Below are 226,537 nucleotides of genomic sequence, written 5' to 3' on the forward strand. Positions count from 1 at the left end.
GGCAAGCGCCTTGAAGGTCGCGTCGAGTCGTTCAACCATAGGGTTGAAGATAGACGCGACCCTCTTTTCGATCAACCATTCGGTTGAATGATCAGTCTGCGAACAGCAGCACCGGCGTTTCGAGCAGCGTCTTGACGGCCTGGACGAAGCTCGCCGCATCCCACCCGTCGACGACGCGATGGTCGCAGCTGATCGACAGGTTCATCAGCTTGGCCGCGACGATCTCGCCGTCCCGGATCACCGGCCGCTCGACGATGCGGTTGGGGCCGATGATCGCGACCTCCGGGCGGTTGATCACCGGGGTCGTCGCGATGCCGCCGAGCGGGCCGAGCGAAGTGACGGTCAGCGTCGAGCCCGACAATTCTTCCGACCTGGCCTTGCCGCTGCGCGCGGCGTCGGCCAGGCGGAGGATGTCGCTGGCGAGCTGCCAGACATTCTTCGCCTGCGCGTCGCGGATCACCGGCACCATCAGCCCGGCATCGGTCTGCGTCGCCATGCCGAGATGCACCGCGCCGTGGCGGGTGACGACACCCGCCTCGTCGTCAAAACGCGCGTTGATCATCGGGAAGCGCGGCACTGCCCTGCAGATCGCGACGATCAGCAGCGGCAGCAAGGTCAGCTTCGGCCGGCTGCCGCGATTGTCGTTGAGGTCCGCGCGCATGTCTTCCAGCGCGGTGACGTCGATCTCCTCGACATAGGTAAAGTGGGGTATGGCGCGCTTCGATGCCGCCATATTCTCGGCGATGCGGCGGCGCAGGCCGATGACCTTGACGGTCTCGTCCGCTCGCGCGGCGCCGGCGGGATGCAGGCCCTGCGCGGCGCCGTTGTAGGTGAGATAGGCGTCGAGATCGGCATGGCGCACGCGATCGCCCTGCGCGGGCTTCACGTCGGCGAGGTCGATGCCGAGCCTATGCGCGCGATCGCGCACCGCGGGGGAGGCGAGGATCTTCTTCCGCTCCTGCTGCTCCCTCTCCCCTTCGGGAAGAGGGCCGGGGAGAGAGGCAGTGTCCGTGTGACGGATTTCGGGGGCGGCACCGCTCGCTTCGCCTCGCTCGGCTCCCCTCTCCCCGCCCTCTCCCCAAAGGGGAGAGGGTGCCGCCGCTTCCTCGACCTTCTCGACCGTCTCCGCGTCAGGCGTTTCGGCGGCGATCCGCTCGGCGACCTCGCCGGCTTCACCCTCCACCTCGATCACCACCAGCGCGGAGCCGATCGCGATCACATCGCCGACCTCGCCGCCGACCTGAACGACCTTGCCGGCCACCGGCGATTCCATCTCGACCGTCGCCTTGTCGGTCATCATGTCGCAGATCTGCTGGTCTTCGGTGACCAGGTCGCCCACCGCGACGTGCCACGCGACGATCTCCGCCTCGGAAATGCCTTCGCCGATATCCGGCAGCTTGAACGTGAACAGCGCCATTACCCGTTGCTCCGTTCGTCCCGAGCGCAGTCGAGGGACATTGTGGCCGCGGAAATCGTGTCTCGACTACGCTCGACACGAACGGTGGAGAGGAGAAAGCGGTTCATCGCGATCAGTCCTTCAGGATCTTCTTGAGCGCCTCGCCGATGCGGACCGGGCCGGGGAAATAGGCCCATTCGAGGCTGTGGGGATAAGGGGTGTCGAACCCGGTGACGCGCTCGATCGGCGCTTCGAGGTGGTAGAAGCAGCGCTCCTGCACCAGCGCCGAAAGCTCCGCGCCGAAGCCGGCGGTTCGCGTCGCCTCGTGGACGACCATGCACCGGCCGGTCTTCTTCACCGACTCCTCGATCGTCTCGATGTCGAGCGGCAGCAAGGTGCGCAGGTCGATGATCTCGGCGTCGACGCCCAGATCCTCGATCGTGCTCGCGACGACGTGGACCATCGTGCCGTAGCACAGGATCGTCACCGCCTCGCCGGGGCGGACGATCGCCGCCTTGCCGAGATCGATGCGGTAATAGCCCTCCGGCACCTCGCCCGCGGGGTGCGCCGACCAGTTCCGGGCCGGGCGGTCGTAATGGCCGTCGAACGGGCCGTTGTAGATGCGCTTGGGCTCGAAGAAGATCACCGGATCATTGTCCTCGATCGCGGCGATCAGCAGCCCCTTGGCGTCATAGGGGGTGGAGGGAATGACGGTCTTCACGCCGGAGACATGGGTGAAGATGCCCTCGGGGCTCTGGCTGTGCGTCTGGCCGCCGAAGATGCCGCCGCCGAACGGCGAGCGCACCGTCATCGGCGCGATGAACTCGCCGGCGGAACGGTAGCGCAGCCGCGCCGCTTCCGAGACGAGCTGATCGAGCGCGGGATAGATATAGTCGGCGAACTGGATCTCCGGCACCGGGCGCAGGCCATAGGCGCCCATGCCCACGGCCACGCCGATGATGCCGCATTCGGTGATCGGGGTATCGAACACGCGGGTCTTGCCATATTTGGCCTGCAGCCCCGCGGTGGCGCGGAACACGCCGCCGAAATAACCGACATCCTCGCCCATCACGACCACCGCGGGGTCGCGATCCATCATCACGTCCATCGCGCTGTTGATCGCCTGGATCATGTTCATCCGGCTCATTTGCGCGCCCCCGGCCGGCCGGCGACGTCATATTCGGACAGCATTTGCGCGCGCTGTTCCTCGAGGTGCCAGGGGATCTCCTCGAACACCCCCTCGAACAAGGTTTCCATCGGCTGGTGCATGCCGTGGCCGAGCACGCCGTTCTTCTCGGCGGTGCGCGCCGCCGCCTTCACATATTCGGCGAGTTCGAGGTCCATCGCTGCGTGGCGCTCGTCGTCCCATTCGCCGAGCGCGATCAGATGCTGCTTGAGCCGCGCGATCGGATCGCCGAGCGGCCATTCGCTGCGTTCGTCGGCGGAACGGTAGGCGCTGGGATCGTCGGAGGTGCTGTGGCCCTCGGCACGATAGGTGAAATGCTCGATCAATGTCGGGCCCTGGTTCGTGCGTGCGCGTTCCGCCGCCCATTCGGTCGCGGCATAGACCGCGAGCGCGTCATTGCCGTCCACGCGCAGGCCCGCGATGCCATAGCCGATCGCGCGCGCCGCGAAGGTGGTCGATTCGGCGCCGGCAAAGCCGGAAAAGCTGCTGATCGCCCACTGGTTGTTGACCACGTTCATGATCACCGGCGCGCGATAGACGCTGGCGAAGGTGCAGGCGGAATGGAAATCGCCCTCGGCGGTGGATCCCTCGCCGCACCAGGTGGCCGCGATGCGGGTGTCGCCCTTCGCGGCCGACGCCATCGCCCAGCCCACCGCCTGCGGATATTGGGTGGTGAGATTGCCCGAGATCGAGAAGAAGCTCGCCTCGCGCACCGAATACATGATGGGCAGCTGCTTGCCCTGCAGCCGGTCGCCCCTGTTCGAATAGATCTGGTTCATCATGTCGACGATGTCCCAGTCGCGCGCGATCAGCAGGCCTTGCTGGCGATAGCTGGGGAAGCACATGTCGTCGGGCTGCAGCGCGAAGGCGGCGGCGACGGCCACCGCCTCCTCGCCGGTGCACTTCATGTAGAAGCTGGTCTTGCCCTGCCGCTGCGCGCGGAACATCCGCTCGTCGAACGCGCGGGTCAGCGCCATCGCGCGCAGCATCGCGCGCAGGCGATCGGGCGTCAGCCGAGGATCCCAGGGGCCCACGGCCTGACCATTGTCGTCGAGTACCCGCACCATGGTATATGCGAGGTCGTGAAAACTGTCCGGTGCCGCATCGGCGGCGGGGCGGGGGGCGGTACCGGCGGCGGGGATGGCGAGGTCGCCGAAATCCACCGAATCGCCCGGGCGAAACCGGGGTTCGGGTACATGCAGCCGAAGCGGCGGCAGGTTGCGGCGGTCGGGCACGCCTTCCAAGGCTCTCTCCAATTTGCTGTTCTCGGGCCTTGTTATAAAATTTCAAAGGCGCTGGCGAGCCGCATTCGGGCGCGCGAATCCAGCCGGCCGGCAGGAGTCTCGTCATCGCATTGCAATAAATGATGCTGCAGTGCATCATGAACGCAACCGAATCATTCCATCGTCGTTGCTGTGCTGCGGAGAACAGGTGGATGAAGATGTCATTGCGGGAGCGAAATAGGACGGCGAAGATCGCCAACGATAGCGGCAGCGACAAGGCCGCGGCCGTTCGCCGCATCGCCCTGATCGGCAATTATTTGCCGCGTCGGTGCGGGATCGCGACGTTCACGACGGACATTCATATTGCCTTTGCCGAACGTTTCCCGGGCGTCGCCGTTGACGTCTATGCGATGAACGACGGGCAGGGCTATGATTATCCGGATGCCGTCGTCCATGCGATCGAGCAACAGGATCCCGAGGCTTATCTCGAGGCCGCGCGGCTGATCGAGGCCAGCGGCGCCGACCTTGTCTGGCTGCAGCACGAATATGGCATTTTCGGCGGTGATGCGGGACAGTTGATCCTCAGCCTGCTCGATCGCGTGTCGATGCCGGTCGCGGTCACGCTCCACACCGTGCTCGACGCGCCGGATGCGGCACAGCGTCACGTCATGGACCGGATCGTGCGCCTTGCCGACCGGCTGATCGTGATGGCGGACAAGGGCCGCGATACGCTCGTGCGCGTCTATGGCGCCAATCCCGCGCAGATCAGCGTCATCCCCCATGGCATTCCCGACCGGCCGTTCGTGCCGACCGGGCCGATGAAGGAGAAGCTGGGTCTCGCCGGGCACGATGTTGTTCTGACGTTCGGCCTGCTGTCGCCCGGCAAGGGCATCGAGACGATGATCGAGGCGATGCCGGCGGTCGTCGAGCGTTTCCCGAATGCGCTTTACGCGGTGCTCGGCGCAACCCATCCCCACCTCGTCGCCCACGAGGGAGAGGCCTATCGCGACCGGCTGAAGGCGCTGGCCGAAGCGCGCGGCGTGTCGGGCAACATATTGTGGGTCGACGCCTTTCTTGAGACCGAGGAACTTCTCGACTGGCTGGCGGCGGCGGACATCTACGTCACCCCCTATCTCAATCCGGCACAGGTGACCTCCGGTACGCTTTCCTACGCGATCGGGCTCGGCAAGCCGGTGATCTCCACGCCCTATGTCCACGCCGCTGAACTACTCGGCACCGGCGACGGCCGACTCGTGCCGTTCGGGGATTCGGCTGGCTTTGCCGCCGAGATCGTCGGACTGCTCGCCGATCCGGACGCGCTGGCGCGGTTGCGCGAGCGCAGCTATGCGCGCGGCCGGACGATGGTCTGGTCGTCCTCCGCCGATGCGCATATGGCCATTTTCCGTCCGCTCGCCCGCGCGCGACGGAGTCGCAAGCGCGCGAGCCAGGTCTTCCGCCAGGCCCGGCCCGACATCCCCGATCACGTGTCGTTCGACGCGATCGAACGGCTGAGCGATTCGACCGGGATGCTCCAGCACAGCCTGTTCTCGATTCCCGATCGAACGCACGGCTACTGCGTTGACGACAACGCCCGCGCGCTGTTGCTGACCAGCCGCGACGATCAGCTTGCCGATGCGCGCTATGATCGCTGGACGCCGATTTATGCGGCCTTCGTCCAGCATGCCTGGAACCCCGCGACCGGATCCTTCCGCAATTTCATGGCCTTCGATCGCCGCTGGCTTGAAGAGAGCGGGTCCGAGGACAGTTTCGGCCGCACGCTGTGGTCGATCGGGGTGACCGCACGAGACGCCCGCCGCCCGCAGTTCAGGCGGTGGGCGACCAGCCTGTTCGATCAGGTCGCCGGCCACGCGCTCAAGCTGGGCGCGCCGCGGGCGCGCGCCTTCGCGATCCTGGGCGCGGCGGCGATGGCGGAGGCGCATCCGGGGCACGCCGGCGCGCTGCGCATCCTGCGCGAGTTCGGCGCCGACCTGATGGCGCTGCTCGATGCCAATGTGCGGCCCGACTGGGCCTGGTTCGAGATCGTCCTGGCCTATGACAATTGCCGGCTGCCGGAGGCGCTGCTCCGCGCCGGGCGGGCACTGGCCGATCCGGTGATGGTCAAGCGCGGGGTCGAGACGATGGACTGGATCGTCGCGCATCAGACCAACGCCGAAGGGCGTTTCCGCGCGGTCGGCACCGAAAGCTTCGGCCGCGCGTTGCAGCCGCCGCTGCCGTTCGACCAGCAGCCGCTTGAGGCCTGGGCGACGATCGATGCCTGCGATGCCGCGTTCGACGCGACCGGCGATGCGCGCTGGCGCGACGTGGCGATGACCGCGTATCGCTGGTTCGGCGGCGAGAATGATCTGGGGCTGGCGCTGGCCGATCCGGTCAACGGCGAATGCTTCGACGGGCTGATGCCCGGCGGGGTCAATTACAATCAGGGGGCCGAATCGGTGCTTGCCTTTCATCTGGCGACATGCAGCATTCGTAAGCTATGTGGCGCGCAGGCGACGGGTCGGGCGACGGGTGTCGTTGCCGCCTGAGCTGATCGCCGCTGGCGCGCGGGGGGACGATGCTCGATCTGTACCATCACGAGTTGAAGTTGTTCGCCGATCCGTCGCGGGTGGTGGTGCGTCCCTTCCATCTGCCGTGGCAGCGCACCAGCGATGCGCCCAGCCGCACCGAGAAGCTCGTCGCCGAGGTGCTGGCGATGGACATGCGCACGGTGCGCGCCGAACTCGGCCTCGTCTTTCGCGATTTCGAAGCGCGGCACTGGCAGACCCGCAAGGTGTTCGTGCAGCGCTTCGGCCAGATCGCCGACCATCTCGGGCTCGATGCCAGCACGATCCGGCCGGAGAAGCAGGAACTGATCGGCGCCTATTTCTGCCACGAATATAGCTATGCCGCCGCCGCGCTGATGAACCCCAGCGTGGTGCGCCATCCCGACCAGAGCGGGCTTTCCAACGGCGCGATCCGCATCTTGATGTCGCTGCGCTCGGTGGGCGAGGGCCATATCTCGTCGATCGCGTTCCGCGAGGGGATCATCTCGCCGGGCCGCGGCTTCGAACTGTCGCCCGAGCCGCCCTTCGCCACGGCGTGCCATGCGATCGACCTTGCGGTGGCGCGGCAGGATGGCCCCGTCACCGTCTATCGCCATCAAGACAGCTCGCTGTCGGGTACGGTGCTGTTCCCGATCACCGATGCGCAGCGCAACGGGCTGGAGGATCTCCGCCTGGTCGAATTCACCCACACCGACGGTTCGGTCGAGTGGATCGGCACCTACACTGCCTATTCGGGCCGCGAGATCGAGTCGCAGCTGCTGCGCACGCGCGATTTCGCGAGCTTCGATCTGGTACCGATGAAGGGCTCCGCGGCGCGCAACAAGGGTATGGCGCTGTTTCCGCGCACCTTCGACGGCGCCTACCGGATGATCGGCCGGCAGGACGGGCAGAACCTGTTCCTGCTCGAATCGGACGATATCGGCACCTGGGGCGAAGGGGTGCGGCTGCTCGAGCCGCGCTATCCGTGGGAACTCGTCCAGATCGGCAATTGCGGGCCACCCATCGAGACCGAAGAGGGCTGGCTGCTGCTGACGCATGGCGTGGGCGCGATGCGCAAATATTCGATCGGCGCGGTGCTGCTCGATCTCAAGAATCCGTCCCGCGTGCTCGGCCGCACCTCGCAGCCGATCCTTTCGGCCGCCGACGAGGATCGCGAAGGCTATGTGCCCAACGTGGTCTACACCTGCGGCGCGATGCGCGTCGGAGACGATCTGTTCATGCCCTATGGCGTCGCTGACAGCTCGGTGGCCTTCGCCACCATTCCGCTGCGCGAATTGCTGGCATTGATGTGATGGAGAGGGTGTTCTCGTTCGGTTGAGCGGGGGCATGACGGCACGGGCGGCATGAATCGACCGGCCAGGGTTGGATGAGGGCGGTCCCGATGCCGTGCTCGATATACGGGGTCGCCCGTCCTCATCCGCCTCGGCCGGTTCGCCCGCCAATCGCGCCACATTTGTCACTCTCGGCGGTTGACGCCCGCATGGCAGGGCGATGCCGTGAACCGAGAGGAGGCGTGAGCGCCATGACATCATCGACCGAAACAGCGACGTTGCAGGACCTGCCCGACATGCAGGCGCCGCCGATCGTCTCGCATGACGCGTGGGCGGCCGCACATGCCGGGATGCTGGTGAAGGAAAAGGCGCTCACCCGCGCGCGCGACGCGCTGGCCGCCGAGCGGCGGCGCATGCCCTGGCTGGCGGTGGAGAAGGATTATCGCTTCGAGGGGCCGGACGGGAGCCTGAGCCTGCTCGACCTGTTCGAGGGCCGCCGCCAACTCATCGTCTATCGCGCCTTCTTCGAGCCGGGCGTGCATGGATGGCCCGATCATGGCTGCATCGGCTGCTCGATGGTCGCCGATCAGGTCAGCCATCCGGCGCACCTCAACGCGCGCGACACGACCCTGGTCTTCGCGTCGCGCGCATCGCAGCCGGACCTCGCCCGGCTGAAGGCGCGGATGGGCTGGACGATACCGTGGGTGACGATCACCGACGATTTCGACGCCGATTTCGGCGTCGACCAATGGCATGGCCACAACATGTTCATCCGCGACGGTGACCGCATCTTCCGCACCTATTTCATCAACAATCGCGGTGATGAGGCAATCGGCACGGTGTGGAGCTATCTCGACCTCACCGCGCTCGGCCGGCAGGAGGAGTGGGAGGATTCCCCCGCGGGCTACCCACAATCCCGTCCTTACAAATGGTGGAACTGGCACGACGACTATGTGCCAGGTGCCGCGCCCGACCGGAAATGGGTGGAGGTGTCGGATGCCGGGGAGGCGGCGTTCCGGGAGGACAGGGAGTAGCTTTGCCGCCTTGCCTCAGATCGGCAGCGCGGTCGTGCTCTTCACCTGTTCCAGCACCGCATAGGTCCGCGTCTCGCGCACGCCCGGCAACATGCCGATCTCATGGCCGAGGAAGGTGCGATAGGCGTCCATGTCTGCCACGCGCACCTTCAGCAGATAGTCGAACCCGCCGGCCACCATGTGGCATTCGAGCACGTCGGGCACACGGCGGACATGCTCGGCGAAGGCGGTGAAGACATCGTCGGTGGTGCGATCGAGCAGGATCTCGACATAGATCAGCAGCGCGCGGCCGAGCTTTGCCGGGTCCAGCGCCGCGGCGAAGCCGGTGATCACGCCGGTCTCGCGCAGCCGCTTGACCCGCTCGAAGGCCGCTGCAGGGGAGAGGCCGCAGCGCGCCGCCAGATCCTGGTTGGTGATCCGCCCATCCTCCTGCAGCACGCGCAGCAGGCGGCGATCGGTTTCATCGATCGAAGACTCTTTGGTGCGCGGCGCCATTGCTTCAAATCCTTCGGCGTGGAAGGGCTACTTACGAAGCACATTCGGCATTGGAAAGTATATGCTGGCGATCTGACGGGCGATTGGCCCGCGCCGGAGTCCTGCCCGACATGCTCAACGACATTTCCGCCTGGGATGCGATCGACGACGCCAAATATGCGCCCGAGAACGACGTCATCCGCGAGCTGCTGCACGCCAACCCGCTGAGCCCGGCGGACCGCGGCGCGATCGGAGCCGAAGCCGCGGCGCTTGTCGCCGCGGCGCGGCAGTCCGTGAAGAAGCAGGGTGTGGTGGAAAGCTTCCTGCAGGAATTCTCGCTCGGCACGCGCGAGGGGCTGGCGCTCATGTGCCTTTCCGAAGCGCTCCTCCGCACCCCCGATGCCGACACGCGCGACCGGCTGATCGCCGAGAAGATCGGCGCTGCCGACTGGGCGAGCCATATCGGCAAGTCCGACAGCCTGTTCGTCAACGCCTCGACCTGGGGGCTGATGCTGACCGGCCGGCTGGTCGATGTCGACGAGGAGGTGCGGCGCGACTTCGGCGGCTTCTTCAAGCGGCTGACCGCGCGCGTGGGGGAGCCGGTGATCCGCCAGGCGGTGGGCGCCGCGGTCAAGATGATGGGCGAGCAGTTCGTGCTCGGCCGCACCATCGCCGACGCGCTGGCGCGCGCGCGCAAGGAAAAGACGCTTTGCTCGTTCGACATGCTGGGCGAAGGCGCGCGCACCGCCGCCGACGCCGAGCGCTACGAGACGATCTATGCCGATGCGATCATCGCGGTCGGCAAGGCGGCGGACGGCGCCGGGCCCGAGCTGGGCCATGGCGTGTCGGTGAAGCTGTCGGCGCTCAGCCCGCGCTACGAAGCGGTGCAGGAAGCGCGGGTGATGGAGGAACTCTATCCGCGCGTGAAGCGGCTGGCGCTGATCGCCGCGCGTTACGACCTCAACTTCGCGATCGATGCCGAGGAAGCGGATCGCCTCGTCCTCTCGCTCAAGCTGGTCGAGCGGCTTGTCCGCGAGCCCGAACTGGGGGCATGGCGCGGCCTCGGCGTCGTGGTGCAGGCCTATCAGAAGCGCGGTCGCCATGTCATCGCCGGGCTCGCCCGTCTGGCGCGCGAGAGCGGCCGGCGGATCATGGTCCGCCTCGTCAAGGGCGCCTATTGGGACAGCGAGATCAAGCGCAGCCAGATCGCGGGGCGCCCGGACTATCCGGTCTACACCACCAAGCCGGCGACCGACCTTTCCTACCTCGTCTGCGCGAAGGCGCTGATCGACGCCGCGCCCGATCTCTATCCGCAATTCGCCAGCCACAACGCCCACACCCTGGCGGCGGTGCGCCATATGGCGGCCGCGAACGGCGTGACGATCGAGCATCAACGCCTGCACGGCATGGGCGAGGCGCTCTATGCCGCGGCGGATGCGCGCTATGGCGGCATCATATTGCGCGCCTATGCGCCGGTCGGCGGGCATGAGGAATTGCTGCCCTATCTCGTCCGCCGCCTGCTGGAGAATGGCGCGAACAGCAGTTTCGTCCACGCGCTGCTCGACGAGCGGGTTCCGGTGGAGGATGTGGTGCGCGACCCGATCGCGCTGGTCGAGGCGCAGCCCGGCCGGCATCCGCGCATCCCGGTGCCTGCCGACATCTATGGCCTCGCCCGGATCACCCCGCTCGGCCGCGACTATTCGCTGTTCGACGCGCGCCAGGCGGCGCGGCTTGCCGCCGATGCGGCGCGCGACGAGCGCTTCGTATCCGGCGCGATCGTCGGCGGTGCGCTGGTCGTGACACCGGGCCAGCCGGTCGCGAGCCCCGCGGACGGCGCGCGCGTCGTCGGCACCGTCAGCGATGCGACGCCGGCCGATATCGACCGTGCGGTCGCGCTTGCGCGCAAGGTGCAGCCCGCATGGGATCGCGCCGGCGGTGCCGGCCGCGCCGCGGTGCTGCGCGCGATGGGCGACGCGCTCGAGCGCGAGATGGACGCGCTGATCGCGCTGCTGTCCGCCGAAGCGGGCAAGACGCTCAACGACGGCGTCGCCGAGGTGCGGGAGGCGATCGATTTCTGCCGCTACTATGCGCATCTCGCCGAGCGCCAGTTCGTCGGGCTGGAGCCGCTGAACGGCCCCGTCGGCGAGACCAACCAGCTCGAACTGCGCGGGCGCGGCCTGTTCGTGTGCATCTCGCCCTGGAATTTTCCGCTGGCGATCTTCACCGGCCAGATCGCCGCGGCGCTGGCGGCGGGCAATGCGGTGCTCGCAAAGCCCGCCGAACAGACCCCGCTGATCGCCGCCGCTGCGGTGCGGCTCTTCCACAAGGCCGGGCTCGATCCGGCGCTGCTGGCGCTGCTGCCGGGCGACGGCGCCACCGTCGGCGCGGCGCTGACCAGGCATCCCGGGATCGACGGCGTCGCCTTCACCGGCGGCACCGAAACCGCTTGGGCGATCAACCGAACGCTGGCCGAGCGGCGTGGCCCGATCGTGCCGTTCATCGCCGAGACCGGCGGCCTCAACGGCATGTTCGTCGACACGACGGCGCTGCGCGAACAGGTGGTGGACGATGTCATCCTCTCTGCCTTCGGCTCGGCCGGCCAGCGTTGCTCGGCACTTCGCCTGCTCTATCTGCCCGAGGAAAGCGCCGACGAGACGATCGCCACCCTGAAGGGCGCGCTCGACGCGCTGGTGACCGGCGACCCCGCCGACCCGTCGACCGACATCGGTCCGGTGATCGATGCCGAGGCGCGCGAGGCGCTGGAGGCGCATGTCGCGCGGCTGGAGCGCGAGGCGAAGATCGTCGCGCGGCGCGACGTCGGCGGACTTGGCGCGAAGGGCAGCTTCTTCGGTCCGGTGATCGCCGAGATCCCGACCGCGGACTTCCTCGAACGCGAGGTGTTCGGCCCGATCCTCCACGTCTATCGCTATCGTGCGGGCGAACTGCCGCAGGTCGCGGCCAGGCTGGCGGCGCGGGGCTATGGCCTGACCCTGGGCGTCCACAGCCGCATCGATCGTTTCGCGCAGGAGGTGCGGGCGCTGGTTCCGGCGGGCAACATGTACGTCAACCGCTCGATCATCGGCGCGGTGGTGGGCGTGCAGCCCTTCGGCGGGGAGGGGCTGTCGGGCACCGGCCCCAAGGCGGGCGGCCCGCACGCGCTGTTGCGCTTCGCCGTCGAGCGCGCGCTGTCCGTCAACATCACCGCGCAGGGGGGCGATCCCGCGCTGATGAGTCTGTGAGTCCTTGGCTACGTATCCTTAACCCCGGGATGTAATACGGCGTTGCAGCGCGCAGGATGGGCCGCGCGCTGCAGTCTTTGGGGGGGCAGCCTTCGCGGATGTCCGCGAGGGCGGGCGATGATGACGGGTGCAGCGTTCGCTCTGTCAGGCAATATTGCCTTCGCGCTGCTGTTCGCGATCGCGTTTCTGCTGATCGGCCTCAGTGATCGCGGCCACCGCAACGTGCTGCTGTTCGCGCTGACCTATGCCGTCGGCATCCTGACGCCCGCCAGCGAATTGCTGATCCCGCTGGTGCCGGCGCCGGCGCCATTCGTGTGGCTGAGCCATGCCGCGTTCGTCACCGCCTTCTTCCTGATGGCGATCGGGCTGTCGCGCTTCTTCGGCCTGCGTCCGCCATGGCGGCTGCTGTGCGGGCTGCTCGCCGCATCCTTTGCGCTACGGCTGGCGATCTGGGGCGGCGCGCGGGGGAGCTTCGCCTATGAGTTCCTCTATCAACTGCCTTTCGCGGCGATGCTGGCGGTGTGCGCTGGCATCGTCCTCGCCTCGCGTCGGCGCGATGGCTGGACGATCGCGTTGTTCGCGATCTTCGCGCTGCTGTCCGGCCATTTCCTGCTCAAGCCGTCGATCGCGACCTGGTTCCATCCCGGCCAGACCGCGCGCGATTATGCCGGCAGCACCTATGCGCTGATCTCCCAGGTGACATCGGGCGTGCTGCTGATCGCCACCGGCCTGCAATTGATCCTCGTCGTGATGCGCGAGATGCTGATCACCACGCGATTGCAGGCGGATACCGATATGATGACGGGGCTGCTCAATCGACGCGGCTTCGACGATCGTGCCAGGCAGCTTCTCGCGCGCCGCGATGGCGGCGATGTCGCGGTGGTGATGATCGACATCGACCATTTCAAGTCGATCAACGACCGGTTCGGCCATGCCGCGGGCGATGTGGTGATCTGCGCGCTCGCCGATCTTCTGGGCAGCTTCGCGTCGCCGGCCATGTTGATCGGGCGGCTGGGGGGCGAGGAGTTCGCCATGCTGCGGCGGGGAAGCGACGCGGCCGAGATGGGGCTCGTCGCGGAAGCGGTGCGCGCGCGCTTCGCCCGGCTGGCATTCGACGGCCTGCCGGCGGCATTCCGGGCGACGCTGAGCGCCGGCATCGCCGAACGCGCGCATGCCGAACCCCTATCCCAGTTGATGCACCGCGCGGACGGCCTGCTCTATGAGGCGAAGCATGCCGGCCGGGACACGGTGATCGTTCAACGCTGAACGGCCGGATGCGATTCAGCGCGCCTCTTTCTCCGATGCGCGCACCACCCGTTCCAGCCCCTCGGTGACCCGCGCCAGTCGTCCATAATCCAGCTTGTCCGGCGTGTCCGCCTGGGCGTGGTAATAGGGATAGCGGAACGGCGCCGTGTCGGTGACCATCAGCGCCGGGATCCCGACCGCAGCGAAGGATCGGTGATCGGACCAGTCGATGCCGCGCACGAAGGCCGGCGCGGTGCCGCCGACCGAAGGGAAGGGCGTGGTCGCGCGGAAGGTGCCGACGGCATGGCGCACGAAATCGCGCGAATCGGTGGTGCCGACGAAGGCGATGAAATTGCCCGTGCCGGGGTAGAGCAGGCTCAGCGGCGGCGGATAATGCTGACTGCCCGGCCGGTCGGAATAATAGCCCATCGTTTCCAGTGACATCATGCCGATGACCGGCTCTCCCGATCGTTTCAGCCGCCGTGCATAGGCGACGCTGCCCATCCCCTCGGTCTCGAAGAAGGGCGGCTCCTCATTGGCGAACAGCACCAGCCGGATGCGCAGCGCCGAGCGCCCGTCGAGCGCGCGCAGCCGCCGCGCCAGTTCGATGACCGCGGCGGTGCCCGAACCATTGTCGTTCGCGCCGGGCGCATCCCCCGCGCTGTCGTAATGCGCGCCGATCACCAATGTCGGCGCGGACGTCGTGCGCGGCGCGACCACGACCTCGATGTTGCGGACGATCGGCAGGTCGGGCTGGAAGCGCTGGCGATGCACGGCGTAGCCGAGGCCGGCGAGGTGCCGCTCAATATAGCCCGCCGCGCGATCGAGCGCCTCGGGGTGGCCGACATTGTGCGGCGTGGTGCCGATCGCCGTTACATGCGCCGTCAGGCGTTCGGCGAGCAGCCGCTGTTCGGCGCTGATCGCGGGCAACGGACCCTTGTGCGACCTGCCCGGCACCGCCGTCGCCCACAGCAGGGCGGCGACCGGCGTGCCGAACAGAAGCAGGATGAGCGCCATCGCGACGATGCGCGATGGCCGTACACCGATCGATCGCAGGACCATGGTATCGGCTCTCCCCTCTTTGGGCGGCAGGCTAGCGCTGGGTCGGGAAAGCGGCGCTACGCTTTTCGCTCCGTTTCCGAAGAGAAAAGCGTTTGATCACAGCCAGTCGGGCAGCGTGTCCTGCTCGATCAGCGCCTCGACCGGCGGCCGTTCGCGCACCACGGCCCAGCGATCGCCCGATACCAGCACCTCCGGGGTCAGCGGCCGGCTGTTGTAGGTGCTCGCCATCGTCGCGCCATAGGCGCCGGCGGTGGCGAACAGGATCAGGTCGTCCGCCTCGACCGCGCCCATCGCGCGCCTGGTCGCGAAGGTGTCGCCGCTCTCGCAGACCGGGCCGACCACGGTCGCGGTCATCTCGCCGTCGCGCGGGGTGACCGAACGGATGTCGTGCCAGGCGTCGTAGAGGCTGGGGCGCAGCAGGTCGTTCATTGCCGCGTCGACGATCACGAACGGGCTGGTGACGCCCGGCTTCACCCGGATGACCCTCGTCAGCAGCACCCCGGCATTGGCGACGATCAATCGCCCCGGCTCGAACATCAGCCGCACGTTCCAGCCCTCGGTCGCGCGGCGAACCATCGCGCCATAGGCCTCGGGGCTCGGCGGCGCGGGCTTGGCGGGATCATAGGGCACGCCGAGGCCGCCGCCGAGATCGGCGGTGACGATGTCATGCCCCGCTGCGCGCAGCGCCGTGATCAGCTTGCCGACCCGGCCGAACGCGGCCTCCAGAGGCGCGAGATCGGTCAATTGGCTGCCGATATGGACGGCGACGCCGCGCACCTGCAGCCCCGGCATCGCCCGCGCGCGATCACAGGCGGCAAGCGCGGTGTCGTAGGGGATGCCGAACTTGTTCTCGGACTTGCCGGTGGAGATTTTGGCGTGGGTGCCCGCATCGACGTCCGGATTGATGCGGTAGGCGACCTGCGCGGTCGCGCCCCTGGCGGCGGCGACTGCCGACAGCATCTCGGCTTCCTGCTCGGATTCGAGGTTGAACTGGCCGATGCCCGCATCGAGCGCGCGCGCCATCTCCGCCGCGGTCTTGCCCACCCCCGAAAAGACGATCTTCTCCGGCGCCACGCCGGCATGGAGCGCACGCAGCAACTCGCCCTCGGAGACGACGTCCGCGCCCAGCCCGGCCTTCGCCAATGTCGCGAGCACCGCGCCGTTGGGATTGGCCTTCACCGCGAAGGCCACCAGCGGCGTGCCGTTGCCGCACCCGGCCACCGCCTCGCAGAACACGCGGGCATGCCGCTCGATCGTCGCGGTCGAATAGACATAGACCGGCGTCTGCACCGCCTCGGCGATGGCGGGGAGCGGAACCTGTTCGGCGTGCATCACGCCATCGATGAGGGTGAAATGATCCATGACGGGCGCGCTTTAGCGGATTGTTGCGGAATCGGGAGGAAAAACCGACCGATCGATTGGCGCGAGGACGCCACGGCCAGTGGCGCTTGCTGCAGATTCAACCTATATGACTATCAAGATGGTCAGGAGGTCGTCATGAACAGGGTAAGTCTCGCAGACGCGAAGGCGCATCTGAGCGAACTGGTCGATCGCGTTGAGGCCGGAGACACGATCGATATAACGCGTCGTGGTAAGCCGGTCGCGCGTCTTACAGCGGTCGATCGACCTCGCCAGCGCGTCAACGCAGCCGAACTTCGTGCCCTGACGGACGCAATGCCCTTGCAAGAGGTGGGTGCCGCAGATTTTGTGCGGATGATGCGGGATGAAGACCGCTACTGATGCTCTATCTCGACACGTCGCTGATCGTTGCAGCGGTCGTCCATGAACCGATGACGTCGCGAGTCCAGCTATGGATGGAGGCGCAGGACCCGGAGCAGTTGTTGATCAGCGACTGGACAATAAGCGAGTTATCCTCTGCGCTTTCCATCAAGCTGCGGACCGGTCAGGTCGATCTCGCACAACGCGCGGCAGCGCTGGCCAAGTTCAATCAGCTCGTGGCAAGCAGCTTTTCGGTGCTGCCTGTGGTCAGCCGTCATTTCCGGTTGGCTGCGACATTTGCCGACCAGCATCAAGTCGGTCTCCGCGCCGGCGATGCGCTGCACCTTGCCGTAGCATCGTCGCACGGTGCGATACTTCACACGCTCGATCGCCGACTTGCGGCGGCTGGCCCAGCGCTGGGCGCGCCTACGCAGCTCATCAACTGACCCTTCTTACGCCTCAACCGGGCGGGGGCAGGTCGAAGCGGTCGTCCTTGCGCTGCTCGGAGCGGCGAAGGAGTTCGTCGCTGCGGGCGGGGCGGGACTGGGTGTCGGGGGTGACCAGTTCCTCCGCGGTCGGCGGTGTCGGGTCGCCGGCGGCGGCCGGCGGCATCGACGTGCCGGGGGGCGGGGTCAGCGCTTCGCGGCTGCCGCAGGCGGCCAGCGCCAGCAGCACCGCCGTTCCAAGGATCGCACGCTTCACCCGCTTACTCCCTCAATCCAGCGCCGCTTTCGCCTCGGCGATGCGCGCGCGCACCTGGTCGGGCGCGGTGCCGCCGAAACTCGCCCGGCTGGCGACCGACGCGTCCACCGTCAGTAGCGCATAGAGCCGCTCGTCGATACGCTCGTCGATTGCCTTCAGTTCGTCGAGCGAGAGGTCGGCGAGGCCAATCCCTTTTTCCTCGGCGCGCTTGACGATCCGGCCGGTCACATGATGCGCCTCGCGGAAGGGCAGGCCGGCATCGCGCACCAGCCAGTCGGCAAGGTCGGTCGCGGTCGAGAAGCCGGCCATCGCCGCAATGCGCATGCGATCCGTGTCGAAGCGCAACGTCTCGACCATGCCGGTCATCGCCGCGATCGAGAGGCCGAGCAGGTCGTGCGCCTCGAACACCGGCGGCTTGTCGTCCTGCATGTCCTTCGAATAGGCGAGGGGCAGGCCCTTCATCGTCACCGACAGCGCGGTCATGCAGCCCATGATCCGCCCGGCATGGCCGCGGACCAGCTCGGCCGCGTCGGGGTTGCGCTTCTGCGGCATGATCGAGGAGCCGGTCGACCAGGCGTCGGACAGCTTGACGAAGCCGAAGGGCTGGCTCGCCCAGATGATGACCTCCTCGGCGAGGCGCGAGAGGTGGAGCGCGCACTGCGTCGCCGCCATCAGATAGTCGAGCGCGAAGTCGCGATCGCTGACCGAATCGAGCGAGTTGCGCGTCGGACCGTCGAAGCCGAGCGCCGCCGCGGTCGCGTGGCGGTCGATCGGATAGCCGGTGCCGGCGAGCGCCGCGCTGCCGAGCGGGCACAGGTTCATCCGCGCGCGGGCATCGGCGAAGCGGCTGCGGTCGCGCGCGATCATCTCGAAATAGGCCATCAGATGATGGCCGAGCGTCACCGGTTGCGCGACCTGGAGGTGGGTGAAGCCCGGTATCACGCTCGCGGCATGTTCTTCCGCGCGCGCCAGCAACGCGGCCTGGAGGCCCTTCAGCCCGCTCCCGACCATGTCGACGGCGTCGCGCACCCACAGGCGGAAGTCGGTCGCGACCTGGTCGTTGCGGCTGCGCGCGGTGTGCAGGCGGCCGGCGGTCGGGCCGATCAGGTCGGCGAGGCGCGCCTCGGTCGCCATGTGGATGTCCTCGAGCGCGAGGTCCACCGGCACGCCGTTGGCGGCATAATCATCGGCGATGCGATCGAGCCCGGCGCCGATCGCCTGCGCGTCGTCGGCGGCGACGATGCCCTGCGCGCCCAGCATCGCGACATGCGCCTTGGATCCGGCGATGTCCTGCTGCCACATCCGCTTGTCGAAGGGGATCGAGGCGTTTATCTCGCGCATGACCGATGCCGGGCCTTCGGCAAAGCGCCCGCCCCACATGCTGTTGGAGCTTTCCTTGCGGCCGCTGATCACCTTTCTCCCTCTGATGCTGCTGCCCTTGATCGCCGCGTGCGATAGGCAATCGGGCGATGCGCCGCAAGCAGCCGCGAACAGCGCGAACGCCAACGCCAGCGCCGAAGCGCCGGCTGGCGGCGGTCGCGAGTTCACCGGCACGCTGGACATCTCGAAGCGCGGCGCCCCCGCGCCCGCCGACGCCTTCATCGCGCCCAACGGCAAGACGGTGACGCTCGCCGACTTCAAGGGGAAGCCGGTGCTGGTCAATCTGTGGGCGACATGGTGCGGGCCATGCGTCGCCGAGATGCCGACGCTCGATACGCTGGCGGAGCGCGCGGGAGACCGCATGACGGTGCTGACCGTCAGCCAGGACAGCAAGGGGCCGGAACTGGTCGCGGACTTCTTCGCGCAGCGGAAGTTCAGGCACCTCCAGCCCTATCTCGATCAGGAAAGCGGCCTGGGCTTCGCCTTCGCCACCGGCATGCTGCCGACCACGGTGCTGTTCGATGCCGAGGGCAAGGAAGTGTGGCGCGTCGTCGGCGGCATGAACTGGGATGGTCCGCGCGCGAACACGCTGCTCGTGGACGTGCTCGACAAGAAGGCCGGGTAGGCGGCTCGCCCACGGTGGGCGGGCGCGCGGATCGCCGTTAAATTTCGCTGACGGTCCGAGGCTGTCACAAAAACGTCAATCGCGCTGCCTAGGTCGCCATCCGACGGCGGCTGACGGCAGACGGTCGCGACGAATTTCAGCAGCTGGTCGCAATCGCCGGTGCGGGGCCGCATCTGCTCCCTGCGCGAGAACGGGGACGGTCAAGACGATGTGCCTTCCGATCGGCCACGGCCGGCGGCCCGGCGGTTCTGCTGGCGCTCGAAGACAATCAGGCGGGGTTGGACGCGCACCTCATTCGGCGCGCGGCTTCCCGCTATCCCCGACAAGGAGACAATATATGAAGATGTTCGGGAACAGGCAGAAGCGATCGATCCTCGCCCACCTGATGGTCGGCGCGCTTCTGGTCGGCGGCGGCGCGTCCGCCGGGGCGCAGCAGGCCCGGCCGGCGAAGGAAGCAAAGGGCGCGAAGCCCGCGCAACCGGCCACGCCGGCGAAGAAGGCGCGCAACGTCATCCTCTTTCTCGGCGACGCCGGCGGCGTGCCGACGATCAGTGCCGCCGGCATCCTCGCCAACAACCGCCCGCAGTCGCTGTTCCTCCACACCATGCCCTATCTCGGCCTGTCCGACACCTCGTCGCTCAACCGGTGGGTCACCGATTCGGGCGCGGGGATGACCGCGATCATGACCGGGCGAAAGACCAACAATTCGATGGTCTCGGCGGTGCCGACCGGCACCGGAGACACGGTGACCCCGGTCAAGACCCTGCTCGAATATGCCGAGCAGCGGGGGCTCTCGACGGGGGTCGTCACCAACATGCCGATCTGGGATGCGACGCCGGCCGCCTGCTACGCCCATGTCGGCACGCGCAAGAACAAGGATGAGATCTTCCGGCAGATGCTCGCGCCGCGCTTCGGCAATGGCGTCGACATCCTGATCGGCAAGGGCCGCGCGGATGCAACCGCCTCCTTCGCCGCGCGGCAGACGACCGCCGAACAGGCGTTCGCGGCGGCCGGCTATCGCTATGGCGAGGACCCGGCGCTGGTTCGCGAGGCGGGTCGCGCTGCGGTGCTGCGCGACAGCGATTTCGAACCGATTCCCGCGGTCGAGGCGACGATCGGCCAGCTCGCGCGCAACCCCAAGGGCTATTTCCTGATGGTCGAGTGGGACATGCACACCGACAATCCGCAAGCGGGGCTGCGTCACGTCACCGAGATGGACGACATGATCCGCCGCGTCCGCGAGGTTGCCGGCGAAGACACGCTGATCCTGTTCACCGCCGATCACAGCTTCGGGCTGCGCATGGGCGGCGGCACCCGCGGCACCCCGCTGGCGGATCAATATGCGGCCGAGGCCGCCAAGCCCGGCGCGACCGCCGCCGCCAACGGCGTGATCAGCGTTGAGGACGGCCATACCGGCGAGGAAGTGATCGTCACCGCCTCGGGCCCGGGCGCGGAGCAGGTGCATGGCTTCTTCGCCAATACGCATCTGTTCGACATCATGCTCTCCGCCTTCGGCTGGACGCGCGAGGACTGAACGGGGTGAATGGGGCGGCCGGCACATCGCTGGCCGCCCATTCGATCGATCCTGCCAGTACGGTTTGACGGAATCGTACTGAACTGTCTCTGTTACCAGCACGGGAATGGCGCCATCCAGCGGCTCGGTTAATGGAGGCGATGATGATCGACAGGCGCTACGGGCTGGTGGACGTGTTCCACGACGGTCCCTTCTCGGGCAATCCGCTGGCGGTGGTCCATGCCGCCGAAGCGCTCGACCCCGAGACGATGCAGCGCATGGCGCGCTGGTTCAACCTGTCCGAAACCACCTTCCTGCTGCCCCCGACCGCGCCGGGCGCGGATTATCGCGTGCGCATCTTCACGCTGGAGCGTGAACTGCCCTTCGCCGGTCACCCGACGCTCGGCACCTGCCATGCCTGGCTGGAAGCCGGCGGCGTGCCGCGCGACGCGGGCCGGATCGTCCAGCAGTGCGGCGCCGGGCTGATCCCGATCCGACGGGATGGTGAACGCCTCGCCTTCGCGCCGCCGCCACTGCTGCGCGCCGGCGCGGTCGATGCCGTCGCGCTCGACCAGGTGGTCGAGGTGCTGCGCATCGATCCGGCCGATATCGTCGAATGCCGCTGGGCGGACAATGGCCCCGGCTGGATCGGGGTGATGCTGAAGTCGGCGGAGGCGGTGCTCGCCGTCGAGCCGCTGCGCTTCCACGAGGCCCGCATCGAGATCGGCCTGGTCGGCGCGCATCCCGCGGGCGCACCGGTCGACTGGGAAATCCGCACCATCTTCAGCGATGCCACCGGCACCTTGATCGAGGACCCGGTGACGGGCAGCTTCAACGCCGCCGTCGCGATGTGGCTGCGCGAGACCGGCCGCGCGGATGACGCCTATATCGCCGCGCAGGGCACGCGCCTCGGCCGCCGCGGCCGTGTGTTCGTCGACTATGAAGGGGATGTCGCGTGGATCGGCGGCCGGGTGCGGACGATGGTGGCCGGCACGCTCGACGCCGGCTGACCTCTGGCAATCCGCCTGCGCGACCCCATCTCGGCCATATGCTGAGGAGACGATCATGGTGAAGGCAGTGTGGAATGGCGCGACGATCGCCGAATCGGACGAGACCATCGTCGTCGAGGGCAATCATTATTTCCCGCGCGACGCGGTGAATGCCGAACTGCTGGTGCCGAGCGGGACGACCACCGTCTGCCCTTGGAAGGGAACGGCGAGCTATTACAGCCTCGTCGTCGATGGCGCCGAGAACCGCGATGCGGCCTGGTACTATCCGGAGACCAAGCCGGCGGCGGACGAAATCCGGGACCGGATCGCGTTCTGGAAGGGTGTGGACGTGGGGTGAGCTTCATAATCCCTCCCCTTCAGGACCTTTCAGGGGAGGGAACGGGAGGGGCGGCGCTGCTTTCCGGCGTTGCCGGAAGCTCGCTCCGCTCGCCTCCACCCCAACCCCTCCTCTGAAGAGGAAGGGCTGAAATCGATCAATCCCGCAGCAGTTCGTTGATCCCCGTCTTCGCACGCGTCTGCGCGTCGACGCGCTTGACGATCACCGCGCAGGACAGCGCCGGGCCGGGCGTGCCATCGGGCAGCGGCTTGCCCGGCAGGGTGCCGGGCACGACCACCGAATAGGCCGGCACGCGGCCGACGAAGATCTCGCCGGTGGTGCGGTCGACGATCTTGCTGGTCGACGAAATGAACACGCCCATCGAGAGCACCGCGCCGCGTTCGACGATCACGCCCTCGACCACTTCGGAGCGTGCGCCGATGAAGCAATCATCCTCGATCACCACCGGATTGGCCTGCAGTGGCTCGAGCACGCCGCCGATGCCGACGCCGCCCGAAAGGTGGACGTTGCGGCCGATCTGCGCGCAACTGCCGACCGTCGCCCAGGTGTCGACCATCGAGCCCTCGCCGACATAGGCGCCGATGTTGACGAAGCTCGGCATCAGCACGACGCCCCTGGCGATGTGCGCGCCGCGGCGGACGACGCTGCCCGGCACCGCGCGGAAGCCGGCGTCGCGGAAACGCGCCTCGTCCCAGCCGTCGAACTTCAGCGGCACCTTGTCCCACCAGGCCGCCGCACCCGGCCCGGGCATCACCGCATTGTCGTTGAGGCGGAAGCTCAGCAGCACCGCCTTCTTGAGCCACTGATTGACCTCCCAGCCGTCGGCGCCCGGCTCGGCGACCCGCTTCTCACCCGAATCGAGCAGCGCCAGCGCGTCTTCGACCGCCTCGCGTACCGCGCCGGTGGTGGTGAAGCCCAGCGTATCGCGGGCTTCCCACGCCGTTTCGATCGTCGATTGCAGGTCGGTCGTCATCGTCATTCGTCCCCCAGGATCTCATCCAGCCAGGCGCCGATATCGGCGGTTTCGAAATCGATAAAATCATGCGCATGGTCGATATCGCCCATCTCGGAGCCGTTGTTGACCCACACCGTGGTCATCCCCAGCGCCTTGGCGGGCCGCAGGTTGCGCGCCATGTCTTCCGCGAACAGCGCGGTCGCCGGATCGACGTTCAGCGCCGCCATCATCGTCCGGTAGCTCTCAGGGTTGGGCTTGGGCTGATAGGCGCAGGCGTGGATGTCGTGGATCGCCTCGAACGATTCGCCGAGACCCAGCCGCTGCAGCACGCGCTGTGCATAAGGCACGTCGCCATTGGTGAAGACGAGCTTGCGGCCGGGCAGCCGCGCCACCGCGCGGACCAGCCGGCGGTCCTCGGCCAGCGCGTCCATCTCGATATCGTGGACATAGTCGAGGAATTCGTAGGGATCGACATGGTGCGCCGACATCAGCCCCGAAAGGGTGGTGCCGTGGTTGCGAAAATAGTCCTTCTGCACCCGCCGCGCCTCGACCGGATCGAGATCGAGCAGCCGCGCGACGAAGGCAGTCATCCGCTGGTCGATCAGCCCGAACAGGTCCGCCGACGCCGGATAGAGCGTGTTGTCGAGATCGAAGATCCAGGTGCGGATGTGGGCGAGTTCAGGCGGCATGGTGGGGGTGCGCTTAGCGCCGGAGCGCCGCTACGTCCATTGTGGCGCAAAGCGCTTTCGCCGCCGATGCGGCGGGTCTACGCTCCGGCGGGGCCGAATGGTGGAGTGTTTGGCCGTGTCCGGGGGGTATCGAAATGTCCGGTCCAGCCTTGCGTCGCCTTGCCCTTCTCTCGCTTGCGGCCGTGCTGGTCGATGGTTGCGGCGGGGGAGGCGGGGGTGTGGGAAGCACGCCGGCCCCCGTACCGACGCCGACTCCGACTCCAACACCCGTGCCGACGCCCGTTCCCACCCCGACGCCCACCCCCGCCAACCCCTTCAGCACCGCCGAATATCGCGCCTCGCGCGGGCTGGTGCTCGCCAACGCGATTCCTGCCTATCAGGCGGGCGCGACCGGCCGGGGCGTGCTGGCCGGCGTGATCGACAGCGGCATCGACATCGACAGCCCCGAATTCGCCGGCCGGATCAGCCCCTTGTCGCGCGACACCGCGGGCAACGCCTCGATCCAGGATGCCGGCGGGCACGGCACGGCGGTGTCGACGGTGCTGGCAGCCGCGAAGAATGACAGCCAGGTCCATGGCGTGGCGTTCGACGCGACCCTGCTCGTGCTGCGCACCGACGAGCCGGGAAGCTGCGCCGCCGACGATCCCGGCAATCCCGACGATGGCTGCACGCACCCCGATCCCGCCATCGCCCGCGCGCTCGACGTCGCGGCTGGCGCGGGCGCGCGCGTCGTCAACATTTCGCTGGGCGGCGGCGCGGCGGCGCCGGTGCTGCAGCAGGCGATCGCGCGCGCGACCGCGGCAGGGGTCGTCATCGTCTTTTCGGCCGGCAACGACAGCGCCGACCAGATCGATCCGTTTGCGCGCGTCGCGCTCGATCCGGCGCTTGCGCGCGGCCTGATCATCGTCGCCGGTTCGACCAACGCGGCCGGCACCATCTCCGATTTCAGCAACCGCGCGGGCAGCGCGCAGAACGTCTACGTCACCGCGCTGGGCGAGCGCGTTCAGGCGAATGACGAAAGCGGCCAGACCTTCCTGTGGAACGGCACCTCCTTCGCGGCGCCGCACGTCGCCGGGGCGATCGCGCTGCTCGCGCAGGCCTTTCCGACGATGACCGGCCAGCAGCTCGTCGAGCTGCTGCTCAGCACCGCGCGCGATGCCGGCGCGGCCGGCGTCGATCCCGTCTATGGCAGGGGGCTGCTCGACATCGGCCGCGCCTTCCAGCCGCAGGGGCAGACCGCGCTCGCCGGCAGCGGCGTGCCGGTGTCGCTCGATCCCAGCGCGACATTGTCCAGCGCGATGGGCGATGCCGGACAGGGGGGCGAGAGCCTGCAGGCGGTGGTGCTCGACAAATATGCGCGCGCGTTCGGCATGCAATTTTCCCCCGCGATCCGCGGCGCGACCCCGCGCACCGCGCTCGTCTCCGCGCTGCAGGCGACCGGGCGCAGCGCCGCGATCGGCGCCGGCGGCACGACCCTGGCGCTCACCATCGCGCCGGGCCGCGACGGTGTAGCGGTCGAGCGGCTGCTGCTGAGCGGGGACGAAGCGCGCCAGGCGCGCGCGATGGCGGGCAGCGTCGCGACACGGCTCGGCGCCTCGACCGAGATTCGCTTCGCGATCGCGCAAGGCGCCGACGCGCTGGTTGCGGCGATGGGCGGCCGCGGCAGCCCCGCTTTCCTCGTCGCGCGCGATGCCGCGGGCGATGCCGGGTTCGAGCAGCGCAGCGACAGCGCCTTCGCGCTCAGCCACCGCATCGGCCGCTTGGGGCTGACCGTCGCCGCCGAGCGCGGCAATGCGCTGGTCTACAGCCGGGAGGGCATCGATGCGCTGCGCAACCGGTTTCGCCGCTATGGCTATAGCGCGACCTCGGTCACGCTCGACCGGCGGTTGGGCGGGCTCGCGCTCAGCCTTGGCGCGACGCGGATGATCGAGCAGGAGACGGTGATCGGCGCGCGCTTCGACGCGCTGTTCGGCGCGCGGGCGGGGCGGAGCTGGTTCGTCGATGGCGGCGCGCGCTGGCAGGGCGGCCATGGCTGGAGCCTCGGCGCCTCCTACCGGCAGGGCTGGACCCAGGTGCCGCGCGCCGGCGCGCTGGTCGATGGCGCCACGCTCCGCACCACCGCTTTCTCCGTCGATGCGGGGAAGCGCGGGCTGTTCGGCGGCGGCGATGCGATCGCCGTCCGCTTCGCGCAGCCACTGCGCGTTGCCGATGGCGGGCTGATGCTGAGCCTGCCGGCGGGCTATGATTATGCGACGGGCGTGACCGGCTATGCGGTGCAGCGCGTCAACCTTGCGCCGACCGGCCGCGAGCTCGATTATGAGGTGCGCTACGATCGGCCGCTGGGCCGGGGGCGGATCGGCGCCAACCTGTTCCTGCGCAGCGATCCCGGCAATTATGCGGCGCTGGACGACGATGTCGGCGCTGCGCTGCGCTTCACCTTAGGCTTCTGACAGCACCGGCGCGATCGTGTTGAGCGCCAGCACCACCGGGGCGGGCGCAGCGAACGCGGGCTGCGGATCGGCTGCGGGTGCGGGCTCGGGCAGCGGCAGCTGCGGCGGGCCGCCATAGCTGGCGATCAGCAGCAGCGCTTCCGGATCGACGCTGCCCTGTTCGGCGGGCGCCGGGTCGGCCGGCGCTTCGGTCGGCGGCGCGGCCGCCATCAGCACGGCGGGGACGATCGCGGGGCGCGCCGCCGGCTCCGCCATCGCGAGTTGCACCGCCGGTTCGGGCGCGGCGACGATGGCGGGTACCTTCGGCGGGTCGAGCGCGACGAACTCGGTCGCGCCGCGCCGTGCGGGATCGACCACGCCTTCTTCCCACATCAGCGCGGTGGCGCGCGCACCCGTCCACAACGCCATCACGGCGACGAGGAAGCGGACGGGCGGGGCGGCGAAGGCGCTCATAGCGGTACGCTGATATCGGGAAAGGCGTGCGCCGTCTTGTCCCATTGCGGCGCGGTGCCGCGCTTGATCGCCAGATAGCGGCCGAGCGCGCGCCACGCCGAGAGGATCGCGATCAGGTTGGCGACCGCGGCGCGCGGGATCGAGATCAGTCCTTCGCGCCAGCCATGTGCGTTGCCCACGAACAGCCCGCGCATCAGCATCCGCCAGATCAGCAGCGCGGCGTTGATGTTGATCAGCAGCGCCAGCCCGGGGCCGATCTCGCCGGTGGGTTTTCCGGCGGCTGTCCCGGCCAGCACTGTGCCGGTCGCGAGGAAGGCCGCGACATAGCCGACCGCGATGGTGATGGCGGCGAGCAGCGCGCGCCGGTCGCGCATGCGCATCCAGCTTTCGGCGAGGCTGTCCGTCCAGCCCAGCCGCTCCCAGCCGAGCAGCGCGATCCCCGTCACCCAGCGGGCCTTCTGGCGGACCGCGGCATCGAGCGTGGCGGGGAAGTAGGCGCGGGTGGCGATCAGGCTGCCATCCGCGGCGCGAAGCCGCGCGAAGGTGCCGCGCCCGCCCAGCGCGCTGATCCTGAGGCCGAGCTCATAATCCTCGGTCAGGCTGTCGGCATCGAACGGGCCATCGTGGCGGCCGTCGGCGATCCGCTCCAGCATGTCGCGTTCGAACGCGCAGCCGACCCCTGCGGCGGGCACCGCCGCGCCGAGCTGTTCGCGGACGACGAGCTGCTTGCCATGCGCCTCGGCGAACTCGTCGAGATAATGGCCCGAAACCCAGCGCGATCCGGGCACCGCCAGCGGCAGCACCGGGATCTGGACCATCGCATGGGCCTCGATCAGCCGGTCGAACAGGCGCAATTCCTGGGGATGGACGACGTCCTCGGCGTCATGAAGGATGATTGCCTTGGCCCGCTCGCCCCGCGCCGCTTCGTCGGCGAGCAGCGCCGCCCACACGCCGTTGAGGCAATCCGCCTTGGTCGTCGGTCCCTCGCGGCGGTGGATGACGGGGCGGACGCGCGAGTCCCGCGCCGCGACGGCTTGGACCACCTCCAGCGTTTCGGGATCGTTGGGATAGCAGCCGACATAGATGCGATAGTCGGGATGGTCGAAGCGGGCGAGGGCCGCGCGCAGCATCTGGCCGATCACCGCCGCCTCGTCCCACGCGGGCACGAACACCGCGAGCCAGCCCGGCCGCACCGGCGCGGGGAGCGCCGGTGCGGCCGGCGCGCCGGTCAGGCGCCGCCAGCCGGTGCGGCCCAGCCACAGCAGGTCAACGGCAAGGTCGTCGACGCCGCCGATCAGGAAGGCGATCGCCGCGAACAGCGCGAGTTCGTGCGCGATCCCGCCCGCCAGTTCCAGCGCCGCATCCAATCGACCATTCCCCCCGTACCTTCCCGCAGTTTTCATCCATAATGGATCGACTGCAAGCGACATTAGCCTGGGTTAATTCGCACTGGACTTAAGTGGCGGTGACGGTTCAGTTACCCCCCTAGAGGCGGCGAGGGGAGTTGCATGCGCAAGGGGTTGATTGCGCTGGCTGCGGCGGCGTTTTGCGGCGCAGTCCTGGGACCGGTGGTGGCGGTTGGCGACAGCGCGCCGCAGGTGGTGCTCGCCACCCCCGGCATGGGCGGCGGCGCGGTCGAGCGCTACACCGTGCGCTTCTCCGAGCCGATGGTGCCGCTGGGCGATCCCCGCGCGCAGACCCCCTGGAAGATCGACTGCCCTGTCGGCGGCACCGGCCGCTGGGTGGATACCACCACCTATGTCCACGAATTCGAAAAGCCGCTGCCCGGCGGATTGACCTGCAAGTTCGAGCTGCGCCAGGGCCTGATGAGCGCGAAGGGCATTGAGGTTGCGGGCGGACGCAGCTTCTCGGTCGACACCGGTGGCCCGACCGCGCGCGCGATCCTGCCCGGCCGCTATGATGGCCGGATCGAGGAGGATGGCCAGATCTTCCTCATCGCCGCCAACGTGCCCGCGGATCGCGGCTCGGTGGCGGGCAACGCCTATTGCTCGGTCGACGGCATCGGCGAGAAGATCGCGGTCGACGTGCTCGACCCGTCCGTGACGGACAAGATCCTGACCGGCCTGGGCAAGGACACGTACACGCTCGACAATTTCCTGAGCACGGCCGGCCTGCCCCAGCCGGTGCCGGCGGATGCGAAGGCCCGTGCCGACGCGTTGAAGACGGTCACCGCGCTCAAATGCCGCCGGCCGCTGCCGCCGGGGCGGGACATGGCGCTGGTGTGGGGCGCCGGCATCCGCAGCGCCGACGGCCGCACCGCTGGCGCCGACCAGCGCTTCGACTTCACCGTCCGCAAGGCATTCGAGGCGAGCTTCAGCTGCTCGCGGGTCAACCCGCAGGCGGGCTGCAACCCGGTGCTCAAGGCCAGTGTGCAATTTACTGCACCGATCCCGATCGAGCAGGCAAAGGCGATCCGCATCGAGGCGGGCGGCAAGACGCTGGCCGCCAAGATCGACGATGACGACAAGAATCGCGCGCATATCAGCAGCGTCAGCTTCGCGGCGCCGCTGCCCGCCGGCACCATCGGCAAGCTGATCCTGCCCGATGGCGTGAAGGATGAAAGCGGCCGCCCGCTCGCCAACGCGCAGCGCTTCCCGCTCGACGTCCGCTTCGACGTCGCGCCGCCGCTGGTGAAGTTCGCGGCACCCTTCGGCATCATCGAGGCGAAGGAAGGCGGCACGCTGCCCGTCACCGTCCGCAACGTCGAACCGGCGCTGCAGGGCCGCAGCCAGCCGATCGCCGGCAAGATGCTGGAGGCCGATTCCACGTCGGACGCGGCGATCGCCAGATGGCTGCGCGAGATCGAGACCGCCGGCGCCAATGATTTCCGCGAGGAAAAGCGCGGCGGCGAGGATGTGACGGTCAACCATACCGGCACCCGCTCGATCCTGACGGGTGCCGCCGCGGGCAAGGCGATGTCGGTGCCGCTGCCCGGCAAGGGCAAGGATTTCGAGGTCGTCGGCATCCCGCTGAAGGATCCCGGCTTCTACGTCGTCGAGCTCGCCAGCCCGACGCTCGGCGAAGCGTTGCTCGGCCGCAAGACGACGCGCTATGTGGCGGCGGGCGCGCTCGTCACCAACATGAGCGTCCATTTCAAATGGGGCCGCGGCGCCTCGCTCGCCTGGGTGACCGCGCTCGACACCGGCAAGCCCGTCGCCGGCGCCGATGTGCGCGTGTCCGACAGCTGCACCGGCCGGCTGATCGCGCGCGGCGCCAGCGATGCGCTTGGCCGCGTGCTCATCAAGGGCGGCCTGCCCGAGCCCGAAACCTATGGCGACTGCAAGTCGCAATCCGCCGACGCGCCGCACCCGCTGATGGTTTCCGCGCGCAAGGCGGGCGATTTCAGCTTCACCCTGACCGAATGGGGCGAGGGCATCCGGCCCTATGATTTCGACCTGCCCTATGGCTGGTCCAAGCCCGACGACATCGTCCACACCCTCTTCGACCGCACCTTGCTGCGCGCCGGCGAGACGGTGAACATGAAGCATATCCTGCGCCGGCCGATCGCAACCGGCTTCGGCTATGCCGAACCGATCGACGGCACGTTGCGGCTGGTCCATCGCGGTTCCGACACGCAGTTCGAAATGCCGCTGAAGATCGCCGCGGACGGCATCGGCGAATCGCGCTGGTCCGCCCCCGAAGGCGCGCCGATGGGCGATTACGACCTGCAGATCGTGGTCGGTGAGCGCACGATCTATACCGACCAGTCGATCAAGCTGGACGAGTTCCGCCTGCCGACGATGCGCGCGACCGTGACTGGCCCCAAGGAGGCGCAGGTGCGCCCCAAGCGCGTGCCGCTGGACCTCTTCGTCGGCTATCTCTCGGGCGGCGGCGCGGCATCGCTGCCGGTACGCATCCGCACCGCCTTCACCGCCGACGATCTCGCGCCTGCCGGCTATGAGGGATGGAGCTTCGGCGGCCGGCTGCTCGAGGAGGGCACCAAGCCCCTCGACGGCGAGGGCGAGGAGATCGCCCCGCCGCTGCCGCCCGCGCAGACATTGCCGGTCACGCTCGACGCGCAGGGCACCGCGCGCACCGCGATCGACATCCCCGCGACGATCACCGGCGGCGCCCGGATGGTGGTCGAGATGGATTATGAGGATGCCAATGGCGAGGTGCTGACCGCATCGCGCCGCGTGCCGATCCATGCCAGCGGCGTTCAGCTCGGCATGAAGGGCGATGGCTGGCTGATGAAGCAGGACGATATGCGCCTGCGCTTCGTGGCGCTCGGGCTCGATGGCAAGCCGATCCGCGGCCAGCGCATCCGCGTCGACCTCTACAGCCGCGAGATACTGACCGCGCGGCGCCGGCTGATCGGTGGCTTCTACGCCTATGACAACCAGGCCAAGGTCACCAAGCTGAGCGCCGAATGCACTGCGATCACCGACAGCCAGGGGCTGGCGACCTGCGCGGTCGATCCCGGCGTGTCGGGCGAGGTCTATGCGGTCGCGACGACCGAAGACGGGAATGGCAATGTCGCCCACGCCACGCGTTCGCTGTGGCTGGCGGGCGATGACGACTGGTGGTTCGGCGGCGACAATGGCGACCGCATGGATCTTGTCGCCGAGCAGCCCGAGTACAAGGCGGGCGAGACCGCCAGGTTCCAGGTGCGCATGCCCTTCCGCGAGGCGACCGCGCTGGTGACGGTGGAGCGCGAGGGCGTGCTTTCCAGCTATGTCACCCGCCTGTCCGGCAAGGATCCGGTGGTCGAGGTGGCGATGCCCGGTGCCTATGCGCCCGAGGTCTATGTCTCGGTGATGGCGGTACGCGGCCGTGTCGGCGGGTTCCGCCTGTGGCTGTCGGACCTTGCGCGGCGCTGGGGGCTGCCCTTCTTCGCGCGTGACGTCGCCAAGCCGACCGCGCTCGTCGACCTCGCCAAGCCGAGCTACCGGCTGGGCATGGCCAAGGTGAAGGTGGGCTGGGAAGGCCATCGCCTCGCCGTGGCGGTGAAGGCGGACAAGAAGAGCTATGCGGTGCGCGAGACCGCGCATGTCGCGGTCGAGGTGAAGGGGCCCGACGGCAAGGCGCCCAAATCCGCCGAGATCGCCTTCGCCGCGGTCGACGAAGCGCTGCTCCAGCTTCAGCCCAACGAAAGCTGGAAGCTGATCGAGGCGATGATGGTCCAGCGGCCGGTGGCGGTGCTCACCTCCACCGCGCAGACGCAGGTCGTCGGCAAGCGCCATTATGGCAAGAAGGCGGTGGAGGCCGGCGGCGGTGGCGGCGGCGACCTCTCCGCGCTCAACCGCGAGGATTTCCGCCCGGTGCTGCTGTGGCGCGGGCGGGTGCCGCTCGATGCGGCGGGCCGCGCGCAGGTCGATGTGCCGCTGTCCGACGCGCTGAGTTCGTTCAAGCTGGTGGCGATCGCCACCAGCGGCGCCGGGCTGTTCGGCACCGGCGAACTGGCGGTCCGGACGACGCAGGATCTGCAGATCCTCTCGGGCATCCCGCCGCTGGTGCGCACCGGCGACCAGTTCGGCGCGACCTTCACGCTGCGCAACACCACCGACAAGCCGATGACCGTCACCGCGACGGTGGGCGTGAACCCGGCGGTGGCGCAAGGCCGTCCGCTCACCGTTACCATCCCGGCCGGCAAGGCCGAGCCGGTGACGTGGCACCTGACCGCGCCCGCCAATGTCGATCGCCTCAACTGGACGGTCGAGGCGAAGTCCGATGGCGGTGCGGCGGACCGGATCAGCGTGGCGCAGGATGTGATCCCGGCAGTGCCGGTGGAAACCTGGGCGGGCACCCTGGTGCGGGTCGGTGCCGCCAACTTCCCTGTCGCGCCGCCCGCGGGCGCGCTGCCGGGCACCGGGGTGGTCGACATCAAGCTCAGCGCGACGTTGGCGCCGCCGCTGGAGGGCGTGCGCGCCTATATGGCCGCCTATCCCTATGGCTGCTTCGAACAGCAATTGTCGCGCGCGGTGGCGCTCGACGATCCGGGGGCATGGACGCGGCTGTCGGGCGAGATCCCCGCCTATCTCGATGAGGAAGGCCTGCTGCGTTACTGGCCGTCGCCGAGCATCCAGGGATCGGAGGCGCTGACCGCCTATGTGCTGTCGATCACCGCCGAATCGGGCTGGGCGATCCCCGATGGTGCCCGCGCGAAGATGATCGAGGCCCTGAAGGCGGTGGTGGAGGGCCGGTTGCGGCGCGACACCGCCTATGCCGGCGACCAGCGCCTGCTGCGTGTCGCCGCGCTCGCCGCGCTCGCCCGCAACGGGGCCGCCGATCCGGCGATGTTCGGCCAGCTCGGCCTCGCGCCGGGCGACATGCCGACGGCGTTGCTCGCCGACTGGATGGTCGCGATCGACAGGACGCCGGGGCTCGCCAACGCGCAGGCGCTGCGGCTGCAGGCGGAAAAGGTGCTGCGCACGCGGCTGGTCTACGAAGGATCGCGGGTCGATCTGGTCGATGCCGGCAACGCGCCGTGGTGGATGATGGTCACCGGCGACGAATCGGTGCTGCGCGCGCTGCTCGCGGTGCTCGGCCGGCCGGGCTGGGAGGATGACGTGCCCAGGCTGATGGTCGGCGCGGCGCTGCGCCAGAGCCGGGGCCATTGGGATACCACCCCGGCCAATGCCTGGGGCTCGGTCACCGCGCGCCGCTTCGGCAGCCTCTATCCGGCGAGCGCGATCACCGGGGTGACGATGGCGCGGCTCGGCAGCGAGACCCGCCAGCGCGAATGGCCGCAGGCGGCGGACGCGGCGCCGCTGCGCTTTCCGCTGCCGGCGGCGAAGACGCCGCTGGTGCTGACCCAGCAGGGCGGGGCGGGGCCGTGGGCGATGGTGCAGGTGAAGGCGGCGGTGCCGCTGCTGCAGCCGCTCTATGCCGGCTATCGCATGACCAAGCAGGTCAGCGTGCTCGAACAGAAGGTGCCGGGCCGCCTGACCCGCGGCGACGTGCTCAAGGTGCGCATCACCGTCGATTCGACCGCCGACCGGCAATGGGTTGTGGTGAACGATCCGATCCCGGGCGGCGCGACGATCGTCGGCACGCTCGGCGGCCAGTCGCAGCTGCTGGCCGATGCGGCATCGGGCGGGGAGGGTGTGCAGCCCAGCTATGTCGAGCGCGGACGCGATTCGTGGCGCGGCTATTTCGAATGGGTGCCGCGTGGCACGTTCACGGTCGAATATACCGTGCGGCTGAACGGCGTCGGCCGTTTCAACCTGCCGCCGACGCGGGTCGAGGCGATGTATTCGCCGGACATCCGCGCGCAGGTGCCCAACGGCCAGATCGCGGTGGCGCTGCGGTGAGTAAGGACGAAAGCCCCTCCCCTTCAGGGGAGGGGTTGGGGTGGGGAATGTCAGGTGATGGTGGTGGAAGGAAAGAGCTCGCTTCGCTCGCCCCCACCCCAACCCCTCCCCTGAAGGGGAGGGGCTTAAAAGGGGAGTTTCGCACCCACCTCCTCTGGGCGCTGACCATCACCGTCGCGCTCTCGGCGGCGATCCTCCACTGGTTCACGATGCCGCCGCCGCTGCCGTCCTACCGCGACGTCAGGGCGGCCTGGCGCCCCAGCGAATCCTGGCTCTACGATCGCAACGGCCGGCTGATCGACGCCGAGCGCGTCGATTTCGCCGCGCGCCGCCTCGCCTGGACGCCGCTCGACGAGATCGCCCCGGTCGTACCCGAAACGCTGATCGCGTCGGAGGATCGCCGCTTCCGCAGCCATCGCGGCGTCGACTGGCTGGCCTTCGCGGGTTCGATCCGCGATCGGCTGCGCGGCCAGCGCGCCCGCGGCGCATCCACCTTGTCGATGCAGCTCGCCGCCTGGCTCTCGCCCGATATCGGCGCGCCGGGCGCGCGCGACTGGCGGGACAAGCTGCGCCAGATGCGCACGGCGCAAGCGCTGGAGGATCGGTGGAGCAAGGAAGAGATCCTCGAAGCCTATCTCAACCTCGCCGGCTTCCGTGGCGAGGCGCAGGGCGTCGGCGCCGCGGCGCTGACCCTGTTCGGCAAGACCCCCGATGCGCTCAGCCGCTCCGACGCCGCTTTGCTGACCGCCTTGCTGCCCGATCCGCGCGCCGATCAGGCCACCGTCACCCGCCGCGCCTGCGCGATCGCGCCCGAACTGGGTTGCGAAGGGCTGCGCATCGCCGCCGGATCGATGCTGTCGCCCGCGCGGCGGCTGGTGCTCGACCCCGGGCTGGCGCCGCATCTCGCGGTGCGCCTGCTCGACACGCCCGGCCTCAAGGTCACGACCACGCTCGATGCGGCCGTCCAGCGCGTCGCCGCCACCGCGCTGCGCCGGCAGTTGCAGGGGCTCGGCAGCGCGCGGGTGCGCGACGGCGCGGTGGTGGCGGTCGACAATGCGAGCGGCGACGTGCTCGCCTATGTCGGCGGGGTGGGGGGCGAATCGACCGCGGCAGCGGTGGATGGCGCCAACGCCTATCGCCAGGCGGGCTCGACCCTGAAGCCCTTCCTCTACGCGATGGCGATCGAGAAGGGCTATCTCACCCCTGCCTCGATCCTCGACGATTCGCCGGTGCAGCTCGACACCGCCTCGGGCCTCTATGTGCCGCAAAATTATGACCGTGCGTTCAAGGGCCCGGTCTCGGTGCGCAGCGCGCTTGCCGGCTCGCTCAACGTGCCGGCGGTGCGGACCCTGGTGCTGACCGGCGTCGAGTCGTTCCGCGACCGGCTGTGGGATTCGGGCTATCGCGGGCTCACCGAGGACGGCCAATATTACGGCTTCTCGCTGGCGCTGGGTTCGGCCGAGGTGACCCTGCTCGAACAGGCGGCGGCCTATCGCATGCTGGCGCGGGGCGGCCGCTACGCGCCGCTGCGCATCCGCGCCGGGGATCCCGAGGGCAAGGCGCGGCCGGTGACGACGCCGCAGGCGGCATGGATCGTCGCCGACATGCTCGCCGATCCCAACGCCCGCGCGCAGACCTTCGGGCTGGACAGCGCGTTGCGCCTGCCGTTCTGGGCGGCGGTGAAGACCGGCACCTCGAAGGCGATGCGCGACAATTGGTGCGTCGGCTTCTCGGATCGCTACACCGTCGCGGTCTGGATCGGCAATCTGGAGGGCGATCCGATGCGCGCGGTCTCGGGCACCAGCGGCGCCGCGCCGGTATGGCGCGATGTGATGCGCGCGCTCCACGCCGCCCGCCCCTCGCGCGCGCCGAAGATGCCCGGCGGCGTCGAGGCGCGCGCGGTCCGCTTCGCCGACGGCATCGAGCCGCCGCGCCGCGACTATTTCCTCGCCGGCACCGGCCAGAGCGTCCAGGCGGTGGCGCCGCCCGAGGCGCGGCGGCCGCGCATCGTCAATCCCGCGGCCGGCGCGGTCTATGCGCTCGATCCCGACATCCCGGTCGATCGCCAGCGCATCGCGATCCGCGTCACCGGCCTCGCCACAGGGCACCGACTGATGCTCGACAGGCAGGATGTCGGCCCGGCGAGCGGCGTGCCGCAGATCCTGGCGGGGCCCGGCCTGCATCGGGTGCGGCTGGTGGATCTGGATGGCAAGGTGGTGGACCAGGTGCTGTTCACGATGCGGTGACGGGGCGCTCTATGGTCCCTCGCCCCTTTTGGGGAGAGGGACGGGTCCGTGCAGCGGACCAGGGAGAGGGGCAGTCGCGCCAAGCGCAAAGGTTTTGACGGGCTCGCTCCGGACGGCGACCGACAAGGCAGCGGCGCTGCACCCCCCGAGCCTTTACGCCTCGCGCGACTTCCCCTCTCCCCGTCCTTCTCCCCAAAGGGGCGAGGGGGCGCGGCGGCAGCCCCGCTCAATCCGTTCACGATGCGTGATTCGATAGCGCATCAAGGGAGGGGCGACCCAGCCATCGCGCCCACCACCGCCGCGGCGGCGGCTCCGCCGAAGCCTCGGCCGCCGCTTCCGCGGCCTGCGCCTCGGCCGCATCGCGCTCGTTCGCCTTGCGCGCATTTTCTTCCGAGCTGCGCTCCAGCGCGACCTTGATCATCGCGACGATCGGGTCGGCGAGCGCCAGCCCGAGGATGCCGAACAGCGCGCCGAACAGCAGCTGCGCGCCCAGCACCAGCGCTGGGGCAAGATCGACGGTGCGCTTCGCGACCATCGGCACGATCAGATAGGCGTCGATCGACTGGACGAAGACATAGACGAACAGCGCCCACAGCCCGGTCTCCCAGCCCGCGGAAAAGCCGACCAGCACCATCAGCACGCCCGACATGATCGCGCCGATGTTGGGCAGGAACACCAGAAGCCCCGTCAGGATGCCGAGCAGCGCCGCCATCGGCACGCCCCACCAGGCGAGCAGCGCCCAGGTGGCGGTGCCTTCCACGAACATGCCGATCAGCCGGCCGAACATCAGCCGCCGCATCGTGTGGCCCATCCGCGCCGAGGTGACGTAGAACTGCCTGCGCTGCGAGATCGGCAGCATCCAGGCGACGCCCCGCTCGTACAGCCGCGGCTCGGTCGCCACGAAGATGCCGATGACGATGATCATCGCGATCGAGGAGATCGCGCCCAGCGCGCTGCCCACCGCCGAGGTCAGCCGGCCGAGCGAGCCGAGCAATTGCCGGCCGATCTCGTCGATGCCGCCCTGGCCGCGGCCGATGAGGCCGTTCGCCGCCGCCCAACCGGTGATCCGGTCGAACTGGTGCGCGACCACAACGCGCAGCGTCTCCGCCTGCGCGGCGAGCTGGGTGCCCGCGAAATAGAAGGTCCAGAGGATGAAGGCGAGGCCGGAGAGCGTGACCAGCGCCAGCCGCCAGGGGCGGGCGATCGGCAGCACGCGCCCCAGCAGGCGGGTGCCGCCGTCGAGCAAGGCGGCGAAGACGAGCCCGCCGATGATCAGCAGCAGCGGCTGGGCGAGGAAGGCGATCAGGACGATCGCGAGGGCGAGCCCCAGCCATACCGAAGCGCGCTTGAGTTCCCGGCGGACGACCGGATCGTGCAGTTCCGCGGGTCCCGGCGCCTCGTGATGCTCGGCGTCGGGACCATCGGTCATTTTTTCTCGGCCTCGTCCGGATGCAGCCCGGTTCCGGCGCGACCGGAACGGAAGGCGGTGAACCAGCTCAACGGGTTCCACCACTCGGACGTTCCATCCAGCGAGAAGGTGATGAATTCGGCGCGGCCGCCGATATTCTCGATCGGCAGCGGGCCGCCGAGCCCGCGCTGCTCGATCGGCACCCGGCTGTCGGCGGACATGTCGCGATTGTCGCCCATCAGGAAGACGTGGCCGGCGGGCACGGTCAGCGGCGCCATCTCGTCGGTCGGCCGCCAGCCCAGGTCGATGGTGTCGTAGCTGCGGCCGTTGGGCAGCGTCTCGCGCACGATCGGCAGCTCGCAATAGGCCTTGCCGTCGGCACCCGTCACCTGCAGCCCGGGCCAGTAATCGGGCTCGCACGGGACGTTGGGGTCGACCGCGAGCATCAGCGGCTTCTTCTGTTCGCGCTTCACCGGCACGCCGTTCAGGATCACGGTGCCGCCGCGCATCTCGATGCGGTCGCCGGGCAGGCCGATGACGCGCTTGATATAATCCTCGTTCTGGTCGGTCGGCTTGACGATCACGATGTCGCCGCGCTCGGGCACGCTGCCGAACAGCCGGCCCTTGATGAAGGGCAGCACGTGGAAGGTCGGCGAGACATAGGACCAGCCGTAAGGATATTTGCTCACCACCAGCCGGTCGCCCTGGATCAGGATCGGCATCATCGACGGCGAGGGGATGTAGAACGGCTTGGCGACCAGGCTGTGGAAGGCGAGGACGGCCAGGATCAGCAGCACGATGCCGCGCAGCTCGGCGCCCCAGTCGGTCTTCTGCTTGGCTTTCTTCGCCGACGCGTCGGCGGCGGCGGGAGTGGCGGACGCGTCCGCGGCATGATTGGCGTCGGCGTCGCTCACGCCTGGAACTCCTGCGATGAGACGGGGATCGCCTCGATGATGACGAAGGCCTGCGCCCAGGGATGGTCGTCGGTCATCGTCAGATGCACATGGGCGGCGTGGCCCGGCGGGGTCAGCGCGTCAAGCCTCGCCTGCGCGCCGCCCGTCAGCTTCAGCGTCGGCGCGCCGGACGGCAGGTTGACCACGCCGATGTCGCGGAGGAACACGCCCTGCGAGAAACCGGTGCCGACTGCCTTCGAAAACGCCTCCTTGGCGGCGAAGCGCTTGGCATAGGTGCCGGCGCGGGTCAGCGGCCGGCGCGCGGCCTTGGCGCGCTCCAGATCCGTGAACACGCGCTGTTCGAATCGCTCGCCGAACCGGTCGAGCGAATTCTGGATCCGCTCGATATTGCACAGGTCGGACCCGAGGCCGATGATCATCCCCGTTCCTTCAATAGCGTCTCGCGCAGATCGGTGAGAACCTCACCCAGCCAGTTCGTGCCGCGCCACCGTGCCCGATTGCCGGCATCGGGATGGTCTTCGGCCAGGCCAATGCCCCAAATGCGATCGAACGGGCTTGCCTCGACCAACGTGGTGCCGCGCGTGGCAAGCAGCAATTCGAGCAGATCGTCGTGCGTGGTGAATTTCGCGCGATTCCCGGCGAGGACGATTGCCTTGGCGTGCGCATTCCAGCGATCCGCATCGAAATCGCTCACCTTGCGGCCAAGCGCCTTCTGCTCGCGCGGGCTCTCGGTCGCCATGATCGCGTCCAGCGTCTCGTCGTCGCCGAACAGGCGCGCCTTGCCCGCCATCATGTATTGTTCGGCGGTGACATAGCGAAGGCCATCGAGTTCGAACGGGCTGGGATGCCATTGCGAGAACGGGCCGTTCCAAAAGAAGGTAAACTGCTCGATGATCATCGCGCCGCGTCCATCGCGTCGCGCATCCGTGCGATGCTGGCGTGGAGCCCGTCGAAGATCGCCTCGCCGATCAGGAAATGGCCGATATTGAGTTCGGCGAGCTGCGGGATCGCGGCGATCGGGCCGACATTGTCGTAGGTGAGGCCGTGGCCGGCGTGCGGTTCGATGCCGTTCTTGGCGGCGAGTGCGGCGCCGTCGGCGATGCGGCGCAGTTCGGCGACCGCGGCCTCGCCCGTCGCATGGGCATAGGCGCCGGTGTGGAACTCGACGACGGGGGCGCCGAGGCGCAGCGCCGCGTCGAGCTGGCGGTTGCTCGCCTCGATGAACAGGCTGACGCGGATGCCGGCGGCGGTCAGCGTATCGACGATCGGGCGCAGATGATCGAACTGGCCGGCGGCGTCGAGCCCCCCCTCGGTCGTGCGCTCCTCGCGCCGTTCGGGGACGATGCAGGCCGCGTGCGGGCGATGCCGCAGCGCGATCTCCAGCATTTCGGGCGTCGCCGCCATTTCGAGGTTTAGCGGCAGGCTGATGCCGTCCATCAGGCGGTGGATATCGCCGTCGGTGATGTGGCGGCGATCCTCGCGCAGATGCGCGGTGATGCCGTCGGCGCCCGCGTCGGCGGCGAGCAGCGCCGCCTTCACCGGATCGGGATGGCCGCCGCCGCGCGCGTTGCGGATGGTCGCGACATGGTCGATGTTGACGCCAAGCCGCAGCTTTCCGGTCATGCGGCGCGGCTCCCCGGCTTCATCGCGGGGATGGCGGCGAGTTCGGGCGGCAGGTCGGCTGGGTCGTAGGTCGGGATCGACAGGGTCAGCAGCGGGAAGAAGGGCACGCCGAGATCGGCCTTGCCCGCCGAGCGGTCGACCAGCGCGCCCGCCGCGATGGTCTCGCCGCCCGCCGCTTCGATCGCCTTGATCGCCTCGCGGGAGCTCAGGCCGGTGGTCACGACGTCTTCCATCATGAACACCTTCTGGCCCGGCTTCAGCCGGAAGCCGCGGCGCAGCTCGAACACGCCCTCGGGCCGTTCGAGGAACATCGCCTCCACGCCCAGCGCGCGGCCCATCTCATGCCCGCAAATGACCCCGCCCATCGCCGGGGAGACGACGACATCGATCGCCGTCCTGATATCGCGCGGAATCCGTGCGACCAGCGCTGAGGCGAGGCGGCTGGCGCGCATCGGCTCCATCAGCACGCGCGCGCACTGCAGGTAGCGCGCGCTGCGCAGGCCCGACGAGAGGATGAAATGGCCCTCGAGCAGCGCATCCGCGGCCCTGAATTCGGCCATGATCTCTTCGTCGGTCATTCCCTTGCCCTTCGCTTTTGCCCGCGTCGCCAGATAGGGCGCGCGGGCGCGTGCGGCAACTGCGAGAAAATCTGCGGCGAACCGCTTGAGACGCTGGGGGATGCTGCCTATAAGCGCCAGCAAAATAAGATGCCGGACCGGGACGCCGTTGGGGCGATGACCGGTGCGGGGTGGGACACACAACAGGTCGGGATGCCTATGAAACTGGTGAAGTCGCTCTTCCTCGCGTTCAGCCTGGTGGGTGCAGCGGTAGCGGCCCAAGCGGCACCCGCGGCGCCGACTGCAGCGCCCAGCGTCGCCACCGCGCCGGCGCCGGTGATCGAGCCCGGTGCCGTTCCGGCGCCTGCGCCGAGCCCGGCTCCGCCGGCCTTCGTCTCGACGGCCAGGCCCGATCCGCACATCGGCCAGCCCTCGCCGGGCGGCTATACGCTGCCGGTGCAGGTGACGCCCAACGGCAGGCGTGCGCTGTGGATGCACAATTATGTGCTGATGCCGGTCATCGTCTTCACCTCGCTGCTGGTGCTTGGGCTGCTCGCCTGGGTGGCGATCCGCTACCGCGCCAGTGTCAATCCGACCCCTGGCAAGACGACGCACAACACGCTGATCGAGGTGATCTGGACGCTGGTGCCGGTGCTGATCCTGGTCGCGATCGCGATCCCGTCGATCGGGCTGCTGGCGGCGCAGTTCAAGACGCCGCCCAAGGATGCGGTGACGCTCAAGGTGATCGGCAACCAGTGGTACTGGAACTACCAGTATCCCGACCATGGCGATTTCGAGCTGACCTCGAACATGCTGCCCGATGCCGAGGCGAAGAAGCGCGGTGAACCCCGCCTGCTCGCGGTCGACGAGCGGGTGGTGCTGCCGGTCGGCGTGCCGATCCGGGTGCTGGTCACCTCCAACGACGTGATCCACAGCTGGGCGCTTCCCGCCTTCTGGGCGAAGATGGACGCGGTGCCGGGCCGCATCAACGAACTGAGCTTCACGATCGAGCGGCCGGGAATCTATTACGGCCAGTGTTCCGAACTGTGCGGCGCCCGCCACGGCTTCATGCCGATCGCGGTCGAGGCGGTGAGCCCCGCGCAGTTCGCGCGCTGGGTCGCCTCCAAGGGCGGCACGATGCCGAGCGCGGCGCCGGCCCCCGCCGCGGCGGCCGAGGTCGCCCCCGCCGTCGAGGGCGCTGTGCCGGAAACCGCCAATGCCACCGAAGCGGCCGAAGAGCCCGCAGCCAACGCCACCGACGCGCCCGCCGCGGCCAACACGACCGAGGGCTGACAAGAATGACCGAAGCCACACTGCCCGCCAGCCATTTCGAAGCGCATGACGATCATGCGCACCACGATGCCGATCACAAGCCGGCCTTCTTCTCCCGCTGGTTCATGTCGACGAACCACAAGGACATCGGCACGCTCTATCTGATCTTCGCGATCTTCGCCGGCATCGTCGGCGGCGCGATATCGGGCCTGATGCGCGCCGAACTGGCCTCGCCGGGCATCCAGTACCTGCCGACCTGGGCGTCGATGATGATGGGTACCGAGGCGACGATGGATCAGGCGCTCCACATGTGGAACGTGCTGATCACGGCGCACGGCCTGATCATGGTGTTCTTCATGGTCATGCCCGCGATCATCGGCGGCTTCGGCAACTGGTTCGTGCCGATCATGATCGGCGCGCCGGACATGGCGTTCCCGCGGATGAACAATATCAGCTTCTGGCTGCTCATCCCGGCCTTCCTGCTGCTGCTGGGCTCCTCCTTCGTCTCCGGCGGCACCGGCCTCGGCGCCGGCACCGGCTGGACGGTCTATGCGCCGCTTTCCACCAGCGGCTCGGTCGGCCCCGCGGTCGACATGGCGATCCTGTCGCTTCACATTGCCGGCGCAAGCTCGATCCTGGGCGCGATCAACTTCATCACCACCATCTTCAACATGCGCGCGCCGGGCATGACCCTGCATAAGATGCCGCTGTTCGTATGGTCGGTGCTGGTCACCGCCTTCCTGCTGCTGCTCGCGCTGCCGGTGCTCGCCGCGGCGATCACCATGCTGCTGACAGACCGCAATTTCGGCACCACCTTCTACGATCCGGCGGGCGGCGGCGATCCCGTGCTGTACCAGCACCTGTTCTGGTTCTTCGGCCACCCCGAAGTCTACATCATGATCCTGCCGGGCTTCGGCATCGTCAGCCAGATCATCGCGACGTTCAGCCGCAAGCCCGTGTTCGGCTATCTCGGCATGGCCTATGCCATGGTCGCGATCGGCGTGGTCGGCTTCATCGTGTGGGCGCACCACATGTTCACGACCGGCATGAGCGTGAACACCAAGATGTATTTCACCGCCGCCACGATGGTGATCGCGGTGCCCACCGGCATCAAGATCTTCTCGTGGATCGCGACGATGTGGGGCGGCTCGCTGAGCTTCAAGACCCCGATGGTCTGGTCGATCGGCTTCATCTTCATGTTCACCGTCGGTGGCGTGACCGGCGTCGTGCTTGCCAATGGCGGCATCGACGACATCATGCACGATACCTATTATGTCGTTGCCCACTTCCACTATGTGCTGTCGCTGGGCGCGGTGTTCTCGCTGTTCGCAGGCTTCTACTACTGGTTCCCGAAGATGTCGGGCCGGATGTACAGCGAACTGCTCGGCCAGCTCCATTTCTGGGTGTTCTTCATCGGCGTGAACATCCTGTTCTTCCCGATGCATTTCCTGGGCGTGGAAAATATGCCGCGGCGCTATCCGGATTACACCGATGCGCAGGCCTATTGGAACGGCATCGCCAGCCATTATGGCTACACCATCATGGCGGCCGGTGTGCTGATCTTCCTCGTCAACGTGTTCTGGTCGCTGTTCGCCGGACGCAAGGCCGAGGGCAATCCGTGGGGCGAGGGTGCCACGACGCTCGAATGGACGCTGCCGAGCCCGCCGCCGTTCCACCAGTTCGAGACGCTGCCGCGGATCGATTGAGTTCGGGCTCCCGGACGCCTAAAGGGCGGCGGGAGCCCGTTAACGAGAATGTGCATGGCGACCAGCCCTCTTCCAGTCCTTCCCGTCACCGCCGACTGGCGGGACTTCCTTGCGCTGACCAAGCCCCGGGTGATGACGCTCGTCGTCTTTACGGCCTTGTGCGCGTTGCTCGCGGCGCCGGGGCACATCCACCCGGTGCTTGGCTTCACCGCGATCCTGTGCGTGGCGCTGGGCAGCGGCGCTTCCGGCGCGCTCAACCAGTGGTATGAGTCGGATATCGACGCGCGGATGAAGCGCACCGCCGCCCGCCCGCTCCCCGCCGGGCGGATGGACCGCGACAGCGCGCTGCATTTCGGTGTCGGGCTGGGGGCGTTCTCGGTGCTGACGATGGGACTGGCGGTCAACTGGGTCGCCGCCGCGATCCTGCTCGCCGCGATCCTGTTCTACGTGCTCGTCTATACGGTGTGGCTGAAGCGGGCGACGCCGCAGAACATCGTGATCGGCGGTGCCGCGGGCGCGTTCCCGCCGCTGATCGGCTGGGCGGCGGTGACGGGCGAGGTCTCGACCTTGCCGGTTCTGCTGTTCGTGCTCGTCTTCCTGTGGACGCCGCCCCATTTCTGGTCGCTCGCGCTCTTCGTCCGCCCCGATTATGCCTCGGCGGGCGTGCCGATGCTGCCGGTGGTCGCGGGGGAGCGGACCACGCGGACGCAGATCCTGCTCTATACCGTGCCGATGGTGGCGGCGGCGATCGCGCCCTGGCCGCTCGGCCTGGCGGGTGCGGTCTATGGCGTTGCCGCGGTGGCGCTCAACGCCGTGTTCCTGTTCTACGCCGTCCGCGTGGCGATGAGCCGCGAGACCGATCCCGCGCTGATGAAGCCCGAACGCCGCCTGTTCGGCTTCTCGATCCTCTATCTGTTCGCGCTGTTCGGCGCGCTCGTCGCCGACCGGTTGTTGCTCGCATGACGCCGGAGGAACTCGCGGCGATCCGTGCGCGCCAGAAGTCGCGGGCGCTGGTGACGGGGGTGCTGCTCGGCGCGCTCGTGGTGCTGTTCTTCCTCATCACGATCGCCAAGCTGAGCGGCTGACGCGCATATCATGACGCCCAACGAGCGCCGCAACCTTCGGACCCTGATCGCCGGCGTCGCCCTGGTTTGCGGCATGGCCGGGCTCGGATTCGCGTCGGTGCCGCTCTATCGCATGTTCTGCCAGGCGACCGGGTGGGGCGGCACCACCCAGCGCGCCGTCGCGGCGCCGGGTGCGGTCGCCGGACACGATGTGGTGGTGCGCTTCGACGCCAATGTCGCGCCGTCGCTCGGCTGGTCGTTCAAGCCGGAGCAGACGCGCGAAACGGTGAAGATCGGCGAACGCTCGATCGCCTTCTTCACCGCGACCAACCTCACCAACCATCCGATCACCGGCACCGCGACCTTCAACGTCGCGCCGACCAAGACCGGCGCCTATTTCGCCAAGATCCAGTGCTTCTGCTTCACCCAGCAGACGCTGAAGCCCGGCGAGACCGTGCGCATGCCGGTGATCTATTATGTCGACCCCGCGATGCTCAAGGACGAGGACGCGCGCGATGTCGAGGAAATCACCCTGAGCTACACCTTCTTCCCGGCGGAGAAGGCCGATCCGAGCTGAGTTCCGGGTGGACCGGAAACCGCACAGAAGCTAAGCAAACGCAATAGATAACGGGGACGATGCATGGCTGGCCACAAGAACCACGACTATCACATCCTGCCACCCTCGATCACGCCGCTGATGGGCTCGATGTCCGCGCTGGTCATGGCGGTCGGCGCGATCATGTGGATGCATGGCGGCCATGTCTCTCCGGAAAAGGCCAATGGCGGCGGCTGGATCTTCTTCGCCGGCCTCGCGGGCGTGCTGTTCACGATGTACACGTGGTGGTCGGACGTGGTGCGCGAGGCGCATGCCGGCGACCATACCCCGGTCGTCCAGCTCCACCTGCGTTACGGCATGATCCTGTTTATCGCCTCCGAGGTGATGTTCTTCGTCGGCTGGTTCTGGGCCTGGTTCGATTTCTCGCTGTTCCCCGCCGCGCTGGAATTCGCGGACGGTTCGGCGACGAACCTCGTCGGCCAGGCCGGCGCAGCGGCGGCGGAAACCTGGCCCCCCAAGGGCATCGAGGTGATCGATCCGTTCGGCTTCCCGCTGCTCAACACGCTGATCCTGCTGTGCTCCGGCACCACCGTCACCTGGGCCCACCATGCGCTGCTGCACGGCGACCGGGACGGGTTCAAGAAGGGCCTGTGGCTCACGATCATCCTCGGCGTGATCTTCAGCTGCATTCAGGCCTATGAATATGCGCATGCGCCCTTCCCCTTTTCGGGGATCAACTATGGCGCAGCCTTCTTCATGGCGACCGGCTTCCACGGCTTCCACGTGCTGGTGGGCACGATCTTCCTGACCGTCTGCCTGATCCGCGCCTATAAGGGCCACTTCACCCCGCGGCAGCATTTCGGCTTCGAGGCGGCCGCCTGGTACTGGCACTTCGTCGATGTCGTCTGGCTGTTCCTGTTCGTCTCGGTCTATGTCTGGGGCGGGTGGGGCGCGCCGGTCCACGCGGGCTGACAGCGGGGCAGCGCTACGAAACGGATGAACGCGTTGGGCGCGGCGGCATCGATCCGTCTTGCAAGCGGCTGCGATTGGGCAGACACCATCGGCATGACGGTGACATCATGCCGGTGACAGGGTCGCCCACCATTGCCCAGGCGGCGCTTCATGGGCTGTGCCCGCGGTGCGGGGCGAAAACCCTGTTCGACGGCATCGTCCGCTTTGCGGTGAAGTGCCGTGCCTGCGGGCAGGATTTCCGCCGCTTCAACGTGGGTGACGGCCCCGCCGCCTTCCTGACCTTCGGTATCGGGGCGCTGATCGTGGCGCTGGCGATCGCGCTGGAACTCACGGTGCATCCGCCGGTGTGGGTCCATATCGCGCTGTGGCTGCCGCTGACTGCGCTGGCGACGCTCTATTCGCTCAGGATCGCCAAGGCGGCGATGCTTGCGCTGGAATATCGCAACAAGGCGCGCGAAGGGCGCATCGGAGACGGCCGAGGCGACGACGACAGCGAATGAAGCGCCCTGTGCCGATCCTGGCGACCCTGGTCGTGGTCGCAGCCGTCGCGACGATGATCTGGCTCGGCGTGTGGCAGCTTCAGCGCCGCGCCGAAAAGGATGCGCTGCTCGCGCTCTACCGCGCCAATCTCGGCAAGCCGGCGGTCAGCTTTCCGGTGCTGCCGCCGGTCGCGGACGAGATGCTGTTTCGCCGTTCCTCGCTGATCTGCCTCGCGGTCGGGAGCTGGCAGGTGGAAGGCGGCCGCGCCGCCGACGGCAGCACCGGCTATCGCCATATCGCCCGCTGCCGCACCGGTGCCGAAGGTCCCGGCGCGCTGGTCGACATGGGGCTGGCGGCCGACCCCAAGGTGAAGCCGGTATGGAACGGCGGCCCGGTCAGTGGCACGATCACCACTGCGCCGTCGCACGAATCGGCACTCGGGCGATTGGTCGGCGGGGGAGGGGAGCCGCGCGTGGCGATGCTGGTGGCCTCCGAGCCGGCGCCGGGACTCAGGGCCTCCGCGCCGCCCAGCACGGACAATGTGCCCAACAACCATCTGGCCTACGCCTTCCAGTGGTTCTTCTTCGCTGCCGTCGCGCTGGTGATCTACGTGCTGGCGCTGCGACGGCGAAACCGGCGCAGCGATGCCGCCTGACGTCGTGAGTGCGGCGCTGGCCGCGACCGGCCGCATTTTGCTCGTCCTCGATCTTGACGAAACGCTGATTCATGCAAGCGAGAGTGAACTCCATCGCGAGGCAGATTTCTCGGTTTACGGCTATCACGTCTATCGGCGCCCGCATCTCGACGCGTTCATCTCCGAATGCACACGCCATTTCGACGTGGCGGTGTGGTCTTCGGCCTCCGACCCTTATGTCGCAGCGGTGGTCGAGCGTATTTTTCCTGACCCGTCGATGCTGCAGTTCGTCTGGGGTCGCAGCCGGGCCACGCTCAGGCGCTTTTCGACTCCCGACGATGCCTATTTCCATTGGCCACATGATCACCGGCATTTCCTTAAGCCGCTTGCCAAGATTTCTCGGCGCGGCCGCTGGCGACTGGAACGCATCCTGATCGTCGACGACACCCCGGAGAAATGCGTACGCAACTATGGCAACGCGATCTATGTCCGGCCGTTCGAGGGTCAGGATGAGGATCGCGAATTGCCGGCGCTCGCGCGCTACCTTCATTCCCTGCGCGATCACGACAATGTGCGGACGATCGAAAAGCGGCGATGGCGCGCCACGCCCGGTGTCACGGACTGACCGGAGCTATGCCGAGACCACCATTTAATGACCCTGTTCAGCGGTCGTTCGAGCCGGTGTTCGGGCATCCCGCATGGGGGGTGAGCCGAGGCCACGGCAGCTTCCTGACCATGGAGTTCGGAGATCCGGAACTTGTGGTTCATGAATGGCCAAGCGGGCTTCGTCGCAGTGTCAATGTCCACGGTGCCTGGCACCTCTGGATCTATTGCTGCCGCTGGACGCTGTCCGATAAGGGCGGCCGGCTCGCGGAACGTGATGATGCAGACGGCGAGATCGATCGTGCCGTCCATCTGCTCAATGGCCAGAAGCTGATCGGGGTTGAGATCGATCGTACCAGCGCCGAGACTCGCTTCCTCTTCGACCTCGGTGGCCTGCTCGCAACGTCACCCAATCCAAACAATAGCGATGACCCCGATGTCCAGTGGAAGCTGATGACGGCGGAGACCTGCTTCAAGGTCAGGGCCGATGGGTGTTTCAGCCTGGGTTCGATGAAGGCGCGCCCCGGCGAGGAAAGCTGGGAGCGCCTTTGACCGACAGCGCGCGTGCGGGCTTCGTCACCGCCCGGCGGGCCACAGACAAATGCCGCTGTAATGCCCCGCAGGTTCGCTATGCTTGCCGTGATTGCCGGGCGTCGCTAAGCCCGCCCGCAACATGCGCTATATCAGCACCAGGGGGAGCGCGCCGGCGCTCGATTTCGAGGCGGTGACGCTGGCGGGGCTCGCGTCGGACGGCGGGCTGTACATTCCGGAGGCGTGGCCGCGCTTCAGCGCGGATGAGATCGCGGCGCTCGCCGGGCTGTCCTATGTCGAGACGGCGGTGCGCGTGATGGCGCCGTTCGTCGGCGATGCGCTCGGCGAGGATGAGCTGCGTGCGCTGTGCACGCAGGCCTATGGCCGCTTCTCGCACGATGCGGTGACGCCGCTCGTCCAGCTCGATCATCGCCACTGGCTGCTCGAACTGTTCCATGGCCCCACCCTGGCGTTCAAGGATGTCGCGCTGCAACTGCTCGGGCTGCTGTTCGAGCGCTTCCTCAGCCAGCGCGACACGCATCTGACGATCGTCGGCGCGACCAGCGGCGACACCGGCTCGGCCGCGATCGACGCGGTGGCGGGCCGCGCGAAGATCGACATCTTCATGCTGCATCCGGCGGGCCGCGTCTCCGACGTTCAGCGCCGCCAGATGACGACGATGCTCGCGCCAAACGTCCACAACATCGCGATCGAGGGCAGTTTCGACGATGCCCAGGCGATGGTGAAGGCGCTGTTCGCCGACAGGGAATTCACCGGCCGCTTCGCGCTGAGCGCAGTCAATTCGATCAACTGGGCCCGGCTGATGGCGCAGGTGGTCTATTATTTCTACGCCGGCGTCCGTCTCGGCGCGCCTGGCAAGGCGATCGCCTTCGCGGTGCCGACGGGCAATTTCGGCGACGTGTTCGCCGGCTATGTCGCGGCGCAGATGGGGCTGCCGGTGGAGCGGCTGATCGTCGCCACCAACGTCAACGACATCCTGCACCGCGCGCTTTCCACCGGAGACTATTCGACGGGTCAGGTCGTGCCGACCGCGACCCCCTCGATGGATATCCAGGTCAGCTCCAACTTCGAACGGCTGCTGTTCGACCTCGGCGCGCGCGAAGGCAGCGCGATGGCGGCGCAGATGCAGGGGTTCGAAGCCAGCCGCGCGATGAAGCTCACCAACGCGCAGCGCGAGGGCGCGGCAAAGCTTTTCGCCAGCGCGCGGATCGATGCCGATGCGATGTCGCTGGCGATGCGCTGGGCGAACGAGCGGGCCGGGCAGATCCTCGATCCGCACACCGCCGTCGGCCTCGCCGCGGCGATGCACCATGCCGACGAGATCGATCCGGCGGTGCCGATCGTCACCCTGGCGACGGCACATGCCGGCAAGTTCCGCGACGCGGTCGAGCGTGCCACCGGCATTCGGCCGGGCCTGCCCGCGCGCGTCGGCAGCCTTTTCAGCCGCGAGGAGCGTTTCGTGACGCTCCCCGCGGATCTCAATGTGGTCAAGGCGTGGATCGCGGAGCGGGCCACGCCCTCGGCATGAGCCTCGTCACGCTCGTCGGCGAGCCCTGGGCCGACTATGGGCTGGTCGATTGCGGCCATGGCCGCAAGCTCGAACGCTATGGCCCCTACCGGTTCATCCGTCCGGAGCCGCAGGCGATGTGGGCGCCCGCCGATCCGGACTGGCAGGCGCATGGCGAATTCGTGCCGGGCGCGGATGAGGATGGCGGCGGCCGCTGGCGCTTCGACAAGCCGGTGCCGCGCGACGGCTGGAAGCTGGGGTGGGAGGATGTCGCCTTCACCGCCCAATGCACCCCGTTCCGCCATCTCGGCTTCTTTCCGGACATGGCGCCGGTGTGGGCATGGATGCGTACGCAGTTCACCGGCAAGCCCGATCCGGCGATGATGAACCTGTTCGGCTATACCGGTGTCGGCAGCCTCGCGATGGCCGCGACGGGGGCGCAGGTCACTCATGTCGACGCGTCGAAGAAGTCGGTCGAGGCGGCGAAGGGCAATGCCAAGCTTGCGGGGCTGGCCGACAAGCCGGTGCGCTGGATCGTCGACGACGCGGCCAAGTTCGTCGCGCGCGAGGGGCGCCGCGGCCGGCGCTATGACGGCATATTGCTGGATCCGCCCAAATATGGCCGTGGCCCCGAGGGCGAGGTGTGGAAGCTGGAGGAAGGCCTGCCCGGCCTGATCGCCGACTGCCGCAAGCTGCTGGATGCGGATTCGCGCTACCTGTTTCTCACCGTTTACGCCGTGCGGATGTCGGCGCTGGCGATCGGCGAACTGGTGTCGCAGGCGTTCGCGGATCTGCCGGGGACGGTGGAATGCGGCGAACTCGCGACCCGCGAGGAGGCGCGGGGCCTGCTGCTGCCGACCGCGATCTTCGCGCGGTGGCGGCGGACCTGAGGACCGCCGCCTTCGTGAGGCCCGATCCGGGCGCCGCCGTCAGCGGGGTGCCATGCGGATCGCGCCGTCCAACCGGATCACCTCGCCATTCAGCATCGGGTTGGCGAGGATCGACTCGACCAACTGCGCATATTCGGTCGGGCGGCCGAGCCGGCTCGGGTGCGGCACCTGCGTGCCCAGCGAATCCTGCGCCGCCTGCGGCAGGCCCATCAGCATCGGCGTGAGGAAGATGCCCGGCGCGATCGTCATCACCCGGATGCGGTGCTGCGCGAGGTCGCGCGCGGCGGGCAAGGTGAGGCCGACGACGCCGCCCTTGGACGAGGCGTAGGCAGCCTGGCCGATCTGGCCGTCATAGGCAGCGACCGAGGCGGTGTTGATGATCACGCCGGCTTCCTCGCCCTCGACCCCCGCCGCGATGATCCGCGCCGCCACCTTGGAGAGCAGGTTGAAGGTGCCGATCAGATTGACCTCGATCGCCTTGCGATAGGCGGCGAGGGGATGCGGCGTGCCATCCTTGGCGACGATGCGGATCGCCGGCGCGATCCCGGCACAGTTGACCAGCACGCGCGCCGGCCCATGCACCGCCTCGGCGGCGGCGAGTCCCTTGTCGGCACTCTCTTCGTCGGTGACGTCGACCCGGAAGAACGCGCCGCCGATCGTCTCGGCGGTCTTGCGGCCGACCTCCTCGTTGAGATCGAACAGCGCGACTTTCGCGCCCTTGGCCGCAAGCATCCGCGCAGTGGCCTCGCCGAGCCCCGACGCGCCGCCGGTGACGACCACGCCCACACCGCTGACATCCATCTCCGATCCCCTTCTCACGCGCGCGGGCCGCGCGATCGCGCACTTCCCTACCCGCTGGAATTATGGTTACTCATGAGTAGCTGTCGCAGGCCGGCAGCGCTGTCAAGGTTGCGATGTCCGCCGAACTGCCCGCATTCCCCTTTCGCCCGGTTCGGATGACCGATGAGGAGCGCCGCGGGAAACGCGCCGCGCTGCTGCTGGCGGCGGTGCGTATGTTCAACGAGCGCGGTTTCCACGCGACCTCGCTCGACGATGTCGCTGCGTCGCTCGGCGTGACCAAGCCGGTGATCTATCATTATCTCGGCAACAAGGATCAGGTGCTGTTCGAATGCGTCCGCATCGGGCTCTACGAACTGCAGGTCGCGGCGGAGCAGGCGCGGTGCAGCCCCGGCACCGGGCTGGACCGGCTGCGCGCTTTCCTGCGCCGCTATGGCGCCATCATCATGGATCATTTCGGACGATGCGTGGCCCGCACCGGCGACGAGCAATTGTCGGCCGAGGCACGCGCCCGCTTCCGTGCGCTCAAGCGCGAGATCGACGACGCGCTGAGGGCGATGATCGCGGAAGCGGCAGCGGACGGATCGGCGACGGTGCCGGACGTACGGACCGCCGCCTTCGCTTTTGCGGGCGCGCTCAACTGGACGGCACGCTGGCATCGGCCCGAGGGCGAGGCCGGCGCCTCCGACGTGGCGGCGGCGATCGTCGACATCCTCTGCGCCGGGATCACCCCGCGCGCCGCGTGAGGTCGCGGTTCAGCCGACCTGCGCGCGGTGGAGCAGTTTCTGGTCGGCGAGCACCAGCGCCATCATCGCTTCAACCACGGGTACGCCGCGGATGCCGACGCAGGGATCGTGCCGGCCCCTGGTCATGATCTCGCTGGCCGCGCCCTCGCGTGTGATCGTCTCCACCGGCGTCAGGATCGAACTGGTCGGCTTGAAGGCCACGCGCAGCCGCACCGGCTGGCCGGTCGAGATGCCGCCGGCGATGCCGCCGGCATGGTTGGCGAGGAAGATCGGCTTGCCATCCGGTCCCGGCCGCATCGGATCGGCATTGCCCTCCCCGGTCAGCCGTGCGGCTTCGAAGCCATCGCCGATCTCGACGCCCTTGACCGCGTTGATGCTCATGCAGGCGGCGGCCAGTTCGCTGTCCAGCTTGGCGTAGAGCGGCGCACCCCAGCCCGCCGGCACCCCGGTCGCCTCGCATTCGATCACCGCGCCCAGCGACGAGCCGGACTTGCGCGCGCCGTCGACCAACGCTTCCCAGCGCTGCGCTGCGGCGGCATCGGGGCAGAAGAAGGGGTTGGCGTCGATCTGCGCGTCGTCGAACGCTTGCCCGTCGATCGCATCGCCGCCGATCGCCGACACCCAGGCGCGGATCCTCACCTCGGGGATCACCAGCCGCGCCACCGCACCCGCCGCGACCCGCGCCGCGGTCTCGCGCGCGGAACTGCGCCCGCCGCCGCGATAATCGCGGAAGCCGTATTTGGCGTCATAGGCATAGTCGGCATGGCCGGGGCGGTAGGCCCTGGCGACTTCCGAATAGTCCTTCGAGCGCTGGTCGACATTGTCGATGTGCAGCGCGATCGGCGTGCCGGTGGTACGCCCCTCGAACACGCCGGAGAGGATGCGGACCTGATCGGGTTCCTGCCGCTGCGTGGTGAAGCGCGAGGTGCCGGGCCGGCGCTTGTCGAGCCAGGGCTGGATATCCGCCTCGCCGATCGCCAGCCCGGGCGGGCAGCCATCGACGACGGCCCCAAGCGCTGGACCGTGGGATTCGCCCCAGCTCGTGAAGCGGAAGACGCGGCCGAAAGTGTTGAAGCTCATATCTCCCTCTCCCCTCGGGGGAGAGGGAGGGGAGCCGGGTGGGAGGGTGAGGGCACGAGCGCCGAACGTATCACCGAGGTCACGCCCTCCAGATTGTCCATCACATCCGCATTCGTAAAGCGCAGCACCCGATATCCTTCACTCGCGAGATAAGCCGTTCGGCGCGCATCGCGGGCAACCGCCTGCTCACCAGCATGGGTGTCCCCGTCGACTTCCACCACCAGCCTCGCCGCCTGGCAGACGAAATCGCCGAAATATGGGCCCAAGCGCTGCTGACGGCGGAATTTCGCGCCGTCAAGTGCACTGCGGCGCAGGGCAGACCACAGGCGTTGCTCCGCCGGGGTCGCATCGCGGCGGAGCTTGCGGGCGCGGTCGATGGAGCCGTCTCGGATGTCGAAGCGTGATCCGGACACTGGCCCTCACCCTCCCATCGCTGCGCGACGGGCCCCTCCAGTTTCGCTCGCATAGCGGGCCGATTGTGCCCCCGGCACAATCTGTGGAATGCCGGGGGCATTCCACACCCGCTCTGCGACCGAAACTCCCCCGAGGGGAGAGGGTTTCGTCCGCTCAGCTCAGCGCGATATCCGGCGCGTCTTCGGCCTTCATGCCGATCACATGATAGCCCGCGTCGACATGGTGGGTCTCGCCGGTCACGCCGCTGGCAAGGTCGCTCAGCAGATAGAGGCCGGCGCCGCCGACATCCTCGATCGTCACGTTGCGGCGGAGCGGCGAATTCAGCTCGTTCCATTTCATGATGTAGCGGAAATCGCCGATGCCGCTGGCGGCGAGCGTCTTGATCGGGCCCGCGGAGATCGCGTTGACGCGGATATTCTCCGGCCCGAGGTCCATCGCGAGATACTTCACGCTGGCTTCCAGCGCCGCCTTGGCCACGCCCATGACATTGTAATGCGGCACGACCTTCTCGGCGCCGTAATAGGTCAGCGTCAGCAGGCTGCCACCCTCCGGCATCATCGCCCGCGCGCGGCGGGCGACCGCGACGAAGGAATAGGCCGAGATGTTCATCGTCATCAGGAAATTGTCGAGGCTGGTGTCGACATATTTCCCGCGCAGCTCGTTCTTGTCCGAAAAGCCGATCGCGTGGACGACGAAGTCGATCGTCGGCCAGCGTTCCGCCAGCGTTTCGAAGGCGATGTCGAGAGCCGCCATGTCGGAAACGTCGCAATCGATCAGCAGGTCGGACCCGAGCTGTTCGGCAAGCGGACGGACGCGCCTTTCCAGCGACTCGCCCTGATAGCTGAAGGCGAGTTCGGCGCCCTCGTCCCTCAGCTTGCGGGCGATCCCCCAGGCCAGCGAACGATCGTTCGCCAGACCCATGATCAGTCCACGCTTGCCCTGCATCAACGCCGTCACTTGGCCGTAGCTCCCTGCTCGTCGGGTTTGGTTTCGCCGTCCTTTAGACCGACTACCGGTATTTCCGCCAGTGCGGCGTTGAGTTCGGCGCCGATGACGACGCCCAGGCCGACGAGGAAGAAGAAGACCAGCGCGATCATCACGCCGGCCAGGCTGCCATAGGTCAGATCATAGGATCCGATGTTGGAGAGGACGATGGGCATCGCCGCGGTAACGCCCAGCCACCACAAGGTGGTCATCATCGCCCCCGGCCATTTCGGATAGGCACGGCTGCGATAGGCGCGCGGGGTGAGCCAGTAATAGAGCATGTACATCGCGCCGAACAAGGCGATGCCCGGCGCGGTGCGGCCGGCCGCGATCAGCGCGGCGGTATCGTCCGCAAAGGGAATGACGCGGCGGATGAACTGCTCGACGCCGACCAGCACGACCTGGAAGCTGAACGCCACCATCAGCAGGATCACCGCGCCGATGATCATGCCGATCGATCCCAGCCGATATTCCCAGAACGGCCGGTTGCTGCGCACGCCATAGGCCCGGCGCAGGATATCCCGGATCGTCTCGATGAAGCTCGCGGTGGTCCACAGCCCGATCAGTGCGCCGAACCACAACAGATTGCCCGTCCGTGCATTGAGCACGTCGTTGATCGGCTGCTTGAGCACGGTCGCAACGCCGGGCGGGACCGTGCGCAGGAAGGCGTCCACCGCGAGGATGCCGTCGCGCGTGCGTCCTGCCAGGCGGGCGATCGCGGCGGCGACGATGAAGAAGGGAAACAGCGTCAGCAGCGCCAGATAAGCGAGGTTGCCGGCGTGGATGAGGCCGTCCGAATAAACGCCCACCGCCACGCGCTTCAGGATTTCGATCGTGCGCCGGCCGGGCCTGAACCGCGCATATTGCTTGTCCAACTGCCCGCCGAGGCTCGCACGCGCCGCCTCCAGCCGCGTGCGCCGTTCCTCGGGCGACTGCGGGGAGATTTCCGGCATCCGCCGATCAGCCGTCCATCGCCGCGCGCGGATTGCGCCGCGCCCTGTCGCCCCAGCTCTCGGCGAAGGCGATAAGGTCCGCATCATCCTTGGGCAGGTCGATCACCAGCGTGACGAGCTGGTCGCCGCGGCCGCCCTCCCGGGTGTGGAAGCCCTTGCCCTTGAGGCGCAGCACCTTGCCGGAGCTCGATCCCCTGGGGATGTTGAGCATCACCGCCCCGTCGACCGTGGGCACCTTCACCGGGCCGCCGAGCACCGCCTCGTCCAACGTCACCGGCAGCTCGATCCGCACGGCATCGCCATCGCGGGTGAAGAAGCGGTGGGGCTCGACCTCGATCGTCACGATCGCGTCACCGGCACCACCGGGGCCGGGCTGTCCCTTGCCGCCCAGCCGCATCTGGGTGCCGGTCTCGACGCCGTTCGGCAGCTTGAGGTCGATCGTCTTGCCGTCCTGAAGGGTGATCCGCTGCGGCTTCAGCGCCGCCGCGTCGGCGAAGGGCACGCGCAGCCGGTAGGACACATTGGCGCCTTTCGCCGGCGGCGCCGCACGCGCACCGCGGCCGAAGCCGCCGCCCGGGCCGCGCTGGCGCGCGCCGGCGCCGCCGAACAGTCCGTCGAAGATGTCGCCGAGATCGTCGGTGGAGAATTCGAAGCCGCCGGCGCCCTGCTGGCCCCGGAAACCGCCGCCGCCGCCCGGCCCGCCGCCATAGCCGAACGGCATCGTCGGGTTGCCGTCCGCATCGATCTCGCCGCGGTCGAAGCGGGCGCGCTTGTCCTTGTCGGTCAGCAGGTCATAAGCGGCGGTCACCCGGCCGAAACGCTCCGTCGCGGCGGGATTGTCCTTGTTGCGGTCGGGATGGAGTTCTTTCGCAAGCTTCCGATAGGCCTTCTTGATCTCGGCCTCGTCGGCGCCGCGCGCCACTCCAAGCGTTGCGTAAGGATCAGCCATTACATCCCATCGTAGAAAAGGTTCGTTTGGTGGGAGATAGTGATCCTATCGCGAGACCGCCACCATCTGCTTGGGCGCCACGTCCACCGAGACGTCCATATGCTGCGCGCCGGAGCCCAGGAAGATGCCGTCGACCGGCGCGATCTCGGCATAATCGCGGCCGATGGCGGTGACGATATGGTCGTTGGCCATCCAGATGCCGTTGGTGGGATCGACGCCGACCCAGCCGACCTCCGGCCCGCACCACACCAGCACCCAGGCGTGGGTGGCGTCCGCACCGACCAGCCTTTCCTTGCCGGGGGGCGGGATGGTGCGGATGAAGCCGCTGACATAGGCGGCCGGAAGGCCCAGCCCGCGCATGCCGGTGATCATGATCTGCGCGAAATCCTGGCACACGCCGCCGCGCTTGGCGAAGGCCTCGGCGGGGCGGGTCTCGACCATCGTCGCCTTGGGATCGAACTTGAAGCTCTTCCGGATGCGCACGGCGAGCGCGAAGGCGGCCTCGCGGATCGGCCGGTCGGGCCGCAGGGTCTCGGCGCACCAGTCGGTGATCGCGCGGTCATGCGGGATCAGCGGGGTCGGGAACAGATAGTTGGCCGGGCCCTCGGGCCCGAGTTCCGGATCGAGCCGCGCGGCGCGGGCGATCTCGGCGACGGTGGGATCTTCCGGATCGGGCGCCTGCGCCGGCCGGTCCACCTCCATCAGCGCGCGGCTGACGATCTCGATCCGGTCCACCGCCTGCGGCACCACCATCCGCGTGACATTGGCGAGCACCGCGCCGGCCCGCGCGGTGTGGAGTTCGCCGCCGGGCTCCACGCTCAGGTCATAGTCCAGCAGCCGCTGGCCCGCCCACGCGATCGGCTTCAGCCGCAGGTTGCAGCGCGCGAACAGCACCGGCACGTCATAATCGAAGCGGGTGGTGTGGGTGATGTCGTAGAGCATCCGCGGTCGGCTCAGGCGAGCGTCAGGCCGTGGGCGCGAAGCGGCTCGCTGCCCTGGAGGAAGAAGCGCCGCGAGATCGCATCCGATATTCCCATCAGCCGCTCTTCGATGCGCGTGAGCGCGGCGGCGTCGAACGCCTCCACCGGGGTGATCACCACCGTCGCCGCCAGCGCCGCGGCGCGCGCTTCCTGATCCTCGGGCACGCCATCGTCGTCGAGCTTGGGCAGTTCGCGCAAGGTGCGGCAGATGCGCTCGACCTGGAAGGGCAGGCCGCGCGGGTTGGAGGTGTCGAGCAGCACCAGGTCGCGCACCGGCAGCAACGCCACGCCGGTCTGGTAGCGCTGGCGATAGCCGATCTGGCTGTTGGTGAGTTCGAGCAATGTCGAAAGATCGTCGACGGTGGCCTTGGGCCCGCCGGCGAAGGTGCGCGCCAGCCGCGCGACCGACATCGCCCGCTCGACCCGGCGGCCCATGTCGTGGAAGTTCCAGGCGGCGGTGCGGCCCATATGCTCCGCGGCGAGCCCCATCAGCGCCGCGAAGCGCTGCTGTAGAACGCTCGCGCGTGCGTTCATGCTGCTGTCGCCGGGATAGCCGGCGTCGAGCAGGCGCCAGAAGTCGATCGCCAGCCGGTCGCGCGAAACCTCGCCGATCGCGCGGGCGCGGCTCAGCAGGCTGCGCACGCTGTCTTCCTCGGCGATGTCGTCGAGCGCGGCATGGGCGAGGTTGACGATGTCGGCGGCGCCCGATTCGGCGCGGCGCGCGGCGGCGCTGCCCTTGATCAGCAGCCGGCCGAGCTTGTCGATCGTGGCGGGCGCGAGCGCGGCACCGCCATCCGCGTCGATGCTGCCCCCGATCGCGGCACGAACGAGCCCGAGGATCGCCTCGCCCCGCTCGAGATAGCGGCCGAGCCAGAACAGATTGTCCGCCACGCGGCTCGGCAAGGTGCCGGGGTTGCGCCGGATGCGCACCTGATCGCCCGATTGCAGCAAGGTCACCGGTTCGACCGGGCGGGTGGCGACGATGCTGACGTCGGCGGACCATGTGCCCTCGCCGATCACCACCGCCCGGCTGTCCTCGTGCCGGCCGATCCGCGCGAAACCGCCGGGCATCACCTGCCACTGGCCATGGGCGTCGCATGCGGCGAACACGCGCACGGTGAAGGGGCGCGGCACCAGCGCGCCCTTGGCATCGACCGTGGGCATGGTCGAGACGCGGACGACCTCCTGGCCGACATAGTCCATCGGCCGCCGCGCCATATCTTCCAGCAGCTGCTTGCGCGCCTTGGCATCGAGTTCGGCGGCGGCGCGCGGGCCGACGCCCTCGAGCCCCGGCGGCAAGGTTTCGAACGCCGGCGCGATCACCATCGTGTCGAGCGCGGCGCGGACATGGTCGAACTCGGGCTGCTGGCCGCACCACCAGGTGGCGATGTTGGGCAGCTTGAGCGGTTCGCCGAGCAGCGCCGAGGCGAGCCGCGGCAGGAAGGCGCTGACCGCGTTGGATTCGAGCACGCCCGATCCGGGGCTGTTGGCGACGACGACATCGCCCGCCGCCATCGCGTCGATCAGCCCCGGCACCCCGATCTGCGAGCGCGGATCGAAAGCGAGCGGATCGAGCAGCCGGGGGTTGAGCTGGCGCCACAGCGCGTCGACGCGCTTCAGCCCCTCGATGGTGCGGACATAGAGCCGGTCCTCATGGACGGCGAGGTCGTCGCCCTCCACCAGCAGCAGCCCGAGATAGCGCGCGAGATGCGCCTGTTCGGCATAGCTCGGGTTGTAGCGGCCGGGCGTCAGCAGGCCGATGCGCGGATCGGCGCGATGGCACATCGCGCCCAGCCCGGCGCGGACCGCGGAGAAGAAAGCGGCGAGGCGCTGGATGTTGAGCCGCGTCTGCAGCCCGCCCAGCACGCGCGAGACCGCCAGCCGGTTCTCCAGCGCATAGCCGGCGCCCACCGGCGCGCGCAGATGGTCGGCGAGTACGCGCCATTCACCATCGGGGCCGCGCGCGATATCGACCGCATAGAAGGTCAGGTGGCGGCCGCCCGGCGGGGTCAGCCCCACCATCGGCCGCATGAAATAGGGATTGCCGGTGATCAGCGCCGCCGGGATATGCCCCTCGCGGGCCAGCTTCTGCGCACCATAGATGTCGGCGAGCAGCATATCCATCAGCCGCGCGCGCTGCGCCACGCCCTCGGCGATGCCGCTCCAGTCCGCCTCGGGGATCAGCAGGGGCACCGGCGAAACCGGCCAGGCGCGCTCCTCGCTTTCGCCGGGCATGCGATAGCCGGTACCGATCTCGTCGGCCTGCCGCTGCACACGATCGCGGATCGCGCCCAGATCGCCGCCGGCGATACCGGCGATCTCGTCGAACAAGGTCGCCCAGGCGTCCGCCGCGGTCCCTTGCGATTCGGTCAGCACGTCCCCGCCGCCGGTGGCCGCGCGATAGTCGGCAACCCAGCGCTCGGAGATGCTTTCCTCCTGCGGAAGAGCCAGGGTCATCGCCTCAGCCATGCGTCGGGCCGCGGCGATCATGCCGCTCGATCCGAGTCGCTTGCTGATACTGCTTCAAGTCTCGCTCCCACACCCCGACGCGATCCACATTGACGGTTGCGCCGATCGGACGCAACACGTGAATAATCACGTAATCGGCGCGCCCGTATCAGCGATCGTGGAGCAGCGCGTCGATCGCTTCGACGGACTTGAGGTTGCGCGCGGTGACGGTCGATCCCGCGCATGTGTCGATAAAGGCCGGCGAAAGCTTGGTATTCGCGACGCCGCCGCTGCCATAGTCGATCCACAGCGCGCCACCGGCTTCGCTGATCCGTTCGCCCGCCTGCGCCCGCTCGGCGATCGCTTTGCCGGCACCCGGCTTCAATATGCGGCGGGGGAGGGCGAGGTGGAGCATCTTCGGCAGCGCATCGGCATCGCCCTCGAAGGGATTGGCTTGCAGACACGCGCGCCATTGGGCGGCGCTGCGGACGATGACGTCGCAGGCGAAGCCGAAGCGCCCGGGCAGCGCCGCTTCAAGCGCGATCGCGATCGTCTCGGCATCCTCGGTCGACCCGAACATTGCGTTGCCGCTGGCGATATAGGTCCGGGGATCCTCGAAGCCGAGTTCGCCGCACAGCGCCCGCAGGGCGGCCATCGGCACCTGGCGATGGCCGCCGACGTTGATCCCGCGCAGCAGCGCCACCCAGCGCGTCATGCCGCGGGCCGACCGACTCGGCGTTGACGAACCGGCTTCCCCACGTCACTAGCGGCCATGCCCGAGTCCTCCGCTTCGGTTCGCGACCCGTTCAGGCGTCGCGGCGTCCTCTTTGTCCTTTCATCGCCTTCCGGTGCCGGCAAGTCCACCATCGCGCGCAAGCTGCTTGCGGCGGAACCGGGGCTCGAAATGTCGGTCTCCGCGACCACTCGCGCCATGCGGCCGGGCGAAGTCGACGGGAAGGACTATCATTTCGTCGACATCGAACGCTTTCGCCACATGGCGAACAATGGCGAGTTCCTGGAATGGGCGCACGTCTTCGGCCATCGCTACGGCACGCCGCACGAGCCCGTCGACCGCGCGCTGGAGCAGGGCCGCGACGTGCTGTTCGACATCGACTGGCAGGGCGCGCAGCAGCTTTTCCAGCAGGCCGGCGGCGATGTCGTCCGCGTCTTCATACTGCCGCCGGGGCTCGACGAGCTGCGCCGCCGCCTGATCGCGCGCGGCACCGACAGCATGGACGTGATCAACGCGCGGATGGAGCGGGCGGCCGCCGAGATCGGCCACTGGGACGGCTACGACTATGTGCTGGTCAACGACGATGTCGAGCATTGCTTCAACTGCGTGCAGACCATTCTGCGCGCCGAGCGCCTGAAGCGCAGCCGCCAGCAGGGGCTGATCGGCTTCATCCGATCGATGGTGAAGGAACGCTAGGGCGTTTCCTGCGCGGAACCTGTTTCGGCCTTGCCTTGTTCGGGTGTAGCATCGGGCGACACAGGGGAGGACGGCATGATCAGGACGGTTTTGGCGGGGCTGGTCGGCGGCTTCGCGCTCTATATGGTGGGCTTCGTCTTCTGGGGCACACCGCTGTCCGCGCTCGCCTTCTCCAAGGTCGATGCGACGCGCAGCGCGGCGGTGCAGCGCGCGCTCTCGCAGAACCTCACCGAGGCGGGCACCGGCACCTATCTGATCCCCGATCCCTCGAGCCAGCAGGGCACCACGTCGTTCGGCCAGGGTCCGATCGCGACGGTGCATTTCAACACCGGCGGCTTTCCGGTCGTCGATGCCGGCGCGCTCACCGCCGGGCTGGTGCTGGCGCTGGTCGTCGGCCTGTTGATCGCCTTCGCGCTCGCCATCGTCGCGCCGCGGCTGCCGGTGTTCGCGGATCGCGCCAAGCTGGTGATCATCGCCGCAACCGCGATCCTCGCCTGGACGCATCTCGGCCAGCCGTTGTTCAACCATGCGCCCTGGGGCCATTTCATCTATCTGTTCGTGTCCGACCTGCTGGGCTTCGTCGCCTGCGGCCTGATCGTGGCGAAGATGCTGCCGGTGCGAGGGCTTGCCGCCGAGACGCTCTGAGCCGATCCAGCACGGCGCCGCCCCTCTCGCCCGCCGCACCATCCCGGCTCTAGGCCGGGATGATCGAAGTGCGGCTGTTCACGCCGCCCGGCGTTCGCCGATCAGCGTGCCCTTGGTGCCGGATGTGTCGAGGCGGAAATCGAAATCGGGCCAGCGCTTGCGCCAGCGCTGTGCGACGATGCGCTCGCCGGGGCGGGCGCCATCGTCGAGCATCACGAGTCCGCCCGGGGCGATGCGGTCGAACAGCGCCTCGGCCGCACCGCGGATATAGGGGTGGATGCTCCAGGGCGGCCCATCGATGATCAGCAGGTCGATGCGCTCGGGGATGTGATCCAGCTTGTACCACAACCCGTGCCAGTCGCGCGGCGCCGGGGCGAGCGGCGCATGCCGCATGTCGGCGTCGAGGCTATGGTCGAGCAGCCATTCGTGGGTCGCGGCGACGAAATCGGCATGCTGGTCGAAGCTGGTCAGCCGGCCGCCGCCGTGAAGCTGCAGCGCCCGCGCGGTGACGAGGCTGGAGGCGCCGGCGCCAAGCTCCACCACCTGCGCCGGCCGGCGCATCTCGACCACATCGACGATATGGTGGAGCAGCGCGGTATCCGCCTTCCAGCTCCCGAGATTGGGCAGCGCGTCCTCGGGCAGGTCGAGCCGCGCGAGCAGCCGCTGCTTCTCGGCACGGGTGCCGCCCGAAAGGCTGCGCAGCAGCCAAGGCCAGCCGACCGCGCCGAAGAACAGGATATGCGCCCAGTCGAGCGCCGAGGTCGCATAGCCCGCGATCGCGTCGGCCTGGGCACGGGGGAGTAGGCCGGTGGCCTCGCGGGTCGTCATCGCGTCACTGCGTGCGCGCTCGCGGGGCCGAATACAAGGCCGTCACCGTCTTTCCGTCGCAGCTATGAACCCGTTGGCCAGCGGGGTGGCTCAGTCGGTGAAGGGATCGCGCACGAGGATGGTGTCCTCCCGCTCGGGCGAGGTCGAAACCAGCGCGACGGGGCACCGGATCAGCTCCTCGATGCGGCGGATATATTTGATCGCCTGCGCGGGAAGCTGCGCCCAGCTGCGGGCGCCGGCGGTCGATTCCGACCAGCCTTCCATCGTCTCGTAGATCGGCTCGACGCCGGCCTGGTCTGCGGCGTGGGCGGGGAAATGATCCAGCGTCGCGCCGTTCAGGCGATAGCCGGTGCAGATCTTCACCGTCTCGAATCCATCGAGCACGTCCAGCTTGGTCAGCGCGATGCCGGTGATGCCGGAAACCGCGGCGGACTGGCGCACCAGCACCGAATCGAACCACCCGCAGCGGCGCTTGCGCCCGGTGACGGTGCCGAACTCGCGGCCGCGCTCGCCGAGCCGCTGGCCGGTCTCGTCCTCGAGCTCGGTGGGGAAGGGGCCCGAACCGACGCGCGTGGTGTAGGCCTTGACGATGCCGAGCACGAAGCCGACCGCCGACGGACCGAGACCCGATCCGCCCGCCGCGGTGCCCGCGATCGTGTTGGATGAGGTGACGAACGGATAGGTGCCATGGTCGATGTCGAGCAGCACGCCCTGCGCGCCCTCGAACAGGATGCGGTCGCCGCGGCGACGCGCCTCGTTGAGGCTCAGCCATACCGGCCGCGCATAGGGCAGCACCACCGGGGCGATCTCGCGAAGGTCCGCCAGCAGCGCGTCGCGGTCGATCGGCGGCTCGCCGAAACCGGCGCGCAGCGCGTCATGATGCGCGGTGAGGCGGTCGAGCTGCGGCCCGAGACTGTCGAGATGCGCGAGGTCGCACACCCGGATCGCGCGGCGGCCCACCTTGTCCTCATAGGCCGGGCCGATGCCGCGGCGGGTGGTGCCGATCTTGCCGGCGCCCGAAACATCCTCGCGCAGCCCGTCGAGGTCGCGATGGAAGGGCAGGATCAGCGGGCAATTCTCGGCGATGTGGAGGTTGTCCGGCGTGATCGTCACGCCCTGCGCGCCCAGCTTCGCGATCTCTTCGCGCAGGTGCCACGGATCGAGCACCACGCCATTGCCGATGACCGAGAGCGTGCCGCGGACGATGCCGGACGGCAGCAGCGAAAGCTTGTAGACCTGCTCGCCGACGACCAGCGTATGCCCGGCGTTGTGACCGCCCTGGAAGCGCACGACGCACTGCGCGCGCTCGGCGAGCCAGTCGACGATCTTTCCCTTGCCCTCGTCACCCCATTGGGCGCCGATCACGGTCACATTGGCCAAACTCTATCTCCCGGGCGCGAACAGCCGAGGCGCGTTTAGTCAGTGTCGCGGCGAGCGTCCAGCAGTGTCGCAAAACTGTCAATCAGTCGTCGAACCGGCAATGATGGTGAGGCGCCGGATCTCGGGGATGTGGATGCTGAACAGGAACATGCTCCACCATTCCATGCCCGGGGCGAAATAGAAGGCGGAGACAGTCTCCGTTGTGGCTCCACGGAAATCTCCGGTTCAGCCGCGCTGCCATAGCGAGCCGCTGTGAACGACCGTGCAGGGAGTAAGGCGTGCTGATACCGCTCCGGATCTTCGCGGCGGGCGCGATGCTGATCGCGGCGCTGGGTGTCGGTGTACGGTCATGGGCATCGGCGCCCGTGGAGCGGGCCTATGGCAGCGATCCGCGGCAGCGGCTCGATTTCTATCCGGCGGAGGGGGGCGATGCGCCGCTGATCGTCTTCGTCCATGGCGGCGGCTGGTCGGCCGGCGACAAGCGTATGGCTTCGGGCGAGAAGCCCGACCATTTCGTCGCGCGCGGCTTCGCCTTCGCCTCGGTGAATTATCGCCTCGTGCCCGATGTCGGCGTTGCCGATCAGGCGGCGGACGTCGCGAGCGCGATCGCCTGGCTCCAGCGGGAGGCACCGCGGCTGGGCGTCGATCCCCGGCGCATCGTGCTGATGGGGCACAGCGCGGGCGCGCATCTCGCGGCGCTGATCGCCACCGACCCCGCCTATCTGCGCGATGCGGGCGCGCGGTTCGAGACGGTGCGCGGCGCGATCCTGCTCGACGGGGCGGGCTATGACATCGCCGAGCGCATGCGCGATGCCGGGCCGTTCGAACGGCGGCTCTATGAGCGCGCCTTCGGCACCGATCCCGCGCAATGGCGCCAGCTCTCCCCGGCGACGCACGCGGCGGCGCCGAACGCGGCCGGCTGGCTGCTGCTCCACGTGCGCGACCGCATCGAGTCGCAGCAGCAGGCGGATGCGCTGGCGGTGATGCTGCGCGAGGCCGGCAACACCGCGATCGTCGACGGCTTCGACACTTCCCACGGTCGACTCAACCGCGACCTCGGCACCGAGGGCGACCGCGCGACGGCGGTGGTGGATGCGTTTCTCGACAGCTGCGTCGATCGCAACCCGTCGGAGATCATGGGTGTGTGCACGCCGCGGCGGTAGGGCGGGCGGCAAGTCGGGCGGGGTCGGCCTAGACCGCCACCACCGCTCCGCGCTCGAACCGGTGCGTGCAGCCCAGTGCCGCGGCATCGTCATCTCCGTCGAGCGCCGCCACCGTCGCCCAGCCGTCCGCGCGCAGCCCCTCGACCGCGCCGGCATCCGCATCGAGCGGAACGAAGATGCGCTGGCGCGGCTTGCCGCCGAGGCCGGCGTCGATCAGGGGGTCGGGATAGAGCGAGAAGCCGAGCGCGGGTTCCTCGCGCCCGTCCGGATGGAGCACGGTATAGCTGCCGCCGCGGCCGATCTCGCCCGAGACGCCCTCGGCGAACAGCGAGAAGCCGAACCAGCTCTGATATTCGAAGCCGTGGCGCTCGGTGGGGTCGAGCGTCAGCGCCGCCTTGCCCGCCACCGCGGTCGTGATCGCCTCGATCCCGGCGATGCGCGAGGCGAGCACGCCGCCCGCGTCGATCGCGCGCAGCCGGTCGAGCGCCTGCGGGAAGGGGCCGGCGGCGTCGATCAGCGGCAAATAGCGGTCGAAGCCGGCGGCGGCGAGGCCGCCGGCATCCTTGGCGTCGAGCAGCGCGCGGGCCCGGTCGATCCTGCCCGCCTCGATCGGGAAGGGGCCGGCAGCAAGCGTATCGACGAGATCGGGCAGGGTGATGTCGAGGGTGATGCCGGTAACGCCGGCGCGCTCCAGCGCGGTCAGCGCGAGGCTGACGATTTCGCGCGCGGCGGCGATGTTGTCGGTGCCGACGATCTCGGCGCCCACCTGCATCATCTCGCGCTCGGGGCGGAGCTGCGTCGCCTTGAGCTTGAGCACCGGGCCGCCATAGGCCAGCCGCAGCGGCCGCGCGCGGTGCGCCATGCGGGTGACGGCGATGCGCCCGACCTGCGCGGTGATGTCCGGCCGCAGCGCCAATGTACGTTGCGAGACCGGATCGATCACGCGCAGCAGATCCTGCGGGCGCGAGGATTTGAGGCGGCCGACCAGCGTGTCCTCGAACTCCGCCAGCGGCGGCGAGACGCGCTCATAGCCCCACGCCTGCGCGACATCGAGCGCGCGCCAGACGAGCCGGGCGAGCGCGTCGGCGTGCGGGGGCAGGCGATCGCGCAGGCCTTCGGGAAGGAGGCCCACGCTCATTTCTGCTCCCTCTCCCCTATGGGGAGAGGGCCGGGGAGAGGGGCAGTTTCCAGGCCCAGCGCGATCTCGATGACCTGCGCCACGCCGTCGATATTCCCCATCACATCCGCATTGGTGAGCCTGATCACCCGATACCCCGCTTCTTCGATCCTGCGCGTCCGTGCGGCGTCATAGTCGATCTGGCGACTATGTGTATCCCCATCGATCTCGATCGCGATCTTGCGCATTCGCGCAGCGAAGTCGGCGATGAAGGAGCCGATGACGACCTGTCGCGAAAATTTAACACCGGCAAAACGATGCCCGCGAAGCAGAAGCCAGAGCTTCTGTTCCGCGGGCGTCTGGGTGGTGCGCATGGTTTTGGCATGCGCCAGCAGGCGTTCGTTTCGCTTCGGCACTGCCCCTCTCCCTGCTGGCGCTGCGCGCCAGCTTTCCCTCTCCCCGGAGGGGAGAGGGAAGCAAGGCAGTATCAGAACCGCAGCGCCTTGGCGCGCTTCACGCCGGGGAGGTTGCACACGCTCCACAGCAACGGTTCCGGCACCGGGGTGTCGACCGACAGCAGCAGCGCCGCTTCGCCGCGGGTCGAGCGGCGGCCGAGGTGGAAGGTGCCGATGTTGACGTCGGCCTCGCCCAGCGCGCTGCCGATGCGGCCGATGAAGCCCGGCGCGTCCTCGTTGACGATGAACAGCATATAGCCGTCGAGATCGGCCTCCATGCGGATGCCGTGCAGCTCGACGAGGCGCGGCGCGGCATCGCCGAACAGGGTGCCGGCCACCGAGCGCTCGCCCTCGGCGGTGGTCACCGTCACGCGCACCAGCGTGTGATAGTCCCCCTCGCGGTCGTGGCGCACTTCGCGCACGTCCAGCCCGCGCTCCTTGGCGAGGTAGGGCGCGTTCACCATGTTCACGGTGTCCGAATAGACGCGCATCAGCCCCGCCAGCACCGCACCGGTGATCGGCTTGGCGTTGAGGTCGGCGGCGGCACCTTCCAGCTCCACCGCGATGCCTTGGATGGGGTCGCTCTCGAGCTGGCCGACGAGCGCGCCGAGCTTTTCGGCGAGGCCGAGATAGGGCTTGATCTTCGGCGCTTCCTCGGCGCTCAGCGACGGGATGTTGAGCGCGTTGGTGACGCCGCCATTGACCAGATAATCGGCCATCTGCTCGGCGACCTGCAGCGCGACATTGACCTGCGCCTCGCTGGTCGACGCGCCGAGGTGCGGCGTGGAGATGAAGTTGGGGGTGCCGAACAGCGGGCTCGCCTTGGCCGGCTCCTCGACGAACACGTCGAGCGCGGCACCGGCGACATGGCCGCTGTCGAGCGCCGCCTTCAGCGCCACTTCGTCGATCAGGCCGCCGCGCGCGCAGTTGATGATGCGCACGCCCGGCTTGCACTTGGCGATATTCTCGGCCGACAGGATGTTGCGGGTGCTGTCGGTCAGCGGCGTGTGCAGCGTGATGAAGTCCGCCTTGGCGAGCAGCTCTTCGAGCGTCGCCTTCTCCACACCCAGTTCGACCGCGCGCTCGGGGGTGAGGAACGGATCGTAGGCGACCACTTTCATCTTCAGGCCGAGCGCGCGATCCGCGACGATCGAGCCGATGTTGCCCGCGCCGATCAGGCCCAGCGTCTTGTTGGTCAGCTCCACGCCCATGAAGCGGTTCTTCTCCCACTTGCCGGCCTGGGTGGAGGCATCGGCTTCGGGGATCTGGCGGGCGAGCGCGAACATCAAGGCGATCGCATGTTCGGCGGTGGTGATCGAGTTGCCGAACGGCGTGTTCATCACGACCACGCCCTTCGCCGAGGCGGCGGGAATGTCGACATTGTCGACGCCGATGCCCGCGCGGCCGACGACCTTGAGGTTCGGCGCGGCGGCGAGCACGTCGGCGGTCACCTTGGTCGCCGAACGGATCGCGAGGCCGTCATACTGGCCGATGATCGCGATGAGGCCGGCCTTGTCGAGACCGGTGATCTCGTCGACTTCGCAGCCGCGCTCGCGGAAGATGCGGGCGGCCTGGGGGTCCATCTTGTCGGAAATCAGTACCTTGGGCATGGATTTTTCCTAAGCTCCCTCTCCCCTATGGGGAGAGGGTTGGGGAGAGGGAGAGTCCGGGCGAGGCGCCGATGATCGGGGTGGGCGGATACTGCCCCTCTCCCCAACCCTCTCCCCAGAGGGGAGAGGGAGGGCGCACGCGCGCCGGTCTCAGGCCTTGGCCGTCTCGTAGGCCCAGTCGAGCCAGGGCCCGAGCGCCTCGATATCGGCGGTGTCGACGGTGGCGCCGCACCAGATGCGCAGGCCCGCCGGGGCGTCGCGATAGCCGGCGACGTCATAGGCGGCGTCCTCGGCTTCGAGCAGCGAGGCGATCTTCTTGATCAGCGCCTCATCGGCACCCGCGACGGTCAGGCAGACGCTCGTCGTCGAGCGCGAGGCCGGGTCCGCGGCGAGATGGCCGAGCCACGCGCGGTCCTCGACGATCTTGTCGAGCGCCGCGGCGTTGGCGTCGCTGCGCGCGATCAGGCCGTCCGCGCCGCCCACCGACTTCGCCCATTCGAGCGCTGAAATCGCATCCTCGACGGCGAGCATCGACGGGGTGTTGATCGTCTCGCCCTTGAACACGCCCTCGGCGAGCGCACCCTTGGAGACGAGGCGGAACACCTTCGGCAGCGGCCAGGCGGGGGTGTGGGTTTCGAGGCGCTCGACGGCGCGCGGGCCCAGGATCAGCACGCCATGGCCGCCCTCGCCGCCCAGCACCTTCTGCCAGGAGAAGGTGGCGACGTCGATCTTGTCCCACGGCAGATCATAGGCGAACACCGCGCTGGTCGCGTCGGCGAAGGCCAGGCCCGCGCGGTCGTCGGCGATCCAGTCGCCGTTCGGCACGCGCACGCCGCTGGTGGTGCCGTTCCAGGTGAACAGCACGTCGTTCGACCAGTCGACCTGGGTCAGATCGGGAAGCTGGCCGTAATCGGCGCGCAGGATCGTCGGATCGAGCTTGAGTTGCTTGACGGCATCGGTGACCCAACCTTCACCGAAGCTTTCCCACGCCAGCGTCGTCACCGGGCGGGCGCCCAGCATCGTCCACATCGCCATCTCGAACGCGCCGGTATCCGAACCGGGGACGATGCCGATGCGATGGGTATCGGGCAGGCGCAGCAGCTCGCGCATCAGGTCGATGCAATATTTGAGGCGTGCCTTGCCGATCTTCGACCGATGCGAGCGGCCCAGCGATTCGGGATTCAGCTTTTCAGCGGACCAGCCCGGCGGCTTCGCGCAGGGGCCGGAAGAGAAGTAGGGGCGCGCGGGCTTGGTGCCCGGGCGGGTAATCGTCGTCATGCAGTCTCTCCTTGCAGAGAGCACGCGCCGCGTTGGGACGGCGTGGCCCGTCGGCGCTTCTAGTGGCGCCGGCGGGGGTGTCAATTGGAATGGGGCGTGGGGTGGAGAACTTCAAATCAACAAACTGATTTTCAAGGAGAAATTCTAGTCATTCTCCGTTCGTCCCGAGCGAAGTCGAGGGACGAGTCGCGTGACGGATGCCGGGTTGCACTTCGCCAATGTCCCTCGACTTCGCTCGGGACCAACAGGTGGGGGTGACGGTTCGGTATTGCCGAGAGCCGTGCCTGCGGACCGGTGGCAAAACGGATGGGGGTAAGCCTAGAACTCCAGCCGCTCCGGCCCTGGATAGGAAAACAGGATGTCCGCCCCCGGCGCCACGCTGATCGCGGCACCGCCATCCACCGCCCAGCATTCGCCGGCCTCCCATGCCGCGCCGTCGATCGTGCCGCTGCCCGTCACCGGGATGAACAGTCCCGGCCGGTCCGCGGGCAAGGTCACGCTGCGCTCGCCATCCCATGACCAGCGTTCGAGCACGAACTTGCCGCCCTCGCACAGGATCGTCCGCCCGGGCGCCACGACGACGCTCTTGTCCTCGACCGCGAAGGGCACCGCGTCCGACACCGCGACGCCGTCGGTCAGATGCAGTTCGCGCGGGCGGCCATAGTCGTAGAGGCGATAGGTGAGGTCGACATTCTGCTGGACCTCGACCAGCGTCAGCCCCGCGCCGATCGCGTGGACGGTGCGCGCGGGCGAGTAGATCACGTCGCCGGCCTTCGCCGGCTTCCAGTCGACCAGATGCTCGATCGAGCCGTCGAGCGCCGCGGCGCGCAGCTCGTCGCCGGTCAGCGGCTTCACCGTGCCCAGCGCGATCGTCGAATCGGGTTCGGCGGCCAGGATCACCCAGGCCTCGTCCTTGCCGCGCGGATAGCCGGAGGCGCGCGCCGCCTCGTCGTCCGGATGGACCTGGATCGAGAGCTTCTCGCTGGTGAAGAGATATTTGACGAGCAGGTCGGGCTCGGACCCGTCGAGCGTCTGGAACCACACCTCACCCACCGGATCGCCCTCGGGCGCGGGGTCGGGAAAGCCGGGCCACAGCGTGTGGCGGCCCCAGGGTTTCTCTACTCGATGGGTCTTGAGACGGATCGCAGACATGGGGCCTCCTCGCAGGTGCAGCATAAGCGCAAGCCGCGAGGAGGGGAAGGGATCAGCGGCGCCGGACGCGCGCCGCCAACCCGTTTATTTGCCGCGCTTCTTGCGGTGCGTCTCGAGATCGAGAACCGCGGTGTCGGCACCCTCGGGCAGCAGGCCCAGACGGCGCGCGACTTCCTGATAGGCTTCCACCTCGCCGCCGAGGTCACGGCGGAAGCGATCCTTGTCCAGCTTCTCGTTGGTTTCCATGTCCCACAGCCGGCAGCCGTCGGGGCTGATCTCATCCGCCAGGATGATGCGGGCATAGTCATTGTCGTAGATGCGGCCGAATTCGAGCTTGAAGTCGACCAGGCGGATGCCGATGCCGGCGAACAGGCCGCTCATGAAATCGTTCACACGGATCGCCATGTCGGCGATGTCGTGCATCTCTTCCTGGCTGGCCCAGCCGAAGCACGCGATATGCTCCTCGCTGATCAGCGGGTCGCCCAGCGCATCGTCCTTGTAATAATATTCGATGATCGTGCGCGGAAGCTGCGTGCCTTCCTCGATCCCCAGCCGCTTGCTGATCGAACCGGCGGCGACGTTGCGGATCACCACCTCGATCGGGACGATTTCGACCTGGCGGATGAGCTGCTCGCGCATGTTGAGCCGGCGGATGAAGTGGGTCGGCACGCCGATATTGCCGAGCAGGGTGAAGATATGCTCGGAAATACGGTTGTTGAGCACGCCCTTGCCGTTGATCGTGCCCTTCTTCTGGGCGTTGAACGCGGTGGCATCATCCTTGAAGTACTGAATCAGCGTGCCCGGCTCCGGGCCTTCGTACAGGATCTTGGCCTTGCCTTCGTAAATCTGGCGGCGGCGGGACATCGGCATGCTCCAAAAGGCAGTTCGCCCCGGACGCGCAACGGACTCGCGCGCGACCGGGGCGGTTTGGCGGGGCGTATAACGGATGTACCCGTGAGGCGCAATCAGGCTGCCGGTGGCGGCGTCTTCGCGACCGCCGCGCGACGCCTGCGACGGATGATCCAGACGATCAGGCCGATCACCAGCGCCCAGGGCAGGCCGCCGACCACCAGCACCATCAGCCCGGCGATGCTGACGCCCAGCACCTGCGCCAGATTGGCGCCCGCCTCACGGATCGGGCGGGAAAAGCCCGATCCGCCGGATGCGCCATAATCGACGTCGATCTCGGACATGCTCACCCGCCCGCGCATCTCTGCGAGCCAGCTCTGTGCGGCGTCGATCTCCTCCTGCACCTCGGCCACCTTGCGCTCCGCCTCGACCAGTTCGGCGACGGTGCCGTTGCGGCTCTGGAGCAACTGCATCAGCCGCGCCGACAGCGCCTGCTTGGAGCGCAGCCGCGCCTCGGTATCGACGATCTTCTTGGAAAGATCCTCGGAAGTGGTGCTGCTCTCGTCGAGCGCGCCGCCGGCACCGTTCACCGCCTTGGACAGTTCAGCACCGAAATTGCGGGCGATCCGCGCCTCGACCTGCAGCTTGAGCGAACCGGAAGCGCCGCCGCCATCGGCGGAGCTGCGCTGCATTTCGACCACCTGGCAGCGCGCCGGCCCCAGCCTGTCGCACGCCGCGACATGCGCCTGCTGCACGTCCGCGATCTTGCCTGCCGGCACGTTGAACCCGTAGCGATAGGAATAGGCAATCTGCGGCAGCACGACCTTGACCGCCCCGCCCTCCTTTGCGGCATCGGCGGGCGCCGGCGCGGCCGCCTCCATTGCCTCGGAGGGCGCTCCGCCCTCGGGCGCTTGCCCGCAAGCGGCGAGCGGCGCCAGGATGGCGAGGGGTATGAACCGAGCAAAATTCATCGCGGGCTCCCGATCGTTGGACGGTCAGTGTCCGGTCGCCGCCACGGCCGGTCAACCGCGGCGGTGTGCGACCTTTTCTAGGGATAGGGGATAGCCCTGCTCATGGAGGCCGGTGGTGACCAAGGTCACGCCTCTGCGATTGCCGGTGCCGAAAGCCTGCGGCGCGCGAGAACAGGCTGCACTGCCATCCACACCAGCCAGCCGATCCCGAGCAGCGCAGCCCAAGGCGCAGTTGCCGAGAGGATGATGATCAGCGATCCGACGCCGCCAATGAAGCTTTCGCCCGCTGTCGTCAGCGCCGCGCTCAGTGCACCCTTGGCTTCGGGCTTCGCCACCGCTGCGCTCGCGGCATAGGTGAAGCGCATCGGCGTTGCGGTCAGCGCGTTTGCAGAGCGTTCGCCATCGGCGCGCAGCTCGTTGAGCAGCGATCTTTGCCGGGAAAGCTCCGCCGCGAACTGCTGCGCAAGCTCTGGCACGTTGCGCGATCGAGCCAGTTCTCCTTCGAGCCGGCGGATCTCGGCCTGCACCCGCCGGGCGTCCCGATCGACGTTCTCCGCCGCGGCAGCGGTATCGACGCCGACGATCGCGCTTGAGACCAGCTTGCCATCCGCGCGGGTGACGGCGGTGATGCCATCCTTACCGAAGCTGCGCGCGATCGCCGGATCGAGCTTGACCGCAAGCATCGCCGAGACCGCGCCGCCTTCACCGACCGCATATTGCATGCCCGCGACGCGACAGCGCGCGGCGCCCAGCGCCTCGCAAGCGGCGGCATGGCCTTCCTGCACGGCGGCGATGCGCTCGCCGGGCAGGCGGAACGCATAATCATAGTTGAACGCGACGCCGCGGGCACGCTGACCAGCATCGGAACTGTCCGCGATCTCCAGCGCCGGTATCGATCCGGAGAAAGGGGCAGTGACGGCGGCAGCCGGCGATGATTCGCTCATTACCTGCAAGTCCATCTGTCGCTGCACCCGCTGCTCACGCTGCCTGAGATTGTGAAAGCTGAACACCGCTGCCACGATCAGAAATGCGATGCCGGCCAATCCCCCGAAAACGAGCTTGCGCATAGTCCCCTCCAGCACAGTCATAGAAATGTTATAACGTCACGTCACCCGCGATCGGTCAAGCGGCGTATGCATCCGATCCGGTGCGAACCGGATAAGCCATCAAGCCAAGTATTGCATCGATCGTGCGCCTATGTCCGCATGGGCGCATGGGCGCATGGGCGCATGGGCGCATGGGCGCATGGGCGCATGGGCGCACGGACGGGGACGGATTCGCGCAACCTCGCCGCGCAGACGGCGGATTCTTTCATTGCGCTGGCGACGCGGGGCGATCCCAATAGCGGCGCGCTGCCGGCCTGGCCGCACCTCGATCTGGCGCGGCGGCCGACGATGATCTTCGATCGCGCCGTGCGCATGAAGAATGATCCGCGGCGCGAGGAACGACTGCTGTCGTCGCGGCCCCGATCAAGCCGGGCGGCTGACACGGCCTTGCCCCCGCGGCACGGTATTCTAAACCGGCGGCATGAAGATCCTGTCCATCGCCTCTGCCGCCGCGCTGCTTGCCGGCACCGCCCAGCCCGTCCTCGCGCAGGATGCGGGGGCTGCCGCCCGCATCGAACAGACCGTCCGCACCCTCGCCTCCGACACGTTCGAGGGCCGCGCGCCGGGAACGGTGGGGGAGGAGCGGACGGTCGGCTATCTGATCGCGCGCTTCCAGCAATTGGGGCTGGAGCCGGCGGGGCCGAACGGGCAGTGGCTGCAGGCGGTGCCGCTGCTCCACACCCGGCTGGGCACGCCGAAGACGCTCGCGGTTACCGGCCCGGCCGGCGCCGTGCCGCTGGAGACGGGCAAGGACATCTATGTTTCCACCATCCGCCCCGACGATGCGGCGGTGATCGACGCGCCGTTGGTGTTCGTCGGCTATGGCGTGAAGGCACCCGAGCGCAAGTGGGACGATCTGAAGGGCGTCGACCTCAAGGGCAAGGTCGCCATCTTCCTCGTCAACGATCCCGATTTCGAGGCGAAGCCGGGCGAGCCCGCAGCCGGTAAGTTCGGCGACCGGACGATGACCTATTATGGTCGCTGGACCTACAAGTTCGAGGAAGCGGCGCGGCAGGGCGCGGTCGGCGCGCTGATCGTCCACGACACCGCCGGCGCCGGCTATGGCTGGAACGTCGTCGTCAGCCCCGGCGGCGAGAATTACGATATCGCCCGCAAGCCCGAGGATCTCACCAGCGTGCGGCTGCAGGGCTGGCTGTCGGACGCGGCGGCGCGGGCGCTGCTCGCATCGGCGAAACTCGATCTCGACACGCTCAAGGCGGCGGCGCGCACGCCCGGCTTCCGGCCCGTTGCGCTGGCGGGGCTGCGCTTCAAGGCGGAGGTACCGGTCGCGCATGAGGTGGTGACCAGCCACAATGTGCTCGGCCGGATCCCCGGCACCACCCGCGCCGACGAGGTGGTGATGTATGGCGCGCACTGGGATGCCTATGGCAAGGGCAAGCCCGATGCGCAGGGCCGCATCTATCGCGCCGGCGCCAATGACGATGCGCTCGGCCTCGCCGGCATGCTTGAGATCGCGCGCGACATGAAGACCGGCCCCGCGCCGGCGCGCAGCGTGGTGTTCGCGGCATGGACGGCGGAGGAACGCGGCCTGCTCGGCTCCGAATATTACGCGTCCAACCCGGTCTATCCGCTTAACCGCACCGTCGCCAACCTGACGCTCGATATCCTCCAGACCGCCGGCTCGGCCAACGACGTCGTGCTGGTCGGCAAGGGGCAGAACAGTCTCGAGGACGACATGACCCGCGTCGCCGCGACGCAGGGGCGGCGGGTGACGCCCGAGGGCCTGCCCGAACGCGGCCTCTTCTACCGCGCCGACCATTTCTCCTTCGCCAAGCGCGGCGTGCCGGTGATGCTGCTGATGGGCATCGCCGGCGCCTCCGACCTCAAGCAGGGCGGGGTGAAGGCCGGGCAGGCGTGGATCGATGCCTATACCGGGCAATGCTACCATCAGGCCTGCGACCAGTGGGGGCCGGACTGGAACCTCGACGGGGCTGTGCAAGATATTGCACTGGCCGGCACGATCGGCGCGGAACTGGCGCGATCGGACGCATGGCCGGTGTGGAAGGCAGGCTCGGAATTCCGCGCGGTGCGGGAGGAGAGCCTGAAGGCGCAGTAGGTTTTGAGGAGAGGGGCGCCGGCCCCCTCTCCACCCTCAAACGCTCCTCTTTCCCCCGACATTCACTCCATAGCGCGGCCATTCCGGACGGATCAGGTGGTGGCGTACATAGGGGGTGCCTTCGCAGGTCACCTCGATCACCGTCGTCGGATCGTCCGGGGCCTGTTCGGGCAGGCCGGTGAAGCGGAGTGCGATATCGTCCTGTTCGAATTTCACCGGCTGGCCGGTCTTGAGCAGCCGCGCCGACAGCGCCTTGCAGCGGACGCCGCCGACCGCGACGACGGTCTCCTGTGCCAGCGCGTCGAGCCATTGCGCCGCCGGGCTTTTCGACGGCCAGAAATAGACGTGGATGTAGAGCGTGTTCCCGGCCTTGGTGAAGTTGGTGTAGTTGCCGAACGCGCCCGCGGCGCGGCCATCTGAATCATAGATCGCTGCGCCGTTGGTCTCCAGCCAGTTGCCGACGCGCTCGAGCGTCTCGACCGATGCCTGCGGCACGGTGCCGTCCGCCTGCGGACCGATGTTGAGCAGGAAATTGCCGCCCTGCTGGACGCACAAGGTGAGGTCGTTGACGATCCGCCTGGTGCTCTTCCACTCGTCGTCGGATCGCTGATAGCCCCAGCCGAGGTTCATCGTCTCGCAGGTTTCCCAGGCGCGCTCGGCGGCGGCGACGCGGTGCTCGGGCGTCGAGAAATCGCCATCGAGCCCGTTGCGGTTGTTGACGATGATGTCGGGCTGCAGTTCGAACACCATCCGGTTCATGTCGCCGGCGCGCCATTGGTCCGGGGTGAGCGGCCAGTCGACATCGTACCAGAGGATGTCGATCTTGCCATAGTGGGTCAGCAGTTCGCGGATCTGCGCGTGCGCGAAGGCGACGAAGCGGTCGCGCGCCGCGGGATCGTCCTTGCAGCGCGCGCCATCGGGATGGTGCCAGTCCATCAGCGAATAATAGAAGCCGACGCGCAAGCCCTCGGCACGCGCGGCATCGACGAACTCACGCACGATGTCGCGCTTCGCCGCCTGCTGCGCGCTGTTATAGTCGGTCTGCTTCGTGTCCCACAGGCAGAAGCCTTCATGATGCTTGGTGGTCAACACCATGTAGCGCTGGCCCGCGCGCTTCGCGAGCCGGGCCCATTCGCGCGCGGCGCCCGGTTTCGGCATGAAATGCCGTGCGAGCTTCTCATAGTCGGGGATCGGGATGCCTTCGGATTCCATCACCCATTCCTGATGGCCGATCAGGCTGTAGAGGCCGTAATGGATGAACATCCCGAACTTGGCGTCATGCCACCAGCGCATGCGGCGTTCGCGAGTCCGTTCCTGGATGGCGAGGCGGGCGGAGGCGGTCGCGCCGCTGCCGCCGTCCTTCTCCTGCGCGTCGGCGCGCGGGGTCGCCAGCGCGAGCAGGCCGATGCCGGTCGCGCCCATCATGCCGCGGCGGTCGATCCGGTGATCCATGATGTCCCCTCCTTCGATCATTTTCGATCTGTCTGGCTATCGGAGGGAAGCGTGGCATCGCGCGCAAGGCGGCGCAAGTTGCATATGTAAAAGTCGTTTGAGAATCTGTGATGTCGAAACGCGGCCGCCCCAGCCAACGGAAACGCCAACGGCCCGTCTCGGATCAGCGCAGGCTCAGCACGAACCCGCCCGGCCGCTTCGCCGTGCCCCTCACGAACGCCGCCTGCCGCACCGCACCCCTGAACGGATTGACCCGGTTCATGCGGATGCCGACCGAGGCCTTGCCAGGTCCCTGCGGCTTGAACGGTACCGCCGCCTCCGCCTGCACCGCGCCGTTGACGTATGATCGGTAGGTCGTGCCGTCATAGGTCTGAGCGACATGATACCATTCGCCGACGGGGAAGCGTTTCCCGGGCACGATCAGTGCCTGATTGTAGCCGTCGCCGCGCATGAACGCGTCGAGATACCAATGATCCTCGACCACGCGGATCTCGAACAGCATCCGGGTGGTGCCGGTGCCGGGCGGAACCGGCGGGGTCTGGTCGCTTTCGAGATGGAACCAGCGCTGCTCGAAGGCGCCGCCATCCGGCCGGAACAGCGCCTCGAAGGTGAAGCGCTCGGCGCCGGCGAGGGGGTGATGGTCGATGAACAGCGCGTCCTTCTCGCCATCGAAGGTCAGCGCCGCGCCGAGCGGGGAATCGACGAGGATCGGCGCGCCCTCGACGCGGATGGTGTGGCCGCCGATGCGGGCGAGATTGTCGAACGTCCAGATCTCCGCGCGCGCGCGGGCGCGCGCCGGGGATGCGACGAGAGTGGTGGCGAGCGTGCCGATCAGCATGTCACGGCGGGTGAGGATGGGCACCGGCTCTCCTTCTTCCTTAAGTCCTTCCCCCAAAGGGGAGAGGGTCAAACATAGCAAATCGGGGTTGCCCGTGACACCGGTTTCCAACTACCCAGCAGACGAAAACAAGCCGATGGTCGCCCGCCCCTGGAGAGTATCCTTGACCCGTTTCCGCACTGCCTCGCTGCTCTCGCTCGCCACCGCGCTCATTGCCGGCACCGCGCATGCCCAGAGGGTCGATGGCCAGCGTGCCGACGGCCCGCGTGAGGATGCCGGCCTTCTCTTCCGCGCCTCGGTGGACGAAAGCCTGAACGCAGACGTCGCGGGCGGCGATCCGGTGCCCAATTTCCGCAGCAATGTGAAGGTCGTGCCCAACGGGGCGATCGGCGGCGCGGCGGAATGGGCGGACGATGGCTATGTGGCGTGGAAGGCGCCGGGCAACATGCAGGCGGCGCGCGGCACGCTCGCCTTCTTCTGGCGCGCGCGGCAGCCGGTGGGGGAGGCGCCGTTCGTGATCTTCCGCGCGGGCTATGCCGATCATTCGAGCTGGGACATGGCCTTCCTGCGCATCGACTGGAACGGCAAGGGCTTCGACGCCTTCGTCACCGACGCCAATCTCTCGCGCCTGCGCGTTTCCTTCGCGCTGCCGGCGCTGCCCGATCCCGCCGCGTGGCACCACATCGCCTTCGGCTGGGACGAGACGAGCGGCGTGCGGCTGTTCGTCGACGGACAGGAGGTGGCGAAACTCGACCAGAAGGCCGATCTCGACGCCGGGCTCGACAGTTTCGGCCTCGCCGGCCGGGTGCTGTCCCCGCACCAGGTGCAGAGCCGCTACAATTTCATGCGCGGCTCCGACCTCGACGAGATCCGCATCTATGGCCGGATGCTCGATGCGCCTGCCGTCGCCGCGCTCGCGGCAAAGCAGGAGCCGGCGGTGCCCGCGGCGGCGCCGGCGCAGGACGCCGCGCGCCGCGCCGCCTGGGCGCACCGCCATGGCTGGGATGCCGGCGCGCCGCCGCTGCTGGAGGATCCCGTCACCCGCATCCGCAAGGTCGAGTTCGCCGACGCGAAGGACATGAAGGAATGGATGTGGAAGGGCGTGGACGGCATCGCCGAGACCACCTGGCCCGGCGTCTACAACCGCTCCAAACTGCCGGGGCGCGACGATTATTTCCAGCTTCCCGACTGGAACGTCTATGTCGAGGGCGGCAAGACCTATCGGCTGACCGTGCCCGCGGGCGAGCGCTTCAACCGCGTCGAACTGCGCGGTGCCGCCTATGGCACGCTCGACTGGTCGGACGGGACGGAATCGCAGACGCTGGCGACGCGCAAGGCGGGCACCGTGCGCAGCGTCGATACGTTCGCGGCACGCACCGGCGGCACCTTGAGCTTCACCAACACGATGCAGGAACAGCCGATCCAGGAAATCTGGGCCTATGATGTCGGCAAGGGCGTGGTACCGGAGGGCAGTTTCCAGCTCGACTACACGATCCGCAGCGCGGTTGCGCCGCGGCTGGAAATCCTGAACGGACTCAACGCCTTCATCGCCGGGCGTTATGCGCCCGAAGAGCGCAGCACCGTGCTCGCCATGCCGACGTCGGGCGTGCGCGCTGCGGTGGGCGCGGGCGCGGCGGGGGCGAGCGGCGCTGCCGAGCGGATGAAGGGCGCGGCGCCGATCGTCCATGTGCTGATCCCCGCCAGCTTCGGCCCGGCCCCCGCCGACCAGCCGGTGGCGCGCGCCTGGGATTATGGCTGGCAGAACATCCATGACGGGCTGGACGGCATCGCGATCGACCTGCCGGCGCTGAAGGTGAAGGGCGACGGCAAGGGGCTCGTGCCGCTCAACATCAGGATCAAGGATCCGATCTGGCCGGGACGCGACATGATCGACGTCTCTGTCTCGGTGCGCGCCGGAGAAGCGCGGACGTTGTGGCTCGACCTGCGCGACCGCATCCTCTCGCATGACAGCCTCTCTCTGACGGTCGCATCCGCCGCCGCCGATTTCGACGCCGCCAGCCTCGACGGCACCCGCATCCGGCTGGTGTTCAAGCCGCGCAAGGATGCGGTGAAGGAGTATGTCGCCGACCGCTTCAACCAGGTGAAGGACAATTGGGCCTTCCTGGTCGAGGAACATACCGCGTCGCGCCGCGCGCCGCTCTACGACCGCATCTTCGGCGACGTTTCCGATCTGCTCCGCGTCGATCCCGACAATGAACTGGCGCGCGGCTATTGGGCGGACATCAATTACCGGCCGGAGAATTTCCCGCCGGTCGTGCTGCCCCAGGCCCCCGCGGGGGTGCCGCTGTGGGCGTTCCGGCAGGTCGAGGATCTCAAGCTGGTCGGCCGCTTCGTCAACTGGTGGATCGACAATCGCCAGGTTCCCTATGGCGATTTCGGCGGCGGCCTGTCCGACGACACCGATCTTACCCAGCAATGGCCGGGGCTGGCGCTGATGGGCGTCGACCCGGACAGGATCAACGCCTCGCTGCGCGCGCTGTCGGACGCGGTCTACAAGAACGGGATGATCACCAACGGCCTCGGCACGATCGAGACCGATGAGCTCCACGTCTATGAGGAAGGGCTCAACAGCAATGCCGAGCGGCTCTACCTCAACTGGGGCGAGCCCTTGGCGGTGGAGCGGCTGATGGAGAATGTCGACGGCCTCTCGCGGGTGCTGCTGCGCAACCCGGCGGGCCATGTCCATTTCGCGTCGAGCTGGTTCGGCGGGCGCAAGATCTACCGCGACGATCCCTGGTCCTGGCAGAAGCCCTATGGCTTCACCGTCATGCACGTGCCGACGATGCTCGCCGCGTTCAACGGCAATCCGGTCGCGACGAACCAGATCACCGGGATCATGGACGGCTGGATGGCGCATGGACGCAAGGACGAGAAGGGTCTCTGGTCGTATCCGAACGAGATCAACTGGAACACCGACAAGGAGCGCGCCGGCGACGGCGGTGGGGCGACAATCGTGCTGCAGACCGCCTGGGCGGCGTGGCGGCTGACCGCCGACACCAAATATCTCCAGCCGATCGAGGCTCGGGTGGCGCGCGCGGGGCCGGGTTCGATCGCCGAACTGGGGGATAATCTGTTCGATCGCCTCGCCCAGGGCGATGCGTGGCGCAGCACGCTCGCCAATTCGAAGAGCAACGACGCTTTCGCGCTCTACGCGCGCTGGGCCGCGACCGGTGATACCGCCGCGCTGGCCAAGCTGCACGGCGACGCGATCGTCGAGCGCCAGCAGCGCATGTATATGAACACCGAGGGGCATTGGTGGTCCGACCGGGTCGATTCCCCCAGCGACATCCTCCAGCGCGAACGGCTGGGCGCGGTGGCGCTGAGACGCAACATGCACTGGCCGACCCATTTCGTCAGCTGGCGGTTCGATCGGCCCGGCGGCGCGGAACGGGTCGCGATCCTCGTTCCCGGGGCGCGGCCGGACAAGCTGCGGGTGATCGGCTACAACCTCTCCGCGGTCGAGCAGCGCGCGACGATGTCCACGTGGAACGTGATCGCCGGCACGTGGCGCGTCCGCCGCTACACCACGCCCGACGACGGCAAGACCCTGGTGCCCGCCGGCGAATCGCATGACGTGACCTTGGAACGCAGCGCCAATACCGAGGTGCGCTTCACCCCCGGCGAGACCGTGGTCTATGAATTCGAGCTGCTGCGCCCCTCGACCCCGGTCGAGCAGCGCCCGGACCTCGGCATCGGCACGCAGGACATCGCGGTGAAGCGCCGGCGCGTGTCGCTGACCGTCCACAGCCTCGGCAGCCAGCCGGTCGCGGGCGGCCGCGCGGTGCTGCGCGGGGCCGATGGCGTGGAGGTGGCAAGTGCACCGATCCCGGCGCTGGAGGCACCGCTCGATCTCAAGCCGCGCACGGTGGCGGTGACGTTCAAGCTGCCGTCGAAGGTGGATGCCGAGACGCTGACCGCGGAGGTTTTACTGGCGGAGGATGCGCCGGAACTGACGCGGCAGAACAATCGCGTGCCGCTGGCGCTGCGGCAGAAATAGGGGGCGAAAGGAGCGCGACTATCGAGGTGCGCTCAAAGCGCTCTCCCGCACTTGGCGGGAGAGGGTTATTTCGTGATGCTTCTGCACTACTACCGCAGCCAGCCCTCGGCACGATACCAGTCCGCCGTCGCCTTCAGCCCGTCGCGCGTGTCGGTTTCCGCGCGCCACAGGTTGGCCGGCGGCTGGCGGATCGCGGTGCTTACCCAGTCCGGGTGGCACAGATAGCCGACGCGGTCGCCGGTCAGCTTGGCGCGCGTCCGCCGCGTGGCGCGGTCGATCGCGGAGGCGACGCGGAGCAGCGGGCGCGGGGTATGGATCGCGCGGACGCGGCGGCCGACCGCAGCGCCGATCGCCTGCGCGAACCCCTCATGCGTCCAGCCACCGGCAACGCCGTCGTCCACCTCGTAGATCTGGCCGGTGCCGGCGCGCGCCGTTGCCAACGTCAGCAGCAGACGCGCGAGATCCTCGACCGCGACCACCGAGAAGCGGCCGCGCGGCGGCAGCATGATCACGCCGCGCCGCGCCATGCGGAACAGGTCGAGCATTTCGGTGTCGCCGGGGCCGTAGATCGCGGGCGGGCGCACCATCGACCAGTCGAGCCCGCTGTCGGCCACCGCATCCTCGGCGCCGGCCTTGGACCAGCCATAGATCGACAGTGCCGGCTCGCGCGCGGAGAGCGAGGAGACGTGGATGAAGCGGGTGACGCCTTCGTCCTTCGCCGCGCGGACCATTGCGCGCGTGCCTTCGATATTGCCCGCGGCGAAGCCGGCGCGGTCGGGCGCGTTGACCACGCCGGCGACGTGGATCACCGCGTCGGCGCCCCGCGCCAGCTCGGCGAGGCTCGCCGGCCTGTCGAGCGCGCCCGCGATCCAGGTAACGCCGGCGGTGTCCGGCTGCGGCCGGCGGGTCAGCGCACGGACATGGTGGCCCCCGGCCACCGCCATCCGCAGCACGGTCCTGCCGACGAAGCCGGTCGCGCCGGTCAGCGCGAGCACGCTCACAGCAATGCCATATGGTCGCGGTGGACGAGGGCTGTGCGCGGCGCGTAGCCGAGGATCGCCTCGATCGCGTCGCGCCGCTTGCCGACGATGCGCGCGGCATCCTCGCTGTCATATTCGGCAAGGCCGCGTGCGATCGCCTGCCCCTGATGGTCGACGATCTCGATCAGGTCGCCGCGCGCGAAGCGGCCGGCGACGGTGGTGGCGCCGGCCGCGAGCAGGCTCTTGCCGCCCGCCAGCGCGTTCGCCGCGCCGGCATCGACCGCAATCTGCCCGCGCACCGTCAGCCGCCCGGCGATCCAGCTCTTGCGCGCGCGCGGTTTCATCGCAGCGGTGAAGACGGTGCCGCAGCCGCCGGTAGCGAAGCGCGCCAGCGGGCGCTCATGCTTGCCCGAGACGATCGCCAGCGCGGCGCCCGCGCCGGTCGCGATCCGCGCCGCCTCCAGCTTGGAAGCCATGCCGCCGGAGCCCATGCCCGACGAGGTGCCGCTGCCGCCCATCGCGACGATCTGGCGGTCGATCCGGTCGACCCGTTCGATCCGCGTCGCATCGGCGTGGACGGTCGGGTCGCGGTCATAGAGCCCGTCGACGTCCGAAAGCAGGATCACGCCTTGCGCATGCGCCGCCTGGCCGACGCGCGCGGCCAGCCGGTCATTGTCGCCGAAGCGGATCTCGGTGGTGGCGACGCTGTCATTCTCGTTGATCACCGGCACCACGCCCAAGGTCAGCAGCCGGTCGAGCGTGGCGGTGGCGTTGAGATAGCGCCGCCGATCCTCGAGATCGTCGAGCGTGACCAGCATCTGCGCGGCGGTGAGGCCGTGGCCGTGGAGCAGTTCCGCCCAGCAGCCCGACAGCGCGATCTGCCCGGTCGCGGCGGCGGCCTGCGCATCCTCGAGGCTCGCGCGCCCGCCCTTCGGCAGGCCGAGCCGCCGCGCGCCCAGCGCGATCGCACCGGAAGAAACGACGATGATCCGCTGGCCCGCGGCATGGCGCTCGGCGATGTCAGCGACGAGCGAGGCCAGCCAGTCGCGCCGCAGCGTGCCGGAGGGATCGACGAGCAGCGAGGAGCCGACCTTGATGACGAGGCGCGGGCAGAGCGCAGGGGTGAAGGGATTCAATTCCCTTCTCCCCTTGGGGGAGAAGGATACGGAGACTTGGCGCCGTAGGCGCCTAGTCGGCGTTGGAGGAGGGGTGCGCGCCGCAGGCGCGCGCGGCGCTTCGCGCCGCTTTCCCCTCTCCCAGCTACGACTAGGGCGCTGCTACGCACCGCCCAAGTCTTCGCAACCCTCCCCCCCAAGGGGGAGGGAGGCAAAATCAGATCGGAGACCATTCGCCGGGTCCCTCGCCGCCCTCGTCCTCGTCCATTTCGCCCGGCGCGTTCGCCTCCGCCGGGCCGATCTCGGCGACCAGCCGGTCGAGCACCGCGTCCACGCCGACGCCGGACACGCCGGACATCGGGAACACCTCGGCACCGCTCGCCTCGCGCAGCGCCTGGGCGATCTCCTCGACCAGTTCGGCGTCCAGCGTGTCGCTCTTGTTCAGCGCCAGCACCTCGGGCTTGTCGATCAGTCCGGCGCCATAAGCGTCCAGCTCGCCGCGCACGACGCGATAGGCCTCGACCGGGTCGTCCAAGGTGACGTCGACGAGGTGGAGCAGCACGCGGCAGCGCTCGATATGGCCGAGGAAGCGGTCACCGATGCCGACGCCATCGGCCGCACCCTCGATCAGCCCGGGAATGTCGGCGACCACGAACTCGCGATTGTGGTGGCTGACCACGCCGAGCTGCGGCCGGGTGGTGGTGAAGGCATAGGCGCCGACCTTGGCGTTGGCGTTGGTCACCGCGTTTATGAAGGTCGACTTGCCGGCGTTGGGCAGCCCCACCAGCCCCGCATCGGCGAGCAGCTTCAGCCGCAGCCACACCCAGGCCTCTTCACCGGGCCAGCCGCTGCCATGCTGGCGCGGGGCGCGGTTGGTCGATGTCTTGTAGCTCAGATTGCCACGGCCGCCGTCACCCCCGCGCAGGAACACTTCGCGCTGGCCGACCCTGGTGAAGTCGAGCAGCACATGCTCCTTGTCTTCCGAGATCACCTGCGTGCCCACCGGCACCTTGATCACGAGATCGTTGCCGCCCGCGCCGGTGCGGTTGGAACCGGCACCGCCCTTGCCGCGCGGTGCGCGGAAATGCTGGGTGTAGCGGAAGTCGATCAGCGTATTGAGGCCGGCCACCGCTTCGAAGATGATATCGCCGCCCTTGCCGCCATTGCCGCCGTCGGGGCCGCCATATTCGATGAACTTCTCGCGCCGAAAGCTGACGGCGCCGGGGCCGCCCGAGCCGGAACGGGCGAAGATCTTGGCTTGGTCTAGAAAATGCATGCGGGGCCCTTAATGCTTTTGGGCCATAAGTTGAAGGGCAGTGCTAAACCGCCGCGCGAGAGGCGCCCAGCTTCGACCCCGCGAGCAGCGACTGGAGCGCCAGCTCCCGCGCCGTTTCGCGCGGCAGCCCCAGCGATCCCGCCATCGCCTCGCCCAGTAGCGCGTCGCCCAGCGCGCTCGTCACCAGCGAGAGCGTCAGTTCGGCGACCGGCGCATCCTCATGCCCCTCGCCCAGTTCGTCGACGAGCTGGTGGATCGCCTCGAGGATCGGGTTGAGCGCATCGCGATTGCCCGACAGGATCATCCAGCCAGCGAGCGCGCCCGCGCCCTGGCGGCCGAACGCATCGAAGGTGAGGTCGACGATATGGCGCGGATCGCCTTCGCCGGCCCGCGCACGGAGCACGGCGTCGGCGATCGTGGTCGTCACCGTCCCGGCGATCTCGGTGGCGAGCGCGGTCTGCAGCCCCGCCGCCGATCCGAAATGGTGCAGCAGATTGGCGTGCGTGCGGCCGATCCGATCGCCGACCGCCTTCAACGTCACCGCCTGCGGCCCCTGTTCGATCAGCAGCGCGCGCGCCGCCTCGAGCGCGGCGGAGCGGCTGGCTTCGGGGCTGAGGCGTTTTCTCACTATTGACATCCATGTAAGTAGCTATAGGGTGCGAGCATAGCTATGGAGCCATTGCATGAGTTCCGCCAAGACCTTCGGAAATCCGACAATCACGCCGCGTGACCGGCGCTTCGGCCGGAAGGGCGGCCAGCGGCGCTGGTGGCTGAACGGCGATCCGGTCGGTACCGCCTTCTACAACGCGCTGTCGGTGACCTTTCCCAAGGGCGAGGCCTATTTCGTCGAAAGCGTGCGCGCGCATCGCGACGGCACGCCGCCGGCGCTGGAGGCGGAGATCAACGCCTTCATCCGGCAGGAGGTCAATCACAGCCGCGAGCATGTCGCGTTCAACCGGCACGTCACCGATCAGGGCTATGACGTCGCCCGGCTCGACGCCGATGTGGATGCCGCGCTGGCGCTGACCAAAGGGCGCCCGCCGATCGCGAACCTCGCCGCGACGATGGCGCTCGAACATTTCACCGCGATGCTCGCGCATGAACTGCTCGCCGATCCGCGCCACCTCGACGGCGCCGACCCGGAGGCCGCGCGGATGTGGCGCTGGCACGCGGTGGAAGAGATCGAGCATAAGGGCGTCGCCTATGACACCTGGTTGCACGCGACGCGGCACTGGCCGCGGCGGCGGCGCTGGATCGTGCGCGCGCTGGTGATGCTGCGAACCACCAAGCGCTTCGTTCACGGGCGGATTCGCGGGGTCCTCGAACTGCTCAGGCAGGATGGGCTGAGCGGCCCGCGAGTCTGGTGGCGGGTGTTTCGGCACGCCTTCATCTCGCCCGGTATCGTCCGCCGCATCGCCCCGGCCTGGCTCGGTTATTTCCGCCCCGGCTTCCATCCCTGGCGGCATGACGACCGCCAGCTGATCGCGGGCGTGGACGACGATCTGCCGGCGCAATCGCTGCCCGAACCGGCCTGAGGCCGCCGCCGGCCGGGGCGGCGCGGAACATGTCGCACTGTTGCGGCTTATTCACGGGCTGTTCAACGCGTTGGGCCTATGCCAATCCCGTGATGACGATGACCAAGACCCTCCTGCTCCCCGTGCTGCTGGGCGGTGCCGTGTCCGGCGTGGCCTTCGCCCAGTCGGTCGGCGACCAGTATAGCGCCTATGCGGCCCGCCAGCGCGGCGACGTGCAGTTGCTCAGCGAGATCGAGCAGCGCGTGAAGCGCGAGATGCGCGATGCCGACTATCTGGGCCCGGAATATGATTCGCGCTCGGGCGTCTACCGGTTGAAGTTCATGCGCCACGGCTCGGTCATCTGGGTCGATGTCGACGGACGCACCGGAGCCGTGATAGGCCGTAGCGGACGCTGACGGCCGTACCTCGGCCGCGCGAAACGAAGTGCAGGGGAAAAACATGCGCGTATTGATCGTCGAGGACGAGCCCAGCCTGGGCACGCAACTGCGGAACACGCTGGAGCGCGAAGGCTATGCGATCGACCTCGCGACGGACGGCGAGGAAGGCCATTTTCTCGGCTCCACCGAAAATTACGATGCGGTGATCCTCGATCTCGGCCTGCCCGAGATCGACGGACTGACGGTGCTCGATCGCTGGCGCAAGGAGGGCAAGGTGATGCCCGTGCTGGTGCTGACCGCGCGGGACAGCTGGTCGGACAAGGTGGCCGGGCTCGATGCCGGCGCCGACGATTATCTTGCCAAGCCCTTCCAGTCCGAGGAACTGATCGCCCGCCTGCGCGCGCTGATCCGGCGTGCGTCGGGCAATGCCTCGTCCGAGCTGATCGCGGGCGACGTGCGGCTCGATACCCGTTCGGGCAAGGTCACGCTGGCCGGCGAGCCGGTGAAGCTGACCGCGCAGGAATATAAGCTGCTCAGCTACCTGCTCCACCACAAGGGCAAGGTCGTCAGCCGCACCGAACTGATCGAGCATATCTACGATCAGGATTTCGATCGCGATTCGAACACGATCGAGGTGTTCGTCACCCGGATCCGCAAGAAGCTGGGTCAGGACGTGATCACGACGATTCGCGGCCTGGGCTACAGCCTCGAGGATCCCGCCGCCTGACATGACCGGCGACCACGCGCCCTCCGACGCTCCCGCGCCGGCCGCGGAAGCGGAGGGCGCGGCCCCGGGACCGGCCACCGGCGACGACGCCGGCCCGCGGCGGCGTCGCAACCGCACCACGGGGTCGCTCAGCCGCCGGATGATCGGCATCGCGGCGGGCTGGATCCTGATCCTGCTCGTCGGCGGCGGCATCGCGCTGGACAGCGTGCTGGCGAGCGCGATCACCCGCAATTTCGACGACGGCCTCGAATATGTGCTGACCGCGATGGCGGCCTCGGCGGAAATCGGGCCGGAAGGCGAGGTGTTCTTCAACCGCCCGCTCGCCGACCAGCGCTTCCTCGAGCCCAACAGCGGCCTCTATTGGCAGATCAGCGGCATCGGCCATGATCATTGGCGCTCGCGCTCGCTGTGGGACCGGGCGCTGGTCGTGAAACCGCCGCACAACGACACCGAAGCGCATGTCTATGACAGCAAGGAGTTTCCCGACCAGGATCTGCGGGTGATGGAACGCGACGTCCGCCTGCCCGGATCGGACATTCTCTGGCGCTTCCAGGTCGCCGCCAGCCGCGAGACGCTCGACGCGCAGATCGGCACCTTGCGCCGGACGATGATCCGCAGCTTCGCACTGCTCGGCCTGGGCCTGATCATCCTCGCCGCGCTGCAGACGCTCTACGGCCTGTGGCCACTGCGCAAGGTGCGCCTCGCGATCGCGGCGATGCGGGCGGGGCAGGCGCAGCGCATCGACGAGGCCCTGCCCAACGAGGTGACGCCGCTCGTCGAGGAACTGAACGCGCTGCTCGAACATAATGAGAAGCAGGCGGAGGAGGCGCGGCGCCATGCCGGCAACCTCGCCCACGCGCTCAAGACGCCGCTGACGGTGATCATGAACGCCGCGACCGCGCAGTCCCCCGATCTGTCCGACACGGTGATCCGCGAGGCGACGACGATGCGCCGCCAGGTCGACCACCACCTCGCCCGCGCCCGCGCGGTCGGCCGCCGCGGCAGCGCGCACAGCCGCGCCGAGGTCTGGCCGAGCCTGCAGGCCGTCGAGCGCGCGGTCGGCCGCCTCTATCGCCATGTCCGCCTCGACATGACCGGGCCCAAGACGCTCGCCGTCCATGTCGAACGCCAGGATCTGGACGAGATGCTCGGCAACCTGATCGAGAATGCCGCAAAATACGGCGGCGGCAGCGTGTTCGTCACCGTCGGCGCGGAAGCCGGCTATGTCGAATTCCTCATCGAGGACGATGGCCGCGGCATCCCCGAGGAGGAACGCGCGCGCATCTTCGATCGCGGCGTGCGGCTGGATACGTCGAAGCCGGGCACCGGCCTCGGCATGGCGATCGTGCGCGACGTCGCCGAGATCTACGAAGGCACGATCAGCCTCGAGGAGAGCGAGGATCTCGGCGGCCTGCTGGTGCGGCTGAGGCTGCCGGCGGCGGTGTGACGGGATAGGCTGCGCCGGGAGGGGGAGGGCGCCGGCGGTGGTGCATCCGCACCACCGGGCGAGCGGCAGGAGCGGGCGGATTACGCCTTGGGCGTGACCCAGACCGAGATCGGCGCGACGACCTTGCCGGGTGCCGGCTTGCCCACATCGATGCGATCGACGGTGACACGTTCTCCGGTTTCGAGGTTGAACGAGGCCCAGGGCTTGGGGAGGCGGCCGAAGCTCATCTTCTGGAGCGGCTGGCCGGTGGCGGAGTTCATGATGGTGGTTACGACTGGCATCGGGGGCGGATAGGCGGCGGGAGTATAGCCTGTCCAGAGGCTCGGGCGCCGGACTTAAATTCGGTGGTTTCAGGGACATAATACTAAACTGGAGCGGCCGCTCGTGTGCCAGAGTTTCGTATTGTGTCCCCGAAATTTGGCAGGCTGCCGCCGCGCTGCCTTTCTCTCGCTGGCGCGTGCCCGTCATAAATTCTTCATGTCCGAACGCCACGGACGCCCCACACGCATGCGACACCAGCACGACATCGTTGCCCGTTGGGTGGCGCGCGAGATCCTGCCGCATGAGGGGCGGGTGCGGACGTGGCTTGCGCGGCACTGGCGCGGCGCGATCGACGTCGACGATGTGATGCAGGAGGCCTATTGCCGCCTCGCCGGCCTGGCCTCCGTCGACCATATCGAAAACCCGCTCGCCTATTTCCGCCGCACCGCGCACGCGGCGGCGATCGACGCGGTTCGCCATGGCAGCGCGAAAAATGTCGTCTCGATGACGGAAAACGAATGGTTCGACGTCATGGATGATAGCCCCGGTGCGGACAGGGCGTTGGAAGGCGTGCAGGAACTGGGGCGGGTGAACGCAGTGCTGGCCAATCTTTCCGAAACCTGCCGGCGCGTCATCGAGTTGCGCCGCATCGAAGGCCTGTCGCAGCGCGAGACCGCGGAGCGGCTGGGCGTGAGCGAGAATGTGGTCGAGAACAATGTCGTGCGCGGCATCCGGCGGGTGATCGGCCTGATCGCCGAACAGGATGGCGGCGGCGGCGGTGAGGGCGCGGAGAAGCGGGAGGGCGTGCGGCTTGGCAAGTTCCGTTCCCGCTGACGCGATCGACGCGCAGGCGGCGCGCTGGGCGGCACGGGCGCTCTATGGCGAGATGCCGGCCGAATTCGAGGCGTGGCTCGCCGCCGACCGGCGCCACCGCGGTGCCTATCTTCGCGCCCGCGCCAGCCTCTATGCGATCGAGGATGCGGTGCTGGCCTCGACGGGCGTGGCGGCGCCCGCGCCGGTGCCCGCCGGAAACCCGATGGCCGCCGGCAACGACGACGACGCGCCGACGCGCGCGCGCTGGCGAACCGGCCGGCATGTGCTGCTCGGCGGCGCGCTGGCGGCGTCGCTGGTGGCGCTGGTCGGGCTTGGCCTGCCGATGCTCGGTTCGCTGCAGCCGGCGCGCGAGGCCTCGGATCGCCGGCTGACATTGGCGGACGGATCGGTCGTCACCTTGGGCGAGGAGGCCCGGATCGCCTATGCGATGCGCGACGGGGTGCGCACCGTCTCGCTGACCCGCGGCGAGGCGCTGTTCCACGTCGCCAAGGATCGCGCGCACCCGTTCGTGGTTCGATCGGGCGACGTCTATGCGCAGGCGACGGGCACGGTCTATTCGGTGCGCCGCATCGGCCGCACCGGCGGCGCGGTGCGGGTGAGCGAGGGGAGCGTGCTGGTATGGGCGCGCGACGAGCGCGACCAGGCGGTGCTGCTCCACGCCGGTGACGCGCTGTCGCTCGAACCCGGCACGCCCCAGTCCCATCCGCCCGCGCTGGCGACCCCCGCACCGCCGCCCTCGCCGCCGCCGGCGCTGGCACAGATCGCGCTCGACAACGTCACGATCGAAGCCGCCGCGCGGCGCTTCAACCGGATCAACCGCACCCGCATCGAGATCGCCGATCCGGCGGTGGGGCAGATGCGCATCGTCGGCCTGTTCCGGGCCAACGATCCCGAACAGTTCGCCCGTGCGGCGGCCGCGATTGCCGGGGCGGAGGTCGAGGTCGCTGTCGACGGATCCGTCATCAAATTGAAGTGAAAGTGTCTCCGGGAATTAATGTAAATTCCCGTGACGGAAATCTGCGTTCTTTCCTGTCCTTGATCTTGAAACCAACAAGCGGGGACTGTTCATGAATTCGCGATATTATCGTGCGACCGCGGCTGTTGTCGCGGTTGCAGCCGCTATCGGCTTGCCTGCCGCCGCCCAGGCGCAGGTGCGCGCGTTCGACGTGGCGGCGCAGGATGCGGCTTCGGGGGTGAAGGAACTGGCGCGGCAGGCGGGCATCCAGATCATCGCCGCCGGCCGCGACGTCGAGGGGCGCCAGACCAATGCGGTCAAGGGCCGGCTCGAAACCCGCGCCGCATTGGAAGCCCTGATCGCCGATACCGGCCTCAGCATCCGGTCGTTCGACGGCCGCACCGCGATCCTCGCCAGCGAGGCGCGCAACGACGATAGCGCGCTGGTCGTCACCGGATCGCGCGTCGTGCGCGACGGCTATGAGGCGCCGACGCCGACCACCGTGCTCGGCGAAATGGAGATCCAGCGTTCGGCGCAGGTCAACATCGCCGAGCAGATCAACCGCCTCCCCGCGCTCGCCGGCAGCAACAATCCCCGCAACACCGCCAGCAACATCAGCGGCGGCTTCATGGGCATTTCCACGCTCAACCTGCGCAACCTCGGGGCGACCCGCACCCTGGTGCTGTTCGACAGCCAGCGGCTGCCCGCCGCATCGCTCAACGGCCTCGTCGATGCCAATTCGATCCCCAGCGCGCTGGTCAAACGGGTCGACATCGTCACGGGCGGCGCCTCCGCCGCCTGGGGTTCGGATGCGGTGGCCGGCGTCGTCAACTTCGTGCTCGACAAGGATTTCACGGGGGTGAAGGGCAATGTCCAGGGCGGCGTCACCACCTATGGCGACGATGCCAACTACAAGGTTTCGCTGAGCGCCGGCAGCGACTTCGCCGATGGCCGCGGCCATATCCTCGTCAGCGGCGAACATTGGTTCAGCGAGGGCATCGATGGCATGCCGCGGGACTGGTATCGCGGCCGCAAGACGCTGTTCAACCCGAACTACACCGCCACCAACGGGCAGCCCGAATATCTGGTGCGCGACGGCGTCGGCTACAGCACCGTCGCGCCCGGCGCGATCGTCACCACCGGCCCGCTGCGCGGCCTCTATTTCGGCCCCGGCGGTACCCCCGCCCAGCTCAATTTCGGCTCGGTGGTCAACAACCCGTTCATGGTCGGCGGCGACTGGCGCTACACCGATTTCGGCAACGGCCCGCAGGATCTCGACCCGGAAGTGTCGCACAAGAGCGCCTATACCCGGCTGAGCTACGAGGTTGCCGACACGGTCGAGCTGTTCGGCGAATTCTCCTATGTCGAGGCGCGGACCAAGACCACCGGCACGCCGATGTTCAATTTCGGCGGGCTGATCATCCAGCGCGACAATGCCTTCCTGCCCGAAGACGTGCGCCAGCGAATGGCCGCGCTCGGCGAGACCTCGCTCAACGTCGGCAGCTGGAACGCGGCGATCGGCGGCATCGTCACCGAAACGCGGCACGATCTCTATCGCTATGCGGTGGGCGCGGAGGGCAGCACCGACCTGTTCGGCACCGGCTGGACGTGGATCGTCCGCGCCAACCGCAACATCAGCAAATTCTTCAACGGCACCAACGTGCCGATCACCGCCAATTATCGCGCGGCGATCGACGCGGTGCGCGCGCCCAGCGGCGCGATCGTCTGCCGCTCGACCTTGACCAACCCGAATAATGGCTGCGTGCCGCTCAACATCCTCGGCACCGGCGTCGCCTCGGATGCGGCGCTCGATTATGTCATCGGCCATTCCTACCTCAACGCCAAGATCACGCAGGACGTGATCTCCGCGACGGTGCGCGGCGAACCGCTCTCCACCTGGGCGGGGCCGGTCTCGCTGGCGTTCGGCGCCGAGCATCGCCGCGAGAAGGAAGAGGGCGAAAGCGACGCGATGTCGCTCGTGAACAGCTATTGGGCGGGCAATTACAAGCCGATCCATGGCAGCTTCACCGTCAACGAGGCGTTCCTCGAACTGGTCGTTCCGCTGGCGGCCGAGACGCGTTTCGCCGACGCGCTCGACCTCAACGCCGCGGTGCGCGCGACCGATTACAGCACCTCGGGCTATGTCACGACGTGGAAGCTCGGCCTCACCTACGCGCCGATCCCCGACATCCGGTTCCGCGTCACCCGCTCGCGCGACATCCGCGCCGGCAACCTTTCCGAACTGTTTCTCGCCGGGCAGACCAACACGACGACATTGGTCGATCCGTTCAACAACAACCAGGCCTACACCGTCTTCCAGACCACCGTCGGCAACCCGATCGTCGATCCCGAAAAGGCGGATACGCTGAACCTCGGCGCAGTCTTCCAGCCGCGTTTCCTGCCGGGCTTCTCCGCCTCGGTCGATTATTTCGACATCGGCGTGAAGGGCGCGATCGCCACCTTGTCGTCCAGCACGATCATCAACCAGTGCTTCCAGGGCAATGCCGCGCTGTGCGACCTGATCGAGCGTGACGCCAACGGCTTCATGACCGAGATCTTCCTGCGCCCGATCAACCTCAGCCGCCAGACCGTGCGCGGGCTCGACTTCGAGGCGGGCTATCGACTGCCGCTGTCGTCGATCGCCGGCGGGCTGGGCGGGGGCAGCCTCTCGATCCGCGGTCTCGCGACGCGCTACCTCGAAGCCAGTGTCGACAACGGCATCAACCCGCCCACCTCCAGCCTCGGCGACAATAACGGCGTGCCGAAGTGGCGCTATCTGGGCGAGATCGTGCTCGAGAAAGGGCCGCTGTCCTTCTCCCTCACCGGTCGCGGCTTCAGCGACGGCGTGCTTTCGACCAGCTTCATCGAGTGCAGCAGCAACTGCCCGGCCTCGACCAGCCTCAACCGCACGATCGACGACAACCATGTCGATGGTGCCTTCTACATCGACCTGTCCGCCAGCGTCGCGCTGACCGATCAGGTCAAGCTCTACGCCGCGGTCGACAATGTCGCGAACAAGGCGCCGGCGCCCTATGCGCCAGCGGGCACCGGCATCGGCAGCGCGCAGATCGGCATCTCGCAAACCTATTACGACGTGATCGGCCGCTCCTTCCGCGCCGGCGTGCGCTTCCAGTTCTGATCGGCGGGAGGACAAGCGCATGACCATCGGGACCATCGCTGCCGGCCTGCTGGCGTTGCTCGCCGGCGCTGCCGCCACCGCCACTGGAGAGGGCACGCGGTGGTCCCGATGGAATACGCAAAATGCTGCGCAGCATGCGGTGATGCTGCCGGTCTGCACCGGCCCCTATCAGATCGCGTCCGGCGACGTGAACGGGGACGGGTTGCCTGACCTGGTCATCCCGTGCCGCGGCGAATTGCTGTCTCCGAAGCTGGCACGGCCGGCGAACGACCAGCTTACCGTCTATCTCAATCCGGGGCGCGAAGGGGCGTGGCTGCGGCGCGACTTCCCCGTCGGCTTCGGCCCCTATCATTCGGCGATCGGTGATCTCGATGGCGATGGCCGGCCGGATGTCGTCGTCCCCAACTACCAGTCCAACGACGGGCGCGACCTCGCTATCCTCTATGGCGCGAAAGACCGCGCGGCGCTGTTCGAGCCGACGAGGTTCATTCGCTTTTCCGACGACGGGCTGGTCAATGAATATGGCCTCGATGACAAGGGCGAGCCCCGCTACCCGACGCCTGGCCTGACCTCGGCGATCGTCGCCGATGTGAATGCTGACGGGCGACCGGATATCGTGACCGTCTCTTACCAGTCCAACCTGTTCTTCGTGCTGATCAACGAGGGCAATCGTCGCTTCCGGCACGTCCGCTATCCGCAGCAATCCGCACCCTATGACCAACTCCTCGGCGGCCCGCGTGACATCGCGCCCGCCGATTTCGATGGCGACGGCGTGCTCGATCTCGCCTTCTCGCTTTACGAATCCAACCTCGTCGAGGTGTGGAAGGGCGATGGCAAGGGCGGCTTCGCACCCTGGCGGCGCACACCGTCATTCGGGCGCATTCCCTATCATCTGAAGGCCGGCGACCTCGATGGCGACGGTCGCGCCGACATCGTCGTCGGCAACCGCAGCACCAGCGACAATGCGGTGGTGCTGCGCAACGATGCCGACCGCTTCACCTATGACGGCTCCTTCACCCCCCGGACCGCGAAGCGCGGCGAGGTGACCGCCGACGAGATCCGCGACGTCTATCTCCACGACCTCGATGGCGACGGCCGGCCGGATCTGGTCGCCGCGGCGCGGGAGTCCGGCAAGCTGGTCTTCTGGCGCGGCACCGGCCGGCGCGGCTTCAACCAGGCGTTCACGGACCGGCGCGTCGCCGAATTCCCCGGCAAGGGCCCGCGCGGCATCGCGGTGCTGCCGGGGGCGGTGGCGGTGATCTTCTACAACAGCAGCGAAGTGGCGATCGTCGAGACGCCCTAGATATTCGTCCTCCCCGACGCTGCGCGCCGGGGAGGACATGCATTCTAGGCCGCTTTCCGCACGTCCCCGTTCGCAACCGCCACCAGCCGCCGCGCCCATGCGCTCTCCGGCTTATGCGTGATCCGTTCGTGCGCCAGCGCCTGCGCGGTGCCGGTCATCCCCGCCGCCATCGCCGCGTGGAACGCCGTCAGCGTCAGCACGTCGCGCTGCGCATGCGAGCCGCCGAAGCGCTGAGCCGAGCCGCGCACCGCGAGGATCGCCTCGACCGCCGCGGCATGGCGCCCCTCGACATGGTCGACGAAGGCACCCGCCAGCGGTAGCCCGATGCGCGCCGCCATCACTGCATTGTCGCCGCCGCCGCCCGCGGCGCGCGCGATGTTGGCGATCAGATCCGCGGCCTCCGCCCGCCGGCCGGCGCCGAGCAGCGCCATCAGCGCGTGGAGATCGTTGAACGCATAGATGCGCTGGTCCAGCGCGCGCAGCCAGCACTCGGCCAGCGGCGCGAACCGGTCGCCCACGTCGACGCCCTCCAGCCAGAGCCGCCACAGCAGCGCGGAGGCGTCGATCCATTCCAGCATCACGTCCGCCGACGGATCGGGCCGGACCTTTTGGTCATAGAGCGTCAGCGCCGCATCATGGTCGCCGCGATCGAGGTGGAGCAGCGCGAGGTGCCACCAATTGTGATAGGCGAAGCCGTTGACCGGCGCGAGCGCCTCGGGCTGGTCGGTGAGCCAGGCAATGCCCTCCGCCGTACGCCCCAGCATCTCGTAGACATGCGCCACCGCGTGCACCGCCCAGCCGTCGCGCGGATCGCGTTCCACCGCGCGGCGACCCATCGCTTCGGCGCGGGCATAGTCGCCGCATTCTTCCAGCCCGAACGCCGCCATGCCGAGCAGCGCATGACAGGCGGGATCGCGTTCGTCCCACGCGCGCAGCGCCTGCAGCGGCGCATCACGCAGGTCGGTGGCGCGGCCGAGGTAGAAATGGCCGACATGCGCGGTTTGCAGCGCGAGCAGGTCACGCGGCGCCTCGCACGCGATCGCGGTGAAGCCGGAGACGGCGGCGCCGACGCGCCCCGCCGCCCATTCGGCGCAGGCGCCGAGCATCGCGCGGTCCCGCTCGGTGGTGGCGGCGGCCAGACCTTCGGCGATCGACCGGCGCGCCTCGGGCAGATAGGCCGCATCCTGCTGCTGCACGAGCACCGCCGCCCGCGCCGCCCACGCCGCACCGAAGCGCGGATCCTCGGTCAGCGCGGCGTCGAGCGCCGCGATCGGATCGCCATGATAGAGGCGGATCAGGTCCAGCGCCTCGTCATAACGGGCGATGGCGGTGGGCGAGGGGGTGGATATGGGGTTGCCGTAACGGTCCGTTTTCATGCTGCGCTCCGTGGAAAGCAAAGCCCCGCCGCATCGGCGGAGGGGACAGGAAAGGAGAGATCAGACAATCTCCAGCCGGCCGTTCATGCAGATCGGCTGGTTCAGATTGAAGAAATTGGGTGAGGTCTTCATCACCGCCTGGTGGATCGCCTCGAACTGCTCCGGCGTGCCATCACCGCCGATGCGAACCGTATAATCGAGCTGGCGGTAGCCGGGCGGCACGCTCTCATCGAGGCCGAGGACGCCGCGCAGGTCGAGCTGGCCCTGCGTCTCGATCTCCATCAAGTCGAGGGCGATGCCGTGGATCGCCGCCTGCGAGACATAGCCCACCGTCATGCAGGCGTTGAGCGCGGTCATCAGCAATTCCTGCGGATTGGGCGCGCTGTTGCCGCCGAGCAGTTCGGTGGGTTCGTCCGCCGCGACCTTGAAGCGGCGCGCCACCGCCTCGCCGCCCAGTTCATAGCCCTCGATCACGGTTTCGCTGCGCGTCTGCCCGGTCCAGCGCGTCTTCACGCGAAAGCGGGCGATCGCCTTGTCGGGATCGGCCTGGATCTGCGCCACCATCGCGTCGATGGCGGGAACATCGATGCCGTTGATCGGGCGGGTGGCAATCATCTGGTCGGTCATGTGCATCGTCCTCGGTGTCGATCAGAAGACTGCCCCGGCCGGGATTGGCCGATGACGGCGCTCTGCACCCGGCTCATGGGAAGCAGCGTTGGAATCGGCGTTGAAATTGTCGGGACAGCCTCGTTCTGGTAGTTTCACACGATCCGTGGAGACGAGGTGGGGCATGAAACTCCAACTGCTGGGGCCGATGGCGCTCGCCCGCGAGGGGAAGGCGGTGGCGCTGCCCGCCTCGAAGAAAACGCGTGCGCTGCTCGGCTATCTCGCCGCCGCGGGGCGCTCGGCGCGCCGTGACCGGCTGTGCACGCTGTTCTGGGACGTTCCGGACGATCCGCGTGGCGCGCTGCGCTGGAGCCTCTCCAAGCTGCGCCCGCTGGTCGACGATCCCGCCGGCCGCCGGTTGATCGCCGATCGCGACACAGTAGCGCTTGATTGCGCGCGGATCGACGTGGACTGGGCGCGGCTGCGGGACGTCGGCAGCGCGGATGTCCGCAAGCTCGACACGCCGGTGCTGGCGGCCGCCGCGGCGCTGCAGGGCGTGTTCATGGAGGGGCTGGACCTGCCGCGCTGCGATAGCTTCCAGGCATGGCTGGCGGCAATGCGCGAGGATGTGCGGCGCTGGCAGCTCACCATCCTGCGCGAACTGGTCTCACGCCCGCTCGATGCGGACGAGGCTTTGGCGCCGGCGCGGCGCTGGGCGGCGCTCGACCCCTATGACGCGCTGGCGCGCACCGCGTTGATCGGGCTGCTCGAGAAGACCGGCCGCCGCGCCGAGGCGGAGCAGCAGCGCGCCTCCGGCATCGCCCGGCTGCGCGAGGCGGACCTGCCGGTGCCAGCGGCACTGCGTGGGGGCGCCGGCGCGGGCGCGGCGGAGGACCAGGCCGCCGCGCTGCCGCCGCAGCAGATCCGCTTCTGCACCGCCAGCGACGGCACCGGCCTCGCCTATTCGGCGGTGGGAGAAGGGCCGCCGCTGGTGAAGACCGCCAACTGGCTCAACCATCTCGATCATGACTGGAACAGCCCGGTGTGGCGCCACTGGATCCGCCACTTCATCGGCTATCGTCGGCTGGTCCGCTATGACGAGCGCGGCAACGGCCTGTCGGACTGGAACGCGGCGGACATCTCGTTCGAGGCGTTCGTCGACGATCTCGAAAGCGTGGTGGACGCGGCGGGGCTGGAGCGGTTCGACCTGCTCGGCGTCTCGCAGGGCTGCAGCGTCTCGATCGCCTATGCCGTGCGCCACCCCGAACGCGTTCGCAAGCTGGTGCTCTATGGCGGCTATGCCGCCGGCTGGCGCAAGCGCGCCTCGCCCGGGGAGATCGAAAAGCGCGAGGCGATGCTGACGCTGACCCGGCAGGGCTGGGGCCAGAACAACCCTGCCTTCCGCCAGATGTTCACGACGTTGTTCTTCCCCGATGCCAGCGCGGCGGAAGCGGAATGGTTCAACGAACTGCAGCGTCTTTCGACCTCGGCCGACACCGCCGTGCGCCTGCAGATCGCCTTCGCCGATATCGACGTGCGCGATCTGCTGCGGCAGGTGACGGTGCCGACATTGGTGCTGCACGCCCGCCACGACGCGGTGATCCCCTTCATGTCCGGCCGCTCGCTGGCGGCCGGGATCGCCGGCGCCGAGTTCGTCCAGCTCGAGAGCAACAATCATCTGATCCTGGAACAGGAACCCGCCTGGCCGCGCGCGATGGAAGTGATCCGGGGGTTTCTGGGGGAATGAAGCGCAGGGGCGTGATTATCATCCTGATTTTCATGCTGCTCTTGCTGGCGCTGATGTTTCGCAGTGGTATGTTCATGTACGGGGATTGAGGATCGAGATTTGAGAGGAGCCGCCGCCGCGCTCCCTCGCCCCTACGGGGAGAGGGGGAGTCGCGCGACGCGTAGAGGTTCGGAGGGTGCGGCACCGCTGCTTTACCGGCTTTTTCGGAGCGAACCGTTCGGAACCCGTACGCTGGGCGCGACTGCCCCCTCTCCCTGGTCCGCTACGCGGACCTGTCCCTCTCCCCGTAGGGGCGAGGGGCCAAGACCGCGTGCGTGAATGCGTAGGGAGGACGCTGTTACCCTCAATGCCCCAGCGCCATCCACGCCGCCATCGCGATCATCATCAGATTCTCGGTCAGTGACAGCGCCCCCAGCGGCACGTTGCTCGATCCGCCGACGCAGGCGCATTTCAGTTCGCGCCGGTCGATATAGACCGCCTTCACCACCGAGACCGCGCCGACCGTGCCGATGAACAAAGCCACCGGGATCGAGACCCCGTTCAGCGCGCCGGCCACCATCAGCACGCCCGCCAGCCCCTCGGCGAAGGGGTAGATATAGGAATAGGGCACCCAGCGCTTCGCCAGCAGGTCGTAGTTCAGGAACATCGTCGCGAAACTCTCGACATTCTGCAGCTTGAGCAGCGCCAGCACGACCATCGAGAAGCCGATGAACCATTCCCCCGCGCGCAGCGTCAGCATCTCGCCAGAGACCGCGTAGCTCGCCGCCAGCGCCATCAGCGCCGTCATCGCGAACAAGGCGGCGACCGGGCGATAGCTGGCCGCCCCGGGATCGGCCACGCGCTTGCCGAGGAAGCGGCGCAGATCGTCATGCCCGCCGATACGCCGGCCATCGATGAAGATCTGCGGCGTCGTCGCCACCTGGTGCGCGGCCTTGAACGCGTCGGTCTCGGCGCGGCTGGTCAGCGGATGATCTTCGACCGCATAGCCGGCGCCGCGCAGCAAATGCCTGGCCTTCAGCCCATAGGGGCAAGTGTGCGTCGGCATCTCCATGCGATACAGTTCGGCGCGCTTCGCGACGCTGGCCATGATCGGTCTCCATCAAGCATAGGCCACCCAGATGGGGCCCGTACCACAGTACGGTTCAAGGGGCGGTTGCGATTGTGTCGGCACATCCCTAGCTTCCGTACCATGATACGGAGTCAAGGGCCGGCCGCGCTGACCATCGGCGCCTTCGCCGCGGCGGGCGGCGTGGGGGTGGAGACGGTGCGTTTCTACCAGCGCAAGGGGCTTCTGCGGGTACCGGACGCAGGCGCGGGCGTGCGCCGCTACGGCCTGGAGGATGTGCGGCGTCTTCGCTTCATCCGGCAGGCGCAGGCGGCCGGCTTCACGCTGGCCGAGATCGGCGAACTGCTCGAACTGGATGCGGGCGAGGATCGCGCGCGGGCGCACGCGCTGGCCGAAGCGCGGGTGGCGGCGCTCGACCTGCGCATCGCCGAACTGCAGCAGGCACGCGACGCGCTCGCCCGGCTCGCCGATCGCTGCGGGCGGGGCGGCGCCGGTCCCTGCCCGATCCTCGCCTCGTTCGACGGCCACGCGCCGCCCGAAGGCTGATTGGCGCTCCGCTGCTGCCGTGCCACAAAGCGGGGGCAACAGGCGGAGAGCGGATGTGATGAAGGCGATGGGTGCGGCGGTGTTCGCGATGCTGGCGGCGGTTCCGGTCATGGCGCAGCCCGGGCCGGGCGAGCGCGTCGGGCTGTTCGCCGATCCCTGCGCCGAACTGCCGCCGCAGCCCGCGATCGTCGCCGCCTATTCGGCGCGGGCCACGCAGGCGCGCGCGGCCAAGGCCGCGGTCCCGCCCCGCACGGCCGAGGAAGAGACGGCGTTTCGGGATTGGCAGAAGCAGGTCCGCCTCGCCGATTTCGCGGCGCTGTGCCGCTACCGCGCGGAGAATGCGGCGCTGCCCGCGGCCTCGCCCGCGCGCATCGTCTTCATGGGCGATTCGATCACCGAGGGCTGGCTGCGCGAGCGGCCTTCATGGTTCGCCGGCAAGGACCGGATCGATCGCGGCATCAGCGGCCAGACGACGGCGCAGATGCTGCTGCGCTTCCCGGCGGACGTGGTTGCGCTGAAACCGAAGCTCGTCCACATCCTCGCCGGCACCAACGATGTCGCCGGCAATACCGGGCCGACCAGCCAGGTCGACATCCGCAACAACATCACCGCGATGGTCGATCTCGCCGAGGCCAACGACATCCGCGTGGTGATCGGCACGGTGCTGCCGGCGCGGCATTATTTCTGGCGGCCGGAGGTCGATCCGGTCCCCGGCATCGCCGACCTGAATGCCTGGATCCGTGGCTTCGCGCGCGCCCGCAAGCTCGTGCTGGTCGACTATTTCGCCGCGATGGACGATGGCCGCAGCGGGCTCTCCGCGGCGGACGCGACGGACGGCGTCCATCCCACCCCTGCGGGCTATGCGAAGATGGAGGCGCTGGCCGCGCCGGCGATCGCGCAAGGACTCGCCGCGCCGCGATGATCAACGTACTCCGCATCGCATTGTCGGCACTGGCGCTGGTCGCGTGCACCGAGGCGCCGAAGGACGCCGCGGTCTACACCCGGCCGCTCGCCGAATGGCGCGCCACCGGCATTGCTGCGCAGACGCGTCCGCTGCCCGATGGCCGCACCTTGCAATGGCCCGATGCCGATCCGGTGATGTGCCATGCCGCGTCGAGCCGGGGCCCGATCTGGAGCAGTTGTTCGCTGCGCTTCCTGCGCACCGACGGGCGGCTGATCGGCTTCGACATCGGCTACCACCCGCAGGCCGCATCGGCAGTCTTCGAGCTCGAGCCCGGCAGCTATGAAGGCGCCTTCCGCATTGCGCGGGGCTATCCCGATCAATGGCCGGAGCAACCCGACATGGTCGATCCGGACAGCGACAAGCCTTACGCCGGGCGGGTGCGCGGGCGGCTGGGCGGCACCGTCGATGGCCATCGCTATTGGGCGGGCTGCTGGCACCACACCGATGGCTATCCTTTCCCCTATGGCTGCATATTGGCGATCGACCATGGCCGGAACGGTTCGTCCTACACCGATCTGGAAGCGGGCGAGCCGCCTGGGAACGGCAGCTACAGGCTGGATCGAACGAAGATCGAACGACTGGTGCGGATGCATGTCGCGATCCGCAACGCGTTCGAGCGACGCTGAATATCGTAATTCACGCGCAAACCCGCTCCGTCCGTGCGCGCAGCCGCCAGTTCAGCAGATGCCCCGCGACCAGCAGCAGGCTTCCCGCCACCGTCACCCAGCGTTGGGCATCCTCCGGCAGCACCGGTAGCAACCCCATGACCAGCCCCGCAACGCCCACCACCCCGAACAGGGCCGGCAGCGGCGCGCGGTGGCGGCGGTGGCCGAGCCAGAAGGCGGCAAGCGCCGAAGGGACGACGAGCAGCAGCGCCACCGCGTGGAACGCCTCCGACTGCGCGAACAGGCCGATCGCCGCGGGCAGCACCATCAGCATCAGCGGCAGCGCCAGGCAGTGGACGAGGCACAGCAGCGAGGCCGAGACGGCGGCACCTTCGACGAGATCGGTGCGCCGGTCGGCAGCGACCGGGCGGCTTTGGGCATGCGGCATGAGCGGGGAGGGTTCCTGCGATTATGATACAAGATATCATTTAGGTAGCGGAGGCATCAGCGGAAGGGGCGCCATGAAAAATTACGGTGGGTGCGGCCATGATTGCGCTGCCATGGCGATATCTCCATCGCATGGCTGATCGCGCATTTCGGCATTGGTTGGCGCGATATGTCGCGCTATGCGTAATCGAAACCAGGAGAGGGTGATGATGCTCAGCTACGCCACGATCGGCTCCGACGATCTCGAAAAGTCGGTTCCCTTCTTCTCGGCGCTGCTGGAGACGCAGGGCGCCACGAAGGTTTTCGACCATCCGCGCGGCGGCGCGATGTTCGGCAAAGATGGCAAATTGCTGCTCGGCGTGCTCACCCCGTTCGACCGCGCGACGGCGAGCGCCGGCAATGGCGCGATGCTCGCATTCGACATGCCCAGCCGCGAGGCGGTCGATGCGTTTCACGCCAAGGCGATCGAGCTCGGCGGCACCTGCGAAGGCGCGCCGGCCGAGCGCGGCCCCGGCTTCTACATGGCCTATTTCCGCGATCTCGACGGCAACAAATTCTGCGCCTGCCGCTTCGGCTGAACACGGGTCACCCCGCTACGGCCTGCCCCTCGGCGGGATAGCGCCGCCAGAGCCCGCCGGCGAGCATCGCATCGAACGCGGTGTCGCCGAAGCGGGCACGCAGCAGCGATTCGACCGGCGTGATGAGGCCGGCAGCGGCGCCCGCGATCAGTACGGGGGTGCCATCGTCGATCCGCGCCGCGAGATGATGCGCGATGTCGACGCAGGCGGCCTGTGCGTCGGTGGTGCGGATGCGCGCGACGCGGCGGGGCGGCAGATCCTCGCCCAGCGCGCGATCGAGCAGCACGGGATCGACCGTCGTCGCGATCGCCGGCGTGGGCAGGCCGCGCACGGCGCGATCGCGCAGGATCGCGCGGAGTGTGGCGAGGCCGTCGATGTCGCAGGCAATGGTAAGCGCGGGGTCGGTGGTGCGTGGCGTGGCGGTGTCGGCGATGCGCAGGTCGGCGTCGCCGCTGCCGAGCAGGTGGCGCATGACCGTCGCGACGGCAGGGCTCTGCTGCGCGGGGCGATGGACGAGGATCAGGTCAAGCGCGCCGTCCGTTGCGATCGACGCGATCGGCAGGCGGATGGTGGGGCGAGGCGGGGCACGCCAGGCAAAGCCGGACGGGAGCAGGGCTGCGGCGACATGCGGGGCGACGACGATGCCGCCGGCGATGGGGAGGGTGATGGGAACCAAGTCCCCCGCCCATTTGCCTTTCCCCTGACAGCTCCTCTCCCGGCTCCTCCCGCGCGCGGGCGGGGAGAGGTATGTGATTTCCGCCATGGCGCCCGCCTTCCACTGCGGCAGGTCCGCCTCCGGCGGCGTGAAGCGCAGCGCGCAGACCATCGCCTCGGCCGTCCGGTCGAGGATGATCCGCTGTTCCAGCCGCCAGCGGTGGAAGCGGCCATCGTCGAAGCGGAGGGGCATGCGGGCACCGGCGAGGGGCGGGCGGATCGGGCTGTAATGGGTCATGCCGCGATGCTTGCCCGCCGGTCTTTCGCTGGGATTGCCGGATGTGTCTCCGGCTTTGCCGGTCAGAACTGCGTGCCGATGTTGAAGGTGAACAGCCGCGTATCGTCGCCCTTCTGCTTGAGCAGCGCCTTGGCGATGTCGATCCGGAACGGGCCGAAGGGGGAGTTCCAGTTGACCCCGAACCCCACCGACAGCCGCGGCTTCCAGGTGTCGCCCAGAAACTCCTCGTAGAAGGGGGAGATGGTGTTGCGCGCCGCGGCATTGGCGACATCGCCGACGCAGCTGCTGGAGACGATCTGGCCGGTCGCGCAGGTGGTGTAGCTGCCCGCATTCACCTGCCCCACCGGGATCGTGTAGAGCAACTGCCCGGCGGTGTCGGTGAGCTGGCCGATGTCGCGTGCGTCGGGGGTCCCGTCGCCGTCGAGGTCCGGGAAAGTCTCCAGCGTCGGTGTCTTCACGCCGAACACCGATCCGACCACCGCGAAGATCGACGGACGCAGCCCAAGCTCGCGCGCGCCGGAACCCAGCGGAATCTCGATCTCGGCGCGGGCGAGATAATAATAGCGGCCGCCGAGCGAATCGTCGCTGCTGTTGGACGAGACGAGGTCGGTGGGATCGGTGGTCGAGGTGTCATAGGCGCGGCGGATCACGCGCGGGCCGATGCCGCGAATGTCGAAGCCGGGGAATTGCGGCTGGCCGAGGAAGAAGCGGTCGGTCAATCGCACCGCATCGCTGCCCGCGCTGCTGCTGGTCTGCAGCGGGATGATCGCGCCGCCCTCCGCCTTCAGCGATCCGATGAAGCCGGCGCCGATATTGGTATAGGTCGCCGCCTCGGCGCGGGTTTTCAGGTAGCGCACGGATCCGCCGAGCCCCGCGAAATCCTGGCTCAGCACCGCACGCTGGCCGCCGGTCGGGCGGACGCGGTTGTTCAGCGTGTCGTAGACCAGGCTGTAGCCGATCGACGAGGTCGTGCGGTTGCCCACCGCATCGCAGAGATAGCGGCCGGCGAGCAGCGGGCTGCATGCGCCGTTGATGTAATAGCTGTTCCTGTTGAGGCTGACATCGTCGATGCTGAAGGTGTAGCGCGCCGCCAGCGAGACGAATTCGGTGATCGGCACGCCCGCGCGCAGCTGGAAGCCGGTCGAGACCTGCTGGTAGGTCGTGTTGCGATCATTATCGTTGATATAGTTGAACGAGCTATAGTCGCGACGGAAGATGTCGCCGCCCACCGCGATCGTCCTGTCGAACAGATAGGGCTCGGTGAAGCCCAGTTCGACCGACTTGGAATAGCTCGAAAGGCTGGCGCTCGCGCGCAATTCCTGCCCCTTGCCGCGGAAGTTGCGCTGGCGGATCGAGGCGGAGGCGATGAAGGATTCGAGCGAGGAGAAGCCCGCCGAGAGCTGGAGTTCGCCGGTCGACTTCTCCTCGACATTGGTCTCGAGGATGATGCGGTCGGGCGCCGAGCCCTGCTTCTGCTCGACCTCGAGATTCTCCTGGAAGAAGCCCAGCGACTTGATGCGGTCGGTCGAGCGCTTGACGAGGAAGCTGTTGAACGCGTCGCCTTCCGCCAGGCGGAATTCGCGGCGGATCACCTTGTCCTGCGTCAGCGTGTTGCCGTTGATATCGATCCGCTCGACATAGACGCGCGGCGCCTCGCCGATGCGGAAGGTGATGTCCATCGTCAACGCGTCCTTGTCGCGGTTGAACTCGGGACTCACCTCGGCAAAGGCATAGCCGAACAGGCCGGCGCTCTCGGTCAACGACTCGACCGTGTCCTCGACCAGCTTGGCGTTGTACCAGTCGCCCTTCTTCATCGAGACCTTGCCGATAGTGTTCGGCTTGAAGTCACGGATGTCGCTCTCGACCTTCACCCCGCCGAACTTGTAGCGCTCCCCTTCCTCGACCACGTAGGTGATGATGAAGTCGCGCTTGTCCGGCGTCAGTTCGGCGACCGCGGAGACGACGCGGAAATCGGCATAGCCCTCGGTCAGATAGAATTGCCGCAGCTTCGCCTGGTCATAGGCGAGGCGATCGGGATCATAGCTGTCCGACGAGGAGAAGAAGCGGAAGAAGCGCGACTGCTTGGTCGCCATCTCCGAGCGCAGCGCGCCGTCGTCGAACGCCTCGTTGCCGATGATGTTGATCTGGCGGACCTTGGATTTGGCCCCCTCGGTGATCTCGAAGATGATGTCGACGCGGTTCTGGTCGAGCGACACCATCTTGGGCTCGACGGTCGCGGCGAAGCGGCCCTGGCGGCGGTAGAGCTCGATGATGCGCGCGACGTCGGCGCGAACCTTGGAGCGGGTGAAAATCTGGCGCGGCGCAAGACGGATCTCGGGCCGGATCTTGTCTTCCTTCAGCCGCTTGTTGCCCTCGAGCACGATGCGGTTGATGACCGGGCTTTCGCGCACGGCGATGACGATATCGCCGGTGTCGCCGCCGGTGATCCGCACGTCGGCGAACAATTCGGTGGCGTAGAGATCCTTCAGCGCCTGGTCGAGCGTCTCGGTGGTGTAGGGCGCGCCGGGGCGAAGCTGGATGTAGGAGCGGACGGTTTCCGGCTCCAGCCGCTGGTTGCCGGTGACGTTGATCGACTTGATGTCGCCGAGCGATTTGGCCGGTGTCGGCGCGGCCGGCGTATCCGGCGGGGCAGGGGCCTGGGCGGCGGCGGTTCGGGGGGTGCCGGCGAAGGCGGCGCCGACGCAGAGCGCCAGGGCCATGTCGCTGCGCCAGCGGCGGCGGGGAAGACGGATCGCGTATGACGGGGGCATGCGCACAGAATGTCGCTGCGGCGTGTCCCGGATGTTTCCATCTCAAAGCGGAGCGATCTGTCATCAAGGCTGCCGTGCGATGCTGCTATTTCTCAATGCGTTATCGCGGGAGAGGCGGGATGAGTCGGAACGTTGGGCATCTCATGGCGGCGCTGCTCGGCCTGTTTTTGGCCGCATGCGTGCATGGGCCGAAGGATGTGTCTGCGACGATGGGACGTGCGGATTCCTATTGGCGTCTTGAGTCGATCGACGGCGAAAAGGCGCCGGCGCAACGCGTGCCCCCTGTCATCCTTCGCTTCGGTAAGGATGGCACGTTCCATGGCACCGCCGCCTGCAACAGCGTCGGCGGCGCGGCGCGGTGGCATCCCGATGGCCGTTTCAGCGGGCTCGATCAGCCGTTGATCACGACCACGGCCGGGTGCCTGGACTTGGACGCGGCCTTGGCGTTTGCCGAGCGCTTCTGGAGCAACATGCCATCGGCCAGCGGGTGGCGCCAGGAGCGTGGCATGATCATCATCTCGCTCGGCAATGGCAGCACCGCCGTTTTCAGGCCGCATCCCAACCGCTTTCGCGGCACCGTGCTTGGCCGCAGGCGGTTCAGATAGGCACCGCATCCACCCGCTTCTCGGGCCGGATGTAGACCGAGGTGAGCTGCGGCACGGCGTGCTTCAGCTCGCTCTCGATCTCCTCGATCAGCGCTTCGCCGGCGCCCATCGGCAGCGCGGCGTCGAATTCGGCGCTGATCGCGACGAAGATCGCGTCGGGTGCGGTGTGGATCGTGCGGACGTGATTGACGAAGCGGATCTCGCTGTGGCGATCCATGATCGCATGGATGCGCGCGATCAGCGCGGGGTCCGCGCTCTCGCCGATCAGCAGCCCCTTGGATTCGCGCGCGAGCAGGGTGGCGACCGCCGCCAGGATCAGCCCGATCAGCACGGAGGCGACCCCGTCGATGCGCGGATCGTTGAAAAAATGGCTGGCCCACACGCCGGCCGCGGCGATGCCGAGCCCGGCCAGCGCCGCACTGTCCTCGAACAGGACGATGAACCCTGCCGGATCCTTCGATCCGCGGATCGCCCGCCACCAGCCGGTGTCGCCGCGCCCGGCGTTGAACTCGCGTACCGCGATCGCCCAGGACGTTCCTTCGAGCAGCACGGCGATGCCGAGGACGATATAGTTGACCAGCGGGTCGCCGAGCGGTTCGGGCGTGCGGATGTGCCGCCAGCCCTCATAGATCGACACGCCGGCGCCCACCGCGAAGATCAGGATGGCGACGACGAACGCCCAGAAATAGAGTTCGCGGCCATAGCCGAATGGGTGGGCCGCATCGGGGCTGCGCCGCGCCCGCCGCTGGCCGTGGAGCAGCAGCAACTGGTTGCCGCTGTCGACCAGCGAATGGACGCCCTCGGTCAGCATCGAGGAGGATCCGCTGATCGCCGCCGCGGCGAACTTGGCGACCGCGATGCCGAGATTGGCCGCCAGCGCGCCATAGAGCACGATGTTGGATTTGAGGCCGCCATCCGCCTTCATTCGCCGTCCCCTTTTGCCGTGCCCGTCTCAACCCTCGTGCAACGGCGTTGTTCACGCTATCGCGCGCCGCGACATTCCCGTCACCCAATGCCAAGGATCCGACATGACGATCGAACGCTTTCATTCCGGCCCCCGCATGAGCCAGGCGGTCACGCACGGCAACACCGTCTACCTCGCCGGTCAGGTCGGCGCGCCGGGTGAGAGCGTGACGGTGCAGACGGAGACGGTGCTGGCGCAGATCGACGCGCTGCTCGCCGAAACCGGCAGCGACAAGTCGAAGATCCTCTCCGCGACGATCTGGCTGGCCGACATGGCCGATTTCGCCGCGATGAACGCGGTGTGGGAACCGTGGATCGCCGGCGTCGGCGCCCCGGCGCGCGCGACCGGCGAGGTCAAGCTGGCGACGCCCGACTATAAGGTCGAGATCATCGTCGTCGCCGCGCGCGACTGATCCGCGCCAGCGCCGGGGCGTCGCAATTGCGGCGCTCCGGTGCGCGTGAACCTTTTCGCCGATCCACCGACTGAACGTGCGAGACTGGCACGGGGGGCGCATGGTGGATCGGGCGGACGATATCGAGCGGGCAGCAGATGCGGACGAACTGCTCGTCATCCGCTGCCAGCTTGGCGAGCGCGCTGCCTTCGATGCGCTGACCGCGCGCTGGGGAGGGCCTGTCGCCCGCTATGCGCGCCGCGTCACCGGCGATGCCGATCGCGGTGCCGAACTGGCGCAGGATATCTGGCTGCGTGCGATCCGCGGCATCGGCCGCCTGCGTGACGGGCGGCGCCTGCGCCCCTGGCTGTTCGGCATCGCCCACCGCGCCTTCATCGACATGCTGCGCCAGCGCTATGCCGCGCCGCCCTTCGTCGAACTGGCGGAGGAGGAGATCGCCGAAATCTCCGCCGAGGATGAGAGCGGACTGCGCGACGATCTCGACGCGCTCGACCACCATCTTGCCACGCTGCCGCCGATCGAGCGCGAGGCGCTGAGCCTGTTCTATCTCGACGCATTGTCGATCGCCCAACTGGCGGAGGTGCTGGCGATCCCGCCGGGCACCGTGAAATCGCGCCTGTTCCGCGCCCGGCAGATGCTGCGCCATCAATTCGAGCAAGGAGACCCGCCATGACCACCGACCATGACATTGCCGCAGCCGAGGCGCTGTGCGGCCTGACCGATGCGCAATTGTCGCTGCCCGCGCGGATCGGCCATGGCCTGCTGCTGCTCGCGGCGCTGGGCATGACCAGCGCGATCGCCTCGCTCTGGCTCACCGAACCGGCGCTGCCCGCGCACACGCGCCTCGCCTTCGGTGCGATGGTGCCGATCGGCGCGGCCTGGGTGGTCTATGCCGGCTGGGTGCTGGCGCGCCGCCATGTCCTGTTCGCGCGGCACCGTATCGTCGCGGGCCGGATGGCGTTGCTGTTCGCGCTGATCTTCACCGGCGGCGCACTGGCGATCGGCCTTGTCGCGGGCAGACCCGCCGGATTGGTGGCAGCGGTGCCGGGTGTCGGCATGATTGCCGCGGCGATCCTGCTGCTGGTATCGGCGCATCGCCGTGTCGCCGCGCTGACCCACCGCCTGGCGATGCTCGAGGCGCGTGATCCGTCCGTCCGGCGCTGAAAAAATTGGACCGGCGATCTCGCCTCGCGGGATCGCCGGTCCAGTGGGGAGAGAGGCGTTACCGCGGCGTGGCCAGCGGAAATCTCGAAAGGGGACGCGCTTGCGCGGCGCCGGCATGATGACGGATGATCGCGATCGTCAGGCGCGCGACGATGCCGCGGCAGTCCATCGACCAGTCGTTCGCGGGCCGCTGCCCGCGGCTGCCATCCGGATCTTCTCCTCATCCTTGCCGGCTGTCCTCGTGGTGCAGCCTGAAGTCTTATAAATCCTACTTGCGTGTTTGGAGCGGCGCAATATGGATTATGTAACCATATGATGAAATATGGCGGTTCAAAATGAGAGGATCGGGGATGCACGCTCAACGCCTTATCGGTCATCTGCTCGCTGGCGCCGGCATGGCTGCGACCGCGCTTGCCGGCGCCTCGGCAGCACCGGCCGATGCGCCGCTGCGACAGATCGAAAAACTCGATCGCGCGCTGGTCGTGGTGCCCGCCCCGGGCGGCGCCGGCATGCATGTGTCGTGGAGATTGCTCTCCACCGATCCGGCGGCGACCCGCTTCGCGCTGAGCCGCGACGGCACGGTGATCGCGACGGTACGCGGCAAGGCGGCGACCAGCTTTATCGATGCCACGGGCACACCGACCGCGCGCTACAGCCTGTCCGTCGACGGCAAGCCGGTCGCGACCGCGATCCCCTGGGGCAAGTCCTATCTCGCGATCCCGCTCGACCGCCCCGCCGCGCGCACGACGCCGACCGGCGAACGCTATGACTATACCGCCAATGATGCGAGCGTCGGCGATCTCGACGGCGACGGCCGCTACGAGATCGTGCTGAAATGGACGCCGACCATCGCCAAGGACAATGCCTTCGGCGGCTATACCGGCGAGACATTGCTCGACGCCTATACGCTGGAGGGCAAGCGGCTGTGGCGGATCGACCTCGGCCGCAACATCCGCTCGGGCGCGCACTACACCCAGTTCATGGTGTTCGACCTCGATGGCGACGGCCGCGCCGAAATCGCGATGAAGACGGCGGACGGCACCGTCGACGGCCAGGGCAAGGTGGTCGGCGACGCCAAGGCGGACTGGCGCAGCCGCGCCGCCGAACTCGAGGCGCAGGACCGCACCGGATCGCGCGAAACCGCCGACGGCAAGCGCATGGCGCAGATCGAGGGCCGTATCCTCGACGGCCCCGAATATCTGACGATCTTCGACGGGCGCACCGGTGCCGCGCTCGCCACCGCCCCCTATGCGCCGCCGCTGGGCGCCGGCGGCGATGACGAGGCCGCGGTCGCGAAGCGCAAGGCGATCTGGGGCGACGGCTATGGCAATCGTTCCGAACGCTATCTCGCCGGTGTCGCCTATCTCGATGGCCGGCGCCCGAGCCTCGTGTTCGGTCGCGGCTATTATGCGCGCTCGACCGTCGCCGCGTGGGACTGGCGCGACGGCAAGCTTCGCATGCGCTGGCTGTTCGACAGCGCGGCACCGGGCAACGAACGCTTCGGCGGGCAGGGCAACCACCAGCTTTCGGTCGCCGACGTCGACGGCGATGGCCGCGACGAGATACTCTACGGATCGATGACGGTCGACGACGATGGCAAGGGGCTCTGGTCGGCGGGGCTGGGCCATGGCGATGCGATGCACGTGTCGGACCTGGATCCCGCCAACCCCGGCCTCGAAAAGTTCGGCGTGCATGAGGACATCCGCGGCAATGGCGGGATCGGCGCGGCGATGCTGGACGCACGCACCGGCCGCATCCTGTGGACCAAGCCGGCGGAGAAGGATACCGGCCGCGGCATCGCGATCGACATCGACCCGCGCCATCCGGGCGCCGAGGCCTGGGCCTCCAACGCGGCGGACCTGTGGGATGCGAAGGGCAATGTCATCCCCGGCGGCCACCCGCGCACCGCCAATTTCGGCATCTGGTGGGATGGCGACGGCTTGCGCGAACTGCTCGACCGCAACCGCATCGGCAAGTGGGACTGGGCGAACGGCACCGAAGTGCCGCTGCTCGTCGCCGAGGGTGCCGAATCCAGCAACGGCACCAAGGCGAACCCGGCGCTCTCCGCCGACATCCTCGGCGATTGGCGCGAGGAACTGGTGCTGCGCAGCGCCGACAGCAGCGAGCTTCGCATCTATGCGACGCCCTATGCCACCGACATCCGCCTGCCGACGCTGATGCACGATCCGATCTACCGGCTGGGCATCGCCTGGCAGAACACGGCGTACAACCAGCCGCCGCACCTGTCCTTCGCGATCCCGGCCGCCGGGCCGAAGGGGGCCGCGAAATGATCCGTGCCGCCGCCGCACTGGCGTTCGCCGGCCTGTCCGGCGCGGCGCTCGCCGCGCCGGGCGCGCAGATATTGATCGCGGGCGATTCCACCGCGTCCGACTATCAGGCGGACAAATTCCCGCAGACCGGCTGGGGGACGATGCTGCGCTGCGCGCTGCCCCCGGGCATGGCGGTGAGGAGTTTCGCGATGGGCGGGCGCTCGACGCGGACCTTCATCGGCGAGGGGCGGTGGGACCGGCTGATGGCCGCGCTCCAGCCCGGCGATACGGTGCTGATCCAGTTCGGGCATAACGACGCCAACAGGGCCAAGCCCGAACGCTATGCCGCCGCCTACACCAGCTACCGCAACAATCTGCTTCGCTTCATCGCCGACGTGCGCCGGGCGAAGGGCGTGCCGGTGCTGATTACACCGGTCGCGCGCCGTTCGTTCGACGCGGCGGGCAAGGCCAAGGCGGATTTTCCGGACTATTCGGCAGTGGTCCGTCTCGTCGCGAAGGAAACGGGGGCGGCGATGATCGACCTCGAAGCCCGCTCCCGCGCCTGGATAGACGGCAAGGGCGGCGAGGCGGCGCGCGCCTTCTATCTGCACTATCCCGAGGGCGCGCAGGCGGCCTTCCCCAAGGGCATCGCCGACGACACCCATTTCAGCGAACTGGGCGCGCGCGGCGTGGCGCATCTGGTTGCGGGCGGGCTGGCCGGGCTCGACTTGCCGGTGTCGAAGCGGATCGATGCGGATGCGCCGGCGCTGCTGCGCACCGAGGCGTTGGGTTCGACCGCGTGTCGATGAAGCGTTCGGGCCGGGGCCGGAGCCCCGGCCCGAAACGGGCTTACTTCGCGACAGCAACCGCGGTCGGCGTAAGCTCCGCAGCCGGAGCAGCGGCGGGCGCGGCCGGCACCGCAGCGGGCACCACCACCGGCGAGGCGGTGGCGGGCGCGAACTCGACGGTCACGTCCTCGTCGATGAAGGCGCTGATCGGGGGTGCGGACGGCTCTGTCCGAGCGGATGAGCCGCGTGGTAGTAGCCGCCGCGAGCGACATGGCGTTCGCAGCGACAGGGGATGACGGAATGCGTGCCGACGGATCGGCGGACCAGAAATATCCGCGGAACTGCGACCCGTCGTGATGGACCTCGACCAGAAGATCAGGGAACGCGGCTGGCGCTCCGAGCAGCTGGTACTCAAGCAGCACCGCCTGTTTCGCGCGGGCGAGAAGGCGATCATGGCGGGCGACGGCCATGCCTATGTAACGGTCCAGGATCGGAGACAGCGGTGATCGGACGGTTGGTTGCGGCGGCATTGCTGGCCGCCTGCTGGTGCGCGGCGCCTGCCGCGGCGCGCAGCGAAGCGCCGCTGGGGGCGGTCCTCGCCGAATGGGATGCCGATCCCCACCCCGACCTGCGCGGCGTGGTGGTGATGCGCGACGGCAGGATCGTCGCGGAGCGCTATTACAATGGCGCCGGTGCCGACGCGCTTCACGACATCCGCTCTGCGGGCAAGAGCGTCACCGCGCTGCTCGTCGGCATCGCCGTCGATCGCGGCGCGATCCGCAGCATCGACGATCCTGTCGACGCCTATTGGTCCGAGGCGCGGGGCAGCGCGATCGGCGATGTCGCGCTGCGGGACGTGCTGACGATGCGCTCCGGCCTGGCCGCGTTCGACGAGGATCCGGCCTCTCCCGGCAATGAGGACAGGATGGACGAGGCGGCGGATCCGCTGGCGTTCGTCCGTAGTATCCCGCGCGCGGATCCGCCGGGCAGCCGCTATCGCTACAATTCGCTGACCAGCTATGTCGCCGGCATCGTGACCGCGAACGCGACCGGCGGCAGCCTCGCGGATTTCGCCGGCGCGCATCTGTTCTCCCCGCTCGGCATCCGGCGCTGGCAATGGGCGTCGGACGCGGCGGGCTATACCAAGGCGCAGGGCAATCTGATGCTCACCACCCGCAACCTCGCGACGATCGGGGAGATGGTGCGTGGGCGGGGCATCTATCGCGGCCGCCGCATCGTCAGCGCGGCGTGGATCGACGCGGCACTGGCGCCGAAGGTCGCGATCGGGGCGGACGATCCCTATGCCGACGGCTATGGCTATTACTGGTATTCGAAGGTCCACGACGTGGATGGCGTGGCGGTGCCGGTGTCCTTCGCGTCGGGCAATGGCGGCAACAAGATCTATGTCGTGCCCGGCCGGCGGCTGGTGGTGGCGATCACGTCCGCTGCCTATGGCCGCGGCTATGGGCAGCGCCGGTCGCAGGATATCCTGAAGGCGGTGCTGGCGGCAGATCTCGGTGCCCCGCGCTGACCCGCGCGCTCAGGCGGACTCCTCGACCACCAGCCCCTTCCTGGCCGATCGCAAGGTGATGATGGTGACGCCGGCCAAGGTCACGATGCCGCCGAACACGGCGAGCGCGGTGACGGGCGCGCCGAAGGCCATCGCGGAAAAGATCACCGCGAGGATCGGCGAGACCAGGGTATAGGGGATGACCACGTTGATCGGGTGGCGCTGCACCAGCCAGCTGAAGCCGCCATGGCCGATCAAGGTGGAGCCGATTGCCGAAAAGGCGATGGCACCGAACGTTGCCGGTGCGAGGTCGGGCACGCCGGCCATCGCGCCGGGTTCGAAGATCAGGCTCAGCGCCGCCATGTTGATGCTGCCGACCAGCCCGATCCAGGCGAACAGGGTGCGCACCGGCACGTCGCTCACCCGGCGCGTCAGGATCGATCCGATCGCCCAGACGAACGCGGCGGCGGCGTTGAGCAGCAGGGCGAGGCCCTCATGGACGATCCTCGGATCGAACCCCACCAGCAGTACGCCGATGAAGGCCATGGCGATGCCGGCGATGCGCGGCAACCGGATGCGCTCACCGAGGAAGATCACCGACAGGATCACCGAGAAGGGCGCGCTGAGCTGCCCGACGATGGCGACCGCGGCGACATTCTCGGCATTGGCGAGCGCGAAGTTGGTCAGCACGTAGAACATCCCGCCGGAGATCACCGCGATCGACAGGATGATCCGCATCTTGCCGGGCACGATGCGGATGAAGGGCAGGCACACCAGCCCGAAGATGAGCTGGCGAAGGAAGGCCGCGGTCAGCGGTGCGACCGCATCCACCGACAGCTTCACGAAGACGATGTTGAGGCTCCACACGAGGTTGACCGCGACCAGCAGTGCCCAGTCCGTCCACACAAGTCCCCGGTAGGGCTGGGACGAGGGGCTGGGTGCGGTCACAAATCCTCCTGGGGCTAGGCGGTCGTGCGCGCGAACGCCCCCGCCGTCGAGGCGCGACGGGAAGGCCGGTAAAGCGTTGACGCTGCACGCGATGTCCAGCGACCTAAAGAAAATGGGGGAAGAGAACCAGTGTGCCGGCGCCGCAATTCTTGCCGGGTCGCGCTCAGCTCGCCCCGCCGATCGCCCCCGGCGTCAGCGCCAGCGCGAGCAGCACCAGCGCGACGCTGACATAGCCCCAGGCGCCCATGCCTGCCCAGGCGATGCGTAGACCGCTCCTCTCGCTCTTCTCCGCCTTCGCCAGCCGGAAGCTGTAGATGATCGTGCCGGTGACGGCCATCGCGGTCATCGCCGCGCCGAAGAGGAACCAGAGGATCTTGGTGGCGAGGCCGCCGAAGGTGCCGAAGTGCAACGGGTCGGCCATTTCCGAGATGCGCTGGTGGAGCGAGAGCGTGCGGCCGTCGAGCTGACCGGTCACCGCCATGGTCGCTGGATCGACCGCAACCGCATTGGCGCGGTCACGCACCAGCCAGGCGTGGGACTGGCCTAGCAGGATCACGCCATTGGTCTCGGTGAAGCGGATCTCGCGGATGTCCAGATCCGGGTCGGCGCGCCGGGCGACGGCGATCAACCGGTCGAGCGCAGCGCCCGTCGGGGGCGGCGCGGTGGCCACCGTCGCCGGCAGTCGCGGCACCGGCGCGTTGCCGCCAAGCGTCTCGACCAGATACCAGATGCCGGTAAGTGCGATCAGCGCGACGAACCAAAGGCTCCACAATCCGACGAGCCTGTGAAGGTCACCGGTCAGCCGCCGTCCGTCGCCGCCGCGGGGCATGCGGAAGAAGCCGCGCCACCATTTCTTGTAGGTGACGACACCCGACACCAGCGAGATCGCGATCAGCAATGCCAGCGCGCTGACGATCGGGATGCCGATCTTCGTCGGCAGCATCAGGTGACGGTGCACCTGGCGCAGGAAGCGGTGGACGTTCGCCCAACCATGCTTGCCCTGCACCTCCGCCGTCCACGGATCGATGTAGACGCGGCCGGGCGCGCCCTTGCCCGGATCGATCCATGCTTCGGCGGCGAACCATGGATCGATGGGTGCGTAGAGCGTCTGCAGCCGGCCCTCGGGCGCGGCCTCCGCGGCCGCCTCGGCAAGCTGGCCCCAGCTTGCCGTCGGGCCCGCTTGCGGCGCTACCCGCATGGCGGGCGTCACCATCCAGTCGATCTCGTGCGCGAACACCGCGAGCGTGCCGGTCAGCAGGATGAAGGTGAGGAAGACGGACAGCTTCAGCCCGATCCAGGCATGCACCACCCACCACAGCGACCGGCCCTTCGATGCACGCGGCTTGGCCATCCGTCAGAACTTGAAGCGGAGTTCGGCGAGGAAGGTGCGCGGCTCGCCGGGGAAGTGGCCGCTCTGCGCCGAGAAGCCCGAAGCCGCGTAGACCTTGTCGAAGATGTTATCGACGCGCAGCATGAGTTCGGCGAAGCCCAGCCCCTTGGTGATCGAGGCGTCGAAGATCGTATAGGGCCGCACCGTCTGACCGGAGAGGCTGATGCGCTTCGAGACATGCTCGCCGCCCATCGCGAAAGCGGTATCGATCACGGGCACCTGATAGCGCGTCCAGAAGCCGACCTTGTGCTTGGGCGCGTTGGCGAAGCGATTGCCCACGGCGTTGGTGATCGCCTGCCCTGCGATCGTGCCGGTGATCTTCGTGTCGTTATAGCCATAGTTGACCAGCAGCACCCAGTTGGGGGTGATATCGGTCGAAAGGTCGATCTCGAACCCCTTGCTCGTCACCTCGCCGATCGGACGAAGCTGATCCTGTCCGTTGACCGGCGGCAGGCTGGGGTCGGCCTGGAGGATGTTCTTGCGAACGATGCGGTAGGCGGCGAGATTGGCCTGCAGCCGTCCTTCGAACAGGTCTGTCTTCACGCCGCCTTCGAACTGGTCGCCCGTGACGGGGGCGAAGGGGCCGCCGACATCGACGTTCTGGCTGGCGGCGGTCTGCGGTTCGAAGCTCTGCGACCAGCTCAGATAGAGCGACACATCCTTGCGCGGCTTGAAGATCGCGCCGGTGCGCAACGTGATGTCGTCATCCTCATAGGATGCGGCATCGACCACGCGGTCCTCGAACTTGTCGTAGCGGATGCCGCCGACCAGCAGGAACGCGTCGGTGAGGCTGATCTGGTCCTGCAAATAGACGCCCTGCCTTTTGGTGCGCGTGTCGGTGCGGGTGAAGGGCAGCAGCGCCGCGCGCGCCACATCGCGCGCGGACGTGGTATAGACCGGATTGCTGAGGCTGAGCGGGGTGACGCCGGCGCGCAGGATCCGCGAATCGAGGACACTGGTCTCGTCATACCAGTCCGCGCCGGTCTGGACCTTGTGTTCCATGCCCAGGATGTCGACGCGCGCGGAAAGGTTGGTGGAGAAGGACAGGCCGTCCACGTCGCGGATCTGGTCGCGGAATTCGCGCGCCACCAGATCCGGATTGCCCGCCACCAGCCCGCGCGGCTCGTGATATTGCTGCGTCTCGGTCGCCTTGAAGTAGCGCACGCCGGCATCGAACGTCACCCGGTCGCCGATCGTGGTGGCGTAGCGCGCCTGATAGGCCTCGGACTTCAGATGGAGGAAGTCGGTCGGCTCGTTGGCGTTCCAGCGGATGTCCGTCAGGAAATTGCCGTCATCGTCGGTCAGCACGCCGCGCAGGCGGTTGGCCTGCAGGTCGTTGTCGTAGATCGTCGCCTGGAGGGTGAGCTTGCCGCCCTCGTTCGTCCTGATCGAAAGGCCGGCGTCACCGATCAGCGACTTGTTCTGCGTGTTGCGGCGCCAGGGATCCATCGATTCATAGAAGCCGCCCAGCCGATAGGTGACGATGCCGTCGGCATCGACCTTGCCTGTCGCCTCGGCCGAGATGCCGACGCGATCGTAATTGCCGCCGGTCACCACGGTGCGCAGCCCGGCGGTCTCGCTCGGCATCTTCGAGACATAGTTGATGATGCCGCCCGGCGATCCGGGGCCGAAGAACAGGCCGGCGGGGCCTTTCAGCACCTCGACCCGCTCGATGTTGAACAGTTGCGGTACCGAGAAACCGATGAAGGGATTGCCCCGCATGCCATCATAGAAGGACTGGTCCTGCCGGAAGCCGCGGAAGGTGATGCCGGCATAGGAGAAGAAGCTGACGCCGGAGATGTTGCGGTAGATGTCGGTCGCGTCGCGCGCGCCCTGATCCACGAACAGTTCGGAATTGATGACCTGCAGGGCCTGCGGGATGTTGAGCGGATCCTCCGCCACCTTGCCGACCGTGGTGGTCTCGGTGCGGTACAGCCTTTGGGCGCGGCCGGTGACGACGATGTCGTCACCGCCTTCGGCAACGGGCTCCGCCGGCGCGGTGGAAACCTGCGCCGCGGCATAGGCCGGACACAGCGATGCGGTCGCGAGCAACGCGATGCGAACGATGAGCAACAGGACCCCCTTGATGCATATCAACTTAATTGCGATTTAGTCGCACTATCGTTCGCAACGGGGGATTGCAACCGGGGTCGGTCGAGATCGAACGGATGGCGACGGCGGAGGACGCGATCCCCCGCCGTTTCACACGAGCTCGGGCAGTCCGCCGATGATCTTGTCCAGCGTCAGCGGATAGTCCCGCACGCGTACGCCGCAGGCATTGTAGACCGCGTTCGCCACCGCCGCACCGACGCCGCAGATGCCGAGCTCGCCGACGCCCTTGGCCTTCATCGGCGAGGTCTTGTCGTCCACCTCGTCGAGGAAGAACACGTCCTGATGCGGAATGTCGGCATGAACCGGCACATGATATTCGGCCATGTCGTGGTTGACGAAGAAGCCGAAGCGCTTGTCGACCACCGCCTCTTCCATCAGCGCGGCGCCGACGCCCATCGTCATCGCCCCGATCACCTGGCTGCGTGCGGATTTGGGGTTGAGGATGCGGCCCGCGGCGAAGGCGCCGCCCATTCGCCGCACCCGCACCTCGCCGGTCATCACGTCCACGCCCACTTCGGCGAAATGCGCGCCGAAGGTCGATTGGGCGTAGCGCTCGGCGAGGTCGCCATAGTCGATCGTGTCTTCGGCGACGAGGCCGGCGGCATCGGTCAGCGGCGCGGTGCGGTTGCCCGAACGAACCCTGCCATCCTCGAACACCGCGTCCGCCGAGTTGAACCCCAGCTTCTGCGCCACCTTCTCGCGCAGGGCGACGCAGGCGGCATAGACGCCGGCGGTCGCGCTGTTCGCGCCCCATTGCCCGCCCGACCCGGCGGAGACGGGGAAGCGGGAATCGCCGAGCTCGACGATGACCTGCCCGATCTCCACGCCCATCATCTCGGCGGCGGTCTGCGCGATGATCGTGTAGCTGCCGGTGCCGATGTCGGTCATGTCGGTCTGCACGGTCACCCGGCCCTGGCCGTCGATGCCGACGCGCGCGCCCGATCTCATGTTGATGTTGTCGCGGAACGCCGCGGCCACGCCCATCCCGACCAGCCAGCGGCCATCGCGGGTGCTGCCCGGCTTCGCCTTGCGCCTGTTCCAGCCGAAACGCTCCGCGCCGATGCGCAGGCAGCCGACGAGATCGCGTTGCGAGAAGGGCCGCTCGGGCTTTTCGGGATCGACCTGCGTGTCGTTGCGGATGCGCAGTTCGACCGGGTCCATCCCCAGCGTCTCGGCGAGTTCGTCCATCGCGATCTCGAGCGCGAGCAGCCCTACCGCCTCGCCGGGCGCGCGCATCGCATTGCCTTCCGGCAGGTCGAGCACCGCCAGCCGCGTCGCCGTCATGCGATTGGCGCCCGCATAGAGAAGGCGCGTCTGCATCACCGCGGTTTCCGGGCCGCCCCCGGGCAGGTCGCCCGACCAGCTTTCATGGCCGATCGCGGTGATCGTGCCGTCCTGCGTGGCGCCCAGCCGCACGCGCTGGATGGTCGCGGGGCGGTGGGTGGTGTTGTTGACGACCTGCGTGCGCAACAGCGCGACCTTCACCGGACGCTTGACCGCCCGTGCCGCGAGCGCCGCCATCACCGCGTCCGAGCGGATCCACAATTTCGATCCGAAACCGCCGCCGAGATAGGGTGAGGAGACGGTGATGCGATCCTTGGGGATACCCAGGGTCTGGCTGAGATCGCGCACTGCCCAGGCGATCATCTGGTTGGAGGTCCACACCGTCAGCCGGTCGCCCTCCCACGCCGCGATCGTCGCGTGCGGTTCCATCATCGCGTGGCTGTGATCGGGGGTGGTATAGGTCTGGTCGATCTTCACCGGTGCCGCGGCGAAGGCGGTGGCGAAATCGCCGAACGCGCTGTCCGGCCCGCCGGACTTGGGTTTGGTCGCGCCATCCTTGGCGGCGGCGAGATCGAAACTGCCCTTGGCCCGCTGATAGTCGACGTGCACGGCGCGCGCGGCGTCGCGCGCCTGCTCGAACGTCTCGGCGACGACCACCGCCACCGCCTGGTCGTAATGCTCGACATCCGGCCCGGCGAGCATGCGCGCGGTGTGCGCTCCGGCCTTTTTGAGCGGCCCGGCATTCTGCCACGTGACGATGCCGAGCACGCCGGGCAGCGCGTCCGCCGCCGACGTGTCGATCGCAAGGATGCGGCCCTTGGCGATCGTCGCGCCGACGATCACGCCATAGGCGGCGCCGGGCGCGACATCGTGCCGTTCATAGGCATAGGGCGCGGTGCCGGTGGTCTTGAGCGGCCCGTCGATGCGGTCGTGCGGCTTGCCGACCACCCTCATCCGGTCGATCGGGTTGGTCGTCGCCGGTGTATCGAACTTCATCGGCTTACCCTTTCGCCTGCGCCAGCACCCAGTTGAGCGTGCGCTCGACAAGGGGCCGCTTGAACGCATTGGCCTCGGTGGCGCGCGCGCCGGCAAGCACCGCCTCGGCAAGCGGTTTCGCACCGCGCCCCGCCTCGGCCTCCGCCGCTTCGACCCGCCACGGCTTGTGCGCGAGGCCGCCAAAGGCGAAGCGGCCCCCGCCATCCTCGCCGATCACCGCCGCAACCGAAATCACCGCGAACGCATAGGAGGTGCGATCGCGCACCTTGCGGTAGATGTGGGTGCCGGCGATGGGCTTCGGCAATGTCACCGCAGTGATCAGTTCGCCCGGCTGCAGCGCCGTTTCGATGTGCGGCGTGGCGCCGGGCAGCCGGTGGAAGTCGGCGATCGGGATCGCGCGGGTGCCGCCATCGGGCGTCACCGTCTCCACGCTGGCGTCGAGCAGCCGCATCGCCACCGCCATGTCGCTGGGATGGGTGGCGATGCACTGGTCGCTGGTGCCGAGGATCGCGAGGTTGCGGTTGAACCCGCCGATCGCGGCGCAGCCGGACCCGGGCTTGCGCTTGTTGCAGGCCTGCGCCGGATCGTAGAAATAGGGGCAGCGGGTGCGCTGGAGGAGGTTGCCGCCGGTGGTCGCCTTGTTGCGGAGCTGGCCCGATGCGCCGGAGACGAGCGCCCGCGTCAGCACGCCATAGTCTCGTCGCACGCGCCGGTCCGCCGCGAGATCGGTGTTGCGCACCAGCGCGCCGATGCGCAGCCCGCCCTCCGGCGTCTGCTCGATCGTGTCGAGCCCCAGCCGGTTGACGTCGATCAGGTGCGTCGGCGTCTCGATCTGCAGCTTCATCAGGTCGAGCAGGTTGGTGCCGCCCGCGATGAAGCGCGCGCCCTGGGTGCGCGCGGCGGCGGCCGCCGCTTCCGCCGCGCTGCTCGCGCGCTCATAGGTGAAGGGCTTCACAGCGTTGCTCCCGCGACGTCGGCCATCGCATCGATGATGTTGGAATAGGCGCCGCAGCGGCAGATATTGCCGCTCATCCGCTCGCGAAGCTCCGCGTCGGAAAGCTCGGGCGCGGCCTCGATATCGGCGCTGACATGGCTGGGAATGCCGGCCTCGATCTCGTCGAGCACCGCCACCGCCGAGCAGATCTGCCCCGGCGTGCAATAGCCGCACTGATAGCCGTCATGCACGATGAACGCCTTCTGCATCGGATGCAGTTTCTCCGGCGTGCCGAGCCCCTCGATCGTGGTGACGCACTCGCCCTCGTGCATTACCGCCAAGGTCAGGCAAGCGTTGATCCGCCGCCCCTCGACGATCACCGTGCAGGCGCCGCACTGGCCATGATCGCAGCCCTTCTTGCTGCCGGTCAGGTGCAAATGCTCGCGCAGGGCATCGAGCAATGTGGTGCGCGGATCCAGTTCCAGCGCATGGTCCTTGCCGTTGATCGTCAGCGAAACCTTCATCATCGGCGTATCGTCTGCCTTCTTCTTGTCCTGGGTACGGCGCCGGGCGCCGGTACGGATGACCCCGCGGCCGTCGCCACGCCCGCCGCGAGGATCGCACGGCGCGTGATATCGAACGGCGATGCATCGGTCATCGGCGGGTCCTTGTTCTGTCACGATTCGGCTGGCTGGCTGGCCGGGCGCGCGCGGATTGGTTCCGCGTCTGGTTGGCGATGCTACTGCGACCGGGGGGAACGGCTCAAGGGGGGAATGGTTTCGGGCGGGATGCCGACGTGCGGCCGCACGGAGCACAGGCGACGCCGTTCTTTCGCGATTCGCAGATCGGGCGCACCCCGCCGGCAGCATCGTAGAGGACCTCGCGGCCAGCGCGCCCCCGGACCCTTCGGCGCGGCGACGCGTTTGACGATCCGCCTCAGCGGCATCAAATGATTGTTATCCAAGACTTACGGGAGATCGGGATGCACAGGTCGCACCAAATCGCACTGGCGGGTTTCCTGCTTGCGGTAGCGCAGCCCGCTTGGGCGGAGATCGTGAACCTGACCAACAGTGCAGAGGGCGAGAACAAGGACAAGGGCGTCGCCGCGGTGAAGCAGAAGCTGGTCGCGGCGTGCACCGAGCGCAGCGGCAAGCCCGATGCGGCGTCGTTCGAGATCGTCTTCGAGAAGACCTCGCCCAACCCCGACGTGCCCAAGCCCTATTATGTCGACGGCAAGATGAAATGCGATCTGCCCTGATGAGCGGCTGATCGCGCCCGTCACTTCTTCCATGCCGGCTCCGCGCTCAGCCGCGTCATCAACAGCGCCGCGCGCTTGATCTGGCGGGGGAAGCTGTCGAGGTCGACGCGTTCTTCCGGCGTGTGGTCGCCGCTGCTGCTGGGGCCGAGGCCGGCGATGCTGTCGACGTGCGCGGCGACGAAGCTGATGTCGCCGGCGCCGCGCTTGAGCGGATCGAGCACCGGCATCGCGGGCAGGCCGAGATCGGTGTTGATGCCGTTGATCCGGTCGAGCAGCGCCTTGTTGCCGGCGGTCGGCGCCATCGGCGGATAGCCTTCCTCGAACGCGATGGTCGCGCCGGTCTGCGGCAGATGCTGCGCGACGATCGCCTCCATCTTCGCCTTCACCCGCACGATCTGCTCCTCGGTCAGCGCGCGGAAATCGCCCTTGGCGATGGCGATGGGCGGCACGATGTTGGTCTTGCCGGTGGCGGCGATCTCGGCGTCGTTGGCGCTCGGCGTCGCGGTCGCGCCGCCGCCGATCAGGCCGATGTTGAAGGTCAGGTTGGGCTCCGGCAGGTCCTTGCGGAACGCGGTGAGGATGCGCGCCAGTTCATAGATCGCGCCGTCACCGACCTCGGGCGAGAAGATGCCGCTCGAATGCGCGGACTTGCCGGTCGCGGTGATCGTGTAGCTGGCCGAGGAGCGTCGCGCGATCGAGCCCTGGTCGCGCCCGTCGATCACCACCAGCCCCTCGAAATCGAGCGCGACGTCGGCATTGTCTGCCGCCGCGACCAGATCGGCACGCGCCGCCTCGACCGGCTTGCCGGCGGATTCCTCGTCTCCGGTCAGCACGACTTCGATATTGGCGCCGTCCAGCGTGCCGGCCGCTTTCATCGCGCGGAGCGCGGCGAGCATCACGACGATGCCGCCCTTGTCGTCGCCCGCGCCGGGGCCGTGCAGGAGGTTCCCCTCGCGCTTCGCGGTCTGGAAGGGGGAATTGGGTTCGAACACCGTGTCGAGGTGGCCGATCAGCAGCATCCGCGTCGTGCCGGGCTTGCCCTTGTGGGTCGCGATCAGGTGGCCGGCGCGATCGACCTTCGCCATCGGCACCCAGCGGGTGGTGAAGCCGAGCGCCTCGAACTCAGGCGCCACCATGTCGCGCACCTTCGTCACCCCGGCGACATTGCGGGTGCCGCTGTTCTGCGCGACCAGTTTCTCGAGCAGCGCGATATCGGCGGTGATGCCGCGATCGGCCTCCGCGACGATCCGGCGCTCGGGCGCGGAGAGCTTCGCGACGGCGGGTGTGGCGAGGATGAGGAGCGAGAGGGCGGCGAGCGAAAAGCGGGTCATGGCCGGAGGATAGCTGCGCCGGCGGGCAGGCGCGAACATTTTCCTCCCCGGCGCTCGGCACCGGGGAGGAGGCATGGACGACCTTATTTGCTCAACCCGCGGCTGCGCAGCAGCGGTGCCAGTTCCGGATCATGCCCGGTCATGTTGCGGAACATCTCGCCATAATCCTCGCTGTGCCCGCGCGAGAGCACGCGGTCGCGGAAGCGCTGGCCGTTGGCACGGGTCATGCCGCCATTGGCCTTGAACCAGTCGTAGACATTCTCCTCGAGCATGTCGGTCCAGATATAGGCGTAATATCCCGCCGCGTAGCCGCCACCCCAGACGTGCGAGAAATAGCTGGTGCGGTAGCGCGGGGGAATGTGCGCCACGTCCAGCCCCGTCGCCGCCAGCGTCTTCGCCTCGAACGCGTCGATATCCTGCTTCGCCGCATCGGCACCCAGCGAGTGCCAGCCCATGTCGAGCTGCGCTGCCGCCAGCAGTTCGCCGAAGATGAAGCCCTGGTTGAACCTTTCGGCGCGCTTGATCTTTTCGACCAGCGCCTGCGGCATCGCCGCGCCCGTCTGGTAATGCCTGGCATAGTTGGCCAGCACGCGCGGTTCGAGCGCCCAATGCTCGTTGAACTGCGACGGGAACTCGACGAAGTCGCGCGCCACCGACGTGCCCGAGATCGAGGGATAGGTGCCGTTGGCCAACAGCCCGTGCAGGCCGTGGCCGAATTCATGGAACATCGTCCGCACATCCTCGAACGTCACCAGTTCGGGCTGGCCGGGGGCGGGCTTGGTGAAGTTGGCGGTGTTGCTGATCACCGGCTTGGTGCCGAACAGCTTGGACTGCGGCACATAGGCGTTCATCCAGGCGCCGCCGGCCTTGTTGTCGCGCTTCCAGTAGTCGAAATAGACGAGGCCCAGCGGCGCGCCATTCTCCTCGAACACCTCATAGACGCGGATGTCGGGGTGATAGGTCGGGATGTCGGTGCGGCGCTTGAAGGTGATGCCGTAAAGCTCGGTCGCCGCGAAGAACACGCCGTTTTCCAGCACGTTCCAGATGTTGAGGTAGGGCTTGGTCTCCTCCTCGTCGAGGTCGTATTTCGCCTTGCGGACCTTCTCCGCATAGAGGCTCCAGTCCCACGGGGCGATGTCGAAGGCCTTGCCCTCGGCCTTCGCCGCCGCCTGGATTTCGGCGAGCTCGCGCGCCTGCCCCGCCGCGGTCGGCGCGTCGAGGCCGTTGAGGAAGGCGATGGCGGCAGTGGAGGTCTTCGCCATCTGCTCGGTCAGCGCATAATCCGCCCAGGTCGGAAAGCCGAGCAGCTTCGCCTTCTTCGCGCGCAGCATCGCGATCTGGGCGATCGTGTCGCGGGTGTCGTTGTCGTCGCCCTTCTCGGCGCGGGTCCAGCTCTGGTTGAACAGCGCCTCGCGCGTGGCGCGATCGGTGAGCGACTGCATCGCGGGCTGGTCGGTGGTGTTCTGCAGCGGCAGCACGAACTTGCCGGCGAGGCCGCGATCCCTGGCATCCTGCGCGGCGGTGGCGATGCCGCTGGCGTTGAGCCCGGCGAGCTTGGCCTCGCTGTCGACCACCAGCGCGCCCGCCTTGGTCGCGGCGAGCAGTTTCTGGCGGAAGCCGATCTCCAGCGTCGAGAGCTGCAGGTTGAGGGTGCGCAGGCTGGCCTGGTCGGCGGCGGAAAGCCGGGCGCCGGCGCGGACGAACTGCTGGTAATAGGTGTCGAGCAGCATCGCCTGTTCGCCATCCAGCTTCAATGTCGCGCGGCGATCGTGCAGCGCCTTGACCCGCGCCCAAAGCGTCGCGTCGAGATAGATGGTGTCGCGATAGGCGGCGAGCTTGGGGGCGAGCGCCTTCTGCGTCGCCTGCAATGTCGGGTTGGTGTTGGCCTGCGCCACCTGCCCGAACGCCCGCTGCGCGCGGCTCAGCATCTGGCCCTGCCGCTCCATCGCGACGATCGTGTTGTCGAAGGTCGGCGCCGCCTTGTTGTCGGCGATCCTGCGCACTTCGGCGAGGCTGGCGGCGATGCCGTCCTCGATCGCGGGCTGATAGTCGCTGTCCTGGATGCGGTCGAACGCGGGCGCCTGATAGGGCAGGCTGCTCGGTTCCGCGAAGGGGTTGGCGGCGGCGGCAGGGGTCATGGCGATCGACACGGACGAGGCAAGCAACAGGGAACGCAACATCATAACATCCTGAACTGGGCAATGGTGCTGGATAGCGATGCGCCGCTCCGCCTGTCGATAGGGCAGGGCGCCGCCGGTCAGTCTCCGCCGGCGGGCGCCGCCGGGACGACCATCTTCGGCGCCGCGGAGAGGCGGCGGATCAGATCGGTCTCGGCCTCCCGGTAGGGCGCGCCATCGGCACGGAACACCTCATGGAACCAGATGGTCGGTTCCTCCATCGTATAGGGCTTCTTCCAGCTGTCCCACGGCAGGCGCGTCTGCGTCTTTCCGTCGACGAACCCCCAGTTCATCATCGCGACATTATGGCGCTTGGCGATCGGCAATGACCCGTCGAAGGTCGATCCGTTTCCGCGCGCCATATATTCGGTGCACAGGATCGGGCGGCCATAGGGGATGAGCTGCTTCACCCGACGCTCGAACACCTCCGGCCAGTTATAGTCGTGGAACGAGATCACGTCGGACTGGCCGAGCTGCAGCCTGTCCATCGCAGACGTCTTGCCGTTTGGGGTCCAGTCGTCGCCCTGCCAAACCCCGGAGGTGAGCGGCTGCGACGGGTCCGCATCGCGCGCCCAGACGAAAACCTGCGCCAGCAGCGCGCGCACCAGCGGCTCCTTGCCTTCCTGGCCCTTATACTGGTCCGCGCCATTGTCCGGCTCGTTCCACAGATCCCAGCCGAGCACGCGCTGGTCGTCCTTGAAGGCGCCGATCACGCCTTGCACATAGGTCTTGTACTTCGGCCAGGCCGCGCGGTCACGAAGTCCGGCCATGCCGGGGCCCTGCACCCAGCCGGAATTGTGCACGCCGGGGATCGGCGGATGCTGCGGGCCGAGCTTCGGCGCCGGATCCCAGCAACTGTCGAACAGCACGAACAGCGGCCTGATGCCGCGGCGCTGCGCGATGGTCAGGAATTCATCGATCCTGCGCTTGAAGCCTTCGGCATCCTGTTCCCAGAGCTGGTCGTGCAGGAACACGCGCATCGTGTTCATGCCGATGCCTTGCGCCAGACGCAGCTCGTCGTCGATGCGCCTGGGATCCCAGGTCTCGGCCTGCCACATCTCCAGCTGGTTGATCGCAGAGGCCGGCGTATAGTTTGCGCCCACCAGCCAGGGCTGCTTTGCATACCATGCGTTGGCCTCGGCGGCGGTCCATCGCGGCCGCGCTTCGGCGGCCGGCACGAGCACCGCGCCGGACGCGAGCAGCCCGGCGAGCAGCATCATTCTCATGGTCCGTTTCTCTCGCCGCGTCATGTCGGGCGACCTCCTCTCCAACGCTATGCTGCGGCGGTCGGCTTATTTTTCGGTGATCTCGCCGCGTCAGGCAACCAACCCGATGCCAAGCTATTATAGCGGCATAACGACCAATAAGACAAAAAGCCCCGCCCAACACGATAAGAGGAGCGGGCCGAAGATCAGGAGAGGATCATGCGGCATCGTGTCGCCATTTCGATCTCGGCATTTGCCCTGATCGTCGCGCAGCGCAGCTTCGCCCAGGAATCACCGCAACCGCCGGCGCCGCAACCGCAGCAGGGCAGCGCCGCGCCGGAAGCCTCACCGGCTGCCGCCGGCCCGTCCGGTGGGAACCCCGATCAGGACATCATCGTCACCGGCTTCCGCCGCAGCATCGCCAGCGCCCAATCGATCAAGCGCAACTCCGAAGGGATCGTCGATGCGATCGTGGCCGAGGATATCGGCAAGCTGCCCGATATCACGGCTTCCGCTGCGCTCGCGCGCGTCACCGGCGTACAGGTGAACCGCGGGGCGGGCGAAGCGGCGCAGGTCCAGATCCGCGGCCTGCCCGATATCTCCACCACCTATAACGGCCGCGAGATCTTCACCGCCGAGAACCGGTTCGTCGCCATCCAGGATTTCCCGGCGGGCGCCGTCCAGGCGCTCGAAGTCTATAAATCGTCGACCGCCAACCTGATCGAGGGCGGCATCGGCGGACAGGTCAATGTCCGCTCGCGCCGGCCGTTCGACTTCGACGGTTTCGGACTCTCGGGCTCGCTCAACGCCGTCCATTGGGAGCAGAGCCAGGAATTCGACTATAACGGCAATCTGCTGATCAGCGATCGCTGGGACACCGGCATCGGCGAGATCGGCGTGCTGGTGAATGCCGCGATCACCAACATCGATTTTCTCGACGCCACGCGCGAGAATGATCGTTTCGTCACCCCCGCGCCGGGCGATCCGGCCGATGCGGCGGGCTTTACCCGGCCGAACGGCAGCGGCCTATTCTACGGCAACGGCAATCGCTGGCGCCCGTCGGTCAACGCCGCGATCCAGTGGAGACCATCCTCCACGCTGGAATTTTATGTCGACGGCCTGTTCCAGGGCTATCGCGCCGAAGACCGCAACCATTGGCTGTTCGTTCCCACCTTCGGGGGCGGCGCGCAGTACAGCAATGTCGTGCTGCGCGACGATGGCAGCAATTCGGTGCGCAGCATGACCGTCACCGGCGCCGCCAATCCGGACGGGTTTGACGAGTTCCGCAAGGCGCGCACCAACACCTACCAGATCGCCGGCGGTGGCATATGGTCCCCCGGACAGCTCAAGCTTTCCGCGGATATCGCCTATACCGACAGCAGCTATACCGAAAAGCAGATCAACATCGACTATGCGTTCGCCGGTTCGCCGACGCGCAACGTCGAGTTCGACCGGCCAGGCGGGCAGGGCGGCGGTACGTTCGACTTCATCGATTTCAACGCGGCCGACCCGAACAATTATCTGCTGCGCGGCCTGTTCGACCGCAACTTCCGCGCGGAAGGCGAGGATCTCCAGGCGCGGCTCGACGCCGAATATGAAACGGGACTGAGCATCCTGCCCAAGATCAGCGCGGGCTTCCGGTTCAACGATCGCGACGCGGCGCGCTATAACGGCCAGCGCTATGCGCCGTTGCTCGATCTCGGCATCGCCTATCCCGACCTGCCGGTCGATATCGGGCCGATCCGCCGCGGCTTCCGCTTCGATCGCGCCCAGCCCGAGTCGCAGTTCCCCGGCGCCAGCTTCGGCAGCGTCTTCGACAATCGCGATGCGCTACGCGCCATCGCCGGCTTCCCGAACGGCGATGTGCCGTTCGCCGAACTGGAAACCTTCACCGCCTCGGAGCGCGCCTATGCGGGCTATGGGCAGCTGAACTACGCGATCGAAGCCGGCATTCCGATCACAGGAACCATCGGCGTCCGCGTGATCAACACGCGGACGACGGTGAACGGCAACTCGTTCGATGCCACCACCGGCACCTTCACGCCGATCAGCCAGACCAACAGATATACCGACTATCTGCCGAGCGCGACGTTGCGTGCCGAACTCGCCGACGGACTGCAGCTTCGCCTTGCCTATACGCGGACGCGGACCCGCCCGAACTTCATCGATCTCAATCCGTCGAGCAATGTCGGCACCGTACCGCTGGTCTGCACCCCGGTGCCCGGCAACCCCGACAGCGGCCCCGATGCGCCGAACTGCATCATCGACATCACCTCCGGCAATCCGAACCTCGCCCCGCTCGAATCGGACAATTACGATCTGTCGCTGGAATATTATTTCTCGCGCACCGGGTCGCTGACCGCCGGCATCTTCCGCCGCGACGTCAGCAACTTCATCTTCCGCAACACCACCCTGACCGAAATCGCCGGCCAGCCCGACCGCCGGGTCAACGCACCCAGCAATGGCGGCGACGGCCGCGTGCAGGGCGCGGAAGTGGCGTTCAACGGGTTTCTGGAATTCGACAGCCTGCCCGAATGGGCGCAGGGCTTCGGCATCCAGGCCAACTACACCTATCTCGACGCCTCGACGGAACTGCAGCCCAGCTTCCAGGATCGCCTGCCCGGCCAGCAGGCCTTTCCCAACGTCTCGAAGCACGCGTTCAACCTCGTGGGCCTCTATGAACGCCCGAGCTTTTCGGCGCGGCTCGCTTACAACTGGCGCTCGAAGTTCGTCATCGAATATCAGGATCTGCAGAACGGCTTTCTGTCGCCTCTCTACCAGAAGTCGCTGGGCGTGCTCGATTTCTCGGCAACGCTCACGCCGATCGAGAATATCACGGTCGCGTTCGACGTGCTGAACATGCTCGGCACCCCGATCCGCACCGACCGCGTCTATAATGAAGCGGGCGACAGCTATCCCTTCCAGGTCCGGTACATCGAGCGCACCTATTCGCTCGGCGTCCGTTTCCGCTTCTGATGCAGGGTGATCGGATGACGATGCTGCGTTTGTTCCTCACGGCGGCGCTGGCCACCGCCGCCGCGGTGCCGGCGAAGGCCCGCAATCCGCAGTTCCAGGGCGCCGATCCCCATGCGATGTTCATCGGCGGCGACCTGTGGATTTTCCCCACCGGCGGCCCCGGCGGCGCGTGGGAGGCGGATCGCTTCTTCGCCTTCTCGTCGCGCGACCTGAAGACATGGGAGAAGCGCGGCGAACTGATCCGGCGCGATCAGATCGCCTGGATCGGTGACGATGGCGCGCCCGCACATTTCCTCTGGGCGCCGGGCGTGGCGACGCGCAACGGCAAATATTATCTCTATTATTCGGTCGGCCCCCAGAATCCGACGCCCAGCCGGATCGGCGTCGCCGTCGCAGACCGGCCCGCCGGGCCCTATCGCGACAGCGGCAAGCCGCTGATCACCGGCGGCAACGGGTTCGAGGCGATCGACCCGATGGTCTTCGCCGATCCGCGCTCGGGCAAGACCTATCTCTACGCCGGCGGCAGCGCCGGCGCGACGTTGCGGGTCTGGGAACTCAGGCCCGACATGATCGGCACCGCGCGCGAGGTGAAGGTGGAACAGCCGCCCCACTTCACCGAGGGCGCCTTCGTGCATGAGCGCAACGGCGTCTATTATCTCTCCTACAGCCACGGCCGGTGGAACGGCCCCGACTATTCGGTGCATTATGCCACCGCCGCCTCGCCGACCGGTCCGTGGCGTTATCGCGGCGCGATCCTGACCAGCGACGCGCGCCACCAGGGCCCCGGGCACCACAGCATCGTCCGCGCCCGCAACGGCGAATGGCTGATCGTCTATCATCGCTGGGAGCGCCCGGCGGGCCCCGGCCCGTTCGCCGGCGAACGGCAGATCGCGATCGACGTCCTGCGCTATGGCGCGGACGGCACCATTCTTCCGGTGCGCATGACCGACGGCGATGCGCCGACGTTGGCGGGACGGAGGCGGTAGGCCTTCGCGGTCGTCCGTCGTGCAGCGGGGCGAGGGATCACCCCGCCGTCTTCGGCTTCCACGTCACCACGCGATAGACATAGCCGACCAGGATAAACCCGATCACCGCGATCGAGATCGGACCGACATATTTCTCGATGTCGGCATATTGCCTTCCCAGTACGAAGCCGCCCACCGCCAGCGCCGCCGTCCAGCCCGCGGTGCCGAGTGCGGACCAGATCAGGAAGCGGGGCTGCTTCATCGCCAGCAGTCCGGCGGGGATCGACACCAGCGAACGCACGCTGGGCAGCATCCGGCCGACGAACACGAAGGCGGCGCCGCGCTTGTCGAACTGTTCCTCGGCGCGTTCGATCTCGCTCCAGTCGAGCGTCAGCCAGCGGCCGTAGCGCTTGATGAAGGGCTTGAACCGCTCGATGCCGATCCAGCGTGCGATGCCGTACCACATATAATTGCCGGCCATCGCGCCGGCAGTGCCGCTGGCGATCACCGCCCACAACGACATCTCCCCCTTGGCCGCCTGCAATCCGGCGAGCGGCATGATCACTTCGGAGGGGATCGGCGGAAAGACCGTCTCCAGGAACATCAGCAGGAACACGCCGAAATAGCCGGCCTGCTCCACCATCCTGATGATCCATTCGCTCATCCGGCAGCGACCTTTCGCTCGATCGCGTCCCAGATCATGCCCGCGGTGTCGGAGCCGTTGAACGTGTCGATCGCGACGATGCCGGTGGGGGAGGTGACGTTGATCTCGGTCAGCCACTCGCCGCCGATCACGTCGATGCCCACGAACAGCAGGCCGCGCTTCTTGAGTTCGGGCCCGAGCGCGGCGCAGATCTCGCGCTCCTTCTCGGTCAGTTCGGTCTTCGCCGCCTTGCCGCCGACCGCGAGGTTGGAGCGGATCTCGCCCTCGCCGGGGATGCGGTTGACCGCGCCGGCCACCTCGCCGTCGACCAGCACGATGCGCTTGTCGCCCTTGGTGACGGAGGGGATGAACGCCTGCACCATGTGCGGCTCGCGATAGGCGGTGTTGAACACCTCGATCAGCGAGGAGAGGTTGGCGCCGTCCGACCCGACCTTGAAGATCGCCTTGCCGCCATTGCCGTGCAGCGGCTTCACGACGATCTCGCCATGCGTCTCCAGAAACGCGCGCGCCTCTGCATAGCTGCGCGTGACGAGAGTCGGCGGCATGAAGCGCTGATAGTCGAGAACGAACACCTTCTCCGGCGCGTTGCGCACCGAGGCGGGGTCGTTGACCACCAGCGTCTCGTGGGTGATGCGCTCGAGCAGATGGGTGGCGGTGATGTAGCCGAGGTCGAACGGCGGATCCTGCCGCATCAGCACGACGTCGATATCGCTGCCCAGGTCGATGCGCACCGGATCCTCGAAACGGTGATGATCGCCCTTCACGCGCTGCACCGTCACCGGCCGCGCTTGGGTCCACACCCGGCCATCGGCATAGTTGAGCTCGTCCGCGGTGTAGTGGAACAGGCTGTGCCCGCGCGCCTGCGCGGACAGCATCAGCGCGAAGGTGGAATCGCCACCGATGTTGATGCCTTCAAGCGGGTCCATCTGGACCGCAACGCGCAACGCCATAAGTTCGCTCCCTTTCCGCTCGTGCTCCGAAGTCCGTTCACCCTGAGTGGCCATTGAGCGAAGTCGAAATGGCGTATCGAAGGGGGCAGGCTCGGCGCCAGGTCCTTCGATACGGGTCTTCGCCAGGCTCAGCCCCTACTCAGGACGAACGGGGAGGTCGGGGGCCGATCTAGGGACGCCTGCCCGGCTTGTCAGCCATGCCACACATTTTTCAGGTGCCGCGGCCACTTGCGCGGCGCGATCAGCATGACGTCGATGCGGATCGCGTCGCCCGGCCGGGCGAAGCGCGGGCCGAGCATTTCGGCGGCCATGGCGACGCGGCGCAGCCGGTGCGCGTCGATCGCAACGTCGAGCTCGGCGTCGGTCCGCCGCGTCTTGACCTCGACGAAGGCCACCGTCCGCCCGCGCCGTGCGACCAGATCGACCTCGCCGCCGCGGGTGCGCACGCGCCGCGCGAGGATCGACCAGCCGGTCAGCCGCAGCCACCAGGCGGCGATGGTCTCGCCGCGGCGGCCGCGCGCCTCGGCAGCGGCGCGGGCGGCGGTCACTCCGCTTCTTCTTCCGCCGCCGCATCCTTCAGCGCCAGCGCCTGCGCGTAGAGCGCCTTGCGGTCGGCACCGAGGCGCTTCGCGACTTCGCCGGCGGCCTTGGCGGCGGGCAGGCGGGTCAGCGCCTCGGCGAGGGCGGCTTCCACCTCATCCTCGGCGGCGGGCGGCGCTTCGCCCGGCGGGCCGACGACGATCACGATCTCGCCCCTGGGCGCCTTTTCCGCATAGCGTTCGGCGAGGCCGGTCAACGTGCCGGTCACGCATTCCTCGAACGTCTTGCTGATCTCTCGCGCGACGCCGGCCTCGCGGTCACCCAGCCCCTCGGCGAGTGCCGCAAGGGTCGCGGCGAGGCGCGGGCCCGATTCGTAGAACAGCAGGGTCGCGCGGATCGCGGCCACCTCGGCGATGGCGTCGGCGCGCGCCTTGGCCTTGGCGGGCAGGAAGCCGAGGAAGAAGAAGCGGTCGGTGGGGAGGCCCGCCAATGTCAGCGCGGCGACCGCGGCGCAGGGGCCGGGCAAGGTGGTGACGGCATGGCCCGCCGCGCGCGCGTCGCGCACCAGCTTGAAACCGGGATCGGAGATGAGCGGCGTCCCCGCATCCGATACGAGCGCGATCGCCTCATGCCCCATGCGGGCGACGAGGCCGGGGCGCACCGCATCGGCATTATGGTCATGATAGGGGGTCATCGGCTTCTTCGTGCCGATATGCTGAAGCAGCTTGGCGGTGACGCGGCTATCCTCCACCGCGATCAGATCGGCATGCGCCAGCACATGGGCTGCGCGAGGCGAAAGATCGCCCAAGTTGCCGATCGGCGTCGCGACGATGTAGAGACCCGGCTCGAGTTGGGTGTTCATGGGAGGATTCATGGCAGAGGCGATGGTGGTGTCGCAACCGCGGCAAACGTGGCGCGGCACTTTCAGGCTCGCCGTGGTCGCGGCGGCGCTGCTGATATCGGGCTGTCAGACGATGATCCCGAAGGGCAAGCCGCCCCCGACCGACCAGCCGCCGCCCGTCGAGCGGCCGGATGAGCCGGGGGATATCGGCACCGGTCTGCCGCAGGACAAGGCGCGCCACCGCGTTGCGCTGCTGGTGCCGATGACGGGCGCCAACGCCGGCGTCGGCCAGTCCATCGCCAACGCTGCGAACCTCGCGGTGCTGGATACCGGCGGCAACGCGATTCGCATCACCACCTATGACACCGCGACGGGCGCTGCCGCGGCGGCGCAGAAGGCGCTCGCCGAGGGCAGCAGCGTGATTCTGGGGCCGCTGCTGGCGGAAGACGTCCGCGCCGTGGCGCCGATCGCGCGCGCGCGCCGCGTGCCGCTGATCAGCTTCTCCAACGATGCCAGCGTGGCCGGCAACGGCACCTATCTGCTCGGCTTCTCGCCCGCGCAGTCGATTCGCCGCGTCGTCGAATATGCCCGCTCCAAGGGGATGACGCGTTTCGCCGGGCTGGTCCCCAACGGTGTCTATGGCCAGCGTTCGTCCAGCGCGCTGCTGCGTGCGGTGGAATCTGCGGGCGGGCAGGTCGTCTCGATGCAGAATTTCGATCGCTCGAAGACCTCGATCAGCGCGGCGATCACGCGGATGTCGAAGGATTCGGCCTATCAGGCGGTGCTGATCGCCGACAGTGGCAGCTTCGCCGCGCAGGCCGTGCCGCTGATCCGGCGCAACGGCGGGGCGACGGCGAAGATCCTCGGCACCGAATTGTGGAACACGGAGGCCGGGCTGGTGTCGAGCGTGCCGATGCGCGGCGCCTGGTTCGCGTCGGTGCCCGACAATCTCTACACGCAGCTCGCGGCCAAATATCGCGCCCGCTACGGCCGCGCGCCCTATCGCCTCGCGAGCCTCGGATATGATTCGGTGCTGCTGGTGACGCGCATCTCGCGCGACTGGAAGGTCGGCCAGCCCTTCCCGGTAAAGGCGATGAACGATTCGGGCGGTTTCTCGGGCATCGACGGACCGTTCCGCTTCGGTCGCGACGGCATCGCCGATCGCATGCTGGAAGTGCAGCAGATCGACGCCACGGGCTTCACGACGGTCTCGCCGGCGCCCAGGCAGTTCCAGGAGTGAGGCTGCGGGCCGGGTGATGCATTTGAAATGTCCTCCCCGAGCAAGGCTCGGGGAGGACAATGGCGGACGGATGACGCCATGACGCTCCCCATCCACGCCGTGCTTGCCGACCTGCTCGGCGTGCTCGCCACCCGCTCGTCCGCGGTGCTGGTGGCGCCGCCGGGGGCTGGCAAGACCACCGCGGTCGCGCCCGCGCTGCTCGATCAGCCATGGTGCAGCGGCCGGATCCTGCTGCTCAGCCCCCGCCGCCTCGCCGCGCGCGCTGCCGCGGAACGGATGGCGGCGCTTGCCGGCGAGCCGGTCGGCCGCACGATCGGCTATGCGACCCGGCTCGACAGCCGCCAATCCGCCGCCACCCGCGTGCTGGTCGTCACCGAGGGGATTTTCGTCAACCGCATCCAGGCGGATCCCGAGTTGGACGGCGTCTCCGCGGTGCTGTTCGACGAAGTTCACGAACGCAGCCTCGACAGCGATTTCGGCCTCGCGCTCGCGCTCGATGCGCAGGCGGGGCTGCGGCCCGATCTCCGTCTCGTCGCGATGTCCGCCACATTGGACGGCGCCCGTTTCGCCGCGCTGATGGACGACGCGCCGGTGATCGAAAGCGCGGGGCGGATGTTTCCGCTCGACATCCGCCACATCGGCCGCGCCGCCGAGGCGCGCATCGAGGATGCGATGGCCTCCGCGGTGCGTCGCGCGCTGGCGGAGGAGGCGGGCGGGGTGCTCGCCTTCCTGCCCGGCGTCGCCGAGATCGAGCGCACGGCCGAGCGGCTGACCGACCTGCCCGCCGGCGTCGACCTCCACCGCCTCCATGGCAGCATGGAGCCGGCGGCGCAGCGCGCGGCGATTGCGCCTGCACCGGCGGGCACGCGCAAGCTGGTGCTGGCGACGAGCATCGCCGAGACCAGCCTGACGCTGGACGGGGTGCGCGTCGTCGTCGATTCGGGGCTGGCGCGCCGCCCGCGCTACGATCGCGCGGCGGGGATGACCCGGCTCGTCACCGAGCGTGCGAGCCAGGCGGCGGTCACCCAGCGTGCCGGCCGCGCCGGGCGTCAGTCGCCGGGCGTCGCCTATCGTCTGTGGGAAGCGGCGGCGACCGCCGGCCTGCCGCGCTTCGATCCGCCCGAGATATTGGAGGCCGATCTCTCGCCGCTGATGCTGGCGACCGCGATCTGGGGCGTGGCCGATCCGCGCGCGCTGCGCTGGATCGATCCGCCGCCCGAGGCTGCGGTGGTGGAGGCGCGCTCGCGGCTGGCGGCGCTCGATGCGCTCGATGCGGATGGGCGCCCGACCGCGCATGGCCGCGCCATCGCCGCTTTGCCCTTGCCGCCGCGTCTCGCGCACATGCTGATCGCCGCGGCGGACCATGGCTGGACGCGCACCGCCGCCGAGGTCGCGGTGCTGCTCGGCGAACGCGGGCTCGGCGGCAACGATGCCGATCTGGATCTCCGGCTCAGGCGCTGGCGCGGCGAGCGAGGACAGCGCGCGGAGGCGGCGCGGGGACTGGCGAAGCGCTGGCAGGGGCTGGTGCGGGGCGGCGATTCAGGCGCGTCCGGGCCGGAAGCGATACCGGGCTGCGTCGCGCTTGCCTTTCCCGATCGCGTCTCGAAGCGGCGCGGGTCCTCGGGCGAGGATTGGGCATCGGTCGGCGGGCGCGGCTTCCGGCTCGATCCGACGTCGCCGCTGGCGCGCGCCGAATGGCTGGCGGTCGCCGAAACCCAGGGCGCGGCATCGGGCGCGCGCATCCTCTCCGCCGCGGCGATCGACGAGGCCGAGGTGATGGAATTGTTCGCCGATCGCATCGAGACCGTGCGCTCGGTGCGTTTCGATCCGGCGACCGGCACCGCGGATGCGCTGCGCGAGCGCCGGCTGGGCGCGATCCGCCTCGCCAGCGGGCGGGACGATCGCGCCGATCCGGAGGACGTGACCGCCGCTTTGCTCGATGGCGTGCGCACGCACGGCGTCGGGCTGTTGCCCTGGGGGGAGGCGGCGACGGCGCTGCGCACCCGCGCGGCGTTCGCGGCGGCGCATGGCGCGCCCGAGGTCGATCTCAGCGACGAAGGCCTGGGCGCGCGGCTCGACGAATGGCTGCCGGCGCTGCTTTCCGGGCGGCGGCGGCTGGGCGACGTGCCCGCCTCGGCGCTGCATGGCGCGATCGAGGGGATGATCGGCTGGGATGGCATGAAGGCGATCGATCGCCTCGCGCCCGCCCGCTTCCACTCGCCCGCCGGATCGAGTCACGAGATCGACTATGCGGCGGAGGGCGGCCCGAAACTGGAACTGCGCGTGCAGGCGCTGTTCGGCCTGGCGACACATCCCTCGATCGCCGGCGGCGCGGTGCCGCTGGTGCTGAGCCTCACTTCGCCCGCCGGCCGCCCGATCCAGACCACGCGCGACCTGCCCGGGTTCTGGTCGGGGAGCTGGCAGGCGGTGGCGAAGGAGATGCGCGGCCGCTACCCCCGCCATCCCTGGCCCGAAAACCCCGCGTCCGCTGCCGCGACGTTGCGCACCAAGCGCGCCGACGCGCGCAACGCTTGACCATCGCCCCGGCGATGCGGCAGTGCGGAACGGCAGAGAAATTCCAGGACACAGCCATGGCCGCCCGTATCTTCCAGAAGCCCAAGAACGCGATGCAGTCGGGCCGCGCCGGCACCCAGCACTGGGTGCTGGAGTTCGAACCCGCCGAGCCGAAGCGCGCCGACCCGCTGATGGGCTGGGCCGGATCGCGCGACACGCAGGAACAGGTCCGCCTCTCCTTCCCGACGCTGGATGCGGCCAAGGCCTATGCCGAGCGCGAGGGTCTCGCCTATCACGTCATCCCCGCGCCGGCGCGTCGGCTGAAGCTGCAGGCTTACGCGGACAATTTTCGCTGAGTTGAAAGCCCTCTCCGTTCCGGGGAGGACATAATCGGCTTTTGACAAGCGGCTCCCGCGCGGCGAAGCTTGCGGCAGGGGAGGGCGGTTGATGCTGCGTGTGCTGCTGGCGAGTGCCATGTTGCTGGCGTCCGGCGTCGGCGCCGCGCAATCGGCCGATGGCCCGATCATCGGCGATCGGCCGCAAAGCCCGCACCGGTTGCCCGCGACCGATCTCGACTGGCTGTCCGGTGACTGGCGGGCGGGCAATGCTGCGGACGGCATCACCATCGAACATTGGGAACCGATGCGCGGCGGCACGAAGCTGGGTATCGGCCAGACGCTCAAGGGCGGGGTCACGCGCGGCTTCGAATATATGCGGATCGTCCGCCATGTCGACGGGCTGGTCTTCTACGGCCAGCCATCGGGCAAGCCCGCGGTGGCCTTCCCGGCGGTTGTGCTGCGCGAGGATCCGGCGGGGGGCACTGCCGAGATCGTCTTCGCCAATCCGCAGCATGATTATCCGACGCACATTTCCTACCGGCTGGCCGAGGGCGGCACGATGCTGGTCGCGACGACGCGCGGGCGCGATCCTGCCCGCGATACGATGACGTGGCAGTATCACCGGATCGCGCCGGACGGGGGCATGTGAGGGACGGGCGCACGAAGCCGCCTCGCTTCTCGGCCGTGCCTCGGCTAGTCCCATCGGGCAACCGAGCAGGGAGAAGGTGATGACGACCGCGCTGCAGCAGATTCCGCTCACGACGATCGACGGCAAGGATGCCAGCCTCGCCGACCATGACGGCAAGGTCGTGCTCGCCGTCAACGTCGCATCGAAATGCGGGCTGACCCCGCAATATGAAGGGCTGGAAAAGCTCTACGCCGCCTACAAGGATCAGGGCCTCGTCGTCGCGGGCTTCCCGGCGAATGATTTCGGCGCGCAGGAGCCGGGCACCGACGAGGAGATCGCCAGCTTCTGCACGACCAATTTCGGCGTCGATTTTCCGATGTATTCCAAGATCACCGTCGCCGGGCCGGACAAGCATCCGCTCTACAAGCTGCTCACCGAGGCGGCGCCAGCGGCCGAGGGCGATCCCGAGGCGTTCCGCGAAAGGCTGCGCGGCTATGGCATGACGCCCAACCCCGAACCCGAAGTGCTGTGGAACTTCGAGAAGTTCCTCATCGGTCGTAACGGCACCGTCGCAGGCCGCTTTGCGCCCACGACCGCGCCGGACGATGCGGCGCTGGTCGCCGCAATCGAGGCGGAACTCGCGAAGGGCTGAGGGCAAGTCGGTCTTCCTCCCCGAGCGATGCTCGGGGAGGTCGTCTCTTCAGCGCCCTATTTCTTCTCGGCCGCCTTGTCCGCCGCTTCCTTTTCCTTCGCCTTCTTGACGCCGGCATCCACTTCCGCCGCGGTCACCGGCGGCAGCGGCTTGCAACCCTTCGCCTTGGCGGTGCCCTTCAGGTAGGAACGGCGGGTGGTGCCGGCATAGATCGCCGCCTCGAAGCGGCGCTGCTGGGCATTGGCGCCGGTCACCTCACGGACAAGGCCGCGAAACGGGATCAGGCTGCCGACCAGGCTGCCGCCCACGGACACGATGCGGTCCGCCGTCTTCTGGCGGGCTTCCTCGGTCGCATCGACATCGGCGCCGAGCACACCGTTCAGTTCGATGATTTCGGCGTTGATCTGCTTGCAGGTGCGCATGCCGGCAAGGCTGTAGGGATCGTCCTGAACCGACACCAGCTTGGGGGGAATCTCGTCCTTATGGATGTTGAGATCCTCCAGCGGCTGGGTGGCGATGCCCTTGGCGCGCTGGCCGGCGTTCTGCTCGGGCGCGCCGCCCTGCGCCAGCGCGGGCGCTGCGGGCAGCATCGCCGTCGCGATCAGCGCGGTCGCCGCCAGTCCGTGGGTAAACAGGGTTGCGGTCTTCCGCATCGAAAACCCTTTCGCTCGTTCGATGATATGGGTCGCACCACCAGGGTGCCGATGCAAGCGTAACGATCAGGTCGTCCGTGGGTTGCAAATGCCTGCCCCGCCGATGAACTTTTGTCAAAATCCTGCAAAGGCGTTTCGCTTGACACGCTTTCGCGATTGTCGCATATTTCTGTCATGACAGAAATTACCGAACATGATGCAACATTGCCTCCGGCGGTTCGCGCGTTCGTGCTGCACTGGGGCGACATGGGGAGCCAGTGGGGCGTCAACCGTTCCGTGGCGCAGATCCATGCGCTGCTCTATCTCAGCGAGCGACCGCTGAACGCCGACGAGATCGGCGAAAAGCTGGGCATTGCGCGCAGCAACATCTCCAACTCGCTGAAGGAACTGGTCGGTTGGCGGCTGGTGCGGCGCGTGCCGGTGATGGGCGATCGCCGCGACCATTTCGAGGCCGAGGTCGATCTCTGGCAGATGCTCACCCGCATCGCCGAAGGCCGCAAGCAGCGCGAGATCGACCCCGCCGTCGCCGCGCTCGAACTGTGCCGCGCCGAAGCGCAGGGCGATCCGCGCATCGGCAAGGTCGCGCGCGGCCGGATCGAGGCGATGTATGATTTCGTCAAGACGATGGAGAAATGGCACGACGAGATGATCCAGGTCTCGCCGTCGCGGCTGCTCATGCTGATCAAGATGGGCCGCAAGGTGCTCGCACTGATTCCGGGCGGCAAAACGAAGGACTGATCGCGGCCGGAACGCGGCCGCATTACGTGCAATAATTTCTGTTTTTACAGAAATAACTGATGGAGGAGAACATGCTGGCGACGGCAAGAGGAGTGCAGGGCCGCTATCAGGGCTGGCGCCGGTCGCTGCCGAGGCCAGAGGCCGACGAAGCGCATCCGTTCCGCCGGCTGCTCGGCGGCGAGCGCTGGGCGGCGCTTCCCGCCGCGGTGCGCGAGCGCTTCCGCCGTCGCATCGGGCCGGAAGGCTGCCTGACCTATGTCGGCGAAGTCACCGAATGCCGGATGAGCCGGCTCGGCTGGCTGCTCGCACAGCTGGCGCGCATGATCGGCAGCCCGCTGCCGCTCCATCGCGACACGGGCGTGCCCGCCTGCGTGACGGTGACCGAGGATCGCGCTGGCGGCGGCCAGTTCTGGACGCGCCAATATGGCCGTCGCGCGGGCTTCCCCCAAGTCATCTACAGCGCCAAGCGCTTCACCGGTCCAACCGGGCTCGAGGAATATCTCGGCCTCGGCGTCGGCATCGCGCTCGGCCTCACCGTCGAGGGGGGCGTGCTGAGTTTCGTCAGCGACCATATCTTCTGGCGGCTGGGCAGGCTGCGGCTGCGCCTGCCGTGCTGGCTGAGCCCGCGCCTCACCGTCGCACATATCGACTGCGGCCACGGCCGCTTCGTGTTCACGCTGGATCTCACCCACCCCCTCGCCGGCCGGCTGGTGCGACAGGTGGCGGTGTTCGCCGATCCGGAAACCGATGGAGACGCGACATGATCGACGCCCCTATGATCGATACCATGCTCTGGGTGCTGCTGTTCGCGCAGATCGCGCTGGGCGGCTTCGACACGCTCTATCACCATGAACTCACCTTGCGGCTGGCGTGGCAGCCCGGCCAGGCGACCGAGCTCGGCCTTCATGCCGTGCGCAACCTGATCTACGCGATCGTCTTCCTCGTGCTGGGCTGGTCCGAGCCGCAGGGCGGCTATGCCGCGGCCCTGCTCGCGCTGCTGCTGGTCGAGCTCGGCATTACCCTGTGGGATTTCGTCGAAGAGGATCGCACCCGGCTGCTGCCGGCGAGCGAGCGCGTGACGCACACTCTGCTGACGCTCAATTATGGGGTGATCCTCGCGCTGCTGCTGCCCGATCTGTGGGCGCGCACCGCACTGCCCACCGCCTTGCCCATCCTTTTCCACGGCCTGCCGTCGATCCTGTTCGCCATCGCCGCACTGGGCGTGACGTTGAGCGGCCTGCGCGATCTTGCCGCCGCCCGCCGTGCCCCGCGCCTCGTCGAACCCGATGCGGCGGCGCTGGCGGAGGCGCTGCCGACGCGATGCAGGATCCTCGTCACCGGCGGCACCGGCTTCGTCGGCCGCCGGCTGGTCGCGGCACTGGCGGGGGCCGGGCACGAGGTTATCGTGCTGACCCGCGACCCCGCGCGCGGTGCGACGCTCCCCCGCCCGGTCCGGATCGTCACCAGCCTCGACGCCATCGACCGCGCAGAGCGGCTCGACGCGATCGTCAACCTCGCCGGCGAGAGCATCGCCGGCGGGCTGTGGACGTGCCGCCGCCGTGCCGCCATCCGCGCCAGCCGCATCGAGACCACCCGCGCGCTGGCGACGCTCGCCCATCGCCTTGCGGTGCCGCCAGCGGTGCTCGTCAGCGCCTCGGCGATCGGCGTCTATGGCGATCGCGGCGAGGCGTTGCTCGACGAGACCAGCCCCGCCGGCACCGGCTTCTGCGGCGAGATCTGCGCCGCGTGGGAAGCGGAGGCCGATCGGATGGCGGCGGCGGGCGTGCGCATCGTGCGGCTGCGCATCGGGCTGGTGCTGGCCGCGGCGGGCGGGCTGCTCGGCAATCTGCTGCTGCCGTTCGAATTCGGCATGGGCGGCCGCATCGGCAGCGGCCGGCAATGGATGAGCTGGATCCACCGCGACGACCTCGTCCGCCTGATCGCCTTCGCGATCGCCACGCCCACGCTGGAAGGTGCGGTCAACGCCGCCGCCCCCAACCCCGTGCGCAATGCCGACTTCACCCGCGCGCTCGGCCATGCGCTGGGCCGCCCGACGGTGCTGCCGCTGCCCGCCGCCCCGCTCCGCGCGTTGCTCGGCGACTTTGCCGACGAGCTGTTTCTTGCCAGCCAGCGCGTGCTGCCGGTACGCGCGGTGTTCGAAGGCTTCCGCTTCCGCCACCCCCGCATCGAGGGCGCGCTGGCGGCGATCACCGGCGCGGTGCGGCCCGCCGCAGCCGCCACGCCCAGCCGCCCGTTCGCGGCGTTGCGCCGGCTGCATTGAGGGAGGGCAGGATGGTCGAGGTTTCAGGTGCGCGTATCGCCGGCGCGGTGATGGCCGCGGCCTTTGCCGGGGTGGCGATGATGATCGCGATCTTCATGGGTATGATGATGTTCGGAGGCGGAGCCGAGGCGCTGATCGGGCTGCCGGCGATCATCTTCTTCGGCATGATCTTCGGATTGCCGATCGCGCTGGGGCATATCCTGATTCTCGGCATGCCCGCCTGGCTGCTGCTCAACCATTGGCGACCGCTGGGCCGGATCGGCACCGCCGCGCTCGGTATGGTCATCGGCGCGGTGCCGGTGACGATCCTCGGCTTTGTCGATCCGCCGGCAAACCCGCTCACGCAGGTGGCATTCAGCGCCGCCTTCGGCGCGGCGGGAGTGATCGCGGCCTTGGCCTTCCTAAGGATCGTGGGTGGCCGCAGAACCCAATGAGCCGCATCCTCATCATCGGCGGCTATGGCGGTTTCGGCGCGCGGCTGGCGCGGCGGTTGGCGGCGCGCGGGCATCGGCTGATCGTCGCCGGCCGCAGCCTCGACGGGGCGCGGCGCTTCTGCGCCACGCTGGAGGGCGCCGAGCCCGCCCGGATCGACCGCGCCGACATCGGCGGCGCCCTGGCCGCGCTCCGGCCCGATCTCGTCATCGATGCCGCCGGCCCGTTCCAGGCAAGCGGTTACGCCGCGCCCCGCGCCTGCATCGCCGCCGCCATCCCCTATGTCGATCTGGCCGATGCGCGCGGCTTCGTGGCCGGCATCGGCGCGCTCGATGCGGCCGCGCGGGCGGCAGGCGTCGCGGTCGTGACGGGCGCGTCGAGCGTGCCGGCGCTGTCGGGTGCCGCCGTTCGCGCGATCACGCACGACATGGCGGCGGTGCGATCGGTGGAGATGGCGATCACCGCCTCCAACCGCGCCGGTGCCGGCCCATCGGTGACGCGCGCGGTGCTGTCCTATGCCGGGCAGGCGCTGCCTTTGTGGCGCGGACGGCGCTGGACGACGGGGTTCGGCTGGCAGGAGATGCGGCGCGCGCGCTTCACCATCGCTGGCCGGCCACCGCTCGACCGGTGGGTCGCGCTCGCCGATGTCCCCGACCTTGCACTGATGCCCTCCGCGCTGCCCGGCCAGCCGGCGGTGACGTTCCGCGCCGGCACCGAACTCGGCTTCCAGAACCTGGTCCTCTGGGCCGCGAGCTGGCCGGTGCGCTGGCATTGGATCGCAGGACTCGGCCGCGCGGCGCCCTGGCTGTCGCGGCTGCAGCGGCTGACGGTCCGGCTCGGCGGCACGCGTTCGGCGATGCGGGTCGCGGCGCGTGGTCGTCGCCCCGAGGGTGACGTCGAACGCTGCTGGACCCTGCTCGCCGATCATGGCGACGGCCCGGAGATTCCGACGCTGGCCGCCGTGCTGGTCGCCGAGGCGATCCTCGACGGCCGGATCGCGTCCGGCGCCGTCGATGCGTCACGGCTGCTGGCGCTCGCCGATTTCGCGCCGCTGTTCGCGGAACTGGCGGTCGAGCAAGACATCGTCGAACGCCCGCTGCCGCCGCCGCTCTACCGCCGGGTGCTGGGCGCCGGCTTCGATCGGCTGCCGCCGCTGGTCGCGGCGATGCACGACATCTGCGCCGACGACGGTGCGGCGGGCGAGGCGCATGTGGCGCGCGGCCGCGGCCCGCTTGCCGCGCTTGCCGCCGCGATCATGCGCTTTCCGCCCGCGGGCGACCATGACCTGCACATGGCCTTCGCCGCCGATGACCGGGGTGAACGCTGGACGCGCCGCTTCGGCCGCCATGGCTTTTCCAGCCGCATGACCGCCCGCAAGGGGCTGCTGATCGAGCGTTTCGGCCCGCTCCGCTTCGGTTTCCAGCTGGCTGCCGATGCCGAAGGGCTGGCGATGCATCTCCGGCGGTGGAGCATCGCGGGACTGCCGCTGCCCCTCGCGCTCGCACCGCGCCTGTCGGGGCGCGAATGGCAGGAGGGAGACCGGTTCCGTTTCGAGGTCGATGCCGCGCTGCCGCTGGTCGGCCGGGTGCTGCGCTATGAGGGCTGGCTGCGGCCGTCGACCGCGCAGCCCTGATTCACCTGCTCGATCCGCGATTGCCTTCCCGCGCGGCCAGGCGCACATCTGCGCCATGACGATCCCGGAAGTGCTCGCTGCGGTGCCGGCCGGCCTCCTCGCCACGCTGCGCCGCCGTCATGCCGAGCCGTTGCGCGCCTATCATGACTGGTCGCATGTCGAGGCGATGCTCGCTCTGTTCGCCGAGACGCGCGCGGATCTCGCAGCGCCGGATGCGGTGCTCCACGCGATCCTGTTTCACGATGCGGTCTATGATCCGCAGGCGCACGACAATGAGGAACGGAGCGCGCTGCTGCTCGAAACGCTGGCCGCCGGGCTGCTGGACCGCGCGACGCTCGACCGGGCGGCGCGAATGGTCCGCGCCACCCAGCGCCACCGCATCGATCCCGCCCTGCCGCCAGACGAGCGGGCCGACATGGGGCGCTTCCTCGACATGGATCTTGCGATCCTCGGTGCCGAGCCGGCGCGCTTCGACGCCTATGAGGCGGCGATCCGGTTCGAATATGGCCATGTCGCGGATGCCGGCTTCGCCGCCGGACGCGCCGCGGTGATGGCCGGGTTCGGGCGACGCGCGCGGCTCTATCTGTCCGACTGGGGCCATGGCCGCTTCGAGGCGCAGGCACGGGCCAATATCGCGCGTTCGCTTGCCCGCCTCGCCGCTGCCGTCTGATCCCGTCCGAGAACCGAGGATGCGCTTTGCCGCATGCCCGCAGGCCATCGCAGCGTCGGTCGGGAACCGCATGGGCGGATCCGGCGCGGCTGGACTGAGGGAACCCGCGCGGCTCCGGTTCGCTCTCCCGGCGAAGTGCCAATCACAGGAGCCGCGCGATGCCCGATCCCAACCAGCCCAGCCCCCGGCGCCTCGGTCGCGCCGGCATCTATATCGTCGCGATCGTGCTGGCGGTGTTCGTCTTCATCTTTTTCGCACGCAACATCTGGCATGGCGAGGAATTGAACGAGGATCAGGCGACCGGGCAGAACCTGTCGAACGCGCATGCCGAGCCGGCTTACGACACGAATTGATCGGGGGCATGGCTGCACCCGCCGCCCCGGACCGTCGAACGCGATCGCGTCGAACGACGCGGTCGCGCGAGATCCGGCCATTCTCCTTCCTGAGGATCGAGCCGTCGCTGGCGACCTGCGGCTTGCCGGGGATGGGCGTCAGGCGCGGACCTGTTTCGCCACCGCGTCGAGCAGGCCGTTGACGAAGCCCGACTCGCGCTTGTCGTAGAATGCCTGGGCGACGTCGACATATTCGCTGATCGCGCTCGCGGTGGGCACGTCGATGCGGGCGACCAGCTCATAGGTGCCGGCGCGCAGGATCTGGCGCATCGGCTTGTCCAGCCGCTCGAGCGTCCAGCCGGTGGCGAGCTTGCCGCTGATCAGCGCGTCGATCTCGTCGCGACGCGCATCGACGCCCTTCACGATATCGTCGAAGAAGGCGACTTCGGCGTCGACATACTCGACATCCTCGATCGTCGCGCCCAGCCGGTGGCGGTGGAACTCGTCGAGCAGCGCGGGCACCTTCGTGCCTTCCATCTCGAGCTGGTACAGCGCCTGCACCGCAGCGAGGCGGGCGGCGGAACGCGAACGGGAGCGATTCTGGACTTTGGAGGGATTCGACATGGGGGCTCACCTAGGCGCGCAGGCGCCAAAGGCAAGCCCGGCGTTGATTCTTACCCCAGCCGCACCGCGACCGAACGGGCGTGCGCGGGCAGACCCTCCGCCTCGGCGAGCGCGACCGCGGCGGGGCCGATCCGGCCGAGCGCCGCAGCGTCGAGCGCCAGGAAGCTGGTCCGTTTCATGAAATCGAGCACCGACAGGCCGGACGAGAAGCGCGCGCGGCGGCCGGTGGGCAGCACATGGTTCGGCCCCGCGACATAATCGCCGACCGCCTCGGGCGTCATCCGGCCGAGGAACACCGATCCGGCATGGCGCACCATCGCAAAAAGCGGCTCGGGATCGGCGACCGCAAGTTCGAGATGCTCGGGCGCCAACCGGTCGACCAGCGGCATCGCCTGCGCCAGCTCCTCGACGAGGATGATCGCGCCATTGGCGTTCCAGCTCGTCCGCGCCACGCCCTGCGTCTGCAGCCGATCGAGCTGCTCCGTCACCGCCGCGGCGACGGCATCGGCGAAGGCGGCATCGTCGGTGAACAGGATCGACTGGCTGGTCGGGTCATGCTCGGCCTGGCTCAGCAGGTCGGCGGCGATCCATGCGGGATCGTTCTCGCCATCGGCGACGACGACGATCTCCGACGGGCCGGCGACCATGTCGATGCCGACGACGCCGTAAAGCTGGCGCTTGGCCTCCGCCACCCAGGCATTGCCGGGGCCGGTGACGACGTCGACCGGGGCGATGCGATCGGTGCCATAGGCGAGTGCGGCGACCGCCTGCGCGCCGCCGATGCGCCACACCTCGTCCACCCCGGCGATCGCGGCCGCGGCGAGCACAAGCGGGTTGACGATGCCCTGCGGCGTCGGCGTCACCATCACCAGCCGCTCGACGCCGGCGACCTTGGCGGGGATCGCGTTCATCAGCACCGAGCTGGGATAGGCGGCGCGGCCGCCCGGCACATAGACACCGGCGGCATCGACGGCGCGCCAGCGCGCGCCGAGCCGGACCCCGGCCTCATCCACCCGGTCGCTGTCCGCCGGGCGCTGTGTCGCGTGATAGGCGCGGATGCGCGTCGCGGCGAGTTCGAGCGCCGCGCGCAACGACGGTTCGAGGCCGTCTAGCGCGGTCCGGCAGGCCGCCGCGTCGATCCGCCAGCCGCTGACATCGAGATCGAAGCCGTCGAACCGGCTGGTCAGATCGGCCACCGCCGCATCGCCCTCGGCGCGGACGCGCTTGAGGATCGCGGCGACGTCGCGCGAGACATCCTCGTCCGATTCGCGGCGCGCATCGACCAGCGTGGCGAAGGCCTCGGCGAAGCCGGGATCGCGGCTATCGAGCCGCTGCGGTCCTTCAGGCTGCACGGCCGAGCCTCTCCACCGCGGCGCGGACGCCGGCGACGATCGGGCCGATCTCCGCCGAGCGCGTCTTGAACGCGGCGCGGTTGACGATCAGCCGCGCCGACACCTCGGCGATGACTTCCACCTCGACCAGCCCGTTTTCCTTGAGCGTGCGGCCCGACGAGACGAGATCGACGATGCGGTCCGCCAGCCCCAGCACCGGGGCGATCTCCATCGCGCCGTTGAGTTTCACGCATTCGGCCTGCACGCCGCGCGCGGCGAAGTGGCGCGCGGTGAGCGACGGATATTTGGTGGCGACGCGAACATGGCTCCAGCTCCGCGGATCGTCGCTCGCGGCGAGCGCGACAGGCTCGGCGACCGATACGCGGCAATGGCCGATGTTGAGGTCGACCGGGGCGTAAAGCTCCGAATAGTCGAACTCCATCAGCACGTCCGAGCCGACGATGCCGATCTGCGCGGCGCCATGCGCGACGAAGGTGGCGACGTCGAACGCGCGCACGCGGATCAGTTCGATGTCCGGGCGGTTGGTGGCGAAGCGCAGCGCGCGGCTGTCCTCATCGGCGAAGGCCGCTTCGGGTTCGACGCCGGCGCGCGCGAGCAGCGGCAGCGCCTCCTTGAGGATGCGGCCCTTGGGGATGGCGATTACGAGGGGTCCGGCCATGATCGCGGCGCTTTACTTGGGGGGCTCCCCATGTGCAACCGAAGCCATGGCAGACGAACACGCGAATCGTGCGGCCTTCGAGGTGCAGGCGCAATATTGTGACGCCAACGATGCGCCGATCACCGCGCTCCTGTGCCGCGGCATCGCCCGCACGATCGACGACGGCAGCGGTTTCGGGCGGGCGATTCTCGGCTGGCCGGGCGCGCCGATCGCGGACGGGCTTGCATTGCGCGCCGCGGCAGGCTTCCATGCCGTGTGGCGCGACGGCCGCGCGGCGCCGCTCGATGCGCTGTTCGCGGGGGTGGTGCAGGAAACTGCACAGCTTGCTGCTGCCCTGTGCACTATAGTGCACACCCATGATGCCGAATTGACCGCCTGGCTCGACAGTCCGCCGCAGACCAACGAACCGGGTCGTTCGGCCGGATTGATGTCGGGGCTGCTGGTGCTCGCCGCGCGCTTCGGCCTGCCCTTCGACCTGCTGGAAATCGGATCGAGCGCCGGGCTCAACCTGCTGATCGACCGCTTCGCGTTCGACCTCGGCGGCGTGCGCGCGGGGTCGGCCGGGTCGCCGGTGCCGATCCGCCCCGACTGGCGCGGGCCGCCGCCGCCGATCGCCGATGTCCGCATCGATTCGGTCCGCGGCGTCGATATCCGCCCGATCGATGCGACCGCGCCGGGCGCCGAGCGCCGGCTACTCGCCTATATCTGGGCGGATCACCGCATCCGCTTCGATCGCGTCTCGCGCGCGATCGCGATGATCCGCGCGCGGCCGGTCGATCTCGTCCAGGGCGATGCCGCGGACTGGGTCGAGGCCGCGCTCGCCCGGCCGCAGGTTGCGGGCACGATGCGCGTGCTGATGCATTCGATCGTCTGGCAATATCTCCCGGCGGAAGGACAGGCGCGGATCGCGGCGGCGATGGCGGCGGCCGGCGCGGAGGCGACCGAGGATCGGCCCCTGGGCTGGGTGACGCTGGAGGCGGACCGCACGCTCAACCGGCACGATCTGGTGGTGAGGACATGGCCGGGGGACGGCGCGCCGGTGCTGCTCGCGCACGCGCATGCACATGGCTTCTGGGTGGAGTGGGTGACGGACTGATCCGCCGCGAGGGTCAGGAACCCAGCCAGTCCCGCAGCGCCTCGATCACCGCGTCGGGCCGTTCCCACGGCACGAAATGCCCGCCCTGCACGGTGATCACGCCAAGATCCTCGACCAGCGGCGGCAGCCCCTGGATCTGGCAGGGGAGCAGCGCGCGATCGCCCAGCGCCCAGATCACCAGCACAGGCATGCGCAGAACCGGGAAGGGGCGGTCGATCCAGTCGGGCCGCTCCGCCTCGGCGCCGATCGCCGGCACCACGATCTGCGACGCGCGATACCAGTTCAGCATCGCGGTCAGCGCGCCGGGCTGGGACCATTGGTCGAGATAGACCTGGCGTTCGTCGCCGATGGTTTCCGGGTCGGCGTGCGCTGCGAAGACGCGATCGAAGAAGGTGCCGATGCCGGCGCGCTCGAACTGCGACTCGATGCCCGGCGTGCGGAATATGCGGATATACTGGCTCGCCTCCCGCTGCGCGGCATCGTCGATCAGCGAGCGCTGGAAGACCAGCGGATGCGGGGCGTTGAGAATCACCAGGCGGGCGACGCGATCGGGGCGGGCGAGCGCCGCGGTCCAGGCGACGGCACCGCCCCAGTCATGGCCGACCAGGGTGAAGGTGCCGATGCCGAGCGCGTCGGCCAGCGCGATCAGATCCGCCAGGATCTTGTCGATGCTGTAGTCCGCGACGTCCTGTGGCTTGGAGGAGCCGCCGAAACCGCGCTGATCGGGCGCGACGACATAATGGTCGCGCGCGAGATCGGGCAGGATTCTTCGCCAGGTACGGTGCGATTCGGGGAAGCCATGGAGAAAGATGATCGCCGGGTTCGAGGGATCGCCGCCCGTCGCGACCTCCAGCTCGGCGCCGGTCGGCAAGGCGATCCGGCCGAGCGCCACGCCTGCGATGGCCGCGGTCATTCCGTCCCGTCCAGTTCGGGATAGTGGCGGAAAATGCCGTCCTCGTTGAACGGCGTGCGGCGCTTGCTCTCGCCATAGGCGGCGATGCCAGGCAGCGCCGCGACACGGTCATGCAACGCGACGAGCGCGGGGATGAGCGGTTCCAGCGCCATCATTCGATCGGGAAACATATAGCGGAGCCCCTCGATGAGCTGAAACAGCGAGCAATCGGCATAGCTCCACGTCGCGCCGCCGATCCATTCATCCTCGCCCAGGGTCTTTTCGAACCAGCCGAGATATTTGGGCATGCGCTGCGCGCGGAATTCCGCGGCGAAGCGCGCGGCCTCGCTCTTCTGCTGCTCGTAATAGGCGCCGACACCGCAGGGATGATGCGCCTGATGGACCTCGGCGATCATATCCGCGACGGTAAGCTGCACCTGATGCACCCACAGCCGGTCCGCCGGGTCGGCCGGGGCGAGCCCATGCGTGTCGCCGAGGTACAGCAGGATGTTGCCGGTCTGCGCGATCGCGCGATCGTCGGGCAGCACCAGATAGGGCGGGGCAAAGGGTCCGCGGCGCTTGCGCGATCCCATGTCGGCGATCATCGCGCTGACACCCTGTTCCCGCGCGCTGTCCTCATAAGGGATGCCGGCCGCCTCCATCGAGAGGCGCACGAACTCGCCCCGTCCGGGGATCGAGGGCCAGTACCAGAGGCGATAGATCATGCCGCCTCGCCGGGTGCGGTGGCGCGAATCGCCAGCGCATGGACGCGCTCCGCCAGCAATTCTGCGAGCGCGCGATTCACCAGCCGCTGGCGCGCGACGCGGTTCTGCCCGGCGAAGGCAGCCGCCTCGATCTCGACGGTGAAATGCGATTCGCCGCGGGCATCGTGCCCGGCATGGCCGCGATGTTTCGCGCTGTCGTCGATTACCGCCAGACGGGTGGGCGACAGCGCTGCGATCAGCCGCGCCTCGATTTCGGCGGCGACTGGGCCTTTGGGTTCACTCTCCATCCACCCTATATACGGGGTTTGCACGATTTGGGGAGCCGCGGTGGCGGAACGCGAACGCATTAGAAAGGACCGGCCCAATGCGCGTTTTCATGGGCGGGTTGGCGGAACGGCTCATGCCTGCGCAGCGCCCGGCTGCGACCAGGCGGGCGAGTTTCGCGCGCCGCCCGAAGGCGGGGCGCGGTCTGGCTTCGACGGCCCCGGCGCGTGGCGCTGGCTGTGCCTTGACCATGTCCGCGCCTTCAACGCGAGCTATAATTTCTTCGCCGGGATGAGCCCCGACGAGATCGCCGACGCGCAGCAGCCCTTTGGCGGCTGGGAACGCGAGACCCGTGCCTTCTCCGCCAATGGCGGCGCCGACCGCCCGCCGCGCTGGGCCGACTTCACCGATCCGCTCGACGCGATCGGCGCGCGCTTCAACCGCGCCGCGCCCGACCCCGATCGCGCCGACGGCCGGCCGCTATCCGGTGAGAATCGCCGCGACCTCAAGACGCTGGGGCTGGAGCATGATGCCGACCGCCGCGCGCTGCGCCAGCGCTATGCCGAGCTGGTCAGGCGCTATCACCCCGATCGCAATGGCGGGGATCGCAGCCATGAGCGGCAACTGGGCGAGGTGATCGCGGCCTATACGCGGCTGAAGTCCGCGGCCGCGTTCGCCTGACCTTCTTTACTCCCGCAAGCGGGACGGGGCTCGGGGCTGTCAGCGTGCCAGCATCGGGCCGAGCGGGCGGCCGCCGAAGATGTGGACGTGGAGGTGCGGCACCTCCTGATGGGCATCGCCGCCGACATTGGCGAGCAGCCGATAGCCCGGCTCCACCAGCCCCGCCGCGCGCGCGACCGCGCCGACCGCGCGTACGAAGCCGCTGATCTCTGCGTCCGAGGCATTGGCGCTGAAATCGTCCCACGAGACGTAGCGCCCGGTGGGGATCACCAGAACATGGTGCGGGGCCTGCGGATTGATGTCGTTGAACGCCAGCGCATGGTCATCCTCATACACCCTGGTGCAGGGGATCTCGCCACGCAGGATACGCGCGAAGATGTTGGCGTCGTCATAGGGCAAGGTGGCGTCGATCGGCATCGTCCTGCATCCTCTCGCGATTATTCGGGTGAGCGCGCGGCCTTTTCCACCAACCCCGACACGCCGTCCCGGCGATCGAGTTCGGCGAGCACATCGGCGAAGCCCAGATCCATGTCCGCCAGCAATATGGCGAGGTGGAAGACGAGATCGGCGGCTTCGGCCGTCACCCCGGCGCGATCGCCGGCCACCGCCGCGATCACCGTTTCCACCGCTTCCTCGCCAACCTTCTGCGCGATCTTGGCGCGGCCGCGCGCGGTCAGCTTGGCGACATAGGAGGTCGAGGGATCGGCGCCGCGGCGCTCGGCGATGATCCGGGTCAGCCGGTCGATCGTGTCGCTCACCGGGATCAGGCCTCAACCGGCCGGCGCACGGGGATGCCCGCCGCCGCCATTGCGCGGTGGGCATCGGCGATGCTCGCCTCGCCGAAGTGGAAGATCGAGGCGGCGAGCACCGCGCTGGCATGGCCCTCGCGCACGCCCGCGACGAGATGGTCGAGCGACCCGACGCCGCCGCTCGCGACCACGGGCACCGAGACCCGGTCGGCGATCGTGCGAATCAGTTCGAGGTCATAGCCGTCGCGCGTGCCGTCGCGGTCCATCGAGGTGACGAGCAGTTCGCCCGCCCCCAGTTCGGCGAGGCGCACGGCGTGCGCGACCGCATCGATCCCCGTGGCGCGGCGACCGCCATGGGTGAACACCTCCCAGCCATTCCCCGTCCGCCGCGCATCGACCGAGCCGACGACGCACTGGCTGCCGAATCGCTGGGCGATGTCGCCGACCAGTTCGGGCCGCGCGACCGCGGCGCTGTTGACCGCCACCTTGTCCGCACCTGCCAGCAGCAGCGCCCGGGCATCCTCGGCGGATCGCACGCCCCCGCCGACGGTCAGCGGCATGAAGCAGACCGCAGCGGTGCGCCGGACGACATCGAGGATCGTGCCGCGCGCTTCATGGCTGGCGGTGATGTCGAGGAAGCAGAGCTCGTCGGCGCCCGCCGCGTCATAGGCCTGCGCCTGCTCCACCGGGTCGCCGGCATCGGCGAGATCGACGAAGTTGACGCCCTTGACGACGCGGCCGTTGGCGACGTCGAGGCAGGGGATGACGCGCGCGCGGACGGTCATCGCTGGCTCACGCCGCCGTCATCAGCGCGGTGCCGAGGTCGAGCCGGCCGTCATAGAGCGCGCGGCCGGTGATGACGCCCTCGATGCCGTCCGCGGCGTGGAGCGCCAGCAGCCGGATGTCCTCGATGCCGGCGACGCCGCCGCTGGCGATCACGGGGATGCTGCTCGCCAGCGCCAGTTCGACCGTCGCCTTGACGTTGCAGCCCTTGAGCAGCCCGTCCCGTCCGACATCGGTGAAGAGCAGCGCGGCGACGCCGGCATCCTCGAAACGCTTCGCCATCTCCTCGACGCGGACGGTGGAGACATCGGCCCAGCCGCGCGTCGCGACCAGGCCGTCGCGCGCATCGACCGCGACGACGACGGCGCCGGGGAAGGAGCGCGCGGCGTTGCGGACGAAATCGGGATCCTCAAGCGCCGCGGTGCCGATCACGATTCGCGCGACACCCAGCCCGAACCAGCGATCGGCCGCAGCCATGTCGCGAATGCCGCCGCCGAGCTGCACCCTGCCGGGGAAGGCGGCGACGATCGACTCGACCGCTCCAGCATTGACGGCGCGGCCGGCGAAGGCACCGTCGAGATCGACGACGTGAAGATGATCCGCGCCCTGCGCGGCGAAGGCGTGCGCCTGCGCCGCGGGATCGTCACCATAGACGGTGGCGCGGTCCATATCGCCCTCGGCGAGGCGGACGACCTGTCCGCCCTTCAGGTCGATCGCGGGGAAGATGATCAGGCTCATGGCCGCCAATCCAGGAAGCGCTTGAGAAAGGCGAGGCCATAGGCCTGGCTCTTCTCGGGGTGGAACTGGACGCCGACGATCGTGTCGCGGCCGATCGCGGCGGTCACGGGGCCGCCATGGTCGGTCCGCGCCAGTATGTCGGCGCCGGTGAAGGCATAGGAATGGAGGAAATAGGCCTCGCCGGCCGCGATCAGCGGGTGATCGCCGGCGGGCACGACATCGTTCCAGCCCATGTGTGGCACCTTGAGCGCCGCATCCTCCGGCGTCAGCAGGGCCACGGTGCCGGGGATCCAGCCGAGCCCGGCATGGCTGCCATGCTCCTCGCCGGTTTCGGCGAGCAATTGCATGCCGACGCAGATGCCGAGGAACGGCCGCCCGCTGCCGCGCACCGCCTGCTCGATCGCCTCGACCATGCCGGGGATCGCCCACAGCGAATCGCGGCAATGCGCGAAGGCGCCGACGCCGGGCAGGACGATGCGGTCGGCGGTGCGCACCAGATCGGGATCGGCGGTGACGGTGATATCGGTGGCGCCCGCCGCCTTGAGTGCGTTGTGGACGGAGTGAAGATTGCCCGCCCCATAATCGATCAGCGCGACGCGATCAGGCACCGCCGGCCGCGCCCCCCAACACACCCTTGGTCGACGGAATCGAATCGGCCTTGCGCGGATCGATCTCCACCGCCTGGCGCAACGCGCGCGCCAGCGCCTTGAACGCGCTTTCGACGATGTGGTGGTTGTTACGCCCGTACAGCGTTTCGCAGTGGAGCGTGATGCCCGCCGAGCCCGCAAAGCTGTGGAACCAGTGCTCGAACAGTTCGGCGTCCATATCGCCGAGGCGCGGCTGGCTGAATTCGGTCTTCCACACGAGGTAGGGACGGCCGGAGATATCGACCGCGACTCGGGTCAGCGTCTCGTCCATCGGCGCATAGGCGGTGCCGTAGCGGGTGATTCCCTTGCGGGTGCCCAGCGCCTGGCTGAACGCCTCGCCGATCGCGATGCCGCTATCTTCGGTGGTGTGGTGCTGGTCGATGTGGAGATCGCCCTCGGCCTTCACCTTGAGATCGATCAGCGAATGGCGCGAGAGCTGCTCGAGCATATGGTCGAGAAAGCCAATGCCTGTCGCGATTTCATAGACGCCGGTGCCGTCGAGATCGAGCTCGACCGCGATCGACGTTTCCTTTGTGCTGCGCTGAACCGAGCCCGTCCTCATGGCGAAGGGCCTATAGCGATCGACAAGGATGGCGCAACGCATCTTGACCCCCGGCGCCACACACGTCACGAGTCGCCCCGATGACTGACACCCCGCCCGACAGCCTGATCCCGTACGATGAAATCGTGCAGGAGGCCCTGCGCGCCGTGGTCGGCCGCGTACTGGGCCAGGTGGAGGCCGAAGGCGGCCTGCCCGGCGCCCATCATTTCTACATCACCTTCAAGACACGCGGCATCGGCGTGGAGATTCCCAGGCATCTGCTGGAACGCTTCCCGGACGAGATGACGATCGTGCTCCAGAACAAGTTCTGGGATCTGCGCGTCAGCGAAGACCGATTCGAAGTGGGCCTGAGCTTCAACCAGATGCCCGCCAAGCTGCTGATCCCGTTCGCGGCAGTGACCGGCTTCGTCGATCCGGCGGTCAATTTCGCACTGCAGTTCCAGGCGCAGGCCGCCGACGACCTCGACGGCACGCCCGATGTTCCGCAGAACGACGCGGTGGCGATCACCAGCGAGGACGGCTCCAACGTCGTCACGGTGGATTTCGGCCGGAAGAAATAAAGGATCGATCGTCGGCCGCGCCGACGCTCCGATGCCCTGCCGTTGTGGCGAGGGCTCAGCCCCCGAACCGGCCCTTCAGTTCGAGCATCGCGATGGCGGCCTTGGCCGACTCGCCGCCCTTGTCCTTCTCGGTGCGCCTGGCGCGGGTGAGCGCCTGCGCTTCATTCTCCACCGTCAGGATGCCGTTGCCGATCGGAATGCCGTCCATCGTCAGCGCCATCAGCCCGCGCGCGCTTTCGTTGGAGACGATCTCGAAATGATAGGTCTCGCCGCGGATGACCACCCCGAGCGCGACGAAGCCGTCATAGCGGCCGGTTTCCGCCGCCAGCGCCACCGCCGCCGGAATTTCCAGCGCGCCGGGAACGGTCACGGTTTCGTGCGAATGGCCGGCATCCTCCAGCGCGGCGCGCGCGCCTTCGAGCAGCAGATCGTTGAGATGGTCGTAGAACCGGGCTTCGACAATCAGAAAACGTGCCATCAATCGGCCTTTCCGGCGGTGGGGATCGGCCGTTCGCCGACGATGTTGAGCCCGTAGCCGGCGAGCGCGACGAGGGTGTGCTGTGCATTGGTCAGCAGGATCATGTCGTGGATGCCGAGTTCGGCGAGAATCTGCGCGCCGATGCCATAGTCGCGCAGTTCGTGCATGTCGTTCTCGGAACCCGAGCGCGCGGCGATGATGCGGCTGAACATGTTGGGCACGTTGCGGTTGATCAGCACGACCACGCCTTCGCCTTCCGCGCCGATGATCCTCATCGCGCCTTCCAGAAGCCCGCTGCGGTCGCTCAGTTCGCCCAGCGTGTCGCCGAACAGGTTGAGCTGATGCATCCGTACGAGGGTTGGCTTGGTGGTGTCGAGCCGACCCTTCACCAGCGCCAGCGACTCGGTGCCGAGCGCCTTGTTGCGGTAGCAGATCACCCTCCAGTCGCCGCCGAAGTGGCTTTGGATGGGCGCTTCGGAGACCTTCTCGATGTCGTGATCGTAGCGGCGGCGATAGGCGATCAGATCGCGGATCGTGCCGATCTTGAGGTTGTGGCGCTGCGCGAAGGCGACGAGATCGTCGAGGCGCGCCATCGTGCCATCGTCGTTCATCACCTCGCAGATCACACCCGACGGGTTGAGTCCGGCGAGGCGCGAGACGTCGACTGCCGCCTCGGTGTGGCCGGCGCGGACGAGCACGCCGCCGGGCTTGGCGACGAGCGGGAAGACATGCCCCGGCGTGACGATATTCTCCGCACCTTTCGAGGCATCGATCGCGACGGCGACGGTGCGCGCGCGGTCGGCCGCCGAAATGCCCGTCGAGACGCCTTCCTTGGCCTCGATCGAGATGGTGAAGGCGGTCTCGTGCCGCGTGCCGTTGTTGCGGCTCATCAGCGGCAGCCCGAGCTGGTCGACCCGTTCCTTCGCGAGCGCGAGGCAGATCAGCCCGCGGCCGTGCGTCGCCATGAAATTGATCGCGTCGGGCGTCGCCATCTGCGCGGGGATGACGAGGTCCCCCTCATTCTCGCGATCCTCATCGTCGACGAGGATGAACATGCGGCCGTTGCGCGCCTCGTCGATGATCTCTTCGGGGCTGGAGAGAAAACCGTGGCGCAGCCGCGCCGGTTCAGGATTGGAAGACATGACGAACCTGCTCCATGCGGCCCAGGTAGCGGGCCAGGATATCGATCTCGATGTGTACGGCGTCCCCGGCCGCGAGTTGGCCGAAGGTGGTCACCGCCGCGGTGTGCGGGATGATGTTGATGCCGAAGACGACCGCATCGGCGCTGTCCTCGACGGTGTTGACGGTCAGCGAGATGCCGTCGAGCGCGACCGACCCCTTGGGCGCCAGATAGGGCGCGAGCGACCGGCCGGTGCTGACGGTGATGCGCAGCGAATCGCCCTGCGGCTCGATCGCGGCGACGGTGCCGATGCCGTCGACATGGCCCGCGACGATATGTCCGCCGAGTTCGTCGCCCAGCTTCATCGCGCGTTCGAGGTTGAGCGGAGCGCCCGCCTGCCAGCGGCCGGGTGCGGTGCGCGCCACGGTTTCGGCGGAGAGATCGACCGCGAACCAGCCCTCGCCCTTGTCGACCACGGTCAGGCAGGCGCCCGAACAGGCGATCGAGGCGCCGAGCGCGATGGTGCCGGTGTCGAACGCGGTGCGGATCGTCGCACGCAGGTCTCCCCGCTGTTCGACGCTGTCGATCGTGCCGACGTCGGTGATGATCCCGGTGAACATTCAATCCTGCTCCAGCGCGCGCTCGTAGACCTCAAGCCGGTCGCTGCCAAGCATCCACGTATCGGCCAGCCGCCAGCGTCCGTGCGCGTCGGCGAGACGGGCGAGGCCGATGTCGCCCAGCGCATGGCGGCCGCCGCCGCCGATCAGGATCGGTGCCCGGTAGAGCAGCAGCCGATCGACCATGTCGGCGGCGAGGAAGGCGGCGGCGGCACCCGCGCCGCCCTCGACCAGCAGATGGTCGACGGCGCTGAGCGCGGCGATGTCCTGGGGCGCGGCAATCGCGGTCCACCCCTCCGGCGCGCTGCCGCGGGTCAGCACCAGCCGGCGCGGGCTGCGCGGTTCGAGGCCGGGCAGGCGGACATCGAGTCGCGGCGCGTCTGCGTCCAGCGTGCCGCGGCCGACGAGGATCGCCTCGCTCAGCGCGCGCTGGAGGTGACCATGCGCGCGCGCGGCGGCGCCGGTGATCCAGCGGCTCTCGCCGTTGGCCATTGCGATGCAGCCATCGAGCGAGGTGGCGAGTTTCAACGTCACATGGGGACGGCCGTGGCGGCGCTGGGTAAAATAGCCTTCCATCGAGCGCCGGCAGGCCGCGGCGGCCCCACCGAAGCCGACGCGGATGCCTGCCGCGGCGAGCCGATCATGGCCCTTGCCGTCGGTGCGGGGATCGGGATCGCGCAGGCCGGAGACGACGCGCGCGACACCGGCGGCGGCGAGCAGCCCCGAGCAATGCGGGCCGCGCGGGCTCTGATGCGCGCAGGGTTCCAGGGTGGTGTAGACGGTGGCGCCGCGCGCACGCTCCCCCGCTTCGGCGAGCGCCATCGCCTCGGCATGCGGCCGCCCGCCGGGCTGGCACCAGCCGCGGCCGACGACCAGCCCATCCTTGACGATCAGGCAGCCGACATTGGGATTGGGCGCGGTCTGCCCGCGACCGCGACGGCCGAGGGCGGCAGCGGCGGCCATGTAGCGGTCGTCGATCGCCGCCTGGTCGGCGGATCCGCGGGTAAGAGGCGTCGCCCCCGTCAGCTCTGTCGTCATGACGGGCCGGGCGACTCAGTCGGCGCGGCCGATGCCTACCGACTGCATCTCTTTTTGTAGCTTCTTGTACTGGTCGCGCTGCTCGATCCGCTTGATCTCACGCTCCCCCTCGGCAAGATCGCGCTTGGCCTGATCGATCTTCTGCTGCGCCTTGATGATCGCGTCGCTGCGCTCGGCTTCCCAGCTCTCGACATATTGCACGTCGCGCTTCCACGGCTTTTCGTGCTTGAAATCGCCGAGGAAGAGCAGCGCGATGACGATCGTGGTGACGATCGACGCCGCGGCGAAGAGCAGCCCATGCCGATGGCGGGAGAAGAACACGCCCTTGAGGTCGGCGAGGAAACCCTTGGGCGAGGCAGGACGGGGAAGGAAAGCCATGCCCCCAAGATAAGCCTTGCGTGGGCCAAGCGCTAGCCCGGCGCCTGACCCACGCATATGATCAGCTTTCAAGCCGGAAATGCACGGTCATCTGCTTCCAGCTTTCCACCGCGACGCCATCGCGCGTTGCCGGTTTGAACCGCCAGCGCCTGAGCGCCTGTTCCTCGGTGGCCTTGAAGAATCCGGGATCGTCGGCCGCGACGAGCTGCACCGCTTTCACGCGCCCGTCGGTGCCGATCAGCACCTTCACGGTCGCCTTGCCCTCGACCTGTTCGCGCTGGAGCCGGCCCGGATAGGGCGGCTGCAGCCCGCTGGCATAGCGGGGATCGAGGCCGGCATCGACGAAGACCGGTGGCTTGGGCTGTGTGGCCAGCCTCGGTTCGACGAACGGCGCGGTGCCGGTGCCGACGATCGGGCCGGGCGGGATCGGCGTCAGCGGCGCCGGATCCGTGAAGATCACCGGATCGGCGGGCGTCGGCACGATTTGATCGGGCGTGGTCGGCCTCGACAGTGGCGCTTCGGTCGTCGGCTTCGGTGGGTCGATCGGATCGGGGGGCGGCACTTCGATCTTAGGAACATCAATCATGGTGATCGCCTCGCGCCCGCGTTCCACGATCTTCGGCGCCATCGAAAGCAGGCCCGCCAGCACCACGCCCTGGATTGCCAGTGCGGCGCCGAGCGAAACCGGTGAACGACGTTTGTTGGTCAGGAATCCGTCCGCAGTCATAACATCCTCCATCCCCACGGCGCTCTTTTTCACGCCGAGTGACTATGATGTTACATCATTACATTTCGCTGTCGAGATGTAATGTGACAACATTACTTAAAAGTCGGCCGGCGCGCATCGAGGCGCGTGCCGCCGGTTCAGACGGTGAGGCGCAGCCTCTCGATCGCGCGCTCGCGGCCGATCAGCGGCAGCAGCGCCGCCATGTCGGGGCCATGATCGCGGCCGGTGAGCGCCTGCCGCAGGGGGAGGAACAACGCCTTGCCCTTGCGGCCGGTCATGGCCTTGAGCGACTCGGTGAGTGCCCGCCACGGATCGGCAGACCAGTCGAGCGCAGCCGCGGCATCGGCGGCGGCATCCAAAAAGGCGGCGTCCTCCGCGGAGAAGGCGGGTGCCTCCACCGGGCCTTCGACGACCTGCCACCAGTCCGCCGCCTCGCGCACGGTGGCGAGGTTGGGGCGGATCGCTTCCCACCCGGCGGCGTCGATCCCGGCGGGCAGCCGGTCCGCCACCGCCTCATGATCGAGTTGATGGACGATGCGGGCGTTGAGCTGGGCGAGCTCGGCCTCGTCGAACCGCGCCGGCGCGCGGCCGAAATGGCCGAAGTCGAACCCGGCGGCGAGCAGGCGGATATCGGCGATCGGCTCGACCGGCTGGCTGGTGCCGATCCGCGCGAGCAAGGCGGCGATCGCGGCCGGCTCATAGCCTGCCTCGCGAAACGCCTCGACGCCGAGCGAGCCGAGCCGCTTGGACAGCTTGCCCTCGCTGCCGACGAGCAGCGCCTCGTGCGCGAAGGCGGGCGGGGTTGTGCCGAGCGCCTCGAACATCTGGATCTGCGCGGCGGTGTTGGAGACATGATCCTCGCCGCGCACGACATGGGTGATGCCCATGTCGACATCGTCGATCGCGGAGGGAAGCATATAGAGCCATGAGCCATCGGCGCGGCGGATGACGGGGTCTGACATCGTCCGCGGATCGAAGCGCTGGTCGCCGCGAATCAGATCGTGCCAGCCGATCGGCGCGTCATGATCGAGGCGGAAGCGCCAGTGCGGGCGGCGCCCCTCCGCTTCCAGCGCCGCGCGATCGGCATCGGTCAGCGCCAGCGCGGCGCGATCATAGACCGGCGGCAGCCCGCGCCCCAGCAGCACCTTGCGCTTGAGATCCAGTTCCTGCGCGGTCTCATAGGCGGGATAGACGCGGCCGGCGTCCCGCAGCGCCTCGAACCGCGCCTCGTAGAGCGGGAAGCGGGCGGACTGGCGGGTCTCGCCGTCCGCCATCAGCCCCAGCCAGGCGAGATCGGTGCGGATCGCGGCGACGAACGCCTCCCTGGACCGCTCGGCATCGGTATCGTCGATGCGCAGCAGGAAGCGGCCGCCATATTTGTGCGCCCACAGCCAGTTGTGCAGCGCCGTGCGGATATTGCCGACGTGCAGGGTGCCGGTGGGGGAGGGCGCGAAGCGGGTGGTGATCGTCATCGCCGCCGCTTAAGCCGATTCGGCGGCGGACGGAAACGGCCGTGCAGCGAAAAAGCGCGATGCGATCGGATCTTCGGGGCTGATGCCGATCAACCGCCCCTTTCCCTGTGGGACCTGCGCCGCTAAGGGCGGGGCTCGCAAGAGTATCCGTGGGGACGCAAATCGATGAAGCTGCTGGCCGGCAATTCCAACCTGGCGCTGGCGCGAGAGATCGCTGACTATCTGGAAATTCCGCTGACCGACGCCAGCGTCCGTCGCTTCGCCGACGAGGAAGTGTTCGTCGAGATTCACGAAAATGTCCGGGGCGAGGACGTGTTCGTGATCCAGTCCACCTGCTTCCCCACCAACGACAATCTGATGGAGCTGCTGATCTGCATCGATGCGCTGCGCCGCGCATCGGCCAAGCGGATCACCGCGGTGGTGCCCTATTTCGGCTATGCCCGGCAGGACCGGAAGCCGGGGCCGCGCACGCCGATCTCGGCCAAGCTGGTCGCCAACCTGATCACCGTCGCCGGCGCGCATCGCGTGCTTTCGATGGATCTCCATGCCGGCCAGATCCAGGGTTTCTTCGATATCCCGACCGACAATCTCTATGCGGCACCGGTGATGTCGGCGGACATCCAGGCGCGCTTCGGCGATCGCAACCTGATGGTGGTCTCACCCGACGTCGGCGGCGTGGTGCGCGCCCGCGCGCTCGCCAAGCGCCTCAACAACGCGCCGCTCTCGATCGTCGACAAGCGCCGGGAGCGCGCCGGCGAATCGGAAGTGATGAACATCATCGGCGACGTCGCCGGCCGCTTCTGCATCCTGATCGATGATATCGTCGATTCGGCGGGCACGCTGTGCAACGCCGCAGCCGCGCTGAAGGAAGCCGGTGCCGAGGAAGTCGTCGCCTATGTCAGCCATGGCGTGCTCTCGGGTGGCGCGGTGGCGCGCGTCGAGGGGTCCGCGTTGCTCGAACTGGTGATCACCGATTCGATCGCGCCACCCGACGCGGTGCGCGACGCGAAGAAGGTCCGCCACCTGCCGATCGCGCCGCTGCTGGCAGAGGCGATCAAGCGCATCGCCGACGAAAGCTCGGTGTCCTCGCTGTTCGACTGAGCGAACGTCCCTCCCGCGCCGCGGGAGGGGGATAGACCTCAGTTCGGGTTGTCGGCGGTGCTGCCGCCCTGGCCGACCGCGCCGACCTGGCCGATATTGCCGAAGATCTCTTCGAAGAAGCTCTTCTCGCGGCCCAGCGTCGGCGTCTTGCTGCCTTCGGGCGAGATCGAGACGACCTTGTCGAGCCCGGTTTCCTGGACGGTGGCGACGACATCGTTCTTGTCGAACGTCACCTTGAGCACGGTCTGGTTGACGGGCTTGGGCTCGGCGAAGGCGAGCTGGCGCGACTGGCGCGAGAAGTAATAATATTCGCCGGTGTTGAACTGGCCCATGAAGGTCGGGCGGCCAAGCGTACGCTCCACGGAGGCGCGATTGTCCAGCCCCGGCTGGATCGAGCTGACCAGCACCGGATCGAGGATGAAGCCCTGGTGCGTCCGCACGCGGCTGCACGCCGCCGTCGATGCCAGGATCGCGGCCGTGCAGGCGATCATCGCCACCCGCCGCATCGTAACGCTCATTGAAAACTCTCCCGGCATTCGCAACCCGCAACACTCCTGCGCGCCATGGCCATTGCATGGGCGCAACTCTGCCTCAATATGCCGGTCGGCAGCGGCAAACAAGGGCGCCGCCGGGCAAGGAAGACGAGACGAGGATGGGTTTGCTGTCGCGGCTGCTGGGCCGCACCGAGGATCGAGCGGCGCTGGCGCCGCTCTATGCGGCGGTGGTGGCGCGTGCGCGCCAGCCGCACTGGTATCTGGAAGGCGCGGTCGCCGACAGCCTGGATGGCCGGTTCGACATGGTCGCGGCGATTCTGGCGCTGACGTTGATCCGCATGGAACGGGAGCCGGAGGCGATCCCGGCGTCGTCGCTGCTGACCGAAGCGTTCGTCGACGATATGGACGGGCAACTCCGCGAGATCGGCATCGGCGACATCATCGTCGGCAAGAAGATCGGCAACATGATGGGCGTGCTCGGCGGCCGGCTGGGCGCGTATCGCGCGGGGCTGCGCGGTGACGGCGATTTTGCCGCCGCGCTCGTCCGCAACCTCTATCGCGGCGCCGCGCCGGCGCCGGCGGCGCTTGCGCATGTCGAGCAGCGATTGCGCGCGTTCGACGCGGCACTGGCGCAAACGCCGTTGAAATCGCTGCTGGACGGGGATCTGCCGGCATGACCCCCGAATTTTCGCGGACGTGGCCCGCCGGCGAAATCGGCGACCGTCCCCGCGAGGTTTCGATCGAGGCTGACGAAGCCGAGCGCGCGGCACTGGCGAAGCGCTTCGCGATCGTCGCAATCGATCGCCTTTCGGCTGCCGCGCGGCTGCAGCGCCGCGCTGACGGCATTTACGCCGAGGGCCGGGTCTCGGCGCAGGTCGTCCAGAGCTGCGTCGTCACCGGCGAACCGGTGCCGGCCGCGATCGACGAGGCTTTCGTGCTGCGCTTCGTCGAAAATTTCGATCCCGACGCCGAAGAGCTCGAACTGAGCGAAGCCGATTGCGACACGGTGCCGATCGAGAATGGCGCGATCGATCTCGGCGAGGCGGTGGCCGAAACGCTGGCGCTTGCGCTCGATCCGTGGCCGCGCAGCGCCCATGCCGATCAGGCGCTCGACGAGGCGGGCGTTTCGGACGGCAGCGATGTCGGCCCGTTCGCGGCGCTCAGGGAGCTGAAGGAGAAGCTCAAAAAATAAGGCCCGGCAAGCTGCCGGGCCTTCGGTCTCGTGGATCAGAACGGCACGTCGTCGTCGAGATCGTCGTCGAACGGGCGGGAGCCGCCTGCGGGGGCGCCGCCGCCACGGCTGGCGCCACCGCCGCCACCGCCGCCACGGCCGAAATCGCCACCGCCGCCGCCGCCGCCGCTGGCGCGAGCGCCGCCATAACCCCCGGCGCCACCGCCCCGGTCGTCATCGCTCCAGGCGCTGCCGCCGCCACCGCTGCCACCACCGGCACCGCCGCCGTCGCGGCCGCCGAGCAGCACCATCTCGCCGCGGAAGCGCTGGAGAACCACCTCGGTGGTATATTTGTCCTGGCCGCTATTGTCGGTCCATTTGCGGGTCTGGAGCTGGCCTTCGAGATAGACGCTCGAGCCCTTGCGCAGATACTGCTTGGCGACCCGGCCGAGATTCTCGTTGAAGATCACGACGCGGTGCCACTCGGTCTTTTCCTGCTGGTTGCCGTCGCGGTCCTTCCAGCGCTCGGTCGTCGCGACGTTGAAGTTCACCACCTCCCCGCCATTGTTCATCGACCGGGCTTCCGGATCGGCTCCGAGATTGCCGACCAGAATCACCTTGTTGACGCTGCCTGCCACGTCCTGTCCTTTTCTAAAGCCCCAATGCGATCGCGCCCCAATAGGTCGCGCCTGCTGCCACATAAGCGAGGCCGAACAGATATGCCAAGGTGAAGGCCGGCCATTTCCAACCGTTGGTCTCGCGCCGGATCACGGCGATGGTCGACAGGCACTGCGGCGCGAACACGAACCAGGCGAGGAAGGCGAGCGCGGTCGGGAACGACCAGTCCTTCGCGATCTGCTGGCCGAGCGTCTCTTCCGCCTTCTCCTCGTCGGTCTCGTTGATCGAATAGACCGTCGCCAGCGCGGAGACCGCGACCTCGCGCGCCGCCATCGCCGGGATGATCGCCAGCGCCATGTCGTGGTTGAAGCCGATCGGACGGACGATCACCTCGAGCCCGGAGGCGATCCGGCCGGCGATCGAATATTCGCTCTGCCTGAGGCCGCTGCCTTCGGGCGCCTGCGGATAGGAGGTCAGCAGCCACAGGGCGATGGTGACGCTCATGATGATCGTGCCGGCGCGGCGCAGGAACACCCAGGCGCGCTGCCACAGGCCGATCAGAATGTCGCCGATCCGGGGCATCTGGTAGCGCGGCAATTCCATCAGAAAGCCGGTATTCGCCGATTTCGCGATGGTCTTGCGGAAGACGAACGCCACCAGCACCGATCCGACGATGCCGGCGATGTAGAGCCCGAACCAGACCAGCCCCTGCAGGCCGATGCCCCACCCCAGCGCACGCGCCGGAATGACGTTGTTGATGATCAGGCCGTAGACCGGCAGGCGTGCCGAGCAGGTCATCATCGGTGCGATCAGGATCGTCGTCAGCCGCTGCTTGGGATCGTCGATCGTGCGCGTCGCCATGATGCCCGGGATCGCACAGGCGAAGGAGGAGAGCAGCGGAATGAAGGCGCGGCCGTTGAGCCCGACATGGGCCATCAGCTTGTCCATCAGGAAGGCGGCGCGGGCCATATATCCCGACGCCTCGAGGATCAGGATGAACAGGAACAGCACCAGGATCTGCGGCAGGAACACCACAACCGAGCCGACGCCGGCGATGACGCCATCGACGATCAGCGAGCGGAGAAAACCTTCGGGCAACAGGCCGGTGAAAACCTCCTGCAGCGCGCCCTGGCCCGCCTCGATCCAGCCCATCGGCGCTTCGGACCAGGCGAACACCGCCTGGAACATCAGGAAGAACAGCACCAGCAGCAGCACGATGCCGCCGACCGGATGCAGCGCGATCGCGTCGATCCGGCTGGTCGCCTGCACCACCGGCCGTTCCGAGATCACCGCCTTCTGCGCGATCGCGCGGGCGCGGCGCTGGACCTTGACGAACGCCTCCTGAGTCTCGGGGGGCGTCACCGGCTTGCGCGCCAGCGCTTCGGCCAGCTTCTCCTTGACCTCCTCGATGCCGCGCCTGCGCACCGCGACGGTCGGGATCACGGGTATGCCGAGTTCCGCGGCCAGGGCCCCGGCGTCGAGTTCGAGCCCGTCGCGCTCGGCCATGTCGATCATGTTGAGCGACAGCACCGCCGGGATGCCGAGCGCGATCAGTTGCAGCGCGAAGCGGAGATGGTGATCGAGATTGCCGGCATCGACCACGATCAGCAGCGCATCCGGGCGCCGCTCGCCCTCCTGCGTGCCGAGCAGCACGTCGCGGGTCACCGCCTCGTCCGGGCTGCCGGGGTCCAGGCTGTAGGCGCCGGGCAGGTCGACCAATTCGAACGGCCGCCCGTCCGGCAGGCTGGTGCGGCCGCTGTGGCGCTCGACGGTGACGCCGGGATAGTTGGCGACCTTCTGGCGGGCGCCGGTCAGGGCGTTGAACAATGCGCTCTTGCCGGCATTGGGGCTTCCCGCCAGCGCGACCAGGGGCATCGGGTTCATGTCGGCTCCACCATGATGGCGGAGGCCGCGGCGCGCCGGAGCGCGATCGTCATCCGGCCGACGCGGCAGGCGATCGGGTCGCGGCCCAACATGCTGCCGCTGTGCAGCGTCTCGATCGCCATGCCCTCGTCGAAGCCGAGTTCGCGAAGCCGCCGTGCTTCGGCGGGAACGAGCGCCGCCCATTCGATCGACGCGATGCGGGCGGGTGATTTGAGGGGCAGTTCGTCGAGGCGCACGGGCAGCGAGGCTTTCGTGGGGGACATGGGTCTGCGAGCGATTATCAATAGATGGCGGGAATAGCTATAGCGCTCTCCCCTCGCGCGGCCGTGGACGCGGGCGCGGAGCCTGTCCATTTCGCTTGGGTTCCGGCCCTCGATTCCTTATATGCTTGCTATGGCAACCGAACCCAACACCAACGAATATGGCGCTGACTCGATCAAGGTCCTCAAGGGGCTCGACGCGGTGCGCAAGCGCCCCGGCATGTATATCGGCGACACCGACGACGGCTCAGGCCTGCACCACATGGTGTTCGAGGTCTCCGATAACGCGATCGACGAGGCGCTGGCCGGCTATTGCGATCTCGTTCTGATCACGCTCAACCCCGATGGTTCGGTTTCGGTCGAGGATAATGGCCGCGGCATCCCCACCGGCATTCACGCCGAGGAAGGCGTTTCGGCCGCCGAGGTCATCATGACCCAGCTCCATGCCGGCGGCAAGTTCGAGAACACGTCCGACGACAATGCCTATAAGGTGTCGGGCGGACTGCACGGCGTCGGCGTGTCGGTCGTCAACGCGCTCAGCGACTTCCTCGATCTCACCATCTGGCGTGACGGCCAGGAGCATTTCATGCGCTTCCAGCGCGGCGACGCCGTGGCGCCGCTCAAGGTCGTCGGTCCGGCGCCCGCCGGCAAGCGCGGCACGCGGGTGACCTTCATGGCGAGCCACGACACGTTCAAGAACGTCACCGAGTTCGATTTCGAGAAGCTCGAGCATCGCTACCGCGAGCTCGCCTTCCTCAACTCCGGCGTCCGGCTGAAGCTCGTCGATGCGCGCCATGCGGAGCGGGTGGAGCATGAACTCTATTACGAGGGCGGCATCGGCGCCTTCGTGAAATATCTCGACCGTGCCAAGTCGCCGCTGTTTCCGGAACCGATCGCGATCTCGTCCGAGCGCGACGGGGTCGGCATCGATGTCGCGCTGGAGTGGAACGACAGCTATTACGAGAACGTCCTCTGCTTCACCAACAACATCCCGCAGCGTGACGGCGGCACCCACCTCGCGGCGTTCCGCGCGGCGCTGACGCGCACGATCAACGGCTATGCCGAGAAATCGGGGCTGCTGAAGAAGGAGAAGGTCTCGCTCACCGGCGACGACATGCGCGAGGGGCTGACCGCGATCGTCTCGGTGAAACTGCCCGACCCCAAATTCTCCTCGCAGACCAAGGACAAGCTGGTCTCCTCCGAGGTGCGCCAGCCGCTCGAAAGCCTGATGTCCGACAAGATGGCGGAATGGCTGGAGGAAAATCCCGCGAACGCCCGCTCGATCATCCAGAAGGTGATCGACGCAGCCGCCGCGCGCGAGGCCGCCAAGAAGGCGCGCGAACTCACCCGCCGCAAGGGCGTGATGGACATCGCGTCGCTGCCCGGCAAGCTCGCCGACTGCCAGGAACGCGATCCCGCCAAGTCCGAGCTGTTCCTGGTGGAGGGTGACTCCGCCGGCGGTTCCGCGAAGCAGGGCCGTGACCGCAACGTCCAGGCGATCCTGCCGCTCAAGGGCAAGATCCTCAATGTGGAGCGCGCACGCTTCGATCGCATGCTCTCCTCGAAGGAGGTCGGCACCCTGATCCAGGCGATGGGCACCGGCATCGGCCGCGACGACTTCAACCTGGAAAAGCTGCGCTACCACAAGATCGTCATCATGACGGACGCCGACGTCGACGGCGCGCATATCCGCACGCTGTTGCTGACCTTCTTCTATCGGCAGATGCCGCAGATCATCGAGGGCGGCCATCTCTACATCGCCCAGCCGCCGCTCTATAAGGTCGCGAAGGGCCGTTCGGAGGTCTACCTCAAGGACAATGCGGCGCTCGACGCCTATCTCGTCGACGCCGGCGTCGGCTCGATGATGCTCGAAACCAGCGGCGGTTCGCGTTCGGGCCAGGATCTGCGCTCGCTGATCGACCATGCCCGCCGCATGCGCACCTTGATGACCTATGTGCCGCGCCGCTATCCGCCCGCAGTGATCGAAGCGCTGGCGCTGACCGGCGCGTTCGATCCGGCGCTCGAAAACGGCGGCCGCCCGGAGGTCGCGGTGCGTGCCGCTGCCTGGGCCGGGCGCGCCGATCCCGAGGGGGCCTGGAGCGCGGAAGTCGCTGCCGATGGCGGCTATCTGATGCGCCGGGTGTGGCGTGGCGTTGCCGATCACTACATCGTCGATGCGGCGTTCGTCGCCTCGGCGGAGGCCCGCAAGCTGCACCTCCTCGCGAGCGAGCAGGCCGAGAGCTATGCCGACGTGTCGCGGCTGGTGAAGCTCAGTAGCGCCGCGGCTGAAGACGCGGACGATGCGGAGGGCGAGGATGCGGCACCGCCCGCGGCTGCCGCCAAGGGCACGGCGATCAGCCGCCCGAGCGAGCTGCTGGAGGCGATCTTCGCCGTCGCGCGCCACGGCCTCAAGATCGCCCGCTACAAGGGCCTTGGCGAGATGAACGCGGAACAGCTCTGGGAAACCACGCTCGACCCCGCAAACCGCTCGTTGCTGCAGGTGACGCTGGATCAGGCGGATGTGACGGATGAGATCTTCACGCGCCTGATGGGCGACGTGGTCGAGCCGCGCCGCGAGTTCATCCAGGAAAATGCGCTGAACGTCGCCAACCTCGACGTGTGATCGGAACCGGCGCGCGCCCCCTTTCGTAACGATCGGCGGGGCCGTGCGCGCCGGTCTCCCCGCGCATGAGTGGGGGGCGACTTTCGCGTGATCGCCCGCTAGGGGCGCTGCGATGCAGAGCCAGCCCGAGTCCGTGTCGAGTCACCCGTCGCCGCACCATGCCGCGCAGCGCATCGGCTTCGCAGCGATGCTGGCGAGCAATCTCTGCCTGGCGTTCGGGCCGTGGTTCGTCCGTCTGGCGGATACCGGGCCGGTCGCCGCCGGTTTCTGGCGGCTCGCACTCGCGGCGCCGGTGCTGCTCGTTCTGTCGCCCCTCGCGCGCCAGCCGTTCACCCGAATCCCGCCCGCGCTGGTCGTGACCATCGCGATCGGCGGTCTGCTGTTCGCGGCCGATCTCGCGAGCTGGCATCTCGGCATCCTTCACACCAAGATGGCCAACGCCACGCTGTTCGGCAATGCGACCAGCCTGATGTTCCCCATCTACGGCTTCCTCGTCGCGCGCGCCTGGCCGACGCGGATGCAGGGAATCGCATTCGGGCTGGCCACGCTGGGCACGCTGCTGCTGATGGGCCGCTCCTACGAACTGTCCGCGAACAACCTGCTGGGCGATCTGCTCTGCCTGTTCGCCGGCGTGCTCTACACCTGCTATTTCATCGCCATCGAGCGTGCGCGTGCGACGCTGCAGCCGCTGCCCCTGCTCGCCTTGTGCACGATCGCGGCGATCTTGCCGATGCTGCTGTTCGCGCTTGCGCTGGGCGAACGGGTGATGCCGCAGCACTGGTCCGCGCTGATCGGCCTTGCGCTGCTCAGTCAGGTGATCGGGCAGGGGTTGATCGTCTATGCGATCGGCGTGCTGCCGCCGGTGGTGATCGGGCTGGGCCTGCTGACCCAGCCGATGATCGCCGCCGTCGTGGGCTGGTTCGCCTATGACGAGCGGCTGGGCACGCTCGATATCGTCGGCGCCGTCGCGATCGCCATCGCCCTGGTGCTGGTGCGCGCGCCGTCGCGCAAGGCGATCGCCGGCTGACGCTTGGCGCGGCGCGGCCAAGCGCCTAGAGTCGGGCGATGGTCCAGCTTCCCACCGATCCGACGCTCGACGAGTTGCGTGACGCGCTCGCTCCCCTGATCGCCCGCCATGCCGCGTTCGATGGCTGGACGGCCGACGCGCTTGGCGCGGCTGCCGCGGAAGCCGGGGTCGATCCGAAGATCGTCGCCCTTGCCTATCCCGGCGGCGCGATCGACATGATCGATGCATGGTTCGCATCGATCGACCAGGGCATGCTGGCGGCGTGGCCGGCCGAAACGCTCGGCACGCTCAAGATCCGCGCGCGCATCCAGTCGCTGGTGGAGGCGCGGCTCGCGTTGCTCGCGCCGCATCGCGAGCCGCTGCGCCGTGCGCTGGCGATCCTCGCGCTGCCGACCAACGCACCGCGCGCCGCGAAACTCGGCTGGCGCGCCGCCGACGCGATCTGGCGCGCCGCCGGCGACACCGCGACCGACTATAATCATTATACCAAGCGCGCGATGCTGCTGGGCGTCTACGCCTCGACGATGCTGGTGCTCGTCGATGACGAAAGCGAGTCTCTGGTCGAGACCCACGCCTTCCTTGCGCGTCGGATCGACAATGTGATGCAGATCGAAAAAGCCAAGGCCGGCTTCAAGGCCCGGTCCGAACATCGGCTGAGCCTGACCCGGTTTATCGGGCGGCTGCGTTATCCGGCGCTCTGAAGGGAAGGGCGCCGCCCTTCCCCCGGATCGGCCCCCGATCGGCCGATATCGGTCAGCTGTCGTTCAGCGGCTCGCCGTCTTCGCGGGCTTGGCATAGGGCACGAAATCGCCGAGGCCGACGAAGCCCGTCTGCATCCGCGCATTGATGTCGAACAGCTGGATGGTGTCGATGTTGCACAGCTGCGTCGAGACGGTCTTGGTCACCAGCACGTCGTTCCGGTCGAGCGAGCCCGCGCCGATCTTCGGGCGGTTGACGTAGAGCGTGTTGCCGTTGGTGCGATAGACGATGGCCGTGCCGTCGTAGATCGTGCTCGAACGGATGTCGCGCAGGTTGATGCAGCGCACCGGCTTGCCGGCGGTCCTGCCGTCCAGCGCCTCGGCGAGCTTGGCTTCGCCCCGCGCGGTGGTCTTCGAGCCTGCCGCCATGGTGGGGACCGCCGCCAGCAACGCCGCGCCGGCGAGAATGTAAGACGCGAATCGCATGATCATATCCTCGATGATTGCCGGCACCCTAGCATGGCCAACTGAACCGGCGATGAGTGACCCCACCGTTGCTGCCGCCGATGGAAGAGACGACGCGCCGCCGCTTTTTCCGCATCGGTCGTTGGTGGGGCCGGTTGCGCCTCCGGGACGATCATGCCACCAGCCTCCCTATGGCGGACTTGACCTCGAGATCGGGGGGGCTGGATCGCAGCGGCGTCGATGTGGTGATCATGACCGGGTTGGGGACGGGTCATGGCTGAGGTCGCGACAGAAGCCGAAGAGCATGCGCGCGCGCTCGAACGCTGCGCGAGCGAACCGATTCGCATACCCGGCAATATCCAGCCGCAGGGCGCGCTGCTCGTGCTCGACCCGGAAACGCTCGTGGTCCAGCAGGCGGCGGTGGGCGACTCGGCTCCCTTTGCCGGCAGCGCGCTCGGGTGCAGCGTCGCGGATCTGCTGCCGGACGATGCGGCGCGGCTCGCCGAGGGCCTCGCCGCCCTGCCGGCGCAGGGCACCGCGCATCTCGGTACGGTCGGTAACGAAAGCCGCCATCATTGCATCGCGCACCGTTCGGACGGCGCCTATGTCGTCGAGTTCGAGCCGGTGGCGGGCGAGGCGCTATCCTTCGGCGATCTTCATCCCGTCGTCCGCGATGTGCTCGGCCTCGTCCAGCGCGCCGAGACCATCGATGATCTGGCGGGGATCGCCGCGCGCGAGGTGCGGCGGCTGACCGGGCTCGATCGCGTGCTCGTCTATGCGTTCGATCCCGAATGGCATGGTGCGGTGATCGCCGAGGACGGCAATGGTCGGCTGCCATCCTATCTCGGCCTCCGCTTCCCGGCGGCGGATATTCCCGCGCAGGCGCGCGAACTCTATCGCCTCAACCGCCTGCGGCTGATCGCCGACGCAAATTATGTGCCCGTGCCGATCGCGCCGGCGGAAAATCCGGTCACCGGACGACCGATCGACCTCAGCTCTGCCGTGCTGCGCAGCGTGTCTCCCGTCCATCTCGAATATATGCGCAACATGGGGACGATGGCCTCGATGTCGATCTCGCTGCTCAGCGGCGATCGGCTGTGGGGGTTGATCTCCTGCCATCATCGCGATCCGGTGCGGATCGGTTATCCGGTCCGGGTCGCCTGCGACCTGATCGGGCAGATCCTGTCGATGCAGCTTGCCGCCAAGCAGGCGACGATTCTGGCCAGCCGGCGCGACGCGCTGGAGCAGGTGCAGCGTCGTCTGCTGGCGCGGATGGCGAGCGCCGAGCATTTCATCAAGGGGCTGATCGAGCAGCCGGCGGACCTGCTCGCGCTCACCGGCGCGCGGGGGGCGGCGGTGGTCGTCGGCGAGCAATGCGTGCTGGTGGGCGAAACGCCGCGCGAGGATGCGATCCGGCCGCTGGTGCGGTGGCTGGCGGCGGGGCAGCGGCAGGATGTGTTCGCCAGCGACAATCTGGCGGCGGTCTATCCTGGCGGGGAAGCGATCAAGGATGAGGCGAGCGGCCTGCTCGCGGTCTCGATCTCGCAGCTTCACGACAGCTATGTGCTGTGGTTCCGGCCCGAGGTGATCCGAACGATCAAGTGGGGCGGCGATCCGCGCAAGACCGCGCAACCATCCACGGGCGATCGGCTGCACCCGCGCACCTCCTTCGCTGCCTGGCAGGAAACCGTGCGGCTGCGCGCCGAACCGTGGCACGAGGCCGAAGTCGAGGCGGCCGCGCATCTGCGCGCGGCGATCGTCGATATCGTGCTGCGCAAGGCCGAGGAACTGGCGGCGCTCTCCGAACGGCTGGTGGCGATCAACAAGGAGCTGGAAGCTTTCTCCTACTCGGTCAGCCATGATCTGCGCGCACCTTTCCGTCACATCGTCGGCTATGCCCAGTTGCTGAAAAAGCGCGAGGCCGACGCGCTGTCCGAAACCGGCCGCCGCTATATCGAGACGATCGTCGAATCGGCGGTGTCCGCGGGCAAGCTGGTCGACGATCTCCTCAGCTTCTCCCAGATGGGCCGCGCGACGCTGGCGCCGATCCACGTCGACATGAACGCGCTGGTGGCCGAGGTGGTGCGGACGCTGGTGCGCGAAGACAGCGGCCATCGGATCGAATGGCGGGTCGATACGTTGCCGCCCGCGGAGGCCGATCCCGTGATGATCCGTCTGGTGCTGCAGAACCTGATCGAGAATGCGATCAAATTCTCGCGGGAGCGGGAGCCGGCGGTGATTCGCATCGGCGGCGCCGCGGCGGCGGATGGTCTCAACACCTATCGGGTGGCGGATAATGGCGTCGGCTTCGACATGGCCTATGTCGGCAAGCTGTTCGGCGTGTTCCAGCGCCTTCACCGGGTGGAGGAGTTCGAAGGAACCGGCATCGGTCTTGCCAACGTCAAACGCATCGTCGAACGCCATGGCGGAACCGTATGGGCGGAAGCGGCCATCGATGAGGGCGCGACCTTTCACTTCACCTTGCCGAGGGGCAGGAAAAGATGACCGATCTCAAGCCGATTCTGCTGGTCGAGGACAATCCCAAGGATGTCGAACTGACATTGGCGGCGTTGGAACAATGCCAGCTCGCCAATGGCGTGATCGTCGTGCGCGATGGTGCCGAGGCGCTGGATTATCTGATCGGCACCGGCCGCTTCGAGGGGCGCAACAGCGGCAGCCCGGCGGTGGTCCTGCTCGACCTCAAGCTGCCCAAGATCGACGGGCTCGAGGTGCTGGAGCGGATCAAGAGCGATCCCAAGCTGCGCCATACGCCGGTGGTGATGCTCACCTCGTCGCGCGAGGAGCGCGATCTCGTCCGCAGCTACAGCCTGGGCGTCAACGCGTTCGTGGTGAAGCCCGTGGGCTTCGAGCAGTTCTTCGAGGCGATCCGCGACCTCGGCATGTTCTGGGCGGTCCTCAACGAGCCGCCGCCCGCCCGGCAGGCCCCCGGCGCCTGAAATGGCTGAGGTCGAGGGCATGGTGCCGATGAAGGACGTCGCTATCCTCCATCTGGAGGATAGCGCGCTCGATGCGGAACTCGTCGCGGAACATCTCCGCGCCGACGGCATCGATGCCGCGATCGAGCGCGTCTGGTCGCGCGGGGCCTATGTCGGGGCGCTCGCCGCGCGGCCCTTCGCGCTGATCCTCGCCGATCATCAGCTTCCCGAGTTCGATGGCGATTCGGCGCTTGCCATCGCGAGGGAGACCGTGCCGGCGACGCCCTTCATCTTCGTGTCCGGCACGCTGGGCGAAGATGTCGCGGTCGAGGCGCTCAAGCATGGTGCGACCGACTATGTGGTGAAGCGGCGGCTGGAGCGGCTGCCGCGGGTGGTGCGCCGCGCGCTCGCCGAAGCGGCGCAGCGGGTGGAGAATGCCCGGGTCGAACGCGACCTGCGTGAGGGTGAGGCGCGGCTGCGCGCGCTGACCGACCAGCTGCCCGGCGGCATGGTCTATCAGCTCGCGACCAGCCGTGACGGCGGCACCCGCCGCTTCCTCCATCTTTCCAACAGCTATGAACGGATGACGGGCGTTCCCGTGGCGGACGTGCTTGCCGATCCCGCCATCGCCTACAGCCGCATCCTTCCCGAAGACCGGCCGGTCTTCGCTGCCGCCGAGGATGAGGCACTGGCGACGCTCAGCCCGTTCGACGTGCAGGCGCGCTTCGTGCGTACCGATGGTGCGGTGTGCTGGTATCGCACGATCTCGACGCCGCGCGTTCAGCCCGATGGGTCGCTGGTGTGGGACGGCATCCAGATCGACATCAGCGACCACAAGCGCATCGAAGCGGCGCTCGCCGCGCGTGAGGCGCGGCTGCGCTTCGCGCTGAAGGCGGGGCGTCTGGCGGAGGCGTCGTTTCAGATCGGCAGCGAGGATTTCAGCCATTCGGAGGCGTTTCCCAACCTCTTCGGCTATCCCGCCGGCACCCGCCTGACGCTGGAGCAGGTCCGTGCCGGCTATCATCCCGACGATGTCGAGCGGATCATGGCGGAACGCGCGGCGATCCTCGCCGGGGGGCAGCGCTTCTTCGAGCTCGAGCATCGCGTGGTCTGGCCGGACGGCAGCGTCCACTGGCTGTATGGCCGGGGAGAGGTGGAACGCGACGAGGCGGGCAGACCGATAGCGCTCGCCGCGGTCTATCTCGACAATAGCGAGAAGAAGGCGGTCGAACAGGCGCTGCGCACCGTCAACGAGCGCCTGGAGCAACTGGTCGCCGATCGCACCGCGGCGCTTGCCGCCAGCGAGGCGCGGCTGCGTTCGATCCTTGCCACCAGCTATCAGTATCAGGGGCTGCTCGCGCTCGACGGTACCGTGCTGTTCTGCAACGACACGGCGCTCTCGGCGATCGGCCTGCCTGCCGATGCGGTCGTCGATCTCCCTTTCTGGGAGACGCCCTGGTTCATCGGCACCGAAGGCATGCCCGCGATCATCCGCGCGATGGTGCGCGAAGCGGCGCTGGGCACGGCGGGGCGCCGCGAACTGCGCCTCAACCTCGCGGCGGGATGGCGCTGGCTCGATTTCTCGATGCGGCCGATCCGCGGTGCCGACGGCACCGTCACCGGCATCGTTCCCGAAGCGGTCGACATCACCGAGCGCCGGCAGGCCGAGGAAGCGCTGCGCCAGAGCCAGAAGCTGGAGGCGATCGGCCAACTCACCGGCGGCGTCGCGCATGATTTCAACAATCTGCTGACGCCGATCATCGGCAGCCTCGATCTGATGCACCGCCAGAAACTGGGCGGTGAGCGCCATCGCCGGTTGATCGAAGGAGCGCTGCAGTCCGCGGAGCGTGCCCGCACGTTGGTGCAAAGGCTGCTCGCCTTCGCGCGGCGCCAGCCGCTGCAGCCGGTTCCGGTCGATCTCGACATGCTGATCCGCGACATGGCGGGGCTCATCCAGAGCACGACCGGCCCGCGCATCGCCGTGACGGTGGCGGTGGCGCCCGGGTTGCCACCAGCGCTTGCCGACGCCAACCAGGTCGAAATGGCGATCCTCAACCTCAGCGTGAACGCACGCGACGCGATGCCCGATGGCGGCCGCCTGACGATCTCGGCGGATGCGGTCGCGGTGGATGGCGAGGCGCCGGCGGGGCTGACGCCGGGCCGCTACGTGCGCGTCTCGGTTGCCGACACCGGCCATGGCATGGATGCCGAGACACTGGCCCGCGCAATCGAGCCGTTTTTTTCCACCAAGGGCGTCGGCAAGGGCACCGGCCTTGGCCTGTCGATGGTCCATGGCCTCGCCTCGCAACTCGGCGGTGCGCTGCAGATCGCGAGCAAGCCGGGGCTCGGCACCGACGCGACCCTGTGGCTGCCGGTCAGTGCGAAGCCGGTCGATCGGCCGGGCGAACAGGAGCCTGCGGTTGCCATAGCTGCTGCCGGCCGCGCGCTTGTCGTCGACGATGAGGCGCTGGTGCGCGCGACCACGAGCGACATGCTCGCCGACCTGGGCTACCAGGTGACCGAGGCGGAATCGGCGGAGGCGGCGCTGGTCTTGCTCGATGGCGACGGTGCCGATTTCGACCTGCTGGTGACTGACCATCTGATGTCGGGCATGTCCGGCGCCGAACTGGCGCGCATCGCCGGCGAGCGCTGGCCGAAGATGCGGGTGTTGCTCGTATCCGGCTATGCCGATGCCGGCGATCTCGACACGGCGCTGCCGACGCTCAGCAAGCCCTTCCGCCACGCGCAACTGGCAGCCTCTCTGGACGACCTGCGGGGCGCCTAGGAACCCGCGTACCGATCCGACGTTGTGCAGCGATGCGACGCTGCGGGGGCGTGCAGCGCGGAAGGCGTGTTGGATGGATATGGGGGCTGACCGGCCGGCGCTTCGTTTTCTTGCCGACGGCGGCATTCTGGGCGATCGGATCGCCAATTTCGACTGGTCGGCGACGGCGCTGGGGCCGATCGACGGATGGCCCGCGAGCCTGCGCCACACCGTCGGGCTGATGCTGCGCAGCAGGGTGCCGATGGTGCTGTTGTGGGGCGCCGCCGGCATCATGATCTACAACGATGCCTATGCCGATTTCGCCGGCGGCCGCGACGCGGGATTGCTGGGCGCCGAGGTGCGCACCGGCTGGCGGGAAGTCGCCGACTTCAACGATCATGTCATGAAGGTCGGGCTTTCCGGCGGCACGCTCAGCTACAAGAACCAGCCGCTCACGCTCGATCGCAACGGCCGTCCGGAACAGGTCTGGATGGACCTCGACTATTCGCCCGTGCCTGGGGACGATGGCACGCCGGCGGGCGTCATCGCGATCGTCGTCGAGACCACGGAGACGCACAACGCCCATCGCGCGCTGGAGGCGAGCGAGACGCGGCTGCGCTTCCTCGACGAACTCGGCAAGGCGGCGTCGGGCACCCGCGACGCCGATGCGATCCTGACGATCGCCACGCGGATGACCGGCGCGCATCTCGGCGTGTCGGTCTGCGCCTATGCCGACATGGACGAGGATGAGGACGGCTTCACCATCCGCGGCGACTGGCATGCGGCCGGCGCGCGCTCGATCGTCGGACGCTACCGCCTGGCGGATTTCGGAACGTTGGCGGTCACCGAACTGGGCGCGGGGCGCCCGCTGATCGTCAATGACAATCGCCGTGAACTCGCGCCGCACGAGGCAGCGACCTTCCAGGCGCTCGGGATCACGGCGACGATCTGCATGCCTTTGGTCAAGCAAGGGCGGCTGACCGCGCTGATGGCGATCCACGATCGGGAGGCGCGGACCTGGACCGACGATGAACTAACGACGATCCGGGAGGTCACCGAGCGCTGCTGGGCGCATGTCGAACGCATCCGCGCCGAAGAACTGCTGCGCGAGCGTGAGGCGCAGAACCGCCAGATCCTCGACAGCGCGTCCGATTATGCGATCATCGCAACCGATCTCGACGGGCGGGTGATGCTGTGGAACCGCGGAGCCGAGCAGATGCTCGGCTGGACCGAAGCCGAGATGATCGACGTCGATCTCGATCGCGTCTCGGTCGAAGGCTGGGGACCGACGCGCGCGCTCGCGCTGGCGGAGGGCCGGGCGGGTGGGGAGCAATGGCAACGCCGACGGTCCGGCGAACGTTTCCGTGCCTATGGCGAGACCACGCCGCTGCGCAGCGACTGCGACGGGGCGGTCGGGTTCGTCACCGTGCTGTCCGATCGCACCGACGAGCATCGTCGGCGCGCGGCGCTGCGCGCAACCGAGGATCAGTTGCGCCGCGCGCAGGAAGCCGGCGGCGTCGGGCTGTTTTCGGTCGATATCGCGAACGACATGGTCACCGCCACGCCCGAATTCTGCAGGATCTTCGGGTTCGACCCATGCGGGCAGTTGCCGACCGCGGCGCTGGAGGCGCTGATCGTTCCGGATGATGCGGATATGGTGTCCAGTTCGCAGGGGCGGCGCGCGGCGACCTCACCGCTCGACGTCGAGTATCGCATCCGCCGCGCCGATGACGGCGAGATCCGTCTCATCGCGCGCAGGGGTGAATATGAATATGACGATGCCGGGCTTCCGGTGCGCATGGTCGGCATCGTTCAGGATATCACCGAGCGCAGGCGTGTCCAACTCGCGCTGCACCGGAGCGAGGCGGGGTTCGGCGCGCTTGCGCAGTCGATGCCCAATCAGGTGTGGACGGCCACCGCGGATGGCCGGCTCGACTGGTTCAACGCGCAGGTCTACGCCTATAGCGGAATCCCGCCGGGCGAACTCGATGCAGAGCGCTGGATGGCGCTGGTCCACGAGGATGATCGCGCATCCACGACGGCGCGATGGAATGCGGCGGTGGCCTCGGCATCGACGTTCGAAACCGAATTCCGCGTGCGCGACTCCGCAGGCGCCTATCGGTGGTATCTTTCCCGCGCGCTGCCGCTGCGCGACCCGCAGGGCGCGGTGAGCGGCTGGATCGGCACCAACACCGATATCCACGCCCAGAAACTTGCGGAGGTCGCGCATGCGCAGGAGCGTGACCGGCTGTGGGCGCTCAGCCAGGATCTGCTGCTGGTGTGCGATATCGAAGGGATGATCGTCGCGGTGAATCCCTCGATCCGCCGGATGCTGGGGTGGGACGAGGCGGAAATGGTCGGCCGGCCGCTGTCGAGCTTCGTTCACCCGGACGATCTGCCGGCGACCGCTGCGGAACTGGCTTCGCTGGCGGGCGGCGGCAGCACCTTGGCGTTCGAAAACCGCTACCGCACGCGTGACGGCGACTATCGGCTGCTGGCCTGGACGGCGGTGCCCGACGGCAGTCGTATCCATGCCGTCGGTCGCGACATCACCGAGCAGCGACAGGTGGAAGAGGCTTTGCGCCAGAGCCAGAAGATGGAGGCGGTGGGGCAGCTTACCGGCGGTATCGCGCATGACTTCAACAATCTGCTGCAGGGTATCACCGGCAGCCTCGATCTGATGCGGAACCGGATCAGCCAGGGACGAACGGGTGACCTCGAACGCTTCCTGACCGGCGCGATGTCCTCGGCGCAGCGCGCGGCGGCGCTGACCCACCGGCTGCTCGCCTTTTCGCGCCGCCAGCCGCTCGATCCGCGCCCGGTAAAGGCCAACCCGCTGATCGCTTCGATGGAAGATCTGCTGCGCCGGACCCTCGGCGAACGGATCGAACTGGAGATGGTGATGGCCGGTGGGCTGTGGCTCACGCGCTGCGATGCCAATCAGCTCGAAAGCGCGATCCTGAACCTTGCGATCAACGCGCGCGATGCGATGCCCGATGGCGGCCGGCTGACCGTGGAGACCTGCAATGCGCATCTCGACAGCGCCTATGCCGCACGCCAGCGCGACGTGAAGCCCGGCCAGTATGTCTGTGTCTGCGTGACCGATACCGGCACGGGCATGAGCCAGGATGTGATCGCCAAGGCGTTCGAGCCCTTCTTCACGACGAAGCCGCTCGGTCAGGGCACCGGCCTCGGACTGTCGATGATCTATGGCTTCGCGCGCCAGTCGGAAGGCTATGCGCGGATCTACAGCGAGGTGGGAAAGGGCACGACCGTAAAGCTCTATCTGCCGCGCTGGCGCGGTGCGGCGGAGGGCGACGAGGTCGAGCCGGCGATGACGGTACCCGGTGCGGAAGATGGCGAGACGGTGCTGGTGGTGGAGGACGAGGCCGTCGTGCGCGGCCTGATCGTCGATGTGCTGGGCGAACTCGGCTATAACGCGATCGAGGCCGCCGATGGCCCCAGGGGGCTCGAGATCCTCCAATCGCGCCAACGGATCGATCTGTTGATCACCGATATCGGCCTGCCCGGGCTCAACGGCCGGCAGGTTGCGGATGGCGGCCGCGCGATCCGCCCCGGGCTCAAGATATTGTTCATGACCGGCTATGCCGAAAATGCCGCGCTGGCATCCGGTTTCCTCGAGCCCGGCATGGCGATGATCACCAAGCCCTTCGCGATGGATGTTCTCGCCAACCGTATCCGCGAGATCATCGAGGAGCGGTAGGCGGCGGCGGGTTCAGGCCGTGTGGGGAAGCGTGGCTGCCGCGGAATCGAGAGCAGCCGGCAACGGCAGGACCTCGCCTTGCAGCAGCCGCGTCGCCTGGCGACGGTCGAGCGCGCGCGAGAAGAGGAAGCCTTGGCCATATTTGCAGCCATAGCGCTGCAGCAGCCGGCACTGCGCCTCCGTCTCGATTCCCTCGGCGACGACCCGCAGCTTGAGACCGTCGGCAATCGCGATCAGCCCCTGCACGATCGCAGCGCTGCCCGCATCGGTGCCGAGCTGCTGGACGAAGGAGCGGTCGATCTTGATGATGTCCACCGGCACCGAGAGCAGGTGCGTCAGCGAGGCATAGCCGGTACCGAAATCGTCGAGCGCGATGCGGAGCCCGCGCGCCTGCAATCCTTCGAGAACGCGGCGCACGGTATCGGCGCGCCGGTCCATATGGACCGTCTCGGTCACTTCGACGACCAGATGGCCGAGCGGCACGCGGGCATGCTCGAACGTGTCGGCCAGCGTGCGTTCGAGCAGGCCGCCGCCATGGATGTCGGCGGAGCCGACGTTGATCGAGATCTGCGGATCGGCGATGCCCAGCCGCATCCAGTGCGCGATGTCGCCGGCGACGATCCTCAGCATCCGTCGCGTGAGTTCCGGGGCGATGCGCGGGTGCGACATCGCTTGGTGGAAGGCGGCGGCCGGCAGCACTTCGCCCGTGGACGTCGTCAGGCGGCAGAGCGCCTCGAACGACGTTACCGCCCATGTCTCCAGTTCGACGACCGGCTGATAATAGGCGTCGATACGATCTTCGTGCAGTGCGCGCTCAAGATCGTGCAACGCGTCGGGATGGCTCGCCACCGCATTGCCCAGGCTCGCGGAATAAGCGAGGTGGCCGCCGCGGTGCGACTGCTTGGCGTGCTGCAGCGCATTGGTGGCATGTTCGAACAGAATGTCGGACGTCTTCGCCGGATCGCTGATCGCAAAGCCGATGGTCGCACCGATCAGGATGGTCTCGCCCGAAAGCTGGATCGGATCGCCGATCGACGTCCCGATGCGGATCGCCAGACCCGCCGGATCGCCCAGCGCGTCTTCCTCATGCGCGATCACCGCGAAGGAATCGCCGCCGGTGCGGAAGGCGGAATCGGGCGTAACGGCGGCGGCGATGCGGCCGCCGACCAGCCGGATCACGGCATCGCCCACGCCATGGCCCAGGCTGTCGTTGACGCGGCGGAAGCCATCGAGGTCGATGAGCAGCAGCGCCCAGGGTCGCCTGTCTGCGTTTGCGAGCGCGGCCAGCGTCTGGTCGAACGCAATGCGGCTGCCGAGCCCGGTCAGCGGGTCGATCGTCTCTGCGCGGCCGGGGCCGATGCGGCCATGGCGCTCGATCGCGATGGCCAACAATTGCGCGCAGGTTGCGACCACCTCTTCCTCGGCCGCGGTCGGACCGCGCGCCGTGCGGAAATAGAAGCCGAAAGCGCCCAGCGCGGCGCCGCGGCCATCGAGAATCGGGCTCGACCAACAGCTTTGAAAGCCTTCGGCGAGCACGACGTCGCGATAGCCGACCCAGGCGGGGTCGTTGGCGATGTCGGTGGAGGTAATCGGCCGGCGGTGGAAGATCGCGCTGCCGCACGCGCCGATTTCCGGCCCGACCGCGACGCCGTCGACCATTGCCGCGATCGCCTTCGGTAACAGGCCGTGGGCGAGGGGGTGAAGACGCCCCGTCCGGTCGACCGTCACGACCGAGGTGGCGACGTCGGGCAGCAGCGCCTCGATCTCGGTGCACAACCGGCCAGCCGTCACTTCCAGCGGATCGCCGCGCGCGACCATCTCGAGAATGATGTTCTGGAGCCGTTGCATGCGTCGTGTCGAACCCTGAGCAAATCCGGTCGAAATGATGTTCGACGTGATCTGATTAGGAGGAGATGCTGAATATCAGGTTAAGGTCATAGTAAGATTAACGACGGTCCTTCACGGAAAACAAAAGACAGGTGCGATATAAAAAGGGAGGCGGCTGTTAACCATCCACGGCTAGGGTGGCTCCATGCGAACCCTGTCGCGTCCGCGCCGATCCTTTGGCCCCCTGGAAGCCGTGCTGCTGGGTCTCCTCTATTTCGTCGCGGCGGCCGCCGCGGCGCGGCTGACGCGTCTCGAGGGCGGTGTCGCCTGCCTGTGGATCGCCAATGCGCTGCTGATCGCGGTGCTCGTCTTGATGCGGCCGCAGCGATGGGGGGCGCCGGTCACCGCCTGCGGCATCGCCAGCCTGTGTGCGACGGGCCTGTTCGGTTTCGGGTGGGCGGGCGCCGTGCCGTTCATGACGATCAACATCGGCGAGGTGCTCATAGCGGCGGCGCTGCTGCAGCGGTTCGGTCGACGGGATGCGTTCGAATCGATGAGGCATCTCGGTGTTTTCGTGCTCGCCGCGGGCGTCGCCGGGCCGGCTGCGATGGCGGTGCCGGCGGGGTTGGTGGCGAAGCTGCTGACGGGCACGGCCTTGTGGCCCAACGCCGTCAATTATTTCCTTGGCCATGCACTCGGGGCGCTGACCTTCACGCCGCTGTTCACGATGATCCTCGTCGGCGATGCCCGCCGCTGGGTGAGCGCTGCGGGCGGCAGGCGGTTGCTGGAAGGGCTTGTGCTGCTCATTGCGATCGCCGCGGTTTCCTATGGCGTGTTCGCACAACACCGCCTGCCGCTGTTGTTCCTGCCGATCCTGCCGATCACGCTCGCGACCTTCCGGTTTGGCCGGCTCGGTGCCGTGGCCTCGTTGATGATCCTGACGACGATCGCCGGCATACTCACCGCGCATGGCATGGGCCCGCTCCGGCTGATCGATGCGAGCCCGATCGTGCATATGCGGTATCTGCAATTCTATCTCGCCGCGACGGTGCTGACGATATTGCCGGTCGCGGCGGATCTCGGCCGGCGCGACCGGCTCTATCGCAAGCTGCAGGAGAGCGAGGAACGCTTCCGGCTCATCACCGAACATGCGAGCGACATCGTCATGACGACCCTGCCAGATGGCACGATCGGCTATGTTTCGCCGTCGATCGTGCAACTGGGCGGTTACGACCCGCTCAAGCTGGTCGGGCGGCGGGCGATCGACATGATCGCGCCGTCCGATCATGAACATGTGCGTGCCGAGTTCCTGCGTGCGCTCGACGCGCCCGAGACGACGGTGGCGTTCGAATATCGCGCGGTGACGGCCGACGGTGCCGAGCGCTGGTTCGAATCCAATGTCCGCGCGATGGTGGGCGAGGATGGCGTGGTCGACGGCGTGATCAGCGTGATCCGCGACATCGACCGGCGCAAGACGATGGAAGTCGAGCTCGCCCGAGCCGCTGCCACGGATGCGCTTACCGGCCTCGCCAATCGCCGCGCGTTCGCGACGGCGTTCGATCGCTGCCTGAACCAGGGCACCGCCTGCGGCTGCGTGGCGGTGTTCGACATCGATCATTTCAAGCGCATCAACGACCGCTACGGCCACGACGCGGGCGATCGCGTGATCCAGGCCTTCGCCGAGATCGCGCTTCGGCATGTCCGCGAGGAGGATATGGTTGCACGGCTGGGTGGCGAGGAATTCGGTGTGATCCTGCCCGGCGTCGAGCCCGCGCAGGCGCAGGAGATCTGCGAACGCCTGCGCCGTGCGCTGGGCGCCGAGGCGATCGAGGTCGGCGCGGGCCATACCGTCTCTATGACGGTCAGCGCCGGCGTGGCGGCGTTCAGCGCCGCGCAGGATCGCGACGCGGTGATGCGCGCGGCGGATGTCGCGCTTTACGAGGCCAAGGGGGCTGGCCGCGATCGTCTCGTGCTGGCGGCTTGACCCGAAGTCGCGGTGAACGTGAAATTATTGTCGTGTTGCCGCGTCGCCATGGTGTCGGTCCTTCAGTCCACGATCTGCACATACTCGACGGTGAGGCCGCGCGTGTAGATCGGGCTGAGAAAGTTGCAGATGAAGTTGCCCGCGCCCTGAACATGCTCGGGTTCGAGCAGCTTCATGTCGCGTGCGGCGAAATCGCGCGCCAGCGCGTCGAGGTCGGGAACCTCGAAGGCGACATGGTGGATGCCGCCGGCGCCCTTGTTGAACTTGAGCAGCGGGCCGCCATCGGGAACGACGAATTCGAGCGGCGAGCGGCCGACCGCCTCGGTGAAGATGCAAAGGGCGTGGAATTGGGGGACGTAGCCGCGATGCACCTCCGTCAGCCCCAGAACCTCCATCATCGCGAGTGCCTCTTCCTCGCTCGGCTGAACGATGCCGACATGATGGAGGGGCGGATTGACCAGCATCACTTCTTTCCTTCCGGTTCGAGCTCGGCGGCAACGCGCGGCGCCAGCCAGTCGGTCACCACGCGGGCACCGCCGCTCGTCAGGTGGGCATAATCCATGAACAGGTCGGCGCGGGGGGAAACGAAGCCGCCGTTCCACACCGTGCCATATTGCCGGTAGAAAGGCTCTTCCTGGATCGTCGTCGGCCCGGAATAATAGGGCAGTGAGAGGAAGGCGAGCTTGACGCCGTGGCGCCGGGCGAGCGCCGCCATCCGCCGGACGTTCGTCCGGTCGTCGCCGAACTCCAGATCCGCCATGCTCTCGGGCAGCACGCGCGGATCCATGCTCGCTTCCAGCTTGCGCACGCCGCGATCGAGCTCGGCCGCGCTCGCCGGCACATCGCCCTCGCGCACCGTGCCGTCGGGCAGGTGGACGTCGCCTGTGGTGTCGTAGGTCGAGCCGAGATAGGCCTTCGCATCGAAGGTCTTGGACAGCCCCATATAGCCCGGCGCGATCTCTGCCAGGAACAGCTTCATCTGCCGGAAGGGCAGGTAGATCAGGTTCGACGGATAGTTGAGGTTGCTCACATAGCCGGGGTTCGCGATCAGCCCCGGGCGCGCCATATATTTGAATGCGGAATGGCCGAAGCGGCCGGGCCGCTCGACGACGCCGATGATGACCAGCTTGGGCTTCTTGGTCTCAAGCACCTCTTCGAGCACCGCATAATTGATGTCGCGGCCATTCTCCGGGAACGAGAAATTGACGACATTGGCGGGCAGGCCGCGCGCGGCGAGCGCCTCGCCCAGCCGCGGCGCGTTGATGGCCGCACCGATGCGCGACGGGCCGACGACCATGACGTCGATCGGCGCCGGATCGAAGTGCGAGCGTTCATAGATCCACCGCGATTTGCGGTGGATCGTTTCGTCGAGCAGCTGCGCCCGCTGATAGGGATTGTCGGGCAGCATCGCCGCCCCCACGCCACACAGCAGCGAGACGCCGAGGATGGCGAGGGCGGTCCGGTTCGAGCGAAGGCGCTTCATCGATGCCTCCTTAGAAATTGAAGTACAGGAAGATCGTCTGTCCGCGCTGAATGAACATCAGCCCGAAGAACAGGATCACGCCGCCATAGACGATGCCCAATGTGGACGGGCGCCACTGCCAGCGCAGCAGCGCCGGTGCCTCGTCCTTCCAGTCGCCCCAGTTATAGGCCGGGTTGAAGCGGCCCATGATCTGCTGGGTGTTGGGAGTGAAGGCGATCAGCAGCGTGCCGACCACGATCATCAGCAGGGTCGTGGTGTCGAACACCCACGGCGCCGTCTCGACCGAGACCGCTCCGCCGAGGCCAACCATCGACTGCCACACCGTCATCGCGTCATGCACGCTCGGCGCGCGGAACACGACATTGGCAAACATCACCGCGAGCAGGGTGATGACATGGTAGGAGGCGATCTCCGCCACGCCGGGCTCAGCCATGGTCTGCTTCAGCTTGCGCAGCCGACGCCGCTTCTGGTTGCGGCGCGCGCGCCAATATTCGTTGACGCAGACATAGATCGCGTGGAGCACGCCGAACAGCACGAACGTCCAGCCCGCACCATGCCAGATGCCGATGATCACGAAGGTGAGGAAGGTCGGCAGCATCGTTGCCATCGCGAACGCCGGCCAGGTCGAAAGGCCCCGTGCGGCCGCGGCGCGCGCCATCGGCAGCGCCAGCGGCTGGAAGATATAGGCGGTGATGAAGCGCTGCAGCGTCATGTGCCAGCGGCGCCAGTAATCGATCACGCTGGCCGCGCGCAGCGGCGAATGGAAGTTCAGCGGCAGCTTGATGCCGAACATGCGGGCAAGGCCGATCGCCATGTCCGAATAGCCAGAGAAATCGAAATAGAGCTGCAGCGTGAAGGTGATCGCGGCCATCCAGCCGGTCCACACGCTCACCGGATCGCCGCTCGCCGCCAGCTTGAACAGCTTGTCGACCTGATCGGACAGCGGATCCGCGATCACCGTCTTCTTGAACAGGCCGATCGCGAAGATCATCAGCCCGACCATGATGTTACGGCCGATCCAGCGCGCGAACAGCGGCCCCTGGATCTGCGGCACGATCTCCTTGTAGTGGACGATCGGCCCGGCGATCAGCTGCGGGAAGAAGGATGCGAACAGCGAGAAATCGAGGAAGCTCATCCGGTGCGCGTGGCCGCGCGCGCTGTCGATCAGATAGGCGACCTTCTGGAAGGTGAAGAAGGAGATCGCCAGCGGCAGGATGATGCGCTCGATCTGGATGCCTGCGCCGGTCGCGAGATTGACGTTGTCGACGACGAAATTGGCATATTTGAACCAGCCGAGCAGCCCGACGTCGACCGCCAGGCCGAAGATCAGCCAGATCTTGACCAGCGTCGAGCGGTCGGCGTCATAGGCCTTCTGGATGCGATCGCCGACGACGAAGTTGAAGATGATCGAACCGAGCAGGAGCGGCAGATGGATCGGCCGCCACCAGGCATAGAAGCCCAGCGACATGATCGTGAGGCTGAGTTTCGCTACCGACTTCCACCGTCCGGGGCCGTAGAACAGCACAAGCGCGATCGGCAGGAAGCCGAAGATGAAGACAAACGAGTTGAACAGCATCCTAGCGCTCTCCGCCTGCCGCCATGATCATGTGATGTTCCTTGCAGTCGCTTGAGCCAGTGGCGGGCGGCCGCGCCGAAGCGAGGCCGAACGGTCCGTATGTCGCACGGAAACCGCCGCCACCCATCGGGTGCCGGCGGCGGTCCTTCGGGGAGAGACTCCGAACGAGCGGGTCGGACGGATGCGTCCGACACCGACAATGCGAACGGCTCGGACGGCGCACGCTTGCCTGCCGGCAAGTCGATCCTGTCACCGTTCGGTCGTTCACGCGTGCCCCCCGAAAACCGCCGACCGGCGGCGTGGCCTTATCCGAGCTTGCCGTCGATCACCGACACGAGCTCACCGACGTTCTTGAGCCCTTCGATTTCGCTGTTCTTGAACTTGATCCCGAACTGGCGCTCCACCGCGACGACCAGCCGGATGTGGCTCAGGCTGTCCCACTCGTCGATGTCGTCGGCCGAGGTGTCCGCGGTGAGCTCGAAATCGTCATCGAGATCGAACACGTCGATCATGATCTCGCGGATGGTTTCAAGCGTCGATTCGGACATGTTCTTCTCCAAGACTCTTCGTTTCATACGTGAAGGGAAGCTCCTTCATCGCATATTCGTCGATATTCATTTCCCACTCGGACGCGCCGTCATCCGCGATCGACGTGCGGGTGAAGCCCAGCTTGCCGAAATGCTCGGCGACCATGCCGTTCTTCGCGGTCGGGATGTAGCGGCCGATCAGGCGCTTGACGCCGGCGGCGCGCGCGCCCTCGATGATCGCCTGCAGCGTTGCTTCCTCCATGCGGCGGCCAAGCACACGGCAGCTCATCAGCCAGGTGTCGCATGCCCAGGCATCGTTGCCCTCGGGGCGCATCACGACCACGGCGATCATGCCATTGTCGCCGAACTTGTCGGCGAGGCGGATCTGAAGCGTGAACACGTCCGGATCGCCCTCCAGCGCGCCGATCTCGGCCTCGGTGTAGCGCCGGGTGGTGAGGTTGAACTGGTTGGACTTGTTCACGAGCTGCGCGATGCGCGCGCGGCCATTCTCGTCGAACGGCCGCATCGAGGTGACCATCTCGAGCGATTCGAGATATTCGTCGAGGCTGCCGAGCTTCTGCGCGGCCTGCGCGCGGACGGCGTTGGCGCGATACTGTTCGGCACGCTGCGCATCGTCGGCGGTGAGGCCGACCGTTTCGAACCAGCCCGAATGCGCGACCGCCAGCGGATAATGCGCCGGATCCTCGCCGACCTCGGGCACCGCGACCTCGGGCAGCATCTGGCGCACGCGGGCGCGCTCTGCGGGATTGTCGTCGAGGAACAGCAGCGCATCGGTGCCGATGTTCAAGGTCTGCGCGATCGTCTTGAGGTTTGTCGCCTTGTCGGTCCAGTTGGCGACGAACACCGCGATGTCGTCACGCTTGAGCGCCATTTCCTCGTGGCTCTCGAACGGCAGCAGCGCGTTCACTTCCTCGTTCTTCGAGCAGACCGCGAGCACGATGCCGCGGCGCTTGAGATCGAGCGCATAGTGCTGGATCGCGAGGAAAGCTTCGCCTTCGGTCGAGCCCTGGCCGATGCGAATGCCCTCGACGCCGTCGTCACCGATGATGCCGCCCCAGCAGGTGTTGTCGAGGTCGAGCACCAGGCACTTGCGCGTCTTGCCCCGGATCGCGCCGAGCAGGCGCGCGACATGATCGGCATAGAGCGGCGTCAGGTCGAGCGCGAAGGGCAGCTTCGCCATGTACCATTGCGAGCGATCGGACCACACCGACTTGCCGACGAGACCGGCGATACGATCGACGTCCAGCACGACCGCGTTGAGGTCCGATGCGATCGTTTCGATCTCGCGGTTGAGCTTGCGCAGCATCGCGAGCAGCGAGCCGCCGGCGCGCGCGTCGAAATGGCCGGCCCAGGGATCGGCGGGCTCGACGAAATTCTGGATGATCACCGCGGCGCCGAGGCGCGAGACGATGCCTTCCGCCAGCCAGCGGATCTGCTTGGCGGCCGAATCGACGATGCCGTCCTGCGCCGCGATGTCGGACTTGGTGAGGCCGAGGGAAATCGCGTCGAGGCTGAGCAGCACGACGTCCGGCGCGAAATTGTGGAGGCCGGTGCCGTCGGCGTAAATCTCCTGCGCGGTCTGGCCATAGTCGCCGACATAGATGTCGGCGAGCACGCCGTGGCGCGGCGCCGACGCGCGGATTGCAGGCACCGAATAGCTGGTGGTCGAGCTGCTGAGCACGGCAAGCTTGAGCGCGCTGAGCGGCGCCGGCTCGATCGTCTCGCGCTTCGCCTCGATCAGCTTGGAGAGCTTGAGCGCGCTGTCGAGATCCAGCGCCTGCGTCGCGAAGTCGCGCAGGATTGCGCCACTGATCGACGGCAGCGCGCGCGCCGCCTTGATGCTTGCCGAAAAGTCGGCTGCCTTGGCCGGAAGCCACGGCAGGCGCGCAACGTCATAGGTCATGACGACCCCCCTCGTGCTCAGACATGATCACTCCACCAGCCGAAAAATAGGTTGGCATTTCGATCGACCGCTTTTTCGCTGCAATGCGGCAAAATGTCCAGCATCATCGGTTTAGCGCGCACCCAGCATCGGCGCGATCAGCGCCAGTGTGGCATCCGCCATGCTGCGCGCGCCGGCATCGTTGAAGTGGCAGTCGTCGTGGCGGAAGCGGCGGCCGAAGCGGTCGGTATCCGGCCCCAGAACGATGCGGGGGTTCGCCGCGGCCACCGCCGTCTGCGCCGCGAGCAGCGGCTGGTTGCTCGTTCTGCGACGCGCGCCGGTGCACAGCGAGGCGCGGTAGAGGACGAGCTTGGCGGCCGGCTTCAGCGCGAAGCTGGTCAGCACCGTGTCGGTGACCTGCTTGATCTCCGGCTGGATCTCGGCCTGGCTGGTGGTGAACCAGGCGTCGGTCTCGCCCTGGTGCCACAGCACGATGTCGGCGGGGCCAAGCTGCTTGGCGGCATCGGCGACGCGCCGGCGCAGGTTCGCCATGTAGGGCGAACGCTTGTCGGTCCAGTCGCTGAACTGCGATCCGCCGATCGCGCCGTTGACGAACACCACCGGCCGGCCGGTGCGTGCGGCGAGCGCCGGGCCCAGCCGCGACCAAACGCTGCCGCGCGTGCCGGTTGTGCCCAGCAGCGGGTCGCGCAGCGCGAAGCAGTGGCCGTCGAAGAACATGAAGACGGGTGCTGCCGGATCGGCATCGAACGGCGTCGAGATCGCATTGGAGGCATTGGACTGGCCGCCCGTCACCACCACCAGCGCGTTGGCGGGGCAGGCGCGCCGGATCTGGTCCGTCAGGTCGGCATTGGACTTCGACCAGCCCTTCGACATGCCGAGTGCGGTGCGCACCTGCGTCTTTGCCGCGATCAGCGTGCCTGCGGGAAAGTCGCCATAAGGATCCGATTCGATGCCGTAGACGGTGCCCGCCAGAAACGCGCCGGCGATCGCCGCGATGGCGACGGTGCCGGCGATCACCCGGCGAATCAACGGTTTCATCGGGGATTGGTCTCCATCGCCGCTTCGGCGGGCTGGGCATGTTCGGTGGGATCGGCAGGCTTGGGATCGCGATAGATCCGGTTGCCGTAGATCAGTTCGTAGGGCCCCACCTCGACCAGCTTGTGGATCACCCATGACACGCCGAGCGCGATCGCGATCGTCGCGACGAGGTAGGGCAGCAGCGTGATCTGCCAGGGATAATTGCCGACCCCAACGCGGCGCAGCAGTTCACGCATCGCGATATAGACATAGGGGTGGGCGAGGTAGAGCGTGTAGCTGATCGTGCCGACGAAGCGGACCGGCGCCGTGCACAGCAGCCGGGAGAGTGCACCCTGTCCGAACAGCACCGCCTGTACGAAGATGAGGGTCGCCACGACGAGCGCGACCGCGGGCAGCACCATCCCCGGCATTTCGAGATAGGTGTTGGTCGGGAAGTCCATCGTGCCCGCGATGGCGACGATCACGACGAGCGCGGCGAGCGCCATCGCGGTCGCCGGCCCAGCGGCGATCACCGGGCGCAGCCGCTGCTGCAGGAAATAAAGCAGCGCGCCGCCGACGAAATAGATGGTGATGTCGTAGGCGGCGAGCATGTAGCCCGCGAGCGTCATGAACGCGATCGCGCCCACCACTCGCCAGGGGCTCGTGCTGCGCAGCAGGAACCACAGCAGACCGTAGGTCGCGATATAGTACCAGACCTCGTATGTGATCGACCAGGCGTTGGGGGTCAGCGCCGGCGTGCCCGCGAAAAGGTCGAGAAAGGTCAGGTTGAGCAGCAGCTTGCCGACGCCCAGCTTCACCGGCTCGTAGCGCGTGACGAGGTTCAGGACGAAGTAGAGCAATGTGAACAGCGCGAACACGGGATAGAGCCGCCAGAAACGCCGGCCGGCGAATTCGCGCGGCGAATAGCGCAGGCAGCTGGAGGTGATCACATAGCCGCTGATGACGAAGAACAGTTCGACGCCATAGGTGCCCAGATAAGCGACGTGATGAACGATGCGTGCGAGCACCGCGTCATCATGGTAGAAATGGTCCCAGAAACCGAAGCTGATGTGCGCGATGAGCACCATCACCGATGCCACGCCACGCAGCCCGTGAAGTGATTGGCTGAACTTCACGCAATCTCCCCGTTCCGCCATATTGCAACGCAGCAGCGCCGTGCGACCGTTACCAGATTGACCGCCCGAAGCCATCGCCAATTTTTGCATTCTCGCGGCGCCCGATAGCGCCGTCGCTGGCTGCAGCACGGTTGCAGTTGACGGTGGCTGCGCTATGGCGATCGATGCTGCTGCGGTGCAGCGTGTTCAAGGGATGAACCCGGCGCAATGCTGTTCGGAGCGAAATTTCGGTCGGCCGCGATTCTGGCGATGGGCCGCGTCACCGACATCGTCTTTCCGTTGCTCCGCGCCTTCTTGCTTGCCCGGCTGTTGCCACAGGATCAGTTCGGCCTCGCGATCACGCTGTCGGTGATGGCGGCGCTCGTCGAACTTTCGACGGACATCGGGCTCGATCGCTATGCGGTGGTCAATGCGGATCGCGAATCGGCCGTGAGGCGCGGCACGATGCATTCGCTGAGCGTGCTCCGCGGCGCGCTGATCGGGCTGCTGCTGGCGGTCACCGGGCCGCTGGCCGGCTGGGCGTTCGATTCGCCGCAGGCCTGGTGGGCCTTCTCGATGCTCGGCGTCGCCAGCTTCATCCGCGGCTTCATGCATCTCGGCGTGAAGGAAGCGATGCGCGACTTCCGCTTCTGGCCCGAAGGCGTGACGCTCGCCTCGGCGCAGATCTCGTGGACCGCGATCTCGGTCGGCCTCGCCTGGTATCTCAACGATTATCGCTGCATGCTGTTCGGCATCCTCGGCGCGCAGCTGATCTTCGTCGCCGTCTCGCACCTCGTGTCGCGCAGCGACTGGTCGCTGCGCTGGTCGCCCGAGGACGCCACGACCATCCTCCGGTTCAGCCTGCCGCTGGTGCCCAACGGCATGAGCCTGGCGCTGCGCCACATGGCCGACCGACTGATCGTCGGCGCGTTCATGAGCCTGACCGCGGCGGCCGTCTACAACGTCAACATGATGATCGCGCTGACCCCGCGCAACATCATCCAGAGCTTCGTGACCAGCGTGACCCTGCCGCTGTTCGCGCAGCATGAGAGCGGCGAAAGGCGCATCGCCGGCCTTTATCCGGTGTGGGCGCTGGCGCTGGCGGTGACCGGCGCGGTCTATGGCGCGGGGGTGATCTGCCTGGCCGAGCCGATCGTCGGACTGATCTTCGGCCCCAAATTCGCGATCGACCAGATCTTCATGACGCTGACCGGCATCATGGTGGCGATCAAGATCATCTACGGCCTGCCGGTGCCGCCGTCGCTCGCGGTGGGCGACACCAAGTTCATCCTGTTCGGTACGGTGGCGGCGCTCGGCAGCCCGCTGTTCGGCGTCGTTTCGGCAAGCATCACGCCCGACCTCAACATCTTCGTCGCGGCGATGTGCCTTGGCGAGTTCCTCGGGCTCGTCTCGGTCGCGTGGCGCTGCACCAATCGCTACGGCTTCAAGGTGTGGGACGTGTGGCTCGCGGTTCTGGTGCCTGTGGCGATGCTCGCCACGCTCGGCACCGTGCTTTACGAAACCGCGCCCGGGCTCATCATGCGCATCGTCAGCTTCGCGGTGTTCGCCGGCCTGTGCGGCGGCGCGGTTGCGTTGGCGGCGGTGCGCAGCGGCATCGATCTGAAGATGCTGTTGCGCCGCAAGCAGCGCCCCGCAAAGCCGCAACCGGCCGAATGAGCCGGACACCGCATAGCGCGCGGCGGCGCCACGATCCGGCGTGGCGCCGTTTCAAGCCCGGCCTGGGCCATGCGGTCGCCGCCGGCGTGGCGCTGCTCTGGCTGTGGTATCTGCTCTACCTCGCCTTTGCGGACGGACTGCCGATGTTCGGGCTGGTCAATGCGGGCGGTTATGCGTGGGGCGTGGCGGCGCTGTTGCTCGGCGCTGTCGCCGCGGTTCGTCGCGGCTGGATCACGGCGGTCGCCGGACTGGTGCTGGGCGTCCTCATCCTGTCGCACATCTATTGGCCGCTGCCGTCCGCCGGCAGCGCCGGGCAACGGATGCGGGTGGTGACAGCGTCGCTGAAGACGGCCAACCCGCTGGTGGAGCGGGCCGCGCGCCATCTGGCGACGCTGGAACCCGACATCCTCGTCGTGCAGGAAGCGGCCGATCCGGCTGCGTTTCTCGCCACCTTCAGGGCGGTGCGGCCGGGCTGGTACGGCACGATATTGCAGAACCGGCTGATCCTGTCGCGCTGGCCCGTCACGACGACGCGCGGCGACCGCGACATCTTCCGCGCGCGCGTGGACGCGCCCGGCGGCGCGTTCACCGTCTGGAACGTCCGCGCACCGAAGGACTATCGGGGCGTGATCGGCAACCGCCGCTATTTCCTCGATCTCGCGCAAGACATCGTCGCGACCGGCAGCGGCATCGCCGCGGGTGACTTCAACGCGACCCCGTGGAACGAGGGCTATGCCGCGATCGACCAGGTGATGGAGGAAGGCCTGCGCCGGTCGAGTTGGGCACCGGGCTTCACTTTCCCCGGCCCGGGACGCCGCAGCGGCATCGTCGGGCCGGTCATCGCCATCGACCATATCTTCGCCAGCGGCGAATTCACGCCGCTTGGCGGCCACGTCGCACCGGCCAGCGACGGGGCGGACCATCTGCCAGTGGTGGTCGATTACGCACTTCCGCAGCAGCGGTAAGCCGCGGAATGGCCTCTCCCGCCAAGCGGGAGAGGCTGATCGTCAGGCGTCGGCCAGCGCGAGCAGATATTTGCCGTAATTGGTCTTGGCGAACATCTGGCCGCGGCGGCGAAGCTGGTCGCGGTCGATGAAGCCGTTTTCGTAGGCGATCTCCTCCAGCGAGGCGATCTGGATGCCGGTGCGGTGTTGCAAGGTGCGCACGAACTCCGACGCTTCGATCAGGCTGTCATGCGTGCCGGTATCGAGCCAGGCATAGCCGCGCGATAGACGCTCGACATAGAGCTCGCCCATTTCCATGTAGAAGCGGTTGAGATCGGTGATCTCATATTCGCCACGCGCGGAGGGCTTCACCTTCTCGGCCAGCTCGACGACGCGATTGTCGTAGAAATAGAGCCCGGTCACCGCGAAGTTCGACTTCGGTTCGGCGGGCTTTTCCTCGATGCTGATCGCGCGATTCTCGCCATCGAGCTCGACGACGCCATAAGCCCTGGCATCCTCGACCTGATAGGCGAACACGGTCGCGCCGCGTTCGCGCTGCGCGGCGGCGCGCAGCGCGTGGCTCATCCCCGCGCCGAAAAAGATGTTGTCGCCCAGCACCAGCGCGGCCGAATCGTCGCCGATGAAGTCGCGGCCGAGGATGAACGCCTGCGCGAGACCGTCCGGACTCGGCTGGACGACATAGCTCATCTGGAGGCCGAATTCGGATCCGTCGCCGAACAGCCGCTTGTAATTGTCGATATATTCGGGCGACGAAATGATCAGGATCTCGCGGATGCCGGCGAGCATCAGCACCGACAGCGGATAATAGATCATCGGCTTGTCGTAGATCGGCAGCAACTGCTTGTTCACCGCCAGGGTCGCGGGGTGAAGCCGGGTGCCCGAACCGCCTGCGAGGATGATGCCCTTCATGCCGTCTTGATCTCCAGAAGTTCGCCGACGATCTCGTCCACCATCGCGCGCCACGGGCGCGGCTGGTGGGCGAAGGTCGCGATGAAGCTCGACGTGTCGAGCCGGGAATTGGCGGGCCGGCGCGCCGGCGTGGGATAATCGTCGGTGCCGATCGCCGCGACTGCGGGTGCGGGCCCGCCGAACGGCTGCGCGGCGGCGAAAACCGCCTCGGCCAGCGCGTGCCAGCTGCCTTCGCCGGCGTTGACGAGATGATAGGTGCCCCAGGGCTCCTTGCCGTCCACGATCGCATCGAGCACGGCATAGATGCCATCGGCGATGTCGGGCGCGCCGGTCGGGCAGCCGAACTGGTCTGCGACGACGCGAAGCTCCGGCCGCTCGGCGCCGACGCGCAGCATCGTCTTGATGAAATTATTGCCGTGTGCGCTCACCACCCAGGCGGTGCGCAGCACGACATGCTGCGGGTTCGCCGTGCGCACCGCCAGTTCGCCGCCCAGCTTGGAGGCGCCGTAGACGCTCCGCGGCCCGGTCGGGTCGGCGGGGCGATAGGCGTGGTCGCCATCGCCCTCGAACACATAGTCGGTCGAGATCTGGATGATCGGGATGCCGGCCTTGCGCGTCTCGGCGGCGAAGATCGCCGGGGCGAGCGCGTTCAGCCGCCACGACGCCTCGACGTCGCTCTCGGCCTTGTCGACTGCGGTGTGCGCGGCGCAGTTGACCACCGCCGCCCAGGGGCGCGAGGCGACCGCGGCCGCGATTGCCGCGGCATCGGTGATGTCGAGTTCGTCGCGGTCGGTCGGCACCACCTCGTACCGCGCCGGCGCGCGCCGCTGCAGCTCGGTGCCCACCTGGCCGTGGGCACCGGTGATGAGGATGGGGCGTGGGGCGGTCATCGCTTAGCCGACGCCGAGGCGTTCGCCGCGATAGGCACCCGACAGGATTTCCTGCCACCAGCCCTCATGCTGGAGATACCAGTCGATGGTCTTCTCGATGCCGCTCTCGAAGGTTTCGCGCGGCTGCCAGCCCAGCTCGGTCTTCAGCTTGGTCGCGTCGATCGCATAGCGGAAGTCGTGGCCGGGCCGGTCGGTGACGTAGCTGATCTGCTCAGCATAGGATTTGCCGTCCTCGCGCGGACGCAGGCGGTCGAGCGTGGCACAGATCGTCTTGACGACGTCGATATTCTTCCGCTCGCTGTTGCCGCCGACCATGTAGCTCTCGCCGACCTTGCCGCGTTCGAACACCGCGCGCAGCGCCGCCGCATGATCGTCCACGAACAGCCAGTCGCGGACATTGGTGCCCTGGCCATAGACCGGCAGCGTCTCGCCCGCGAGGCATTTGATGATCATCAGCGGGATCAGCTTCTCGGGGAAGTGATAGGGCCCGTAATTGTTCGAGCAGTTGGTGATCACCACCGGCAGGCCGTAGGTGTGGTGCCAGGCGCTCACCAGATGGTCGGACCCCGCCTTCGACGCCGAATAGGGCGAACGCGGATCATAGGGCGTCTCTTCTGTGAAATAGCCCTCGTCGCCCAGCGCGCCGAACACCTCGTCGGTGGAGATATGATGGAAGCGAAAGCGCGCCTGCGCCTCGGCATCCAGCCCGCGCCAATAGTCGAGCGCCGCCGACAACATGGTGAAGGTGCCGACGATGTTGGTCTGGATGAACGCCGCCGGGCCATCGATCGAGCGGTCGACATGCGACTCGGCGGCGAGGTGCGTGACGATGTCGGGCTTGAATTCGGCGAACAGCGCGCCGATCGCCTCCTGGTCGCAGATATCGGCCTGCGCGAAACGGTAGCGCGGGCTCTGATCGACCTCTGCCAGCGAACTGAGGTTGCCGGCATAGGTCAGCGCGTCGATATTGAGCACCTCGTGCGGCGTCTCGCGGATCAACTGGCGCACCAGCGCCGATCCGATGAAGCCTGCGCCGCCGGTAACGAGTACGCGAAGAGGTTGGTTCAAGGTCATCGAGGCAGCAATCCTGTCAGTCGAGCATGAAAGGTCAGGCGACCGGCGTCAGCGGCACGCCGTCATAAGCGAAGGGGCTGTCGAAGTCGGCGAGGCTGGACAGCTTGCCGTCCTTCACGGACAGGGTCGGGCCGGCTTCCGGCAGCGGCCAGGGCAGGCCGATGTCGGGGTCGTTCCACGCGATGCCGCCGTCGCTTTCCGGCGCATAATAGCTTGAGACCTTGTAGATCACCTCGGTGTCCGGCTCGAGCGTGACGAAGCCGTGCAGGAAGCCGGCGGGCACATAGAGCTGGCTGCCGTTGGCCGCGCTCAGTTCCGCTGCGGTCCATTGGCCGTATGTCGGCGATCCCTTGCGGATATCGACCGCGACGTCCCAGATCCGGCCGCGCACGCAACGCACCAGCTTGGCCTGCGCGTGCGGCGGCGCCTGATAGTGCAGCCCGCGCAAGGTGCCGACCGGGCGGGACATCGAATGATTGTCCTGAACGAACGGATGGGTGATCCCCAGCGCCTCGATGGCGCGATCGCTGAAGGTCTCGGAGAACCAGCCGCGCTCGTCTTCGAAGCGGCGCGGGGTGATGAGCAGAACGGGCAAGGCTTTTTCCGGTAAAGTCGGAGGAACGACGACGCGGTACTGTTCAACCCGCATGGCAGCGGCGGGCTGCCATGTGATCAGAAGGCATTGCGGTGCACGAGCACGCGGAAGGTGGAGAGAATGATCGCGATATCGCGCCAAACCGTCCATCCGGAGAGATATTCGAGGTCCGCCTGCAGACGGTTCTTGAGGTCGGACTGATGGTTGGTCGCGCCGCGGAAGCCGCGGATCTGGGCGAGGCCGGTAAGGCCCGGCTTCATCGCGTGGCGATCCCAATACCGATGGTCGATATCCCAGAACAGCAGGTTTTCCGCCTTGGAGGCGAGCGCGTGCGGGCGCGGGCCGACGATCGACATGCTGCCGAACAGCACGTTCAGGATCTGCGGCAGTTCGTCCATGCTGGTGCGGCGGATGATCCGGCCGACGCGGGTGATACGGTCATCGTCGCGCGAGGCCGAGCGCGAGCCCGTATTGTCGAGCAGTTCGACGCGCATCGAGCGGAACTTGTACATGTTGAACATGCGGTTGCCCTGGCCGATCCGCTGCTGGACGAAGAAGACGGGGCCGGGGCTGTCGAGCTTCACCGCAATGGCGATGACCGCCATGATCGGCGCGAGCACCGGCATCGCCGCAAGCGTCAGGGCCAGATCGAGCATGCGCTTCAAGGTGCGATCGGTAATGCCGAGGCGGCCGGTCGCAACCTGCAAGGTCGTGCGACCGCCGAGACGGCCGAGCTGAAGCGGGCCGATCGCATCGAGTTCCGGCGCAAGTACCTCGGCGTTGACGTCCGCGCCCTTCAGCGCGAGCGCCCAGCGCTGGCGATCCTTGGGCGCGCAGGCGACGATCACGCGGTCGGCGTTCTTGAGCACGCAGCCCAGCCGATCCATCATCACCGGATCGTCGATGGCGGGCGCGAGGCGATAGCGCTTGGCGTCGATGACGAATCGGCCGCCGCTGGCGTCGATATCGACATTGTCGCGGATGATGATTTCGGTCAGCGCGCTGTTGCCCAGCGCGCGGCGCGCCACGCGGGAGAAGGCGAAGCGCTGCACGACGAGCAGCGCGAAGGCGGTGGCGACGCCGAAGCCGAACACGAGGCGCGAGAAATCGCCGGTCGCCTTCAGGAAGAAGACCGCGAGGATCGCCGCGCCGCTGGTGAACAGCAGCGAGGTCGTGGCGCGGTACATGCCCATGCGCCACTGGCTCACCGCCCGCGTGTCATAGGCGTTGCTGTTGAGCGCCGTGCCGAGATAGACCGGCAGGATCGCGACCAGCATGTTGGTGGTGTCGCTGGCGAGCACGCCGTCGAAACGGATCAGGCCGACGAGCACGAAGGCCAGCGTGATCGCGATGATGTCTCCCGCCAGCACCGCCAGCGAGATCGCAAGCCGCCGCGTCTTCTTGGGACGGGGAAGGTCCGCCGGAAGGGGCGGAATCGAGTCGAAATCCGGTGCGGAGGGCAGCGTGGCCGCTTGGGCCGCCACTGCATCGTTCGCCGGTATGATTCGCGTTTGCAGTTTTGTCACGTAAGCCCCGCTTTCGATGACGACCCGTGCCAACGATCTATCATTTTGCAGCGCAATATTTATGACAGTCCTCAACCGCCGCGGCAAGGGGCAGAGTCCCCTCAAATGCGGCATGATGGCGAAACTGAACGGTAAATCGCGCGTTATGTCACGTTCGGGGATAGGTTTAAGCGCTATGAATGCCCATTACTGTGTTTCGCATCACATCGCTGCAGGCATCGGTTGCGCTACCTGCATCACGCAAGTGCGAGTGTGGTGGGGCTGATGCTGGGGTTCAGATGGAAAGCGCGCAGAGACAGGAGGGAGGAGCCGGCGCCGCGCGTCGCGCGGGTGCCCGAGGGTGATCGCGTCTATGCGATCGGCGACGTCCATGGCCGGCTCGACCTGCTCAAGGCCCTGCTGCTCCAGATCGAGGCGGACACATTGCGCCGCGGGGCGGCCACCGGCGTCCATATCGTCTTTCTCGGCGATCTGATCGATCGTGGCCCTGAATCGGCGCAGGTGATCGATTTCCTGATCTCCTATAAGCCGGTGGGGCGTACGCTGCATTTCATCGCCGGCAATCATGAGGAATGTTTCCTCGACATGCTGAACGGCAGCACGACCTCCGAATCGGGTTGGTTCCAGTTCGGCGGCTATGAGACGCTGCAAAGCTATGGCGTTCCGGAGCGCGCGATCATCGCGCGCGGCGCAGTGCTGCAGCAGGAAATGGCCGAGCGCGTGCCGCAGGCCCATATCGAATTCCTGTCGAAGATGGTCGATCAGGTGCGCATCGGCGACTATCTGTTCGTTCATGCCGGCATCAAGCCGGGGCAGCCGCTCGATCGCCAGAACCCGCAGGACCTGCGCTGGATCCGTGAGGAGTTTCTCGAAGACCCGACCGATCACGGCGTCGTGGTCGTCCATGGACACAGCATCTCGCGCATGCCCGTCGTCCGTGGCAACCGCATCGGCATCGATACCGGCGCCTACAAGAGCGGCCGACTCACCGCGCTCGGGCTCGAAGGGGACCAGAGCTGGTTCCTTGCGACGCGCAGCTATGAAGAAGATGTTGCCGCCTGACAGGCGCGTGCGCCGGCATTGCCGGCGTATCGCAAAGAAAAACGCCCGCGCGGCCAAGCCGTGCGGGCGTTCTTCTTTCAACCGGGCATGACCGCCCGGGCCGTGTCACGGATCAGGCGACGGCGTGCGCGCCGGTCTTGTTGTGGATCGCGGCGGCCTTGCGCAGGATGTCCAGGATCTTGTTGAGCGCGCCGGGCTCATCGGTTTCTTCCATTGCGGCCAGTTCGCGCGCGAGGCGGCTGGCGGCAGCTTCGAAGATCTGGCGCTCGGAATAGCTCTGCTCGGGCTGGTCGTCGGCACGGAACAGATCGCGGACCACCTCGGCGATCGACACGAGGTCGCCCGAATTGATCTTCGCCTCATACTCCTGCGCACGGCGCGACCACATGGTGCGCTTGACCTTGGGCTTGCCCTTCAGCGTGTCGAGCGCTTCCCTGAGCGTCTTGTCGCTCGACAGCTTGCGCATGCCGACCGATTCGGCCTTGTTGAACGGAACACGGAGCGTCATACGCTCCTTCTCGAAGCGCAGGACGTAGAGGTCGAGCTTCGCTCCGGCAATTTCCTGGCTCTGCAACTCGATCACACGGCCCACACCGTGCTTGGGATAAACAACATAATCGCCGACATCGAAGCTCAGCGCTTTGGCAGCCATCAATCAGAACCTTTCACTGGAAAAAGTGGACGCAGATCCCCACGGGGCTTGCCGGTGTCGGCCGCCGGTTCTTGGTGCGTCCGTTACGTCGAGATCTCTCCACTCAGGATATGGCTTGGGGTGCGGACAAGGGTTCGCATCGGCAACCCGTATAGCAGATTCGTCATAAAATTGCCAGCCCGCCTTGATTGGCGTCCGCCGGGCCGACTTTGACTCAGCGCGCGAACAGCATCGCGTCGTCGGGAAAGGCCTTGAACTCCAGTGCGTTGCCACTGGGATCGGTGAAGAACATCGTCGCCTGTTCGCCGGGTTGGCCGACGAAGCGGATGTGCGGCGCGATGCCGAAGCTCATGCCCGCTTCGGTCAGCCGATCGGCCAGCACCCGCCAGTCTGCCATCGTCAGCACCACGCCGAAATGCGGTACGGGCACGTCATGGCCATCGACGGGATTGCGATGCGCCGATCGTTCGCCCGCCGCAGGGTCGAGATGCGCGACGATCTGGTGGCCGAAGAGATCGAAATCGATCCATGTTTCGGCGCTGCGACCCTCGGCGCAGCCCAGCAGCCCCCCATAAAACAGGCGTGCGGCATCGAGATCGTGCACGGGAAAGGCCAGGTGGAACGGGCGGATCGTCATGGCGCTGCCAGATCGAAGCAATGCGGCAGGTCGACACGGTCCGCAGCGCCCGCCGCTGCCGCGGCGGTCACCCGTTCCTTCTCGCGGCCCATCGCTTCGTCGATTGCGAGATCGCTGCGCCCTTGGCCGCGCAGCATCTCCCGCGCGCGGTGATCGAGCACCGACGCGATCGTCGCGAGATCCTTGGCCGCCGGCGTTGCGCCCTCGCGCGCGCGAATCTCGTCATAGGCAAGCCGGATATAGGCGGCGCATTGCGGCAATGTCGGCTGTTCGCGCGCGGGCACCTTCGCGCGCATCAGCGGCAGGCAGCGGTCCGCCTCGGCGCGGGCGAACGCATCCGGATCGGCGCTGTCGCCGGCCTCCGCCTGGATCGCGGCGACCGCATCGACGATCGCTTGCTGCACCGCTGCCGGCGCCCGGCCGCTTTGCTCCGCGACCTCGGCAACGACGCGCTCGGCATAGGTTGCGCCGTCTTCTGCGAGGCGGGGATAGTCGCGCCAGCCTTCGGCGCCGCGCTGCTGTTCGGTGGCGACGATCGCCAGCGCGGCCACGCAGCGCACCTGCTTCGCCGCGGTTGCGGAGAGCGGCGGCGCGGGGGCCCCGGCGGCAAGCAGCGCGAGCGTCGCGATGAGGGCGGGGAGGACGGCGGGCATCGCACCCTGACTAGGCCGGGCCCCGCTGCGGCGCAATCATGGCGCCTCGGAGATTGTATTTGTCACGACTCCGCGCAATAGCGGCGCCGTGTTCAGCCGGCCCAAGATCCTCGCTTTCGTCGCCGGATTTCTCTCGGCGACCGGCTTTGCGCCGCTCGATCTGTGGCCGGTCACCCTCGTCGCCTTCGCGCTGCTGCTCTATCTCGTGCGCGAGGCCGGAAGCCTGCGCGGGGCGCTTGCCCGCGGCTACTGGTTCGGCGTCGGTCATTTCACGCTCGGGCTGAACTGGATCGCGCACGCCTTCACCTATCAGGACAAGATGCCCTGGCAGCTCGGCTATGGCGCGGTCGTGCTGCTCTCGCTCTATCTGGCGGTCTATCCCGCCGCGGCGGCGGGCCTCGCCTGGCGCCGCGGCCGCCACGATACCGCGGTGTTCGCGTTGGTCTTCGCCGCCGCCTGGACGGTCACCGAATGGCTGCGCGCGACGCTGTTCACCGGCTTCGCCTGGAACCCGCTGTCGGCGGTGCTGCTACCGCCCGGCCCAGCGCAGATCCTGCTGCCGTGGGTCGGCACCTACGGTCTCTCGGCGCTCGTCCTGCTGCTCGCGGCCGCGGTTCTGCACATCGCCGACTGCGTCGGCACGCATCGCGCCGTGCGCCCGGCCAGCATCGGATGGACCGCCCCGGCAACGCTGCTGTGCGCGCTGTTCCTGCCGCTGTCGATCAAGGTGATGGGCTTCTATCCCGATAGCCGCACCATCGCCGAAGACAAGGCTCAGCCGCTGATTCGGGTGGTGCAGCCCAATATCGGCCAGCAGCAGAAATATGATCCGGCGATGGCCGCCGCCAATTTCCAGCGGCTCGCGCGTCTTTCGGAAAAGACGCAGCCGGGCCCGCGCCTGCTGCTGTGGCCCGAATCGGCGATTCCGGATTTTCTCGAGGAGGAACGCTGGGCACGGCTGCGCGTCGCGGCCTTGCTCGGCCCGCGCGATATGCTGCTCACCGGCGGCGTCGCGCTGATCGGCGATCCCGAGGGCCGCGTGATCGGCGCGCGCAACAGCCTGTTCGTGGTCACCCCCGATGCCCGCCTTGCCGGCCGCTACGACAAGGCGCACCTCGTGCCCTATGGCGAATATCTGCCGGCGCGGCCGATCCTGTCGCTGATCGGCATTTCAAGGCTGGTGCCGGGCGATATCGATTTCTGGCCGGGGCCAGGGCCGCAGAGCCTGACCGTTCCGGGTTTCGGCAAGGTCGGCGTGCAGATCTGCTATGAGGTGATCTTCTCCGGCCAGGTGGTCGATCGCGCCGATCGACCCGCCTTCCTGTTCAATCCGTCCAACGATGCCTGGTTCGGTGTGTGGGGGCCGCCGCAGCATCTGGCGCAGGCGCGGATGCGCGCGATCGAGGAAGCGATGCCGGTCGTACGCTCCACCCCCACCGGCATCTCGGCGATCGTCGATGCCGATGGGCGCCTGCTCGCGGCGGTGCCGCATCATCGGGCGGGCTATATCGAGCGGCACCTGCCGCCTCCCGCGCCGCCGACGCTGTTTGCGCGCTTCGGCAACCTGCTGGGGCTCATCCTTGCCGCCTTGCTCGCGGCAGCAGCGATTGCGCGCGCGCGTTTCGCACGCTAAGGGGCGACATAAGGATATCTTTATATCCTTACCTGGCCAAACCATGGTGGTTCACCAGACACAGGATACATGATGCGCAGCAATTATCTCTTCACGTCCGAGAGCGTCTCCGAAGGCCATCCGGACAAGGTTGCCGACCAGATTTCGGACGCCGTCGTCGACCTTTTCCTGAGCCGTGACCCGGTGGCGCGCGTGGCGTGCGAGACGATGGTCACCACCCAGCGGATCGTGCTGGCCGGCGAAGTCCGCTGCGAGCAGGACGTTTTCCCGTCGCTCGCCGAGATCGAGCATGCCGCGCGCGAGACCGTGAAGCGTATCGGTTACGAGCAGCACGGCTTCCACTGGCAGACCGCCGAGTTCGCCTGCCACCTCCACGGCCAGTCCGCGCATATCGCGCAGGGCGTGGACGAGAGCGGCAACAAGGATGAGGGCGCCGGCGACCAGGGCATCATGTTCGGTTTCGCCTGCGACGAAACACCGGATCTGATGCCGGCGACGCTCTATTATTCGCACCGCATCCTCGAGAAGATGGCCGCCGACCGCCACGCCAGGGTCGTCGACTTCCTCGAGCCCGACGCCAAGAGCCAGGTGACGCTGAAGTTCGAGAATGGCGTGCCGACCGGCGCGACCGCGCTCGTCGTTTCCACCCAGCATTCCAAGTCGCTCAGCAGCGATGCCGGCCAGCGCCGCCTGCGCGACTATGCGATGAGCGTGTTCGAGGAGGTCATGCCCAAGGGCTGGCTGCCCGCGGACCAGTCGCAGATCTACGTCAATCCGACGGGCCTGTTCGAAATCGGCGGCCCGGATGGCGACGCCGGCCTCACCGGCCGCAAGATCATCGTCGACACCTATGGCGGCGCCAGCCCGCATGGCGGCGGCGCGTTCAGCGGCAAGGATCCGACCAAGGTCGATCGCTCGGCCGCTTACATCTCGCGCTATCTGGCGAAGAACATCGTCGCTGCCGGCCTCGCCAAGCGCTGCACCATCCAGCTCAGCTATGCGATCGGCATCGCCGAGCCGCTGTCGCTCTATGTCGACACGCACGGCACCGGCACGGTGGACGAGGCGAAGATCGAGGCGGTGCTGCCCAAGCTCGTCCGGCTGACCCCCAAGGGCATCCGCACTCACCTGGGCATGAACAAGGCGATCTATCAGCCGACCGCCGCCTATGGCCATTTCGGCCGCAAGGCGGATGGCGACTTCTTCACCTGGGAAAAGACCGATCTGGTCGAGGCGCTGAAGGGCGAACTCGCCTGAGGCTGATGCCTGCGGTCAACGACTGAAAAAAAGGGGGAGGCCAACAGCCTCCCCCTTTTTTGCTTCCGTCGTGATGCAGCCGGCTGCCCAATGGGGGCGCCGACACGATCAATGATCAATAAGGCCCGACGACGCCCACTTCGCTGAACGGCTTGGGGTTCGGGGGCGGGCTGGCGCTATCGGTCAGTTCCAGCTGCCAGAAGCCGATATCGCGCCACTGGCCATGCTTGTAGCCGACCTCGCGGAACATGCCGGCGCGGCGGAAGCCCAGCGATTCGTGCAGCGAGATCGTATGCTCGTTGGGCATCGCCAGCGCGGCGATCGCCTGGACATAATCCTGCGCGCGCAAGGTCGCGATCAGCGCCGAATAGAGCAGCCGGCCGACACCCTGGCGCTGCAGATCGCCCGCGACATAGATCGAGGTCTCGACCGTCCAGTGATAGGCGGGGCGATCGCGAAAGCTGTTGGCATAGGCATAGCCCAGCACCACGTCCGCATCCTCGCTGGTCGCGACCAGCCAGGGATAGCGGTCCGCCGCCTTGGCCATGCGGCCGCGCATCGACTGCGCATTGGGCGGATCGGTTTCGAACGAGACCGCGCTCGCCGCCACATAGGGGGCGTAGATCGCGGCGATCTGGTTGGCGTCGGCGGGCTTTGCGGCGCGAATCTTGATCATCGGTAGAGGCCTGCCAGCAGGCGCGTGAACAGGTCAAGCCGTGCCGAGGGATTGTTGGTCGGTTCGCCGCATTCCAGGCACCGCGCCTGGATCGCCGGGCCTTCCGCCAACGCCCGCGCATCCGCCACCGCGCGCTCCGCCACCGCGATGCGCTGCTGCGCCATCCGGGTCAGCAGGTCGGCGGCCGGCGCACCGGCATCATCCTCGTCCCCGCCTTCCGTAAAGCTCTTCATCAGCGTCGCGAAGACGCTCGGGGGTTTCTCCAGATAGACGCGGTGGACCTTGGCGGGATCGAGCTTTGCGCGCTTCGCCGCCTCCTCGACCGCCGCGTCGAGCGAACCGAACGCGTCGACCAGCTTGAGTTGCCGCGCCGTGCCGCCGTCCCACACGCGGCCCTGGCCGATGCGGTCGACCTCGGCGGTGGGCAGCTTGCGCGCGGCCGACACGATCGAGAGGAAGCGGCCATAGATCGTCTCCACGCCCGCCTGCATCACCGCGTCGAACTGCGGTGTCGTGCCGCCATAGATGTCCGGCTGGCCAGAGAGCGGCGTGGTGGCGACGCCGTCGCTGGTCACGCCGATCTTGGCGAGCGCATTCTCCAGCGTCGGGAACATGCCGAACACGCCGATCGAGCCGGTGATCGTCGCTGGTTCGGCGAACACGCGGTCGCCCGCGGTCGACACCCAGTAGCCGCCCGATGCCGCGACGGAGCCCATCGACACGACGATCGGCAGCCCCTTGGCCTTCGCTTCGAGCAGCGCCGAGCGGATCTGTTCGGAGGCGAGCGCGGAGCCGCCGGGCGAATCGATGCGGACGACCAGCGCCTTCAGCTTGTTCTTGGCGATGGCGTCGAGGATCAGCTTCGAGATCGTGTCGCCGCCGGCGCTGCCGGGCCCGGCCTCGCCATCGCTGATCACGCCGGCGACGGTGACGATGCCGATCGCGTCGCCGCTGGTCGATGCCGGGTTGGCGGCCAGCCAGTTGGCGAGTTTGGTATGCTTGTACTGGCCCGCGACGCCATTGTTCGACGCGCCCGCGATCTCGGCCACGCGCTTGCCGAAGGCGGTGCGGTCGCCCAGCCTGTCGATGATGCCGGCACTGACCGCCGCCTTGGCGAGGTCGTTGCCCTCGGCTTTCAGCGCGGCGTCGGGGGCGGCGATGAACGCGGCGAGCTTCGCCTTGGGGCGCGCCTTCGCCACATCGGCCTGCCAGCCGCTCCACAAAGCGTCGGCAAGCGCCTGGTTGGCTTGCTTGGCCTCGGGCGACTGGTCCGCGCGGATATAGGGTTCCACCGCGGACTTGTAGACGCCGACCTTGTAGACGTGGGTGGTGACGCCGAGCTTGTCGATCAGCCCCTTGTAATAGAGGCGCGAGCCGCCCGGGCCGGTGAACAGCGCAGCACCCATCGGGTTGAGCCAGATCTCGGAGGCGTGCGCGGCGAGTTGATAGCCATCGTCGCTATAGCCGGTGGCGTAGGCGAGCACCGGTTTGCGCCGGGCGCGGACCTTGTCGAGCGCGGCGGCGACATCGGCGAGCGCGACCTGGCCGCCTCCGGCGAAGCGATCGAGATCCAGCACCACCACCTTGATGCGATCGTCGGTTGCGGCGGTCTCCAGCGCATGGACGACATCGCGCAGGCGGTTCTCGCGCATGACCTGGCTGCCGGTGACCGCGGCGAACGGGTCCGTTTCCGCCGGCTGCTCGACGATCACGCCTTCGAGGTCGACGAGAAGCGCGCCCGCGGTCACCGCGCCGGGATTGGGCGTGGCGGCCAGCGTCGCGAACAAGAGTCCGAAGAACAGCAGCATGAACAGCAGGACGAGCGCGTCCTTGATGCCCACCAGGAGCTTCCATGCGCCGCGCACGAGTTTCACCAGGCAATCTCCGCCGATACAAAGGGGAATTGGTCAAGGTGCTACAGACTGGGCCGGCCGGTGTAAACGCACGGCCTCGGCCCGGCGCGCATCGGGCGCCGTCCGGCGACGGATGCGCGCAGCCGTCACAAAAATCGACTAGCGAGCCTTGACCGATACGACAGGCCGGCACATATCGCGGCCCGTTAGCACTCACGAAAGATGAGTGCTAATCATGCTTCGCCGATGGCGGGCGAGAGAGGATTTGGGGCTTTTCAGAGCACGTCGTCGATCGTCCGGCCATCAACTTTGAGGGAGACGTACATGAATTTCCGTCCGCTGCACGATCGCGTGCTCGTCCGCCGCGTGGAGGCCGAGCAAAAGACGGCTGGTGGGATCATCATCCCCGACACCGCCAAGGAAAAGCCGCAGGAAGGCGAAGTCGTCGCCGCCGGTTCGGGCGCGAAGGCCGAAGACGGCAAGGTGACCCCGCTGGACGTCAAGGCCGGCGACCGCATCCTGTTCGGCAAGTGGTCGGGCACCGAGGTCAAGGTCAACGGCGAAGAGCTGCTGATCATGAAGGAATCGGACATCCTCGGCATCATCGGCTGAGCGATACGACCGGTTCTCCTCCCGAATTTTTGAACCCAACAACGGAAAGGTAGCCACATGGCAGCCAAGGACGTGAAATTTTCGCGCGACGCTCGTGAGCGCATCCTGCGCGGCGTCGACATCCTCGCCGACGCGGTGAAGGTGACGCTCGGCCCCAAGGGCCGCAACGTCGTGATCGACAAGAGCTTCGGCGCGCCGCGCATCACCAAGGACGGCGTCACCGTCGCCAAGGAGATCGAGCTCAAGGACAAGTTCGAGAACATGGGCGCCCAGATGGTGCGCGAAGTGGCCTCGAAGACCAACGACATCGCCGGTGACGGCACCACCACCGCGACCGTTCTCGCCCAGGCGATCGTTCGCGAGGGCATGAAGTCGGTGGCCGCCGGCATGAACCCGATGGACCTGAAGCGCGGCATCGACCTCGCCGTCACCAGGGTCGTCGAGGATCTCAAGGCCCGTTCGAAGCCGGTCGCCGGCACCTCCGAGATCGCCCAGGTCGGCATCATCTCGGCCAATGGCGACACCGTGGTCGGCGAGAAGATCGCCGAAGCCATGGAGAAGGTTGGCAAGGAAGGCGTGATCACCGTCGAGGAAGCGAAGGGTCTCGATTTCGAGCTCGACGTCGTCGAGGGCATGCAGTTCGACCGTGGCTATCTCTCGCCCTACTTCATCACCAACCCGGAAAAGATGCAGGTCGAGCTCAACGACCCGTACATCCTGATCCACGAGAAGAAGCTCTCGAACCTGCAGGCGATGCTCCCGATCCTGGAAGCCGTCGTCCAGTCGGGCCGTCCGCTCCTGATCATCGCGGAAGACATCGAGGGTGAGGCTCTCGCCACGCTCGTGGTGAACAAGCTGCGCGGTGGCCTGAAGGTCGCGGCCGTCAAGGCGCCGGGCTTCGGCGATCGCCGCAAGGCGATGCTGGAAGACATCGCCATCCTCACCAAGGGCGAACTGATCAGCGAAGACCTCGGCATCAAGCTCGAGACCGTTTCGCTCGCCATGCTCGGCCAGGCCAAGCGCGTCACCATCGACAAGGACAACACCACCATCGTCGATGGCGCCGGTGACAGCGAGTCGATCAAGGGCCGCACGGAAGCGATCCGTCAGCAGATCGAGAACACCACCAGCGACTATGACCGCGAGAAGCTCCAGGAGCGTCTGGCGAAGCTGGCCGGTGGCGTCGCCGTGATCAAGGTCGGCGGTGCGACCGAGGTCGAGGTGAAGGAGCGCAAGGATCGCGTCGATGACGCGCTGCACGCGACCCGCGCGGCCGTCGAAGAGGGCATCGTCCCCGGCGGCGGTACCGCGCTGCTCTATGCCACGAAGTCGCTCGAAGGCCTCAAGGGCGCCAACGACGACCAGACCCGCGGCATCGACATCATCCGCAAGGCGATCGTCGCCCCGATCCGTCAGATCGCGCAGAACGCTGGCCATGACGGCGCCGTCGTCTCGGGCAACCTGCTCCGCGAGAATGACGAGACCAAGGGCTTCAACGCCTCGACCGACGTCTACGAGAACCTCGTCGCCGCCGGCGTGATCGACCCGACCAAGGTCGTTCGCACCGCGCTGCAGGACGCGGCCTCGGTCGCCGGCCTGCTGATCACCACCGAAGCCTCGATCGCGGAACTGCCGGACGACAAGCCGGCGGCCCCGATGGGCGGCGGCGGCATGGGCGGCATGGGCGGCATGGACTTCTAATCGAAGTCGCATCCGCCTGGCTGTCTCGCCGGGCAAAAGGAAGGGCCGGGGGAGCAATCCTCCGGCCCTTTTCTTTTGTGTGCGTGCCGGAGTATGGACTGAAGTCCAACTTTCGTGACGATCGGGGATGGAGCGTGGCCACGCGGCGCAACGATGTCGATGATGCCGCGCCGGGCTCGCGGCGCGCGCAGAACCGGGCGCGGACGCGCGCTACGATCCTGTCGGCAAGCCTGGCCTGCTTCATCGAGGCGGGCGTGCAGGCGACGACGATGGATCAGATCGCCGCCGCCGCCGCGGTCGCGCGCGCGACGTTGTTCAACTATTTCCCGGCCAAGGCCGACATCGTCGTTGCGCTGGTCGCCGCGCATGACGAGAATTTCTTCCTCGCGCTCGATGGCTGGCGGCGGGCGCCGGGGCTGACAACGGGTGAACGTCTGCTGGGTCTGTTCGTCGCCACCGCGCATTATCTGCGTCGCGCGCCGGCGCGCAAACGCGTGATCCTGCGCCTTTCGTGGACGAACTGGGCCGAGCCCGCGAGCGCCGAGCGCATCCGCCGGGTCGGTGCCGGTTTCGCGGGGCTGTTGGTGGACGGGCGGGCGACGGGCGACATTCCCGCCCATGTCGATCCGATGCTGGCGGGCGAGATGATCGGCGATGTCTATATGGGGCTGGTGCACCGCTGGTGGATGGACGAGCCGTCGCCCGACCCCGAACATTTCGACCGCACCGCGCGACTGCTCGTGCAAATGGTCGGTCCCGGCATGCCATTGCCGGAAAATGCGCCGGTGTTGCCGGTTCTTGCTACGCATTTTGTCGAATAAGTCTGGACCCTAGTCCAAATTTCAACTAGTCCGAGTCCATAGACCCTGCGGGAGAGGGGCATGGACGGTTCGGACGAACAGGTGATGGCGTTGCTCACCGGCGCGGGGGCGCCGTTCGAGTTGATCGACATCAGCGTCGCGGGCGCGGCGATGCGTGGCTTCCGCCGTGCGGAGGCGTCGCTGGACAGCCTGTTCGCCGGTTTCGAACTGCATGGGGAAAAATCCTTCATCGTCGAGGATGGGCGGCGGCTGACCTATGCCGAGACCGCGGCGGCCGCGGCGCGGCTGGCGGCGGACCTCGATCGGCGCGGGGTTCGCGCGGGGGATCGCGTCGCCATCGCGATGCGCAACGGCGCGGAATGGATGGCCGGCTTCATCGCCATCGTCGCGATCGGCGCGGTGCCGGCACTGGTCAACAGCCGCGGTGCGCCCGGCGAGATGGCGGCGGCGATAGATCTGGTCGGCGCGTGCCTTGCGCTGGCCGATTCATCGCGGGCGGACATGCTGGCGGATGCAGTCGATTGCCTCGTGCCGGTGCTCGATCCGTCACCGGGCGCGCCGCCGCTGCCGCGCGGCGGCGCCGCGCCCGGCGATGCGGCGATGATCCTGTTCACCTCCGGCACCACCGGCCGCGCCAAGGGCGCGACGCTGAGCCATCGCGCGGCGCTGACCGGGCTGCTGCTGTCGCAGATGGCGGGCGCGATGATCGCGATCCGCATGGCCGGGCCCGCGGCGCTCACGATGCCGCGACCGCAACAGGCGCCGTTGCTGGCTTTTCCCCTGTTCCATGTCAGCGGCTGCCACGCCACCTTCCTCGCAGCGCTCGCCTCGGGCAGTCGGCTGGTCTCGGCGCCGCGCTGGGATCCCGACCGGGTCGTTGAGCTGATCCGCGACGAGGGGGTGACCAGCGTGTCGGGATCGCCTGCGATGATCTGGGATCTGATCCAGGCGAAGGATCGCGCCGGGGTGGATCTGCCCACCTTGTCCTCGGTGTCGACCGGCGGACAGGCGCAGCCGATCAACCTGCTCGAAGCGATCGTCGCTGCCTTCCCCCACGCGGTGGTCGGCACCGGTTTCGGTTCGACCGAAACGGCAGGGGCGATCGCGATGCACACCGGTGCCGACTATCTGGCCCATCCGCGCGCGGCGGGGCGGGTGCTTTCGCTGGCCGACGTGCGCATCCGCGACGGTGACGGTGCCGACCTGCCGCCGGGGATGGCGGGCGAGATCGTCGTGCGCGGGCCGATGGTGATGAGCGGCTATTGGAATGACGCCTCGGCCAGCGCGCGCGCGCTGGCGGGCGGCTGGTTCCGCACCGGCGACGTCGGCTTGCTCGACGCGGCGGGCAATCTCACGATCCTCGACCGGCTGACCGACATGGTGATCTCGGGCGGCGAGAATATCTACTGCGCCGAGGTCGAAGCCGCGCTGCAGCAGCATGGCGATGTCGTGGAGGCCGCTGCTTTCGGCTTGCCCGACGATCGGCTTGGCGAGCGACTCGTCGCGGTGGTGCGGCCATGCCCCGGCGGCACGATCGCTGCCGATGCGGTGCGCGCGGGGCTCGCCGGGCAGCTTGCCGACTACAAGATCCCGACCGCGATCTTCGTCATCGACCGGGGCCTGCCGCGCAACGCGCTGGGCAAGGTCGACAAGCGCGCGCTGCGCGCCACCTTTGCCGGAAAGGATATGCCTGCCGATGCGACCGCGTGACATCCGCGTCATCGATACGATGCTGGGCGTGCCGCTGAAGGAGGACCGCTCTGACTGGTTCGACTTCTTCCGGCCGCTGCTGCGCGACAAGCAGAGCCTCGAGCAGTTCGCGATGCCGGCGCAATACATGTTCCGCAACATCCCGGCGGCGGAAGGGGTGGATGACCTGCCGGGCTGGACGGTCGGCGAGATGGACCGCTTCGGGATCGACAAGGCGCTGATCGGCTATGTCGAGGGTTCGCCGCTCAACGATATCGTCCGCACCCGCTTCGCCGATCGCTTCGTGTTCGACATGCCGGTCGACCCCAATGGCGGCGTCGATACGGTGCGCGCGATCCGGCGCGCGCATGAGGCGGTGGGGCTGAAGGCGATCAGCGTGTTCCCGTGCGGCTGCGTGCCGCAGGTGCCGATCGACGACAAGCGGATGTGGCCGATCTACTCGCTGGCCTGCGAACTCGACATCGCGGTTGCGGTCAATGTCGGCGTGCCGGGGCCGCGTGTGCCGATGGCGCCGCAGCATGTCGAACTGATCGACGAGGTCTGCTGGTTCTTCCCCGAACTGCGCTTCGTGATGCGCCACGGCGCCGAGCCTTGGGAGGCATTGGCGGTCAAGCTGATGCTCAAATATCCCAACCTCTATTACTCGACGAGCGCCTTCGCGCCGAAACATTATCCCAAGGCGATCGTCGATTTCGCCAACACCCGCGGCGCCGACAAGATCATCTATGCCGGATATTTCCCGATGGGGCTGAGCCTGGAACGGATCTTCGCCGACCTCGATGCGGTGCCGTTCAAGGAAAATGTCTGGCCCAAATTCCTGCGCGACAATGCCCGCCGCGCCTTCAAGATCGATTGAGGAACCAGCCGATGAGCGAGATCGATCCCGCTGCCGATGCCCGCACCGCGCCGGTCGCGGTGTGGAAGATGCTGTCCGAACTGAAGGGAGATGCGCTCGCGGACTGGCGCGTCGCCGAGGTCGCCAACCGGCCGAGCCCCGAGGAGCGTGGCATCGACCTGCCATTCCCGCTCGGCTGGTTCGCGGTCGGCTATTCGGACGAACTGCCCAAGGGCGAGGCGCGGCCGATCCGCTATTTCGGGCGCGAACTGGTGATGTGGCGGGGCGAGGACGGGCAGGTGAGGGTGCTCGATGCCTATTGCCGGCACCTCGGCGCGCACATGGGCCATGGCGGCCGCGTCGTCGGCGATCTGCTCGAATGTCCGTTCCATGCGTGGCGCTATGATGGCAGCGGCGTCGTCCGCGAAATTCCCTATGCGCGCGCGATCCCGCCGCAGGTGAAGCGGCCTTGCCCGCAGCAATGGGCGGTGGAGGAGGCCAACGGCTTCATCTGGACCTGGTATCACCCGCATGGCGTCGCGCCGAAATGGGCGCTGGATCATTATCCCGAGGCGAGCGATCCCGCGTGGACGCCCTATCAGCGGCACGAATGGTTCGTCTATTCGCCGCTCCAGTCGATGGCCGAGAACGGCGTCGACAACGCCCATTTCCAGTTCGTGCATGGCACCGCCAGCTTCCCCGATGCCAAGATCGCGTGGGACGGGCATCGCCGCACCGGCGTCGTCGCCGCGCGGATGGGCACGCCGGCGGGCGAGGTCGATGGCCGCATCGTCAACGGCCAGAACGGGCCGGGGCAGGCCTATACCCGCTTCGAGGGCATTTCGGAGACGCTGCTCGTCGCCGCGATCACGCCGGTCGATCGCGACCGCGTCCATGCCCGGTTCGCCTTCACCCAGCCCCGTGCGCAGGCCGAGGGACCGGGCGCCGGCCTCGCCCGTGCGCTGATCCGCGACATCTGCAAGCAGTTCGATCAGGACAAGGTGATCTGGGACCGGCAGGCCTATCTGCCCAATGCGATCATCTGCGACGGCGACGGCCCGATCATCCGTTTCCGCCGCTATTACGATCAGTTCTACGCCGAACGCACCGACGAACCCACCGTCCGCAGCGCCTGATCCGCGATCGAGGAGGGAAAGTCGATGCCCGCGCGCCCAACGTCTGCAACTGCCGCGCCGGCATTCGCGAAACCCGCGCGTGCCGGGGCGGTGGCCTGGTACGCGCTGGTGCTGCTGACGGTGATGTACAGCCTCAGCTATGCCGACCGCTACCTCGTCGCGAGCCTGGGCGATCCGATCAAGGCGGAGTTCGGCCTGTCGGACAGTTTCCTTGGCCTGCTGATGGGGCCGGCCTTCGCGTTGCTGTTCGCCGTCTCCGCCATCCCGATCGCGCGGCTGGCGGACAGGATGAAGCGCGTGACGATCCTTGCGGCCGGCTGCTTCATCTGGTCGCTGTTCACATTGCTCTCGGGCGTTTCGACCAGTGGCTGGATGCTGGCGGTGATGCGGATCGGCGTCGGCATCGGCGAGGCGTCGTTCGTGGCACCGGCCTATTCGTTGCTCACCGATCGCTTCCCGGCAGCGCGGCGCGGGCTGGCCTTCGGTATCCTCGCGCTGGGCATCTATCTGGGGCAGGTCGGGGGCTATGCCGGGGGCCCGGCGGTGGCGCATCTGGCGGGTGACTGGCGTGGCGCCTTCATCGCGCTCGGCGCCGGCGGGGTCTTGCTTTCAGGGCTGGTGCTGGCGACGATCGCCGAGCCGCAGCGCACGCATGTGCCGCGGATGGGGCCGCAACTCCGGTTGATCGCGCGTGTGCTCTGGCGCGAGCCCGCCTATCGGCTGGCCAATCTCGGCATGGCCTTCGGCAGTTTCTCGGGGATGGCGTTCGGCATGTGGGGCGCAACCCTGTTCGCACGTGCCTTCGCGGTGCCCGTGGCGGAAGCCAGCGCGCGCTTCGGGCTGACCTTCGGCCCCGCTGGCTTCGCCGGCGCGCTGCTGTTCGGCGTGCTGTCCGACCGGCTGGTGCGGCGCGATCCGCGCTGGCCGCTGCGGCTCGCCGGCCTCTCGCTGACCGCCGCGACATTGGCGATCCTCGCGGTGAGCTGGGCGCCCGATATCGGCACCGCGACGGTGCTTGCCCTGTTCGCCGGGCTGCTGGGCGGCGGCTGGTCGGTCGGCGTGCTCACTGCGCTGCAGACGATGTTGCCGCAGACGGTGCGCGCAACCGCGACCGCGCTGTTCACCTTCGTCACCACGATCGTCGCGATGGTGTGCGGGCCGTTCGTCGTCGGGCTGCTGAGCGATCTGTTCGGCACCGGAGACGCGGCCAGCCTGCGTCCGGCATTGAGCCTGTGCATCATCGCCGGCTTCCCCGCCGCGGTTGCGCTGTGGCGGGCGAGTGCCAGCATCGAGGCGGCGCGCACCGGCCTTGCCGATCATTTCGATACGAGGCCCTGATGCAGTTCGCCCTGACGGCGGAACAGGAACTGATCGCCGACACCGCGCGCGGCCTGTTCGCCGAATTCGCGCCATCGCTGCGCGCAACCATCGCGAGCGAGGCCGGCTATGATCGGGAACACTGGCGCCGCGTGACCCGTGACATGGGGTTCGGCGCGATCATGCTGCCCGAAGTCGGGGGAGGGGCCGGTCTCGGCATCGTCGAACTGGCGCTCGTGATGATCGAGATGGGGCGGACGCTGTTTCCCTCGCCCTTCCTGCCCGGCATCGGCGCGGCGCTGCCGCTGATCGGGCTCTCCGGTTCGCCGGAGGCGCCCGGGATCGCATCCGGCGAAACGATAGCCGCGCCCGCGATCGGGTCGGCTCTGCAACTCGAAGGCGATCGGCTGTCGGGCGAGGCGCTGGTTCCGTTCGGGCATGTCGCGGACCTGTTCGTCGCGGTGGTCGGTGATCGGGCGATGGTGGTGCCGGCGGGCATGGCGCAGGTCGAGCGACTGGCGACGATGGACGTCACCCGGCCGCTCGCGCGCGTCCGTTTCGATCGGGTGGCGGTGGCCGCCGCCTGCGGCGCCGGGCGCGCGCTGGATCAGGCACGGATCGCGCTCGCCGCCGAGTGTGTCGGTGGTGCCGATGCCGCGCTGGCGGCGACGGTCGATTATGCGAAACAGCGCATCCAGTTCGGGCGGCCGATCGGCAGCTTCCAGGCGCTCAAGCACCGCATGGCGGATATGATGATCGCGATCGAGGCGGCGCGCACCGCGGTCTATTATGCCGCGGCGGCGATGGACGAGGATGATCCCGCGGCACCGGAGGCGGCGGCCATTGCCCATTTCACCGCGATCGAGACCTACCAGATGGCGGCCGGCAACATGATCCAGCTTCATGGCGGCATCGGCTTCACCTGGGAACATGATGCGCATCTCCATTTCAAACGTGCGCGCAGCGCCGCGACGATGTTCGGCACGCCCGCCGAGAGCCGAAGCCGGCTCGCGACGCTGATCGGCCTCGACGCGCAGGCGGCCTGAGCGATGCGGCTTGGCTTCACCCCCGCGCAGGAGGCGTTTCGTCGCGAGGCCGCTCATTGGCTTGACGCGCAGATGACTGGCGATTTCGCGATGCTGAAGGGCCTTCGTAGCCAGAGCGCGTTCCCCGAGGAGCGCCGCGCCTGGGAAGGGCGCCTCGCGCGGGACGGCTGGAGCGTGATCGGCTGGCCGCGCGAGCATGGCGGGCGCGGCGCGACCCTTGCCGAGCAGGTGATCTTCGCGGAGGAATATGCCCGCGCGGGCCCGCCCGGGCGGATGAGCCATATCGGTATCGAACTTGCCGGGCCCACGCTGATCCATTTCGGCTCGGCGCAACAGAGGGCGCGCTTCCTCCCCCGCATTGCCGGCGGCGAGGAGTTCTGGGCGCAGGGCTATTCCGAACCCGGCGCCGGATCCGATCTCGGCAATGTCAGCACGCGCGCCCGGCTTGAAGGCGACGAATGGGTGATCGAGGGGCAGAAGATCTGGACGTCGCTCGCGCAATTCGCGGACTGGATCTTCGTGCTCGCGCGCACCGAGGAAGGGAGCCGCGGCCCCAGGGGCCTTTCCTTCCTGCTCGTGCCGATCCGCCAACCCGGCATCAGCCTGCGCCCGATCCGCCAGATGAACGGCGCCGCCGAGTTCAACGAGACTTTCTTCGATGGCGCACGGACGCACCGCGACAACGTCGTCGGCGGCGCCGGCAATGGCTGGCAGGTCGCGATGGGCCTGCTGGGCTTCGAGCGCGGCGTCGGCACGCTCGGCCAGCAGATGAGCTTCGTCGCCGAATATGAGGCGCTGGTCGCCGCGGCGAAGGCCAATGGCGCGATCGCCGACCCGTCGATCCGGGATCGGCTGGCGCGCGCCTATGCCGGGCTCAGGATCATGCGCCATGCCGCGCTGCGCAGCCTGTCCGCAAATGGCGGGCAGGGGCTGGCGGGTGACGCGCTGACCCACAAGATCTACTGGGCGACATGGCATCGCGCGCTCGGCGAACTGGCGATGGATGTGCTCGGACAGGCGGGGGAGGTCACCGACGCCGGTGCGGATGGCTTCCCGCTGCTTGCGGACCTGTTCCTCTCCAGCCGCGCCGACACCATCTATGGCGGCACCAGCCAGATCCAGCGCAACCTGATCGCCGAGCGGGGGCTGGGGCTGCCCCGCGAACCGCGCGGCGAGGCGCGCTAGTCTAGGGCGCCGCGTTCACCTCCGGCGCGGTGCCGTTCGCATCGTCATCGTCGGCGCGGTTCATTTCGGCGAGCATCGCCTCGGCCTCGTTGAGCATGCGCGCCTCGTCGGCGCTGACCGCGCCGGGGGGCGTCTCTTCGCTGCTGCCGCATCCACCCAGCAGCAGGATCGCCGCGATCGGCGCCGGCATCCATCGCTTCATCGTCTCATCCCGGATCATGGTCGTCGCTAAAAACAAGGGGCCGCGCTCCCTTGAGGGAGGCGGCCCCGAGCGGCATCAGCCCGAGCGAAACCTCAGTTGGTCTCGTCCTTGATGTCCTTGCCGGCCTCTTCGAGCGCATTGCCCGTCGCGGTCGCGGCATCGTCGGCGGCGTCGCCGATCGAATCCATGCTGTTCTCGGCGGTGCTCAGCGCGCTGTTGGTGGCGGCCTCGAGGTCGTCACCGGCCTCGTCGAGCGCGTTGGCGCCGTCCGCGACCGAGGCGTTCACCGCTTCGCTCGCCTCGTCGGCGGCCTTGTCGGTGCAGGCGGCGAGGCCCAGCGCGGCCGCTGCGACGATCGGGAGCGCGAAAAACGTCTTCATCGGGAAGTTCCCCTGTGGTTCAGCATACACGCGCGGCTGTTGAAAGCCGCGCTTGCGCTGGAATAAGGCCGGCGTCAGAGGCAGGCAAGCCCGCGCGCCGGAATCGCCTGCGCTGCCACCAACCTTGACATTGATATAAAGATATCCTTATGTCTTGAAATCATGTCGTCAACAGCCCTCGATATCTTCCGCGCAGCGGCGGATCCGACGCGTCTTCGGATCCTCGTGCTGTTGCGCGCGATGGAGCTGTCGGTGGGCGAACTGGCGCAGGTGCTGGGGCAAAGCCAGCCGCGCGTCTCGCGCCACGTGAAGATTCTCGCCGATGCCGGCCTTACCGTCCGGCGCAAGGAGGGGAGCTGGGTGTTCCTCGGGCTTGGGGAAACGGGTCGTGTCTCACCCCTGCTCGACGCGATCGATGCCTGGACGCGGATCGACGGGGGCGATCACTGGACGGTTGCCGATGCCGCGCGGCTCGCCGCGGTCCGTGCCGAACGCGCCGCGTCCGCCGAACGCTATTTCGCGCAGCATGCCGACCAATGGGATGCGATCCGCTCGCTCCACGTCGCCGAAAGCGATGTCGAGGCGGCGATGACCGCGCTGCTGGGCGCTGGGCCGCTGGGGCGGCTGGTCGATATCGGGACCGGCACCGGCCGGATGATCGAGCTGTTCGCCGATCGCGCCGCTTCCGCCTGCGGCGTCGACCGCAGCCCGGAAATGCTGCGCCTCGCGCGCGCCAAGCTTTCCGACCGCGGCTTTGCCAATGTCGAGCTGCGCCAGGGCGACATGTATGCGCTGCCGCTGGCCGGCGGCACCGCCGATCTCGTCATCCTCCATCAGGTGCTCCATTTCGCACAACAGCCGGGGGCGGCGATCGCCGAGGCGGCGCGGCTGCTGGATGGCGCCGGGCGCATCCTGATCGTCGATTTCGCACCGCATGAGCGCGAGGAACTGCGCACGCAGGATGCGCATGTTCGCCTCGGCTTCGGCGACGACCAGATCGCACGCTGGTTCGGGGAGGCCGGGCTGGCGATGGACCGCGTCGAACGGCTCGGCGGCGGCGAGCTTACCGTCAATCTCTGGCTCGGCAGCAAGGCCGGTGCCGCACGTCTCGAGGAAGCAGCATGACCTTATCGCTCGGACAGCTCGAAGAGGCGCGCCGCGCGCTTGACGCGCCGCTGTTCGCCGATCTCGCCGGCGACGCGCAGGTGTCGTTCGAATTCTTCCCACCCAAGTCGGAGAAGATGGAACAGACGCTGTGGGAAGCGGTGCAGACGCTGGCGCCTCTCGGCCCGCGCTTCGTCTCCGTCACCTATGGGGCCGGCGGTTCGACGCGCGAGCGCACCCATGCCACCGTCGCGCGCATCGCCAGCGAAACCGCGATCCCGGCGGCGGCGCATCTCACCTGCGTGGACGCCAGCAAGGCGGAGATCGCCGAGGTGGCCGAGGCCTATTGGCAGGCCGGCGTGCGCCACATCGTCGCGCTGCGCGGCGATCCGCCGCGCGCGGGCGAGCGCTTCGTGCCGCATCCCGACGGTTTCTCCGGCGCCTCCGCGCTGGTCGCGGGGCTGAAGGCGGTGCGGCCGTTCGAGATTTCGGTCGCCGCCTATCCCGAAACCCATCCCGAGGCGGTGTCGGCCGGGTCCGACCTCGACAATCTCAAGGCGAAGCTGGATGCGGGTGCCAACCGCGCGATCACGCAATTCTTCTTTTCGCCCGAGGCCTTCTTCCGCTTCCGCGACCGCGCGGCGGCTGCGGGCATCGATGCGGAGATCGTGCCGGGCATATTGCCGGTCTCCAACGTCGCGCAGACGCGCAAGTTCGCCGCGATGTGCGGCGCCGCCATCCCCGACTGGATGGACCGGCTGTTCGAGGGGCTGGACGATCACCCCGCAGCACGCCAGCTGGTCGCTGCGACCATCGCCAGCGAATTGTGCCGCAAACTCTATGCCGGCGGCGTCCGCCACTTCCATTTCTACACGCTCAACCGCGCCGAGCTGAGCTACGCAATCTGCCATCTGCTCGGCCTGCGTCCGGATGCGCCGGCGCTGACGGAGAAAGCCGCATGACCAAGCTCACCCCCTCCGCCGCCGCCCAGCGCCTGCGCGAACAGGCGGCGCAGCGCATCTTGCTGACCGACGGTGCATTCGGCACGATGATCCAGTCCTACCGGCTGACGGAGGAGGATTATCGCGGCGGGCTCCATCTCGAGATGGACCAGAAGGGCAACAACGACCTGCTGGCGATCAGCCGCCCGCACGTGATCGCCGAGATCACCGAGGCCTATCTGGAGGCGGGGTCGGACATCGTGTCGACCAACACCTTCAACGCCAACACGATCAGCCAGGCCGATTATGGCGCCGAGCATCTGGTGCGCGACATGAACCTCGCCGCCGCGCAGATCGCCCGCGATGCCGCGCGCGCTGCCGAAGCGCGCGATGGCCGTCCGCGTTTCGTGGCGGGCGCGATCGGGCCGACCAACAAGACGCTGTCGCTCTCGCCCGACGTCAACGACCCCGGCTATCGCGCGATCGGCTTCGACGAGCTGAAGGACGTCTATCGCGGCCAGGTCGACGCGTTGCTCGATGGCGGCGCGGACTTCATCCTGATCGAGACGGTGTTCGACACGCTCAACGCCAAGGCCGGCATCATGGCCGCGCTCGAGGCGGGCGAGGCGCGCGGGCAGGAGGTGCCGCTGATGCTCAGCTTCACCGTCACCGACATGTCCGGCCGCAACCTTTCGGGCCATTCGATCGAGGCGTTCTGGGCGAGCGTGCGCCATGCGCGGCCGCTGACGATCGGGCTCAACTGCTCGTTCGGCGCGCCGCAGCTTCGGCCGCACGTGGTGTCGATCGCCGGCATCGCCGACACGCTGGTGATGGTCTATCCCAATGCCGGCCTGCCCAACGATCTCGGCCAATATGACGAGCAGCCCGAGACCACTGGCGGCTTCATCCGCGAATGGGCCGATGCCGGGCTGATCAACATCGTCGGTGGCTGCTGCGGCACGACGCCCGGGCACATCGCGGCAATGCGCCACGCGATCACCGGCCAGGCGCCCCGCGCGCTCGCCAAACCCGCCCGGCACACCGTGCTCGCCGGCCTCGAACCGATGGTCCTCGCCTAAGCGTCTTTCTCCCCCCCCTCTCCCCCCGAGGGGGGAGGCCGGATCAGGACCTTCTTTCTTCTCTCTTTCCTTCAGTTCAGGAACACCGCCCGATGACTGCCGCCCCGCTGCGCTCCGAGCCAGACCCCGCGCAGCAGCGCGCGACCTTCGTCAACATCGGTGAGCGCACCAACGTCACCGGATCGGCGGCGTTCAAGAAGCTGATCATGGCGGGCGACTACACCAGGGCGGTCGAGGTCGCGCGCCAGCAGGTCGAGAACGGCGCGCAGATCGTCGACGTCAACATGGACGAGGGCCTGCTCGACGCCGAATATGCGATGGTCACCTTCCTCAAGCTGATCGCGGCCGAGCCGGACATCGCGCGCGTGCCGCTGATGATCGACAGCTCCAAATGGTCGGTGATCGAGGCGGGGCTGAAGTGCGTCTCGGGCAAGCCGATCGTCAATTCGATCAGCATGAAGGAAGGCATCGAGCCCTTCCTGGCGCACGCGCGCAAGGTTCGCGCCTATGGCGCCGCGGTGGTGGT

At 67.9% G+C, this 226,537-nt stretch carries 210 protein-coding genes and 1 pseudogene (2 of these 211 running past the window's edge); 100 read left to right on the top strand and 111 right to left on the bottom strand.

What is annotated here, in order from left to right; translation table 11 throughout:
• From NX02_RS26195 to NX02_RS26210, 4 genes are all read right to left on the bottom strand, one after another.
• A protein-coding gene (locus NX02_RS26195; RefSeq protein WP_025295125.1) for an ArsR/SmtB family transcription factor crosses the window boundary here: on the bottom strand, positions 1-39 show its start. The gene continues 297 nt to the left of window position 1, outside the view; only the first 39 of its 336 coding nucleotides appear in the window; it begins with the start codon at positions 37-39; its stop codon lies beyond the left edge, outside the window.
• Positions 40-91: 52 nt separating this feature from the next.
• Positions 92-1,417, bottom strand: coding sequence for a dihydrolipoamide acetyltransferase family protein (locus NX02_RS26200; protein WP_025295126.1), 1,326 nt, complete (start codon positions 1,415-1,417; stop codon positions 92-94).
• A 112-nt stretch (positions 1,418-1,529) separates the two neighbouring features.
• Complete coding sequence (locus NX02_RS26205) at positions 1,530-2,534, bottom strand: alpha-ketoacid dehydrogenase subunit beta (RefSeq protein ID WP_025295127.1); 1,005 nt, start codon at positions 2,532-2,534, stop codon at positions 1,530-1,532.
• A gap of 5 nt (positions 2,535-2,539) precedes the next feature.
• Positions 2,540-3,826 carry a thiamine pyrophosphate-dependent enzyme gene (locus NX02_RS26210; protein WP_025295128.1) on the bottom strand — a complete coding sequence of 429 codons (1,287 nt, stop codon included), beginning with the start codon at positions 3,824-3,826 and terminating at the stop codon, positions 2,540-2,542.
• Between the two features lie 197 nt (positions 3,827-4,023).
• Here NX02_RS26210 and NX02_RS26215 point away from each other — a divergent pair, with 197 nt between their 5' ends.
• The 3 genes from NX02_RS26215 to NX02_RS26225 all read left to right on the top strand — a co-directional run bounded on the left by NX02_RS26215 (position 4,024) and on the right by NX02_RS26225 (position 8,671).
• Complete coding sequence (locus NX02_RS26215) at positions 4,024-6,348, top strand: glycosyltransferase family 4 protein (RefSeq protein WP_084718358.1); 2,325 nt, start codon at positions 4,024-4,026, stop codon at positions 6,346-6,348.
• A gap of 29 nt (positions 6,349-6,377) precedes the next feature.
• Positions 6,378-7,658 carry a glycoside hydrolase family 130 protein gene (locus NX02_RS26220; RefSeq protein WP_025295130.1) on the top strand — a complete coding sequence of 427 codons (1,281 nt, stop codon included), beginning with the start codon at positions 6,378-6,380 and terminating at the stop codon, positions 7,656-7,658.
• 230 nt (positions 7,659-7,888) lie between these two features.
• A complete protein-coding gene (locus tag NX02_RS26225) occupies positions 7,889-8,671 on the top strand; it encodes a DUF899 domain-containing protein (RefSeq protein ID WP_039996848.1) in 783 nt (260 codons plus the stop codon).
• Positions 8,672-8,686: 15 nt separating this feature from the next.
• Here NX02_RS26225 and NX02_RS26230 read toward each other — a convergent pair whose 3' ends face one another.
• Positions 8,687-9,166: an Lrp/AsnC ligand binding domain-containing protein gene (locus NX02_RS26230; protein ID WP_025295132.1), complete on the bottom strand. Its 480-nt coding sequence runs from the start codon at positions 9,164-9,166 to the stop codon at positions 8,687-8,689.
• 83 nt (positions 9,167-9,249) lie between these two features.
• On the opposite strand from NX02_RS26230, the gene putA reads away from it, so the two are divergent.
• Both putA and NX02_RS26240 read left to right on the top strand, forming a co-directional pair.
• Positions 9,250-12,384 carry a bifunctional proline dehydrogenase/L-glutamate gamma-semialdehyde dehydrogenase PutA gene (gene putA, locus NX02_RS26235; protein WP_245648709.1) on the top strand — a complete coding sequence of 1,045 codons (3,135 nt, stop codon included), beginning with the start codon at positions 9,250-9,252 and terminating at the stop codon, positions 12,382-12,384.
• A 117-nt stretch (positions 12,385-12,501) separates the two neighbouring features.
• The gene (locus tag NX02_RS26240) at positions 12,502-13,650 is read left to right on the top strand and encodes a GGDEF domain-containing protein (protein WP_053000718.1); all 1,149 of its coding nucleotides are present in this window, start codon (positions 12,502-12,504) and stop codon (positions 13,648-13,650) included.
• A gap of 15 nt (positions 13,651-13,665) precedes the next feature.
• Here the strand turns inward: NX02_RS26240 and NX02_RS26245 are convergent, their stop codons facing one another.
• Positions 13,666-14,691 (bottom strand): M28 family peptidase, encoded by a 1,026-nt coding sequence (locus NX02_RS26245; protein WP_169787215.1) that lies wholly within the window; start codon positions 14,689-14,691, stop codon positions 13,666-13,668.
• 96 nt (positions 14,692-14,787) lie between these two features.
• Positions 14,788-16,053: a diaminopimelate decarboxylase gene (lysA, locus tag NX02_RS26250; protein ID WP_025295136.1), complete on the bottom strand. Its 1,266-nt coding sequence runs from the start codon at positions 16,051-16,053 to the stop codon at positions 14,788-14,790.
• A gap of 135 nt (positions 16,054-16,188) precedes the next feature.
• On the opposite strand from lysA, the gene NX02_RS31840 reads away from it, so the two are divergent.
• A complete protein-coding gene (locus NX02_RS31840; RefSeq protein ID WP_084718104.1) occupies positions 16,189-16,431 on the top strand; it encodes a type II toxin-antitoxin system Phd/YefM family antitoxin in 243 nt (80 codons plus the stop codon).
• Positions 16,431-16,856, top strand: coding sequence for a type II toxin-antitoxin system VapC family toxin (locus NX02_RS26260; RefSeq protein WP_025295138.1), 426 nt, complete (start codon positions 16,431-16,433; stop codon positions 16,854-16,856). Before NX02_RS31840 ends, NX02_RS26260 begins: the two co-directional genes overlap by 1 nt.
• Before the next feature lie 13 nt (positions 16,857-16,869).
• On the opposite strand, the gene NX02_RS26265 is transcribed toward NX02_RS26260, so the two are convergent.
• Together NX02_RS26265 and argH are read right to left on the bottom strand one after the other, a co-directional pair.
• Complete coding sequence (locus NX02_RS26265; protein ID WP_025295139.1) at positions 16,870-17,112, bottom strand: hypothetical protein; 243 nt, start codon at positions 17,110-17,112, stop codon at positions 16,870-16,872.
• A 12-nt stretch (positions 17,113-17,124) separates the two neighbouring features.
• A complete protein-coding gene (gene argH, locus NX02_RS26270; RefSeq protein ID WP_025295140.1) occupies positions 17,125-18,492 on the bottom strand; it encodes an argininosuccinate lyase in 1,368 nt (455 codons plus the stop codon).
• A gap of 16 nt (positions 18,493-18,508) precedes the next feature.
• Here argH and NX02_RS26275 point away from each other — a divergent pair, with 16 nt between their 5' ends.
• The 4 genes from NX02_RS26275 to NX02_RS26290 all read left to right on the top strand — a co-directional run bounded on the left by NX02_RS26275 (position 18,509) and on the right by NX02_RS26290 (position 21,977).
• Positions 18,509-19,117: a TlpA family protein disulfide reductase gene (locus tag NX02_RS26275; protein WP_342671284.1), complete on the top strand. Its 609-nt coding sequence runs from the start codon at positions 18,509-18,511 to the stop codon at positions 19,115-19,117.
• A 337-nt stretch (positions 19,118-19,454) separates the two neighbouring features.
• Positions 19,455-20,651, top strand: a complete 1,197-nt coding sequence (locus NX02_RS26280) for an alkaline phosphatase (protein WP_025295142.1) — start codon at positions 19,455-19,457, stop codon at positions 20,649-20,651.
• A gap of 140 nt (positions 20,652-20,791) precedes the next feature.
• The gene (locus tag NX02_RS26285) at positions 20,792-21,640 is read left to right on the top strand and encodes a PhzF family phenazine biosynthesis protein (protein ID WP_342671285.1); all 849 of its coding nucleotides are present in this window, start codon (positions 20,792-20,794) and stop codon (positions 21,638-21,640) included.
• 55 nt (positions 21,641-21,695) lie between these two features.
• The gene (locus NX02_RS26290; protein WP_025295144.1) at positions 21,696-21,977 is read left to right on the top strand and encodes a DUF427 domain-containing protein; all 282 of its coding nucleotides are present in this window, start codon (positions 21,696-21,698) and stop codon (positions 21,975-21,977) included.
• Between the two features lie 136 nt (positions 21,978-22,113).
• On the opposite strand, the gene dapD is transcribed toward NX02_RS26290, so the two are convergent.
• Positions 22,114-22,950, bottom strand: a complete 837-nt coding sequence (gene dapD / locus NX02_RS26295) for a 2,3,4,5-tetrahydropyridine-2,6-dicarboxylate N-succinyltransferase (RefSeq protein ID WP_025295145.1) — start codon at positions 22,948-22,950, stop codon at positions 22,114-22,116.
• 2 nt (positions 22,951-22,952) lie between these two features.
• Positions 22,953-23,621: a pyrimidine 5'-nucleotidase gene (locus tag NX02_RS26300; protein WP_025295146.1), complete on the bottom strand. Its 669-nt coding sequence runs from the start codon at positions 23,619-23,621 to the stop codon at positions 22,953-22,955.
• 269 nt (positions 23,622-23,890) lie between these two features.
• Here NX02_RS26300 and NX02_RS26305 point away from each other — a divergent pair, with 269 nt between their 5' ends.
• The gene (locus NX02_RS26305; RefSeq protein ID WP_025295147.1) at positions 23,891-26,071 is read left to right on the top strand and encodes a S8 family peptidase; all 2,181 of its coding nucleotides are present in this window, start codon (positions 23,891-23,893) and stop codon (positions 26,069-26,071) included.
• On the opposite strand, the gene NX02_RS26310 is transcribed toward NX02_RS26305, so the two are convergent.
• Positions 26,060-26,524, bottom strand: a complete 465-nt coding sequence (locus NX02_RS26310; RefSeq protein WP_025295148.1) for a hypothetical protein — start codon at positions 26,522-26,524, stop codon at positions 26,060-26,062. The genes NX02_RS26305 and NX02_RS26310 overlap by 12 nt on opposite strands.
• Entirely contained in the window at positions 26,521-27,891 is a 1,371-nt protein-coding gene (locus NX02_RS26315; RefSeq protein WP_025295149.1) for a glycosyl transferase family protein, read from the bottom strand. The genes NX02_RS26310 and NX02_RS26315 overlap by 4 nt, the downstream gene beginning before the upstream one ends.
• 141 nt (positions 27,892-28,032) lie before the next feature.
• Here NX02_RS26315 and NX02_RS26320 point away from each other — a divergent pair, with 141 nt between their 5' ends.
• Entirely contained in the window at positions 28,033-33,798 is a 5,766-nt protein-coding gene (locus tag NX02_RS26320; protein ID WP_025295150.1) for an alpha-2-macroglobulin family protein, read from the top strand.
• Between the two features lie 209 nt (positions 33,799-34,007).
• Positions 34,008-36,044 (top strand): penicillin-binding protein 1C, encoded by a 2,037-nt coding sequence (gene pbpC / locus NX02_RS26325; protein WP_025295151.1) that lies wholly within the window; start codon positions 34,008-34,010, stop codon positions 36,042-36,044.
• Positions 36,045-36,279: 235 nt separating this feature from the next.
• On the opposite strand, the gene NX02_RS26330 is transcribed toward pbpC, so the two are convergent.
• From NX02_RS26330 to pyrE, 6 genes are read right to left on the bottom strand one after another with little or no spacing between them, the layout of a single operon-like run.
• Positions 36,280-37,473 carry an AI-2E family transporter gene (locus NX02_RS26330; protein ID WP_025295152.1) on the bottom strand — a complete coding sequence of 398 codons (1,194 nt, stop codon included), beginning with the start codon at positions 37,471-37,473 and terminating at the stop codon, positions 36,280-36,282.
• Positions 37,470-38,366, bottom strand: coding sequence for a signal peptidase I (gene lepB, locus NX02_RS26335; RefSeq protein ID WP_025295153.1), 897 nt, complete (start codon positions 38,364-38,366; stop codon positions 37,470-37,472). Before lepB ends, NX02_RS26330 begins: the two co-directional genes overlap by 4 nt.
• Entirely contained in the window at positions 38,363-38,785 is a 423-nt protein-coding gene (gene acpS / locus NX02_RS26340; protein WP_025295154.1) for a holo-ACP synthase, read from the bottom strand. Before acpS ends, lepB begins: the two co-directional genes overlap by 4 nt.
• Positions 38,782-39,264, bottom strand: a complete 483-nt coding sequence (locus NX02_RS26345; RefSeq protein WP_039996854.1) for a riboflavin biosynthesis intermediates N-glycosidase — start codon at positions 39,262-39,264, stop codon at positions 38,782-38,784. The genes acpS and NX02_RS26345 overlap by 4 nt, the downstream gene beginning before the upstream one ends.
• The gene (locus NX02_RS26350) at positions 39,261-39,989 is read right to left on the bottom strand and encodes a pyridoxine 5'-phosphate synthase (RefSeq protein WP_025295156.1); all 729 of its coding nucleotides are present in this window, start codon (positions 39,987-39,989) and stop codon (positions 39,261-39,263) included. The genes NX02_RS26345 and NX02_RS26350 overlap by 4 nt, the downstream gene beginning before the upstream one ends.
• Positions 39,986-40,567, bottom strand: a complete 582-nt coding sequence (pyrE, locus tag NX02_RS26355; protein WP_025295157.1) for an orotate phosphoribosyltransferase — start codon at positions 40,565-40,567, stop codon at positions 39,986-39,988. The genes NX02_RS26350 and pyrE overlap by 4 nt, the downstream gene beginning before the upstream one ends.
• Before the next feature lie 192 nt (positions 40,568-40,759).
• Here pyrE and coxB point away from each other — a divergent pair, with 192 nt between their 5' ends.
• The 12 genes from coxB to NX02_RS26410 all read left to right on the top strand — a co-directional run bounded on the left by coxB (position 40,760) and on the right by NX02_RS26410 (position 50,782).
• Positions 40,760-41,839: a cytochrome c oxidase subunit II gene (coxB, locus tag NX02_RS26360; RefSeq protein WP_425424022.1), complete on the top strand. Its 1,080-nt coding sequence runs from the start codon at positions 40,760-40,762 to the stop codon at positions 41,837-41,839.
• 5 nt (positions 41,840-41,844) lie between these two features.
• Positions 41,845-43,524, top strand: coding sequence for a cytochrome c oxidase subunit I (gene ctaD, locus NX02_RS26365; RefSeq protein WP_025295159.1), 1,680 nt, complete (start codon positions 41,845-41,847; stop codon positions 43,522-43,524).
• Positions 43,525-43,578: 54 nt separating this feature from the next.
• The gene (locus NX02_RS26370; RefSeq protein ID WP_025295160.1) at positions 43,579-44,487 is read left to right on the top strand and encodes a heme o synthase; all 909 of its coding nucleotides are present in this window, start codon (positions 43,579-43,581) and stop codon (positions 44,485-44,487) included.
• Entirely contained in the window at positions 44,484-44,609 is a 126-nt protein-coding gene (locus NX02_RS33970; protein ID WP_281178261.1) for a hypothetical protein, read from the top strand. Before NX02_RS26370 ends, NX02_RS33970 begins: the two co-directional genes overlap by 4 nt.
• A gap of 10 nt (positions 44,610-44,619) precedes the next feature.
• Entirely contained in the window at positions 44,620-45,165 is a 546-nt protein-coding gene (locus NX02_RS26375) for a cytochrome c oxidase assembly protein (protein ID WP_025295161.1), read from the top strand.
• A 63-nt stretch (positions 45,166-45,228) separates the two neighbouring features.
• Complete coding sequence (locus NX02_RS26380; RefSeq protein WP_025295162.1) at positions 45,229-46,116, top strand: cytochrome c oxidase subunit 3; 888 nt, start codon at positions 45,229-45,231, stop codon at positions 46,114-46,116.
• A 107-nt stretch (positions 46,117-46,223) separates the two neighbouring features.
• Positions 46,224-46,616 carry a DUF983 domain-containing protein gene (locus tag NX02_RS26385; RefSeq protein ID WP_039998122.1) on the top strand — a complete coding sequence of 131 codons (393 nt, stop codon included), beginning with the start codon at positions 46,224-46,226 and terminating at the stop codon, positions 46,614-46,616.
• Positions 46,613-47,251, top strand: coding sequence for an SURF1 family protein (locus tag NX02_RS26390; protein WP_025295164.1), 639 nt, complete (start codon positions 46,613-46,615; stop codon positions 47,249-47,251). The genes NX02_RS26385 and NX02_RS26390 overlap by 4 nt, the downstream gene beginning before the upstream one ends.
• Positions 47,241-47,855 (top strand): NIF family HAD-type phosphatase, encoded by a 615-nt coding sequence (locus tag NX02_RS26395; protein WP_047099862.1) that lies wholly within the window; start codon positions 47,241-47,243, stop codon positions 47,853-47,855. Before NX02_RS26390 ends, NX02_RS26395 begins: the two co-directional genes overlap by 11 nt.
• An 8-nt stretch (positions 47,856-47,863) precedes the next feature.
• Positions 47,864-48,385 (top strand): hypothetical protein, encoded by a 522-nt coding sequence (locus NX02_RS26400; protein ID WP_162232726.1) that lies wholly within the window; start codon positions 47,864-47,866, stop codon positions 48,383-48,385.
• Positions 48,386-48,506: 121 nt separating this feature from the next.
• Positions 48,507-49,913, top strand: a complete 1,407-nt coding sequence (thrC, locus tag NX02_RS26405) for a threonine synthase (protein ID WP_025295167.1) — start codon at positions 48,507-48,509, stop codon at positions 49,911-49,913.
• A complete protein-coding gene (locus NX02_RS26410; protein WP_025295168.1) occupies positions 49,910-50,782 on the top strand; it encodes a class I SAM-dependent rRNA methyltransferase in 873 nt (290 codons plus the stop codon). The genes thrC and NX02_RS26410 overlap by 4 nt, the downstream gene beginning before the upstream one ends.
• Before the next feature lie 39 nt (positions 50,783-50,821).
• Here the strand turns inward: NX02_RS26410 and NX02_RS26415 are convergent, their stop codons facing one another.
• Positions 50,822-51,583, bottom strand: a complete 762-nt coding sequence (locus tag NX02_RS26415) for an SDR family NAD(P)-dependent oxidoreductase (RefSeq protein WP_025295169.1) — start codon at positions 51,581-51,583, stop codon at positions 50,822-50,824.
• A 113-nt stretch (positions 51,584-51,696) separates the two neighbouring features.
• Between NX02_RS26415 and NX02_RS26420 the strand changes: the two genes are divergently transcribed.
• Complete coding sequence (locus tag NX02_RS26420; RefSeq protein WP_025295170.1) at positions 51,697-52,326, top strand: TetR/AcrR family transcriptional regulator; 630 nt, start codon at positions 51,697-51,699, stop codon at positions 52,324-52,326.
• 9 nt (positions 52,327-52,335) lie between these two features.
• Here the strand turns inward: NX02_RS26420 and aroC are convergent, their stop codons facing one another.
• From aroC to NX02_RS26460, 8 genes are all read right to left on the bottom strand, one after another.
• Positions 52,336-53,406 carry a chorismate synthase gene (gene aroC / locus NX02_RS26425; protein WP_025295171.1) on the bottom strand — a complete coding sequence of 357 codons (1,071 nt, stop codon included), beginning with the start codon at positions 53,404-53,406 and terminating at the stop codon, positions 52,336-52,338.
• Entirely contained in the window at positions 53,403-53,819 is a 417-nt protein-coding gene (locus tag NX02_RS31845) for an endonuclease domain-containing protein (protein ID WP_084718110.1), read from the bottom strand. Before NX02_RS31845 ends, aroC begins: the two co-directional genes overlap by 4 nt.
• A 154-nt stretch (positions 53,820-53,973) precedes the next feature.
• Positions 53,974-54,777: an enoyl-ACP reductase FabI gene (gene fabI / locus NX02_RS26435; RefSeq protein ID WP_025295173.1), complete on the bottom strand. Its 804-nt coding sequence runs from the start codon at positions 54,775-54,777 to the stop codon at positions 53,974-53,976.
• On the bottom strand, positions 54,774-55,757 hold the full coding sequence (locus tag NX02_RS26440) for a YihY/virulence factor BrkB family protein (RefSeq protein WP_025295174.1): 984 nt from the start codon (positions 55,755-55,757) through the stop codon (positions 54,774-54,776). The genes fabI and NX02_RS26440 overlap by 4 nt, the downstream gene beginning before the upstream one ends.
• 7 nt (positions 55,758-55,764) lie before the next feature.
• Positions 55,765-56,706 (bottom strand): DnaJ C-terminal domain-containing protein, encoded by a 942-nt coding sequence (locus tag NX02_RS26445; protein WP_025295175.1) that lies wholly within the window; start codon positions 56,704-56,706, stop codon positions 55,765-55,767.
• 45 nt (positions 56,707-56,751) lie between these two features.
• Positions 56,752-57,648 carry a transglutaminase family protein gene (locus tag NX02_RS26450; RefSeq protein ID WP_025295176.1) on the bottom strand — a complete coding sequence of 299 codons (897 nt, stop codon included), beginning with the start codon at positions 57,646-57,648 and terminating at the stop codon, positions 56,752-56,754.
• 11 nt (positions 57,649-57,659) lie between these two features.
• Positions 57,660-60,143 carry a circularly permuted type 2 ATP-grasp protein gene (locus tag NX02_RS26455; RefSeq protein WP_158014184.1) on the bottom strand — a complete coding sequence of 828 codons (2,484 nt, stop codon included), beginning with the start codon at positions 60,141-60,143 and terminating at the stop codon, positions 57,660-57,662.
• Between the two features lie 160 nt (positions 60,144-60,303).
• On the bottom strand, positions 60,304-60,849 hold the full coding sequence (locus NX02_RS26460) for a DUF1697 domain-containing protein (RefSeq protein WP_025295178.1): 546 nt from the start codon (positions 60,847-60,849) through the stop codon (positions 60,304-60,306).
• Positions 60,850-60,906: 57 nt separating this feature from the next.
• Between NX02_RS26460 and gmk the strand changes: the two genes are divergently transcribed.
• Together gmk and NX02_RS26470 are read left to right on the top strand one after the other, a co-directional pair.
• On the top strand, positions 60,907-61,563 hold the full coding sequence (gmk, locus tag NX02_RS26465) for a guanylate kinase (protein ID WP_025295179.1): 657 nt from the start codon (positions 60,907-60,909) through the stop codon (positions 61,561-61,563).
• Between the two features lie 75 nt (positions 61,564-61,638).
• Positions 61,639-62,208, top strand: coding sequence for a hypothetical protein (locus NX02_RS26470; protein ID WP_025295180.1), 570 nt, complete (start codon positions 61,639-61,641; stop codon positions 62,206-62,208).
• A gap of 78 nt (positions 62,209-62,286) precedes the next feature.
• On the opposite strand, the gene NX02_RS26475 is transcribed toward NX02_RS26470, so the two are convergent.
• Complete coding sequence (locus NX02_RS26475; protein ID WP_025295181.1) at positions 62,287-63,036, bottom strand: class I SAM-dependent methyltransferase; 750 nt, start codon at positions 63,034-63,036, stop codon at positions 62,287-62,289.
• A gap of 90 nt (positions 63,037-63,126) precedes the next feature.
• Positions 63,127-64,416: an adenylosuccinate synthase gene (locus NX02_RS26480; protein WP_025295182.1), complete on the bottom strand. Its 1,290-nt coding sequence runs from the start codon at positions 64,414-64,416 to the stop codon at positions 63,127-63,129.
• Between the two features lie 278 nt (positions 64,417-64,694).
• Here NX02_RS26480 and NX02_RS26485 point away from each other — a divergent pair, with 278 nt between their 5' ends.
• Positions 64,695-65,579 (top strand): alpha/beta hydrolase, encoded by an 885-nt coding sequence (locus NX02_RS26485; protein ID WP_025295183.1) that lies wholly within the window; start codon positions 64,695-64,697, stop codon positions 65,577-65,579.
• Positions 65,580-65,607: 28 nt separating this feature from the next.
• On the opposite strand, the gene NX02_RS26490 is transcribed toward NX02_RS26485, so the two are convergent.
• From NX02_RS26490 to NX02_RS26525, 8 genes are all read right to left on the bottom strand, one after another.
• Entirely contained in the window at positions 65,608-66,717 is a 1,110-nt protein-coding gene (locus NX02_RS26490) for an ATP phosphoribosyltransferase regulatory subunit (RefSeq protein WP_025295184.1), read from the bottom strand.
• Entirely contained in the window at positions 66,714-67,112 is a 399-nt protein-coding gene (locus NX02_RS26495) for an endonuclease domain-containing protein (RefSeq protein WP_084718112.1), read from the bottom strand. Before NX02_RS26495 ends, NX02_RS26490 begins: the two co-directional genes overlap by 4 nt.
• A gap of 71 nt (positions 67,113-67,183) precedes the next feature.
• Entirely contained in the window at positions 67,184-68,761 is a 1,578-nt protein-coding gene (serA, locus tag NX02_RS26500) for a phosphoglycerate dehydrogenase (protein WP_025295186.1), read from the bottom strand.
• Between the two features lie 150 nt (positions 68,762-68,911).
• Positions 68,912-70,039 (bottom strand): phosphoserine transaminase, encoded by a 1,128-nt coding sequence (locus tag NX02_RS26505; protein WP_025295187.1) that lies wholly within the window; start codon positions 70,037-70,039, stop codon positions 68,912-68,914.
• Positions 70,040-70,357: 318 nt separating this feature from the next.
• Entirely contained in the window at positions 70,358-71,191 is an 834-nt protein-coding gene (locus tag NX02_RS26510; protein ID WP_025295188.1) for a class I mannose-6-phosphate isomerase, read from the bottom strand.
• Between the two features lie 84 nt (positions 71,192-71,275).
• Complete coding sequence (gene purC, locus NX02_RS26515) at positions 71,276-72,055, bottom strand: phosphoribosylaminoimidazolesuccinocarboxamide synthase (protein WP_025295189.1); 780 nt, start codon at positions 72,053-72,055, stop codon at positions 71,276-71,278.
• A gap of 101 nt (positions 72,056-72,156) precedes the next feature.
• The gene (locus tag NX02_RS26520) at positions 72,157-73,011 is read right to left on the bottom strand and encodes a DUF4349 domain-containing protein (RefSeq protein ID WP_025295190.1); all 855 of its coding nucleotides are present in this window, start codon (positions 73,009-73,011) and stop codon (positions 72,157-72,159) included.
• Between the two features lie 125 nt (positions 73,012-73,136).
• Positions 73,137-74,078: a DUF4349 domain-containing protein gene (locus NX02_RS26525; RefSeq protein WP_025295191.1), complete on the bottom strand. Its 942-nt coding sequence runs from the start codon at positions 74,076-74,078 to the stop codon at positions 73,137-73,139.
• A 460-nt stretch (positions 74,079-74,538) separates the two neighbouring features.
• Here NX02_RS26525 and NX02_RS26530 point away from each other — a divergent pair, with 460 nt between their 5' ends.
• Positions 74,539-76,194: a M20/M25/M40 family metallo-hydrolase gene (locus tag NX02_RS26530; protein ID WP_025295192.1), complete on the top strand. Its 1,656-nt coding sequence runs from the start codon at positions 74,539-74,541 to the stop codon at positions 76,192-76,194.
• A 36-nt stretch (positions 76,195-76,230) separates the two neighbouring features.
• On the opposite strand, the gene NX02_RS26535 is transcribed toward NX02_RS26530, so the two are convergent.
• Both NX02_RS26535 and NX02_RS26540 read right to left on the bottom strand, forming a co-directional pair.
• A complete protein-coding gene (locus NX02_RS26535; protein WP_025295193.1) occupies positions 76,231-77,646 on the bottom strand; it encodes an alpha-L-fucosidase in 1,416 nt (471 codons plus the stop codon).
• 163 nt (positions 77,647-77,809) lie between these two features.
• Positions 77,810-78,508, bottom strand: coding sequence for a LamG domain-containing protein (locus tag NX02_RS26540; protein WP_245648710.1), 699 nt, complete (start codon positions 78,506-78,508; stop codon positions 77,810-77,812).
• Positions 78,509-78,647: 139 nt separating this feature from the next.
• On the opposite strand from NX02_RS26540, the gene NX02_RS26545 reads away from it, so the two are divergent.
• Positions 78,648-82,502, top strand: coding sequence for a LamG-like jellyroll fold domain-containing protein (locus NX02_RS26545; RefSeq protein ID WP_025295195.1), 3,855 nt, complete (start codon positions 78,648-78,650; stop codon positions 82,500-82,502).
• Between the two features lie 89 nt (positions 82,503-82,591).
• On the opposite strand, the gene NX02_RS26550 is transcribed toward NX02_RS26545, so the two are convergent.
• The 4 genes from NX02_RS26550 to NX02_RS26565 all read right to left on the bottom strand — a co-directional run bounded on the left by NX02_RS26550 (position 82,592) and on the right by NX02_RS26565 (position 86,510).
• On the bottom strand, positions 82,592-83,503 hold the full coding sequence (locus NX02_RS26550) for an NAD-dependent epimerase/dehydratase family protein (RefSeq protein WP_025295196.1): 912 nt from the start codon (positions 83,501-83,503) through the stop codon (positions 82,592-82,594).
• On the bottom strand, positions 83,500-84,618 hold the full coding sequence (gene proB / locus NX02_RS26555; RefSeq protein ID WP_025295197.1) for a glutamate 5-kinase: 1,119 nt from the start codon (positions 84,616-84,618) through the stop codon (positions 83,500-83,502). The genes NX02_RS26550 and proB overlap by 4 nt, the downstream gene beginning before the upstream one ends.
• Before the next feature lie 196 nt (positions 84,619-84,814).
• Complete coding sequence (gene obgE / locus NX02_RS26560) at positions 84,815-85,873, bottom strand: GTPase ObgE (protein WP_025295198.1); 1,059 nt, start codon at positions 85,871-85,873, stop codon at positions 84,815-84,817.
• A gap of 43 nt (positions 85,874-85,916) precedes the next feature.
• Entirely contained in the window at positions 85,917-86,510 is a 594-nt protein-coding gene (locus NX02_RS26565) for a TetR family transcriptional regulator (RefSeq protein WP_039996856.1), read from the bottom strand.
• 46 nt (positions 86,511-86,556) lie between these two features.
• Between NX02_RS26565 and NX02_RS26570 the strand changes: the two genes are divergently transcribed.
• The 4 genes from NX02_RS26570 to NX02_RS26585 all read left to right on the top strand — a co-directional run bounded on the left by NX02_RS26570 (position 86,557) and on the right by NX02_RS26585 (position 89,959).
• Positions 86,557-87,408, top strand: coding sequence for a metal-dependent hydrolase (locus tag NX02_RS26570; protein ID WP_025295200.1), 852 nt, complete (start codon positions 86,557-86,559; stop codon positions 87,406-87,408).
• Between the two features lie 98 nt (positions 87,409-87,506).
• On the top strand, positions 87,507-87,803 hold the full coding sequence (locus NX02_RS26575; RefSeq protein ID WP_245648711.1) for a hypothetical protein: 297 nt from the start codon (positions 87,507-87,509) through the stop codon (positions 87,801-87,803).
• Positions 87,804-87,846: 43 nt separating this feature from the next.
• Positions 87,847-88,512, top strand: coding sequence for a response regulator transcription factor (locus NX02_RS26580; RefSeq protein WP_025295202.1), 666 nt, complete (start codon positions 87,847-87,849; stop codon positions 88,510-88,512).
• A gap of 139 nt (positions 88,513-88,651) precedes the next feature.
• Complete coding sequence (locus NX02_RS26585; RefSeq protein ID WP_025295203.1) at positions 88,652-89,959, top strand: sensor histidine kinase; 1,308 nt, start codon at positions 88,652-88,654, stop codon at positions 89,957-89,959.
• 80 nt (positions 89,960-90,039) lie between these two features.
• On the opposite strand, the gene NX02_RS26590 is transcribed toward NX02_RS26585, so the two are convergent.
• On the bottom strand, positions 90,040-90,240 hold the full coding sequence (locus tag NX02_RS26590) for a hypothetical protein (RefSeq protein ID WP_025295204.1): 201 nt from the start codon (positions 90,238-90,240) through the stop codon (positions 90,040-90,042).
• A 226-nt stretch (positions 90,241-90,466) separates the two neighbouring features.
• Between NX02_RS26590 and NX02_RS26595 the strand changes: the two genes are divergently transcribed.
• The 4 genes from NX02_RS26595 to NX02_RS26610 all read left to right on the top strand — a co-directional run bounded on the left by NX02_RS26595 (position 90,467) and on the right by NX02_RS26610 (position 96,451).
• Positions 90,467-91,054: an RNA polymerase sigma factor gene (locus NX02_RS26595; protein WP_025295205.1), complete on the top strand. Its 588-nt coding sequence runs from the start codon at positions 90,467-90,469 to the stop codon at positions 91,052-91,054.
• Positions 91,032-92,030 carry a FecR family protein gene (locus tag NX02_RS26600; protein WP_025295206.1) on the top strand — a complete coding sequence of 333 codons (999 nt, stop codon included), beginning with the start codon at positions 91,032-91,034 and terminating at the stop codon, positions 92,028-92,030. The genes NX02_RS26595 and NX02_RS26600 overlap by 23 nt, the downstream gene beginning before the upstream one ends.
• Before the next feature lie 91 nt (positions 92,031-92,121).
• Positions 92,122-95,148 carry a TonB-dependent receptor gene (locus NX02_RS26605; protein WP_025295207.1) on the top strand — a complete coding sequence of 1,009 codons (3,027 nt, stop codon included), beginning with the start codon at positions 92,122-92,124 and terminating at the stop codon, positions 95,146-95,148.
• Between the two features lie 19 nt (positions 95,149-95,167).
• Positions 95,168-96,451: an FG-GAP repeat domain-containing protein gene (locus NX02_RS26610; RefSeq protein WP_025295208.1), complete on the top strand. Its 1,284-nt coding sequence runs from the start codon at positions 95,168-95,170 to the stop codon at positions 96,449-96,451.
• A 44-nt stretch (positions 96,452-96,495) separates the two neighbouring features.
• On the opposite strand, the gene NX02_RS26615 is transcribed toward NX02_RS26610, so the two are convergent.
• Together NX02_RS26615 and NX02_RS26620 are read right to left on the bottom strand one after the other, a co-directional pair.
• A complete protein-coding gene (locus tag NX02_RS26615; RefSeq protein ID WP_025295209.1) occupies positions 96,496-97,827 on the bottom strand; it encodes a tetratricopeptide repeat protein in 1,332 nt (443 codons plus the stop codon).
• 60 nt (positions 97,828-97,887) lie between these two features.
• Complete coding sequence (locus tag NX02_RS26620; protein ID WP_211258258.1) at positions 97,888-98,454, bottom strand: OsmC family protein; 567 nt, start codon at positions 98,452-98,454, stop codon at positions 97,888-97,890.
• 163 nt (positions 98,455-98,617) lie between these two features.
• Between NX02_RS26620 and NX02_RS26625 the strand changes: the two genes are divergently transcribed.
• Entirely contained in the window at positions 98,618-100,180 is a 1,563-nt protein-coding gene (locus NX02_RS26625; protein WP_039996858.1) for a bifunctional AfsR/SARP family transcriptional regulator/alpha/beta hydrolase, read from the top strand.
• A 343-nt stretch (positions 100,181-100,523) separates the two neighbouring features.
• Here NX02_RS26625 and NX02_RS26630 read toward each other — a convergent pair whose 3' ends face one another.
• Positions 100,524-101,267, bottom strand: a complete 744-nt coding sequence (locus tag NX02_RS26630) for a MauE/DoxX family redox-associated membrane protein (protein ID WP_025295211.1) — start codon at positions 101,265-101,267, stop codon at positions 100,524-100,526.
• 102 nt (positions 101,268-101,369) lie between these two features.
• On the opposite strand from NX02_RS26630, the gene NX02_RS26635 reads away from it, so the two are divergent.
• From NX02_RS26635 to NX02_RS26645, 3 genes are read left to right on the top strand one after another with little or no spacing between them, the layout of a single operon-like run.
• On the top strand, positions 101,370-101,792 hold the full coding sequence (locus NX02_RS26635; protein WP_025295212.1) for a MerR family transcriptional regulator: 423 nt from the start codon (positions 101,370-101,372) through the stop codon (positions 101,790-101,792).
• Positions 101,793-101,850: 58 nt separating this feature from the next.
• Positions 101,851-102,714 (top strand): SGNH/GDSL hydrolase family protein, encoded by an 864-nt coding sequence (locus NX02_RS26640; protein WP_025295213.1) that lies wholly within the window; start codon positions 101,851-101,853, stop codon positions 102,712-102,714.
• Positions 102,711-103,382 (top strand): hypothetical protein, encoded by a 672-nt coding sequence (locus NX02_RS26645; protein ID WP_025295214.1) that lies wholly within the window; start codon positions 102,711-102,713, stop codon positions 103,380-103,382. Before NX02_RS26640 ends, NX02_RS26645 begins: the two co-directional genes overlap by 4 nt.
• A 10-nt stretch (positions 103,383-103,392) precedes the next feature.
• On the opposite strand, the gene NX02_RS26650 is transcribed toward NX02_RS26645, so the two are convergent.
• Positions 103,393-103,809 (bottom strand): MerC domain-containing protein, encoded by a 417-nt coding sequence (locus NX02_RS26650; protein WP_025295215.1) that lies wholly within the window; start codon positions 103,807-103,809, stop codon positions 103,393-103,395.
• Positions 103,810-104,014: 205 nt separating this feature from the next.
• Here NX02_RS26650 and NX02_RS26655 point away from each other — a divergent pair, with 205 nt between their 5' ends.
• Positions 104,015-104,386, top strand: coding sequence for a VOC family protein (locus NX02_RS26655; protein WP_039996859.1), 372 nt, complete (start codon positions 104,015-104,017; stop codon positions 104,384-104,386).
• Between the two features lie 7 nt (positions 104,387-104,393).
• On the opposite strand, the gene NX02_RS26660 is transcribed toward NX02_RS26655, so the two are convergent.
• Complete coding sequence (locus NX02_RS26660) at positions 104,394-105,338, bottom strand: hypothetical protein (protein WP_025295217.1); 945 nt, start codon at positions 105,336-105,338, stop codon at positions 104,394-104,396.
• 62 nt (positions 105,339-105,400) lie between these two features.
• Positions 105,401-108,058 (bottom strand): outer membrane protein assembly factor BamA, encoded by a 2,658-nt coding sequence (bamA, locus tag NX02_RS26665; RefSeq protein ID WP_025295218.1) that lies wholly within the window; start codon positions 108,056-108,058, stop codon positions 105,401-105,403.
• Between the two features lie 194 nt (positions 108,059-108,252).
• Here bamA and NX02_RS31020 point away from each other — a divergent pair, with 194 nt between their 5' ends.
• Positions 108,253-108,714 carry an META domain-containing protein gene (locus NX02_RS31020; protein ID WP_025295219.1) on the top strand — a complete coding sequence of 154 codons (462 nt, stop codon included), beginning with the start codon at positions 108,253-108,255 and terminating at the stop codon, positions 108,712-108,714.
• On the opposite strand, the gene NX02_RS26675 is transcribed toward NX02_RS31020, so the two are convergent.
• A complete protein-coding gene (locus NX02_RS26675) occupies positions 108,707-109,639 on the bottom strand; it encodes a cation diffusion facilitator family transporter (protein ID WP_025295220.1) in 933 nt (310 codons plus the stop codon). The two genes, NX02_RS31020 and NX02_RS26675, sit on opposite strands and share 8 nt — an antisense overlap.
• Before the next feature lie 103 nt (positions 109,640-109,742).
• On the opposite strand from NX02_RS26675, the gene NX02_RS26680 reads away from it, so the two are divergent.
• The 5 genes from NX02_RS26680 to NX02_RS26700 all read left to right on the top strand — a co-directional run bounded on the left by NX02_RS26680 (position 109,743) and on the right by NX02_RS26700 (position 114,333).
• Positions 109,743-110,090 carry a RidA family protein gene (locus NX02_RS26680; RefSeq protein WP_025295221.1) on the top strand — a complete coding sequence of 116 codons (348 nt, stop codon included), beginning with the start codon at positions 109,743-109,745 and terminating at the stop codon, positions 110,088-110,090.
• A gap of 100 nt (positions 110,091-110,190) precedes the next feature.
• Entirely contained in the window at positions 110,191-110,763 is a 573-nt protein-coding gene (locus NX02_RS26685; RefSeq protein WP_025295222.1) for an RNA polymerase sigma factor, read from the top strand.
• Complete coding sequence (locus tag NX02_RS26690) at positions 110,760-111,254, top strand: hypothetical protein (RefSeq protein ID WP_025295223.1); 495 nt, start codon at positions 110,760-110,762, stop codon at positions 111,252-111,254. The genes NX02_RS26685 and NX02_RS26690 overlap by 4 nt, the downstream gene beginning before the upstream one ends.
• A gap of 350 nt (positions 111,255-111,604) precedes the next feature.
• The gene (locus NX02_RS26695; RefSeq protein WP_158014186.1) at positions 111,605-113,545 is read left to right on the top strand and encodes a rhamnogalacturonan lyase; all 1,941 of its coding nucleotides are present in this window, start codon (positions 111,605-111,607) and stop codon (positions 113,543-113,545) included.
• On the top strand, positions 113,542-114,333 hold the full coding sequence (locus NX02_RS26700; RefSeq protein WP_025295225.1) for a rhamnogalacturonan acetylesterase: 792 nt from the start codon (positions 113,542-113,544) through the stop codon (positions 114,331-114,333). Before NX02_RS26695 ends, NX02_RS26700 begins: the two co-directional genes overlap by 4 nt.
• A 40-nt stretch (positions 114,334-114,373) precedes the next feature.
• Here the strand turns inward: NX02_RS26700 and NX02_RS33975 are convergent, their stop codons facing one another.
• Entirely contained in the window at positions 114,374-114,496 is a 123-nt protein-coding gene (locus tag NX02_RS33975) for a hypothetical protein (protein WP_281178262.1), read from the bottom strand.
• A gap of 169 nt (positions 114,497-114,665) precedes the next feature.
• Here NX02_RS33975 and NX02_RS33395 point away from each other — a divergent pair, with 169 nt between their 5' ends.
• Together NX02_RS33395 and NX02_RS26705 are read left to right on the top strand one after the other, a co-directional pair.
• Positions 114,666-114,818 carry a hypothetical protein gene (locus tag NX02_RS33395; RefSeq protein WP_211258259.1) on the top strand — a complete coding sequence of 51 codons (153 nt, stop codon included), beginning with the start codon at positions 114,666-114,668 and terminating at the stop codon, positions 114,816-114,818.
• Positions 114,815-115,843: a serine hydrolase domain-containing protein gene (locus tag NX02_RS26705; protein WP_025295226.1), complete on the top strand. Its 1,029-nt coding sequence runs from the start codon at positions 114,815-114,817 to the stop codon at positions 115,841-115,843. Before NX02_RS33395 ends, NX02_RS26705 begins: the two co-directional genes overlap by 4 nt.
• Positions 115,844-115,852: 9 nt before the next feature.
• Here the strand turns inward: NX02_RS26705 and NX02_RS26710 are convergent, their stop codons facing one another.
• From NX02_RS26710 to paoA, 6 genes and pseudogenes are all read right to left on the bottom strand, one after another.
• The gene (locus NX02_RS26710) at positions 115,853-116,770 is read right to left on the bottom strand and encodes a DMT family transporter (RefSeq protein ID WP_053000720.1); all 918 of its coding nucleotides are present in this window, start codon (positions 116,768-116,770) and stop codon (positions 115,853-115,855) included.
• A gap of 163 nt (positions 116,771-116,933) precedes the next feature.
• Positions 116,934-118,121: a PepSY-associated TM helix domain-containing protein gene (locus NX02_RS26715; protein ID WP_025295228.1), complete on the bottom strand. Its 1,188-nt coding sequence runs from the start codon at positions 118,119-118,121 to the stop codon at positions 116,934-116,936.
• Between the two features lie 3 nt (positions 118,122-118,124).
• Entirely contained in the window at positions 118,125-120,233 is a 2,109-nt protein-coding gene (locus tag NX02_RS26720) for a TonB-dependent siderophore receptor (protein WP_025295229.1), read from the bottom strand.
• A 129-nt stretch (positions 120,234-120,362) separates the two neighbouring features.
• Positions 120,363-122,552 (bottom strand): aldehyde oxidoreductase molybdenum-binding subunit PaoC, encoded by a 2,190-nt coding sequence (gene paoC / locus NX02_RS26725; RefSeq protein ID WP_025295230.1) that lies wholly within the window; start codon positions 122,550-122,552, stop codon positions 120,363-120,365.
• A gap of 4 nt (positions 122,553-122,556) precedes the next feature.
• Positions 122,557-123,507 carry an FAD binding domain-containing protein gene (locus NX02_RS26730; RefSeq protein WP_025295231.1) on the bottom strand — a complete coding sequence of 317 codons (951 nt, stop codon included), beginning with the start codon at positions 123,505-123,507 and terminating at the stop codon, positions 122,557-122,559.
• Positions 123,504-124,144 (bottom strand): annotated as a pseudogene (gene paoA / locus NX02_RS26735) (aldehyde dehydrogenase iron-sulfur subunit PaoA). Before paoA ends, NX02_RS26730 begins: the two are co-directional and overlap by 4 nt.
• A 324-nt stretch (positions 124,145-124,468) precedes the next feature.
• Between paoA and NX02_RS26740 the strand changes: the two are divergent.
• Entirely contained in the window at positions 124,469-124,744 is a 276-nt protein-coding gene (locus NX02_RS26740; protein ID WP_025295233.1) for a hypothetical protein, read from the top strand.
• Positions 124,745-124,764: 20 nt separating this feature from the next.
• On the opposite strand, the gene NX02_RS26745 is transcribed toward NX02_RS26740, so the two are convergent.
• The 3 genes from NX02_RS26745 to NX02_RS26755 all read right to left on the bottom strand — a co-directional run bounded on the left by NX02_RS26745 (position 124,765) and on the right by NX02_RS26755 (position 129,478).
• The gene (locus NX02_RS26745; protein ID WP_425424023.1) at positions 124,765-126,114 is read right to left on the bottom strand and encodes a M20/M25/M40 family metallo-hydrolase; all 1,350 of its coding nucleotides are present in this window, start codon (positions 126,112-126,114) and stop codon (positions 124,765-124,767) included.
• A gap of 44 nt (positions 126,115-126,158) precedes the next feature.
• Positions 126,159-128,258, bottom strand: coding sequence for a M3 family metallopeptidase (locus NX02_RS26750; protein ID WP_245648712.1), 2,100 nt, complete (start codon positions 128,256-128,258; stop codon positions 126,159-126,161).
• Positions 128,259-128,332: 74 nt separating this feature from the next.
• A complete protein-coding gene (locus NX02_RS26755; protein ID WP_025295235.1) occupies positions 128,333-129,478 on the bottom strand; it encodes a cellulase family glycosylhydrolase in 1,146 nt (381 codons plus the stop codon).
• 198 nt (positions 129,479-129,676) lie between these two features.
• Between NX02_RS26755 and NX02_RS26760 the strand changes: the two genes are divergently transcribed.
• On the top strand, positions 129,677-132,433 hold the full coding sequence (locus NX02_RS26760; protein ID WP_025295236.1) for a TonB-dependent receptor: 2,757 nt from the start codon (positions 129,677-129,679) through the stop codon (positions 132,431-132,433).
• Positions 132,434-132,447: 14 nt separating this feature from the next.
• Positions 132,448-133,419 (top strand): family 43 glycosylhydrolase, encoded by a 972-nt coding sequence (locus tag NX02_RS26765; RefSeq protein ID WP_039998135.1) that lies wholly within the window; start codon positions 132,448-132,450, stop codon positions 133,417-133,419.
• 37 nt (positions 133,420-133,456) lie between these two features.
• Here the strand turns inward: NX02_RS26765 and NX02_RS26770 are convergent, their stop codons facing one another.
• The 4 genes from NX02_RS26770 to rsmI form a co-directional block, all read right to left on the bottom strand.
• Complete coding sequence (locus NX02_RS26770; RefSeq protein WP_025295238.1) at positions 133,457-134,062, bottom strand: DedA family protein; 606 nt, start codon at positions 134,060-134,062, stop codon at positions 133,457-133,459.
• Positions 134,059-135,012 (bottom strand): glutathione synthase, encoded by a 954-nt coding sequence (gene gshB, locus NX02_RS26775; RefSeq protein WP_025295239.1) that lies wholly within the window; start codon positions 135,010-135,012, stop codon positions 134,059-134,061. Before gshB ends, NX02_RS26770 begins: the two co-directional genes overlap by 4 nt.
• Before the next feature lie 191 nt (positions 135,013-135,203).
• Complete coding sequence (locus NX02_RS26780; RefSeq protein ID WP_025295240.1) at positions 135,204-135,560, bottom strand: YraN family protein; 357 nt, start codon at positions 135,558-135,560, stop codon at positions 135,204-135,206.
• Positions 135,557-136,414: a 16S rRNA (cytidine(1402)-2'-O)-methyltransferase gene (rsmI, locus tag NX02_RS26785; RefSeq protein WP_047099863.1), complete on the bottom strand. Its 858-nt coding sequence runs from the start codon at positions 136,412-136,414 to the stop codon at positions 135,557-135,559. Before rsmI ends, NX02_RS26780 begins: the two co-directional genes overlap by 4 nt.
• A gap of 10 nt (positions 136,415-136,424) precedes the next feature.
• Between rsmI and NX02_RS26790 the strand changes: the two genes are divergently transcribed.
• From NX02_RS26790 to NX02_RS26810, 5 genes are all read left to right on the top strand, one after another.
• Positions 136,425-137,633 (top strand): penicillin-binding protein activator, encoded by a 1,209-nt coding sequence (locus NX02_RS26790; RefSeq protein ID WP_025295242.1) that lies wholly within the window; start codon positions 136,425-136,427, stop codon positions 137,631-137,633.
• A 78-nt stretch (positions 137,634-137,711) separates the two neighbouring features.
• Positions 137,712-140,168, top strand: a complete 2,457-nt coding sequence (hrpB, locus tag NX02_RS26795; protein WP_025295243.1) for an ATP-dependent helicase HrpB — start codon at positions 137,712-137,714, stop codon at positions 140,166-140,168.
• A 56-nt stretch (positions 140,169-140,224) separates the two neighbouring features.
• Positions 140,225-140,503, top strand: a complete 279-nt coding sequence (locus NX02_RS26800; RefSeq protein ID WP_025295244.1) for an ETC complex I subunit — start codon at positions 140,225-140,227, stop codon at positions 140,501-140,503.
• Positions 140,504-140,594: 91 nt separating this feature from the next.
• On the top strand, positions 140,595-141,134 hold the full coding sequence (locus NX02_RS26805; RefSeq protein ID WP_025295245.1) for a DUF6265 family protein: 540 nt from the start codon (positions 140,595-140,597) through the stop codon (positions 141,132-141,134).
• Positions 141,135-141,213: 79 nt separating this feature from the next.
• Complete coding sequence (locus NX02_RS26810) at positions 141,214-141,765, top strand: glutathione peroxidase (protein WP_025295246.1); 552 nt, start codon at positions 141,214-141,216, stop codon at positions 141,763-141,765.
• Positions 141,766-141,821: 56 nt separating this feature from the next.
• Here NX02_RS26810 and NX02_RS26815 read toward each other — a convergent pair whose 3' ends face one another.
• A complete protein-coding gene (locus tag NX02_RS26815; RefSeq protein ID WP_025295247.1) occupies positions 141,822-142,418 on the bottom strand; it encodes a hypothetical protein in 597 nt (198 codons plus the stop codon).
• 204 nt (positions 142,419-142,622) lie between these two features.
• Here NX02_RS26815 and NX02_RS26820 point away from each other — a divergent pair, with 204 nt between their 5' ends.
• The 7 genes from NX02_RS26820 to NX02_RS26850 all read left to right on the top strand — a co-directional run bounded on the left by NX02_RS26820 (position 142,623) and on the right by NX02_RS26850 (position 148,525).
• Complete coding sequence (locus NX02_RS26820; RefSeq protein WP_342671287.1) at positions 142,623-143,156, top strand: GbsR/MarR family transcriptional regulator; 534 nt, start codon at positions 142,623-142,625, stop codon at positions 143,154-143,156.
• Between the two features lie 71 nt (positions 143,157-143,227).
• Positions 143,228-143,920 carry a DUF4166 domain-containing protein gene (locus tag NX02_RS26825; protein ID WP_084718364.1) on the top strand — a complete coding sequence of 231 codons (693 nt, stop codon included), beginning with the start codon at positions 143,228-143,230 and terminating at the stop codon, positions 143,918-143,920.
• Positions 143,917-145,437 carry a TIGR01777 family oxidoreductase gene (locus tag NX02_RS26830; RefSeq protein WP_245648713.1) on the top strand — a complete coding sequence of 507 codons (1,521 nt, stop codon included), beginning with the start codon at positions 143,917-143,919 and terminating at the stop codon, positions 145,435-145,437. The genes NX02_RS26825 and NX02_RS26830 overlap by 4 nt, the downstream gene beginning before the upstream one ends.
• An 11-nt stretch (positions 145,438-145,448) precedes the next feature.
• Positions 145,449-145,871: a hypothetical protein gene (locus tag NX02_RS26835; protein ID WP_025295251.1), complete on the top strand. Its 423-nt coding sequence runs from the start codon at positions 145,449-145,451 to the stop codon at positions 145,869-145,871.
• Positions 145,868-147,502: a saccharopine dehydrogenase family protein gene (locus tag NX02_RS26840; protein ID WP_039996862.1), complete on the top strand. Its 1,635-nt coding sequence runs from the start codon at positions 145,868-145,870 to the stop codon at positions 147,500-147,502. Before NX02_RS26835 ends, NX02_RS26840 begins: the two co-directional genes overlap by 4 nt.
• A 55-nt stretch (positions 147,503-147,557) precedes the next feature.
• A complete protein-coding gene (locus tag NX02_RS26845; protein WP_025295253.1) occupies positions 147,558-148,172 on the top strand; it encodes an HD domain-containing protein in 615 nt (204 codons plus the stop codon).
• A 158-nt stretch (positions 148,173-148,330) separates the two neighbouring features.
• The gene (locus tag NX02_RS26850) at positions 148,331-148,525 is read left to right on the top strand and encodes a hypothetical protein (protein WP_025295254.1); all 195 of its coding nucleotides are present in this window, start codon (positions 148,331-148,333) and stop codon (positions 148,523-148,525) included.
• A 138-nt stretch (positions 148,526-148,663) separates the two neighbouring features.
• On the opposite strand, the gene nusB is transcribed toward NX02_RS26850, so the two are convergent.
• Genes nusB through hisG form a run of 3 tightly spaced genes read right to left on the bottom strand, consistent with a single transcriptional unit; the run spans position 148,664 to position 151,138 of the window.
• Positions 148,664-149,128, bottom strand: coding sequence for a transcription antitermination factor NusB (nusB, locus tag NX02_RS26855; protein WP_025295255.1), 465 nt, complete (start codon positions 149,126-149,128; stop codon positions 148,664-148,666).
• Between the two features lie 50 nt (positions 149,129-149,178).
• Positions 149,179-150,480: a histidinol dehydrogenase gene (gene hisD, locus NX02_RS26860; RefSeq protein ID WP_025295256.1), complete on the bottom strand. Its 1,302-nt coding sequence runs from the start codon at positions 150,478-150,480 to the stop codon at positions 149,179-149,181.
• Positions 150,470-151,138, bottom strand: coding sequence for an ATP phosphoribosyltransferase (hisG, locus tag NX02_RS26865; RefSeq protein WP_025295257.1), 669 nt, complete (start codon positions 151,136-151,138; stop codon positions 150,470-150,472). The genes hisD and hisG overlap by 11 nt, the downstream gene beginning before the upstream one ends.
• A 46-nt stretch (positions 151,139-151,184) precedes the next feature.
• Here hisG and NX02_RS26870 point away from each other — a divergent pair, with 46 nt between their 5' ends.
• On the top strand, positions 151,185-152,234 hold the full coding sequence (locus NX02_RS26870; RefSeq protein ID WP_025295258.1) for a DUF2332 domain-containing protein: 1,050 nt from the start codon (positions 151,185-151,187) through the stop codon (positions 152,232-152,234).
• Positions 152,235-152,247: 13 nt separating this feature from the next.
• Here NX02_RS26870 and NX02_RS26875 read toward each other — a convergent pair whose 3' ends face one another.
• From NX02_RS26875 to NX02_RS26885, 3 genes are read right to left on the bottom strand one after another with little or no spacing between them, the layout of a single operon-like run.
• Entirely contained in the window at positions 152,248-153,147 is a 900-nt protein-coding gene (locus tag NX02_RS26875; RefSeq protein ID WP_025295259.1) for an alpha/beta fold hydrolase, read from the bottom strand.
• On the bottom strand, positions 153,144-153,851 hold the full coding sequence (locus tag NX02_RS26880) for a glutathione S-transferase (protein WP_025295260.1): 708 nt from the start codon (positions 153,849-153,851) through the stop codon (positions 153,144-153,146). Before NX02_RS26880 ends, NX02_RS26875 begins: the two co-directional genes overlap by 4 nt.
• The gene (locus NX02_RS26885; protein ID WP_025295261.1) at positions 153,848-154,138 is read right to left on the bottom strand and encodes a BolA family protein; all 291 of its coding nucleotides are present in this window, start codon (positions 154,136-154,138) and stop codon (positions 153,848-153,850) included. Before NX02_RS26885 ends, NX02_RS26880 begins: the two co-directional genes overlap by 4 nt.
• Positions 154,139-154,178: 40 nt before the next feature.
• On the opposite strand from NX02_RS26885, the gene NX02_RS26890 reads away from it, so the two are divergent.
• Entirely contained in the window at positions 154,179-154,796 is a 618-nt protein-coding gene (locus tag NX02_RS26890) for a J domain-containing protein (protein WP_025295262.1), read from the top strand.
• A 39-nt stretch (positions 154,797-154,835) separates the two neighbouring features.
• Here NX02_RS26890 and NX02_RS26895 read toward each other — a convergent pair whose 3' ends face one another.
• From NX02_RS26895 to hisB, 6 genes are read right to left on the bottom strand one after another with little or no spacing between them, the layout of a single operon-like run.
• Positions 154,836-155,213: an HIT domain-containing protein gene (locus NX02_RS26895; protein ID WP_025295263.1), complete on the bottom strand. Its 378-nt coding sequence runs from the start codon at positions 155,211-155,213 to the stop codon at positions 154,836-154,838.
• Positions 155,214-155,233: 20 nt separating this feature from the next.
• Entirely contained in the window at positions 155,234-155,554 is a 321-nt protein-coding gene (locus NX02_RS26900) for a phosphoribosyl-ATP diphosphatase (protein ID WP_025295264.1), read from the bottom strand.
• A gap of 5 nt (positions 155,555-155,559) precedes the next feature.
• Positions 155,560-156,330, bottom strand: coding sequence for an imidazole glycerol phosphate synthase subunit HisF (gene hisF, locus NX02_RS26905; protein ID WP_025295265.1), 771 nt, complete (start codon positions 156,328-156,330; stop codon positions 155,560-155,562).
• A 7-nt stretch (positions 156,331-156,337) separates the two neighbouring features.
• Positions 156,338-157,066, bottom strand: a complete 729-nt coding sequence (hisA, locus tag NX02_RS26910; RefSeq protein ID WP_025295266.1) for a 1-(5-phosphoribosyl)-5-[(5-phosphoribosylamino)methylideneamino]imidazole-4-carboxamide isomerase — start codon at positions 157,064-157,066, stop codon at positions 156,338-156,340.
• Entirely contained in the window at positions 157,063-157,674 is a 612-nt protein-coding gene (hisH, locus tag NX02_RS26915) for an imidazole glycerol phosphate synthase subunit HisH (protein ID WP_025295267.1), read from the bottom strand. Before hisH ends, hisA begins: the two co-directional genes overlap by 4 nt.
• Positions 157,667-158,275, bottom strand: coding sequence for an imidazoleglycerol-phosphate dehydratase HisB (hisB, locus tag NX02_RS26920; RefSeq protein ID WP_025295268.1), 609 nt, complete (start codon positions 158,273-158,275; stop codon positions 157,667-157,669). Before hisB ends, hisH begins: the two co-directional genes overlap by 8 nt.
• 80 nt (positions 158,276-158,355) lie before the next feature.
• On the opposite strand from hisB, the gene NX02_RS26925 reads away from it, so the two are divergent.
• Positions 158,356-158,835, top strand: coding sequence for an SspB family protein (locus tag NX02_RS26925; protein ID WP_025295269.1), 480 nt, complete (start codon positions 158,356-158,358; stop codon positions 158,833-158,835).
• Positions 158,836-158,890: 55 nt separating this feature from the next.
• Here the strand turns inward: NX02_RS26925 and ribH are convergent, their stop codons facing one another.
• The 7 genes from ribH to gltX form a co-directional block, all read right to left on the bottom strand.
• Positions 158,891-159,313, bottom strand: coding sequence for a 6,7-dimethyl-8-ribityllumazine synthase (ribH, locus tag NX02_RS26930; RefSeq protein ID WP_025295270.1), 423 nt, complete (start codon positions 159,311-159,313; stop codon positions 158,891-158,893).
• On the bottom strand, positions 159,313-160,455 hold the full coding sequence (gene ribB / locus NX02_RS26935) for a 3,4-dihydroxy-2-butanone-4-phosphate synthase (protein WP_025295271.1): 1,143 nt from the start codon (positions 160,453-160,455) through the stop codon (positions 159,313-159,315). Before ribB ends, ribH begins: the two co-directional genes overlap by 1 nt.
• The gene (locus NX02_RS26940) at positions 160,439-161,053 is read right to left on the bottom strand and encodes a riboflavin synthase (protein WP_025295272.1); all 615 of its coding nucleotides are present in this window, start codon (positions 161,051-161,053) and stop codon (positions 160,439-160,441) included. The genes ribB and NX02_RS26940 overlap by 17 nt, the downstream gene beginning before the upstream one ends.
• Positions 161,054-162,013: a bifunctional diaminohydroxyphosphoribosylaminopyrimidine deaminase/5-amino-6-(5-phosphoribosylamino)uracil reductase RibD gene (gene ribD / locus NX02_RS26945; RefSeq protein ID WP_025295273.1), complete on the bottom strand. Its 960-nt coding sequence runs from the start codon at positions 162,011-162,013 to the stop codon at positions 161,054-161,056.
• A 90-nt stretch (positions 162,014-162,103) separates the two neighbouring features.
• A complete protein-coding gene (locus tag NX02_RS31025) occupies positions 162,104-162,466 on the bottom strand; it encodes a hypothetical protein (protein WP_025295274.1) in 363 nt (120 codons plus the stop codon).
• Between the two features lie 61 nt (positions 162,467-162,527).
• Positions 162,528-163,193, bottom strand: coding sequence for an energy transducer TonB (locus NX02_RS26955; RefSeq protein ID WP_025295275.1), 666 nt, complete (start codon positions 163,191-163,193; stop codon positions 162,528-162,530).
• Between the two features lie 137 nt (positions 163,194-163,330).
• Positions 163,331-164,665, bottom strand: coding sequence for a glutamate--tRNA ligase (gltX, locus tag NX02_RS26960; RefSeq protein WP_025295276.1), 1,335 nt, complete (start codon positions 164,663-164,665; stop codon positions 163,331-163,333).
• A gap of 165 nt (positions 164,666-164,830) precedes the next feature.
• Here gltX and NX02_RS26965 point away from each other — a divergent pair, with 165 nt between their 5' ends.
• Positions 164,831-165,766, top strand: a complete 936-nt coding sequence (locus NX02_RS26965; protein ID WP_025295277.1) for a ribose-phosphate pyrophosphokinase — start codon at positions 164,831-164,833, stop codon at positions 165,764-165,766.
• A gap of 38 nt (positions 165,767-165,804) precedes the next feature.
• Here NX02_RS26965 and NX02_RS26970 read toward each other — a convergent pair whose 3' ends face one another.
• A complete protein-coding gene (locus NX02_RS26970) occupies positions 165,805-166,284 on the bottom strand; it encodes an outer membrane protein assembly factor BamE (protein WP_025295278.1) in 480 nt (159 codons plus the stop codon).
• A 134-nt stretch (positions 166,285-166,418) separates the two neighbouring features.
• Here NX02_RS26970 and NX02_RS26975 point away from each other — a divergent pair, with 134 nt between their 5' ends.
• A complete protein-coding gene (locus tag NX02_RS26975; protein WP_025295279.1) occupies positions 166,419-166,937 on the top strand; it encodes a ubiquinol-cytochrome C chaperone family protein in 519 nt (172 codons plus the stop codon).
• Positions 166,934-167,452, top strand: a complete 519-nt coding sequence (locus tag NX02_RS26980) for a YceD family protein (protein ID WP_025295280.1) — start codon at positions 166,934-166,936, stop codon at positions 167,450-167,452. Before NX02_RS26975 ends, NX02_RS26980 begins: the two co-directional genes overlap by 4 nt.
• 35 nt (positions 167,453-167,487) lie before the next feature.
• Here the strand turns inward: NX02_RS26980 and ssb are convergent, their stop codons facing one another.
• From ssb to NX02_RS26995, 3 genes are read right to left on the bottom strand one after another with little or no spacing between them, the layout of a single operon-like run.
• Positions 167,488-168,069, bottom strand: a complete 582-nt coding sequence (gene ssb, locus NX02_RS26985) for a single-stranded DNA-binding protein (protein WP_025295281.1) — start codon at positions 168,067-168,069, stop codon at positions 167,488-167,490.
• Positions 168,070-168,082: 13 nt separating this feature from the next.
• Complete coding sequence (gene feoB, locus NX02_RS26990) at positions 168,083-169,933, bottom strand: ferrous iron transporter B (RefSeq protein WP_025295282.1); 1,851 nt, start codon at positions 169,931-169,933, stop codon at positions 168,083-168,085.
• Entirely contained in the window at positions 169,930-170,196 is a 267-nt protein-coding gene (locus NX02_RS26995; RefSeq protein WP_039996869.1) for a FeoA family protein, read from the bottom strand. Before NX02_RS26995 ends, feoB begins: the two co-directional genes overlap by 4 nt.
• 121 nt (positions 170,197-170,317) lie before the next feature.
• Here NX02_RS26995 and gyrB point away from each other — a divergent pair, with 121 nt between their 5' ends.
• The 3 genes from gyrB (at position 170,318) to NX02_RS27010 (ending at position 174,544) form a co-directional block, all read left to right on the top strand.
• Positions 170,318-172,816 (top strand): DNA topoisomerase (ATP-hydrolyzing) subunit B, encoded by a 2,499-nt coding sequence (gyrB, locus tag NX02_RS27000; RefSeq protein ID WP_158014189.1) that lies wholly within the window; start codon positions 170,318-170,320, stop codon positions 172,814-172,816.
• A 112-nt stretch (positions 172,817-172,928) separates the two neighbouring features.
• Positions 172,929-173,843, top strand: a complete 915-nt coding sequence (locus NX02_RS27005; protein ID WP_025295285.1) for a DMT family transporter — start codon at positions 172,929-172,931, stop codon at positions 173,841-173,843.
• Positions 173,844-173,881: 38 nt separating this feature from the next.
• Positions 173,882-174,544: a COQ9 family protein gene (locus tag NX02_RS27010; RefSeq protein ID WP_025295286.1), complete on the top strand. Its 663-nt coding sequence runs from the start codon at positions 173,882-173,884 to the stop codon at positions 174,542-174,544.
• Between the two features lie 63 nt (positions 174,545-174,607).
• Here the strand turns inward: NX02_RS27010 and NX02_RS27015 are convergent, their stop codons facing one another.
• The gene (locus NX02_RS27015) at positions 174,608-175,027 is read right to left on the bottom strand and encodes a hypothetical protein (protein WP_025295287.1); all 420 of its coding nucleotides are present in this window, start codon (positions 175,025-175,027) and stop codon (positions 174,608-174,610) included.
• A 252-nt stretch (positions 175,028-175,279) separates the two neighbouring features.
• Between NX02_RS27015 and NX02_RS27025 the strand changes: the two genes are divergently transcribed.
• The 4 genes from NX02_RS27025 to NX02_RS27040 all read left to right on the top strand — a co-directional run bounded on the left by NX02_RS27025 (position 175,280) and on the right by NX02_RS27040 (position 184,430).
• Positions 175,280-177,511, top strand: a complete 2,232-nt coding sequence (locus NX02_RS27025) for an ATP-binding protein (RefSeq protein WP_025295289.1) — start codon at positions 175,280-175,282, stop codon at positions 177,509-177,511.
• Positions 177,508-177,963: a response regulator gene (locus tag NX02_RS27030; protein ID WP_025295290.1), complete on the top strand. Its 456-nt coding sequence runs from the start codon at positions 177,508-177,510 to the stop codon at positions 177,961-177,963. Before NX02_RS27025 ends, NX02_RS27030 begins: the two co-directional genes overlap by 4 nt.
• Position 177,964: 1 nt before the next feature.
• Positions 177,965-180,727, top strand: coding sequence for a PAS domain-containing protein (locus tag NX02_RS31030; protein ID WP_053000722.1), 2,763 nt, complete (start codon positions 177,965-177,967; stop codon positions 180,725-180,727).
• 73 nt (positions 180,728-180,800) lie between these two features.
• Complete coding sequence (locus NX02_RS27040) at positions 180,801-184,430, top strand: PAS domain S-box protein (RefSeq protein WP_047099865.1); 3,630 nt, start codon at positions 180,801-180,803, stop codon at positions 184,428-184,430.
• Between the two features lie 12 nt (positions 184,431-184,442).
• Here the strand turns inward: NX02_RS27040 and NX02_RS27045 are convergent, their stop codons facing one another.
• Complete coding sequence (locus NX02_RS27045) at positions 184,443-186,278, bottom strand: putative bifunctional diguanylate cyclase/phosphodiesterase (protein WP_025295293.1); 1,836 nt, start codon at positions 186,276-186,278, stop codon at positions 184,443-184,445.
• A gap of 232 nt (positions 186,279-186,510) precedes the next feature.
• Here NX02_RS27045 and NX02_RS27050 point away from each other — a divergent pair, with 232 nt between their 5' ends.
• Entirely contained in the window at positions 186,511-188,241 is a 1,731-nt protein-coding gene (locus NX02_RS27050) for a sensor domain-containing diguanylate cyclase (RefSeq protein ID WP_053000723.1), read from the top strand.
• Between the two features lie 62 nt (positions 188,242-188,303).
• On the opposite strand, the gene NX02_RS27055 is transcribed toward NX02_RS27050, so the two are convergent.
• The 7 genes from NX02_RS27055 to NX02_RS27085 all read right to left on the bottom strand — a co-directional run bounded on the left by NX02_RS27055 (position 188,304) and on the right by NX02_RS27085 (position 195,904).
• Positions 188,304-188,705: a VOC family protein gene (locus NX02_RS27055; protein WP_039996870.1), complete on the bottom strand. Its 402-nt coding sequence runs from the start codon at positions 188,703-188,705 to the stop codon at positions 188,304-188,306.
• The gene (locus tag NX02_RS27060; protein WP_025295296.1) at positions 188,705-189,724 is read right to left on the bottom strand and encodes a hypothetical protein; all 1,020 of its coding nucleotides are present in this window, start codon (positions 189,722-189,724) and stop codon (positions 188,705-188,707) included. The genes NX02_RS27055 and NX02_RS27060 overlap by 1 nt, the downstream gene beginning before the upstream one ends.
• Before the next feature lie 10 nt (positions 189,725-189,734).
• Positions 189,735-191,300, bottom strand: coding sequence for an MBOAT family O-acyltransferase (locus tag NX02_RS27065; RefSeq protein WP_025295297.1), 1,566 nt, complete (start codon positions 191,298-191,300; stop codon positions 189,735-189,737).
• A 305-nt stretch (positions 191,301-191,605) separates the two neighbouring features.
• Positions 191,606-191,848: an acyl carrier protein gene (locus NX02_RS27070; protein WP_025295298.1), complete on the bottom strand. Its 243-nt coding sequence runs from the start codon at positions 191,846-191,848 to the stop codon at positions 191,606-191,608.
• On the bottom strand, positions 191,829-193,751 hold the full coding sequence (locus NX02_RS27075; RefSeq protein WP_025295299.1) for an HAD-IIIC family phosphatase: 1,923 nt from the start codon (positions 193,749-193,751) through the stop codon (positions 191,829-191,831). The genes NX02_RS27070 and NX02_RS27075 overlap by 20 nt, the downstream gene beginning before the upstream one ends.
• Before the next feature lie 111 nt (positions 193,752-193,862).
• Entirely contained in the window at positions 193,863-194,789 is a 927-nt protein-coding gene (locus tag NX02_RS27080; RefSeq protein WP_025295300.1) for an SGNH/GDSL hydrolase family protein, read from the bottom strand.
• The gene (locus tag NX02_RS27085) at positions 194,786-195,904 is read right to left on the bottom strand and encodes an acyltransferase family protein (protein WP_158014190.1); all 1,119 of its coding nucleotides are present in this window, start codon (positions 195,902-195,904) and stop codon (positions 194,786-194,788) included. The genes NX02_RS27080 and NX02_RS27085 overlap by 4 nt, the downstream gene beginning before the upstream one ends.
• A gap of 207 nt (positions 195,905-196,111) precedes the next feature.
• Between NX02_RS27085 and NX02_RS27090 the strand changes: the two genes are divergently transcribed.
• Together NX02_RS27090 and NX02_RS27095 are read left to right on the top strand one after the other, a co-directional pair.
• Complete coding sequence (locus NX02_RS27090; RefSeq protein WP_025295302.1) at positions 196,112-197,560, top strand: oligosaccharide flippase family protein; 1,449 nt, start codon at positions 196,112-196,114, stop codon at positions 197,558-197,560.
• The gene (locus tag NX02_RS27095; RefSeq protein ID WP_025295303.1) at positions 197,557-198,525 is read left to right on the top strand and encodes an endonuclease/exonuclease/phosphatase family protein; all 969 of its coding nucleotides are present in this window, start codon (positions 197,557-197,559) and stop codon (positions 198,523-198,525) included. Before NX02_RS27090 ends, NX02_RS27095 begins: the two co-directional genes overlap by 4 nt.
• 42 nt (positions 198,526-198,567) lie before the next feature.
• Here the strand turns inward: NX02_RS27095 and rfbA are convergent, their stop codons facing one another.
• The 5 genes from rfbA to NX02_RS27120 all read right to left on the bottom strand — a co-directional run bounded on the left by rfbA (position 198,568) and on the right by NX02_RS27120 (position 203,477).
• Positions 198,568-199,434, bottom strand: coding sequence for a glucose-1-phosphate thymidylyltransferase RfbA (rfbA, locus tag NX02_RS27100; RefSeq protein ID WP_025295304.1), 867 nt, complete (start codon positions 199,432-199,434; stop codon positions 198,568-198,570).
• Entirely contained in the window at positions 199,431-200,324 is an 894-nt protein-coding gene (gene rfbD / locus NX02_RS27105) for a dTDP-4-dehydrorhamnose reductase (protein WP_025295305.1), read from the bottom strand. Before rfbD ends, rfbA begins: the two co-directional genes overlap by 4 nt.
• A 3-nt stretch (positions 200,325-200,327) precedes the next feature.
• On the bottom strand, positions 200,328-201,398 hold the full coding sequence (gene rfbB / locus NX02_RS27110; protein WP_025295306.1) for a dTDP-glucose 4,6-dehydratase: 1,071 nt from the start codon (positions 201,396-201,398) through the stop codon (positions 200,328-200,330).
• A 34-nt stretch (positions 201,399-201,432) separates the two neighbouring features.
• Positions 201,433-201,993, bottom strand: coding sequence for a dTDP-4-dehydrorhamnose 3,5-epimerase (gene rfbC, locus NX02_RS27115; RefSeq protein WP_025295307.1), 561 nt, complete (start codon positions 201,991-201,993; stop codon positions 201,433-201,435).
• Between the two features lie 77 nt (positions 201,994-202,070).
• On the bottom strand, positions 202,071-203,477 hold the full coding sequence (locus NX02_RS27120) for an exopolysaccharide biosynthesis polyprenyl glycosylphosphotransferase (protein WP_025295308.1): 1,407 nt from the start codon (positions 203,475-203,477) through the stop codon (positions 202,071-202,073).
• 306 nt (positions 203,478-203,783) lie between these two features.
• Here NX02_RS27120 and NX02_RS27125 point away from each other — a divergent pair, with 306 nt between their 5' ends.
• Positions 203,784-204,581 carry a metallophosphoesterase gene (locus NX02_RS27125; protein WP_025295309.1) on the top strand — a complete coding sequence of 266 codons (798 nt, stop codon included), beginning with the start codon at positions 203,784-203,786 and terminating at the stop codon, positions 204,579-204,581.
• Positions 204,582-204,693: 112 nt separating this feature from the next.
• Here the strand turns inward: NX02_RS27125 and NX02_RS27130 are convergent, their stop codons facing one another.
• The 3 genes from NX02_RS27130 to NX02_RS27140 form a co-directional block, all read right to left on the bottom strand.
• A complete protein-coding gene (locus NX02_RS27130; protein WP_025295310.1) occupies positions 204,694-205,233 on the bottom strand; it encodes a CarD family transcriptional regulator in 540 nt (179 codons plus the stop codon).
• Between the two features lie 214 nt (positions 205,234-205,447).
• Positions 205,448-205,870, bottom strand: a complete 423-nt coding sequence (locus NX02_RS27135; protein ID WP_025295311.1) for a VOC family protein — start codon at positions 205,868-205,870, stop codon at positions 205,448-205,450.
• Complete coding sequence (locus NX02_RS27140) at positions 205,867-206,523, bottom strand: hypothetical protein (RefSeq protein WP_025295312.1); 657 nt, start codon at positions 206,521-206,523, stop codon at positions 205,867-205,869. The genes NX02_RS27135 and NX02_RS27140 overlap by 4 nt, the downstream gene beginning before the upstream one ends.
• A gap of 88 nt (positions 206,524-206,611) precedes the next feature.
• Between NX02_RS27140 and lnt the strand changes: the two genes are divergently transcribed.
• Positions 206,612-208,156 carry an apolipoprotein N-acyltransferase gene (gene lnt, locus NX02_RS27145; protein ID WP_025295313.1) on the top strand — a complete coding sequence of 515 codons (1,545 nt, stop codon included), beginning with the start codon at positions 206,612-206,614 and terminating at the stop codon, positions 208,154-208,156.
• Between the two features lie 72 nt (positions 208,157-208,228).
• On the top strand, positions 208,229-209,413 hold the full coding sequence (gene metK, locus NX02_RS27150; protein ID WP_025295314.1) for a methionine adenosyltransferase: 1,185 nt from the start codon (positions 208,229-208,231) through the stop codon (positions 209,411-209,413).
• 115 nt (positions 209,414-209,528) lie between these two features.
• On the opposite strand, the gene NX02_RS27155 is transcribed toward metK, so the two are convergent.
• Entirely contained in the window at positions 209,529-210,089 is a 561-nt protein-coding gene (locus NX02_RS27155; RefSeq protein ID WP_025295315.1) for a GNAT family N-acetyltransferase, read from the bottom strand.
• A complete protein-coding gene (gene sppA, locus NX02_RS27160; protein WP_025295316.1) occupies positions 210,086-211,963 on the bottom strand; it encodes a signal peptide peptidase SppA in 1,878 nt (625 codons plus the stop codon). The genes NX02_RS27155 and sppA overlap by 4 nt, the downstream gene beginning before the upstream one ends.
• Positions 211,964-212,266: 303 nt before the next feature.
• Between sppA and groES the strand changes: the two genes are divergently transcribed.
• The 9 genes from groES (at position 212,267) to NX02_RS27205 (ending at position 222,305) form a co-directional block, all read left to right on the top strand.
• Entirely contained in the window at positions 212,267-212,554 is a 288-nt protein-coding gene (groES, locus tag NX02_RS27165; protein WP_025295317.1) for a co-chaperone GroES, read from the top strand.
• 57 nt (positions 212,555-212,611) lie between these two features.
• Positions 212,612-214,255, top strand: a complete 1,644-nt coding sequence (gene groL, locus NX02_RS27170) for a chaperonin GroEL (protein ID WP_025295318.1) — start codon at positions 212,612-212,614, stop codon at positions 214,253-214,255.
• A gap of 134 nt (positions 214,256-214,389) precedes the next feature.
• Positions 214,390-215,076: a TetR/AcrR family transcriptional regulator gene (locus tag NX02_RS27175; RefSeq protein WP_025295319.1), complete on the top strand. Its 687-nt coding sequence runs from the start codon at positions 214,390-214,392 to the stop codon at positions 215,074-215,076.
• Between the two features lie 60 nt (positions 215,077-215,136).
• Entirely contained in the window at positions 215,137-216,786 is a 1,650-nt protein-coding gene (locus NX02_RS27180) for a class I adenylate-forming enzyme family protein (RefSeq protein ID WP_025295320.1), read from the top strand.
• Positions 216,773-217,642, top strand: a complete 870-nt coding sequence (locus NX02_RS27185; protein ID WP_039996874.1) for an amidohydrolase family protein — start codon at positions 216,773-216,775, stop codon at positions 217,640-217,642. Before NX02_RS27180 ends, NX02_RS27185 begins: the two co-directional genes overlap by 14 nt.
• An 11-nt stretch (positions 217,643-217,653) precedes the next feature.
• Positions 217,654-218,757 (top strand): Rieske 2Fe-2S domain-containing protein, encoded by a 1,104-nt coding sequence (locus NX02_RS27190; RefSeq protein WP_025295322.1) that lies wholly within the window; start codon positions 217,654-217,656, stop codon positions 218,755-218,757.
• A gap of 24 nt (positions 218,758-218,781) precedes the next feature.
• Positions 218,782-220,095 carry a spinster family MFS transporter gene (locus NX02_RS27195; protein WP_084718132.1) on the top strand — a complete coding sequence of 438 codons (1,314 nt, stop codon included), beginning with the start codon at positions 218,782-218,784 and terminating at the stop codon, positions 220,093-220,095.
• Complete coding sequence (locus NX02_RS27200; RefSeq protein WP_025295324.1) at positions 220,095-221,120, top strand: acyl-CoA dehydrogenase family protein; 1,026 nt, start codon at positions 220,095-220,097, stop codon at positions 221,118-221,120. The genes NX02_RS27195 and NX02_RS27200 overlap by 1 nt, the downstream gene beginning before the upstream one ends.
• Before the next feature lie 3 nt (positions 221,121-221,123).
• The gene (locus NX02_RS27205) at positions 221,124-222,305 is read left to right on the top strand and encodes an acyl-CoA dehydrogenase family protein (protein ID WP_025295325.1); all 1,182 of its coding nucleotides are present in this window, start codon (positions 221,124-221,126) and stop codon (positions 222,303-222,305) included.
• A 1-nt stretch (position 222,306) separates the two neighbouring features.
• Here the strand turns inward: NX02_RS27205 and NX02_RS27210 are convergent, their stop codons facing one another.
• A complete protein-coding gene (locus tag NX02_RS27210) occupies positions 222,307-222,507 on the bottom strand; it encodes a hypothetical protein (protein ID WP_158014192.1) in 201 nt (66 codons plus the stop codon).
• 92 nt (positions 222,508-222,599) lie between these two features.
• Positions 222,600-222,887 carry a hypothetical protein gene (locus tag NX02_RS27215; protein WP_025295327.1) on the bottom strand — a complete coding sequence of 96 codons (288 nt, stop codon included), beginning with the start codon at positions 222,885-222,887 and terminating at the stop codon, positions 222,600-222,602.
• Between the two features lie 162 nt (positions 222,888-223,049).
• Here NX02_RS27215 and NX02_RS27220 point away from each other — a divergent pair, with 162 nt between their 5' ends.
• From NX02_RS27220 to metH, 4 genes are all read left to right on the top strand, one after another.
• Complete coding sequence (locus NX02_RS27220) at positions 223,050-224,012, top strand: ArsR/SmtB family transcription factor (protein ID WP_025295328.1); 963 nt, start codon at positions 223,050-223,052, stop codon at positions 224,010-224,012.
• The gene (gene metF / locus NX02_RS27225) at positions 224,009-224,953 is read left to right on the top strand and encodes a methylenetetrahydrofolate reductase (protein ID WP_025295329.1); all 945 of its coding nucleotides are present in this window, start codon (positions 224,009-224,011) and stop codon (positions 224,951-224,953) included. Before NX02_RS27220 ends, metF begins: the two co-directional genes overlap by 4 nt.
• Positions 224,950-226,011, top strand: coding sequence for a homocysteine S-methyltransferase family protein (locus NX02_RS27230; protein ID WP_025295330.1), 1,062 nt, complete (start codon positions 224,950-224,952; stop codon positions 226,009-226,011). Before metF ends, NX02_RS27230 begins: the two co-directional genes overlap by 4 nt.
• A 92-nt stretch (positions 226,012-226,103) precedes the next feature.
• Positions 226,104-226,537, top strand: partial view of a methionine synthase gene (metH, locus tag NX02_RS27235; protein ID WP_025295331.1) — the 5' end (the start) only. Its footprint extends 2,197 nt past the window's final position; only the first 434 of its 2,631 coding nucleotides appear in the window; it begins with the start codon at positions 226,104-226,106; its stop codon lies beyond the right edge, outside the window.

It is taken from the genome of Sphingomonas sanxanigenens DSM 19645 = NX02 (assembly GCF_000512205.2).
In the GTDB taxonomy this organism is placed as follows: domain Bacteria; phylum Pseudomonadota; class Alphaproteobacteria; order Sphingomonadales; family Sphingomonadaceae; genus Sphingomonas_D; species Sphingomonas_D sanxanigenens.

What these genes read in the sequence shown, in the direction of transcription:
- NX02_RS26200 (WP_025295126.1), bottom strand. Translation starts at nt 1,417, where the DNA reads ATGGCGCTGTTCACGTTCAAGCTGCCGGATATCGGCGAAGGCATTTCC.
- NX02_RS26205 (WP_025295127.1), bottom strand. Translation starts at nt 2,534, where the DNA reads ATGAACATGATCCAGGCGATCAACAGCGCGATGGACGTGATGATGGAT.
- NX02_RS26215 (WP_084718358.1), top strand. Translation starts at nt 4,024, where the DNA reads ATGTCATTGCGGGAGCGAAATAGGACGGCGAAGATCGCCAACGATAGC.
- NX02_RS26220 (WP_025295130.1), top strand. Translation starts at nt 6,378, where the DNA reads ATGCTCGATCTGTACCATCACGAGTTGAAGTTGTTCGCCGATCCGTCG.
- NX02_RS26225 (WP_039996848.1), top strand. Translation starts at nt 7,889, where the DNA reads ATGACATCATCGACCGAAACAGCGACGTTGCAGGACCTGCCCGACATG.
- NX02_RS26230 (WP_025295132.1), bottom strand. Translation starts at nt 9,166, where the DNA reads ATGGCGCCGCGCACCAAAGAGTCTTCGATCGATGAAACCGATCGCCGC.
- NX02_RS26240 (WP_053000718.1), top strand. Translation starts at nt 12,502, where the DNA reads ATGATGACGGGTGCAGCGTTCGCTCTGTCAGGCAATATTGCCTTCGCG.
- NX02_RS26245 (WP_169787215.1), bottom strand. Translation starts at nt 14,691, where the DNA reads ATGGTCCTGCGATCGATCGGTGTACGGCCATCGCGCATCGTCGCGATG.
- lysA (WP_025295136.1), bottom strand. Translation starts at nt 16,053, where the DNA reads ATGGATCATTTCACCCTCATCGATGGCGTGATGCACGCCGAACAGGTT.
- NX02_RS31840 (WP_084718104.1), top strand. Translation starts at nt 16,189, where the DNA reads ATGAACAGGGTAAGTCTCGCAGACGCGAAGGCGCATCTGAGCGAACTG.
- NX02_RS26260 (WP_025295138.1), top strand. Translation starts at nt 16,431, where the DNA reads ATGCTCTATCTCGACACGTCGCTGATCGTTGCAGCGGTCGTCCATGAA.
- argH (WP_025295140.1), bottom strand. Translation starts at nt 18,492, where the DNA reads ATGTGGGGCGGGCGCTTTGCCGAAGGCCCGGCATCGGTCATGCGCGAG.
- NX02_RS26280 (WP_025295142.1), top strand. Translation starts at nt 19,455, where the DNA reads ATGAAGATGTTCGGGAACAGGCAGAAGCGATCGATCCTCGCCCACCTG.
- NX02_RS26285 (WP_342671285.1), top strand. Translation starts at nt 20,792, where the DNA reads ATGATGATCGACAGGCGCTACGGGCTGGTGGACGTGTTCCACGACGGT.
- NX02_RS26290 (WP_025295144.1), top strand. Translation starts at nt 21,696, where the DNA reads ATGGTGAAGGCAGTGTGGAATGGCGCGACGATCGCCGAATCGGACGAG.
- dapD (WP_025295145.1), bottom strand. Translation starts at nt 22,950, where the DNA reads ATGACGACCGACCTGCAATCGACGATCGAAACGGCGTGGGAAGCCCGC.
- NX02_RS26300 (WP_025295146.1), bottom strand. Translation starts at nt 23,621, where the DNA reads ATGCCGCCTGAACTCGCCCACATCCGCACCTGGATCTTCGATCTCGAC.
- NX02_RS26310 (WP_025295148.1), bottom strand. Translation starts at nt 26,524, where the DNA reads ATGAGCGCCTTCGCCGCCCCGCCCGTCCGCTTCCTCGTCGCCGTGATG.
- NX02_RS26320 (WP_025295150.1), top strand. Translation starts at nt 28,033, where the DNA reads ATGCGCAAGGGGTTGATTGCGCTGGCTGCGGCGGCGTTTTGCGGCGCA.
- pbpC (WP_025295151.1), top strand. Translation starts at nt 34,008, where the DNA reads ATGCCGCCGCCGCTGCCGTCCTACCGCGACGTCAGGGCGGCCTGGCGC.
- NX02_RS26330 (WP_025295152.1), bottom strand. Translation starts at nt 37,473, where the DNA reads ATGACCGATGGTCCCGACGCCGAGCATCACGAGGCGCCGGGACCCGCG.
- acpS (WP_025295154.1), bottom strand. Translation starts at nt 38,785, where the DNA reads ATGATCATCGGCCTCGGGTCCGACCTGTGCAATATCGAGCGGATCCAG.
- NX02_RS26345 (WP_039996854.1), bottom strand. Translation starts at nt 39,264, where the DNA reads ATGATCATCGAGCAGTTTACCTTCTTTTGGAACGGCCCGTTCTCGCAA.
- NX02_RS26350 (WP_025295156.1), bottom strand. Translation starts at nt 39,989, where the DNA reads ATGACCGGAAAGCTGCGGCTTGGCGTCAACATCGACCATGTCGCGACC.
- pyrE (WP_025295157.1), bottom strand. Translation starts at nt 40,567, where the DNA reads ATGACCGACGAAGAGATCATGGCCGAATTCAGGGCCGCGGATGCGCTG.
- coxB (WP_425424022.1), top strand. Translation starts at nt 40,760, where the DNA reads ATGCCTATGAAACTGGTGAAGTCGCTCTTCCTCGCGTTCAGCCTGGTG.
- ctaD (WP_025295159.1), top strand. Translation starts at nt 41,845, where the DNA reads ATGACCGAAGCCACACTGCCCGCCAGCCATTTCGAAGCGCATGACGAT.
- NX02_RS26370 (WP_025295160.1), top strand. Translation starts at nt 43,579, where the DNA reads ATGGCGACCAGCCCTCTTCCAGTCCTTCCCGTCACCGCCGACTGGCGG.
- NX02_RS33970 (WP_281178261.1), top strand. Translation starts at nt 44,484, where the DNA reads ATGACGCCGGAGGAACTCGCGGCGATCCGTGCGCGCCAGAAGTCGCGG.
- NX02_RS26375 (WP_025295161.1), top strand. Translation starts at nt 44,620, where the DNA reads ATGACGCCCAACGAGCGCCGCAACCTTCGGACCCTGATCGCCGGCGTC.
- NX02_RS26380 (WP_025295162.1), top strand. Translation starts at nt 45,229, where the DNA reads ATGGCTGGCCACAAGAACCACGACTATCACATCCTGCCACCCTCGATC.
- NX02_RS26385 (WP_039998122.1), top strand. Translation starts at nt 46,224, where the DNA reads ATGCCGGTGACAGGGTCGCCCACCATTGCCCAGGCGGCGCTTCATGGG.
- NX02_RS26390 (WP_025295164.1), top strand. Translation starts at nt 46,613, where the DNA reads ATGAAGCGCCCTGTGCCGATCCTGGCGACCCTGGTCGTGGTCGCAGCC.
- NX02_RS26395 (WP_047099862.1), top strand. Translation starts at nt 47,241, where the DNA reads ATGCCGCCTGACGTCGTGAGTGCGGCGCTGGCCGCGACCGGCCGCATT.
- NX02_RS26400 (WP_162232726.1), top strand. Translation starts at nt 47,864, where the DNA reads ATGCCGAGACCACCATTTAATGACCCTGTTCAGCGGTCGTTCGAGCCG.
- thrC (WP_025295167.1), top strand. Translation starts at nt 48,507, where the DNA reads ATGCGCTATATCAGCACCAGGGGGAGCGCGCCGGCGCTCGATTTCGAG.
- NX02_RS26410 (WP_025295168.1), top strand. Translation starts at nt 49,910, where the DNA reads ATGAGCCTCGTCACGCTCGTCGGCGAGCCCTGGGCCGACTATGGGCTG.
- NX02_RS26415 (WP_025295169.1), bottom strand. Translation starts at nt 51,583, where the DNA reads ATGGATGTCAGCGGTGTGGGCGTGGTCGTCACCGGCGGCGCGTCGGGG.
- NX02_RS26420 (WP_025295170.1), top strand. Translation starts at nt 51,697, where the DNA reads ATGTCCGCCGAACTGCCCGCATTCCCCTTTCGCCCGGTTCGGATGACC.
- aroC (WP_025295171.1), bottom strand. Translation starts at nt 53,406, where the DNA reads ATGAGCTTCAACACTTTCGGCCGCGTCTTCCGCTTCACGAGCTGGGGC.
- NX02_RS26440 (WP_025295174.1), bottom strand. Translation starts at nt 55,757, where the DNA reads ATGCCGGAAATCTCCCCGCAGTCGCCCGAGGAACGGCGCACGCGGCTG.
- NX02_RS26445 (WP_025295175.1), bottom strand. Translation starts at nt 56,706, where the DNA reads ATGGCTGATCCTTACGCAACGCTTGGAGTGGCGCGCGGCGCCGACGAG.
- NX02_RS26450 (WP_025295176.1), bottom strand. Translation starts at nt 57,648, where the DNA reads ATGCTCTACGACATCACCCACACCACCCGCTTCGATTATGACGTGCCG.
- NX02_RS26455 (WP_158014184.1), bottom strand. Translation starts at nt 60,143, where the DNA reads ATGACCCTGGCTCTTCCGCAGGAGGAAAGCATCTCCGAGCGCTGGGTT.
- NX02_RS26460 (WP_025295178.1), bottom strand. Translation starts at nt 60,849, where the DNA reads ATGACGCGCTGGGTGGCGCTGCTGCGCGGGATCAACGTCGGCGGCCAT.
- gmk (WP_025295179.1), top strand. Translation starts at nt 60,907, where the DNA reads ATGCCCGAGTCCTCCGCTTCGGTTCGCGACCCGTTCAGGCGTCGCGGC.
- NX02_RS26470 (WP_025295180.1), top strand. Translation starts at nt 61,639, where the DNA reads ATGATCAGGACGGTTTTGGCGGGGCTGGTCGGCGGCTTCGCGCTCTAT.
- NX02_RS26475 (WP_025295181.1), bottom strand. Translation starts at nt 63,036, where the DNA reads ATGACGACCCGCGAGGCCACCGGCCTACTCCCCCGTGCCCAGGCCGAC.
- NX02_RS26490 (WP_025295184.1), bottom strand. Translation starts at nt 66,717, where the DNA reads ATGAGCGTGGGCCTCCTTCCCGAAGGCCTGCGCGATCGCCTGCCCCCG.
- serA (WP_025295186.1), bottom strand. Translation starts at nt 68,761, where the DNA reads ATGCCCAAGGTACTGATTTCCGACAAGATGGACCCCCAGGCCGCCCGC.
- NX02_RS26505 (WP_025295187.1), bottom strand. Translation starts at nt 70,039, where the DNA reads ATGACGACGATTACCCGCCCGGGCACCAAGCCCGCGCGCCCCTACTTC.
- NX02_RS26510 (WP_025295188.1), bottom strand. Translation starts at nt 71,191, where the DNA reads ATGTCTGCGATCCGTCTCAAGACCCATCGAGTAGAGAAACCCTGGGGC.
- purC (WP_025295189.1), bottom strand. Translation starts at nt 72,055, where the DNA reads ATGTCCCGCCGCCGCCAGATTTACGAAGGCAAGGCCAAGATCCTGTAC.
- NX02_RS26520 (WP_025295190.1), bottom strand. Translation starts at nt 73,011, where the DNA reads ATGAATTTTGCTCGGTTCATACCCCTCGCCATCCTGGCGCCGCTCGCC.
- NX02_RS26525 (WP_025295191.1), bottom strand. Translation starts at nt 74,078, where the DNA reads ATGCGCAAGCTCGTTTTCGGGGGATTGGCCGGCATCGCATTTCTGATC.
- NX02_RS26530 (WP_025295192.1), top strand. Translation starts at nt 74,539, where the DNA reads ATGAAGATCCTGTCCATCGCCTCTGCCGCCGCGCTGCTTGCCGGCACC.
- NX02_RS26535 (WP_025295193.1), bottom strand. Translation starts at nt 77,646, where the DNA reads ATGGATCACCGGATCGACCGCCGCGGCATGATGGGCGCGACCGGCATC.
- obgE (WP_025295198.1), bottom strand. Translation starts at nt 85,873, where the DNA reads ATGCATTTTCTAGACCAAGCCAAGATCTTCGCCCGTTCCGGCTCGGGC.
- NX02_RS26565 (WP_039996856.1), bottom strand. Translation starts at nt 86,510, where the DNA reads ATGTCAATAGTGAGAAAACGCCTCAGCCCCGAAGCCAGCCGCTCCGCC.
- NX02_RS26570 (WP_025295200.1), top strand. Translation starts at nt 86,557, where the DNA reads ATGAGTTCCGCCAAGACCTTCGGAAATCCGACAATCACGCCGCGTGAC.
- NX02_RS26575 (WP_245648711.1), top strand. Translation starts at nt 87,507, where the DNA reads ATGACCAAGACCCTCCTGCTCCCCGTGCTGCTGGGCGGTGCCGTGTCC.
- NX02_RS26580 (WP_025295202.1), top strand. Translation starts at nt 87,847, where the DNA reads ATGCGCGTATTGATCGTCGAGGACGAGCCCAGCCTGGGCACGCAACTG.
- NX02_RS26585 (WP_025295203.1), top strand. Translation starts at nt 88,652, where the DNA reads ATGATCGGCATCGCGGCGGGCTGGATCCTGATCCTGCTCGTCGGCGGC.
- NX02_RS26590 (WP_025295204.1), bottom strand. Translation starts at nt 90,240, where the DNA reads ATGCCAGTCGTAACCACCATCATGAACTCCGCCACCGGCCAGCCGCTC.
- NX02_RS26595 (WP_025295205.1), top strand. Translation starts at nt 90,467, where the DNA reads ATGCGACACCAGCACGACATCGTTGCCCGTTGGGTGGCGCGCGAGATC.
- NX02_RS26605 (WP_025295207.1), top strand. Translation starts at nt 92,122, where the DNA reads ATGAATTCGCGATATTATCGTGCGACCGCGGCTGTTGTCGCGGTTGCA.
- NX02_RS26610 (WP_025295208.1), top strand. Translation starts at nt 95,168, where the DNA reads ATGACCATCGGGACCATCGCTGCCGGCCTGCTGGCGTTGCTCGCCGGC.
- NX02_RS26615 (WP_025295209.1), bottom strand. Translation starts at nt 97,827, where the DNA reads ATGAAAACGGACCGTTACGGCAACCCCATATCCACCCCCTCGCCCACC.
- NX02_RS26620 (WP_211258258.1), bottom strand. Translation starts at nt 98,454, where the DNA reads ATGACCGACCAGATGATTGCCACCCGCCCGATCAACGGCATCGATGTT.
- NX02_RS26625 (WP_039996858.1), top strand. Translation starts at nt 98,618, where the DNA reads ATGAAACTCCAACTGCTGGGGCCGATGGCGCTCGCCCGCGAGGGGAAG.
- NX02_RS26630 (WP_025295211.1), bottom strand. Translation starts at nt 101,267, where the DNA reads ATGGCCAGCGTCGCGAAGCGCGCCGAACTGTATCGCATGGAGATGCCG.
- NX02_RS26635 (WP_025295212.1), top strand. Translation starts at nt 101,370, where the DNA reads ATGATACGGAGTCAAGGGCCGGCCGCGCTGACCATCGGCGCCTTCGCC.
- NX02_RS26640 (WP_025295213.1), top strand. Translation starts at nt 101,851, where the DNA reads ATGAAGGCGATGGGTGCGGCGGTGTTCGCGATGCTGGCGGCGGTTCCG.
- NX02_RS26645 (WP_025295214.1), top strand. Translation starts at nt 102,711, where the DNA reads ATGATCAACGTACTCCGCATCGCATTGTCGGCACTGGCGCTGGTCGCG.
- NX02_RS26650 (WP_025295215.1), bottom strand. Translation starts at nt 103,809, where the DNA reads ATGCCGCATGCCCAAAGCCGCCCGGTCGCTGCCGACCGGCGCACCGAT.
- NX02_RS26655 (WP_039996859.1), top strand. Translation starts at nt 104,015, where the DNA reads ATGATGCTCAGCTACGCCACGATCGGCTCCGACGATCTCGAAAAGTCG.
- NX02_RS26660 (WP_025295217.1), bottom strand. Translation starts at nt 105,338, where the DNA reads ATGACCCATTACAGCCCGATCCGCCCGCCCCTCGCCGGTGCCCGCATG.
- bamA (WP_025295218.1), bottom strand. Translation starts at nt 108,058, where the DNA reads ATGGCCCTGGCGCTCTGCGTCGGCGCCGCCTTCGCCGGCACCCCCCGA.
- NX02_RS31020 (WP_025295219.1), top strand. Translation starts at nt 108,253, where the DNA reads ATGGCGGCGCTGCTCGGCCTGTTTTTGGCCGCATGCGTGCATGGGCCG.
- NX02_RS26675 (WP_025295220.1), bottom strand. Translation starts at nt 109,639, where the DNA reads ATGAAGGCGGATGGCGGCCTCAAATCCAACATCGTGCTCTATGGCGCG.
- NX02_RS26680 (WP_025295221.1), top strand. Translation starts at nt 109,743, where the DNA reads ATGACGATCGAACGCTTTCATTCCGGCCCCCGCATGAGCCAGGCGGTC.
- NX02_RS26685 (WP_025295222.1), top strand. Translation starts at nt 110,191, where the DNA reads ATGGTGGATCGGGCGGACGATATCGAGCGGGCAGCAGATGCGGACGAA.
- NX02_RS26690 (WP_025295223.1), top strand. Translation starts at nt 110,760, where the DNA reads ATGACCACCGACCATGACATTGCCGCAGCCGAGGCGCTGTGCGGCCTG.
- NX02_RS26695 (WP_158014186.1), top strand. Translation starts at nt 111,605, where the DNA reads ATGCACGCTCAACGCCTTATCGGTCATCTGCTCGCTGGCGCCGGCATG.
- NX02_RS26700 (WP_025295225.1), top strand. Translation starts at nt 113,542, where the DNA reads ATGATCCGTGCCGCCGCCGCACTGGCGTTCGCCGGCCTGTCCGGCGCG.
- NX02_RS26715 (WP_025295228.1), bottom strand. Translation starts at nt 118,121, where the DNA reads ATGGCCAAGCCGCGTGCATCGAAGGGCCGGTCGCTGTGGTGGGTGGTG.
- paoC (WP_025295230.1), bottom strand. Translation starts at nt 122,552, where the DNA reads ATGAAGTTCGATACACCGGCGACGACCAACCCGATCGACCGGATGAGG.
- NX02_RS26740 (WP_025295233.1), top strand. Translation starts at nt 124,469, where the DNA reads ATGCACAGGTCGCACCAAATCGCACTGGCGGGTTTCCTGCTTGCGGTA.
- NX02_RS26745 (WP_425424023.1), bottom strand. Translation starts at nt 126,114, where the DNA reads ATGTTCGCGCCTGCCCGCCGGCGCAGCTATCCTCCGGCCATGACCCGC.
- NX02_RS26750 (WP_245648712.1), bottom strand. Translation starts at nt 128,258, where the DNA reads ATGATGTTGCGTTCCCTGTTGCTTGCCTCGTCCGTGTCGATCGCCATG.
- NX02_RS26755 (WP_025295235.1), bottom strand. Translation starts at nt 129,478, where the DNA reads ATGAGAATGATGCTGCTCGCCGGGCTGCTCGCGTCCGGCGCGGTGCTC.
- NX02_RS26760 (WP_025295236.1), top strand. Translation starts at nt 129,677, where the DNA reads ATGCGGCATCGTGTCGCCATTTCGATCTCGGCATTTGCCCTGATCGTC.
- NX02_RS26765 (WP_039998135.1), top strand. Translation starts at nt 132,448, where the DNA reads ATGACGATGCTGCGTTTGTTCCTCACGGCGGCGCTGGCCACCGCCGCC.
- NX02_RS26770 (WP_025295238.1), bottom strand. Translation starts at nt 134,062, where the DNA reads ATGAGCGAATGGATCATCAGGATGGTGGAGCAGGCCGGCTATTTCGGC.
- gshB (WP_025295239.1), bottom strand. Translation starts at nt 135,012, where the DNA reads ATGGCGTTGCGCGTTGCGGTCCAGATGGACCCGCTTGAAGGCATCAAC.
- rsmI (WP_047099863.1), bottom strand. Translation starts at nt 136,414, where the DNA reads ATGAACACCCAACTCGAGCCGGGTCTCTACATCGTCGCGACGCCGATC.
- NX02_RS26790 (WP_025295242.1), top strand. Translation starts at nt 136,425, where the DNA reads ATGGCAGAGGCGATGGTGGTGTCGCAACCGCGGCAAACGTGGCGCGGC.
- hrpB (WP_025295243.1), top strand. Translation starts at nt 137,712, where the DNA reads ATGACGCTCCCCATCCACGCCGTGCTTGCCGACCTGCTCGGCGTGCTC.
- NX02_RS26800 (WP_025295244.1), top strand. Translation starts at nt 140,225, where the DNA reads ATGGCCGCCCGTATCTTCCAGAAGCCCAAGAACGCGATGCAGTCGGGC.
- NX02_RS26805 (WP_025295245.1), top strand. Translation starts at nt 140,595, where the DNA reads ATGCTGCGTGTGCTGCTGGCGAGTGCCATGTTGCTGGCGTCCGGCGTC.
- NX02_RS26810 (WP_025295246.1), top strand. Translation starts at nt 141,214, where the DNA reads ATGACGACCGCGCTGCAGCAGATTCCGCTCACGACGATCGACGGCAAG.
- NX02_RS26815 (WP_025295247.1), bottom strand. Translation starts at nt 142,418, where the DNA reads ATGCGGAAGACCGCAACCCTGTTTACCCACGGACTGGCGGCGACCGCG.
- NX02_RS26825 (WP_084718364.1), top strand. Translation starts at nt 143,228, where the DNA reads ATGCTGGCGACGGCAAGAGGAGTGCAGGGCCGCTATCAGGGCTGGCGC.
- NX02_RS26830 (WP_245648713.1), top strand. Translation starts at nt 143,917, where the DNA reads ATGATCGACGCCCCTATGATCGATACCATGCTCTGGGTGCTGCTGTTC.
- NX02_RS26835 (WP_025295251.1), top strand. Translation starts at nt 145,449, where the DNA reads ATGGTCGAGGTTTCAGGTGCGCGTATCGCCGGCGCGGTGATGGCCGCG.
- NX02_RS26840 (WP_039996862.1), top strand. Translation starts at nt 145,868, where the DNA reads ATGAGCCGCATCCTCATCATCGGCGGCTATGGCGGTTTCGGCGCGCGG.
- NX02_RS26845 (WP_025295253.1), top strand. Translation starts at nt 147,558, where the DNA reads ATGACGATCCCGGAAGTGCTCGCTGCGGTGCCGGCCGGCCTCCTCGCC.
- NX02_RS26850 (WP_025295254.1), top strand. Translation starts at nt 148,331, where the DNA reads ATGCCCGATCCCAACCAGCCCAGCCCCCGGCGCCTCGGTCGCGCCGGC.
- nusB (WP_025295255.1), bottom strand. Translation starts at nt 149,128, where the DNA reads ATGTCGAATCCCTCCAAAGTCCAGAATCGCTCCCGTTCGCGTTCCGCC.
- hisG (WP_025295257.1), bottom strand. Translation starts at nt 151,138, where the DNA reads ATGGCCGGACCCCTCGTAATCGCCATCCCCAAGGGCCGCATCCTCAAG.
- NX02_RS26870 (WP_025295258.1), top strand. Translation starts at nt 151,185, where the DNA reads ATGGCAGACGAACACGCGAATCGTGCGGCCTTCGAGGTGCAGGCGCAA.
- NX02_RS26875 (WP_025295259.1), bottom strand. Translation starts at nt 153,147, where the DNA reads ATGACCGCGGCCATCGCAGGCGTGGCGCTCGGCCGGATCGCCTTGCCG.
- NX02_RS26880 (WP_025295260.1), bottom strand. Translation starts at nt 153,851, where the DNA reads ATGATCTATCGCCTCTGGTACTGGCCCTCGATCCCCGGACGGGGCGAG.
- NX02_RS26885 (WP_025295261.1), bottom strand. Translation starts at nt 154,138, where the DNA reads ATGGAGAGTGAACCCAAAGGCCCAGTCGCCGCCGAAATCGAGGCGCGG.
- NX02_RS26895 (WP_025295263.1), bottom strand. Translation starts at nt 155,213, where the DNA reads ATGCCGATCGACGCCACCTTGCCCTATGACGACGCCAACATCTTCGCG.
- hisF (WP_025295265.1), bottom strand. Translation starts at nt 156,330, where the DNA reads ATGACCGTCCGCGCGCGCGTCATCCCCTGCCTCGACGTCGCCAACGGC.
- hisA (WP_025295266.1), bottom strand. Translation starts at nt 157,066, where the DNA reads ATGAGCCTGATCATCTTCCCCGCGATCGACCTGAAGGGCGGACAGGTC.
- hisB (WP_025295268.1), bottom strand. Translation starts at nt 158,275, where the DNA reads ATGAGGACGGGCTCGGTTCAGCGCAGCACAAAGGAAACGTCGATCGCG.
- NX02_RS26925 (WP_025295269.1), top strand. Translation starts at nt 158,356, where the DNA reads ATGACTGACACCCCGCCCGACAGCCTGATCCCGTACGATGAAATCGTG.
- ribH (WP_025295270.1), bottom strand. Translation starts at nt 159,313, where the DNA reads ATGGCACGTTTTCTGATTGTCGAAGCCCGGTTCTACGACCATCTCAAC.
- ribB (WP_025295271.1), bottom strand. Translation starts at nt 160,455, where the DNA reads ATGTCTTCCAATCCTGAACCGGCGCGGCTGCGCCACGGTTTTCTCTCC.
- NX02_RS26940 (WP_025295272.1), bottom strand. Translation starts at nt 161,053, where the DNA reads ATGTTCACCGGGATCATCACCGACGTCGGCACGATCGACAGCGTCGAA.
- ribD (WP_025295273.1), bottom strand. Translation starts at nt 162,013, where the DNA reads ATGGCCGCCGCTGCCGCCCTCGGCCGTCGCGGTCGCGGGCAGACCGCG.
- NX02_RS31025 (WP_025295274.1), bottom strand. Translation starts at nt 162,466, where the DNA reads ATGGCTTTCCTTCCCCGTCCTGCCTCGCCCAAGGGTTTCCTCGCCGAC.
- NX02_RS26955 (WP_025295275.1), bottom strand. Translation starts at nt 163,193, where the DNA reads ATGACTGCGGACGGATTCCTGACCAACAAACGTCGTTCACCGGTTTCG.
- gltX (WP_025295276.1), bottom strand. Translation starts at nt 164,665, where the DNA reads ATGACGATCACCACCCGCTTCGCGCCCTCCCCCACCGGCACCCTGCAC.
- NX02_RS26965 (WP_025295277.1), top strand. Translation starts at nt 164,831, where the DNA reads ATGAAGCTGCTGGCCGGCAATTCCAACCTGGCGCTGGCGCGAGAGATC.
- NX02_RS26970 (WP_025295278.1), bottom strand. Translation starts at nt 166,284, where the DNA reads ATGAGCGTTACGATGCGGCGGGTGGCGATGATCGCCTGCACGGCCGCG.
- NX02_RS26975 (WP_025295279.1), top strand. Translation starts at nt 166,419, where the DNA reads ATGGGTTTGCTGTCGCGGCTGCTGGGCCGCACCGAGGATCGAGCGGCG.
- NX02_RS26980 (WP_025295280.1), top strand. Translation starts at nt 166,934, where the DNA reads ATGACCCCCGAATTTTCGCGGACGTGGCCCGCCGGCGAAATCGGCGAC.
- feoB (WP_025295282.1), bottom strand. Translation starts at nt 169,933, where the DNA reads ATGAACCCGATGCCCCTGGTCGCGCTGGCGGGAAGCCCCAATGCCGGC.
- NX02_RS26995 (WP_039996869.1), bottom strand. Translation starts at nt 170,196, where the DNA reads ATGTCCCCCACGAAAGCCTCGCTGCCCGTGCGCCTCGACGAACTGCCC.
- gyrB (WP_158014189.1), top strand. Translation starts at nt 170,318, where the DNA reads ATGCTTGCTATGGCAACCGAACCCAACACCAACGAATATGGCGCTGAC.
- NX02_RS27005 (WP_025295285.1), top strand. Translation starts at nt 172,929, where the DNA reads ATGCAGAGCCAGCCCGAGTCCGTGTCGAGTCACCCGTCGCCGCACCAT.
- NX02_RS27010 (WP_025295286.1), top strand. Translation starts at nt 173,882, where the DNA reads ATGGTCCAGCTTCCCACCGATCCGACGCTCGACGAGTTGCGTGACGCG.
- NX02_RS27015 (WP_025295287.1), bottom strand. Translation starts at nt 175,027, where the DNA reads ATGCGATTCGCGTCTTACATTCTCGCCGGCGCGGCGTTGCTGGCGGCG.
- NX02_RS27025 (WP_025295289.1), top strand. Translation starts at nt 175,280, where the DNA reads ATGGCTGAGGTCGCGACAGAAGCCGAAGAGCATGCGCGCGCGCTCGAA.
- NX02_RS27030 (WP_025295290.1), top strand. Translation starts at nt 177,508, where the DNA reads ATGACCGATCTCAAGCCGATTCTGCTGGTCGAGGACAATCCCAAGGAT.
- NX02_RS31030 (WP_053000722.1), top strand. Translation starts at nt 177,965, where the DNA reads ATGGCTGAGGTCGAGGGCATGGTGCCGATGAAGGACGTCGCTATCCTC.
- NX02_RS27040 (WP_047099865.1), top strand. Translation starts at nt 180,801, where the DNA reads ATGGATATGGGGGCTGACCGGCCGGCGCTTCGTTTTCTTGCCGACGGC.
- NX02_RS27045 (WP_025295293.1), bottom strand. Translation starts at nt 186,278, where the DNA reads ATGCAACGGCTCCAGAACATCATTCTCGAGATGGTCGCGCGCGGCGAT.
- NX02_RS27055 (WP_039996870.1), bottom strand. Translation starts at nt 188,705, where the DNA reads ATGCTGGTCAATCCGCCCCTCCATCATGTCGGCATCGTTCAGCCGAGC.
- NX02_RS27060 (WP_025295296.1), bottom strand. Translation starts at nt 189,724, where the DNA reads ATGAAGCGCCTTCGCTCGAACCGGACCGCCCTCGCCATCCTCGGCGTC.
- NX02_RS27065 (WP_025295297.1), bottom strand. Translation starts at nt 191,300, where the DNA reads ATGCTGTTCAACTCGTTTGTCTTCATCTTCGGCTTCCTGCCGATCGCG.
- NX02_RS27070 (WP_025295298.1), bottom strand. Translation starts at nt 191,848, where the DNA reads ATGTCCGAATCGACGCTTGAAACCATCCGCGAGATCATGATCGACGTG.
- NX02_RS27075 (WP_025295299.1), bottom strand. Translation starts at nt 193,751, where the DNA reads ATGACCTATGACGTTGCGCGCCTGCCGTGGCTTCCGGCCAAGGCAGCC.
- NX02_RS27080 (WP_025295300.1), bottom strand. Translation starts at nt 194,789, where the DNA reads ATGAAACCGTTGATTCGCCGGGTGATCGCCGGCACCGTCGCCATCGCG.
- NX02_RS27090 (WP_025295302.1), top strand. Translation starts at nt 196,112, where the DNA reads ATGCTGTTCGGAGCGAAATTTCGGTCGGCCGCGATTCTGGCGATGGGC.
- NX02_RS27095 (WP_025295303.1), top strand. Translation starts at nt 197,557, where the DNA reads ATGAGCCGGACACCGCATAGCGCGCGGCGGCGCCACGATCCGGCGTGG.
- rfbA (WP_025295304.1), bottom strand. Translation starts at nt 199,434, where the DNA reads ATGAAGGGCATCATCCTCGCAGGCGGTTCGGGCACCCGGCTTCACCCC.
- rfbD (WP_025295305.1), bottom strand. Translation starts at nt 200,324, where the DNA reads ATGACCGCCCCACGCCCCATCCTCATCACCGGTGCCCACGGCCAGGTG.
- rfbB (WP_025295306.1), bottom strand. Translation starts at nt 201,398, where the DNA reads ATGACCTTGAACCAACCTCTTCGCGTACTCGTTACCGGCGGCGCAGGC.
- NX02_RS27125 (WP_025295309.1), top strand. Translation starts at nt 203,784, where the DNA reads ATGCTGGGGTTCAGATGGAAAGCGCGCAGAGACAGGAGGGAGGAGCCG.
- NX02_RS27130 (WP_025295310.1), bottom strand. Translation starts at nt 205,233, where the DNA reads ATGGCTGCCAAAGCGCTGAGCTTCGATGTCGGCGATTATGTTGTTTAT.
- NX02_RS27135 (WP_025295311.1), bottom strand. Translation starts at nt 205,870, where the DNA reads ATGACGATCCGCCCGTTCCACCTGGCCTTTCCCGTGCACGATCTCGAT.
- NX02_RS27140 (WP_025295312.1), bottom strand. Translation starts at nt 206,523, where the DNA reads ATGCCCGCCGTCCTCCCCGCCCTCATCGCGACGCTCGCGCTGCTTGCC.
- metK (WP_025295314.1), top strand. Translation starts at nt 208,229, where the DNA reads ATGCGCAGCAATTATCTCTTCACGTCCGAGAGCGTCTCCGAAGGCCAT.
- NX02_RS27155 (WP_025295315.1), bottom strand. Translation starts at nt 210,089, where the DNA reads ATGATCAAGATTCGCGCCGCAAAGCCCGCCGACGCCAACCAGATCGCC.
- groES (WP_025295317.1), top strand. Translation starts at nt 212,267, where the DNA reads ATGAATTTCCGTCCGCTGCACGATCGCGTGCTCGTCCGCCGCGTGGAG.
- groL (WP_025295318.1), top strand. Translation starts at nt 212,612, where the DNA reads ATGGCAGCCAAGGACGTGAAATTTTCGCGCGACGCTCGTGAGCGCATC.
- NX02_RS27180 (WP_025295320.1), top strand. Translation starts at nt 215,137, where the DNA reads ATGGACGGTTCGGACGAACAGGTGATGGCGTTGCTCACCGGCGCGGGG.
- NX02_RS27185 (WP_039996874.1), top strand. Translation starts at nt 216,773, where the DNA reads ATGCGACCGCGTGACATCCGCGTCATCGATACGATGCTGGGCGTGCCG.
- NX02_RS27190 (WP_025295322.1), top strand. Translation starts at nt 217,654, where the DNA reads ATGAGCGAGATCGATCCCGCTGCCGATGCCCGCACCGCGCCGGTCGCG.
- NX02_RS27195 (WP_084718132.1), top strand. Translation starts at nt 218,782, where the DNA reads ATGCCCGCGCGCCCAACGTCTGCAACTGCCGCGCCGGCATTCGCGAAA.
- NX02_RS27200 (WP_025295324.1), top strand. Translation starts at nt 220,095, where the DNA reads ATGCAGTTCGCCCTGACGGCGGAACAGGAACTGATCGCCGACACCGCG.
- NX02_RS27205 (WP_025295325.1), top strand. Translation starts at nt 221,124, where the DNA reads ATGCGGCTTGGCTTCACCCCCGCGCAGGAGGCGTTTCGTCGCGAGGCC.
- NX02_RS27210 (WP_158014192.1), bottom strand. Translation starts at nt 222,507, where the DNA reads ATGAAGCGATGGATGCCGGCGCCGATCGCGGCGATCCTGCTGCTGGGT.
- NX02_RS27215 (WP_025295327.1), bottom strand. Translation starts at nt 222,887, where the DNA reads ATGAAGACGTTTTTCGCGCTCCCGATCGTCGCAGCGGCCGCGCTGGGC.
- NX02_RS27220 (WP_025295328.1), top strand. Translation starts at nt 223,050, where the DNA reads ATGTCGTCAACAGCCCTCGATATCTTCCGCGCAGCGGCGGATCCGACG.
- metF (WP_025295329.1), top strand. Translation starts at nt 224,009, where the DNA reads ATGACCTTATCGCTCGGACAGCTCGAAGAGGCGCGCCGCGCGCTTGAC.
- NX02_RS27230 (WP_025295330.1), top strand. Translation starts at nt 224,950, where the DNA reads ATGACCAAGCTCACCCCCTCCGCCGCCGCCCAGCGCCTGCGCGAACAG.